Annotated in this window: 211 protein-coding genes and 5 tRNA genes (2 of these 216 cut by a window edge); 84 read left to right on the forward strand and 132 right to left on the reverse strand. The window is 69.1% G+C overall.

What is annotated here, in order from left to right; translation table 11 throughout:
- From ASD30_RS13130 to ASD30_RS13155, 6 genes are all read right to left on the reverse strand, one after another.
- Positions 1-85, reverse strand: the 5' portion of a protein-coding gene (locus tag ASD30_RS13130; protein ID WP_056681952.1) for a type II toxin-antitoxin system Phd/YefM family antitoxin. The gene continues 158 nt to the left of window position 1, outside the view; only the first 85 of its 243 coding nucleotides appear in the window; it begins with the start codon at positions 83-85; the stop codon falls past the left edge of the window.
- Positions 86-130: 45 nt separating this feature from the next.
- On the reverse strand, positions 131-1,120 hold the full coding sequence (locus tag ASD30_RS13135) for a hypothetical protein (protein WP_056681955.1): 990 nt from the start codon (positions 1,118-1,120) through the stop codon (positions 131-133).
- Positions 1,121-1,334: 214 nt separating this feature from the next.
- A complete protein-coding gene (locus ASD30_RS13140) occupies positions 1,335-1,889 on the reverse strand; it encodes a dihydrofolate reductase family protein (protein WP_056681958.1) in 555 nt (184 codons plus the stop codon).
- 76 nt (positions 1,890-1,965) lie between these two features.
- Positions 1,966-3,384: a hypothetical protein gene (locus ASD30_RS13145; protein ID WP_056681961.1), complete on the reverse strand. Its 1,419-nt coding sequence runs from the start codon at positions 3,382-3,384 to the stop codon at positions 1,966-1,968.
- Between the two features lie 106 nt (positions 3,385-3,490).
- Entirely contained in the window at positions 3,491-4,246 is a 756-nt protein-coding gene (locus ASD30_RS26615) for a hypothetical protein (RefSeq protein ID WP_156393640.1), read from the reverse strand.
- Between the two features lie 274 nt (positions 4,247-4,520).
- The gene (locus tag ASD30_RS13155) at positions 4,521-5,129 is read right to left on the reverse strand and encodes an excalibur calcium-binding domain-containing protein (RefSeq protein WP_082563954.1); all 609 of its coding nucleotides are present in this window, start codon (positions 5,127-5,129) and stop codon (positions 4,521-4,523) included.
- 202 nt (positions 5,130-5,331) lie between these two features.
- Here ASD30_RS13155 and ASD30_RS13160 point away from each other — a divergent pair, with 202 nt between their 5' ends.
- The 3 genes from ASD30_RS13160 (at position 5,332) to ASD30_RS13170 (ending at position 11,336) form a co-directional block, all read left to right on the forward strand.
- Positions 5,332-8,418: a DUF3427 domain-containing protein gene (locus ASD30_RS13160; RefSeq protein WP_056681968.1), complete on the forward strand. Its 3,087-nt coding sequence runs from the start codon at positions 5,332-5,334 to the stop codon at positions 8,416-8,418.
- Between the two features lie 192 nt (positions 8,419-8,610).
- Positions 8,611-8,910: a hypothetical protein gene (locus ASD30_RS13165; RefSeq protein WP_056681971.1), complete on the forward strand. Its 300-nt coding sequence runs from the start codon at positions 8,611-8,613 to the stop codon at positions 8,908-8,910.
- Between the two features lie 371 nt (positions 8,911-9,281).
- Complete coding sequence (locus tag ASD30_RS13170) at positions 9,282-11,336, forward strand: KAP family NTPase (protein ID WP_162250963.1); 2,055 nt, start codon at positions 9,282-9,284, stop codon at positions 11,334-11,336.
- Positions 11,337-11,407: 71 nt separating this feature from the next.
- Here the strand turns inward: ASD30_RS13170 and ASD30_RS13175 are convergent, their stop codons facing one another.
- Positions 11,408-11,941, reverse strand: a complete 534-nt coding sequence (locus tag ASD30_RS13175; protein ID WP_156393641.1) for a hypothetical protein — start codon at positions 11,939-11,941, stop codon at positions 11,408-11,410.
- Between the two features lie 93 nt (positions 11,942-12,034).
- The gene (locus ASD30_RS13180) at positions 12,035-13,561 is read right to left on the reverse strand and encodes an HNH endonuclease signature motif containing protein (RefSeq protein ID WP_056681981.1); all 1,527 of its coding nucleotides are present in this window, start codon (positions 13,559-13,561) and stop codon (positions 12,035-12,037) included.
- A gap of 334 nt (positions 13,562-13,895) precedes the next feature.
- On the opposite strand from ASD30_RS13180, the gene ASD30_RS13185 reads away from it, so the two are divergent.
- From ASD30_RS13185 to ASD30_RS13205, 5 genes are all read left to right on the forward strand, one after another.
- On the forward strand, positions 13,896-14,672 hold the full coding sequence (locus tag ASD30_RS13185) for a DUF2182 domain-containing protein (RefSeq protein ID WP_056681984.1): 777 nt from the start codon (positions 13,896-13,898) through the stop codon (positions 14,670-14,672).
- 19 nt (positions 14,673-14,691) lie between these two features.
- The gene (locus ASD30_RS13190) at positions 14,692-15,321 is read left to right on the forward strand and encodes a DUF1326 domain-containing protein (RefSeq protein WP_056681987.1); all 630 of its coding nucleotides are present in this window, start codon (positions 14,692-14,694) and stop codon (positions 15,319-15,321) included.
- Between the two features lie 228 nt (positions 15,322-15,549).
- The gene (locus ASD30_RS13195; protein WP_056681991.1) at positions 15,550-16,344 is read left to right on the forward strand and encodes an SDR family NAD(P)-dependent oxidoreductase; all 795 of its coding nucleotides are present in this window, start codon (positions 15,550-15,552) and stop codon (positions 16,342-16,344) included.
- A gap of 73 nt (positions 16,345-16,417) precedes the next feature.
- Complete coding sequence (locus ASD30_RS13200; RefSeq protein ID WP_056681994.1) at positions 16,418-17,545, forward strand: DUF5938 domain-containing protein; 1,128 nt, start codon at positions 16,418-16,420, stop codon at positions 17,543-17,545.
- The gene (locus ASD30_RS13205) at positions 17,545-19,074 is read left to right on the forward strand and encodes an acyl-CoA synthetase (RefSeq protein ID WP_056681995.1); all 1,530 of its coding nucleotides are present in this window, start codon (positions 17,545-17,547) and stop codon (positions 19,072-19,074) included. Before ASD30_RS13200 ends, ASD30_RS13205 begins: the two co-directional genes overlap by 1 nt.
- A 28-nt stretch (positions 19,075-19,102) precedes the next feature.
- Here ASD30_RS13205 and ASD30_RS13210 read toward each other — a convergent pair whose 3' ends face one another.
- The gene (locus ASD30_RS13210; RefSeq protein WP_056681998.1) at positions 19,103-19,786 is read right to left on the reverse strand and encodes a DUF2848 domain-containing protein; all 684 of its coding nucleotides are present in this window, start codon (positions 19,784-19,786) and stop codon (positions 19,103-19,105) included.
- Positions 19,787-19,886: 100 nt separating this feature from the next.
- Between ASD30_RS13210 and ASD30_RS13215 the strand changes: the two genes are divergently transcribed.
- Complete coding sequence (locus ASD30_RS13215) at positions 19,887-21,245, forward strand: MFS transporter (RefSeq protein WP_056682001.1); 1,359 nt, start codon at positions 19,887-19,889, stop codon at positions 21,243-21,245.
- 6 nt (positions 21,246-21,251) lie between these two features.
- On the opposite strand, the gene ASD30_RS13220 is transcribed toward ASD30_RS13215, so the two are convergent.
- A complete protein-coding gene (locus tag ASD30_RS13220; protein ID WP_056684933.1) occupies positions 21,252-21,899 on the reverse strand; it encodes a GntR family transcriptional regulator in 648 nt (215 codons plus the stop codon).
- A gap of 53 nt (positions 21,900-21,952) precedes the next feature.
- On the opposite strand from ASD30_RS13220, the gene ASD30_RS13225 reads away from it, so the two are divergent.
- Complete coding sequence (locus ASD30_RS13225) at positions 21,953-22,738, forward strand: carbon-nitrogen hydrolase family protein (RefSeq protein ID WP_056682004.1); 786 nt, start codon at positions 21,953-21,955, stop codon at positions 22,736-22,738.
- Between the two features lie 258 nt (positions 22,739-22,996).
- On the opposite strand, the gene ASD30_RS13230 is transcribed toward ASD30_RS13225, so the two are convergent.
- Positions 22,997-26,689, reverse strand: a complete 3,693-nt coding sequence (locus ASD30_RS13230) for a S8 family serine peptidase (protein WP_056682008.1) — start codon at positions 26,687-26,689, stop codon at positions 22,997-22,999.
- Between the two features lie 81 nt (positions 26,690-26,770).
- On the opposite strand from ASD30_RS13230, the gene ASD30_RS13235 reads away from it, so the two are divergent.
- From ASD30_RS13235 to ASD30_RS13245, 3 genes are all read left to right on the forward strand, one after another.
- Positions 26,771-27,808: a helix-turn-helix domain-containing protein gene (locus ASD30_RS13235; protein ID WP_056682011.1), complete on the forward strand. Its 1,038-nt coding sequence runs from the start codon at positions 26,771-26,773 to the stop codon at positions 27,806-27,808.
- Between the two features lie 64 nt (positions 27,809-27,872).
- Positions 27,873-28,151 (forward strand): acylphosphatase, encoded by a 279-nt coding sequence (locus tag ASD30_RS13240; RefSeq protein ID WP_056682014.1) that lies wholly within the window; start codon positions 27,873-27,875, stop codon positions 28,149-28,151.
- Between the two features lie 209 nt (positions 28,152-28,360).
- On the forward strand, positions 28,361-28,786 hold the full coding sequence (locus ASD30_RS13245; protein ID WP_056682017.1) for a hypothetical protein: 426 nt from the start codon (positions 28,361-28,363) through the stop codon (positions 28,784-28,786).
- A 58-nt stretch (positions 28,787-28,844) separates the two neighbouring features.
- On the opposite strand, the gene ASD30_RS13250 is transcribed toward ASD30_RS13245, so the two are convergent.
- A complete protein-coding gene (locus ASD30_RS13250; RefSeq protein WP_056682020.1) occupies positions 28,845-32,147 on the reverse strand; it encodes a DEAD/DEAH box helicase in 3,303 nt (1,100 codons plus the stop codon).
- Between the two features lie 129 nt (positions 32,148-32,276).
- On the reverse strand, positions 32,277-32,570 hold the full coding sequence (locus ASD30_RS13255) for a Uma2 family endonuclease (RefSeq protein ID WP_056682023.1): 294 nt from the start codon (positions 32,568-32,570) through the stop codon (positions 32,277-32,279).
- A gap of 42 nt (positions 32,571-32,612) precedes the next feature.
- Here ASD30_RS13255 and ASD30_RS13260 point away from each other — a divergent pair, with 42 nt between their 5' ends.
- Together ASD30_RS13260 and ASD30_RS13265 are read left to right on the forward strand one after the other, a co-directional pair.
- On the forward strand, positions 32,613-34,694 hold the full coding sequence (locus tag ASD30_RS13260) for an elongation factor G-like protein EF-G2 (RefSeq protein WP_056682026.1): 2,082 nt from the start codon (positions 32,613-32,615) through the stop codon (positions 34,692-34,694).
- A gap of 28 nt (positions 34,695-34,722) precedes the next feature.
- A complete protein-coding gene (locus ASD30_RS13265; RefSeq protein ID WP_056682029.1) occupies positions 34,723-34,989 on the forward strand; it encodes a hypothetical protein in 267 nt (88 codons plus the stop codon).
- 94 nt (positions 34,990-35,083) lie between these two features.
- Here ASD30_RS13265 and ASD30_RS13270 read toward each other — a convergent pair whose 3' ends face one another.
- The 3 genes from ASD30_RS13270 to ASD30_RS13280 form a co-directional block, all read right to left on the reverse strand.
- Positions 35,084-37,966, reverse strand: a complete 2,883-nt coding sequence (locus ASD30_RS13270; protein WP_056682032.1) for a vitamin B12-dependent ribonucleotide reductase — start codon at positions 37,964-37,966, stop codon at positions 35,084-35,086.
- Between the two features lie 140 nt (positions 37,967-38,106).
- On the reverse strand, positions 38,107-38,586 hold the full coding sequence (gene nrdR, locus ASD30_RS13275) for a transcriptional regulator NrdR (RefSeq protein WP_056682035.1): 480 nt from the start codon (positions 38,584-38,586) through the stop codon (positions 38,107-38,109).
- 320 nt (positions 38,587-38,906) lie between these two features.
- Complete coding sequence (locus tag ASD30_RS13280) at positions 38,907-39,980, reverse strand: hypothetical protein (protein WP_056682037.1); 1,074 nt, start codon at positions 39,978-39,980, stop codon at positions 38,907-38,909.
- A gap of 266 nt (positions 39,981-40,246) precedes the next feature.
- Here ASD30_RS13280 and ASD30_RS13285 point away from each other — a divergent pair, with 266 nt between their 5' ends.
- From ASD30_RS13285 to ASD30_RS13320, 8 genes are all read left to right on the forward strand, one after another.
- Entirely contained in the window at positions 40,247-40,606 is a 360-nt protein-coding gene (locus tag ASD30_RS13285; RefSeq protein WP_056682041.1) for a hypothetical protein, read from the forward strand.
- A 78-nt stretch (positions 40,607-40,684) separates the two neighbouring features.
- Positions 40,685-42,391, forward strand: coding sequence for an ABC transporter ATP-binding protein (locus tag ASD30_RS13290; protein ID WP_056682044.1), 1,707 nt, complete (start codon positions 40,685-40,687; stop codon positions 42,389-42,391).
- A complete protein-coding gene (locus tag ASD30_RS13295; RefSeq protein WP_056682047.1) occupies positions 42,388-44,133 on the forward strand; it encodes an ABC transporter ATP-binding protein in 1,746 nt (581 codons plus the stop codon). The genes ASD30_RS13290 and ASD30_RS13295 overlap by 4 nt, the downstream gene beginning before the upstream one ends.
- 90 nt (positions 44,134-44,223) lie before the next feature.
- Positions 44,224-45,306 (forward strand): thrombospondin type 3 repeat-containing protein, encoded by a 1,083-nt coding sequence (locus ASD30_RS13300; protein WP_056682049.1) that lies wholly within the window; start codon positions 44,224-44,226, stop codon positions 45,304-45,306.
- Between the two features lie 195 nt (positions 45,307-45,501).
- On the forward strand, positions 45,502-45,861 hold the full coding sequence (locus tag ASD30_RS13305) for a LysM peptidoglycan-binding domain-containing protein (protein WP_056682052.1): 360 nt from the start codon (positions 45,502-45,504) through the stop codon (positions 45,859-45,861).
- Between the two features lie 234 nt (positions 45,862-46,095).
- A complete protein-coding gene (lexA, locus tag ASD30_RS13310) occupies positions 46,096-46,812 on the forward strand; it encodes a transcriptional repressor LexA (RefSeq protein ID WP_056682055.1) in 717 nt (238 codons plus the stop codon).
- A gap of 165 nt (positions 46,813-46,977) precedes the next feature.
- On the forward strand, positions 46,978-48,795 hold the full coding sequence (locus ASD30_RS13315) for a FlgD immunoglobulin-like domain containing protein (RefSeq protein WP_056682057.1): 1,818 nt from the start codon (positions 46,978-46,980) through the stop codon (positions 48,793-48,795).
- A gap of 139 nt (positions 48,796-48,934) precedes the next feature.
- The gene (locus ASD30_RS13320) at positions 48,935-50,335 is read left to right on the forward strand and encodes a zinc-dependent metalloprotease family protein (RefSeq protein ID WP_056682060.1); all 1,401 of its coding nucleotides are present in this window, start codon (positions 48,935-48,937) and stop codon (positions 50,333-50,335) included.
- Between the two features lie 13 nt (positions 50,336-50,348).
- Here ASD30_RS13320 and ASD30_RS13325 read toward each other — a convergent pair whose 3' ends face one another.
- The 6 genes from ASD30_RS13325 to ASD30_RS13350 form a co-directional block, all read right to left on the reverse strand.
- Entirely contained in the window at positions 50,349-52,328 is a 1,980-nt protein-coding gene (locus ASD30_RS13325) for an ATP-dependent DNA helicase (RefSeq protein ID WP_056682063.1), read from the reverse strand.
- Between the two features lie 91 nt (positions 52,329-52,419).
- Positions 52,420-54,711 (reverse strand): protein translocase subunit SecD, encoded by a 2,292-nt coding sequence (gene secD, locus ASD30_RS13330; RefSeq protein ID WP_056684936.1) that lies wholly within the window; start codon positions 54,709-54,711, stop codon positions 52,420-52,422.
- A gap of 81 nt (positions 54,712-54,792) precedes the next feature.
- Complete coding sequence (locus ASD30_RS13335) at positions 54,793-55,473, reverse strand: SGNH/GDSL hydrolase family protein (protein WP_156393643.1); 681 nt, start codon at positions 55,471-55,473, stop codon at positions 54,793-54,795.
- 36 nt (positions 55,474-55,509) lie between these two features.
- On the reverse strand, positions 55,510-57,018 hold the full coding sequence (gene hflX, locus ASD30_RS13340; protein WP_056682069.1) for a GTPase HflX: 1,509 nt from the start codon (positions 57,016-57,018) through the stop codon (positions 55,510-55,512).
- 62 nt (positions 57,019-57,080) lie between these two features.
- On the reverse strand, positions 57,081-57,623 hold the full coding sequence (locus tag ASD30_RS13345; protein WP_056682072.1) for a SecDF P1 head subdomain-containing protein: 543 nt from the start codon (positions 57,621-57,623) through the stop codon (positions 57,081-57,083).
- The gene (locus tag ASD30_RS13350; RefSeq protein WP_056682074.1) at positions 57,620-58,396 is read right to left on the reverse strand and encodes an SDR family NAD(P)-dependent oxidoreductase; all 777 of its coding nucleotides are present in this window, start codon (positions 58,394-58,396) and stop codon (positions 57,620-57,622) included. The genes ASD30_RS13345 and ASD30_RS13350 overlap by 4 nt, the downstream gene beginning before the upstream one ends.
- Before the next feature lie 124 nt (positions 58,397-58,520).
- Here ASD30_RS13350 and ASD30_RS13355 point away from each other — a divergent pair, with 124 nt between their 5' ends.
- Entirely contained in the window at positions 58,521-59,168 is a 648-nt protein-coding gene (locus ASD30_RS13355; protein ID WP_156393644.1) for a class I SAM-dependent methyltransferase, read from the forward strand.
- Here ASD30_RS13355 and ASD30_RS13360 read toward each other — a convergent pair.
- The 5 genes from ASD30_RS13360 to miaA form a co-directional block, all read right to left on the reverse strand.
- Entirely contained in the window at positions 59,161-59,376 is a 216-nt protein-coding gene (locus tag ASD30_RS13360; RefSeq protein WP_056682081.1) for a DUF6752 domain-containing protein, read from the reverse strand. The two genes, ASD30_RS13355 and ASD30_RS13360, sit on opposite strands and share 8 nt — an antisense overlap.
- Positions 59,373-60,920, reverse strand: a complete 1,548-nt coding sequence (locus tag ASD30_RS13365; protein WP_056682085.1) for a class I SAM-dependent methyltransferase — start codon at positions 60,918-60,920, stop codon at positions 59,373-59,375. Before ASD30_RS13365 ends, ASD30_RS13360 begins: the two co-directional genes overlap by 4 nt.
- A 97-nt stretch (positions 60,921-61,017) precedes the next feature.
- On the reverse strand, positions 61,018-61,848 hold the full coding sequence (dapF, locus tag ASD30_RS13370) for a diaminopimelate epimerase (RefSeq protein WP_056682089.1): 831 nt from the start codon (positions 61,846-61,848) through the stop codon (positions 61,018-61,020).
- 21 nt (positions 61,849-61,869) lie between these two features.
- Positions 61,870-62,394, reverse strand: coding sequence for a dihydrofolate reductase family protein (locus ASD30_RS13375; RefSeq protein ID WP_056682092.1), 525 nt, complete (start codon positions 62,392-62,394; stop codon positions 61,870-61,872).
- 38 nt (positions 62,395-62,432) lie between these two features.
- Positions 62,433-63,356: a tRNA (adenosine(37)-N6)-dimethylallyltransferase MiaA gene (gene miaA, locus ASD30_RS13380; protein ID WP_056682095.1), complete on the reverse strand. Its 924-nt coding sequence runs from the start codon at positions 63,354-63,356 to the stop codon at positions 62,433-62,435.
- A 70-nt stretch (positions 63,357-63,426) separates the two neighbouring features.
- Between miaA and ASD30_RS13385 the strand changes: the two genes are divergently transcribed.
- From ASD30_RS13385 to ASD30_RS13405, 5 genes are all read left to right on the forward strand, one after another.
- Positions 63,427-63,630, forward strand: a complete 204-nt coding sequence (locus tag ASD30_RS13385) for an antitoxin (protein WP_056682099.1) — start codon at positions 63,427-63,429, stop codon at positions 63,628-63,630.
- A 156-nt stretch (positions 63,631-63,786) separates the two neighbouring features.
- On the forward strand, positions 63,787-64,608 hold the full coding sequence (locus ASD30_RS13390) for an antitoxin (RefSeq protein WP_162250964.1): 822 nt from the start codon (positions 63,787-63,789) through the stop codon (positions 64,606-64,608).
- A 94-nt stretch (positions 64,609-64,702) separates the two neighbouring features.
- Positions 64,703-65,170: an NUDIX hydrolase gene (locus ASD30_RS13395; protein ID WP_056682105.1), complete on the forward strand. Its 468-nt coding sequence runs from the start codon at positions 64,703-64,705 to the stop codon at positions 65,168-65,170.
- Between the two features lie 63 nt (positions 65,171-65,233).
- Positions 65,234-65,569: a hypothetical protein gene (locus ASD30_RS13400; protein ID WP_056682108.1), complete on the forward strand. Its 336-nt coding sequence runs from the start codon at positions 65,234-65,236 to the stop codon at positions 65,567-65,569.
- A gap of 197 nt (positions 65,570-65,766) precedes the next feature.
- A complete protein-coding gene (locus ASD30_RS13405) occupies positions 65,767-66,771 on the forward strand; it encodes a type IV toxin-antitoxin system AbiEi family antitoxin domain-containing protein (RefSeq protein WP_056682112.1) in 1,005 nt (334 codons plus the stop codon).
- A gap of 62 nt (positions 66,772-66,833) precedes the next feature.
- On the opposite strand, the gene miaB is transcribed toward ASD30_RS13405, so the two are convergent.
- Complete coding sequence (miaB, locus tag ASD30_RS13410) at positions 66,834-68,303, reverse strand: tRNA (N6-isopentenyl adenosine(37)-C2)-methylthiotransferase MiaB (protein WP_056682114.1); 1,470 nt, start codon at positions 68,301-68,303, stop codon at positions 66,834-66,836.
- Positions 68,304-68,386: 83 nt separating this feature from the next.
- On the reverse strand, positions 68,387-69,367 hold the full coding sequence (locus ASD30_RS13415) for an aldo/keto reductase (protein WP_200951151.1): 981 nt from the start codon (positions 69,365-69,367) through the stop codon (positions 68,387-68,389).
- Between the two features lie 106 nt (positions 69,368-69,473).
- Here ASD30_RS13415 and ASD30_RS13420 point away from each other — a divergent pair, with 106 nt between their 5' ends.
- From ASD30_RS13420 to ASD30_RS13445, 6 genes are all read left to right on the forward strand, one after another.
- Entirely contained in the window at positions 69,474-70,250 is a 777-nt protein-coding gene (locus tag ASD30_RS13420) for an amino acid ABC transporter ATP-binding protein (RefSeq protein ID WP_056682118.1), read from the forward strand.
- 78 nt (positions 70,251-70,328) lie between these two features.
- Positions 70,329-71,198 carry a glutamate ABC transporter substrate-binding protein gene (locus ASD30_RS13425; RefSeq protein ID WP_056682121.1) on the forward strand — a complete coding sequence of 290 codons (870 nt, stop codon included), beginning with the start codon at positions 70,329-70,331 and terminating at the stop codon, positions 71,196-71,198.
- Positions 71,199-71,264: 66 nt separating this feature from the next.
- Positions 71,265-71,912, forward strand: a complete 648-nt coding sequence (locus tag ASD30_RS13430) for an amino acid ABC transporter permease (protein WP_056682125.1) — start codon at positions 71,265-71,267, stop codon at positions 71,910-71,912.
- On the forward strand, positions 71,909-72,787 hold the full coding sequence (locus ASD30_RS13435) for an amino acid ABC transporter permease (RefSeq protein ID WP_056682128.1): 879 nt from the start codon (positions 71,909-71,911) through the stop codon (positions 72,785-72,787). The genes ASD30_RS13430 and ASD30_RS13435 overlap by 4 nt, the downstream gene beginning before the upstream one ends.
- Positions 72,788-72,882: 95 nt before the next feature.
- Positions 72,883-73,479 (forward strand): hypothetical protein, encoded by a 597-nt coding sequence (locus tag ASD30_RS13440; RefSeq protein WP_156393645.1) that lies wholly within the window; start codon positions 72,883-72,885, stop codon positions 73,477-73,479.
- A complete protein-coding gene (locus ASD30_RS13445; RefSeq protein ID WP_156393646.1) occupies positions 73,473-74,441 on the forward strand; it encodes a hypothetical protein in 969 nt (322 codons plus the stop codon). Before ASD30_RS13440 ends, ASD30_RS13445 begins: the two co-directional genes overlap by 7 nt.
- 3 nt (positions 74,442-74,444) lie before the next feature.
- Here ASD30_RS13445 and ASD30_RS13450 read toward each other — a convergent pair whose 3' ends face one another.
- Positions 74,445-74,915, reverse strand: coding sequence for a hotdog fold domain-containing protein (locus ASD30_RS13450; RefSeq protein WP_056682136.1), 471 nt, complete (start codon positions 74,913-74,915; stop codon positions 74,445-74,447).
- A 122-nt stretch (positions 74,916-75,037) separates the two neighbouring features.
- Between ASD30_RS13450 and ASD30_RS13455 the strand changes: the two genes are divergently transcribed.
- On the forward strand, positions 75,038-76,000 hold the full coding sequence (locus ASD30_RS13455; protein WP_056682139.1) for an acyl-CoA desaturase: 963 nt from the start codon (positions 75,038-75,040) through the stop codon (positions 75,998-76,000).
- A gap of 10 nt (positions 76,001-76,010) precedes the next feature.
- Here the strand turns inward: ASD30_RS13455 and ASD30_RS13460 are convergent, their stop codons facing one another.
- Positions 76,011-77,039 carry a hypothetical protein gene (locus tag ASD30_RS13460; RefSeq protein WP_056682141.1) on the reverse strand — a complete coding sequence of 343 codons (1,029 nt, stop codon included), beginning with the start codon at positions 77,037-77,039 and terminating at the stop codon, positions 76,011-76,013.
- A 59-nt stretch (positions 77,040-77,098) separates the two neighbouring features.
- Here ASD30_RS13460 and ASD30_RS13465 point away from each other — a divergent pair, with 59 nt between their 5' ends.
- The gene (locus ASD30_RS13465) at positions 77,099-77,743 is read left to right on the forward strand and encodes a TetR/AcrR family transcriptional regulator (protein WP_235530166.1); all 645 of its coding nucleotides are present in this window, start codon (positions 77,099-77,101) and stop codon (positions 77,741-77,743) included.
- Here ASD30_RS13465 and ASD30_RS13470 read toward each other — a convergent pair whose 3' ends face one another.
- The 3 genes from ASD30_RS13470 to ASD30_RS13480 are packed head-to-tail and all read right to left on the reverse strand — an operon-like array spanning position 77,744 to position 79,458.
- Positions 77,744-78,274 (reverse strand): TIGR03086 family metal-binding protein, encoded by a 531-nt coding sequence (locus ASD30_RS13470; RefSeq protein WP_056682147.1) that lies wholly within the window; start codon positions 78,272-78,274, stop codon positions 77,744-77,746.
- Between the two features lie 24 nt (positions 78,275-78,298).
- On the reverse strand, positions 78,299-78,688 hold the full coding sequence (locus tag ASD30_RS13475; RefSeq protein ID WP_056682150.1) for a VOC family protein: 390 nt from the start codon (positions 78,686-78,688) through the stop codon (positions 78,299-78,301).
- Positions 78,685-79,458, reverse strand: a complete 774-nt coding sequence (locus ASD30_RS13480) for a trans-aconitate 2-methyltransferase (protein WP_056682154.1) — start codon at positions 79,456-79,458, stop codon at positions 78,685-78,687. The genes ASD30_RS13475 and ASD30_RS13480 overlap by 4 nt, the downstream gene beginning before the upstream one ends.
- Before the next feature lie 96 nt (positions 79,459-79,554).
- On the opposite strand from ASD30_RS13480, the gene ASD30_RS13485 reads away from it, so the two are divergent.
- A complete protein-coding gene (locus tag ASD30_RS13485; protein ID WP_056682156.1) occupies positions 79,555-80,049 on the forward strand; it encodes a MarR family winged helix-turn-helix transcriptional regulator in 495 nt (164 codons plus the stop codon).
- Between the two features lie 64 nt (positions 80,050-80,113).
- Here ASD30_RS13485 and ASD30_RS13490 read toward each other — a convergent pair whose 3' ends face one another.
- The 6 genes from ASD30_RS13490 to ASD30_RS13515 form a co-directional block, all read right to left on the reverse strand.
- The gene (locus tag ASD30_RS13490) at positions 80,114-80,827 is read right to left on the reverse strand and encodes a hypothetical protein (protein ID WP_156393647.1); all 714 of its coding nucleotides are present in this window, start codon (positions 80,825-80,827) and stop codon (positions 80,114-80,116) included.
- Positions 80,828-80,857: 30 nt separating this feature from the next.
- Positions 80,858-82,708: an ABC-F family ATP-binding cassette domain-containing protein gene (locus ASD30_RS13495; protein ID WP_056682162.1), complete on the reverse strand. Its 1,851-nt coding sequence runs from the start codon at positions 82,706-82,708 to the stop codon at positions 80,858-80,860.
- Positions 82,708-83,631 (reverse strand): 4-(cytidine 5'-diphospho)-2-C-methyl-D-erythritol kinase, encoded by a 924-nt coding sequence (locus ASD30_RS13500; RefSeq protein WP_056682165.1) that lies wholly within the window; start codon positions 83,629-83,631, stop codon positions 82,708-82,710. The genes ASD30_RS13495 and ASD30_RS13500 overlap by 1 nt, the downstream gene beginning before the upstream one ends.
- A complete protein-coding gene (gene rsmA / locus ASD30_RS13505) occupies positions 83,624-84,496 on the reverse strand; it encodes a 16S rRNA (adenine(1518)-N(6)/adenine(1519)-N(6))-dimethyltransferase RsmA (RefSeq protein WP_056682167.1) in 873 nt (290 codons plus the stop codon). The genes ASD30_RS13500 and rsmA overlap by 8 nt, the downstream gene beginning before the upstream one ends.
- 35 nt (positions 84,497-84,531) lie before the next feature.
- The gene (locus ASD30_RS27775) at positions 84,532-85,668 is read right to left on the reverse strand and encodes a resuscitation-promoting factor (RefSeq protein ID WP_056682170.1); all 1,137 of its coding nucleotides are present in this window, start codon (positions 85,666-85,668) and stop codon (positions 84,532-84,534) included.
- Positions 85,669-85,953: 285 nt separating this feature from the next.
- The gene (locus tag ASD30_RS13515; RefSeq protein ID WP_056684942.1) at positions 85,954-86,778 is read right to left on the reverse strand and encodes a TatD family hydrolase; all 825 of its coding nucleotides are present in this window, start codon (positions 86,776-86,778) and stop codon (positions 85,954-85,956) included.
- A 183-nt stretch (positions 86,779-86,961) separates the two neighbouring features.
- Here ASD30_RS13515 and ASD30_RS13520 point away from each other — a divergent pair, with 183 nt between their 5' ends.
- Together ASD30_RS13520 and ASD30_RS13525 are read left to right on the forward strand one after the other, a co-directional pair.
- A complete protein-coding gene (locus tag ASD30_RS13520; RefSeq protein WP_056682173.1) occupies positions 86,962-87,549 on the forward strand; it encodes a DUF6318 family protein in 588 nt (195 codons plus the stop codon).
- A gap of 284 nt (positions 87,550-87,833) precedes the next feature.
- Positions 87,834-88,358 carry a hypothetical protein gene (locus tag ASD30_RS13525; RefSeq protein WP_056682176.1) on the forward strand — a complete coding sequence of 175 codons (525 nt, stop codon included), beginning with the start codon at positions 87,834-87,836 and terminating at the stop codon, positions 88,356-88,358.
- Position 88,359: 1 nt separating this feature from the next.
- Here ASD30_RS13525 and rsmI read toward each other — a convergent pair whose 3' ends face one another.
- Positions 88,360-89,202, reverse strand: coding sequence for a 16S rRNA (cytidine(1402)-2'-O)-methyltransferase (gene rsmI / locus ASD30_RS13530; protein ID WP_056682178.1), 843 nt, complete (start codon positions 89,200-89,202; stop codon positions 88,360-88,362).
- A gap of 36 nt (positions 89,203-89,238) precedes the next feature.
- On the opposite strand from rsmI, the gene ASD30_RS13535 reads away from it, so the two are divergent.
- Positions 89,239-90,921: a dolichyl-phosphate-mannose--protein mannosyltransferase gene (locus ASD30_RS13535; RefSeq protein WP_056682181.1), complete on the forward strand. Its 1,683-nt coding sequence runs from the start codon at positions 89,239-89,241 to the stop codon at positions 90,919-90,921.
- A gap of 1 nt (position 90,922) precedes the next feature.
- Entirely contained in the window at positions 90,923-92,128 is a 1,206-nt protein-coding gene (locus ASD30_RS13540) for an MFS transporter (RefSeq protein ID WP_056682183.1), read from the forward strand.
- A gap of 173 nt (positions 92,129-92,301) precedes the next feature.
- On the opposite strand, the gene ASD30_RS13545 is transcribed toward ASD30_RS13540, so the two are convergent.
- From ASD30_RS13545 to ASD30_RS13565, 6 genes are all read right to left on the reverse strand, one after another.
- Entirely contained in the window at positions 92,302-93,294 is a 993-nt protein-coding gene (locus ASD30_RS13545) for a DUF1015 family protein (protein ID WP_162250966.1), read from the reverse strand.
- A gap of 68 nt (positions 93,295-93,362) precedes the next feature.
- Positions 93,363-94,613 carry a phosphoglycerate dehydrogenase gene (locus ASD30_RS13550; protein ID WP_082563957.1) on the reverse strand — a complete coding sequence of 417 codons (1,251 nt, stop codon included), beginning with the start codon at positions 94,611-94,613 and terminating at the stop codon, positions 93,363-93,365.
- A gap of 167 nt (positions 94,614-94,780) precedes the next feature.
- Positions 94,781-94,963 (reverse strand): hypothetical protein (locus tag ASD30_RS26620; protein ID WP_235532586.1); only part of this gene is annotated, 183 nt, incomplete at its 5' end.
- 302 nt (positions 94,964-95,265) lie between these two features.
- A complete protein-coding gene (locus tag ASD30_RS13555; RefSeq protein ID WP_056682189.1) occupies positions 95,266-96,849 on the reverse strand; it encodes a hypothetical protein in 1,584 nt (527 codons plus the stop codon).
- A 281-nt stretch (positions 96,850-97,130) separates the two neighbouring features.
- Positions 97,131-97,649, reverse strand: a complete 519-nt coding sequence (locus ASD30_RS13560) for a hypothetical protein (protein WP_056682192.1) — start codon at positions 97,647-97,649, stop codon at positions 97,131-97,133.
- Between the two features lie 31 nt (positions 97,650-97,680).
- The gene (locus ASD30_RS13565; RefSeq protein ID WP_056682195.1) at positions 97,681-98,874 is read right to left on the reverse strand and encodes a trans-sulfuration enzyme family protein; all 1,194 of its coding nucleotides are present in this window, start codon (positions 98,872-98,874) and stop codon (positions 97,681-97,683) included.
- 113 nt (positions 98,875-98,987) lie between these two features.
- Here ASD30_RS13565 and ASD30_RS13570 point away from each other — a divergent pair, with 113 nt between their 5' ends.
- Positions 98,988-99,461, forward strand: a complete 474-nt coding sequence (locus tag ASD30_RS13570) for an Lrp/AsnC family transcriptional regulator (protein ID WP_056682199.1) — start codon at positions 98,988-98,990, stop codon at positions 99,459-99,461.
- 35 nt (positions 99,462-99,496) lie between these two features.
- Here the strand turns inward: ASD30_RS13570 and ASD30_RS13575 are convergent, their stop codons facing one another.
- Complete coding sequence (locus tag ASD30_RS13575) at positions 99,497-101,659, reverse strand: DEAD/DEAH box helicase (protein ID WP_056682202.1); 2,163 nt, start codon at positions 101,657-101,659, stop codon at positions 99,497-99,499.
- A gap of 415 nt (positions 101,660-102,074) precedes the next feature.
- Between ASD30_RS13575 and ASD30_RS13580 the strand changes: the two genes are divergently transcribed.
- Together ASD30_RS13580 and ASD30_RS13585 are read left to right on the forward strand one after the other, a co-directional pair.
- Positions 102,075-103,832 (forward strand): FAD-dependent monooxygenase, encoded by a 1,758-nt coding sequence (locus ASD30_RS13580; protein WP_056682206.1) that lies wholly within the window; start codon positions 102,075-102,077, stop codon positions 103,830-103,832.
- 80 nt (positions 103,833-103,912) lie between these two features.
- Positions 103,913-105,478: a peptide chain release factor 3 gene (locus tag ASD30_RS13585; protein WP_082563828.1), complete on the forward strand. Its 1,566-nt coding sequence runs from the start codon at positions 103,913-103,915 to the stop codon at positions 105,476-105,478.
- Here ASD30_RS13585 and ASD30_RS13590 read toward each other — a convergent pair.
- Entirely contained in the window at positions 105,444-106,319 is an 876-nt protein-coding gene (locus ASD30_RS13590) for a CHAD domain-containing protein (protein WP_056682212.1), read from the reverse strand. The two genes, ASD30_RS13585 and ASD30_RS13590, sit on opposite strands and share 35 nt — an antisense overlap.
- A 66-nt stretch (positions 106,320-106,385) precedes the next feature.
- On the opposite strand from ASD30_RS13590, the gene ASD30_RS13595 reads away from it, so the two are divergent.
- The 3 genes from ASD30_RS13595 to ASD30_RS13605 all read left to right on the forward strand — a co-directional run bounded on the left by ASD30_RS13595 (position 106,386) and on the right by ASD30_RS13605 (position 111,295).
- Entirely contained in the window at positions 106,386-107,282 is an 897-nt protein-coding gene (locus tag ASD30_RS13595) for a LysR substrate-binding domain-containing protein (RefSeq protein ID WP_056682215.1), read from the forward strand.
- A gap of 84 nt (positions 107,283-107,366) precedes the next feature.
- Entirely contained in the window at positions 107,367-110,015 is a 2,649-nt protein-coding gene (aceE, locus tag ASD30_RS13600; RefSeq protein WP_056682218.1) for a pyruvate dehydrogenase (acetyl-transferring), homodimeric type, read from the forward strand.
- Between the two features lie 11 nt (positions 110,016-110,026).
- Positions 110,027-111,295, forward strand: a complete 1,269-nt coding sequence (locus ASD30_RS13605) for a 2-oxo acid dehydrogenase subunit E2 (RefSeq protein WP_056682221.1) — start codon at positions 110,027-110,029, stop codon at positions 111,293-111,295.
- A 10-nt stretch (positions 111,296-111,305) separates the two neighbouring features.
- Here the strand turns inward: ASD30_RS13605 and ASD30_RS13610 are convergent, their stop codons facing one another.
- From ASD30_RS13610 to ASD30_RS13635, 6 genes are read right to left on the reverse strand one after another with little or no spacing between them, the layout of a single operon-like run.
- Positions 111,306-112,676 (reverse strand): cryptochrome/photolyase family protein, encoded by a 1,371-nt coding sequence (locus tag ASD30_RS13610; protein ID WP_056682224.1) that lies wholly within the window; start codon positions 112,674-112,676, stop codon positions 111,306-111,308.
- On the reverse strand, positions 112,673-112,942 hold the full coding sequence (locus ASD30_RS13615; RefSeq protein WP_056682227.1) for a sigma factor: 270 nt from the start codon (positions 112,940-112,942) through the stop codon (positions 112,673-112,675). The genes ASD30_RS13610 and ASD30_RS13615 overlap by 4 nt, the downstream gene beginning before the upstream one ends.
- Positions 112,939-113,670, reverse strand: a complete 732-nt coding sequence (locus tag ASD30_RS13620) for a CPBP family intramembrane glutamic endopeptidase (protein ID WP_082563829.1) — start codon at positions 113,668-113,670, stop codon at positions 112,939-112,941. Before ASD30_RS13620 ends, ASD30_RS13615 begins: the two co-directional genes overlap by 4 nt.
- Positions 113,667-114,560 carry an NAD(P)H-binding protein gene (locus ASD30_RS13625; RefSeq protein WP_056682231.1) on the reverse strand — a complete coding sequence of 298 codons (894 nt, stop codon included), beginning with the start codon at positions 114,558-114,560 and terminating at the stop codon, positions 113,667-113,669. The genes ASD30_RS13620 and ASD30_RS13625 overlap by 4 nt, the downstream gene beginning before the upstream one ends.
- Positions 114,553-115,425 (reverse strand): FHA domain-containing protein, encoded by an 873-nt coding sequence (locus ASD30_RS13630; protein ID WP_056682233.1) that lies wholly within the window; start codon positions 115,423-115,425, stop codon positions 114,553-114,555. The genes ASD30_RS13625 and ASD30_RS13630 overlap by 8 nt, the downstream gene beginning before the upstream one ends.
- Position 115,426: 1 nt before the next feature.
- The gene (locus ASD30_RS13635) at positions 115,427-115,672 is read right to left on the reverse strand and encodes a hypothetical protein (protein ID WP_056682237.1); all 246 of its coding nucleotides are present in this window, start codon (positions 115,670-115,672) and stop codon (positions 115,427-115,429) included.
- 61 nt (positions 115,673-115,733) lie between these two features.
- On the opposite strand from ASD30_RS13635, the gene ASD30_RS13640 reads away from it, so the two are divergent.
- Positions 115,734-116,603: a DICT sensory domain-containing protein gene (locus tag ASD30_RS13640; RefSeq protein WP_162250968.1), complete on the forward strand. Its 870-nt coding sequence runs from the start codon at positions 115,734-115,736 to the stop codon at positions 116,601-116,603.
- A gap of 8 nt (positions 116,604-116,611) precedes the next feature.
- Here the strand turns inward: ASD30_RS13640 and ASD30_RS13645 are convergent, their stop codons facing one another.
- On the reverse strand, positions 116,612-117,247 hold the full coding sequence (locus tag ASD30_RS13645) for an isochorismatase family protein (protein WP_056682242.1): 636 nt from the start codon (positions 117,245-117,247) through the stop codon (positions 116,612-116,614).
- A 127-nt stretch (positions 117,248-117,374) separates the two neighbouring features.
- On the opposite strand from ASD30_RS13645, the gene ASD30_RS13650 reads away from it, so the two are divergent.
- Together ASD30_RS13650 and ASD30_RS13655 are read left to right on the forward strand one after the other, a co-directional pair.
- The gene (locus tag ASD30_RS13650; protein ID WP_235530165.1) at positions 117,375-117,824 is read left to right on the forward strand and encodes a nuclear transport factor 2 family protein; all 450 of its coding nucleotides are present in this window, start codon (positions 117,375-117,377) and stop codon (positions 117,822-117,824) included.
- A 10-nt stretch (positions 117,825-117,834) separates the two neighbouring features.
- Positions 117,835-119,532 (forward strand): FAD-dependent oxidoreductase, encoded by a 1,698-nt coding sequence (locus ASD30_RS13655; protein ID WP_082563831.1) that lies wholly within the window; start codon positions 117,835-117,837, stop codon positions 119,530-119,532.
- Here the strand turns inward: ASD30_RS13655 and ASD30_RS13660 are convergent.
- Both ASD30_RS13660 and ASD30_RS13665 read right to left on the reverse strand, forming a co-directional pair.
- A complete protein-coding gene (locus ASD30_RS13660) occupies positions 119,504-119,821 on the reverse strand; it encodes a GNAT family N-acetyltransferase (protein WP_056682251.1) in 318 nt (105 codons plus the stop codon). The two genes, ASD30_RS13655 and ASD30_RS13660, sit on opposite strands and share 29 nt — an antisense overlap.
- Positions 119,822-119,911: 90 nt before the next feature.
- Positions 119,912-120,547, reverse strand: coding sequence for an isochorismatase family protein (locus ASD30_RS13665; RefSeq protein WP_056684956.1), 636 nt, complete (start codon positions 120,545-120,547; stop codon positions 119,912-119,914).
- A gap of 125 nt (positions 120,548-120,672) precedes the next feature.
- Between ASD30_RS13665 and ASD30_RS13670 the strand changes: the two genes are divergently transcribed.
- Positions 120,673-121,644: a GlxA family transcriptional regulator gene (locus ASD30_RS13670; RefSeq protein WP_056682265.1), complete on the forward strand. Its 972-nt coding sequence runs from the start codon at positions 120,673-120,675 to the stop codon at positions 121,642-121,644.
- A gap of 100 nt (positions 121,645-121,744) precedes the next feature.
- Here ASD30_RS13670 and ASD30_RS13675 read toward each other — a convergent pair.
- The 7 genes from ASD30_RS13675 to ASD30_RS13705 form a co-directional block, all read right to left on the reverse strand.
- Positions 121,745-121,817, reverse strand: a tRNA-Ala gene (locus ASD30_RS13675).
- A 67-nt stretch (positions 121,818-121,884) separates the two neighbouring features.
- Positions 121,885-122,724, reverse strand: coding sequence for a divisome protein SepX/GlpR (gene sepX, locus ASD30_RS13680; RefSeq protein ID WP_056682268.1), 840 nt, complete (start codon positions 122,722-122,724; stop codon positions 121,885-121,887).
- Positions 122,725-122,825: 101 nt separating this feature from the next.
- Entirely contained in the window at positions 122,826-123,410 is a 585-nt protein-coding gene (locus ASD30_RS13685; RefSeq protein WP_056682271.1) for a GNAT family N-acetyltransferase, read from the reverse strand.
- A complete protein-coding gene (locus ASD30_RS13690; protein ID WP_235530164.1) occupies positions 123,407-123,904 on the reverse strand; it encodes a MogA/MoaB family molybdenum cofactor biosynthesis protein in 498 nt (165 codons plus the stop codon). Before ASD30_RS13690 ends, ASD30_RS13685 begins: the two co-directional genes overlap by 4 nt.
- Positions 123,901-124,371, reverse strand: a complete 471-nt coding sequence (moaC, locus tag ASD30_RS13695) for a cyclic pyranopterin monophosphate synthase MoaC (protein ID WP_056682275.1) — start codon at positions 124,369-124,371, stop codon at positions 123,901-123,903. The genes ASD30_RS13690 and moaC overlap by 4 nt, the downstream gene beginning before the upstream one ends.
- Complete coding sequence (glp, locus tag ASD30_RS13700) at positions 124,371-125,603, reverse strand: molybdotransferase-like divisome protein Glp (protein WP_056682277.1); 1,233 nt, start codon at positions 125,601-125,603, stop codon at positions 124,371-124,373. Before glp ends, moaC begins: the two co-directional genes overlap by 1 nt.
- Positions 125,596-126,975 carry a UTP--glucose-1-phosphate uridylyltransferase gene (locus ASD30_RS13705; protein ID WP_056682281.1) on the reverse strand — a complete coding sequence of 460 codons (1,380 nt, stop codon included), beginning with the start codon at positions 126,973-126,975 and terminating at the stop codon, positions 125,596-125,598. Before ASD30_RS13705 ends, glp begins: the two co-directional genes overlap by 8 nt.
- 59 nt (positions 126,976-127,034) lie before the next feature.
- Here ASD30_RS13705 and ASD30_RS13710 point away from each other — a divergent pair, with 59 nt between their 5' ends.
- The gene (locus ASD30_RS13710; protein ID WP_056682282.1) at positions 127,035-127,598 is read left to right on the forward strand and encodes a 5-formyltetrahydrofolate cyclo-ligase; all 564 of its coding nucleotides are present in this window, start codon (positions 127,035-127,037) and stop codon (positions 127,596-127,598) included.
- A gap of 4 nt (positions 127,599-127,602) precedes the next feature.
- Here the strand turns inward: ASD30_RS13710 and ASD30_RS13715 are convergent, their stop codons facing one another.
- Complete coding sequence (locus ASD30_RS13715) at positions 127,603-130,176, reverse strand: penicillin acylase family protein (protein WP_056682284.1); 2,574 nt, start codon at positions 130,174-130,176, stop codon at positions 127,603-127,605.
- A gap of 58 nt (positions 130,177-130,234) precedes the next feature.
- Positions 130,235-130,600 (reverse strand): FmdB family zinc ribbon protein, encoded by a 366-nt coding sequence (locus tag ASD30_RS13720; protein ID WP_056682285.1) that lies wholly within the window; start codon positions 130,598-130,600, stop codon positions 130,235-130,237.
- Positions 130,601-130,734: 134 nt separating this feature from the next.
- Between ASD30_RS13720 and ASD30_RS13725 the strand changes: the two genes are divergently transcribed.
- Together ASD30_RS13725 and ASD30_RS13730 are read left to right on the forward strand one after the other, a co-directional pair.
- Positions 130,735-131,400: an SAF domain-containing protein gene (locus tag ASD30_RS13725; protein ID WP_056682287.1), complete on the forward strand. Its 666-nt coding sequence runs from the start codon at positions 130,735-130,737 to the stop codon at positions 131,398-131,400.
- A 74-nt stretch (positions 131,401-131,474) separates the two neighbouring features.
- Positions 131,475-131,816 (forward strand): large conductance mechanosensitive channel protein MscL, encoded by a 342-nt coding sequence (locus ASD30_RS13730; RefSeq protein ID WP_056682289.1) that lies wholly within the window; start codon positions 131,475-131,477, stop codon positions 131,814-131,816.
- Between the two features lie 88 nt (positions 131,817-131,904).
- Here ASD30_RS13730 and ASD30_RS13735 read toward each other — a convergent pair whose 3' ends face one another.
- Positions 131,905-132,093 carry a hypothetical protein gene (locus ASD30_RS13735; RefSeq protein ID WP_056682293.1) on the reverse strand — a complete coding sequence of 63 codons (189 nt, stop codon included), beginning with the start codon at positions 132,091-132,093 and terminating at the stop codon, positions 131,905-131,907.
- Between the two features lie 2 nt (positions 132,094-132,095).
- Positions 132,096-133,298 (reverse strand): LCP family protein, encoded by a 1,203-nt coding sequence (locus ASD30_RS13740; RefSeq protein WP_056682298.1) that lies wholly within the window; start codon positions 133,296-133,298, stop codon positions 132,096-132,098.
- A 140-nt stretch (positions 133,299-133,438) separates the two neighbouring features.
- Here ASD30_RS13740 and ASD30_RS13745 point away from each other — a divergent pair.
- Positions 133,439-133,511: transfer RNA gene (locus tag ASD30_RS13745), tRNA-Arg, on the forward strand.
- A gap of 58 nt (positions 133,512-133,569) precedes the next feature.
- Here the strand turns inward: ASD30_RS13745 and ASD30_RS13750 are convergent.
- The 3 genes from ASD30_RS13750 to ASD30_RS13760 form a co-directional block, all read right to left on the reverse strand.
- Positions 133,570-134,937, reverse strand: coding sequence for an MFS transporter (locus tag ASD30_RS13750; RefSeq protein WP_056682301.1), 1,368 nt, complete (start codon positions 134,935-134,937; stop codon positions 133,570-133,572).
- A gap of 167 nt (positions 134,938-135,104) precedes the next feature.
- Positions 135,105-135,869, reverse strand: coding sequence for a hypothetical protein (locus ASD30_RS13755; RefSeq protein WP_056682303.1), 765 nt, complete (start codon positions 135,867-135,869; stop codon positions 135,105-135,107).
- Between the two features lie 83 nt (positions 135,870-135,952).
- On the reverse strand, positions 135,953-137,125 hold the full coding sequence (locus ASD30_RS13760) for a saccharopine dehydrogenase family protein (RefSeq protein ID WP_056682305.1): 1,173 nt from the start codon (positions 137,123-137,125) through the stop codon (positions 135,953-135,955).
- Between the two features lie 92 nt (positions 137,126-137,217).
- On the opposite strand from ASD30_RS13760, the gene ASD30_RS13765 reads away from it, so the two are divergent.
- The gene (locus ASD30_RS13765) at positions 137,218-137,487 is read left to right on the forward strand and encodes a DUF2277 domain-containing protein (protein WP_056682311.1); all 270 of its coding nucleotides are present in this window, start codon (positions 137,218-137,220) and stop codon (positions 137,485-137,487) included.
- A complete protein-coding gene (locus ASD30_RS13770; protein ID WP_056682313.1) occupies positions 137,484-138,344 on the forward strand; it encodes a Sir2 family NAD-dependent protein deacetylase in 861 nt (286 codons plus the stop codon). Before ASD30_RS13765 ends, ASD30_RS13770 begins: the two co-directional genes overlap by 4 nt.
- Here ASD30_RS13770 and ASD30_RS13775 read toward each other — a convergent pair.
- Positions 138,331-139,017 (reverse strand): metal-dependent transcriptional regulator, encoded by a 687-nt coding sequence (locus tag ASD30_RS13775; RefSeq protein WP_056684961.1) that lies wholly within the window; start codon positions 139,015-139,017, stop codon positions 138,331-138,333. The two genes, ASD30_RS13770 and ASD30_RS13775, sit on opposite strands and share 14 nt — an antisense overlap.
- A gap of 127 nt (positions 139,018-139,144) precedes the next feature.
- Between ASD30_RS13775 and ASD30_RS13780 the strand changes: the two genes are divergently transcribed.
- Together ASD30_RS13780 and ASD30_RS13785 are read left to right on the forward strand one after the other, a co-directional pair.
- Positions 139,145-139,936, forward strand: coding sequence for a hypothetical protein (locus tag ASD30_RS13780; protein ID WP_056682317.1), 792 nt, complete (start codon positions 139,145-139,147; stop codon positions 139,934-139,936).
- Positions 139,933-141,513 carry a glycoside hydrolase family 13 protein gene (locus ASD30_RS13785; RefSeq protein WP_056682319.1) on the forward strand — a complete coding sequence of 527 codons (1,581 nt, stop codon included), beginning with the start codon at positions 139,933-139,935 and terminating at the stop codon, positions 141,511-141,513. Before ASD30_RS13780 ends, ASD30_RS13785 begins: the two co-directional genes overlap by 4 nt.
- A 378-nt stretch (positions 141,514-141,891) precedes the next feature.
- On the opposite strand, the gene ASD30_RS13790 is transcribed toward ASD30_RS13785, so the two are convergent.
- The 5 genes from ASD30_RS13790 to pdxH form a co-directional block, all read right to left on the reverse strand.
- Positions 141,892-142,779 (reverse strand): hypothetical protein, encoded by an 888-nt coding sequence (locus ASD30_RS13790; RefSeq protein ID WP_056682321.1) that lies wholly within the window; start codon positions 142,777-142,779, stop codon positions 141,892-141,894.
- A gap of 239 nt (positions 142,780-143,018) precedes the next feature.
- Positions 143,019-145,001 carry an ABC transporter ATP-binding protein gene (locus ASD30_RS13795; RefSeq protein WP_056682324.1) on the reverse strand — a complete coding sequence of 661 codons (1,983 nt, stop codon included), beginning with the start codon at positions 144,999-145,001 and terminating at the stop codon, positions 143,019-143,021.
- Positions 144,998-146,731, reverse strand: a complete 1,734-nt coding sequence (locus tag ASD30_RS13800; RefSeq protein WP_056682326.1) for an ABC transporter ATP-binding protein — start codon at positions 146,729-146,731, stop codon at positions 144,998-145,000. The genes ASD30_RS13795 and ASD30_RS13800 overlap by 4 nt, the downstream gene beginning before the upstream one ends.
- Positions 146,731-147,348: a TetR/AcrR family transcriptional regulator gene (locus ASD30_RS13805; protein WP_056682329.1), complete on the reverse strand. Its 618-nt coding sequence runs from the start codon at positions 147,346-147,348 to the stop codon at positions 146,731-146,733. The genes ASD30_RS13800 and ASD30_RS13805 overlap by 1 nt, the downstream gene beginning before the upstream one ends.
- Positions 147,349-147,436: 88 nt before the next feature.
- Positions 147,437-148,069 (reverse strand): pyridoxamine 5'-phosphate oxidase, encoded by a 633-nt coding sequence (pdxH, locus tag ASD30_RS13810; RefSeq protein ID WP_056682332.1) that lies wholly within the window; start codon positions 148,067-148,069, stop codon positions 147,437-147,439.
- Between the two features lie 126 nt (positions 148,070-148,195).
- Here pdxH and ASD30_RS13815 point away from each other — a divergent pair, with 126 nt between their 5' ends.
- The gene (locus ASD30_RS13815) at positions 148,196-149,299 is read left to right on the forward strand and encodes a citrate synthase 2 (RefSeq protein ID WP_056682336.1); all 1,104 of its coding nucleotides are present in this window, start codon (positions 148,196-148,198) and stop codon (positions 149,297-149,299) included.
- Positions 149,300-149,316: 17 nt separating this feature from the next.
- Here the strand turns inward: ASD30_RS13815 and ASD30_RS13820 are convergent, their stop codons facing one another.
- The 5 genes from ASD30_RS13820 to ASD30_RS13840 form a co-directional block, all read right to left on the reverse strand.
- Positions 149,317-149,616, reverse strand: coding sequence for a ribosomal protein L7/L12 (locus tag ASD30_RS13820; RefSeq protein WP_082563960.1), 300 nt, complete (start codon positions 149,614-149,616; stop codon positions 149,317-149,319).
- A 159-nt stretch (positions 149,617-149,775) separates the two neighbouring features.
- Entirely contained in the window at positions 149,776-150,372 is a 597-nt protein-coding gene (locus ASD30_RS13825) for a class I SAM-dependent methyltransferase (RefSeq protein ID WP_156393649.1), read from the reverse strand.
- Positions 150,373-150,381: 9 nt separating this feature from the next.
- Positions 150,382-151,056, reverse strand: a complete 675-nt coding sequence (locus tag ASD30_RS13830) for a response regulator (protein WP_056682344.1) — start codon at positions 151,054-151,056, stop codon at positions 150,382-150,384.
- Entirely contained in the window at positions 151,053-152,162 is a 1,110-nt protein-coding gene (locus tag ASD30_RS13835) for a sensor histidine kinase (RefSeq protein WP_056682346.1), read from the reverse strand. Before ASD30_RS13835 ends, ASD30_RS13830 begins: the two co-directional genes overlap by 4 nt.
- 87 nt (positions 152,163-152,249) lie before the next feature.
- Positions 152,250-155,234 carry an AfsR/SARP family transcriptional regulator gene (locus ASD30_RS13840; RefSeq protein ID WP_162250970.1) on the reverse strand — a complete coding sequence of 995 codons (2,985 nt, stop codon included), beginning with the start codon at positions 155,232-155,234 and terminating at the stop codon, positions 152,250-152,252.
- A gap of 133 nt (positions 155,235-155,367) precedes the next feature.
- Here ASD30_RS13840 and ASD30_RS13845 point away from each other — a divergent pair, with 133 nt between their 5' ends.
- The 3 genes from ASD30_RS13845 to ASD30_RS13855 all read left to right on the forward strand — a co-directional run bounded on the left by ASD30_RS13845 (position 155,368) and on the right by ASD30_RS13855 (position 157,863).
- On the forward strand, positions 155,368-156,294 hold the full coding sequence (locus tag ASD30_RS13845) for an ABC transporter ATP-binding protein (RefSeq protein ID WP_056682356.1): 927 nt from the start codon (positions 155,368-155,370) through the stop codon (positions 156,292-156,294).
- Positions 156,291-157,145, forward strand: a complete 855-nt coding sequence (locus ASD30_RS13850; protein WP_056682361.1) for an ABC transporter permease subunit — start codon at positions 156,291-156,293, stop codon at positions 157,143-157,145. Before ASD30_RS13845 ends, ASD30_RS13850 begins: the two co-directional genes overlap by 4 nt.
- Positions 157,146-157,269: 124 nt before the next feature.
- Complete coding sequence (locus tag ASD30_RS13855; protein WP_056684968.1) at positions 157,270-157,863, forward strand: dihydrofolate reductase family protein; 594 nt, start codon at positions 157,270-157,272, stop codon at positions 157,861-157,863.
- Here the strand turns inward: ASD30_RS13855 and ASD30_RS13860 are convergent.
- Complete coding sequence (locus tag ASD30_RS13860; RefSeq protein ID WP_235532587.1) at positions 157,842-158,351, reverse strand: GNAT family N-acetyltransferase; 510 nt, start codon at positions 158,349-158,351, stop codon at positions 157,842-157,844. The genes ASD30_RS13855 and ASD30_RS13860 overlap by 22 nt on opposite strands.
- A gap of 106 nt (positions 158,352-158,457) precedes the next feature.
- Here ASD30_RS13860 and serC point away from each other — a divergent pair, with 106 nt between their 5' ends.
- Positions 158,458-159,576: a phosphoserine transaminase gene (serC, locus tag ASD30_RS13865; RefSeq protein WP_056682362.1), complete on the forward strand. Its 1,119-nt coding sequence runs from the start codon at positions 158,458-158,460 to the stop codon at positions 159,574-159,576.
- A gap of 117 nt (positions 159,577-159,693) precedes the next feature.
- Here serC and ASD30_RS13870 read toward each other — a convergent pair whose 3' ends face one another.
- From ASD30_RS13870 to ASD30_RS13895, 6 genes are all read right to left on the reverse strand, one after another.
- A complete protein-coding gene (locus ASD30_RS13870) occupies positions 159,694-160,695 on the reverse strand; it encodes a hypothetical protein (RefSeq protein ID WP_056682365.1) in 1,002 nt (333 codons plus the stop codon).
- A complete protein-coding gene (locus ASD30_RS13875) occupies positions 160,695-161,906 on the reverse strand; it encodes a class I SAM-dependent methyltransferase (RefSeq protein WP_056682371.1) in 1,212 nt (403 codons plus the stop codon). The genes ASD30_RS13870 and ASD30_RS13875 overlap by 1 nt, the downstream gene beginning before the upstream one ends.
- Before the next feature lie 95 nt (positions 161,907-162,001).
- Positions 162,002-164,785 (reverse strand): FAD-binding and (Fe-S)-binding domain-containing protein, encoded by a 2,784-nt coding sequence (locus tag ASD30_RS13880; protein WP_056682376.1) that lies wholly within the window; start codon positions 164,783-164,785, stop codon positions 162,002-162,004.
- Positions 164,786-164,795: 10 nt separating this feature from the next.
- Positions 164,796-165,284: a DUF1648 domain-containing protein gene (locus tag ASD30_RS13885; RefSeq protein WP_056682380.1), complete on the reverse strand. Its 489-nt coding sequence runs from the start codon at positions 165,282-165,284 to the stop codon at positions 164,796-164,798.
- Positions 165,281-166,546: a hydroxyacid-oxoacid transhydrogenase gene (locus ASD30_RS13890; protein ID WP_056682382.1), complete on the reverse strand. Its 1,266-nt coding sequence runs from the start codon at positions 166,544-166,546 to the stop codon at positions 165,281-165,283. The genes ASD30_RS13885 and ASD30_RS13890 overlap by 4 nt, the downstream gene beginning before the upstream one ends.
- A 9-nt stretch (positions 166,547-166,555) precedes the next feature.
- Positions 166,556-167,434: an NUDIX domain-containing protein gene (locus ASD30_RS13895; RefSeq protein ID WP_056682385.1), complete on the reverse strand. Its 879-nt coding sequence runs from the start codon at positions 167,432-167,434 to the stop codon at positions 166,556-166,558.
- 67 nt (positions 167,435-167,501) lie between these two features.
- Here ASD30_RS13895 and ASD30_RS26625 point away from each other — a divergent pair, with 67 nt between their 5' ends.
- Together ASD30_RS26625 and ASD30_RS13905 are read left to right on the forward strand one after the other, a co-directional pair.
- Complete coding sequence (locus ASD30_RS26625; RefSeq protein WP_056682388.1) at positions 167,502-168,575, forward strand: acyltransferase family protein; 1,074 nt, start codon at positions 167,502-167,504, stop codon at positions 168,573-168,575.
- Positions 168,529-169,506: an acyltransferase family protein gene (locus ASD30_RS13905; RefSeq protein WP_162250971.1), complete on the forward strand. Its 978-nt coding sequence runs from the start codon at positions 168,529-168,531 to the stop codon at positions 169,504-169,506. Before ASD30_RS26625 ends, ASD30_RS13905 begins: the two co-directional genes overlap by 47 nt.
- A gap of 63 nt (positions 169,507-169,569) precedes the next feature.
- Here ASD30_RS13905 and ASD30_RS13910 read toward each other — a convergent pair whose 3' ends face one another.
- Complete coding sequence (locus ASD30_RS13910; protein WP_056682394.1) at positions 169,570-170,361, reverse strand: lysophospholipid acyltransferase family protein; 792 nt, start codon at positions 170,359-170,361, stop codon at positions 169,570-169,572.
- Positions 170,362-170,420: 59 nt separating this feature from the next.
- On the opposite strand from ASD30_RS13910, the gene ASD30_RS13915 reads away from it, so the two are divergent.
- Positions 170,421-170,939, forward strand: a complete 519-nt coding sequence (locus ASD30_RS13915; protein ID WP_156393650.1) for a hypothetical protein — start codon at positions 170,421-170,423, stop codon at positions 170,937-170,939.
- Positions 170,940-171,012: 73 nt separating this feature from the next.
- Here ASD30_RS13915 and ASD30_RS13920 read toward each other — a convergent pair whose 3' ends face one another.
- The 22 genes from ASD30_RS13920 to ASD30_RS14025 form a co-directional block, all read right to left on the reverse strand.
- Positions 171,013-174,837: a DNA-directed RNA polymerase subunit beta' gene (locus tag ASD30_RS13920; protein ID WP_056682399.1), complete on the reverse strand. Its 3,825-nt coding sequence runs from the start codon at positions 174,835-174,837 to the stop codon at positions 171,013-171,015.
- A 94-nt stretch (positions 174,838-174,931) separates the two neighbouring features.
- The gene (rpoB, locus tag ASD30_RS13925; RefSeq protein WP_056682402.1) at positions 174,932-178,480 is read right to left on the reverse strand and encodes a DNA-directed RNA polymerase subunit beta; all 3,549 of its coding nucleotides are present in this window, start codon (positions 178,478-178,480) and stop codon (positions 174,932-174,934) included.
- Between the two features lie 222 nt (positions 178,481-178,702).
- Positions 178,703-179,614: a J domain-containing protein gene (locus tag ASD30_RS13930; protein ID WP_056682403.1), complete on the reverse strand. Its 912-nt coding sequence runs from the start codon at positions 179,612-179,614 to the stop codon at positions 178,703-178,705.
- Positions 179,611-180,174, reverse strand: coding sequence for a hypothetical protein (locus ASD30_RS13935; protein ID WP_056682404.1), 564 nt, complete (start codon positions 180,172-180,174; stop codon positions 179,611-179,613). The genes ASD30_RS13930 and ASD30_RS13935 overlap by 4 nt, the downstream gene beginning before the upstream one ends.
- A complete protein-coding gene (locus ASD30_RS13940) occupies positions 180,171-181,454 on the reverse strand; it encodes an MCE family protein (RefSeq protein WP_056682408.1) in 1,284 nt (427 codons plus the stop codon). Before ASD30_RS13940 ends, ASD30_RS13935 begins: the two co-directional genes overlap by 4 nt.
- Positions 181,451-182,824, reverse strand: a complete 1,374-nt coding sequence (locus ASD30_RS13945) for an MCE family protein (protein WP_056682411.1) — start codon at positions 182,822-182,824, stop codon at positions 181,451-181,453. The genes ASD30_RS13940 and ASD30_RS13945 overlap by 4 nt, the downstream gene beginning before the upstream one ends.
- The gene (locus ASD30_RS13950; protein WP_056682413.1) at positions 182,821-183,933 is read right to left on the reverse strand and encodes an MCE family protein; all 1,113 of its coding nucleotides are present in this window, start codon (positions 183,931-183,933) and stop codon (positions 182,821-182,823) included. Before ASD30_RS13950 ends, ASD30_RS13945 begins: the two co-directional genes overlap by 4 nt.
- 1 nt (position 183,934) lies before the next feature.
- Positions 183,935-184,900 carry an MCE family protein gene (locus ASD30_RS13955; protein WP_056684974.1) on the reverse strand — a complete coding sequence of 322 codons (966 nt, stop codon included), beginning with the start codon at positions 184,898-184,900 and terminating at the stop codon, positions 183,935-183,937.
- Complete coding sequence (locus tag ASD30_RS13960; protein WP_056682416.1) at positions 184,897-185,940, reverse strand: MCE family protein; 1,044 nt, start codon at positions 185,938-185,940, stop codon at positions 184,897-184,899. The genes ASD30_RS13955 and ASD30_RS13960 overlap by 4 nt, the downstream gene beginning before the upstream one ends.
- Positions 185,937-187,211 carry an MCE family protein gene (locus ASD30_RS13965; RefSeq protein ID WP_056682418.1) on the reverse strand — a complete coding sequence of 425 codons (1,275 nt, stop codon included), beginning with the start codon at positions 187,209-187,211 and terminating at the stop codon, positions 185,937-185,939. Before ASD30_RS13965 ends, ASD30_RS13960 begins: the two co-directional genes overlap by 4 nt.
- A complete protein-coding gene (locus ASD30_RS13970; protein WP_056682421.1) occupies positions 187,208-188,035 on the reverse strand; it encodes an MlaE family ABC transporter permease in 828 nt (275 codons plus the stop codon). Before ASD30_RS13970 ends, ASD30_RS13965 begins: the two co-directional genes overlap by 4 nt.
- A 4-nt stretch (positions 188,036-188,039) precedes the next feature.
- Complete coding sequence (locus tag ASD30_RS13975; protein WP_056682424.1) at positions 188,040-188,825, reverse strand: MlaE family ABC transporter permease; 786 nt, start codon at positions 188,823-188,825, stop codon at positions 188,040-188,042.
- Positions 188,826-188,841: 16 nt separating this feature from the next.
- The gene (locus tag ASD30_RS13980) at positions 188,842-189,798 is read right to left on the reverse strand and encodes an ABC transporter ATP-binding protein (protein WP_056682427.1); all 957 of its coding nucleotides are present in this window, start codon (positions 189,796-189,798) and stop codon (positions 188,842-188,844) included.
- 285 nt (positions 189,799-190,083) lie between these two features.
- Positions 190,084-190,473, reverse strand: a complete 390-nt coding sequence (gene rplL, locus ASD30_RS13985; protein WP_056682430.1) for a 50S ribosomal protein L7/L12 — start codon at positions 190,471-190,473, stop codon at positions 190,084-190,086.
- Between the two features lie 81 nt (positions 190,474-190,554).
- Positions 190,555-191,220, reverse strand: a complete 666-nt coding sequence (rplJ, locus tag ASD30_RS13990) for a 50S ribosomal protein L10 (RefSeq protein WP_056682433.1) — start codon at positions 191,218-191,220, stop codon at positions 190,555-190,557.
- 259 nt (positions 191,221-191,479) lie between these two features.
- Positions 191,480-192,295, reverse strand: a complete 816-nt coding sequence (locus ASD30_RS13995; RefSeq protein ID WP_056682436.1) for a hypothetical protein — start codon at positions 192,293-192,295, stop codon at positions 191,480-191,482.
- 90 nt (positions 192,296-192,385) lie between these two features.
- Positions 192,386-193,222, reverse strand: a complete 837-nt coding sequence (locus ASD30_RS14000) for a hypothetical protein (RefSeq protein WP_056682439.1) — start codon at positions 193,220-193,222, stop codon at positions 192,386-192,388.
- Between the two features lie 163 nt (positions 193,223-193,385).
- Positions 193,386-194,105: a 50S ribosomal protein L1 gene (gene rplA / locus ASD30_RS14005; protein WP_056682441.1), complete on the reverse strand. Its 720-nt coding sequence runs from the start codon at positions 194,103-194,105 to the stop codon at positions 193,386-193,388.
- 92 nt (positions 194,106-194,197) lie between these two features.
- Positions 194,198-194,626, reverse strand: coding sequence for a 50S ribosomal protein L11 (gene rplK, locus ASD30_RS14010; RefSeq protein WP_056682444.1), 429 nt, complete (start codon positions 194,624-194,626; stop codon positions 194,198-194,200).
- Between the two features lie 333 nt (positions 194,627-194,959).
- On the reverse strand, positions 194,960-195,862 hold the full coding sequence (nusG, locus tag ASD30_RS14015) for a transcription termination/antitermination protein NusG (RefSeq protein ID WP_056682447.1): 903 nt from the start codon (positions 195,860-195,862) through the stop codon (positions 194,960-194,962).
- Positions 195,863-195,926: 64 nt separating this feature from the next.
- A complete protein-coding gene (gene secE / locus ASD30_RS14020; RefSeq protein WP_056684977.1) occupies positions 195,927-196,169 on the reverse strand; it encodes a preprotein translocase subunit SecE in 243 nt (80 codons plus the stop codon).
- Positions 196,170-196,223: 54 nt separating this feature from the next.
- A tRNA-Trp gene (locus tag ASD30_RS14025) sits at positions 196,224-196,296 on the reverse strand.
- A gap of 148 nt (positions 196,297-196,444) precedes the next feature.
- Between ASD30_RS14025 and ASD30_RS14030 the strand changes: the two genes are divergently transcribed.
- A complete protein-coding gene (locus ASD30_RS14030) occupies positions 196,445-197,749 on the forward strand; it encodes an aminotransferase (protein WP_056682450.1) in 1,305 nt (434 codons plus the stop codon).
- A 9-nt stretch (positions 197,750-197,758) separates the two neighbouring features.
- Positions 197,759-198,799: an adenosine deaminase gene (locus tag ASD30_RS14035; protein WP_056682453.1), complete on the forward strand. Its 1,041-nt coding sequence runs from the start codon at positions 197,759-197,761 to the stop codon at positions 198,797-198,799.
- A gap of 101 nt (positions 198,800-198,900) precedes the next feature.
- Here the strand turns inward: ASD30_RS14035 and ASD30_RS14040 are convergent, their stop codons facing one another.
- The 14 genes from ASD30_RS14040 to ASD30_RS14105 all read right to left on the reverse strand — a co-directional run bounded on the left by ASD30_RS14040 (position 198,901) and on the right by ASD30_RS14105 (position 208,219).
- A complete protein-coding gene (locus ASD30_RS14040; protein WP_056682457.1) occupies positions 198,901-199,923 on the reverse strand; it encodes a UDP-N-acetylmuramate dehydrogenase in 1,023 nt (340 codons plus the stop codon).
- Entirely contained in the window at positions 199,916-200,302 is a 387-nt protein-coding gene (locus tag ASD30_RS14045; RefSeq protein ID WP_056682460.1) for a MaoC/PaaZ C-terminal domain-containing protein, read from the reverse strand. Before ASD30_RS14045 ends, ASD30_RS14040 begins: the two co-directional genes overlap by 8 nt.
- Positions 200,299-200,700, reverse strand: a complete 402-nt coding sequence (locus ASD30_RS14050; protein ID WP_056682463.1) for an FAS1-like dehydratase domain-containing protein — start codon at positions 200,698-200,700, stop codon at positions 200,299-200,301. The genes ASD30_RS14045 and ASD30_RS14050 overlap by 4 nt, the downstream gene beginning before the upstream one ends.
- Positions 200,701-200,810: 110 nt before the next feature.
- A complete protein-coding gene (gene rpmG, locus ASD30_RS14055) occupies positions 200,811-200,981 on the reverse strand; it encodes a 50S ribosomal protein L33 (RefSeq protein ID WP_056682466.1) in 171 nt (56 codons plus the stop codon).
- A gap of 63 nt (positions 200,982-201,044) precedes the next feature.
- Positions 201,045-201,118, reverse strand: a tRNA-Met gene (locus tag ASD30_RS14060).
- Between the two features lie 50 nt (positions 201,119-201,168).
- A tRNA-Thr gene (locus ASD30_RS14065) sits at positions 201,169-201,241 on the reverse strand.
- A gap of 64 nt (positions 201,242-201,305) precedes the next feature.
- Positions 201,306-202,706 carry an amidase gene (locus ASD30_RS14070; RefSeq protein ID WP_056682469.1) on the reverse strand — a complete coding sequence of 467 codons (1,401 nt, stop codon included), beginning with the start codon at positions 202,704-202,706 and terminating at the stop codon, positions 201,306-201,308.
- A gap of 28 nt (positions 202,707-202,734) precedes the next feature.
- Complete coding sequence (locus ASD30_RS14075; protein WP_200950127.1) at positions 202,735-203,442, reverse strand: LrgB family protein; 708 nt, start codon at positions 203,440-203,442, stop codon at positions 202,735-202,737.
- Complete coding sequence (locus tag ASD30_RS14080) at positions 203,439-203,789, reverse strand: CidA/LrgA family protein (RefSeq protein ID WP_056684983.1); 351 nt, start codon at positions 203,787-203,789, stop codon at positions 203,439-203,441. The genes ASD30_RS14075 and ASD30_RS14080 overlap by 4 nt, the downstream gene beginning before the upstream one ends.
- Before the next feature lie 42 nt (positions 203,790-203,831).
- Complete coding sequence (locus ASD30_RS14085; RefSeq protein WP_235530162.1) at positions 203,832-204,431, reverse strand: flavin reductase family protein; 600 nt, start codon at positions 204,429-204,431, stop codon at positions 203,832-203,834.
- A 15-nt stretch (positions 204,432-204,446) separates the two neighbouring features.
- Positions 204,447-205,046: a hypothetical protein gene (locus ASD30_RS14090; RefSeq protein WP_057295369.1), complete on the reverse strand. Its 600-nt coding sequence runs from the start codon at positions 205,044-205,046 to the stop codon at positions 204,447-204,449.
- A gap of 80 nt (positions 205,047-205,126) precedes the next feature.
- A complete protein-coding gene (catA, locus tag ASD30_RS14095) occupies positions 205,127-205,978 on the reverse strand; it encodes a catechol 1,2-dioxygenase (protein WP_056682479.1) in 852 nt (283 codons plus the stop codon).
- Positions 205,979-205,988: 10 nt separating this feature from the next.
- A complete protein-coding gene (locus ASD30_RS14100) occupies positions 205,989-207,572 on the reverse strand; it encodes a 4-hydroxyphenylacetate 3-hydroxylase family protein (protein WP_056682482.1) in 1,584 nt (527 codons plus the stop codon).
- An 86-nt stretch (positions 207,573-207,658) separates the two neighbouring features.
- Positions 207,659-208,219 carry a flavin reductase family protein gene (locus ASD30_RS14105; protein ID WP_056682485.1) on the reverse strand — a complete coding sequence of 187 codons (561 nt, stop codon included), beginning with the start codon at positions 208,217-208,219 and terminating at the stop codon, positions 207,659-207,661.
- A gap of 144 nt (positions 208,220-208,363) precedes the next feature.
- Between ASD30_RS14105 and ASD30_RS14110 the strand changes: the two genes are divergently transcribed.
- A complete protein-coding gene (locus ASD30_RS14110; protein WP_056682488.1) occupies positions 208,364-209,194 on the forward strand; it encodes an IclR family transcriptional regulator domain-containing protein in 831 nt (276 codons plus the stop codon).
- Here the strand turns inward: ASD30_RS14110 and ASD30_RS14115 are convergent.
- On the reverse strand, positions 209,191-210,090 hold the full coding sequence (locus ASD30_RS14115) for a LysR substrate-binding domain-containing protein (RefSeq protein ID WP_056682491.1): 900 nt from the start codon (positions 210,088-210,090) through the stop codon (positions 209,191-209,193). The genes ASD30_RS14110 and ASD30_RS14115 overlap by 4 nt on opposite strands.
- 79 nt (positions 210,091-210,169) lie before the next feature.
- Here ASD30_RS14115 and ASD30_RS14120 point away from each other — a divergent pair, with 79 nt between their 5' ends.
- From ASD30_RS14120 to ASD30_RS14135, 4 genes are read left to right on the forward strand one after another with little or no spacing between them, the layout of a single operon-like run.
- Entirely contained in the window at positions 210,170-211,396 is a 1,227-nt protein-coding gene (locus ASD30_RS14120) for an acetyl-CoA C-acetyltransferase (protein WP_056682493.1), read from the forward strand.
- Positions 211,393-212,163 (forward strand): 3-oxoadipate enol-lactonase, encoded by a 771-nt coding sequence (gene pcaD / locus ASD30_RS14125; protein ID WP_056682496.1) that lies wholly within the window; start codon positions 211,393-211,395, stop codon positions 212,161-212,163. Before ASD30_RS14120 ends, pcaD begins: the two co-directional genes overlap by 4 nt.
- Positions 212,160-212,942 (forward strand): CoA transferase subunit A, encoded by a 783-nt coding sequence (locus tag ASD30_RS14130; RefSeq protein ID WP_056682499.1) that lies wholly within the window; start codon positions 212,160-212,162, stop codon positions 212,940-212,942. Before pcaD ends, ASD30_RS14130 begins: the two co-directional genes overlap by 4 nt.
- A 1-nt stretch (position 212,943) precedes the next feature.
- Complete coding sequence (locus ASD30_RS14135) at positions 212,944-213,594, forward strand: 3-oxoacid CoA-transferase subunit B (RefSeq protein ID WP_321163511.1); 651 nt, start codon at positions 212,944-212,946, stop codon at positions 213,592-213,594.
- A 537-nt stretch (positions 213,595-214,131) separates the two neighbouring features.
- On the opposite strand, the gene catC is transcribed toward ASD30_RS14135, so the two are convergent.
- Both catC and catA (ASD30_RS14145) read right to left on the reverse strand, forming a co-directional pair.
- Positions 214,132-214,416 (reverse strand): muconolactone Delta-isomerase, encoded by a 285-nt coding sequence (gene catC, locus ASD30_RS14140; RefSeq protein ID WP_056682502.1) that lies wholly within the window; start codon positions 214,414-214,416, stop codon positions 214,132-214,134.
- Entirely contained in the window at positions 214,416-215,267 is an 852-nt protein-coding gene (gene catA, locus ASD30_RS14145) for a catechol 1,2-dioxygenase (protein WP_056682505.1), read from the reverse strand. Before catA (ASD30_RS14145) ends, catC begins: the two co-directional genes overlap by 1 nt.
- 265 nt (positions 215,268-215,532) lie before the next feature.
- On the opposite strand from catA (ASD30_RS14145), the gene benA reads away from it, so the two are divergent.
- From benA to ASD30_RS14170, 5 genes are read left to right on the forward strand one after another with little or no spacing between them, the layout of a single operon-like run.
- Positions 215,533-216,915 carry a benzoate 1,2-dioxygenase large subunit gene (gene benA, locus ASD30_RS14150; protein WP_056682508.1) on the forward strand — a complete coding sequence of 461 codons (1,383 nt, stop codon included), beginning with the start codon at positions 215,533-215,535 and terminating at the stop codon, positions 216,913-216,915.
- Between the two features lie 11 nt (positions 216,916-216,926).
- On the forward strand, positions 216,927-217,445 hold the full coding sequence (gene benB, locus ASD30_RS14155; protein ID WP_056682512.1) for a benzoate 1,2-dioxygenase small subunit: 519 nt from the start codon (positions 216,927-216,929) through the stop codon (positions 217,443-217,445).
- Positions 217,446-217,456: 11 nt separating this feature from the next.
- Complete coding sequence (gene benC, locus ASD30_RS14160; protein WP_056682515.1) at positions 217,457-220,279, forward strand: benzoate 1,2-dioxygenase electron transfer component BenC; 2,823 nt, start codon at positions 217,457-217,459, stop codon at positions 220,277-220,279.
- A gap of 19 nt (positions 220,280-220,298) precedes the next feature.
- Positions 220,299-222,977, forward strand: a complete 2,679-nt coding sequence (locus ASD30_RS14165; protein ID WP_082563838.1) for a LuxR family transcriptional regulator — start codon at positions 220,299-220,301, stop codon at positions 222,975-222,977.
- Positions 222,974-224,209: a benzoate/H(+) symporter BenE family transporter gene (locus tag ASD30_RS14170; RefSeq protein WP_056682525.1), complete on the forward strand. Its 1,236-nt coding sequence runs from the start codon at positions 222,974-222,976 to the stop codon at positions 224,207-224,209. Before ASD30_RS14165 ends, ASD30_RS14170 begins: the two co-directional genes overlap by 4 nt.
- 11 nt (positions 224,210-224,220) lie before the next feature.
- Here the strand turns inward: ASD30_RS14170 and ASD30_RS14175 are convergent, their stop codons facing one another.
- Entirely contained in the window at positions 224,221-225,324 is a 1,104-nt protein-coding gene (locus ASD30_RS14175) for a mandelate racemase/muconate lactonizing enzyme family protein (RefSeq protein ID WP_056682528.1), read from the reverse strand.
- Positions 225,325-225,493: 169 nt separating this feature from the next.
- On the opposite strand from ASD30_RS14175, the gene ASD30_RS26630 reads away from it, so the two are divergent.
- From ASD30_RS26630 to ASD30_RS14190, 3 genes are read left to right on the forward strand one after another with little or no spacing between them, the layout of a single operon-like run.
- Entirely contained in the window at positions 225,494-225,808 is a 315-nt protein-coding gene (locus ASD30_RS26630; RefSeq protein ID WP_156388790.1) for an ArsR/SmtB family transcription factor, read from the forward strand.
- A complete protein-coding gene (locus ASD30_RS14185) occupies positions 225,805-226,782 on the forward strand; it encodes a TIGR03086 family metal-binding protein (protein ID WP_056682534.1) in 978 nt (325 codons plus the stop codon). Before ASD30_RS26630 ends, ASD30_RS14185 begins: the two co-directional genes overlap by 4 nt.
- Before the next feature lie 29 nt (positions 226,783-226,811).
- Entirely contained in the window at positions 226,812-227,147 is a 336-nt protein-coding gene (locus ASD30_RS14190; protein ID WP_056682536.1) for a YciI family protein, read from the forward strand.
- A gap of 18 nt (positions 227,148-227,165) precedes the next feature.
- Here the strand turns inward: ASD30_RS14190 and ASD30_RS14195 are convergent, their stop codons facing one another.
- Positions 227,166-228,161 carry a pirin family protein gene (locus tag ASD30_RS14195; protein WP_056682540.1) on the reverse strand — a complete coding sequence of 332 codons (996 nt, stop codon included), beginning with the start codon at positions 228,159-228,161 and terminating at the stop codon, positions 227,166-227,168.
- Between the two features lie 71 nt (positions 228,162-228,232).
- On the opposite strand from ASD30_RS14195, the gene ASD30_RS14200 reads away from it, so the two are divergent.
- Positions 228,233-228,621, forward strand: partial view of a glycosyltransferase gene (locus ASD30_RS14200; protein ID WP_056684990.1) — the start only. 727 nt of this gene lie beyond the right edge of the window; the window shows 389 of its 1,116 coding nt (coding positions 1-389); its start codon is at positions 228,233-228,235; its stop codon lies off the right edge, out of view.

Here is a 228,621-nt window from a genome sequence, read left to right on the forward strand (position 1 = left end):
TGACGAGGAAGGACTCACCCCGCTCCACATTCCGCAGCACCTCGGCACTGTCGTTGCGCAGCTCTCGCTGGCTGATGCTCTTCACGCCCTCGAATGTAGCACTTTGTAGCACTTCGATCTTCTACGTTGCTCAGGCGGCCTTGCGGACCACCGAGGCCAGGTCGGCGCAGAGGTTGGAGACCGGCCCGTCGAGCCGTTCGGAGAGAAACGCCAACCCCCGCGCGTGCTCCGGTCCCAACTGGCCAGCAACTTCCACGCACGACTCGAAGCACAACAGGACCGCGCCCATCAAGTGCGGGTCAATCACGTCATCATCGGGGTGGCGGAGCTGGGACAGGATGTCGTCGGCGGTCAGGTCGGCCCAGACATGCTCGGGGACATCGGTCAACAGAGGTGCGTCCTGTCCGGCGGCGAGCGCTCCCACCATCTCTGGATCCTCACTGTCCTTGATCGCATCGAGCCAGTGCCGCGGGCTCGAGGAAACCGCCCGGGCCAGGGACTCGGTGACAGGGCAGGGCGCGGTGTCGAAGAGGCGTAGCCCGTCACTCTCCACGATCCGACCGATGACGAACCCGTCGGCCGAGACAGACGCCGACGTGCCGAGGTTGATGGTGGTCACCTCGACGTCTGCGGCCAGCTCCCTCCACACCAGTTCATGATCGGTCTCCCCCACCAATCGGTAGCCGCGCATAGGCGTGCCGACCCAGGAGAGGACATCTCCCGCCAGGTTGGCGACGGCCGGACCGCTCGCGAGGAACTCGGCCAGCCCACCGAGATCGTGCACGGCCAATTGCATGGCGATCCAGTCACGATCGCCGATGCGCGTGATTCGGCTGATCGACAGGTCGGCCGGGGACTCGCCCCGCGATTCGACGGTCATCTCCACGGCCCGGACGGTGCGCTCGATTGAGGTGCGGGTCATCTGGTTCGCAGACTGCCGCACGATCCAGCGCCCGAAGACCCAGGGCGGCAACCACCGCCTGAACACCGCGATCTGCCCCAGTCGGTCGACGCGCCACGGGCTCCACAACGGCTCGCTCGAAGGATCTGTCGGGTGGTCCGCGATCACGCGGATCGCCGCATCTGCGTCACCAGCGGCTTCGCGCTCATTGGCGGCCATGACCGCTCTCATGTCGGACGTAAGCTCGCTCGGCGGGGAGACCCTGACACGCGATCTGGCCTGTCCGCGCGGGGACCGGACGTTCTGGCTGGGACGGTTGTGGCGACCCTGTCGCCCTCGGGACTTCGGCATGGCATGAGTGAACGCCGGAAGAGAAACCAGCGCCAGACCGAATTTTCAACCTGTGGAGAACACGTCGGTCGACTGCGCGCAATCAGTCCTGCGGCTTGAGGCGGTAGTTCAGGAACACGTTGCCCAGGCTCGACGTACCAGAGTCGACCAGCTCGAGACGGGTGAGCGGCGTGGAGTCGTCGAAGAGCCGGCGACCTTCGCCGGTGACCGCGGGGTGCATGGTCAGGGTGAGTACGTCGATCGCGCCGCCGAGGAACATCGAGCGCACGGTCTCGACTCCTCCGACGACGGAGATGTCGCCGCCCTCGCCCTCCTTGAGCTGCTTGACGTAGTCGACCGGGTCGCCGGAGATGCGCGTCGAGTTCCAGTCGAGGTCATCGCCCAGCGTCGAGCTGATCACGTGCTTGGGGATCGGGTTGATGAAGTTGCCGAACTCGTCGCCGGCGCCCGGACCCTGCCAGTAGTCGCGCCACTCCTCCCAGAGCTTGCGGCCGATCACGATCTCCTTGACCGGAGCCAGGGCCGCGCCCATGCGCTCGCCCTCCTCCTGGCCGAAGGCGTCGAACTGGAACAGGTTGGGCGACTCGACCACGCCGTTGACCGAGTAGAAGAGGTGAGCACTGACGTTGCGAGACATCGCTGGAGCCTTCCGTAGTTGGTGGATGCCGGAGAAGACCAGTCTGTACGCCGAAACTCATCGTTGACGTTCCTTGCTAGACCGGCGCTACCGCATTTTCCACCGCGCAGGCGAGGACTGGAGTGGGCGAGGACGCCGAATCCGACGAGCCATCGGAGTCCGTCTCGGGTCCATCCTGCGATGACAAGGCCGTCGAGTTCAGTGCCGGCGGAAGCGCAATGGGGGCGGGTTCCGGCTCCCGCAACTTTGGCGGAGCCGCGGTCCAGCCCTTGAGGTGCTGAACAACGTCACCGTAGAAGCCATCGATCAGGTCGAGCACGGAATCGATGAACGACCCTCTTCCACGACCACCCTTGGCGCCCATCGAGACAGTTCGCGCGACCCTGAACGACTTGAGATCCCGCTTCGGATCGAGGATCAGCAGGGCGGGATCCTCACGCACAGAACTCAATAGTTCGGCGGCACCAGCGCCACGACCATTGACTACGAATGACTCGACGCGAACGTCCGCGGGCGCGTGCTTCAACTGACGAACCAGCCAATTGACACGCGTCGTGGAGCGCCCTTCTTTGGGAGCCTCGATATCGATATGACAAGTGATCTGCCCAGCGCGCAGATTCGCGGTGAGGTGTACCGGGCCGATGGCGTTGGGGATCCGGAGAGCGCCGCCGAGATCACCTGTGGCAACAACCGACTCGGTCAAGGAAGCGGATCGCAAAGCAGGATCGGCAAGTTCCTTGCGCGAAAGCAAGGGCACCACTTCGGTCCCGAGTTGACGGCCCAATTGAAGACTGGCGAATCGAATCAGTGCATCGAATCGGGACACCACATCGGACAGGGTCCTGTCGGTTGCTCTCAGCGTGCCGTCGGCAACCGCATTGCGCACACCAACCCAATGTTGGCCCATGTCCACGAACTCCAGCGCGCCTGACTTGGGATGCTCGAGGTAGCGAATCAGCTCGCCAAGAATCCATGCCTGTTCCGGATCGGAGACTCCGCGGTGTTCCTTCTGCACGACGGCAGTTGAGAGAAGGTAGGACCACGACCAGTGGAAGATCTCGACCCGTCGGAGCTTGCGCTTGTCGACCTTGGTGGGGTGCTGTCCAACGATCGCGGGAATCTCGTTGCTGATCGTGATGAGTGCGTCGAACTCCTGCTCGCGTGCGATGTCGAGGTAGTTCTCCAACTGCTCGGTCTGGAGATCGTTCTTCCCGGTCTTGACCTCCACCAGGGCAGTCCAGGTGCGCGAGCCACGGGTGACCCGAATCAGTCCGTCGGGGTAGAGCCGCTTCTCTCCGAGCGCGAACGGCACCTCGATGAAGGTCTCGACGTTGCCAGCGGGTGCACCCAGCGGAGCCAGGACGGTGCGGCTGAACTCCTTCACCACACCCATAACCGCCAGAAGGGCAGAGGTCGCCCGGCGTTCCTGTTCCTCTGCGCCCGAGATTCCCGAAGTCGGAATCAATCGTGCTTGGTGCCAGGTCTCTTCAGTCATTGCTCGGTCCTCCCCGATGTGGCCCTCTCGGCAACATAGCCCGCATCAAGTGCGCGTGTGACTCGTTTTCGCGAACAGGTGCGAGGCATGGCATTACGTGGCGCGCTTACACGCCCTTCTCGAGAATCTCCGCGTATTCGGAGTCTGGATCAAGCTTCAAAGCACCGAGCTCGCCAGTCCTTCCACTGGGCTTGGTGATGACCTCAACCGATGACGCTCTCATCGCAGCAAACGGCTCAGCGCCTCCGCTGTTGCGTTCGAAGATCATCCGGTCGATCGTCGCGGCGAGCCTTGGGGAGCGTTTCTCGGAGTCCACCACCACGACGCGACAACCCGCCAAGTTCGGAGCCGCTGCAAAGCACTGCCGCGCCACCAGAATCATCCGGGCTGCGATCGCCTTGTTCGTCAACACGGCTAGGTCGGTCTTGTTGATCTTCGATGCAGTGGCCGTGCCACGCGCCGTGAACGACGGCTTCTCGGAAGGCAGTTCTTGTGGAGACGGCGCGAACACAACCAAGCCAGCGATTCCGCCTGTTGCTGTCACAGCATGCGCTGGCGCCGCCGACACCGAGAGCGCCTCGCGAAGAGCACGTAGAACGGCACTTGGATCGTTGTTCAGGAGGTCCGACCACGAGGCATCGAAAGCGGCCTGCTCGGATGCGAACGTCGCATTGGCGAGGTTCATCAGGTCGCGAGCCCAAGCTTCGGCTTGCGCGTGCGCTCGCTGCTTTCCCGCCTTGCGAGCAGCACGATCGACAGGACTCACGCCACTGAGCTCTTGCTTCTCCGCGGTCGCCACAAGCTTTCCAAACTTTGGAAGGACAGCAGGTACCGCCACCTGCCGAGCAGCGGGCGCGAACATGCCGTGATGAAGGCGATCCACTTGTGCCCACGCCCGTTGGGCAGCTTCGTGGCGTTCAGTCGCCGTGACCGATGTGGAGCCGGTCTTGCGGGGCGCGCCACTTGAGAGAGGCTGATAGGCGGTCAGCGGTCCAGCGCCCGTGGAGATTCCCGAGCGTCCACCGCCGACGTGCGCCCTCATCAACCGTGGTCCCACGTGCGCACGCAGACCTCGCCCGCTGGTGGAGAGTCGAATGCCTGGAGCTACCCGAAACGATGAGAACAGTCTTGCCACGTCAGGACTCACACACGATTCCGTCGCCGTCGCGGTCGTCGTACCATCCGTACTCCGTATCCACGCCGCTCTGATACGGCCCGTAACCGTTGTCATTGGCTTCACCACACGTGCCGAACTGTGGGTCTGTGGTCGGGGCGGCCGGTGTGTCAGCAAAGGTCTGAACCGGAGTCGATTCCTGTGCTTCGGCGACCTTCGCTCGTTCCGTCGCCAGCGCCTTGGCGGCCTTGCGCTTGGCGGCCGCGGATGACTTCTTGACCGCGACTAGCTTGCCTCGGACCACCTTGAGATCGTCCTTCGCGGCCGTGATCTCCTCATTCGTCGCGGCAATCTCGTCTTCCTTCTCACCGAGGTCCTGTTCCAGTTGCTCGGTGGCCTCCGCGACGGCTTCGTCGACATCGGCCTCGGAGATCAACGAAGCGTCGTTCGTCGGCTCCTTCGCTGCCTGCTCCTCTCCCGCCGAACCGCCAACGCCACCAATCGCGCCGAGCACCACGCCGCACACGCCGGCCGCCACACCAACCTTCAGACGGCTCCAGAATGGAGGCTTGGAGACCGGGAAGTAGCCCGGGTATTGATCTAACGACGGTGGCGGCTGACTGACGGACATCACGGTGCTTCCTGTAGGCGACTTCCGTTCTGTATATGACGGATCGGCGCTCTCGTCCGCGGAACGAAGCAGAATGGCCTCTTGTAACCATGTCGAGCACCATCCGGTTGAGCGCGGGAACACCTCGCCTGCGACAGGATCTCCGCGGCGCGTTCTCCTCCGAACACCTGCCGGGCGCCATATCTCCTGGCAAGCTTCGGGGGTGCCTCACAACCACGAGCTCACCGACGGTCTCCACGAGTCGATCGTCACTGATCGACTGAACGCGGCGATCTCCGCGGAGCTCGCACGAGCGACCGAGGTCAGCAAGGTCGACGATGCCGACTCCTCGCATGTCCTCACCCAGCACATCGCCGCCGCCGTGCACCACCGGCTTGCCTCAGTCAAGGACCCGGCAGCACGCTTGTCCGTGGCGAACGATCTACTCCGAGCCATCGAAGACCCCGAGGATCCCGTCCTCAGTCCGCTCCAGCAGCTGCACGCCGTACGACCGGTCGCTGGTCCGGGGAAGATCTTGAGGTTGCAGCACCGCCCCAAGACCCCCATGAACGAGTCGGCTCTCCTCACCAATGCCAAGGGCGAACCGTCATTGGCGTCAGAGCTTCGAGCGGAGTTGGATTCCGCCGACCGCGTGGACCTGCTGTGCGCGTTCGTGATGTGGCACGGCCTCCGACTCATCGAGAATGAGCTCGCCCTCGCCCGCGACGCCGGCGTTCCCATTCGCGTGGTGACCACGACCTACATTGGCGGGACAGAGCGACGCGCGCTCGACAGGCTGGTCAATGACTTCGGCGCCGAGGTCAAGGTGCAGTACGACGCCAAGCGCACACGCCTGCACGCCAAGGCCTGGCTGTTCGGGAGAGACACGGGTCTGGACACGGCGTACGTCGGCTCATCGAACCTGACCACGTCCGCGATGCTCGAAGGCGTCGAGTGGAACGTCCGACTCAGTGCTCGATCGACCCCAAGCCTGATCGAAAAGTTCCGAGCCACGTTCGATTCGTATTGGAACAGCCCGGAGTTCGAGCTCTACAACCCCGACGTGGACGGCGACCGTCTCGACGACGCCCTGCTCGAGGCGAAGGGCATCAAAGCCCACGATCGAGCCACCATCAGCATCTCGGGTCTGGAAGTACGGCCGTATCCGTACCAGCAAGAGATGCTCGACATGATCGAAGTCGAGCGGGTCCTCCACGATCGCCACCGCAATCTTGTGGTCGCCGCGACCGGCACCGGCAAGACCGTCATCGCGGCCCTGGACTACCGCCGGATGTGCGAGCAGGCAGGTGGCAGCCAGCCGAGACTGCTGTTTGTCGCGCACCGCAAAGAGATCCTCGAACAATCGATGCGCACCTATCGCGAGGTGATCAGCGACGGGAGCTTCGGGGAGCTGTACGTCGGAGGTCAGCGCCCCGAACGCTGGAGTCATGTGTTCGCCAGCGTCCAGTCGCTGACGAGCTACGGCGTCGCGAACATCCCTGCCGATGCGTTCGACATCGTGGTGATCGACGAGTTCCACCACGCGGAGGCCAAGACGTATCGCCGGATCCTCGATCACCTGGCACCACGCGAGCTACTTGGCTTGACCGCGACTCCCGAACGCGGCGACGGCACCGACGTGCGGTCCTTCTTCGACGGTCGCACCGCCGCCGAGCTTCGCTTGTGGGACGCCCTGGGCGCCGACCTCTTGTGCCCGTTCCACTACTTCGGCATCGCCGACGGCACCGACCTGCGCGCCATCACCTGGTCGCGCGGAAAGTACGACGAGGGGCAGCTCGCCGACGTCTTCACCGGCAACGACGCGCGTGCGCGCATCATCCTGAAGCAGGTGCGCGACAAAGTCGGGGATGTCAGTCAAATGCGGGCCCTCGGCTTCTGCGTCAACGTGGCTCACGCGACGTACATGACCCAGGTGTTCAACGAGGCCGGCATCCCGGCACTCCTCGTGACCGGCGAGACCGCTTCTGATGATCGTGCCCAGGCGCTGCGCGATCTCCGAGAGCGCAACGTGAACGTGCTCTTCACCGTGGACGTCTTCAACGAGGGTCTCGACATCCCCGACGTCGACACGGTGTTGTTCCTTCGGCCCACGGAGAGCTCCACCATCTTCATGCAGCAGCTGGGCCGCGGCCTTCGCCGCACGCACACCAAAGCCGTGCTGACCGTGCTCGACTTCGTGGGCTATCACCGCAAGGAGTTCCAGTTCTCCAAGCGCTTCACAGCTCTCACCGGCGTTCACGGGAAGCAGCTCGAGAAGGCCGTCAAGGACGACTTCCCCTTCCTGCCCTCGGGCTGTCAGATCCGCCTGGACCGACAGAGCCAGGAGATCGTTCTGGAGAACCTCCGCTCGCAGATCGCCAACCGGTGGGCGCAGATCGTGGCTCAGCTGAAGCTCACCGGCGACGCGACGCTGCCGGAGTTCTTGGAGAAGTCCGGCCTCGAGCTGAGTGACATCCTGCGACGCGGCAGTCACTCGTGGACCAAGCTGCGCCAGGACTCCGACCTGCCCACGCTCCCCGGCTCGGTCCTCGAGCAACAACTGCTCAAGCGCGTCCGTGCCTTCGCGCACGTCGACGACCCGCTGCGGGTCAGCGCCTACCAAGCCCTGCTCGCCCCTGATGCTCCGCCGTACGACGAACTCTCGCCGCGGGAACAGAAGCTGGCGCGGATGCTCTACTACTCGATGTGGTCTGACGGTGGTGGCCACGCTTCCTACGCGGCAGGCCTCGAGGGCCTGCGGTCGGAGCCGGCTGTCAGGGCCGAGATCTCGACAGTCGTGGGCCTCTCGTTCGAAGCCGCTCGCCACGTTCCGGTGCCGCTGGGAGCGCCGGAGATCCCACTACGCGTGCACGCCCGCTATCAACGCGAAGAGATCCTCGCTGCACTCGATTTCCCCCGGAAGCCGAACAGTTTCCGTGAGGGCGTTTGGTACTCGCCGGACCACAACGTCGACTCGTTCTTCGTGACACTGAAGAAGTCCGAGGCCGACTACTCCCCCACCACGATGTATGCCGACTATCCGATCAGCCGCGACCTCTTCCACTGGGAGTCGCAGTCAACGACCTCGGTCTCATCGCCGACTGGTCAGCGCTATCTCTCTGGCAGCAGCACGGTCTTCCTGTTCGTGCGACACGAGCAGAAGGATGAGTTCGGCACGTCGCCGTACCTCTTCCTCGGCCCCGCGCACTACGCCAGCCACACGGGCGATCGCCCCATCGCGATCACCTGGAAGCTCGCTCACGAGATGCCGATGGACTTCTTCAATCACGCCAGCGCCGTGGCCCAATAGCGAGGTGCTGCGTCACACCCCTCGAGTATTGGAAAGCGTCGGTCACGGCCCCCTGCGCCGGCCTAGCATCAGCAGCTCCATCTGTGTCCTGAGGGAGCCGCGTTGCCTGACACGTTGACGTGCCCGGTCTGCACGACCGAGGTGTCCACTGCGTCATCCATGTGCCGCTCGTGCCATCTTCCGATTAAGGATGTGGCCGACAACCAGCGCCTCGTCCGTCAGTCCTCAAAGGTTCGGACCGTGCGTAGGTGGCTCTGGACCCGTCTCGTCGGCGCGGCCTTCTACGTTGGCGCCGTTGCTTGGTGCGCCCTGAAGATGCCGGCGAGCCTCACCTTCGTGGTCCCTGGAGCGGTGATCGGCGGCTTCCTGCACATCGTGAAGGGGCGGCCATGGCTTGGGCTGCTCGCGTTCCTGATCGTCGTGGCCGTCGTCCCAATGCTCTTCTGGCCGTCCATGCTCACCGGTTCTCTGGGTCGACTGACCGACTGGTGATCACACCTGCTCGACGGCGCCTTCGGCGGAGGAAAGAACGAGTCACTTCGCTGGTCATTCGCGGCTACTAGACACTCGACTGCAGGATCAGTGTCTGGCCAGACTCGGTCCGGTATGACGCAGGCAACCAGGAAAGTGAGCGCCGGCCTGGATTCAGGCTGCGCAAGCTCACCACGAATCGGGACGAGCAGCGGCGTGGTCCAGCGGCGGACTCCCGGCAGCGACTAGGGTCTTTCCGTGACGAGCAAGACCTTCCTCTGCATTGCGCCATTCAGCGCCCAGCTTGCCGCGGTCCAGGGGGTCTGGATGCCCTTGGCCACCGCGTACGAACAATCCGTCCACGCTGATTCCAATGACCTCCGGGGGAAATCGTGACGGACAGCACCCCAGCGGAACCCGCGGTCTGGCGAGACGACCCCATCACGTCCGCATCCGACGACACGCTTGGCAGACGCCACGTTGCACGTCGCGCAGCAGACCTGGTCGTCGAGACCCACTCGTGGGAGTCCAGCGTCGTCATAGGACTCATTGGACCTTGGGGCAGCGGCAAGTCATCAGTCCTTGAACTTACGATCGGTGAGCTCAAGGAGTCTGCGCCCGAATGGAAGATCGTGAGATTCACGCCGTGGGCCGCCGGAGACACAAGCGGCCTGCTCGCGGAGTTCTATGCAGCGATCGCGTCAGCACTTCCCGAGAAGAGGTTCGAGAGGTTCAGGTCAGGTCTGGCCGACGTCGTTGAGGTTTCATCACCTGCCGCCGCTCTTGTCCCTCATGTGGGTGTCGTCGCCAAGGGCGGAGCGCAATGGTTCAGCAAGTGGCTCCGGCGTCAGAGGCCTTGGGCGGAATCCTTTAAGGAGGCAAGCGCCACCCTGAAGGACCTCAGAACACCCGTCCTCGTCGTTGCCGACGACATCGACCGTCTCCAAGGCGACGAGTTGCTCGAATTATTGAAAGTCATTCGGCTCGTGGGCCGATTCGCTGGCATCAGCTACCTCTTGGCCTACGACCAAGAGAGTCTGCATCGAACGATCGAGACGTCGTCGAATAGCGTGGACCACCCTCAGGGCTCGCGTGAATTCTTGGAGAAGTTCGTCCAGTACCCGATCTATTTGCCGGCATTGCTATCCGGACAGGCGCTCCGCCAGATTGATTTGGCCATCAACGAGGCGCTGTCGAATAGCGAGCACGTAGTGACCCCGAACGACGGTCGGCTCGCTTCGATCCGTGAGGCTTGGACCACGTGCCTCGACACTCCCCGGGCGATTAAACGATTCGGCGCACAACTGCGGCTTGTCCTGCCTCTGCACCAGCCAAACGAGATCGACGTAGTTGACCTGATCCTCCTCACCCTCCTTCGCATGTACTTCCCTGCCGTGTACAAATCGCTCCCAAGACATCGGCAGCGCCTTGTCAGTCGGCAGCACAAGTTCGGCTCCTCATCTGCAACGAGCTTCGACTGGACCGGGATTCTCGACCCGTCGACCGAGCATCCCGATGCAGCGCATGCAGTGGAGATTCTTGAGATTCTCTTCCCGATCATTCGTTATCCAGGTGGTGTGGATCCTGACCGCCCTAGGGCGTCACATCACGAGTACTTCGACCGTTACTTCGCCCAGAACATTCCAGAGCACGACGTCTCGGACCATGATGCCTACACTGCGCTGGCTGCCGCATCCAACGGCGATCCCGATCCACTGCGAAGCTTGCTAAGCATTGACGTAGGGGACCGAGTCGACACAGCCATCAGCAAACTATGGTCCTTCTCAGTGAATGAGGAGCGCGCTACGGGGGCCTTCAACCCGAATCTCCTGGCCGCCGTGATGGGGTTGCTGTCCGAACTTCCGGATCGAACCAACTCACTCATGAGCCAGCAGCAGCGTGTCGCACATTGGGCACGGGATCTAGTCAAGGCGCTTCCTTCCGACATCAAGAAGGAAAACGTTGCAGCCGCCCTGCGATCCTGTCCTGATCTGCAACTCATCGTCGACGTCATGTGGCTCGCCAGCGGCGACGACAGCGAACTGGCTCCTGCAGTCCTACAGTTCCGTGCAGACTTGATCAGCGACGTGCTCGAGGGGTTCATGAAGAACCTTGCGCTCAAGGACGATGCCCCCTTGAACCACAGAGCTCTGACGATGGCCAGTTTCCTGGGCCACTACGGCTCCGAGGTCGCATCGGCACGGATCGCGGCCGAGGTGGGTCAGTCGTTCGCCGCCGATGACTACGCCGCGCGGTTCGTTAGCTTGAGCTACACGGTGAGCGAGAACCCCATCGCTCACCTCAGCGACTTCGCCGCCCAGTCGTTCCAAGCCTTAACCACATTTGCCGACGAATTCTTCGACCAGGAGCCACTCGCCGACGTTGATCGAGACGATGTTTCATGGGCGAACCGAAAGGCCTTCGCCCGCGGGCGTGCGCGGCAATGAGTCATTCTAGGGGGAGTGACTCGCTTCTGGCACATCGGCTCGGAGGATCAAAATATCCCATGTCTAATCGCTCAGACGCCGAGTGCTGCCTCGACCGCCGGACGCACGCCGGCTGGCACGTTGGAGCGCGGGCGGTAGCTCGACAACGGCGTGATGCCGTGCTCCTGGATCACGTGCGAGATGTTGGCCAGCATCCTCTCCAACTGATCACCAGTGCGGCCCGTCTTCACCTCGATGTCGGCAAGCACCTGACGCTGACGGATCGGCTGACCCGAGTGCTCGGCGCGGAGCATGGCGACGTACCCCTCGACGACGGCGAGGATCTCGTCCTCGCTCCACGTGCGACGTGCAGGAGCCGGAGCCGCCGTACCAGCGGGCAGCGTCCAGTCGCCCGACTTCTCGACCGAGAGCCGACCGTCGGCGACCATCTCCGCAGCAGTGGAGCGCAGGTCGAGCTGCCAGGTGAACAGCAGGTCGCCGGCCGAGCGCAGGTCCTGCTCGTGGCGAGCCCAGACGAGCTTGGCCACTGCCAGCGGAGACGCGCTGCGGCCGGCGACGCCGAGAGCCTCCACGATCCAAGAGCCCAGCAGCGAGTCAGAAGTCACCGGCCCAGCCTGCCATGACCCGAGCACGCGGCAACTCAGAAGCCGGGCTCCGTCGAGCGCGCCGGCGCGTGCGGGTCAGGGACACCGGCCCAGTCACGCGGGTCGAGGTCGGTGGGGTCGTAGTCGGGATCGAGCCAGGGCCAGCCACTGTTCTGGCTGGTCACCGCGATCCGTTGGTCGATCTGGTTCATGATCTGGTCTCGCCAGCGTTGTGTCGGCGGATCGCCGGGACCGGCGGGGCGATCGGGATCGTCCGGCGGCCCCATGTTGTCGGGGGGGCCGCGTGTGCAGGCATCCGTCGAAGTCGCCATGTACGTCACCGGGACGAGTCACCTCACTCGTGCCGGTGGAGTCGCGCAGGTAGCGGTGCCCATGCGGTGAGGTCCACAACCACGTGCCGGCCTCAACAGCGTGATAGGCCCACCCGGTATGAGTCTTGAGGCGATGGTGACGCCGACACAACGGCGCCAGATTGCAGGAGCAGGTGCGCCCACCGGCCCCGTGCGCCACGACGTGGTCGCAGTCGCACGCCCGTGCCGGGCGGGTGCAGAACGGGAACACACAACACCCGTTGACTCCCGCGACCTGCGCCTTGAGCCGCTCGGGCACCTCGTAAGAACCCACCATCTCGTGATCAGCCAGGTCAACGACCGGGCGCACCGTCACCCGGGTGTCGGCACGGGCGGCCCACTCGGCCACCATCGCCGCCGCCACCGGCTGGTCGCCCCGCTCGAACCGACCCACCGGGCCGATCCCGTGCACCGCATCAGCGGAGAGGTGCATCACGATGGTCATCTGCTTGCGCCGCGGCCTCGGTGCCTCCTCACCCTCCAACAAGGCCAACGCCCGGGCCGGATCAGCCAAGATGCCGACCGCCAACGCCCGGCGTACGTCCAGCGGCTCCTCACAACCCCCGTCAGCCAACGCCCGGGCAAGGGCGGTGACGGTGTCATTGAAGTCGTAGGCGTCCTTGAGGTCCGCCGAGATCAAGATCGAGGCGACCCCGCCCGCGGAAACACCCTCCAGGAGCCGCACCTGACGCTGGTCCAAGGCCGCAGCCCGCTGCTTCTCCCGCTCCAACGGGTAGAGCTTCAACAACGCCTCGTCGAGCAACCTCTCCAGCTTGATGAACCCGACCTTGTGCACGATCGGGTGCACGTGCTCGTCGACGAACACAGCCACGTCGTCGGGGTGACCGATCGTGGTGGCAGCAACCCGACGGGCCCGCCAGGCGGTGACCTCCCCGGCCAACAGGCGCGACCAGGTGCGCTCGCAGCGGTGCCGCAACTCCAGCGCCTCATGGATCATCCGCTCACCGGCCGCGGTCGACAACCCGAGGGCAGCGGCGAACTCCGCGACCGCCGCCCAGTGCACCAACGGCAGGCACTCGGCCGCCTCCTCACCGAACGCCGCCTCGGCCAGGACGTCGGTGGGGTGCGTGTCGGCCCACTGCACCGCACGCAGCAACAACACCCGCTCCGCGTCATCGGCCAGCCCTCGCGCCCGCACCGCATCGGCCAGCACCGCACCCGCACCCCCATCGCCGGGCAACGCCTGCGAGAGCGCGCCCGACCCGTGACCGGCGGTGGCCGGGAACGGGGTGTCGAAGATGGTGGTCATGGCAGCAATTCTTCCCGAGATCACCACCGAACGACAGGGGTGCAACTCAATCTGTGGAGAACTATTTCCGCAGGTCAGACCCACAATTGCCGTCCCACAGGCTTCTGTGGAGAACCCACTCACAGAACCCCCTCACGTCACACCAGACCCAGGTTCTCCACACTCGATCCACAGCCTCCGACGCGCACGTCGACCCGTCAAATGCCCCGGCCGGGCTATGGAGTCCGGAACCGTGTCGGCGTAGGTTGCAAAGCGAGCCTTGCGCCGACAACAGCACGTCCGACCGCACGTCCAATCGCCCTCTCGGGGAGCCCTCAGCAGGGACTGCCGAGAGATGAGCCACCTCAGATCGAGCACCCCTCGCATCAGCGGCGAGATCCTGACGCTGACCTTGGTCGCCTGCGCCGCGGCCGCATGGTGGCTGACGTCGATGCTCTCGGCCGACATGACCAGCGACATGAGCAGCGACATGAGCGGCGAGATGGGCGACACCAAGACCGTCATGGCCCTCGGCCCGTTCCTGGTCGCGTGGACGTTGATGATGGCGGCGATGATGCTGCCGGCGGTCACCCCGGTGGTTCGGCTCTACCAGCGGGCAGCCGCCGCGGGAAAGGTCGCGCCGACGGGATGGTTCGTCACTGCCTACCTCATTGTGTGGGCGCTCACGGGGCTGCCAGCGTACCTGCTGTGGCGGGAGCTGGCGATGCCTCTCCAGGACGGCGAGGGATGGGCGCGCCGGCTGGCCGGCGCCACCTTGGTGTTCGCCGGCGCCTACCAGCTCACTCCGTTGAAGCGGGCCTGCCTGCGGCACTGTCGCTCCCCGATGTCCTACTTCATGCGGCTTCGCGGATCGCTCGAGCGACCCGGCGGGGCATTCCGCGCCGGATTGCTGCACGCGGGCTACTGCTGCGGGTGCTGTGTCGCCCTGATGCTCGTGCTCGTCGCGACGGCTGCCATGAACCCGTGGTGGGCCGTGTTGATCGCCGTCGGCGTCTTCGTCGAACGCAACCTTCGATGGGGAGCCACGTTCGCCACCTGGCTCGGGGTGGCCCTGCTGGGCCTCGGAACAGCCGTCGTGCTGAGCCCGACCCTGCTGTCCGATCTGATCTGAAGAAGAAGGAAGGCACACCATGACAACCACCGAAGCAGGGCCCACGACGCGCTGGAACCTGTCTGGCGTCGGCTACGAATACTGCAACTGCAACCCCGGCTGCACCTGCAACTTCAGCGGCTTCCCGTCGTCCTCCGACGGCAGCTGCAAGGCGCTCGTCGCCAACGTCATCCGCGAGGGCCGGTGTGGGGACGTCGACCTCGCCGGAGTCTCCGCGGTCGCGATCATCGACTGGCCGCACGCCATCCACGACGGCAACGGACGTGCGGTCTTCGTGGTGGCGCCCGAGACCACCGACGACCAGATCGGGGCCCTGAGCCAGATCTACACCGGTGCACTCGGCGGTATGCCGTGGGAGATCCTCGGGACGACGTACGACGTGGTCGGGCTGGTCAAGTCTCAGATCAACATCACCGAGGCCGGCATCGACTCCGCCGTGGAGATCGAGGGGGTCGGCCGCGCCGAGGGACGGTCGATGCGGAACCCGGTGACCGACGAGCCGCACGAGGCCCACATCACCCTGCCCGACGGCTTCATCTGGACCGACGGCAACTGCGGAGTCGGCTCTTTCAACGCCTCTGCCGAGGGCGTCTCCCTCGACTTCTCCGACACCAACTGGATCCACTACGACTTCAGCTGGAGCAACTGACGCACCGGCCATCAGGTCACCCGTCACGCCACGGTCACTGTGATGGGCGACCTTCCCGCGCGCGCCCACATCCAGACCGACGGGCGAGCGCTCCTGGCTGGACCGGGGGCCGGACGACGACCAAATGGGGGAAATCCTGACCTCTCTCCGCGAAACTCTTGACAGTTGTCAAGAGAATGAGGAGCGTGTGACCTGAGCCACACCACCCCTCTCGCGAAGGAGCAACAGATGAGCGTGTTCGACCTGACCGGGCGCACAGCCCTGGTGACCGGAGGTGCCCAGGGACTCGGCGAGGGCATGGCGCAGGCGCTCGCGGCAGCGGGCGCGAAGGTGATGATCGGCGACCTCCAGGAGGAGTCCGGCCAAGCGGTGGCCAAGGCACTCGGCGACGGGCACGGCTTCGTCCGGCTCGACGTGACCGACGAGGCCAGCTGGGAGGCGGCGGTCGCCGAGACCGTCTCGACGCTCGACGGGCTCGACATCCTGGTCAACAACGCGGGCATCGAGATCACCAGCCTGATCACCGAGCTCGACCCCGACGCCGTACGCCGCATGCTCGAGGTCAACGTGCTCGGCACCGCCCTCGGCCTCAAGCACGGGCTGCGCACCATGCGTCCCGGCGGCGCGGCCGGCAACGGCGGCAGCATCATCAACATCTCGTCCGTCGCGGCGACCATCGCCTTCCCGGGCATCTCGGTCTACTCCGCGACGAAGTCCGCGGTCGACCGGCTCACCCGGGTGGCCGCGATGGAGGCCGGCAAGCTCGGCGCCGGCGTACGCGTCAACTGCATCTACCCCGGCCTCGTGCCCACCGCAATGGGTGCCGGACTGGCCAACGACGTCGCAGCGCTGGGCCTCTTCGGCTCGCCGGAAGAAGCAGTGGGCGCGGTCATCGAGCTCACCCCCGCCGGTCGCCTCGGCGAGGTCGGCGACATGGCCGACGCCGTCGTCTTCCTCGCCTCCGACGCTGCCCGCTTCGTCACCGGGGCCGGCCTGCCGGTCGACGGCGGCATGGGCATGTGACAGCGCCCATCACCCACTGCCCTCTCACCCAGCTCCCTCCCCCTCCCGAAAGCACGTCCCGAAAGGCATCCCCATGAGTGACAAGCCCGTCATCGTCTACGGCGCATCCGGCTACACCGGCCGACTCGTCTGCGAGTACCTCCGCGAGTACAACGTCCCCTTCGTCGCCGCCGGCCGCAGCCAGGACAAGCTCGAGTCGTCAATGGGCAGCAACGTCGCCGGCATCGAGACCGCCGACTACGAGGTGCAGACCGTCGACCACGACGTCGAGTCGCTGACCAAGCTCTTCCAGGGCGCGCAGGTCGTGCTCAACACGGTCGGCCCGTTCAGCGTCCACGGCCCCGAGGTGGTCGAGGCCAGCCTGGCTGCCGGCGTCCACTACACCGACACCACAGGCGAGCAGGACTGGCTGATCACCTGCGAAGAGCAGTACGGCGCCGACTTCGCCGCCGCCGGTCTCCTGCTCTCCCCCGGCCTCGCCCAGATGTACACCACCGGCGAGATCGCCGCCCAGCTCTGCCTCGAGACGCCCGGGCTCGACACCCTCGACATCGCGGTCTTCTGGGGTGGCAGCCCGACGATCGCCTCGACCCGCACGATCCTGGTCAACGCCGCCACGTCCGCGGCGCACTACCTCGAGCAGAACCAGTACGTCGCCTTCGATCCCGGCCAGGGCCTCGTGCCGCTCGTCGTACCGGGCCAGCACGAGCTCGCCCTCTCCCTACCCTGGGGCGGTACGTCGCACCCGGTGTGGTTCAAGCGCGATCCGCGGGTGGCCAACGTGAAGGCGCAGGGCGGCGTCTTCAACGCGGCGCTGATGAACGGCGTACCCCAGATCGTCGCGGCCGCCCTCGAGGCCACCAAGGACATGAACGACGCCGACCGCGACGCCGCGCTGACCGCGACCGCCGCCCAGGTGATGAACGAGATGCCGCCGCGCGAGAACCCGCGGGTCAACAAGTCCCTCGACTCCGTGCACGCCTCCGGGCCGTTGGGTCGCGCGCACTGCGTGATCCACGGCAACAGCAACTACAAGCAGACCGGGCTGCTGCAGGCGTACGCCGCGTACTCCCTGCTGCAGACCCCGCCGAAGCAGGTCGGGTTCGCCTCGGGCTGCCAGGCGTTCGGCCACCGCGAGCTGCTCGGCGTCCTCCGCTCCTTCGGCCTGGTCGCGGAGCCACAGCTGACGGTCCTGCGCTGATGCGACTGGTGGACTACCTCGACAAGGGCGCGTCGCTCGGGCCGGACCGGCCGTGCCTGACCACCGATGGCGAGTCCTTGTCGTACGCCGAGGTGCAGGGGTTGTCCGACCGGGTGGCCTCGGCGTTGTCGGCGTACGGCGTCGAGCCCGGCGACAAGGTGGCGATCCTGTCGGCCAACGACCCGATCGCGTTCACCTGCGTCTTCGGGATCAGCCGGGCCGGTGCGGTGTGGTGCCCGATCAACCCGCGCAACGAGGCCGCGGAGAACCGGGAGCTGCTCGAGCTCTTCGACTGCGTGGCCCTGGTCTTCCAGGAGTCGTTCGCGCCACTGGTCGAGGCGATCCGGCACGACCTGCCGCAGCTGAAGACCCTGGTCTGCCTCGACGGCAAGGTGCCGGGAGCCCTGTCCTGGCAGGCATTCCTGGATGCCGCCACGAGCGAACCCACCAGACCCGCCGGTGCCGACGACCTCGCGATGATCGTCGGCACCGGCGGCACCACCGGCCGCCCCAAGGGCGTGATGCTGACCGACCACAACCTCGAGACGATGACGGCACTCACGCTGATGGGCTACCCGTTCACCGGCCGACCGGTCTACCTCGCGCTGGCCCCGTTGACCCACGCCGCCGGTGTGCTCACCTTCCCGGTGCTGGCCAGCGGCGGCGAGGTGGTGATCATGCGGGCGCCCGACGTCGGCGGGTTCCTGTCCCTGGTCGAGCGGCACAGGGTGACGCACACCTTCCTGCCGCCGACCCTGATCTACATGGTGCTCGCCCACCCCGACCTCGACACGACGGACCTCTCGTCACTGGAGTGCTTCTGGTACGGCGCCGCACCGATGTCCGCGACTCGACTCGAGGAGGCGCTGACCCGGATCGGACCCGTGATGGCGCAGTTGTTCGGACAGACCGAGGCGCCGATGATGATCGCGATGATGCCGCCGGCCGACCACTTCAGACCCGACGGATCGGTGGCGACCGAGCGACTCTCCGCCGCGGGACGCCCGGCCCCGCTGGTCACCGTGGCGATCCTCGACGACTCCGGCCGCCAGCTCCGGCAGGGCGAGTCCGGCGAGATCTGCGTGCGCGGCTCGCTGGTGATGGCCGGCTACTACAAGAACCCGGACGCGACGGCCGAGGCGTCGGCGCACGGCTGGCACCACACCGGCGACATCGGCTTCGTCGACGACGAGGGCTTCCTGCACATCGTCGACCGCGCGAAGGACATGATCATCACCGGCGGGTTCAACGTCTACTCCACCGAGGTCGAGCAGGCCGTCCTCGCACACCCCGACGTACAGGACTGCGGCGTGATCGGCCTGCCCGACGAGAAGTGGGGCGAGCGGGTGGTCGCGGTCGTGCAACCCCAGCCCGGGCACACGGTCGACCCGGCCGAGCTGACCGCGTTCGTGAAGGAGCGGATCGGCAGCGTGAAGGCGCCCAAGCAGGTCGAGGTCTGGCCCGACCTGCCCCGGTCGAAGGTCGGCAAGGTGCTGAAGACCGAGATCAAGTCGACCCTCTCCCCCTGACCCGAACCGCCGGCCGAACCGGCTCGGCTCAGCCGATCGGCTGGGCCATCGCACGGACGTCGTACGCCTGTGAGATCGCGCGACCGGTGACCTCGTCGGAAAGCTCGACCTCCCAGCGCTCGGCGAACTGGTCGACGCCCTCGATCATCTGCACGGTGCCGGAGAGCAGCACGGTGCCGGGGCGGTGCAGGCCGCGGTCGCGGAGCACCTCGAGCCAGTAGTCCGGCGTGAGCAGGTCGCCGAGCGTTCCGTCCTGGATCAGGCGTCGGTCGTCACCCTCACCGACCCAGCCACGCAGACGCACGTCGTCGAGGTGGTCGGCCACGTCGGCAAGGCGCCACGCCTGGTTGCCGAGGACGTCCGGGCCGGCGTTCTTGCTCCACGCGACGCCGTGCACCTCGAGATCACGGTCGGTGTGGTCGCAGGCGACGGTGAGCAGCACGTCGTCGTCGGTGATCACCAGCGCCCACTCGGCTTCACCGGAGGTCCTGGCGTGCTGGACGTCGACCTCGCTCGCCTGCCGGGCGAGGTACGGGGAGACCGGGTAGAGCGTCGGCGTCGTCGACGGAGCCGGCACACCGAGCTCGGCGAGCTCGTCGATGTGGGCCTGCACCTTGCCCTGGTCACGCCCGGCGTACCCGGCATTGAGCAGCTGGCTGATCGTCACCTGGACGGGAGCGCGGTCGGCGACCTCAAAGGTCAGAGTGGTCATGGGGGCCTCCGGTGAGTTGGAAAAAGTTGGACTCAAGGGGTTGCGTATATGAAATGTATACAGGAAGTATGTGAGGCAGACAACACAGGAGGCTCTTCCCATGAACGACTCACCGACGACATTCCGCGCCGGAGACCTCGAGGTCGACCGGCGCTCCCTGGCCAAGGCGTACGCCGCCAGCCTGGCCGGGACGTCCCTGGAGTGGTACGACTTCGCGGTCTACTCGGCCGCAGCCGCACTGGTCTTCCCCCAGCTCTTCTTCCCGAACAACGACCCCCTGACCGGCGCCCTGCTGTCGTTCTCGACGTACGCCGTCGGCTACGTCTCGCGACCGATCGGCGGCATCGTCTTCGGCCGGCTCGGCGACAAGATCGGCCGCAAGAAGGTCCTGGTCATCACGCTGGTGCTGATCGGTGTCGCCACGTTCCTGATCGGCCTGCTGCCGACGTACACCAGCATCGGCGTGGCCGCGCCGACAATCCTCGTGCTGCTGCGCTTCGCCCAGGGCGTCGGCGTCGGCGGCGAGTGGGGCGGAGCTGTCCTCCTGTCCAGCGAGTTCGGCACCCCCGAGAAGCGAGGGCTCTGGGCCTCGGCGGCGCAGATCGGTCCCCCGGCCGGCAACCTGATGGCCAACGGCATGCTCTTCCTGCTCACCGCGATGCTCACCGAGGACCAGTTCCTGTCCTGGGGTTGGCGGGTGGCCTTCCTGATGTCGGCGGCGCTGGTCGCCTTCGGCCTGTGGATCCGCCTGAAGCTCGAGGACACCCCCATCTTCAAGGCGCTCTCCGAGAAGGAGGACCGCCCGACCGCACCCGTGAAGGAGGTCTTCACGACCGAGCTGCGGCCGCTGATCTCCGCGATCATGTCGCGCCTGGCGCCCGACATCCTCTACGCCCTGATGACGGTCTTCACGATCACCTACGGCACCACCCAGCTCGACCTCTCCAAGGGGCAGGTGCTCACCGCGGTCCTGGTCGCCTCGGGCTTCCAGCTCTTCCTGATCCCCTTCGCCGGCGCGCTCTCCGACCGCTACAACCGGCGCCTGGTCTACGGGATCGCCGCCGCCCTCGCCTCACTGTGGCCGGTGCTGTTCTTCCTCTTCATCGAGAACGGCTCCCCCGCCGCCCTGATCGCCTGCGTGGTGGTCGGACTGGGCATCCACTCGTTCATGTACGGCCCGCAGGCCGCGTTCGTGATCGAGCAGTTCTCGCCGCGCCTTCGCTACACGGGTTCGTCGCTGGCCTACACGATCGCCGGTGTCTTCGGCGGCGCACTCGCGCCGTTGGCGTTCACCTGGCTGCTCGACGTCTCCGGTGGCTGGCAGGCCCCCGCGGCGTACGTCGCCGTGGCTGGCGTCCTCACGATCATCGGCCTGCTCCTGGGCCGCAACCCCGACTTCGCCGAGGACGAGGCACTGCTCGCCGAGCCGACCCCGGCCCCGTCGCCAGCGCCGGTGTGACGGAGGTCAGGCCGAGAGCAGTGCAGCCAGGGTCTTCTCGAGATGGGCGTTGATGGCCTTGTGCGCAGCGGCAGCCTTACCGCTGCGCACGGCCTTCACGATCGCGTCGTGCTCGGTGCAGACCGAGCTGCGGCGTTCGCGCTCAGCGTCGAGGGCCGCGACTCCGACGCGCACCTGGCGTTCACGCAGTCCGTCGTACGTCCGGGAGAGCAGGGAGCTGCCGGCCGCGTCGACCAGGACCTGGTGGAACTTGCGGTCGAGGTCGATGAACTCGCGGCCGGTGCTGCCGGCGTCGGCTACGAGAGCGCGTTGCTCGTCGAGAACCGCCTGCATCACCTCGGCGGTCTCGGCCCCCGACTTGAGGGTGTCGGCCGCATGGCGCTCAATCACCCCACGCAGCTGCATCAGCTCGCGGATCTCCCGCGACGACAGGGGCGGGACGTAGCCGCCCTTCTGCGGCACCAGCTGGAGCAGCCCCTCGGACGACAGGATCAGCAGCGCCTCGCGGACCGGCGTGCGGGAGACCCCGACCTCAGTCGCGATCGCCTGCTCGTTGATGAACTGACCTTCGACGGTCGGGTCACTCAGCACCACGGTGCGCAGGTAGTCGAGGGCGCGTTCGCGGCCGGATCGTCGTTCTTCCCCAGTAGTCACGAACACAATGTATACAACAGGCGTGCAGAGTCACGCCGGAAACGGGATCTGTCATGAGAGTCGCCCTTGCCCAGGTCAGCAGCAGCGCGGACCTCGAGGCCAACCTCGCACTCATCGCCCGGACGTCAGCGCAGGCAGCACGTCAGGGAGCCGAGCTGGTCGTCTTCCCCGAGGCGATGATGCGCTCGTTCGGCAACCCGCTGCATCCGGTCGCGGAGGGCCTCGACGGGCCGTGGGCGGAGCGGGTGCGGGAGATCGCTGCAGAGCACGGCGTCACCGTGGTCGCCGGCATGTTCACGCCCGCCGACGGCGAACGGGTCCGCAACACGTTGCTGGTCACTGGGCCCGACGTCGAGGCGTCGTACGACAAGGTCCACCTCTTCGACGCCTTCGGCTTCGCCGAGTCCGACTCCGTCGCACCCGGCTCCTCCCCCGTCGTCGTCAAGATCGCGGGAGCGACGATCGGGCTGGCCACCTGCTACGACGTACGGTTCCCGGGCCTGTTCACCGAGCTGGCCCGCCAGGGTGCGCAGGCAGTCGTGATCTGCGCGTCCTGGGGAGCCGGTGACGGCAAGGTCGAGCAGTGGCAGCTGCTCACCAGCGCGCGGGCGCTGGACTCGACGAGCTTCGTGGTGGCCGTCGACCAGGCGCTGCCGGCCGACGCCGACCCGGGCTCCACCGCGCCGACCGGGATCGGGCACAGTGCCGTCGTCTCACCTTGGGGCACGGTCGTCGACGAGCTCGGTGCGGAGCCGGGGCTGCTCGTGGTGGACCTCGACCTCGCCGAGGTGGACCGCGCCCGGGCTGCGATTCCGGTGCTGGCCAACGCCCGCTGGTAGCCACTCGGGCCCGGGCGATCGAGGGGTCGTGTCGACAACTACGGCAGTTCGTCGTACGACGACCGCTGCTCACGCTCCGTCGAGCCGCAACGGGCCCGAACTGCCGTAGTTGTCGACAGTCTTCGCCGGCGCGGGCCGCACACGACGACAGTGCGCGCCGCACACCAGGCCGTTGCGCAAGCCCGCAGCGCACCAGTCGCAGCGACGGCCGACGCCACACCCCCCAGGGTGGACGCCGGCCGTCGACCGGGAGCGGGATCAGCGAACGATCACCGCGCGGATCACCTCCTGGTCGATGCCGTTGCCGGCGTCGTCCGTGGCGGTGATGCGGAAGGACGCGAAGTCGGCCCTTTTCGGCACGTTCAGCGTCCCGGTCCAGGAACCGCCCGAGCCCTTCAGCTTGACGGGCGACCAGGTCGCTCCGTCGTCGTAGGAGACCTTCAACGTGGCCGCGTCGACCTTGCCGGCGCCCTCGACGTCGTCGAGGTGGAACGCCTCGATGCCGATTGCGCGACGACCCGACTTCACCGCGCCCTGCAGGTCGGTGTCGAGCAGGTAGTCGGCCTGCACCAGCGGCAGGTACGTCCAGCCTTCGGTGTCACCGGTGCGGGCCCGGAAGTCCCAGGCCGTGGTGGTGCGAGTGGAGGTCGTCCACGTCTCACCCGAGCGGGCGGTCTCCATCTCGAACCGGTAGTCGGCCCAGTCCGCGGTGGTGGGCACCGTGGTCTGGATCGCCTGGAACGGGCTGGTGTCGACTTCCTCGCCGTTCTGCAACAGCGTGGTCTGCACCGTCGAGTCGTCCTCCATACTCCCGGTGTAGCCCTGGCTCCCGCTGCTCGTCGTCGGCACGTTCACCGCGAAGAAGTCACCGGAGCGTCGCGGGTGCCAGTAGCCCTCGCCGACCCGCGGCCGGGCCACCGGGTCGAACCAGGACGCCGTGACCCGTGCGCCCGGCCGGTAGCTGAGCCGGTTGCCGCGCAGGCCCCAACCGGCCGGGTGCTGGGCGGAGGTGTACCACTCGGTGCCCTTCTCCGTGGAGACGTAGTCGACGCGGGTGGTGCCCAGGTGGACCGGCTCGCCCACCTGCAGGCAGGGCGGCCAGTTCCACGAACGGCAGTCCGCCCGGGAGTCGAACGCGAGGGTGCCCTTCGGGCCGACGAACCTGTTCGTCACCGTGGCGAGGTCGCTCAGGGCGGGTGCGTAGGACAGGTCCTCGGGGATCGCACCGCCGTACGCCTTGACCAGGTCGTAGAGGTACGGCGGAGCCTCGGTGCCGGTCACGTCGATCCGCACCTTGCGGCCACGGTCGAGTGCCGCGATGAGCGGTCGGCCCTCGGCGGCGGTCAGGGTGACCACCGGCAGGTCGGTGCCGCCGGCCCACTCCCAGACCTCGCCGGGCCGGTCGTTGACCAGCACCAGCATCCGGGCGCCGGCATCCTGCGCGGCCTGCGCACGGGTGGCCGGGTCGACCGTGTCGTCACGGGTGACCAGGACGGCCTTGCCGCGCGCGTCGATGCCGGCATAGTCGGCGGGGGTTCCGCTGCCGACGTGCACCGCGGAGAGCTTGGCCGTGCCGTCCCAACGCTTCGCGGTCGGATGCACGAGCGGGTGCAGGGGCGCGCCGTCCACCGTCATCGACAGCAGCGGGGCGGTCTTGCGCCAGCGGGTGAGGAACTCGTACTCCCCGCCGGCGACCTGGCCGGTGGGTGCGGCGTACACGTCGTCGACGTTGCCGGGCACGTCGTACTGGTTGACGAACGAGGCGTACTGGCCACCGATCCCGGAGTCGTGGAAGTAGCCCGGACGCCGGTAGGTGTCGACGCTCTCCTTCGGGGTGCGCGCGGTGAGGGGGTTTGCGTCACGTGCGTCGAGGGTGAGCTGGGTGTCGCCCCCGATGACCAGGTGCGGGTTGCCGACCAGCGCCACACCCTCGTCGCCGTCCACCGGCAGCCAGCTGGTGACGGTGTAGACGCCGGGCAGGAGCCGCTGTGACGCGACCGTGCCGGTGGCCGGGTCGATGGCGAGCGTGCTGACGAACTGGTCGCCGTAGCGGTAGAGCGTGACGTATCCGCCGGCCGGATCTCCCGAGCGGTCGACCGCGTTCACGTCGAGGTTGTAGCGCTCTTCCTCCTTGACCAGGCCGACCGCGGTCTGGGCCACCTGCTCGCCGGCGAGGCTCGCGGTGACCGTTCCGGAGTAGTTCTTGCCGCCGGCACCGAGGTTCGGCGTTGCCGTCACGGTCACCTCTGCGGTGCCCTTCGCGGGCACGGTGACCTGCGCGGCGGAGAGAGTGACCAGGCCCTCGGGCGCCGCGGCCAGGTCCTGGTCCGTGACATGTGCGGCGAGGTCGAGGGTGACCACGGTGTCCCCGAGGTTGGTGTAGGTGATCGTGCGGGTGGCCGGGGCGTCGTCGCCGTGTGGCCAGGCGTAGTAGCCGAGCTCGCGCGTGGCGGTGGCGACGATGTCGCCGAAGACCGCGGCCGGCACGTCGAGTCGACCGCCGCCGACCTGGTACGCCGTCTCGCCCTCGAGCGGCTTCGCGGTGCTGACCAGCGCGTCCTTGAGCTGGGCAGCGGTCCAGTCGGGGTGCTCCTGAACGAGCAGTGCTGCGGCACCGGCGACGTGCGGGGTCGCCATCGACGTGCCGCTGATCGACTTGTAGGAACCGGTGCCGGAGGTCTTCGCCGCGCGGGCGGCGAGGATGTCGACGCCGGGTGCGACGATCTCGGGCTTGACGACGGCGTCGCCCAGGCGCGGGCCCATGTCCTGGAAGTAGGCGCGCTCGTCCTGGTTGTCGACGGCGCCGACGGTCAGTGCGGACTCGGCCGCGCCGGGCGAACCGATGCCGCTGACCCGCCCGTAGTTGCCGGCCGCGATCACGAACAGGGCGCCGGTGCTCTCGCTGAGCTCGTCGACGGCCAGGGCCATCGGGTCGGTGCCGTCGCTGGGCTCGGTGCTGCCCAGGCTCATGCTGACGACGTCGGCGTTGGCGGCGCCCCACTCCATCCCCTCGATGATCCAGGAGGCGGCGCCGGAGCCGGAGTCGCTGAGCACCTTGCCGACCGCGAGGTCGGCCTCGGGGGCCACGCCCTTCTCCGTGCCGCCGGCTGCAGCTCCGGTGCCGGCGACGGTCGAGGCCACATGGGTCCCGTGACCGTTGACGTCCTCGACGGTCTCGCCGGGGACGAAGCTCCTGGTCGTGGCGATCTGGCCGGCGAAGTCGGGGTGCGTCTCGTCGATGCCCGTGTCGAGCACCGCGACGGTGACACCCTCGCCCTTGCGGCCCTGGGCCCAGGCCTCGGGGGCTCCGATCTGCTCCACGCTCTCGACCAGGCTGGCCTCGACCTTCTCATCGAGGTGGATCTTCGCGATGCCGGCGGCGAACTGGCCGGACGGCCCGGACCGCGCCTGCGAGGCGGTGACGCCGTCCCAGAACTTCTCGGCCTTCGACTTGCTGGCGGCCATGGCCGCGCCGTGGATGCTCTCCAGCGCAGGCCCGCGGTCGGCGTACTTCGGGGTGGCCGGCTGGCTGCGCAGGCCGGCGCGGTACTGCACGATCAGCGGGATCTTCGTGACCGAGGCGTCGTCGTAGCCCTGCTCGATCAGGTCGGTCACGTTGAACAGGTCCGCGTCGAGCCGGCCGGAGGCGAGGAACGGCAGCGCCTCGTCGGGCACGACGTGCAGGTCCTTGCCGACCGACTGGATCTGGATGCCGCCGGTGTTGCCGGGTGCCCGCCGGACCGAGGCGGTGCCCGGTCCCTGGCCCGTGTCGGTGACGGTGACGACGTCGCCGGTGATCAACGTGACGACGTGGGAGCTGCCGGTGGCGGTGGCCGGTGCGCCAGGAGTCGGGGCTGGTTCGTCGGCGTACGACGGGGCCGTGGTCAGCAGTGCGGTGGCGACCACCGTGGCGGTGAGACCGCCGACTGCCGAGCGAGTGGATCTGGACATGGTGTGCCCTTCCGAGTGGGACTGTGGGGTAGGCATGAACATGCCACGGTGGAGTACCGTGCGCCATGGCGGAGAAGTGCCATGACGCGTGCCCGCCAGCAGCTCCCCGGTTCCGCCCACTCCATCGGAGGCACGATGCTCGACGTGCTCGGACTCAACGCGATCGAAGAAGGCGCCTATCGCCGACTGGTGGAACTGCCGTCGGGGTCGGCGGAGGCGCTGGCCGCTGCCATGGGCACCGAGGTCGCGCCGCTGATCGAGGCGCTCGACTCCCTGGAGCACAAGGGCCTGGTGGCCCGGTCGACCTCCGCGCAGGGCCACTTCGTCGCGTCTCCCCCGGACCTGGCCATCGGGTCGCTGATCGTGCAGCGGCAGGAGGACATCCGGCGCGCGAAGCTCGAGCTCGGGGCGCTCACCGAGCAGTACCGCGGCAGCATCGCGGACCGCACCGACACCGACGTGATCGACGTCGTGCGTGGCGAGCAGGCGGTCGCCCAGCGCTTCGCCCAGCTGCAGCGGGGTGCCAGCGAGGAGGTGCTGGCGTTGGTGAAGTCGACCGTGGCCGTCGTGTCCGCGGAGGAGAACGTCGACGAGGAGGTGGCCCTGTCGCGAGGCGTGACGTATCGCGTGGTCGTGGAGCGGGTGGCCTTCGAGAAGCCCGGCTTCCTCGACCTCGTCGCCGAGTCCGCCCGAGCCGGCGAGCTCATCCGCGTCACCGACACCCTCCCCCTGCGCCTGGTCGTCGCGGATCGCCAGCTCGCGTTGCTGCCCCTCGCGCCGACAGCCACCAACAGTGGCGGTGGTGCCCTGCTGGTCCACCGCAGCGGACTGCTCGACGCACTCCTGCACCTCTTCGACCTGGTCTGGGGCAGCGCGAACGAAGTGATGCCCACCGACGCCGGCATCGAGGAGCTCGCCTCGTCACGCATCGACGAGGTCGACGCGCGCATCCTCACCCTGCTGCTGGCCGGGCTGACCGACCAGGCGATCGGCGGGCAGCTCGGCATCTCGCTGCGCACCGTGCAACGACGCGTCCACCAGCTGATGGACCGGGCTCAGGTGGTGACCCGGTTCCAGCTCGGCCACGAGGCCTGCCGACGGGGCTGGGTGGGAGTCTGAGCCGCCACTGGCCACACGGTGCCCGCTGGTGGCCGAGCCGCTCGCCGCGCGGCACGATGGAGACATGGCTGTCGAGCGCTACGCCCGCGACGTCGTCGTGCACGGGCGCGTCCAGGGAGTGTTCTTCCGCGCGACCTGCCAGCAGGAGGCGATCGCCCGCGGCGTCACGGGCTGGGTGAGCAACGAGTACGACGGCACGGTGCGGGCCCACGTCGAGGGAACGACTGCCTCCGTGGCAGCGATGGTCCGCTGGCTCAGCACCGGGCCCAGGCGGGCGATCGTGGAGCGGATCGAGGTCACCGAGGCGACGCCGACCGGCGCAGCCGGGTTCGAGGTCCGCTGAGGGCGTTGCTCAATCAGCCGGCCGCGACGCCATCTTGGGGTAGGCAGGTGGTCTAGTCAGATCGCCCCGATTGTCAGTGCCGACGCGGACAGTGAAGACCGTCCGCAGCATCCATGACAACGGGGGTTGAAATGAACCAGCACCACACGCCGTACGGCGCACCAGGGCCAGCCGACCAGAGCGCTTCGACCAGGAGGCGAGGCCGCGCTGTGCTGGCATTCGTCGTCGCGTCGGCCATTGTCGGCGGCGGTGTTGGCGCCGCGCTCGTCCTCGACGACAAGACGCATGCCGGGTCGCCCACGGACGGAAAGGACGGGTCCGTCCTGGGTGTCGCCGCGACGCAGACGGACCTCGAGTCCGCCTATGAGGCCTGCTCGAACGCCGATGAATCCGAGACGTTGACCCTCGCCGACGAGGGGATGTCCCTGATCGTCGCCACCGAGAGCGAGTACGGACCCGTGGCAGGGCTGGCCTGCATCCTGCTCGAGCTGGACACCTCGGAGGCGGTTGTTGCCTCCATGGACAGCACCACGGCCATGATGGGAGTTCAGGAGGCCGACGACGGTTCGATCCATTACCAGTGGTCCTACCACCCCGACAACGGCATCAACATGGTGATCACCGACGTCGAGTGACGCAAGGGCTGGCCAGCGAGCCCTCGCGGGCTGGTGAACACCGGCGGCGCCACAGACCTCAGTCGTCGAAGAGGGACCTGACGTCGTCGGCGTCGATGCCCTTGCCCATCGCGGCGTCCCCCTCGAAGACCGAGGCGAAGAGCGCGGCCTTGCGCTCCTTGAGCTCCATCACCTTCTCCTCGATGGTGCCCGTCGCGACCAGCCGGTAGACCATCACCGGCCGCCGTTGCCCGATGCGGTGTGCCCGGTCGACGGCCTGCGCCTCGCTGGCCGGGTTCCACCACGGGTCGAGGACGAAGACGTAGTCGGCCTCGGTCAGGGTGAGGCCGACGCCGCCGGCCTTGAGGCTGATCAGGAACGCGTCGGCGTCACCCTCCTTGAAGCCGTCGATCTCGGCGCGCCGGTCACGCGTCGCGCCGTCGAGGTAGCGGGTGGTGATGCCCTGCTCCTCGAGCCGGGCGCGGGCGCGCTTGAGGAACCCGGTGAACTGGCTGAACACCAGGGCGCGGTGGCCCTCGGCGGCGACCTCGACGAGGTGCTCGACCAGCGCATCGAGCTTGGCCGACCCGACCTCCTCGTGCTCGGGGTCGACCAGTGCGGCGTCGAGGCTGAGCTGGCGCAGCTTGGTGAGCGAGCTGAAGATCGCCACCCGGTTGCGGTCGAAGTCGTCGACCAGCCCGAGGATCGCCTGTCGTTCGCGCTGCAGGTGGGTGTCATAGATGCGCTGGTGCTTCGCGCCGAGCGCCACCTCGAGCACCTGCTCCTGCTTGGCCGGCAGGTCGGCTGCGACGAGGTCCTTGGTGCGCCGCAGGATGAACGGGCGGATCCGGGTGCGGAACCGGTCGAGCGCCTGCTGGTCGCCGTCCTTCTCGACCGGCTTGACCACCAGGTCGGTGAACCGCCGCGGCCACGGGTAGAGGCCGGGCGCCACCACCGACAGCAGGGCCCACAGCTCCATCAACCTGTTCTCGAACGGGGTGCCGGTCACCGCGAGCCGGAACGGCACGTCGAGCTTGCGGACCGCTTGGTAGGTCTTGCCCTGGTGGTTCTTGATCGCCTGGGCCTCGTCGAGGACCAGGCCGCCCCACGGCAGGGCGGCGTACCCCTCGGCCTCGAGACGGAACAGCGTGTAGGAGGTGACCACCAGGTCGGCACCGGCCACCGCATCGGCCAGGGTGCAGCCGCGTCGTGCCGCCGAGGCGTCGATGATGCGTACGTCGAGACCGGGCGTGTGCGTGGCGGCTTCGTGGGCCCAGGCCGTCATCACGCTGGTGGGTGCGACGACGAGGAAGGGTGCGACACCGGAGGCCCGCGCATGGCCGATCAGGGCGAGGGTCTGCAGTGTCTTGCCGAGGCCCATGTCGTCGGCGAGGATGCCGCCCAGCCCGGACTGCCACAGCTGCACGAGCCAGCGGAACCCGTCGCGCTGATAGCTGCGCAGCTCACTCTTGAGCCCGATCGGCTCGACGTCGGGCAGCCCCTCGAGCCGGGTGAGCGCCTTCGCCGCGGCCACCCACTGCTCGGCCTGCGCGTCAACGATGCCGATCTCTGCCAGCTCGGCCCACAGGCCCAGGTCGTGACGGCCGACGCGGACGCCGTCCGACTCCTTGTCCTGGATCTCGGCGGCCGCGGCGACCAGCTTCGCCAGCCGCTCGAACTCGGGACGGTCGAGCGAGATGTGCAGCCCGGTGGGGAGGATCAGGCGCTCCTTGCCGGCGGTGAGCGCGGCCAGCACGAACGGCAGCGGGACCTGCTCGCCGTCGACCTGGATCACCACCTCGAGGTCGAGCCAGTCGGTGTGATCGGGGTCGGACTCGCTCCCCGGCTCGGGTTCGGTCAGCGCGAACTCGATCTCCGGCTCGCCGACGGCCTCGCGGTAGTCGGGTCGCGCTCCCACCTCGACGATCTCGACCTGGCCGCCCGCGCGCAGCGCCGGCAGCGCTGCCTCGGCGAACATCAGCACCCACAGGTCGTCGAGCACCTGCCGGGCAGCCAGCGCGCCGTCGGGCCCGCGCAGCAGGTTTCCAGAAACCTCGTCGAGGGTCAGGTCGTCGAGCACGCGGGCCTCGGCACCCGGTCGGCGTACGGCGCGGGCCGGGTCGGGGCTGTCGAGGTCGAAGACCCACTCCTCGTCGTGGCGGCGGTAGACCCAGCTCCAGTGCACCGCCACCTCGGTCGCCGTACGCCAGTCGACGGTCAACCGCAGGCGCGGCGGCACCTCGTCGGGCAACGGGATCGAGCCGTCGGACGACGTGATCGGCAGGCTGTTGCGCAGCCGCGGGAGGTAGTCGCGCTCGAACGTTGCACGCTCCTTTGCCGGCACGTTGAGCAGGCCGCCGCGTTCGTGGAGGCGCTGCAATGCGTCGGGGATGCGCCGGGCCAGCGGCGCCAGCAGGAGTCGCTGCATCGGGACCTGGGCCGTGGAGTTCGGCTGGGTGGGCACAGTCAGGGCCAGGCCGTGCGGGTGTCGACCGATCAGGTGCACGGAGTCTCCGGTGACCAGCCGGTCGCCGTGCCAGACCCCGAGCGTCAGGCGGCTCCCCTGCTCGGCCCCAGTGAGGTCGCCAGCGAGGTCGCCAGTGAGATCGCCAGTGACGTCGGCGGTCAGGTCGAGCGGTTCGTCCAGCAGCTCGACCGACGAGAGCCGGCCGTGCGGGATGAACGGCACGCCGACCTCGATGGCCCGACGGAGCAGGGCCCACAGCTGCGGGCCGACGTCGCGCAGGTGGGCGCTGTCGCCGGAGACCGGGCCGATGGCGGCGGCCAGGGAGCTGAGCACGGCCACCTGCTCAGGGTCGAACTCGTCGCGGAGGTGGGCGTAGTGCAGCTGCGGCCAGCCGATGCCGGTCTTGATGAACTTCGTGCGCGCGCCCTTGCGCAGCGGACGCAGGGTGACGGCCGGCGGAAGGTGCCCGGCGTACCGGCTCCGGGACGGTCGCGGCAGGTTGAACCGCAACGCCAGCCCGGGGCGGCGCGCGGGTTCGGGCGGGGTGTCCTCGAGGTCGTCGAGCAGGGCGTCGAGGTCGCGGCGCCAGGTCGGCGTCGAGGGCAACGGTGGGACCCGGGCCACGGACTCACGGACGGCGAGGAACAGGGCGACCGCATGCTTGCAGTTGACTCCCACGAAGCAGCTGCAGTCGGACGACACCCTCGGCGAGACGGCCGGTGGCGTGATGAGCACGGCGACGGAGTAGGGACTCGCCTCGTTGCCGGCGACCCGGCCGACGATCTCGATCATCTCGCCGATCTCGTTCACCTCGAAGTCGAGCACCATGCCCTGGGCGGCATAGCTGCGGCCGCGCGCGAGGGCGCCCAGGTCGAACACCCCGGACAGGGTCACGCCGGTGATCGCGTCCAACATCTGGTGCAACGTGTGTCTCCGCTTCCCGACCCCTCGAGTCCTTCGTGGCGCCAACGGTACGGCCCCGGACCCACGTCCGCACGGCCGTCCGCCGCGCCTGTGGATGACCGCTCAGGACGGCGCGGGTCGTCAGGCGAGCAGGGCGCTCGGCACGACGGTGTCGCCGTACGGCGACTGCGCGGTCCACGACTCGTCGCCCGCGGCCGGCAGGTTCTTCTCCGTGAAGTCCTCGCGAGCGGCCACCAGCAGGTCGGGCTGCACGCCCGTGCTCTGGGTCAGCACGACGTCGAGCGGCGCCGTGAGCACTCGAAGGTGAGCCGGGCAGGCGGCACGCAGCACGGCGTACAGCTCGCCGCTGACGATCTGGTGGCGAACACTCGGCGCAGGCGTCACGAGCAGCGCTCCGTCGATGAGCTCGTCCACAGGGCCTTGTGCCCGGCACCCATCTGGAGTTTCGTGGGAGGCATGGCCGAGCGGCAGCCGCACAAGGACTCCCGACCACTGGACCCGCCCGCACCCGACCGGATCCGCAACGTCGTCCTGGTCGGGCCCTCCTCGGCGGGCAAGACCACCCTGCTGGAAGGGCTGCTGAAGGAAGCCGGTGCGATCACCCGGGTGGGCACGGTCGAGGACGGCACCACGGTCTCCGACTTCGAGGAGGGCGAGCACGAGCACGGACGTTCGATGTCGCTCGCCGTGACGCCGGTGCTGTACGACGGCGCGAAGCTCAACTTCCTCGACACCCCCGGCTACGCCGATTTCGTGGGTGAGCTGCTCGCGGGACTCCGTGCCGCCGACAGTGCACTGTTCGTCGTCGCGGCGAACGAGCAGGTCGACCGCGGCACGGTGCAGCTGTGGCGCGAGTGCGACCGGGTCGGCATGCCCCGCGCCCTCGTCGTCACCAAGCTGGACCACGCCCGCGCCGACGTGGACGCCGTCGTACGCGCGGCGCAGCAGGCCTTCGGCGACAAGGTCCTCCCGGTCCACCTCCAGAAGGGTGACCGGCTGGTCGGGCTCATCTCGGGCGACACGGACGACGACCGGGCCCAGCAGCTGCGCGGGGAGCTCATCGAGGGCGTGATCGAGGAGTCCGAGGACGAGTCGCTGATGGACCGCTACCTCGCCGGCGAGAAGATCGACGAGGACCTGCTGGTCGCCGACCTCGAGAAGGCGGTGGCCAGGGCCGCGCTCTTTCCGGTCATTCCAGTCGGCGCGACGAACAACGTCGGCCTGCGCGAGCTGCTCGACCTGTGCGTGCGTGCGTTCCCCTCCCCCGCCGAGCACCCTGCCCGCGAGGTGTTCACGCCGGCCGGCAAGAAGGCGGACGCCCTGACCTGTGACCCGTCGGCCCCACTGGTCGCCGAGGTGATCAAGACGACCAGCGACCCCTACCTGGGCCGGGTCAGCCTGATCCGGGTGTTCTCCGGATCGTTCGACGCCGACGCCGACGTGCACGTCTCCGGGCACTTCTCGTCGTTCTTCGGGTCTGCGACCAGCCACGCCGACCATGACGACGACGAGCGGATCGGAGGGCTGTCCTACCCCTTCGGCAAACAGCTGGTCACCGCCCGCAAGGTGGTGGCCGGCGACATCGCCGCGATCGGCCGGCTCACCAGCGCAGAGACCGGAGACACGCTGTCGTCCGTGGAACAGCCGCGGGTCCTCGAGCCCTGGCAGCTTCCCGAACCCCTGCTGCCGGTGGCGATCGAGGCAGCCACGAAGTCCGACGAGGACAAGCTCCCCGCGGCCCTGGCCCGGCTGGCCGCCGAGGACCCGTCGCTGAAGGTCGAGAACAACACCGAGACCCGGCAGCTGGTGCTGTGGGTGCTGGGCGAGGCGCACGCCGACGCGGCCCTCGACCGGCTGCAGAGGCGCTTCGGCGTCACCGTCGAGCAGCGTGACCTGGTCGTGCCGCTGCGTGAGGCGTTCACCGTCGCTGCCAAGGGTCACGGTCGCCACGTCAAGCAGTCCGGAGGCCACGGGCAGTACGCCATCTGCGACATCGAGGTGGAGCCGTTGCCGGAGCCTGTGGGCTTCGAGTTCGTCGACAAGGTCGTCGGGGGCGCCGTACCCCGCCAGTTCATCAGCAGCGTCGAGAAGGGCGTCCGGGCGCAGATGGAGCGCGGCGTACGCAACGGTTATCCGGTGGTGGGGCTGCGGGTGACGCTCACCGACGGGAAGTCGCACAGCGTCGACTCGTCCGACGCGGCGTTCCAGAGCGCCGGCGCGCTGGCCCTGCGTGAGGCCGCCGAGGACGGCCGGGTCGCCATGCTGGAGCCGTACGACGAGGTCTCGGTCTCGGTACCGGATGACTTCGTGGGCGCCGTGATGAGCGACCTCTCCGCACGTCACGGCCGGGTGCTGGGCACGGACAAGGTGGGCGACGACGGCACCCTGATCCGGGCACTGGTGCCGCAGCGCGAGCTGGCCCGCTACGCGATCGAGCTGCGGTCGACCACCCACGGCACCGGCAGCTTCACCCGCACCTTCGCGCACCACGAACCGATGGCCGAGGAGCACGCCCGCGACGTCACACCCCGCACGTGAGGGTCGCTGCGCCGTGCAGGATGGAGGCATGAATGTGTACCTCGCCTGGACCTCGGAGGCTCCCGAGGACCTGGCCGGACCGTGGCACGAAGCGCGACCGATCGCTCCCGGCCTGCTGCTCCTGGAGAGTGCCGAGACGCTCTCGGTCGTCTATCACGCCCTGAAGTGGGCACTGCCCCAGGAGGCGTCGCTCATCGTGTCTCCTGTGCACCAGACGCCGAAGTCGCGCGGGATGGCACCCGGCACCACGTCCTGGTTGCGGAGCCGCACCACGTCAGGCGGCGACCGGGCTTAACGATGAGTCAGCCGATCGACTGACCCACTCCCCACCGACAATGCGAACGGGCCCGACACCCGGAGGTGTCGAGCCCGTTCAGTCGTTCAGTCGATCAGCTGCAGCCGGAGGTGCTTCCGCAGCCCTCGCACACGTGGCACGAGCCGGCGGGACGCATCTTGGTGCCGCAGGTGAAGCAGAGCGGGCTGTCGATCGCCGTACCGCTGATCTTCTCGAGGAGCTCGGCGGTCGTGTGCGCACCCTGGGGGGCCTCGACCACGGTCGCCTCGATCGGGGTCTCGACAGGCTCGACCACCGAGGCAGAGGTCTCGACCACCGAGTCGGTGACGAGCTCGCCGGCGGAGCCGGTCTCCTCGGCCGGCTCGTAGGACCCCGTCTCGAGGTGACGCTGACGCTCATCGGCGGAGTAGATGCCGAGCGCGGAGCGGTCCTCGAAGGACAGGTAGTCCAGGGCCAGGCGACGGAAGATGTAGTCCATGATCGACTGCGCCATCCGCACGTCGGGGTCGTCGGTCATGCCGGCCGGCTCGAAGCGCAGGTTGGTGAACTTCGAGACGTAGGTCTCGAGCGGGACGCCGTACTGCAGGCCGATCGACACGGCGATCGAGAACGCGTCCATCACGCCGGCCAGGGTCGAGCCCTGCTTGCCCAGCTTGAGGAAGACCTCGCCGAGCTCGCCGTCGTCGTGGGCACCCGAGGTCATGTAGCCCTCGGCACCGCCGACGGTGAACGACGTGGTGCGCGAGACGCGCGACTTCGGCAGGCGCTTGCGGGTCGGGGCGTAGACGACCTTCTCCACGACCTTCTCGACAACCTCGGTCGCGGCGTTGGAGTCCTTGCCCTTGTTCTCACCCTTGCCCTCGGACAGTGGCTGGCCGACCTTCGCGTTGTCGCGGTAGATCGCGGTCGCCTTGAGACCGAGCTTCCAGGACTGCAGGTAGACGTCCTCGACGTCCTCGATCGTGGCGCTCTCCGGGAGGTTCACGGTCTTCGAGATTGCGCCCGAAAGGAACGGCTGAGCGGCGGCCATCATGCGCACGTGGCCCATCGGCTTGAGTGACCGGGCACCCATCGCGCAGTCGAAGACCTCGTAGTGCTCCTGACGGAGACCGGGCGCGTCGATCACGTGACCGTGCTCGGCGATGTGAGCCACGATCGCCTCGATCTGCTCCGGCTGGTAGCCGAGCTTCTTCAGCGCCCGCGGGATCGTCTGGTTGACGATCTGCATCGAGCCGCCGCCGACGAGCTTCTTGAACTTGACCAGCGAGAAGTCGGGCTCGATGCCGGTGGTGTCGCAGTCCATCATGAAGCCGATGGTTCCGGTCGGTGCGAGCACCGAGGCCTGCGCGTTGCGGAAGCCGTTGGCCTCACCGGTGGCGAGCACGTCGGCCCACGCCTGGGTGGCCAGCTTGTGCACCGCGAGGTCCTCGGTGTGCAGGGTGCGCACCGTGTCGTTGGCGGCCTGGTGCTTGCGCATGACCCGCTTGTGCGCGTCGGAGTTGCGGGCGTAGCCGGCGTAGGGGCCGACGATGCCGGCCAGCTCGGCCGAGCGCTTGTACGACGTGCCGGTCATCAGCGACGTGATCGCGGCAGCCATCGAGCGACCGCCGTCGGAGTCGTAGCCGAGACCCATCGCCATCAGCAGGGCGCCGAGGTTGGCGTAGCCGATGCCGAGCTGGCGGTAGTTGCGGGTGGTCTCGCCGATCGGCTCCGTCGGGAAGTCGGCGAAGCAGATCGAGATGTCCATCGCGGTGATGATGAACTCGACGGCCTTCGCGAAGAGCTCACCGTCGAAGGTGTCGTCGTCGCGGAGGAACTTCAGCAGGTTCAGCGAGGCCAGGTTGCACGACGAGTTGTCGAGCGACATGTATTCCGAGCACGGGTTGGACGCGGTGATGCGGCCGGTCTCGGGGTTGGTGTGCCAGTCGTTGATCGTGTCGTCGTACTGGAGACCCGGGTCGGCGCAGGACCAGGCGGCCTCGGAGATCTTGCGGAACAGGCCACGGGCGTCGACGGACTCGATGACCTCGCCGGTGCCGCGGGACTTCAGGCCGAACTCGGTGCCGTCCTCGACCGCGCGCATGAACTCGTCGGTGACGCGCACCGAGTTGTTGGCGTTCTGGTACTGGACGGAGGTGATGTCCTTGCCGCCGAGGTCCATGTCGAACCCGGCGTCACGAAGGGCACGGATCTTGTGCTCCTCGTTCATCTTGGTCTCGACGAACTCCTCGATGTCGGGGTGGTCGACGTCGAGCACGACCATCTTGGCCGCACGACGCGTGGCGCCGCCCGACTTGATGGTGCCGGCCGAGGCGTCGGCGCCGCGCATGAACGAGACCGGGCCGGACGCCGTACCGCCGGAGGAGAGGAGTTCCTTCGACGAACGGATGCGGGAGAGGTTCAGGCCGGCGCCGGAGCCGCCCTTGAAGATGAAGCCCTCTTCCTTGTACCAGTTGAGGATTGAGTCCATCGAGTCATCCACGGAGAGGATGAAGCAGGCGGAGACCTGCTGCGGGCTCGGCGTACCGACGTTGAACCAGACCGGGGAGTTGAACGAGAAGTACTGGTGCACCAGCAGCCAGGTCAGCTCGTGCTCGAAGAGCTCGGCGTCGGCCTCGGTCTCGAAGTAGCCGTGCTCCTGGCCGGCGTCGGTGTAGGTGTTCACGACGCGGTCGATGAGCTGCTTGAGGCTCCACTCACGCGCGTCGGTGCCGACGGCGCCGCGGAAGTACTTGGTGGTGACGATCGTGGAGGCGTTGACGCTCCAGAAGTCGGGGTACTCGACACCGCGCTGCTCGAAGACCGTCTCGCCGGTCTTCCAGTTCGTCTGTACGACGTCGCGCCGCTCCCAGTTGAGCTCGTCGTAGGGGTGCACGCCCTCGGTGCTGAAGACCCGCTCGATCTTCAGCCCCTTGCTGCCGTTCCCCGTAGCGTCAGTCTGCTTCTTTGCAGTTCCGCCGCTGACCGTCTCCGTCATGTCTCCTCTTTCCCGAACTCCGGCTGGTGTCTTCTGATGGTGCTGATGGTGCAGATGTGACTGGTGTTTCCGAAGTCTGCGCTTCTCGTGAAGGTGCGCCCGGCACGCAGCTTCCCCACTACGTGCCGGGCGGTTCTTGGTCAGCCCGTGGGCTGGGGCTCCGACGCGGAGGCTGGACGCTCCGCGCGAAGCATGGCGATCTCGGCCTCGAAGTCGTCGGCGGACTCGAAGGCCCGGTAGACGCTCGCGAACCGCAGGTAGGCCACCTCGTCGAGCTCGCGCAGCGGGCCCAGGATGGCGAGGCCGACCTCGTTGGCGGGCACTTCGGCCCACCCCTCGGTGCGGAGCGCGTCTTCGACCGCCTGGCCCAGACAGGCCAGCTGGTCCTCGGTGACCGGTCGACCCTTGCAGGCCTTGCGGGCACCACTGATCGCCTTGTCGCGGGTGAACGGCTCGGTCGCGCCACTGCGCTTGAGCACGGTCAACTGCATCTGCTCGACCGTGCTGAACCGCTTGTTGCACGACGGGCAGGTGCGGCGGCGGCGGATCGAGCCGCCGTCGTCGGCGACGCGGGAGTCGAGCACGCGGGTGTCGGTGCTGCGGCAGTACGGGCAGTGCATGTCTGGCAGCCTCCTTCACGCGTCATGATCGACTCGACGTTGTGGATGACGAGTCGTTTCCTGTGGACAACTTGCGGTCACATGTGGGTTCAGCACCCGGCCCCTGTGGACTAGATGTGGAAAACCACAACGGTGTAACTACTAGATGTAGTGGTAACCGTACGTCGGTCACGGAACCGATGCAAGCCCCGCCCCTGATCAATTTCGACACCTCGGCATAACCGCAGGTCAGAGCCGAAACGGCGCCGCGACACGGCTGTCTGGACCACTCGAGTCACAGGCGTCACAGCCGGTGGAGGCCGGTCCGTCACTGCAGGACATCACGCGGAATCCGCCGAATTCCCTTCAGCGTTGCCCTGACCTCCACTCCGCAGCACCGCTCCGACCGCACATCTGGGCCCACACGAGCTGGGAACACCGGTCCAGCCCCGCGACCACAGGATCCGCGCCAGTGCCGCCGCCAGTCGACACGGGGTCAGCACCTGACGCCATCGCGCGCGGACGGTGACCCGCGGATCCGTGAGCGCGTCAATGTCGCGGTCGAGATCGCGACACCCGTCGTCGCTCCACTCGTGCCCGAGACGTCCGTCGAGCTCGACGAGCACGCCGTACTCCGGGTAGTCGACGTCGCGGAACACGACTCCCGACGTACGTCGCTCCCGGCCTTGACGTTTCGCCGTCGGCAGTCGGTGGCGGCGCTCCACTTCGACCAGGTAGCGGTGCTCGAGCACGGACCATGCCCCAGTCGCGATGTCGGCCAGCAGGCGCCTCAGGAACTTCCGGTGCCTCAGCCTGGGCCGCCCCTCGAGGGCGTCGAGCAGACGCCCGGGCGTCGTACGGCGCGACTGGACCGAGTCCGAGAGGACAGCGACGGCGCCGGTCTCGTCGGGAGCGCGGGCGGCCACGTCAAGCACGGCGTGCTCCACCCTGACTCGTGGTGGGCTCTTTGCCATCAGCGCCGCATCCTCGAAGCCGACGATGCGGTGCAGCCTGATGCCGGGCTTCCGATCCGGGGAGCGGGTGGCGTCGACCGCGACCTCGATGGGCGGACCTTGTGGCCAGGGCTGGCCGCTCGAGCCGCCCGGGGCAGGCACGCCCGGCGCACCGGGCGGCACCCGCGCCAGGAACCGCGGCACCCTCAACCCGTGGGCGATCAACGCCGACTCCCCCGCCAACGCTGCCGGCCAGTGGTAGAGGACTGCGACCCATGCGCATTGCTCCCACGAGAGCGGACCGTTGTGGTTGACGTAGACACCGTCCAGCACACGGAACCAGTCCCGGCGCCGCACCATGCGAGTGAGGTCGTTGTCGGTGCCTCCGCGGGCGATCACCTGACGACGCGAGATCACCCCTGACTGCACCTGCACCAGGTGGCCCCACTCTGCAGCTTCCATCCGTCGAGCGTTCCCGGACCGACCGTGCCCGGCAACCGGCTGTCGGGCTGCCTGTGGACAGAGCTCGACGCCGCACGTCGATCACTGCAGGAAATCACGCGGATTCCGCCGAATTCCCTTCAGCGACCGACGTGGTCCCGAGCACATCTGACGCGAACCGGTCACCTGCAGTTGGCACGCCTGTCAGAATGGCCCGCGTGGGTGCAGCAGGAAAGCGCGCGGGATCACGGCGGGGGCCAAAGAAACGGTCACTCCCGAACAAACGCGTGCTCCTGCTCAGCCTCGCGATCACGCTCTGCGTCGTCGCGTGGGGCTATCTGGTCTACGCCGCCATCGACTTCGGCTCCGAAGCGCGCGGTGGAGAGTCGCAGGCCTGGGCCTTCCTCGGACTGGCCTGCCTGGGCGCTGCGGCGTGCCTGTTCACCGGCATGATCCTGGTCGGGCGCCTGCTGCGTGCGGCCGGCATCGTCAGCGACCCGGCGCCGCTCGCCGACGAACCGACCATCACGTCGTACGTCGACCTGCCGCCACGCATCTCTCCCGGCGGGCTGACCGACGAGGACACGGCGCAGCTGCCGACGATTCCGGCACCTCGCCACCAGGGCGGCAAGCGCGCCGCTCGCTGAGCAGGTGGTCGGCAGCGCAGCTGCGCGAGGACCAGCACCCGCTGCAGCGACCGGACTTAGTTAGGTTAACCTAACTTCATGGTCCCGCCGTCGTCATCGCCTTCCCCGACAACGGCCTGGGGCCTCCTGCTGCGCGGGCTCCGCCGCAACCGGGGCCGACTGGCCGCCGGGTTCGCCCTGCTCAGCCTGTGGCAGCTGTGCGAGACCCTGGTCCCGGTGATGATCGGCGTGATCATCGACCGCGCGGTGGCCACCTCGAGTGTCCGCGGCCTCGTCGTCACCGGCGCAGGCCTGATCGTGCTGTTCGCCGTGCTCAGCTACGCCTACCGCTTCGGCGCCCGCATCGCCTTCGCCGTGGTGCAACGGGAGATGCACGAGATCCGGGTCGAGATCGCACGCCATGCCCTGAACCCGCGCGGAGCCCGCAGCAAGCTGCTGCCCGGCGAGACCCTGTCGCTGGCCACCGCCGACGCCGAGATGGTCGGCTTCATGCTGCGCTCGGTCGGGTTCACGATCGCGGCGACCCTGTCGGTCATCGTGGCCGCCGTGCTGCTGTTCAGCATCGACCTGGTGCTCGGGCTGGTGGTCGTGATCGGCGTTCCCCTGGTCCTGGCGCTGACCCAGGTCGTCACCCCGGCGATCTCACGACGCACCGAGCACCAGCAGCAGACGATCGCCGAGGCGACCGGCGTGGCCACCGACCTGATCCGCGGCCTGCGCGTGCTCAAGGGCATCGGTGCCGAGTCGGTCGCCGGATCGCGCTATCGAGCGCTCAGCCAGAAGGCGCGTACGGCGAGCATCGCCAGCACGTCGACGTACGGCCTGATGTCGGGCCTGACCGCCGGCCTGAGCGGACTCTTCCTCGCGGTGGTCGCCCTGGTCGCCGGGCACCGGGCACTGTCGGGCGACATCACGATCGGTGAGCTCGTCGCCGTCGTCGGACTGACGCAGTACCTCGCCGAACCGCTCGGCATGCTCGGCGACATCAGCGCCCACACAGCACGTGCCCACGCGTCCGCACGGCGCATCGTGACCTACCTGCAGACCCCACCGCTGGTCGCGGCCGGCGACGCGACCCCGTTGCCCGGCGGCGACCTGGTGCTGCGCGGCGTTCGTGGCGAGGGACTGGACGGCCTCGACCTCGCGTCGCGTCCCGGCGAGATCCTCGGCCTGGCCGTGGAGGACCCGACCACTGCCGGCGCGCTCGTGCGCCTGTTGGCCGGCGACGTCACAGCGAAGGAGGGCGAGGTCTCGCTCGACGGTGTCGCGCTCTCCGAGCTGGCCACCACAGCCCGGCGATCGCGGATGCTGGTCAGCCCGCACCACGTCGACCTCTTCGAGGGAACCCTGCGCAGCAACGTGGATCCCCTCGACCGCCTCGACGACGACGCCCTGGCGGTCCTGCTCGCGGCCTCGTCGGCGTCCGACGTCGTGGCGCTCTCGCCCGAGGGCGTCGACCAACCGGTCAGCGTCGACGGCAGCACGTGGTCGGGCGGGCAACGCCAACGCGTCGCGCTGGCGCGGGCCCTCGCCGTCGACGCACCGCTGCTGGTGCTGCACGACCCGACCACGGCGGTCGACGCGGTCACCGAGCACCGCATCGCCGCAGGCATCCGCGAGGCCCGCGGCACCGACCGGCGTACGACGTGGCTGATCACCAGCAGCCCCGCACTCCTGGCCCAGGCCGACCGCGTGGTGCTGGTGCGCGAGGGCCGAGTGGTCGCCGAGGGAACCCACCACGACCTCGCCGGGGACCCGGCCTACGCGGAGCTGGTGCTGCGATGAGCCGCGACATCCTGCCCGTTGCCGACCGGCGGGAGACCTCACGCCTCGCCTGGCAGCTCATGCGCCGCCACCCGGTCGCCCTGGCCCTGGCCACGGCCTCGTTCGCGGTCGCCGGGCTGGCCGCGCTCGTCGCACCCTGGATGCTCGGCCAGATCGTCGACGCGGTCCGCGAGGACGCCCCGGGATCCGACATCAACCGCTACGCCGTGATCATCGCCGCCGCTGCCGTCCTCGGCGCGGTCGCCACGTGGGCGTCGGTGTCGTTCCTGGCCCGCGCGGGCGAACCGGCGCTGGCCGAGCTGCGCGAGGAGGTGCTGGACAAGGCACTCGGCCTCGACGCCGCGCGGGTGGAGGCGGCCGGCACGGGCGACCTGCTCTCGCGCGTCGGTGACGACGCCCGGGCGGTGGCGAACTCGCTGACCGACATCATCCCGACCCTGATCAACTCGCTGGTGCTGGTCGGCTTCACTGCTGTCGGCCTGTTCGCCCTCGACTGGCGACTCGGGCTCGCCGGCCTGGCGACCATCCCGTTCTACGTGATGGGGCTGCGGTGGTACCTCCCGCGTTCCGGCCCGTTCTACGCCCGCGAACGCGTCGCGCAGGGCGAGCGCGCCCAGGCGCTGGTCAGTGGGCTCCAGGGGGCGCCGACCCTGCGCGCCTACGCCCTGGAAGACGCGCACGTCGACGAGATCACCAAGCGCTCCGACGACGCGCGCGAGATCACCGTGACCGTGTTCGCGCTCCTGACCCGCTTCTTCGCCCGGTCGAACCGCGCCGAGCTGATCGGCCTGTGCCTGGTGCTCGGCACCGGCTTCTGGCTGGTCCGGGCCGACGAGGTCACCGTCGGAGCGGTGACCGCTGCCGCGCTCTACTTCCACCGGCTGTTCAACCCGATCGGCGCGCTGCTGTTTATCTTCGACGAGGTGCAGTCCACGGGCGCCTCGCTGGCCCGACTGGCCGGCGTCTCGCTGATGCAGCCACCGCCCACGGGCTCGGCCGTGCCACCCGCGTCGCCCGGCCCGCTCGAGCTGCTCGCGGTCTGCCACGAGTACGTCGAGGGCCGGCCGGTCCTCTCCGAGGTGACGCTGACCATCGCGCCGGGTGAACGGGTCGCGCTCGTCGGCGCCACCGGAGCCGGCAAGACCACCCTCGGTGCGATTGCCGCCGGCGTACTTCCCGCCGGGGCGGGCGCCGTCTCCCTCGCCGGTGTTCCGTACGGCGACCTCGCGCCCGACGCCCTTCGTTCGAAGGTGTCGCTGATCAGCCAGGACGTCCACGTCTTCTCCGGCACCGTGCGCGAGGCGGTCACCCTGGTCGACGCGTCCGCGGGTGACGAGGCGGTGCGTTCGGCACTGGCCGCCGTCTCCGCACTGGGCTGGGTCGACGCCATGCCCGACGGACTCGACACGGTCGTCGGCGACGGCGGACACCCGCTCACCCCTGCGCAGGCCCAGCAGCTGGCGCTGGCCCGGATCGTGTTGGCCGACCCCTGGTTCGTCGTACTCGACGAGGCCACGGCTGAGGCCGGCTCCGCCGGCGCGCGAGACCTTGAGCGGGCCGCACTGGCGGTGACCGAGGGGCGCGGCGCGTTGGTCGTGGCGCACCGGCTCACCCAGTCGGAGTCCGCGGACCGGGTGCTGGTGCTGCACGAGGGCCGGGTCGTCGAATCCGGATCGCACCCAGAGCTGCTGGCTGCCGCGGGAAGGTACGCCGAGCTCTGGGCGGCCTGGTCCGGGGAGTGAGTTCGTGGAATCCGCTCACCCGATGGTGGCCGGTGACCTAGCCTTGTCCGGGCGCCGGGAGGGTGTCGTCGAACCGTGAGGGGTCCCCACATGTCTGTCCGCACGAGCATTGCCCGCACCTGTGTCCTGGCCGTGGTGATCTCCGGCGTCGTCGGTGTCGTGGGGTCCGCGTCGGCTGCCGTGGTGCAGACGCCGTCGTCGAACCTGGCCAGCGGCGACTTCGACGACCTGCCCACCGAGGCGACCTGCACGGTGACGCGCACCGGCCAGGGCATGGCGATCCCCGCTGCCCCGATTCTCGGGACGAAGTCCGTGGACGCCACCGTCGGCGTGGTGGCCGACGTGCCCGGACGCGTCATCTCCGCAACACCGACCTTCGCGATAACGCACCCGGCCCCGAGCAACCTCAAGGTCACCCTGAAGGCCCCGAACGGCACGTCCGGCGCCGCCACCTCCGGCTCGCAGGTCTCCGGCCCCACGGGCGACGCCAACGGCACCTGGACCCTGACGGTCACCAACACTCCCCCGTTCCTGCAGTCCAGCCCCGCCGGCACGGTCGACTCGTGGTCGCTGAAGGTCGTGTACGACTGCGACTGGGACGACGACTCGAGGGCCAACTCGAAGGACAACTGTCCCGAGACGGCCAACTACGACCAGGCGAACGTCGACCGCGACGCCCTCGGCGACGAGTGCGACCCCGACATCGACGGCGACGGCGTGGCCAACGGCGACGACAACTGCCCCAGCAACGCCAATGCCACCCAGCGCGACATGAACCACAACGGCATGGGCGACCCGTGCGACCCCGACGCCGACTCCGACGGCTACGAGAAGGGCGACGCCTGCCCGCTGGCCGCCGCCTACAACGACACCGGCTGCCCGCCGTTGGCCCGCACCGGGACGATCGCGTATGGCGTCCGCGTGAAGCAGTTCAAGGGAGTGCTGCGCTCGCCGGTCAACGCCTGCGTCTCGCGCAAGGTGGTCGAGCTCCGGCGCGTGATGGGGCCGGGTCGTTCGGCGCGAGTGGGCCTGGCCCGCACGTCCACCCGAGGCGTCTGGACGCTGCCCCGCGCCAAGCGCAAGCCCGGCAAGTTCTACGCGCTGATCAAGCCGACATTCCTCACCCAGGGACTGTGCCGGCAGGCCCAGTCGAAGGTGATCCGGGTCCGCTGACGGGTTCCCTGACCCGCCCCGCGACACGTCGAACATTTGTTCGGCCGCTCTCTTGATTCGTTCGAACACATGCTCTACCGTCGTACATGTGTTCGATCGAACGTCTGATCGATCCTCCGCTCCGGAAGTCCGTTGTCGGTGGTCGTCTGTAGACATTCGTCTGACACAGACCACCCCCTTCCCCCGGAGGTCCCGATGAGCACGATGACCCTGAGCCCCACCATCCAGACGCCTGTGCGTCCCGCCCAGCGAGGCGCTCGCAGCCAGGTCCGCCTCACGCAGCGCGGCCGACTGGTGGTCTTCGTCGCGGCGATGCTCTTCGTGCTCGCCGCCGCGGTCTTCCTCGGCACCTCGTCGATGGCCACCAACCACGCCGGCGTCGACCAGCCGACCCGCGCAGTGACGGTCCAGCCCGGCGACACGCTCTGGGCGATCGCCGCCGACGTGGCCGACGACGGCGAGGTGCGCGACATGGTGCACACCATCAAGCAGCTCAACGCGCTCGACTCCTCGATGCTGGTCGCCGGCCAGCAGATCTACGTCCCGCTCGACTGAGCCAGGACGCCACTGAATTTCCGCAGGTCGCCTCGACCCCGGCCTGCGGATGGGGAAGACAAAGGGCGGGACTCCACCACGGAGGCCCGCCCTTTGCGCTCCCCGAACTCCCGAGACCCGACCCGAGAAACTGCTCGAAAACCTTTGCGACACGTTCGAACAGGTGTTTGAAGCCGTCGGGTTTTGGGGCTACGTTGAAAACCCACCAGGAACAGCACTGCGGAAGGCACCCCGATGGCATCGAAGGACAACGTCGCCGAGTTCCCCGACGGCCCCCCGGACGCAACGGGCCTCACCCCCCGCCAGCAGCGCATCCTGAACACGATCCGTGATTCCCTCGAGCGACGCGGCTACCCGCCGAGCATGCGCGAGATCGGCGAGGTGGTCGGGTTGACCAGCTCGTCCTCGGTCTCCCACCAGCTCAAGGTGCTCGAGGCCAAGGGCTTCATCAAGCGCGACCCCAACCGTCCTCGTGCCCTCGAGGTGTTCCTGCCCGAGGTGCTCGCCGCGCGCCGTTCGATCAGCGCGGCAGACGAGTCGCACATTGACGAGACCGGCATCGGTGACGCCATGCCGGCCGCCACCTACGTGCCGATGGTGGGCCGCATCGCCGCTGGTGGCCCGATCCTGGCCGAGGAGCGGGTCGAGGAGATCTTCCCGCTGCCCAAGACCCTGGTGGGCGAGGGCACCCTGTTCATGCTCGAGGTCTCCGGCGACTCGATGATCGACGCCGCCATCTGCAGCGGCGACTACGTCGTGGTCCGCCAGGAGCAGACCGCCCGCAACGGCGAGATCGTGGCCGCTCTCATCGACGGCGAGGCCACCGTCAAGACCCTGCAGCGCAAGGACGGCCAGGTCTGGCTGATGCCGCACAACGATGCCTACGACCCGATCGACGGCACCAACGCCTCGATCCTCGGCATCGTCACCGCGGTCCTGCGCCGCGTCTGAACCAGCCACCACAAAGGCGTCGTACGCCGACCGCGCGGTCGTCGTACGACGCCTTTCGTGATTTCGTCGCACACCGCACGTTTAGTGACATAAGGTGTCCGCGGTTCCGGTCTCGGGACATCCAGATCGGCGGAGCTCTCCGCCACGTTTGTGTTCGGGGGAACCATGCGCGCACCACGCCTCTTCGCCACCCTTCTCACTGCCAGCGTCGTGGGCAGCGGACTCGTCGCCCTGACCAGCGCCCCCGCCCAGGCGGAAGACCTGAACGCCACCCTGATCACGCCCACCACGGGTGACCAGGTCAGTGGCGACCTGTCGATCGAGGTGGCACTGACCGGCACTGACAACGCCATGGTCACCTTCCGCTCCGGGGCCCAGACCAGGAAGCAGATGATCGCCGACTACACGAACGGTGATCCGGTCGACGGCGTGGCTCGCTGGACCCTGCCGAGCTTCGGCCTCGACGCCGGAACGGTCATCACGGTCGCGCCCTGTGGCACGAGCACACCGTCCACCTGCCTGAGCACGCCGACCGACACGTCCACCCTCGACGTCTCCAACCCCGTCACCTGGGACGCCCCTACCGAACCGGTCTTCGTCGACCTCCGATCCGAGGCCCTGCCAAGCGTGACCGTCCACGACGACGGACCGGGAGAGCTCAACCTCCTCTGGGCGAACCAGGCCCAAGGGCCGGCGCTGGTTCGCGACCAGCCACGGCAGCTGACCGCGTCTCCCTACGCCAACGTCGTCTCGGGGGAGCTCGTCGTGCGCCGATGCATCCGTGACACCAGCGCCACGTTCTACGGGGTGTGTGCCACCGAGAACACCAGCGCGGTCGTGACCGCACGGCGCAGCCTCACCATGCACCTCACCACCGACTCTCTCCGCCTCCTCAGCCCCAATGGCGACGGAATCCTCGACACCGCCAAGGTCACCCTCGACACCGAGGGCCTGCCCGGCCAGAGCGCCACCTGGCAGATCGAGACCATCGGAGGTGAGGCCCTGACGGGGCCGATTCCCGTCGAGCTCGACACCCAGGGCAACGCCGTGATCACCATCGACCCCATCGCGGCGGGCGTCACGCCCACGACCGGCCAGCACCGCATCCGGGTGACCACGCAGGCGGTGGACCACGGCCACGAGTTCACCGCCGACACCTTCACGTCGTTCGAGATCGACGTGACGCCGCCGCGGGTCACCAGCCTGGTCCGGCAATGGGCCACCTTCTACCCGTACGACGACGAGTATCGAGACGAGGTGGGCCTGACGCCCAAGGTCGAGGGCCAGGTGAGTGACGCGAAGGTCGAGGTCCTGAACGCGGACGGCGCAGTCGTGGACACCATGCCCGGTCTGGGCGACCAGGGCTTCTGGTGGGACGGACGCAGGCAAGACGGTCGTACAGCGCCTGCCGGCACGTACCGATTCCGGATCACGCTCACCGACCGGGCGTGGAACACCTCCGTCTTCACCGGCGCACCCGTGGTCCTCTCCACGAAGCGTCTTGTCCGCAGGACCTGGGACCGCACGATCTCTGCGCAGGCCTCCCTCCACCTGAACTGGTCCGGCAGATGCTCCTCGCTGCGCAAGCCCGGGCTGCGCCGGATGACCGGTTCGATCGGCTACTACAGCATGTCCCGCTGCTCCGGCAGTAACGTCGACGACCGGACGGCCCTCGCCCTGCACGACGTCAGGATTCCCAACGCCATCAAGTACCACGGGCTGACGATCAGGGCGTACGGCGGCGCGGTCAAGCGGTCGACCGGCCACCGCGGCACCATCTGGATGCTCAACAACACCGACGGCGCGCCGCTGACCCGACGGGCACTTTCGTCGTCATTGACCTGGCACAGCGGCGGCACCGCCAACACCAACCGCATGCGTTACGCCAACGGCTACGTCTACTGGGCTGTCGGCACGGGGTACGGCCAGCGGTACGACGTGAAGTCGTTCAGGCTCACGCTCGAATATTACGTGCTGGGCTGACCACAGCGACCTCCTACAGGACCTTGGTTGGAGGCCGCTACGACGTCAAGAAGTTCCTCATCAAGGTGTTCTACAAGGTCTTGCAATGAGGCCCGACCGCCCGCAGCGTGCCGCAAATCAATCGTGGGAGAATCGCCCAATGCTCCGGACCACAACGCTGACCCTGACCGCCGTGTGCGCCCTCGCCCTGGGCGGCCTCGCCGCCGTACCAGCGACGGGCAGCACCGACGGAGACCACGAGTTCACCTCGGCCGACGGCCAGCGCGTCGACGACTCCGAGCTCTCGACCGCGGCGCGGCTGGCCGGGCAGGCGACCGAGGAGGTCAAGGGCCTGCTCACCGAGGACCCGGCCGCCCGACTGACCGCCGGCGACCGGCTCTACTACGCCGACACCTTCGAGGGCTCCGGCGAAGAGGCCGGCAACGAACCGGTGGCCCGCGCCTCGGCGCCGCTGTCCCAGACGTTCCGGCTGCACTCGCGTCCCGGGTCGCGTCGCACGATCTACCTCGACTTCAACGGCGAGCAGGTCTGCGACTCCGAGTGGAGCGACGGTCTGCGTCCGCGCTGCTACGACGCCGCGGGTTTCGACACCGACGGCCGTTCCGGGTTCAGCGCCGGCGAGCTCCGGGCGATCCAGAGCACGTGGCGCCGGACCGCGGAGGACTACGCGCCGTTCCAGGTCGACGTCACCACCGAGCTTCCGGACGCGGGTGCGCTGACCCGCTCGGGCTCGGCCGATGCGACGTACGGCGTGCACGCGGTGATCACCCGCTCGACCACGGTCCGCAACCAGGTCTGCGGTGGCCCGGGCTGTGCCGGCGTCGCGTTCGTCGGAGTCTTCCCCTACGCGGCGGCCAACAACGCCCGCGTCTTCTGGGTCTTCCCGCGTGAGGTCGACAACCGTCCCCAGCAGATGGGCCTCGTGGTCGCCCACGAGGCCGGGCACACCCTGGGGCTGAGCCACGACGGCAAGAACGGCGACGCCTACTACTCCGGCCACGGCATCTGGGCCCCGATCATGGGCTCCTCGATGCGCCCGCTCACCCAGTGGAGCCGGGGCGAGTACACCGGCGCCACCGAACGCGAGAACGACCTCTCCGTGATGCGCGCCTACGGGGCGCCGTACCGCGCGGACGACCACGCCTACCGGCTGAGCCGAGCCACCGTGCTGCGCGCCGGTGTCGCCCGACCCGGAGTGATCGGCAAGCGCAACGACACCGACGTGTTCCGCCTGCGTACGACGTGCCGCGCCCGGCTGAGCGTCCAGGTCGCCAACGCGCCGTACAGCCCGAACCTCGACGTGTCGCTGACCCTGCTCAACCGCAGCGGTCGGGTGCTGGCGCGGCGCAACCCGCTGTCGGCGGCCTCGGGCTCGCCGACCGGCCTCGACGCGACCTACCTCGCGACCCGGGCGGCCGGCACCTACTACGTGCGGGTCGACGGCGTCGGGGCACGCGACCCGCGCAGCACCGGCTACAGCGACTACGGCAGCCTGGGCAACTACCGCGTGAAGTTCCGCTCGCGTTGCGGCGTGCGCTGAGCTGAGTCTGGGCTCAGTCGGCCGCGAGGCGCTTGAGCGCGTTGCGGGCGATCTGCGGGTCGGTGGTCGCCCACATGGGCGGAAGGCTGGCCTTGAGGAAGTTGCCGTAGCGCGCCGTCACCAGCCGAGGGTCGAGTACGGCGACCACGCCCCGGTCGGTGTGGGTGCGGATCAACCGGCCCGAACCCTGCGCCAGCAGCAGTGCCGCATGCGTCGCGGCGACCTGCATGAACCCGTTGCCTCCTGACCGGTCGGCGGCCTTCTGGCGCGCCGACATCAGCGGGTCGTCGGGACGCGGGAACGGGATGCGGTCGATCAGCACGAGCTGGCACGTGTCGCCGGGGACGTCGAGGCCCTGCCAGAGGCTCAACGTTCCGAACAGGCAGGTGTGCGGGTCGGCGACGAACTGCTTCTGCAGCTCGGCCAGCTGGGCCTCGCCCTGGGCAAGCGTGGTCAGGTGCGGCAGCCTCTTGCGGACCTCTTCGGCTGCGGCCTCGGCGGCCCGCTTGCTGGAGAACAAGCCGAGGGTGCGGCCGTCGGCGGCGTCGATCAGGTCGACGATCTCGTCGAGCTGGGCCTTGCCGAGGCCGTCGCGCCCGGGCGGCGGCAGGTGGCGGGCGACATAGAGGATCGCCTGTTGGCCGTAGTTGAACGGCGAGCCGACGTCGATGCCGCGCCAGGGCAGCACCTCGTCGGTGCGTTCGACGACCTCGGTGGACGCGATGCGCTCGGTGGGCTTGAGACCCAGTGAGGAGGCGACGGTGGTGAAGTCGCCCCCCAACATCAGCGTGGCGGACGTGAAGACCACGGTCTTGTCGGTGAGCAGCTTGTCGCGCATCGGACCCCACACCTGGAGCGGTGCCACGCACAGCTGCGGCCCGCCGCGTTGCGGCTCGCGGTCGTTGCGCCACAGCACGTCGGACTCGAGGTCGGCGGCCATCCGCTCGGCGGTGGCGAAGATCTCCTGCACGCCGGCCTTGGCCTGGTTCTTGCCGGGGTCGGGGTCGTCGGACTCCTTGGGCATCGCGCCCAGGCACGCCCGCGCCCCGTCGCGCAACAGCACCAAGGCGTCGGCGAGCTGCTCGTCGACGCGGTCGATGCGCCCGGCCTCGGTGCGTTCGAGGGCGTCCTTCAACGCCCCGGCAGCGTCATCGAGCTCGTTGGCCTCGTCGCCGTCGACGTACCGCTGGGCACGTCGCGCGGCCCGCTCGACGTCACTGACACTCAGCTCGTCGGTGGCCGCCTGCGTGACACGGGCGGTCACCTCGTGGGCCTCGTCGACCACGACCACGTCGTAGTCGGGGATCATCGGGACGCCTTCGATGGCGTCGATGGCCAGCAGGCTGTGGTTGGTCACGATCAGCTGACTCTGCGCGGCCCGGTCGCGCGCAGCCTCGGCGAAGCACTCCTCCCCGAAGGGGCACTTCGCGCGACTGAGGCACTCGCGGGCGCTGACCGCGACCTGACGCCAGACCTTCTCGGTGTGGCGCGGCGCGTTGTCCTTCTCGCCGGTGCCGCCGGACTTCGCCTCCTCCTCGGCCCACTCGCGCAGCTTGATGACCTCGGCGCCCATCGACCCGGTGGGCAGCTCGACCAGGGCGCCCTGGTCGTCGGGCGCGCCCTCGCGCACCCGGTGGAGGCAGGCGTAGTTGGAGCGGCCCTTGAGGACGGCGTACGACGTGTCGATGCCGGGCTTGGCCTTCAGCGCATCGACCAGCCGCGGGATGTCGCGCTCGACGAGCTGGTGCTGCAGCGCGAGGGTCGCCGTGGCGACCACGACCCGCTTCTTGTGCAGCAGGCTCGGCACCAGGTAGGCCAGCGACTTTCCGGTGCCGGTGCCCGCCTGGACGAGCAGGTGCTCGTCGTCGGCCATCGCCCGGGCGACGGCCTCGGCCATCTGCACCTGGCCCGGGCGCTCCTGACCGCCGAGTGCCTCGACGGCTTCACCGAGGAGGGCGGCAACGGGGGTCAGGGAATCGGGGCTTTCAGGCACCCGGAAACCCTAACCGCCGGCACCGACAAGGGTCGGACGACGGCTCTGTCGGTCGCTTCACCACGAACCGCTCGTCCCTCGCTCCCCTGCCTCAGACGACGGCGCCGGAGTCCTGTGCATCGCGGACCTTGCGCTCCTTCTTCTCACGCGAGAACGGCGCGACCTTCTGCAGCAGGATCAGTGCCGGGGTCGCGGAGAAGACGGACGAGTAGGTACCGATGATCAGGCCGAGGAGCAGTGCGATCGCGAAGTCCTGCAGCGAATCGCCACCGAGCACCGCCAGGGCACCGAGGATGAACATGGCGCCGAGACCGGTGTTGATCGTGCGCGGCATGGTCTCGATGCAGGCCGTGTTGCTGACCTCGGCGAAGGTGCCTGTTCTGGTGCCCTGCCATCGTTCTCGAATGCGGTCGAAGACGACCACGGTGTCGTTGACCGACAGTCCGACGATGGTCAACGCGGAGGCCAGGAAGATGCCGTCGATCGGCTTGTCGAGCCAGGCGAAGATGCCGGTCACGATCAGCACGTCGTGGAACATCGCGCCCACCGCCGAGACAGCGAAGGTCCAGTGGAACCGGAACGCGAGGTAGATCATCTGCGCGATCAGCGCGATGAAGAAGGCCAGCAACGCCTTCTCCTTCAGCTCGTTGCCGAGGCTGGCGGCCACCGTGTCGTCACTGAACTGGGTGGTCTTGCCGGCCTCTGCGGTGAGGCCCTTCTCGATCTCGGCCTTCGTCGCGTCGTCGATGTCGCCGGCACGGATCGAGACCCGCTCGACGTCGTCGCTGCCCTTGACGATCTGTACGACGGCCTCGGGCACTCCCGCGTCGGCCACGATCTCACGAGCCGTGTCGGCCGAGATCGGCTTCGCCGTGGTGTATTCCATGGAACGACCGCCGGTGAACTCCAGGCCGTAGTTGAGCCCGTGCCCGAAGATGCCGACCAGGGCGAGGACCAGCGCGGCACCGGAGATGCCGAGCCAGATCTTGCCCTTGGCCATGATGTTCGGGTTCTTCTTGGTCAACCAGGTGCGGGCCCGTCCGACGTTCGCCAGACCGGTGATCCGCGGGCGCCTGGCAACGGCCTTGGTCGAGACGCCGATCTCGGTGAGCACGCGGGCGATCACCAGCGCGGAGACCATCGAGGCGATGACACCGATCGACAGGGTGACACCGAAGCCCTTGACCGAGCCGGAGGCCAGCAGGAAGAGCAGCGCAGCGGCCAGCAAGGTCGTGACGTTGGAGTCGATGATCGCGGTCCACGCCTTGTTGAAGCCGATCTGGAGGGCACGTCTCATGCCCGCCTTCGGATTCTCGGCGTACTCCTCCCTCGCTCTCTCGAAGACCAGCACGTTGGCGTCGATCGCGAGGCCGATGGCCAGCACGAACCCGGCGAGGCCGGGCAGCGTCAGCGTCGAGCCGAGCGCCAGCAGCATCGCGTAGGAAAGGACGGCGTACGACGTCAGCGCGATCGCCGCGAGCGCACCGACGAGGCGGTAGACGATGATGATGAAGAGGCCGGTGATGATCAGGCCGATGATGCCGGCCTCGGCGGAGGCGTCGATCGCCGCGTCACCGAGGGTCGGGCCGACGGTGCTCTGCGAGATGATCTTGACCGGAACGGGCAGGGCGCCGCCCTCGATCAGGATGGAGAGATCCTTGGCGGCCTTGTTGGAGAAGTTGCCGGTGATGTCGGTCTTGCCGCCCGTGATCCCCACGTTGCACTGGATGTCTTCGTTCACCTGAGGCGACGAGATGATCTTGCCGTCGAGCACGATGGCGATGCGACGCTTGGGGTCACCAGACGGGTTGCATGCCGCCTTGCCCGTGATTTCCCCGTATGCCTTGCCGCCACGGTCGTCGAAGTCGATGCTGACCGACCAGCCGACAGCGTTCTGGGCCTGGGTCGGAGTCGCTCCCTCGATGTCCGAGCCCTGAAGGGCGGCGGGGCCGAGTTCGAGGACCGATGAGTTGTCCTCATCGGGAAGGACTATGTCGCCCTTCTTGGTGGGCTTGGCATCAGGAGATGCTGCCGCTGCGACAACGGGATGCATGCTCAGCTGGGCGGTCTTGCCGATCGCTGCGACCGCGCGCTTGGGGTCCTGCAGGTCGGGCAGCTCGACGAGAATGCGATCGTCGCCGACCCGGGTCAGCGTCGGCTCGGCGACACCGAGAGCGTCGACACGACCACGCAGGATCTCGATCGCACGGTCGACGGACTCTGCGTCGGCCTTGACCTTGTCCGTGCTCTCGGCCTGCAGCATGATCTGCGTGCCGCCGCGAAGGTCGAGCCCGAGACGAGGCTCCTTGTTGAGGGCCAGTGCGACGCATCCGGCGAGAAGGCCGATGACGAGCAGGAGGCGAATGAGCGCACCACGTGACATGAGCGACATCTTCCCCCACACCTCCAAGCGGCCACGAATCGCCCTCTGAACGTGACCCGCTCGTGATCTCCGGGTTGATGCCTACGGGAGCCGGGCGACGACCAGGTCCCCGAAGGCGCGATGCCCGTCACGAGTCAGGTGCAGGCCGCCGTCGAGGTAGGCGAGATCGGCGTCGATCATCGACACGTAAGGCACGTGCGCACGAGCTGCCTCCGAGGCCAGGATGGAGTCCACATGCGCCGCTCCGGGCATGCGGTCGGGCGCCGGAACCGGGCCGACGATCACCACGCGGACGCCCTTGAGCACGCCCAGGACCCGGCGTACGCCGGTGCGCAGGGCGGTCTCCGACGAGTGGACGTCGTTGAGCCCGCCCTCGAGGATGACGAGGTCGGCTCCCCCACGCACTGAGCGCGCGGCACGGTCGGCGTACGACACCCGCCCGCACGGGCTGGCGTGGGCGCTGAAACCGGACCCGGAGAAGCCGTGGACGTGCACCTCGCCGGGCAGCTCCCGGGGCCAGGCCCGCGCCGCGTCCTCCAGGCCGAGGCCGACGGAGTAGGAGTCGCCGATCACGACCACGCGCTGGCCGCGGCCGGTGACGATCTGCTGCCGGTTCTGCGACTCGGCCGCGAACCGCTCGCACTTCGGCACGTCCTCACCTGTCGCCCGCTCGACGAGCGCGTACGACAACGCCGACACGAGCAGCACAGCGAGCAGTACGCCGACCCGGGCCGGCCACCGCGACACCAACGAAATCCCCACGTGCTCATTCTCCGTCGGAGGTGCTCGTTCGACCAATCAGACGGCGTACGCCGCCAGCTCGCCCGCGAGGTCCTCGTGGGCGCGGCCCTTGACCAGGGTGCCCTCGGCGGTGTGCTCGAGGGTCTCGATCTCGCCGCGCTGGTGCAACCGGTTGATCAGGTCGCCGCGCTCGTAGGGCAGCAACGCCGTGAACTCCACGCCCGGACGGGGCAGCTCGGCCTCAACCAGGGCCAGTGCCTCGGCGATGCCCTCGCCGGTCTTCGCGCTGACCACGACCGAGTGCTTCTCGCGCTGGCGCAGCCGGGCCAGCACCATCGGATCGGCGGCGTCGGCCTTGTTGATCACGATCAGCTCGGGGACCTTGCTGGCGTCGATGTCGGCCAACACCTCGCGCACCGCGGCGATCTGGCCCTCCGGGTCGGGGTGCGACCCGTCGACCACGTGCAGGATCAGGTCGGAGTCGGCGACCTCCTCCAGCGTCGAGCGGAACGCCTCGACCAGCTGGTGCGGCAGGTGCCGGACGAACCCGACGGTGTCGCTCATCGTGTAGATGCGGCCGTCCGCGGTCGTCGTACGGCGGGTGGTCGGGTCGAGGGTGGCGAACAGCGAGTCCTCGACCAGCACACCGGCGTCGGTGAGCTTGTTGAGCAGCGACGACTTGCCGGCGTTGGTGTAGCCCGCGATCGCCACCGACGGGATCGCGTGGCGCTGGCGCTCGGCGCGCTTGGTGTCGCGGGTGCCCTTCATCGCCTTCAGCTCACGACGGAGCTTGGCGATCTTGGTGTTGATGCGGCGCCGGTCGGTCTCGATCTTGGTCTCACCGGGACCACGGCCACCGATGCCGCCGCCGTCGGCGCCGACCCGCCCACCGGCCTGGCGGGAGAGGTTGCCACCCCAACCACGGAGGCGCTGCTTCATGTAGCTGAGCTGCGCCAGCTCGACCTGCGCCTGGCCCTCTCGAGACTTGGCGTGCTGGGCGAAGATGTCGAGGATCAGGGCGGTGCGGTCGATCGCCTTGACCTTGAGCTTGTCTTCGAGGTTGCGCAGCTGGCTGGGCGCCAGGTCACCGTCGAGGATGACCGTGTCGGCGCCGTTGGCGGCCACGATCTCGCGCAGGCCCTCGACCTTGCCGCGGCCGATGTAGGTCGCCGGGTCGGGCTTCTGACGACGCTGGTAGACGTTGTCGAGCACCTCGGAGCCGGCGGTCTCGGCGAGCAGGGCCAGCTCGGCCATGGAGTTCTCGGCGTCCTCGATGCTGCCCTCGGTCCAGACACCGACCAGGACGACGCGCTCGAGGCGCAGCTGGCGGTATTCGACCTCGGTGATGTCCTCGAGCTCGGTGCGCAGCCCGGCGACCCGGCGCAGCGCGTGACGCTCGGCCAAGTCCTGCTCGCCGGTGGTCAGCTCTTCGGGGTCGGGACCCTCGGTCGAGACGAGCTCGTCGGCCCCTTCATCGGCGTAGCCCGACTCGAAGTCGTCGTCGTCCCAGGTGTCGGTCTCGGCGAGCTCGGCGTCGAGGGAGAAGTCTTCAGATGCGTTCGTCATATGCCTTCAAGAGTAGGCCGCTCCCCCACGCCGTGCGAGCGAGTTTCAGTTCTGATGTCCGCTCAGCGGCCGCGGTTGATGCGCTCCGCGAGCTCCTCGGCCGAGTCCTTGGTGAAACCGCCGCTGATCTGGGTGCCGTCGTCGAGCTGCTTCCCGCACTCGACCTGGACGACCGGGGCGGAGACGATCTCGTCGTCGATCACGATCGCGATCTGGTTCGCAGGAGGTTCGGCGCAGGCCGCCGCAGCCGTGAGCTCACCGAACTTCTGGTCGCCCTGGTGGTTGAAGTCGAGCATGATCAGCCAGTCCACGGAATTGTCCGGAATCTCCGCCCTGGCGCTCGAGATGTCGTTCGCGACCAGCTCGGGAGGGCCCAGCTCGAGGACCTGCTTGCGGTCCGGATCCTCGAGCACGACGCCGCCCGGGCGGCTCGGCTCGGCATTGACTCCGGACGCGATCGCGACCACCGGATGGATGCTGAGCTTTGCCGGCTTCGCGGCCGACGAGGTCGACACCTTCGCGCGGTCGTCGCTGTCGTCGTCGTTGCAGCCCGTGAGTACGACGAGCAGCAGCACGCCGAGGCAGGTCCCGAGACGGCGCGTCACTTGGGAGGCATCCTGATACCGCCGTCGACGCGGATGACCTCGCCGTTCATGTAGGAGTTCGTCACGCACTCGACGACCATGCTGGCGAGCTCGTCGGGCACGCCGAGCCGCTTGGGGAACAGCACGCTCTCGCCGAGCTTGGCCTTGAACGCCTCGGACTCTGGCCCCTCGCCGTAGATCGGGGTGTCGATCAGGCCGGGCGCCACCGTGTTGACGCGGATGCCCGAGGACGACAGGTCGCGGGCGACCGGAAGGGTCATGCCGACGATGCCGCCCTTGGAGGCGCTGTACGACGCCTGCCCGATCTGGCCGTCGAACGCGGCGACCGAGGCCATGTTGACCACCACACCGCGCTGGCCGTCGGCGTCGGGGTCGTTGCGGCTCATCGCCGTGGCGGCCAGACGTAGCGCGTCGAAGCTGCCGATCAGGTTGATCGCGATCACCTTGCTGAAGGCACCCAGGTCGTGGGCGGAGTCGAACTCGCCGTCGCGACCGATCGTGCGCTGGGCCCACCCGATGCCGGCTGAGTTGACCAGCACCTTGAGGGGTCCGAGCTCACCGGCGGCCTCGACCGCCTGCTTGATCTGCTCCGTGTCGGTGACGTCGACCGCGACGAAGGCGCCGCCCACCTCGTCGGCGAGGGCCTGGCCCTTGTCGGCCTGGAGGTCCGCGACCACCACCTTCGCGCCCCGCGCGGCCAGCTGCCGCACCACGGCCGCGCCGATGCCCGAGGCGCCGCCGGTGACGATTGCACTTGCTCCTGTGATGTCCATGGGTCCGATCGTAGAAGAACGGCCGTGGCGTTCTCCGGCCGTTCGTTCGCCGGACCACCCCCGTTGGTTGTAGTTTCTCCTCACTGTTCCCTGTCGAAAGTCCCCGTCGAAAGTTGGCCCACGCATGACTTCTGCTCAGTTGCACGACTACTGGGACGGGTTCTACGACAGCGTGGCCTCCGGTGGCGTCCCCGGCGAGCCCTCGGCCTTCGCCCGGTGGGCGCACGAGCGGATCGCCCCCGGCGCCCCGGTCGTGGAGCTCGGCTTCGGTACGGCGCGCGACGCGTTCTTCTTCGCGAACAGCGCGCACCCGATCCGCGCCTACGACTTCGCGGAGGCCGCCGTACGCCATGCGCGCGAGCGTGCCGCTTCCGAGGCGCTCGACGCCGAGTTCGACGTACTCGACCTCTACGACGCCGACTCCGTCCTGTCTGCCGCAGCACAGCTGTCCGCGCTGACCGAGCCGGTGGTCTACGGACGCTTCCTGATCCACTCGCTGGAGGACCACGGCCGCACCAACCTGCTCGACCTGGCCGCGAAGGCGCTGGCCGGCGGCGGCGAGCTGCTGCTCGAGTTCCGCACCGGGCTCGATGCCGGCGGCACCCACCTCTTCGGCGACGACCACTTCCGGATCTACCTCGACCCCGACCACGTGGCCGGGGAGATCGTGGCGCGAGGCGGCACGATCACGCACCGCGAGGCGGGGCACGGGCTCGCGGTCTACAAGACCGAGGACCCCCACGTGGCGCGTCTGGCTGCCACCTTCAGCTGAGCCTCGCCAACGCGGCGGCGACCTTCGCGTCGTCGCGGTCCATGGCCGGGACGAGCAGCTCGGAGACGACGTCGACGACCTCCGCGAGGCGGCGGTTGACCATGCGGCACTCCTGCACCTCGTCCTCGAGGGCGGCCACGCGCCGGGTCAGCGCGGCGATCTGTGCACCGGCGGTCCCTTCGGGTTCGGTCTTGCTGTTCCTTCTCATTCGTTCCACCTCACGACCAGTCGACACACATCAGGGTCTTCGTTGCGGAAGCGGGCCAGCCCGCGCCCTTCCACGCGTTCGACGACGCGCCCGCCGCGCGCCTCGATCTCGCCGACGATGACGTCGGGGTCGAGGTGGCGACGCCGGGGCCGACGGAAGACGGTCGGCTCGCCCCTGCTCCGGTGGGTCCGGAACTCCAGGAACGTCCGTCCGCCTCTTCGCTGTGCCATCGACGCCAGCAACCAGAAGTCGCGGCGGCTCTGCAGCGGCAGTCCGTCGATCAGGAACCGGGCGTAGAGATGCGCGGGTGTGTCGGCGAAGGCCAGCCGTGAGCCGGCGATCAGCACCGACCGCGGGCTGTTCAGGTTGAGCGCGCCGAACGTGGCGGACGCCCCGTGCTGGTCAGCCAGGCTCCTGGCCCGTTCGATCGCGCCGGGTGCGAAGTCGAGGCCGGTGACCCGGAAGCCCCGGCCGGCGAACCACACCGAGTCCCTGCCGTTGCCCTGGCCCACGTCGACGACGGTGGCACCGGGCGGCAGCCGCTCGGCGACCCACTCCGCGAAGGCCGACTGCTCCTGCGGCACCCGGTCGGCGTTGGCCGAGCGGTAGAACTCATTCCAGACCCGGCGGCCCCGACGCGCGCCCTGCCAGTAGCCGGCCATGTGACGCGTGATGTCGACCGGGTGCTCGTAGCGGAACGACGGGTCCGGCACTCGCCATCCGGATCCGTAGATCACCTCGAGCAGCTCGTCGGGCCTGGCCGGCGCCACCACCTCGAGGCCCTCCAGCGTCACTGTCGAGGTGGGCAGCAGCGCCGAGCGGTCCAGGTCGCCGCGCACGTTGGGCAGCATGTGCAGCCGTCCGCCGAAGTAGTAGGCACCGAACACGTCGATGCCGACGCGTTGTCCGTCGGGCAGGTGCGCCCAGATCTTGAAGTCGTTGGCCGACATCCGGGCGATCTCGTAGCCGAGCGAGGCCAGCACCCGCTGTGCGGCCCGGGACTCCCGCGCGATGTCGAAGGGATGCGTGTGCCGGCTCAGGTAGGAGACGTCGGCGTCGGAGTCATGGCCGATCAGCCGCCCCTCACGCACTGCGCCGAGCAGGCAACCGAAGCTGAGGCACGCGTCGAGGCCGGCCTTCTCGCGCAGTCCGGCCAGCACCTGTCGGACCACCTCCACGAGCTCGCGCCGTGACTCCGGGCTGGCCGAGGCGAAGCTGGCCTGGAGCCGGCCGCCCTTGTCGACGACCAACGGTTGACCGGCACCGTCGCGCACGGACACCCGGTCGCCGGACGCGCCGAAGGTGACCTCCTCGTCGTACGCCGCGACGGCGGAGCCGATCGGTCGCACCGTCACGCGCGCCACGCCGTCGAGGAAGGAAAGCAATGCGGCCGGCCAGGGCACCACCCAGCCGTCCGCCTCCTCCGCGCCGTCACGGGCGGGGTGGAACGACCACACCCGGACACCGTCGAAGAGGACGTCCATTGCCTGGAGCGTCGGGTCGAGGCGGATGCCGTCACGCGACACGTTCCACCCACGCTCCATGTGACCCTCCCGGTCGTCAGGGAGAAGCGTAGGGACCGCCGCTCGTCAGCGGGCGCGAATCGCCGGAACCGCGGGCGCCCGGTTGAGGGTGCCGGGTTCAGAGGGAGGTGACGCCCTCGGCCACGAGCACGGCCGGGCCGGTCATCAGGACGCGGTCATCCCGGGTCCACGTGATGCTGAGGGACCCGCCCGGCACGTCCACGGTGTACGGCGTACCGCGCTCGGCGCCGTCGGCCCGCGCGGCGGCCACCATGACCGCGCAGGCACCGGTGCCGCAGGACCGGGTCTCACCGGAGCCGCGCTCGTGCACGCGCATCGCGACGTGCTGCTCCCCGCGGCGTACGACGAACTCGACGTTGACGCCCTGCGGATAGACGGCGTGGTCGTAGTCCGGCTCGTCGAACAGCCGGCCTGCATCATCGAGCGAGTCGACGAACGTGACCGCGTGGGGGTTGCCCATGTCGACGTTGACCGCGGCCCACGTGTGCTCCCCGACGGTGACCTTGGAGTCGGAGCCGAAGGTCGGCGTGCCCATGTCGACGGTGATCTGGTCGGCGCCGTCGAAGGTGATCGTCTTGATGCCGTCGCGGGTGGCCACCGGCAACGGGTCGCGCGGGTCGACCGATGCGTGGGTGGCGAGGTAGAGCGCGAAGACGCGGATGCCGTTGCCGCACATCTCCGAGAGCGAGCCGTCGGAGTTGCGGTAGTCCATGAACCAGCGCGCCTGCCCGCGGGCAGCCACGGCAGCCGGGTCGTCGGTGGCATCGGTGCGGACCACCCGGATCACCCCGTCGCCGCCGATGCCGGCTCGGCGGTCGCACAGTCGGGCAACCTGCTCGGCGGTCAGCTCAAGGGTTCCGTTGGCGTCGGGCAGCAGCACGAAGTCGTTCTCGGTGCCGTGGCCCTTCACGAAGGCGTAGTCAGTCACCCGACCATCATCCCATCCCGGTCAGCGCACCACGCGGTAGCGCCCACACATGAACGCACGGTTCTGCGCGACCTCCAGCAGCTCGAGGTCGAGTGCCCGCGGCAGCAGTGGCGCGCCGGAGCCGAGCGTCACCGGGGCGTACTGCACCCAGACCTCGTCAAGCAGCCCCGCGTCGGCGAACTGGCCGACGAGGTCACCGCCGCCGACCAGCCAGATGTTCCTGCCGTCGGCCACCTCGGTGATCTCCGCGTGCACCGCGCGGACGTCGTCCTGGGTGAAGCGGACGTCACCGCCACCGTTCTTGGCCGGCAGCTCGCGGTGGGTGAAGACCCACGTCGGGCTGGTGTAGTCCCAGGTCTCGTGGTTCTTGACGATCCATTCGTACGTCGTCGCGCCCATCACCAGCGCGCCCTTCTCGGCACCGAAGGCCGGGTAGGCCATCGGGCCCTCCATGTCGATGTCCTGCTTGAGGAGCCAGGCGAGGGAGTTGTCGTCAGTCGCGATGAAGCCGTCGAGACTGCTTGCCGTGTAGTACTGGGTCACCATGACGCCAGTCTGCCTGTGTCACGACCCGGATGTCTTGATCAATCTTGCTGCCCGATCGCGGCCAGCACCCTCTCCACGAGGTCCGGCGCATCCCACGGCACCCAGGTGACGCGCGGGTCCTTGCGGAACCACTGGTCCTGGCGCCGGGCGAACCTGCGGGTGGCCACCCGGGTCGACTCCTTGGCCTGCTGGAGGGTGAGCTCGCCGTCGAGGTGCCGGATCACTTCGGGGTAGCCGATCGCCCGCGACGCGGTGACCGCGTCACGCAGCCCGCGCTCGCACAGGGCGGCCACCTCGTCGACGAACCCGTCGTCGAACATCTGGTCCACGCGTTGCCCGATGCGCACGTCGAGGGTCGACCGGTCGATGTCGACGCCGATCTGGTGGGCGCCGTCCATCACGTAGTGCAGCGTGGGCAGGCCCGCGCCGTACGGCTTGCCAGTGAGCGTGATGACCTCGAGCGCGCGCACGATGCGGCGACCGTTGCCGGGGAGAATCCCCTGTGCTGCTTGGGGATCGAGCTCCTGAAGTCGCTTGTGCAACGCTCCGGACCCCTTGGCCTCGAGCTCCTCCTCGAGTGCGCGTCGTACGACGGGGTCGGTGCCGGGGAATTCGAAGCTGTCGAGGATCGCCCGGGTGTAGAGCGCGGAACCGCCGACCAGGATCGGCGCGACCCCGCGCCCCCGCAGGTCAGTGATGGTGTCGCGGGCCAGTCGCTGGAAGTCAGCCACGGTGGCGATCTGGTCGATGTCGAGGAAGTCGAGGAGGTGGTGCGTGATGCCACGGCGCTCGTCGTACGGCAGCTTGGCGGTGCCGATGTCCATGCCCCGATAGACCTGCATCGCGTCCGTGTTGACCACTTCGCCCCCGAGCCGCTCAGCGAGATCCAGGGAGAGACCGGTCTTCCCGGCTGCAGTTGCGCCCACGATTGCGACAACTGGGGGTGAGTGGTCCGGCGACATGGGGCTAGTCTTTCAAACGAATCTCTCGGGTCGCGGCAAGTGCGGCCACAGCAACCGAACGGAGCAGGACATGGGTTTCCTGGACAAGCTCAAGGGCAAGGCATCCGACGCTGTCGACAAGCACGGCGACAAGGTCTCCGACGGCCTCGACAAGGCCAAGGACTTCATCGACGACAAGACCGGCGGCAAGCTGGGCGACAAGGGCGACGCCGCGGTCGACAAGGCCAAGGACGCCCTCGACGGCCTCGACGGAAAGAACGACGACATCAAGTGATGGTCGCCCCGGCCTTCGGCTGAGAATCTGCTGAACGTCTTCGCGGGCCCGGTGCCAAAACGGCACCGGGCCCGTGGACATTTCACGACCGATCGTGTGTGGATTGAGAGGACAAGTCGGGACAACCGACCCAACCTCACTCGGGAGATGGTTCAGGTGACGGAACAGCTAGGAAACCTCGGCGGCCAGGCCGGCGAAGCAGCCAACAAGTACGGGGATCAGATCGGAGACCTGGCCGAGAAGGCCGGCGACTTCATCGACGACAAGACCGGCGGCAAGTACACCGAGCAGATCGACGCGGGCGTCGACAAGGTGAGGGAAAGCCTCGGTGGACAGGGCGACGAGGGCGGGGCATCGCCCGCCGATGCGCCCTCCGACCAAGCCTCCTCCGAAGGCGGCGCCGAGTCCGAGGGCGGCGACTCCGGCGGCCTCGGCGACTCCGGCACCAGCGAATCCGAGTCCGGCACAGGAATCCCCTCCGAGAGCGGACAGCCCGAAGGCGGCGACTCCGGCGGCCTCGGCGACTCCGGCACCAGCGAAGGCGGCGAGTCCGGCGGCTTCGGCTCCTCCGAGTCCGAGTCCGGCACAGGAATCCCCTCCGAGAGCGGACAGCCCGAAGGCGGCGAGACCGGCGGCTTCGGCGACTCCGGCACCAGCGAAGGCGGCGAGTCTGGCGGCTTCGGCTCCTCCGAGTCCGAGTCCGGCACAGGAATCCCCTCCGAGAGCGGACAGCCCGAAGGCGGCGAGTCTGGCGGCTTCGGCGACTCCGGCACCAGCGAAGGCGGTCAGCCCGAAGGCGGCGAGACCGGCGGCTTCGGCGACTCCGGCACCAGCGAAGGCGGCGAGTCCGGCGGCTTCGGCGACTCCGGCACCAGCGAGAGCGGACAGCCCGAAGGCGGCGAGACCGGCGGCTTCGGCGACTCCGGCACCAGCGAAGGCGGACAGCCCGAGGACGGCGAGTCCCCGACGTACGGCTGAACCACCCACACCAGCACCGGCCCGTCACGAACCTTCCTCGTGGCGGGCCGGTGTTGCGTCCGGCCCGAGCAAGGCAACCCCTAGGCTCACCGGCATGACTGATCGTTTCGTGGTGGTGCCCGCGTCGTACGTCTTCCTGCTCCGCGAGGGCGAGCACGGCACCGAGGTGCTGCTGCAGTGGCGGCAGAACACCGGCTACATGGACCAACGCTGGGCGGCGGCCGCCGCCGGCCACGTCGAGAAGGGCGAGACCGCGTTCCAGGCCGCCCAACGGGAGGCGACCGAGGAGATCGGCGTCACCGACATCGCCCTCGAGTTCCTCACGTCGATGCATCGCACCCAGGGCGGCGAAGCGATCGACGAGCGCATCGACTTCTTCTTCACCGCCCGCACCTGGTCGGGCGAGCCGACGATCATCGAACCGCTCAAGTGCGGTGAGATCCGCTGGTTCCCGCTGGCGGACCTGCCCGACGAGGTGGTGCCCCACGAGTTGCAGGTGCTCCGCGGGCTCAAGTCCGGCGACGTGCCGCCGTACACCACCCACGGGTTCTCCGTCAGCTGATGCAGGCATCACCTGCGCATCGTTAGGGTCGAGGCACAGGCCGAACCAGCGAGAGGAACGCACATGTCAGAGTCCGAAGAGCAGGCCGCGCCCGACACCGAGGAAACCGCCCATGGCACGGAGGAGGGCACGGGGGACGGCACGAGCGACGTCGGCGCGATGCCCGAGGCAACCACCGAGGAGCCCGAGGTCTACCCCGGCGGTGCGGACTCCATCGAGGGGCCGGAGCACGGCGACACCCCCGGAGACCCGGTGCCCCGCGACCTCGATCCGGAGGACAACCCGGCGATCGGCGAGGACGAGGTCCCCGACGAGATCAAGCAGCTGGACGACAAGCAGCAGGAGCCCGACGAGGGCACCTCCGGCGAGGACGACACTCCCCCGGAGCCCTCCGCCTGAGCGGGCTGGCTGAGCGGGCTGGCTGAACGGGCTGGCATCTGACAAGGATGCGGTTTGCAGTCATCAGGTGACTTCAGATCGCATCCTTGTCGCTTCAGCACCGTGCTGCACGGCGGTCTGCGCTCACGGGACTGGTTGTCCACAGGCCAGTCGAGCGGGACTGGCAAAGGCGTCCAGCACGATCGACGATCGAGCGCATGGAAAGACTCGCTGAACTGCTGCGTGATCAGGATGGTGTGGTCAGTCGACGCCAGGCCCTCGATCGCGGTGTCACGGACAACGACCTTCGCCGGCTGGTGCGCAACCGTCTCCTCACGCCCGTGCATCCGGGCGTGTACGTCGACCACACGGGGCCCATGACCTGGCACCAGAAGGCCTGGGCCGCAGTCCTCTACTCGTGGCCGGCCGCGCTGTCCCACGACTCGGCCCTGCGCGCCGCTCAAGGACCCGGGCGTCGCACCGACTCCCACGGCCCCAGAGCCGATCAGCCTGCCCACAGCACCGACGCACCGATCCACGTGGTGATCGCGGCGCGGCGCAAGGTGTCGACCCAGCCCGGCATCGTGATCCACCGGATGACCGGCCTCTCCTCGCGCGTGCAGTGGAACCGGTCGCCACCCCGCCTGAGAATCGAAGAGGCCGCGATCGACCTCGCCGCCGAGGCATGCACCGAGTTCGACGCGGTCGCCGTGCTCGCGGGCATCGTCTCCTCGCGTCAGTCCACGCCACCTCGGCTGCTCGAGGCACTCGACGGCCGCACGCGCATCGCGCGACGTGAGTTCCTGCACGACGTGCTGCAGGACGTGGCTGCCGGAACGTGCTCGGTGCTCGAGCACGGCTACCTCACTCGAGTCGAACGACCGCACGGCCTGCCGATCGCCGTACGTCAGGCCGTGGACCTCTCCCGCGGCACGCTCTATCGCGACGTGCTCTACAAGGACTACGGCCAGGTGGTCGAGCTCGACGGGCGCATCTTCCACTCCGGTGCCCGCAACAGGGACCACGACCTGGACCGTGATCTCGATGCCGCAGCCGACGGCCTGGGCGGTGTGCGCCTCGGGTGGGGCCAGGTCTTCGACCGGGCCTGTCGCACGGCCGCGAAGTTGGGAGCGATCCTGCAGCGTCAGGGCTGGCCCGGCGACTTGCGGCGGTGCCCCGAATGCGGCGCGGCCAGCACTCGACTGCTGCCCCCGGGCGCCTGATCGGATCAACGTGGAAGATCCCAGTCACCCGATAACTGCGATCCTCCGCGTTGTCCGATCGGTCACGAGATCGAGCAGCCAGGTGCGTCAGCCAGCGGCGCGGGAGCCCCGATCGACGGCATGCCGAGGCCCACACCGGTCGGTGCAGCGGAGCGCCCCTCCCACGCGTCGCCGGCGCGGGTACGACGCACGGACAGCACCGGGCCGTCCGCGATGAGGTGGTGCGGTGCCGCCTGGGTGAGGGTCACGGTCACCATGTCGCCGGGGCGGACACCCTCAGCGGCCTCGGGGTTGAAGTGGACCAGCCGGTTGTCAGGACCCCGACCGGAGAGCCGGTGCGTGGCGGCGTCCTTGCGGCCCTCGCCCTCGGAGACCATCAGCTCGACGGTGCGGCCGACCAGCGCCTCGTTCTCCTGCCAGGCGATGTCGTTGACCACCGCGACGAGGCGCTGGTAGCGATCGGCCACGACCGCCGGTGAGACCTGGTCGTCGAGCGTGGCGGCGGGAGTGCCCGGGCGCTTGGAGTACTGGAAGGTGAAGGCGCCGGAGAACCGGGCCTCGCGCACGACGTGCATCGTCTCGAGGAAGTCCTCCTCGGTCTCGCCGGGGAAGCCGACGATGATGTCGGTGGTGATCGCCGCGTCGGGCATCGCCGCACGGACCCGCTCGATGATGCCGAGGAACTTCTTCTGCCGGTAGGACCGACGCATCTCCTTCAAGACACGATCGGAGCCGGACTGCAGCGGCATGTGCAGCTGGGGCATCACGTTGGGTGTCTCGGCCATCGCCTCGATGACGTCGTCGGTGAACTCGGCCGGGTGCGGCGAGGTGAAGCGCACCCGCTCGAGTCCCTCGACCTCGCCGCAGGCACGCAGCAGCTTGGAGAATGCCTGGCGGTCGCCGAACTCGACGCCGTACGCATTCACGTTCTGGCCGAGGAGGGTGATCTCGGTGACGCCGTCGGCGACCAGCGCCTCGACCTCGGCCAGGATCTCGCCGGGGCGGCGGTCCTTCTCCTTGCCGCGCAGCGCCGGCACGATGCAGAACGTGCAGGTGTTGTTGCAGCCGACCGAGATCGACACCCACGCGGCGTACGCCGAGTCGCGCTTGGTCGGCAACGTGGAGGGGAACACCTCGAGGGACTCGAGGATCTCGACCTGGGCCTCCTGCTGCACCCGGGCCCGCTCGAGCAGCACCGGCAGCGAGCCGATGTTGTGGGTGCCGAACACGACGTCGACGTACGGCGCCTTCTCGGTGATCGTGGCGCGGTCCTTCTGGGCCAGGCAGCCACCGACCGCGATCTGCATGTCGGGATTCTTCGCCTTGATCGGCGCCAGGTGCGACAGGTTGCCGTAGAGCTTGTTGTCGGCGTTCTCGCGCACGGCACACGTGTTGAAGACGACGACGTCGGCCTGCTCACCCTCCGGAGCAGCGGCGTACCCCGCGGTCTCGAGCAGGCCGGTCAGTCGCTCGGAGTCGTGGACGTTCATCTGGCACCCGTAGGTGCGGACCTCATACGTGCGTGCGCTCATAACGGGTCAAGGGTACGGCGGCAAGCGTGGCGGCACCCAAAGCACAGTGGATCGCCCAGAGCGAGTCGGCCAGAGTGGATCGGTCAGAAGGGCGCGATCTTGGCCGCCGGCGTGAAGATCTCGTCCAGGGCGGCGAGGTCGTCGAGGCTCGGCACCCATCCACGCGCGCGAGCGTTCTGACGGACCTGTTCGGGCGTGGTCGCTCCGGCGATGACCGAGGCGACCGGGTCCTGGGCCAGCAGCCACGAGAACGCCACGGTCACCTCGTCGAGATCGCGCTCGGCGGCGTAGGCACCGAACGCCTTCAGCTGCGCGTAGTCGGCGTTCTCCAGCACCGCGGGGCGACTCGCCAGCCGGGACCCCTCCGGCACCGAGCCGTCGGAGTACTTCCCGGTGAGCAGGCCGTTGGCCAGCGGGAAGAACGGCAGGACGCCCAGGCCGTAGGCGCGTGACGCCGGCAGCACCTCGAGCTCGGCGCGACGATCGAGCAGGTTGTAGTGGTTCTGCGCCGAGACGAAGCGCTCGGCCCCGAGCTCCCTCGCCGCGAACTCGGCCTCGGCGATCTGCCACCCGGCCCGGTTGGAGTGCCCGAGGTAGCGAACCTTGCCGGACTTCACCAAGGTGTCGAGCGCGGCCAGCGTCTCGTCGATCGGGGTCAACGGGTCGGGGGTGTGGAACTGGTAGAGGTCGATGTAGTCGGTGCCGAGCCGGCGCAGGGAGGCCTCGACCGCCTGGATCACGTAGCGCCGCGAGCCGCGCGCCCCGAAGTCCGGGCCGTTGGCACCGCGGGCGTCCATGCCGAACTTGGTGGCCACGACCACCTCGTCGCGCCGGCCGGCCAGCGCCTTGCCGAGCCGCGTCTCGGACAGTCCACCCTCCGCGCCGTACGAGTCGGCGGTGTCGAAGAACGTCACCCCCGAGTCGAGGGCGGCACCGATCAACGCGTCGGTGCCTTCCTGGGTGTACGTCGCGGTGTTCTCGCGCCCGAGGTTGTTGCAGCCCAGGCCGATGGCGGAGACCACCAGACCCGAGTCGCCGAGACGGTGGTGGCTCATGTCGCTCATGCTCAGATGCTAGTCACACCTCTCGCGCGAGACACGATTCGGTCTCAGTCTCCACAGGCGCGCGAAGTTGTGGCCGCGACCGCCCGGAAACCGCTACGTTACTGGGATGACTGTGACGGAACACGGGGCCACCGAGGCAGCGACCGGTCAACCGCTCGTCGTGCTCGACGGCGTGAACAAGTGGTACGGCGACCTGCACGTGCTGCAGGACATCAACGTGACCATCAAACGCGGCGAGGTCGTCGTCGTGATCGGGCCTTCCGGGTCGGGCAAGTCGACGCTGTGCCGCGCGATCAACCGGCTCGAGACCATCCAGAAGGGGTCGATCACCCTCGACGGCAAGGCGCTCCCCGAAGAGGGCAAGGCGCTGGCCGCCCTCCGGGCCGACGTCGGCATGGTCTTCCAGAGCTTCAACCTCTTCGCGCACAAGACGATCCTCCAGAACGTCACGCTCGGGCCGATCAAGGTCCGCAACAAGAAGAAGGCCGAGGCCGAGAAGCGCGCCAAGGAGCTCCTCGACCGGGTCGGCATCGGCCACCAGGCCGCGAAGTATCCCGCTCAACTCTCCGGTGGCCAGCAGCAGCGCGTGGCGATCGCCCGGGCGCTCGCGATGGACCCCAAGGTGATGCTCTTCGACGAGCCGACCTCGGCGCTCGACCCCGAGATGATCGCGGAGGTCCTCGACGTCATGGTCGACCTGGCCAAGCAGGGCATGACGATGGTCGTGGTCACCCACGAGATGGGCTTCGCCCGTACGGCGGCCGACCGGGTCATCTTCATGGCCGACGGCGCGATCGTCGAGGAGAACACCCCCGAGGAGTTCTTCACCAACCCGCAGTCCGATCGCGCCAAGGACTTCCTCGGCAAGATCCTCAAGCACTGACCCAAGAACTGCACAGCTCAATCTGCACAGCATCGAAACCCGTGCCGGGGACCCGGCCACCACAATGGAGGAGCAGCAATGCGCGCGACCAAATGGAAAGCAGTCCTCGTGGCAGCCAGCCTGGCGCTGACCCTGTCGGCCTGCGGGGAGGACAAGGCCGACAAGGGTGTGGCCGACGTCGAGAAGAGCGACTTCGCCGAGGGAACCACCATGGCGAAGCTCCAGGACGCCGGGAAGATCACCATCGGCACGAAGTTCGACCAGCCGCTCTTCGGACTCAAGGGCCCCTCGGGTGACCCCGAGGGCTTCGACGTCGAGATGGGCAAGATCATCGCCGCCAAGCTCGGCATCGAGGCCGACAAGATCGAGTGGGTGGCGACCCCCTCCGAGATCCGCGAGACCTCCATCGCCGACGGGCGGGTCGACATCGTGATCGCGACGTACACGATCAATGACGAGCGCAAGAAGCAGATCGACTTCGCGGGCCCCTACTTCAACGCCGGCCAGATGCTCATGGTGAAGGCCGACAACGACGACATCAACGGCCCGGACGACTTGAAGGGCAAGACCGTGTGCAGCGCCCGCGGGTCGACGCCGGCGCAGAACATGGCCGACAACTACCCGGACGTGAAGCTCGAGCTGCCCGCCGAGTACAGCGACTGCCTCGAGCCGCTGCGCAACGGCCAGGTCGACGCCCTCACCACCGACAACGTCATCCTCTCGGGCTACGTCGCGCAGAACGAGGGCGACTTCAAGCTCGCCGGCGAGCCGTTCACCGAGGAGCCCTACGGCATCGGCCTCAAGAAGGGCGACGACGAGTTCCGCGAGTTCATCAACACCGTGATCGAGGACTCCTACGAGAACGGCGAGTGGGAAGCCGCGTGGAAGAAGACGGCGGGCACCGTGCTCGAGCTGCCCACCGAGTTCCCCAAGGTCGACCGCTACTGATCTGGCCCTGAGCCGACGCTGGTCGTCCCGGGAGCCATCCCGGGACGACCCGTGTGAAGGAGCACGATGGACAAGCTGGTCGACAATCTCGACCCGATCCTCGAAGGATTCTGGACCACCATCCAGCTGACGATGGTGGCAGCCGTTGCCGCGATGATCCTGGGGACGATCCTGGGCACCATGCGGGTCTCGCCGATCCCTCCGCTGCGCTGGCTGGGTGCGGCGTACGTCGAGATCGTCAGGAACACGCCGTTGACCCTGGTGTTCTTCTTCATGGTCTTCGTGGCGCCGCAGGTCGACATCCTGGTGGAGTTCAAGACCAGCGCCTACGTCGCGCTCTCGGTCTACACCGCGGCGTTCGTGTGCGAAGCGGTCCGCTCCGGCATCAACAGCGTCTCGACCGGTCAGGCCGAGGCAGCGCGCGCGATCGGCATGACGTTCACCCAGAGCATCAGCACGGTGATCCTGCCCCAGGCGATGCGCACGATCATCCCGCCGCTGATCAACATCTTCGTCGCGCTGACCAAGAACTCGAGCGTGGCGGCCGGCTTCTTCGTCACCGAGCTGTTCGCCAGCGGGCGCGACCTCAACCTCCGCTACCCCTCCGACGGACTGTGGTTCCTCGGCGGCGTCGCGTTCTTCTACCTCCTCATCACCATCCCGGCCGGCATCGCCGCCGGTCAGCTCGAGCGGAAGGTGGCGATCGCGCGATGACCTCCGTCCTCTACGACGTACCCGGGCCGCGCGCCCGGCGGCGCATCCTGATCGGCAGCATCATCGGCGGACTGCTCGTCCTCGCGCTCCTCGGCCTCGGCTTCAAGCGACTCTCCGACAACGGCATCATCGGCTCCCACGTGTGGGAGGTGCTGACCTACCCCGACGTGTGGGACGCCCTCGGACGCGGGTTGGTGGCCACCTTGAAGGCGGCGGCTCTCTCCGCAGTCCTCGCCGTGCTCCTCGGCGCAGTGCTCACCGCCCTGCGCCTCTCGCCCACCCGAGTGCTGAGCTGGCCGGCCGCAGTGTTCACCGAGGTGTTCCGCGGGCTCCCGGTGCTGCTGCTGATGTACTTCCCGTTCGTCATCTGGACCGACGTCTCCCCGTTCACGGCCGTGGTCATCGGGCTCACCCTCTACAACGGAAGCATCATCGCCGAGATCCTGCGGTCGGGCGTGGCTGCGTTGCCGAGTGGTCAGCGTGAGGCCGGCCTGGCCATCGGCCTGACGCCGCTGGCGACGTTGCGGGCCATCGAGTTCCCCCAGGCCGTGCGCATCATGCTGCCCACCCTGGTCAGCCAGATCGTGGTGCTGCTCAAGGACACCTCACTCGGCTACATCGTCACCTACACGGAACTGCTCACGACAGTCAGGGAGTTGCGCAACTTCTACGGCGGGCAAGTCACCAACGACGGGGTCCTCTTCGGCAGCCAGGTGCTCTTCCCGATCTTCATCGCCGGAGCCGTCATCTACGTCGCGGTGAACATGTCGATCTCGCAGTTCGCCAGCTGGTTGGCCCGCCGCGGCAACAAGAAGGCGGCAACCGCGCCCCGGCGCGACACGGGCATCGAAGCGAACACCGGGGGCGGCGCCTGAGGTTTCACGGCTTCTGACATCGGGCATCACCGGGATACCATGCGGGAGCTCTAGACATCTCAGGGGGACACGTGCACAGGAACGCTCGGGCATCCGTGGCCACATTGTGCGCGGTGCTGTGCCTGGCCACGGCCGGCTGCTCGGACGACTCCGACTCGGATGACGACCGTCTCGACCTGTCGGATTCTCCCAGCGCCTCGTCCAGCGAGACAGCCAGGGACGACTCCTCGGACGGCTCCGGCGCGGCGGAGATCCCGACGACGTACCGCAGCGTCGGGCTGGAGTTCACCAAGCTGCCCGAGGCGACCGGCGCCAAGCGCGAGGCCCTCGAGACGTACGTCGCCTACGAGCGCGGTCAGCGCCAGCTGAGCCGCACCGCGAAGCTGAACCCCCTGATCACCGACAACGCCGCACCGTCCGTGGTCGACGTCATGACCTCCACTGTCGCCCACCTCACGAGCACCGACACGCGTTACTCGGGCATCGCCCGGATCAGCGTCGACTTCGACGGCTTCAGCGCGCGCCAGGCGGTGCTCTCCCTGTGCACCGACGCCACCGACCTGTCCCTGGTCACGAAGGGGCAGAAGCGGCCCGTCGAAGGCCGCGAGAGGGTCCGCGGCCGCGCGACCCTGTCCAGCACCGGTGGTGCCTGGACTCTGACCGACTACACCACCTTGGACGAATCATGCTGACTTCGCTTCGCATCCCCATGGCAGCCACCGTCGCCGCCTTCGGCCTGGTGGCCCTGGGCGCAACGATGGAGTCGGCGAGCGCGTGCGACGGGGCCAACGTCGGTTGCGTGGACAATCCCGGCAACGGCACCGTCACGGTCAGCGTCACCGGCTCCCTGGTCCGCGGCGGCAGCCCCGGGTCGGGCGGCGGCAGCACGACAGTCTCGGTGCCGGTTCCCTGCTACCGGACCCCACTGTGGACCGGCAAGGAGTACTTCGACGGCATCAAGGACGGCACCATCACCGGGGCTGGTTGGGACGAGTGGAACCCCGAGCCCTGGGCGCCGTACGCCGGCTACAAGCAGCACAAGAACGACACCGAGGGCCGCTGGTACGTCCCGACGTGCACCATGCTGGACAGCTTCGAGAACTTCCAGGAGTTCGACAAGTTCTCGCTGAACTACTTCCTCAACAACACCGGGGTCTACGTCGAGGCCGGCGAGCAGCCGCCCGTCCCGCCGGTGCCCCCGGAGGTGCTGCTCAAGGCGGCCACCGACTCGATGACGATGCCCGAGCCGGCCTTCGACTACAACCCGGACATCACGGGGAACCTGGACACGTTGGTCAACCTCGACACGTGGTTCTGGTTGCGCGACCCGACCGGTTCCGGATACGTCGCAGCGACTGCGGGCAACAACTCCGTGCGGGTCGACGCGACCCTGGACCGCGTCGCGTTCTCGGCCGGCCGGGCAGGTTCGGTGGCGTGCGACGACACGGGAACGGCCTGGGCTCCGGGCGCCTCGAGCACCTGCACGCTGGCATTCCAGAGGCCCGGGGAGCACCAGGTCACCGCCGAGACGGAGTGGGGCCTCACCTGGTCGTTCAACGGTCAGGCCCGCGGCGCCATCGACCCCGTCGGCGCCGTGTGGAGCGACGTACTCGTGGTTGCCCAGTCCCAGTCGCTGGTGACCGAGGTCGACTGACCGTCAGCCCTTCGGCGGCTTCGGGGTCACCCAGAGCTTGATGACGCCGTTGAAGCACTCGACACCCGACGTCGTGACCGCCTTGACCCGCACGTGCAGGTCGGGGTCGTCGCCGGTCCACTGCTCGGGGTCGGTCTCCGCGATGATCGTGATGTCGGAGTCGGCCTTGGCGGTGTAGTTGATGTCCATCCCCTTGGGGATCCACCGCTTGTCCTTGGGAATCGTCACCTCGGCCAGTGCACCCATCGCCGCCTCGGCGCCGTTGCACAGCGCGATCGCGTGCACGGTGCCGATGTGGTTGTGCACGGCCCGGCGCTTGGGGAAGGTCAGCTCCACGTGGTTGGGCTTCACCACCTGGAAGGTCGGCCGGATCGTCGCGAAGTACGGCGCCTTCTGACTGAACGCGAGCGAGAACGCCTTCTTGCCCATCGGTACGGCAGAGGCCTTGTTCCACATGTCCTGGATCGTCACCATGCCCTCATGTTACCGGTAGGTAATGGATCCGCGAGTGTTGTCCGCGCCACAGCGGGCTGCCCAACCTACGGCTCCGTAGGTTACGGTTGAGTCGGTAGAGAATCACCGATCCTGGAGCCACCTTGACCGCAACACAGACCGGCCCGGCCCTCGACACCGCGGACCGCGCGACCCGCGGCGGAGACGAGCAGTCCCGCCTCGAGCAGATCACGCTGGCCCTGTTCATCCTGGTGCCGTTCGTCGCACTCTTCGCCGCCGTACCCATCGCCTGGGGCGGCTGGCTGAGCTGGCTCGACGTCGGCATCGCCGTGACGATGTACTGGATCGGCCTGCTCGGCGTGACCGTCGGCTTCCACCGACTCTTCACCCACAAGTCGTTCAAGCCCAACCGCGGAGTGAAGATCGGCCTCGCCATCGCGGGTTCGATGGCCGTGCAGGGTCCGCTGGTGCGCTGGGTGGCCGACCACCGCAAGCACCACAAGTTCTCCGACCGCGACGGCGACCCGCACTCGCCGTGGAAGTACGGCACGAACATGCGCGCGCTGACCAAGGGCATGGTGCACGCCCACATCGGCTGGCTCTTCGACGAGGAGCAGACCCCGCAGCGCAAGTACGCCCCCGACCTGATGAAGGACAACGACCTGGTCCGCATCTCGAAGGACTTCTGGTTCTGGACGCTGCTCTCGCTGGCCATCCCGCCGATCATCGGCGGTCTGGTCACCATGTCGTGGGCCGGCGCCCTGACCGCGTTCTTCTGGGGCTCTCTGGTGCGGGTCGGCCTGCTGCACCACGTCACCTGGTCGATCAACTCGATCTGCCACACGGTCGGCAATCGCCCCTTCATCTCGCGCGACAAGAGCTCCAACGTGTGGTGGCTGGCCATCCCCTCGGGCGGCGAGTCGTGGCACAACCTGCACCACGCAGACCCGACCTGCGCCCGGCACGGCGTGCAGCGCGGCCAGCTCGACGTCTCCGCCCGGGTCATCTGGGTCTTCGAAAAGCTCGGATGGGTCGACGACGTGCGCTGGCCGGTCAAGGAACGCATCGAGGCCAAGCTGGTCAAGAACCAGCAGGCCGCTGCCTGAGCAGGACCTGCTACCGCCCCTTCGCGACGCGGTTGCGCACCCACGTCTCGTTGACCCGACGGAACGCCGCCTGGTCGAACGTGACCTCTGCGTCGTCGTCCAGGTCTGACGCCGCGCTCATCGAGGCGCGGATCAACAACGGCGGCTTCAGCACGTAGGTGGTGGCCCACGGCCCGTACTCGGAGGGCTCCAGCGAAGTCACCGAGTCGGGCACGATCTTGAACTCCACGGACTCGTCGACGCCGAAGGTGGGCGCTGCCTGCGCGTCCGAGTAGCTGCGCGCGACCTTCTTCAGGGTGCTCCGCGCGGTCGACAGCGACACCCGCACCCGCTTCCCGGCGTACGTGCAGAGCAGCTTCTGGTTGCGGTCGTGGCCGACGGCGTACTGCACCTGACCGACCACGTCCGTGACCAACTTCGAGTCCGGCGACGGGCAGGTGCGCGGCACGTTGATCGGATGCTCGTGCATCCCCGGCGTCACCTGGTCGAGCAGCGTCTTCAGGAGCCGTTCGGCGGTCGTCCGGTCGCCCCGGAACCAGCCCGAGCCGACGAACACGGTGTAGTCACCCTTCCGCGCCCAGGCGTCGAAGCCGTACTTCGTGTCGCGCAGGTAGAGCGCTTCGTCCCCCACGCCGTTGATGGTGATCAGCTTCCCGCTGTAGTCGGCCCTGTCCCGCAGGTTGGCCGCGAACTTCCGGCCGGGCACCAAGCTGTAGCCGTAGTAGATGATCGCGACACTGTCGTTGCCGGTGACGACGCAGCGGACCAGGCGCGAGTCGCCGGGCTCCATCTCGGCGCCGATGCCGGTCACCTTCTCGGCACCGATCACGGAGAACCGGTCGGCGACCGAGAGCAGGCGACACGGGTCGACAGGGGCGTGCCGCGCCTTCTCGGCCGCGGCACTGCGGCTGGCCGCACCGTCCTGGGAGTGTCCCGCGGGATCGTCCGACCCGGCCTGGGCGCTGCAGCCAAGGACAGCCAGCAGCGCACCGGCGACCACCAGGGCGAGGGCACCACGCCGGGATCCAGACACGTTCATGGAACAGGATCTTCCCTCACCCGGGTCGGCCAAACCGAACGAACTGCGAAGATGGACCGGTGGCCACCTCGAACAGCTCCCGCAAGTCCGCACCCCGGAGCCGGATGACCGCGGCCGAACGCCGCGAGCAGTTGATCGAGATCTCCCGCGCCCTGTTCGCCGAGCGCGGCTTCGACGGTACGTCGATCGAGGAGGTCGCCAGCCGCGCCGAGGTCTCCAAGCCGGTGGTCTACGAACACTTCGGCGGCAAGGAGGGCTTGTACGCCGTGGTCGTCGACCGCGAGGTCACCCACCTTCTCGGCATGATGCGCGGCGCCCTGACCTCCGGCACCTCGCGCGCGCTCATGGAGCAGGCGGCGCTCACCCTGCTCGACTACATCGACCAGCAGCCCGACGGCTTCCGGATCATGGTGCGCGACTCCCCCATGGGCTCGCAGGGCGCCAGCTTCCAGTCGATCATCGGCGACACGGCGAGCCGGGTCGAAGGCATCCTGGTCGACCAGTTCAAGAAGCGCGGCCTCGACCACAAGACCGCGCCGATGTATGCCCAGATGCTCGTCGGCATGGTCGGCACGACGGGCCAGTGGTGGCTCTCCGCCGACCGCAAGCCCGACAAGCGCGTGGTCGCAGCACACCTGGTCAACCTGGCGTGGAACGGGCTCAGCGGCCTGGAGAAGAAGCCCAAGCTGTTCAGCGAGGACTGATCAGGGTTGGCGCCCGGCGAACGCCGCGAGGCGGTCCACGGCAGACGCGTCGTCGGCCACCTCGACCTGCGGCTGGAAGGCCTCGCCGCGCAGCTCGTCGGTCAGAGAGGCCGACATGAAGTCGAGCCCACACTGCGCCACGCCCTCGTCGAGCTGACGCTCCCAGCCGATGGCCTTGGCGAGGTCCCAGGTGTGCACGGCGAGCTCCGCCACGGACATCGGCGCCGGCGGACCGTCGCCGTCCTCACCGACCTCGTGCCAGTGGTGGATCAGGTCGTCACCCGCCGCACGGAACGACGAGGCCCACTCGACCCCGAGAGGCGGGTCGTTCGACCAGTCGACCTCTTCACCACGGGCCGCCGCCAGGAACTTCGCGGGCGCTCCCGCAAGGTGCGCGGCGAGGCGAGAGACGTCCCAGTCGGAGCACGGCGTCGGGTCGGCGAACTGGTCCTCGTGGACGGCGGCGAGCACGTCACCGGCCTGGTCGATGGCTCGGGACAGGGTCTGGATGGAACCGGATGGTGATGTCATGGCGGTGCCTCCTCGCCACCCACACTAGTGGGCCGGCGTGAGGACCTCGACCCTGTTTCCGTGGGCATCACGGGTGTGGAAGCGCAGGTGGCCGGCGAACGTCCCGCGCTCGTTCCAGTCGACGTCGAACCCCAGAGCCTGCAAGCGGGCGCCGACGTCCTCGAGCTCGTCGATGGTGTCCAACAGAAGGGCAGGGTGTGCCTTCTTCGCAGCGACGAACGGGTCCTCGACCCCCACGTGGATCTCGGCGGCGGTCTCCCCGCGGTCGTCGTACGCACGGAACCAACAGCCGCCGCGCTTCGCCAGCTCGGCGGGCTTCTCGACCTCGGTCATGCCGAGCCCCTCGCCGTAGAACCGGCGGGCTCCGACCTCCCCGCCGGGTGGGCAGGCAACCTGGACGTGGTGCAGTCTCATGCCGACCTCCTCGCGACGACGAAGATGCGCCGGAACGGCAGGACGACGCCGTACGGCGTCTCGGGGTAGGCCGCGCGCAGCCGGGTGCGGAACTCCTCGGCGAACTCCTCGCGCAGGCCGTCGGGCAGCGCCTGGAGGGTGGGCCGGGCGCCGGTTCCGGTCACCCAGGTGAAGACCGGGTCCTCCCCGGTGAGCACGTGGAGGTACGTCGTCTCCCACGTATCGACCTCACAGTCGAGCGCCGCCAGCTTCTCGAGATAGACCGCCGGATCGTGCGAGGAGGGTACGGCCACGCCAGCGAGGTGTGCGGCGTACTTCTCCTGGTCGGCGATCTCGGTGCGGATCGTGTGGCTCGGCTCGCCGAAGTTGCCCGGCACCTGGAAGGCGAGCCAGCCGTCGGGGGCCACCGTGTCGACGAGGTCCGGCAGCAGGTCGAGGTGCCCGGGCACCCACTGCAGGGTGGCGTTGGAGACCAGCACGTCGACGGTCGGGCCGGAGGTGACCCACTCGCGCAGGTCCTGGACGGCGAAGTCGATGCCGGGCGCGTCCCTCCGGGCCCGCTCGATCATCTCCGGACTCGAGTCGACGCCGGTGACCTCGGCAGCCGGCCACCGCTGGGCGAGCAGCGCAGTCAGGTTGCCGGGTCCGCAGCCCAGATCGACCACCCTGCTTGGGGATTCGGCGCCGATGCGCTGGACCAGCTCCACGAAGGGGCGGCCGCGCTCGTCGGCGTAGGTGAGGTACTGCTCGGGACTCCACTGGTGGCTCATCGCGACTCCTCGATTTATCTTGACGTCAAGACACTTCATTCTGACTCCGCCTATGTCTCGATGTCAAGATTCTTGACGATCCGTTACGATGCTGCCATGCGCGACGAAGTGGACGACCTGGTCGATGCCTGGGCACGCGAACGCGCCGACCTGGACCTCGGCCCGGTCGAGGTGTTCAGCCGGATCAGTCGCCTGGCGCGCCACCTCGACCTCGCGCGGCGGACCGCCTTCACCGACCACGACATCGAGTCGTGGGAGTTCGACGTGCTGGCCGCCCTGCGGCGCGCGGGCGGCGACTACGAGCTCTCCCCCGGCAAGCTGATCAAGGAAACCCTGGTCACTTCCGGCACGATGACCAACCGCGTCGACCGGCTGACCGCGCGCGGCCTCGTCGAGCGCCTCCCCGACCCGAACGACCGGCGCGGCGTGCTCGTGCGACTGACCCCCGAAGGACGTACGACGGTCGACGGCGCGTTCGCCGCCCTCCTCGAGGCCGAGCGCGACCTGCTCGGTGACACCTCGGCCCGCGACCGCAAGCAACTCGCCACCCTGCTCCGTCGCCTGATGGTCCCCTTCGCCGACCCGTCGTGAACTTCCATCGACCTGTCGCCAGTTCTCGGTGACCTGTCGCCAGTTCTGCCCGACCTGCCGCACGTCACCGGCCCCCGTCGACCTCGAGGATCTCCAGGTCCAGTGCGGAGCCTTCCCCGTCGATCGGCTCGAGTGAGACGACGACACCGGTGCGCACGTCCAGGGCCACGTCGTACGCCGAGGGGTAGGACCGCTCCGGATCCGGCTCCCAGTCGTCGTACTCGTCGCGGTCGGAGATCTCCGACCAGAGCAGCGCACAGCACCCACACGTCGGGTCATAGCCCTCGACGGGCCTGATCCGCGCGCGCCACACGGGACGGCCGTGGTGCGTGTCGACCCTCAGGTCGCTGATCGTCGTGGACTCGGAGAGCTCGCGCGGGTCGAGCATCGCCACCCAGAAGTAGTTGGTGTACATCGGGTCGCCGTAGTCGATCGAGACGAAGTCATCGCCTTCCTGGGCGAACGAGTCCGGCCTCGAGGCAACCAGCCCGTCGGAGCGCCGTACCGGCTCGACCTCGTGCGGCCAGCGGTGGATGATCTCTGGCGTCCTTTGGGGCCCGCCGTCGGCCGTGGACGACATCCAGACCACGCCTCGAGCCTGCCCCAGGTCCTCGCGCTCGATCGTCTGTCGGCCGTCGGCATCGACGACTCGCAGTTCACCGGGCCGGTTCACCCAGGCCTCGACCGGCTCCTCACCGTGACGAGTGAAGTGCAGGCTCTGCCAGAGCCACGGCGAGCTGCGCGCCAGGGCCCGGAAGGCGTCCTCGGTCAGGTCCATGCCCACCATTCTCACGAGGCGGGCAAGAGGTTATTCGAGGATCTCGGCGGCCTCGAGCCACTCGAGCTCGAGTTCTTCCTTCTCCGCATGCAGTACGTCGAGCTGCCCACTCAGCTCCGCGAGCTTGCCGTAGTCGGCGGCGTGCTCGGCGATCTGGGCGTTCAGCGAGGTCTCCTGCTCGGCGATCTTGGCCAGGCGTCGGTCGATGCGCTCGACCACCTTGCGAGCAGCGCGTTCCTCGGCGCTGCCGGACTTGGCCTTCTGCGCCGCCCCGGGGCTTGCGTCGGCGGTCGACTCACCGGGTCTCGACCCGCTCGCGCCGCCTCGTTCCTCGGCGGCGTCGCTCGCTCGACCTTCGCGAGCCCACGCTGCCCGCTCGTCCCTCGCGCGCAGCTGCTCGCTTCGCCGTTCGAGGTATTCGTCGACCCCACGCGGGAGCATCGAGATCTTGCCGTCGCCGAGCAACGCCCAGACCGAGTCGGTGACCCGCTCGAGGAAGTAGCGGTCGTGCGAGACCACGATCAGCGTGCCGGGCCAGCCGTCGAGGAAGTCCTCGAGCACGTTGAGGGTGTCGATGTCGAGGTCGTTGGTGGGCTCGTCGAGGAGCAGCACGTTGGGCTCGGTGAGCAGCAGCCGCAGCATCTGGAACCGGCGTCGCTCGCCACCGGAGAGATCACCGATGCGGGCCGTCAGCCGGTCACCGGTGAAGCCGAAGCGCTCGAGCATCGAGGTCGCCGTGATCTCGCCGTCGACGGTCTTGGTGATCCGGCGGATCGACTCGACGCTGGGCAGCACCCGCTGCTCGGGGTCGAGGTCGTCGAGCGCCTGGGTCAGGTGTTGCAGCGCGATCGTGCGCCCGTGCTTGACCTTGCCGGCACTGGGAGCGAGGTCTCCGGAGAGCAGCGCGAGCACCGAGCTCTTGCCGGCCCCGTTGACACCGACGATGCCGACCCGGTCCCCGGGACCGAGCCGCCAGGTCGCGTGGTCGAGCAGCTGCCGCTCGCCGCGGAAGAGGTCGACGTTCTCCACGTCGATGACGTCCTTGCCGAGCCGTTGGGTGGCGAACTTCTGCAGCTCCATGCGGTCGCGCGGCGGCGGGACGTCCTCGATCAGCGCGTTGGCAGCGTCGATGCGGAACTTCGGCTTCGACGTGCGGGCCGGGGCGCCGCGGCGCAGCCAGGCCAGCTCCTTGCGGGCCAGGTTCTGCCGCCGGGTCTCCGACGCGTTGGCCTGGCGGGTGCGCTCGGCCTTGGCCAGCACGTAGGCGGCGTACCCGCCCTCGTAGGAGTCGACGACGCCGTCGTGGACCTCCCAGGTGAACTGGCAGACCTCGTCGAGGAACCAGCGGTCGTGGGTGACCACGACCAGGGCCGACTGCAGCGTGGTCAGGTGGCGGGCCAGCCAGGCCACCGCCTCCACGTCGAGGTGGTTGGTCGGTTCGTCGAGGATCACCAGGTCGTGCTCGTCGAGCAGCAGCGCGGCCAGCGAGCAGCGGCGACGCTCACCACCGGAGAGGCCCAGGACGGCCCGGTCGAGGGAGACCCCGGCGAGCAGCACCTCGACGATCTCGCGGGTCACCGGGTCGGCCGCCCACTCGTGGTCGTCCTTGCCGCCGAGCACGGCCTCGCGCACCGAGTGCGTGTCGACCAGTTCGTCGCCCTGGTGCAGGTAGCCGATGTGCAGGCCCCGGGTCTTCGACACCCGCCCGGTGTCGGGCTCCTCGAGGCCGGCCATCACCTCGAGCAGGGTGGTCTTGCCGTCGCCGTTGCGGCCGACGATGCCGATCCGCTCCCCACGCGAGATGCCGAGGGACACCTCGCTGAGCAGCGGACGGACGCCGTACGACTTGGAGACCTTCTCGAGGTTGATCAGGTTGGCCATCAGAGCACCGTCGCTCCGGGGACGGGGCCGGTGGCCAGCACCGCACGGCCGTACGCCGACAGCGCGGCTGCGACACGTGTGGCGTGGTCGGCGTCCTCACACAGGAACAGGCAGGTCGGCCCGGATCCGGAGACCAGCGCCGCGAGGGCCGACGCGTCGAGCCCGGCCTGCAGGGGTGCAGCGAGGGCCGGACGCAGCCGCAGCGAAGCGGGCTGGAGGTCGTTGCCGACCGCCTCGGCCAGTGCGCGCACGTCTCCGCTTGCCAGTGCCTTGACCAAGGCGTCGGGGATCTCGGGGTCGGCGATCGTGAGGCCGTCGTGGAGCGCGTCGTACTCCGCGTAGACCGCGGGCGTCGACATGCCCTCGTCGGAGGTGAGCACCACCCAGTCGTAGCGACCGGTGTCGGTCAGCGGAGTGACAACCTCGCCGCGTCCGTGGCCGGCGGCCGAGCCCCCGACGAGGCCGAACGGCACGTCGGAGCCGAGCCGGCCGGCGAGGTCGAGGAGCGTCGACAACGGGGTGTCGAGGCCCCAGAGCGCGTCACAGGCCAACAGCGCGGCGGCACCGTCGGCGGAGCCGCCGGCCAATCCGCCCGCGACCGGGATGCCCTTGTCGATGTGGAGCGCGACGGGGTGCGCGACGGGGTGCGCGAGGTCGGCATGGTCGGCCAGCAGCTTCGCGGCACGCAGTGCGAGGTTGGTGTCGTCGAGCGGGACTGCCGCGACGTCGATGCCCGCACCGGCCGTGCAGGTCACCGACCACTCCTCGGCCGGGATCGCGGTGACGGTCGAGAACAGCGAGATCGCCTGGTAGGCGGTGGCCAGTGGGTGGAAGCCGTCCGGGCGCACGGGGCCGACGCCCAGGTGCAGGTTGATCTTGGCCGGGGCGCGCACGGTCACCTCGGGTCGGGTGGAGTCAGGCATGCAGTCCCTCGGCGATCCGGGCGAAGTCGTTGACGTCGAGCACCTCTCCGCGCGCCATCGGGTCGACGCCGGCATGGGCCAGGGCCCGCTCGGCGGCCTCGGCGGAGCCGGCCAGGTTCTTCAGGGTGGAGCGCAGGGTCTTGCGGCGCTGCGCGAATGCGGCGTCGACGACCGCGAAGACCTCCTCGCGGGTGGCCTTCGTGGCCGGCTGCTCGCGGCGGGTCCAGGCGACCAGCCCGGAGTCGACGTTGGGGGCCGGCCAGAACACGTTGCGGCCGACCGCACCGGAACGGCGTACGTCGGCGAACCAGGCGGCCTTGACCGACGGGACGCCGTACACCTTGGAGCCGGGAGGGGCCGCGAGCCGGTCGGCGACCTCGGACTGGACCATCACCATGCCGCGCTCGAGGGACGGCAGCAGGGTGAGCATGTGCAGCAGCACCGGCACCGACACGTTGTAGGGCAGGTTGGCCACCAGCGCTGTCGGAGCCGGCCCGGGCAGCTCGGTGACCCGCAGCGCGTCGGCGTGCACGACCTCGAAGCGGTCGACGTGGTTAGGGGCGTACGTCGCGATGGTGCGGGGCAGTGCCTCCGCGAGCTTGTCGTCGATCTCGACGGCCAGCACACGCTCGGCCACGTCGAGCAGGGCCAGGGTCAGCGAGCCGAGACCGGGGCCGATCTCGAGGACGACGTCGCTGCCCGTGATCGCGGAGTCCCGGACGATGCGGCGACACGTGTTGGCGTCGATGACGAAGTTCTGGCCCTTCTGCTTCGTCGGCCGGATGTCGAGCGCGGCAGCCAGGGAACGCACTTCCGCCGGGCCGAGAAGTCTCGGCCCGGCGGAAGAGTGTTCTACGTCCGGCATGGGGGTCAGCCTAGTGCCGACCGGCCCGGAAGCCCTTACTGCGGCAGGCCCAGGCTCGACGAGCACGCCGGCCAGGCGCCGTACCCGCCGGAGGCGTCGCGCACCTTGGTCGCAATGGCGATCTGGGTCTCGCGGCTGTTCTCGCTCGGCAGGCCGGTGCCGCCGTACGACTGCCAGGTGCCGAGGTTGAACTGCAGGCCGCCGTAGTAGCCGTTGCCGGTGTTGATCGCCCAGTTGCCACCGGACTCGCACTGAGCCAGGGCGTCCCAGACGGTGTTGCCACCGGCGAAGTTCGACGTGGTCTCTGGACGCTCCTTGGTGCCCACCTTCACGATCTCGTCCACAGGCTGCTTGGTGACGTCGGCGGTGATGACCTTGGTGGCGAAGAGCTTGCCGTTGTGGTACTCGAGGCGGTAGGTCACGTTGCGGGCGCCCGCGGAACCCTCACGGACGGTCTCGGACTCGTCGTCGTACATCGAGTCGTCGGACTTCTCGATCGTGTCGAAGTCGATCGCCTCGCCGCCGACGGCCTTGCGGACCACGCGCACCTTGGTGACGGTGATCTTGGTGCCTTCCTTGACCTCGCTCTTGCGGGCAGGCTTGACGATGTCGTCCTTGTCGACCTTGACGTCGAGCTCCTTGAGCACGTCGGCAACGGTGAACCCGGCGATGTTCTTGGTGAGGCGCTTGCCGTTGCCGACCTTGATCGTCAGCTTCTTGGGGGTGACGATCTCGAGGCGCAGGCCGCCACGGGAGATGTCGGCGTTGCGGCTGGCGGAGAGGTCGGCGCCGCCGAAGCGCATGCCGAGCTCGTCGAGGGCCTCGTCGACGCTGTCGGAGTTGACCCAGTACGTCGCGGGCTTGCCGTCGACGGTCAGTTCGAGCTGGCGGCCGAAGCGCACCGAGATGCGGGTGCCCTCGTTGACCTTCTCGTCCGGGCCGGGCAGGACGATGTCGTGCTCACCGATCTTGATGTCTTCGTCCTCGAGGACGTCGGCGACGGTGTCGCCGGTCGAGTGGACCGTCTTGGTCTCACCGTCGAGGGAGAGGGTGACTTCCTTGTTCATCTTCGCGTAGCCGTAGCTGGTGCCGATGAGCGCCAGGGCCACTGCGGCGACGAGTACTGCGAGGAGGGTCTTGCTCTTGCCGAGGAGTGCGATTCGGTTGCGCACAGGTCTCCAGACTTAGAACGTCCCGGTTCTCGGAGACCAGCGCGACCGCACGGCGCCAGCCTGCGGAGGATCTTGCTGGGCAGCCGTTCGGGGCCACCGGTGCACTGGTCGGTCTCTCATCCGATTCCGGCCATCAGCCATCGACCATAAGCGCGACAATCGGGACACGCCAAGCCGACGAGGCCCGGATCACCCCCGCTGTGACCGGGCTCTCCCCACCCCTGAAATGCCTGTCTTCGCAGGTCAGGACGGCTTTTAGGGGGTCTTTCGAATGGCTATTGCCGCTCACCAATTTCCGTAGACTGCGGTGGTGTTCTGGTCGACCGCGGCGCAGAGTTCGGCCAGGTCGACGCCGCGTACGTCGGCCATCAGCCGCATCGTCATCGGGATCAGATAGGACGCGTTCGGACGCCCGCGATAGGGATGCGGGGTGAGGAACGGGGCGTCCGTCTCGACCAGGATCCGGTCCTGCGGGGTGATGGCCAGCGCGTCCCGGAGCGGTTGCGCGTTCTTGAAGGTGACCGTGCCGGCGAAGCTGAGGTGAGCGCCCTTGTCGAGGCATCGCTTCGCGAAGTCTGCGTCGCCGGAGAAGCAGTGCATCACCCAGCGGTCGGGGGCGCCTTCCTCGTCGAGGATCGCGAGGACGTCGTCGTGCGCGTCGCGGTCGTGGATCATCAGCGTCTTGTCGAGACGCTTTGCCAGGTCGATGTGCCGGCGGAACGACTCGTGCTGGGCCTCGCGGCCGTCCTCGTCGGTGCGGAAGTAGTCGAGCCCGGTCTCGCCCACCGCACGCACGAGGTCGTCCTGGGCGAGCGTTTCGATCTCCTCGAGCGCAGCGTCGAGGGTCCCCGCCACGGCCAGGCGCGGTGCCTCGTTGGGGTGGAGGGCGACCGCGGCCACGAGTGCGTCGTACTCGTGCGCTGCCTTGACCGCCCACCGAGCACCCGGCAGGTCGCAGCCGACCTGGACGATGCGGGTGACGTTGGACTTCGTTGCGGCTTCGAGGGCCTGCTCGGTGCGGAACCAGTCGTCGCCGTCGACGATGTCGAGGTGGCAGTGGTTGTCGGCCACCGGGTGCGGCAGCGGCTCCGGCGCCGGCGGACGGGTCATGTCGCGCTTGCTGCCGCTCTTCTCCTCGGTCGTCGCGCGCTTGCGGGTCGGCTCCTCGATCACGCCTTCACCCTAGGTCGTGGTTGTCCACAGGCTCTCGGGTGACCCTTTTCGTGACCCGTCTGGCCGACTTAGAGTGAACGGCGTCGCCGCTCGGGGCGGCGTCTCGGAAAGGTCGACACCTTGCGCCTCCGCACCACCGCCGGCATCGGGCTGGCCGCGCTCCTGCTGACATCGCTAGCGGCGTGCACGGACGACGACTCCGGCGCGAGCCCGTCTGACCCCGACTCGAGTACGACGACTGCCAGCACGTCACCCACGGTCGAGCCGAGCCCGACTGTCACGGACACCGGGCCGAGCATCCCGGCTGACGCCCAGGGCACGGACGAGGCCAGCGCGAAGGCGTTCGTGCGGTTCTACTTCGCCACGCTCAGCGAGGCCATGCAGACCGGTGACACCGAGACGTTGGAGCAACTCGGGAGCAAGCGCTGCGTTTCGTGTCGCAAGCTGAGCAACCTGATCAGCGACACATATGCAAAGGGCGGCTACTACGAGACACCCGGATGGCGCGTTCGTCAGATGTTCGACGAGAAGCAACTCCGCCTGGGCCGCTTTTCATTCTTGCTGTCCACCATTCAAGCCGAGAGAACGCTCTTCGGAACCAACGGCGAACAGGTGGACACTCAGCGCAGGTCCGAAGTCCCGATGCGCGTCATCGTGGAACCGAAGGCAGGTAGATGGCGCATTGAGCGGTTGGACATCATCCGATGATGGCCCTGGGAACTGCCGTACTTGCGGCTGTCGTCAGCCTCAGCGCGGGTAATTCGGGCAATGACAGGGACCCGGAGGTCCAGCCCGGCGACAACAGTCTTACGTCGCAGCTCACCGAGGTCGTGATCAAGGAAGTGGGGCAGGTCCCCGATCCACGTTTTCCAGATCAGAGCCCGGCACCCAACACCCAGGCCGGCACACCATGTACGGCTGACGGAGCGGGAGAAGACTGTTACTCCGTTGTCCGGTGCTCACCCGACGCCAGCTCGGCGACCGGTGGACGAGTGAAGGTCATCGAGTTCGGCGGCATGGGCTCACTCGGCGAATGCTCGCCGTCCGAAGGCGGACCCGTCGTCACGAGCACACTGGTGCTGAGGGCGTTCCGGCGGATTCCGGTGCCGGTCTCGAAGGTGCTCATCCAGCCGCCGGGCGGCAAGACACTGGTCAACTTCGACACCCTGTTCCGCACCGAGGCCGAACCCTTCAATCGCACCGTCACGCTGCTCGGCAGCAAGGTCGAGCTGGCCATCACGCCGAGCTCGTTCACCTGGGTCCACGGCGACGACACCACCCAGACGACGTCCTGGCCGGGTCGCGCCTACGAGCAGCGCCTGCCGATGACCAGCTACATCTCCCACGTCTACGAGCACACCAGTGATGCCTACAGGGTGCGGGTCGACACGACGTACTCCGCGCGATACCGGGTCAACGGTGGGCCCTGGCTCGATGTCGATGGCACGGTCACTCGACCGGGGAGCTCTGCGAACCTGCGCGTGGTCGAGGGGCGTCCGACGCTGGTCAGCAACTGACTCAGCGGTGGACGGCGTCGTAGACCTCGCGCTTGGGGACTCCGGCTCGCTTGGCGACGGCCAGGATGGCGTCCTTGCGGGACGAGCCCTCGGCCTCGAGGGCGGCGACGGCCGTGCGCCACACGTCGGGGTCGTGGTCGAGCGCCGGTGCATCCGGGGCGCCCTGCACCACGAGGGTCACCTCGCCACGCAGTCCGTCAGCAGCCCAGACTGCGAGTTCCCGCAGCCCACCCCGGCGTACCTCTTCGTAGGTCTTGGTCAGCTCCCTGCACACGGCACCGGGCCGGTCGTCGCCGAACGCGTCGGCCATCGCCTCGAGCGCGACCGCCGTACGGTGTGGCGCCTCGAAGAAGACCATCGTGCGCTGCTCGGCGGCAAGAGCGGTGAGTCGGCGGGAGCGCTCACCCGCCTTGCGGGGCAGGAATCCCTCGAAGCAGAACCGGTCGACCGGCAGCCCGGAGACGGCCAACGCGGTGAGCACGGCACTGGGCCCCGGCACTGCCGTGACCCTCACGCCCTCGGCGACCGCCGCCGCGACGAGGCGATAGCCCGGGTCGGAGACGCTCGGCATGCCGGCATCGGTCACCAGCAGCACCCGGTCCCCGGCAAGGAGTGCTTCGAGCAGCACCGGCGTACGCGCGGACTCGTTGCCCTCGAAGTAGGACACGACGCGTCCGTTGATCGTCACGCCGAGGTCGGAGGTGAGTCGTTTGAGCCGTCTGGTGTCCTCCGCGGCCACGACGTCGGCGCGCCCGAACTCGGCCACCAGTCGCGGCGGAGCGTCGTCGACCTGGCCGATCGGGGTCGCGGCCAGCACGAGTACGCCGGGTTCGGTGGAGGTCACGGGCCCATCATGCCTGCCTGCGTAGCATGGCTCCCCGTGACCACCCCGCCCGCCGACGTCGAGACCCTCTCGCGTGACGTCGACGGCGACCCGCTCCCCTCCATCAAGGAGCGGTGGCGTCCGCTGGCCCGACTCGAGGACCCGTTGGTCGGCTGGATCGCTGCTCTCGCAGTGACCGCGCTCGCCCTGTTCCTGCGACTGTGGAAGCTCGGCACTCCCAAGGAGTTCGAGTTCGACGAGACGTACTACGCGAAGGACGCGTGGTCGATGCTCAACCACGGCTACGTGCGCAAGTACGTCGAGGACGCCGACAAGATGATCCTCAACGGCCAGACCGACAAGGCGTGGGACGGCTCGGACCCGTCGATGATCGTGCACCCCGAGGTCGGGAAGTGGATGATCGCGGCCGGCGAGAAGGCCTTCGGCATGGACCCGTTCGGCTGGCGCATCTCGGCCGCGATCGTCGGCTCGCTGATGATCCTGGTGCTGTGCCGGTTGGTACGCCGACTCACCGGCTCCACCCTGCTCGGCTGCGTGGCGGGCCTGCTGCTCTGCTTCGACGGGATGCACCTGGTGCTCTCGCGACTCGCACTGCTCGACATCTTCCTGGCGTTCTGGTTGCTGTGCGCGGTGACCGCCCTGGTCGTCGACCGGGACTGGACCCGCGAACGGATGGCCCGACTGCCCGGCGGCAGCTGGGGTCCGACGAAGGGGCTGTGGTTCCGTCCGTGGCGGCTGGTCGCCGGCATCTGCTTCGGCCTGGCGATCGGCACGAAGTGGAGCGCGCTCTACCCGTTGGCCGCGTTCGGCGTACTCATCTGGTTGTGGGACGCGTCGGGCCGGCGTGCACTCGGCGTACGACGGGCGACGCTGAAGTCGGCACTCATCGACGGTGTGCCGGCGTTCGTTCACCTGGTCCTGGTCGCCTTCATGGTCTACGTCGCGTCGTGGACCGGATGGTTGATGCACGCCGACAAGTACGAGCAGGCGTTCTCGCAGACGCAGTACACCCAGTTCGTCTCGATGAACGACAAGTGCGAGGAGAAGCGCGACGAGTCGAAGCAGTGGCCGACGGCGAAGCAGAAGGACGCCAGCGGTGTCGGCGAGGTCGTCCAGTCCTTGCGCTCCCTGGCGTCGTACCACCACGACGTCTACGTCTTCCACATGCACTTCCTGAACTGCAGCACGCACATCTACGAGTCCGACCCGCGCGGCTGGCTGATCCTGAACCGCCCCGTCGGGGTCAACGTGGAGAACGACATCCAGCCCGGGGCCCAGGGATGCCAGGCGGAGAAGGGCAGCACCTGCCTGCGCGAGGTCATCCTTCTCGGCACCCCGATCCTGTGGTGGGGCGGCGCCCTGGCCTTGGTCTGGGCGGTCGTCGCCTGGGTCGGCAGGCGCGACTGGCGCTACGGCTTCGCCGTGGTCGGGGCGCTGGCGATGTGGCTGCCGTGGGAGCTCAACGACGAGCGGCCGATCTTCTCGTTCTACGCGTCATCGATCCTGCCGTTCACGATCGTCGCGCTGACGCTGACCATGGGCGACCTGCTCGGGCGGGAACGCGGGCCGTCGAAGCGGCGCACGATCGGCACCATCATCGGTGGCTCCTTCTTCATCCTGGTGGTGGCGAACTTCGCGTGGTTCTGGCCGATCTGGACCAACGAGCTGCTCACCCGCTCCGAATGGCTGGACCGCATCTGGTTCGCCCGGTGGATCTGACGTGACGGCACAGCAGGACCGCGTCTGGACGCCGTGGCGCTCGGTCTTCGCGTTCGGCATCGTCAGCCTGGCCGCCGACATGGTCTACGAGGGCATGCGGGCGATGGCTGGGCCCCTGCTCGGTTCGCTGGGCGCCTCGGCGTTCACCGTCGGCATCGTCACCGGGGCCGGCGAGGCCATCGCGCTGGCCCTGCGGCTGGTCACCGGACGGATGGCCGACCGCACCGGCCGCTACTGGCGGCTGACGTTCGTCGGCTACGCCATGACCGCGATTTGCGTGCCTCTGTTGGCGATCACGCCCTTCCTCGGGGTTGCCGGACTCGGCGTGGCCACCACGCTGATCCTGCTGGAGCGCACCGGAAAAGCAGTCCGCAGCCCGTCGAAGTCGGCGCTGCTGGCCCAGGTCTCGAAGTCCGTCGGGCGTGGCCGCGGGTTCGCCGTACACAAGGCACTGGACCAGGTCGGAGCGTTCGCCGGCCCGCTCCTGGTCGCCGCGGTCGCTGCCGCCACCGGCCACCTGTGGCTGGCCTTCGCGGTGCTCGCCATCCCGGGCCTCCTGTCGCTGGTGCTGCTGGCGCAGGTGCAACGGCGTACGACGCTCTCCGACGAAGCAGCACCCGCGCCGGCCATCGGCGAGCAGAGGGAGCCGGCGAAGCTGCCGCTCGCGTTCTACGTCTTCGCGACCTCCTGTGCTGCGGGAACCCTCGGACTGATGACGTTCGGCGTGATCTCGTTCCACCTGGTCGACGCCGGGCTGGTCGGCGTGGCCGTCGTGCCGGTCATCTACGCGCTGGCCATGGCGGTCGAGGCCGTCGCCGCACTCGGCACGGGCTTCGCCTACGACCGTTGGCGTGCACGGGTGCTCTACTGCCTGCCGGTGCTCATCGCGATCGTCCCGCCGCTGGCGCTGGCCGACCACCTGACCGGAGTGCTCGTCGGAGTCGCGGTGTGGGGCCTGGCCACCGGCATCCAGGACTCCACGGTGAAGGCCCTGGTGGCCGACCTCGTTCCGTCGTCCGGCCTGGCCACGGCGTACGGCGTCTTCGCGGCGTTCCAGGGCGGAGCCGCCCTCATCGGTGGTGCGCTGTCCGGAGGCCTCTATCGCGACCACCTGACCCTGTTGGTGGCACTCGTCGCCGGGTTGCAGGTGCTCTCGCTGGCCCTGCTAGTGATCACCCGTCGCGCCGTGCTCCGCGCGGAGCCATAGGCCAAGATTCGGCACCCGTCGGACCGTGCGACAGGTAAGTCGTCGCCACCACCGTCCCCCTGGGCGTGCGTCCGCCCATGGAGAGACCTCCTTACCTGCCCGAGGGGCCGCCCGACTCCGCCACCGCGGCCACGTTCGTCGTCCTCCTGGGCGAGGCCTGAGGCAAGCTCGCGTCAGCGCACGATGATGCCGGCATAGGGCTTGGGGTCGAAGTACGTCGTCTTCGGTGGCATCACCTGGCCGAGATCGGCGACCTCCCTCAACTGCTCGAGGGTCGGCGGCGCCAACACGAACAAGGCTCCCCCGTCCCGGTCGCAGAGGCTGACGAGTTGACCCAGCGGAGACGTCACCGAAATGCTCTCCGTCCGCTCGACCATCGCGGCTCCGAGCAGCGGGGTCAGCACGTGTTGTTCGAGGATGGTGAGATCGAGGCCGCCCACTCCGGCGGGACGGTCAACGGCGGGCTCGACCCGCAGCCAGGTGCCGTCGACGTACACGCTGGTGCCGCCGGTGGGGGTCTCACCGAGCGCGCACTCACTGACGTCACAGCACCCGGCGAGCAGGAGCCGGAGCTGGTCGGGATCGACCGGGCCACGCACCCGTCGGCGGAATGCCCGCAGCCGAAGACCATGCTGGGGGTAGAGGACGCACAGCAGTGCGGCCTCCGTCGGTCGGCCCGCCCGCTCCCAGAGCGCGAGGCTGGCGGCGACACGGTGGTGGCCGTCGGCGATGTAGTGAACGGACCGGTCCAAGGCATCAGCGAGCAGAACACTGGCGGCGTCGGAGACTCGCCAGACTGTCTGACGCCAGCCGTCGGGGCCGATGAAGTCGACCAGTGGTGACCCGTCCAGCGTCTCCTCCACGGTCCGGTCGACGTCCGGTCCCGCGGCGTGCAGCAGCGTGACCAACTCCGTGCGCCTGGGCACCGAGGCGAAGTGTTCGACGAGCCCCTTCACCCGAGCAGGACAAACCGCCTCGTGGCCCCGAACCCGTCCGTCGGCGAAGGCCAGGACGCTGACGTCGGCAACCACCCCGACGTGCTCGTCCTCACCGTGCTGGAGCCGGTAGACAAGGATCCCGGTCGTCGGAGGAAGGTAGTCGTCTTCAGCCGGCGCATGCATCGGATCCCTTCGGGTGCCCCTGCCGACAACAAGGGTGTCCGTCATCGGTGTGACGTTGTGGGCCGCGCTCTCCGGTCGCACGACGCGCGCTTCAGCGGGCCGGACCGTGCGGCTCATGACAGACCTGCCAACGGTGTCGCCGAGACACCGAGGACCTCTGGGATCGCAGCCATCTCGTCCAGCAGGGACGGAGGCACGGAGCCGGCGACGTCCATGGAGGCCACAGCCGCCTCCCCACCACGGAAGACCCGGTTCTCCATGTTCTCGACGTTCAGTCCGGCTGTCCTCAGCAGTTCGAGCAGTCGGGCCAGAACACCCGGGCGATCGAGGTGGCGGACCGTGAGAGTCACCGCGCCCAACCGACTGGGCTCGAGGTTGACGCAGTTGCGAACGGCCCCTCGGACGAACGCATCCACGATCTCAACCACTCCGGCGGCGGTCGCGGTCTGGGCCTGGACGGTCGAGGCCCCGATGTGGTGGGTCCCGACGACGCCCGGGTGCTTGGCCAGTGGGGACTCCCAGGCGCTGCTTCCGCCGGCGGGCTCGTCGCGGTAGACGTCGAGGCCGGCCCGGACCGCGCCCACCTCGAGCGCCTCGAGCAGGGCGCCCTCGTCGACGAGATCACCACGTGAGGTGTTGAGGAGGATCGCGCCGGGGCGCATCCAGCCGAGGAACTCCCGGCTCACGAGGCTCTGGGTGCTCGTGGTGGAGGGGAGGTGCAGGGAGACGATGTCGGAGGACCTGACGAGTTGTTCGAGAGTGGGCACGAGGGTGATGCCCAACTCGGCGATCCGAGACGCAGCGGACGACCCACGGGGCTTGTCCAGTGCCTGCACTGCGATCCCGAAGGCAGCCGCGCGCTGGGCGACGTCGAGGCCGATGGAACCGAGTCCGATGATCGCCATGGTGGAGCCGAGCAACCCGGAGGCCTTGCTGTAGGCCTTCTTCCGCCATGCCCCGGCGCGCAGGTCGGCGACGTTGTCGGCGATCCGACGGTCGACGGCAAGCAGCAACCCCATGGTGAGTTCGGCGACCGCGGCCGAGTTCCGTCCGGGCACGTTGGCCACCAGTACGCCGCGGGAGGCGGCAGCCGCGGTGTCGATCGTGTTGGTGCCGGCCCCCGCGCGGATGACCAAAGCGAGCCGGTCTGCGGCCGCGATGACGTGTTGGGTGACCTTGGTGCTGCGCACCACCAGGATGTCGAAGCCCGGAATGGCCCCGATCAGGTCGGTCTTGCCCAAGGAGGTGTCGACGACGCACTCGTGACCGCGTTGCTCGAGTTCGTCCAGGGCCTGCTGCGGCAGCGTGTCCGCAACGAGGATGCGAAGACCCGTGGGCGGGGTCCGCGAGGGTGAAGGTTGCATCGCGACCTCCCGCGCGAGGCGGTCGGCCCACCGATCGGGCCGTGTCGACGTCACGCTAGCCCCTGCATCGCGGTTCTGCCACAGGAATGCGCGGGTCGGGTGATCTCGATGTCGAGGGCGGCGTCGTCGAACTTCCTGCCGCGGCACGCTGCACCGTAGTCCGCGATCTAGACGCGGTTGGTGTGTTCGGCGATCGACAGGGCGAAACGTTGTTCGAGGTGTGTGCCGTCGATGAGGGCGTCACCGAGTGCCTCGTGGACGGGGTGGGTTCCGGTGGGGTCGACGAGTCGGTGGGCCTTGTGGGGTGAGCGCCAGACGTAGGTGCCTGGCTTGGGTTCTCGCACGGTGAANCTCGTGGACGGGGTGGGTTCCGGTGGGGTCGACGAGTCGGTGGGCCTTGTGGGGTGAGCGCCAGACGTAGGTGCCTGGCTTGGGTTCTCGCACGGTGAACTGGGCGTGGGTCTTCACCCGGTGTTGGTAGCGGCCCAGTGGGGCGGAGTTGTGGGCACCGGTCTGGGCCGGTGGCGCCGTCGGGTTGTGGTCGTAGGGGACGGGGTGGTCGTAGTCGACGCGTCGGCTCACGGTGGTGGAGTGTGGGAAGGCGGTGCGGGGGCTGAGCAGCTGGATCCGGTCCTTGAGCCATTGCGGGNCCTCAGCTCCGAGGAGTCAAGCCGTGCCCACTGACAACGGACCCTGGAAACCAGCCCTTGATCCCGAAATGTGAGACAACTCGAGAAGTATTTTTCAGGGGTGGCGCCGTCGGGTTGTGGTCGTAGGGGACGGGGTGGTCGTAGTCGACGCGTCGGCTCACGGTGGTGGAGTGTGGGAAGGCGGTGCGGGGGCTGAGCAGCTGGATCCGGTCCTTGAGCCATTGCGGGTGCACGTAGGTCGCGGTCGGGGTGGTCTGGTTGAGGTCGATCACCTCGGTGACCTGGACCAGGGCTGTGCCGAGCATGGGTGCGAGGTTGGTTGGGAGCATGGGGCCGGCGTCCTCGACCTTGGCCACGGTCCCGCGTCCGGTGGGGTGGCTGGTGGACAGGGCGGCCTGGTGCAGGTGGACGTAGACCACGGCCCGGGGACGCAGCTTGACCGGATCGATTTGGCGGAGCGCGTCGAGCAGATGCTCCGGGAACCCGTCGGCCCAGGCCACCGGTGACGAGCCGGGTTCCGCGTCTTCCGGCTCGGGCTCAGCATCAGGATCCGGTGCTGGGTGGGCGGCCGCATCGGAAGCTGCCTCCGGCTCGTGGTCGGCTCCGGTCTGGTTGTCGTCGCGGGCCGCGTCGCTTGTGCCGGCGGGCTCACTGTTGCTGGGCTGGCCCTGGTCGTCGCTGCCGCCGTCGTCCGCGGCGGCGTCGTTGTCGGTGTTACCGGCTTCGTCCTCGTCGTCGTCGTTGGCTTCGTCGTGGCCGTCGCCGGGCTGGTCCTGGTCGGTGGAGTGTGGTCCGGGGTCGGGGTTCTCGGCGTGCTCGAGCAGCAACGCGAGCAACTCCGCGGGACGCGCCAGCCACCCGAAGGCTTCGGCACGTCTCGTGTCGAGGGACCGGTACGGCACCTCGGCTTCCTTGTCGCGGGCGGCGAGGATGTCGGCGATCCGGTTCAGCATCGCATCGACCCAGACCGCGTCACCGTTCTCGACCCGGGCGATCACGTGCCGCAACCCGGCGGCGTCCATCCGCCCCAGGGACACGAACCTGCGTTCTCGGGCCTCGCGGGTGCGGATCTCGTGCAGCTGTGGGTTGGCCTCGATGATCTTCGCCTCACACACCTCCAGCACCACCGAGGGCTGCTCCCCGGCCAGGGCCTGGGCGACTGCCGCGTCCACGTAGGCGGCGTCCTCGGCGTTGAGGTGCCGGGTCAGGCGGGCGATCCGGCGGGCCACCCAGGCCTCACACCGCAGGGTCTTCAGCACGGCCCAGCACTTCGGCAGCCGGTGCACCAGGTCGAGCCCGTCGGCGACCAGCCAGCGGGTGGCCATCGGGTGCGTCTGCCGGCTGATGGCCAGCTCGGCCAGGCAGAGGTCTTGGACCATGGGGGTGCCGGCACCGCCGACCGGGATGAGTTTCGCCATGCCGGGGAACTGCCGCGCCGCGGGCCAGGTCTTCGGGTCCTCCTCGTGCAGCTCGGCCCACCGGACCCCCAATGCCAGGTCGTCGAGCTCGGATCCACGACGCAGACGCAGGGCATCTTCGACGAACAGCAACGTGCCGCCCGCGTCGAGATCCTCCGTTTCCACCATGCCTCAAACTCAAGCACTCACCACCGACAACGACCCCCCGAAAACCCCTGGAACACAGGGGATGTGGAGAACTTTCCCGAAAAGTTTCGGGTGGCCCGGCCAGGCGCGGTCGATCGTGGGTTGGCTTCGAGACAGGCGCTGGCGCGCCTTCCTCAACCAACGAAGCGGCAGCGCGGGCACCGCACACCACGAGAGCGCACCGCAGACCACGAGAGCGCAGCACGCCTTCCTCAGCCAACGATGAGCCTGGCGCGATCAGCTTGCGTCGAGGGCCAGCCGAGTCACGAGACGACAGCCGTGGCTTCACGCTGAAGCGAACCGACCGCGACGGCCGCGAACAGCACGAACCCGGCAGCGACGGCAGCCAGCGGTACGGCATCGTCGACGCCGGCCAACGAACTGGCCATGCCGGCCAGCGCGATCGCGATCAGCACCAGGCCCAGCCTCGCGAAGAGCGGAAGCCTGAACGCCTGGGCGAACGGCACGAAGTGCGTGCCGACCACGAGCACCACCCAGGCCGGTACGAGCTCGGCGTGGCCGAGCTGACGCAGCACGGCGGCTCCGGCCGGGATGGCCACCAGCTCGCCCAGCACGCAGGTCCAGTAGATGCGCAGTGCCGCGGGTGTGGGTGTCGGCGGCGCGGCCGGCGTACGCACCACCAGCCAGGCGACCAGCACCACGAAACAGGCCACTCCCACGACGCGCAGCGCCGTCGCGCCCGGCAGCTCTCCCGCGTTGGCGAGCACGAAGACCAGTCCCCCGCCGGCGCCGATGAGGCCGCCGATCTGTCGTCCGTTCATGCCGGCCAGTCAACAGGAGAGCAGCAGGGCGTCAGCCGGCGGTCAACGGCACGCGATCTCGGGAGGCGCTGAGACCGCGGTCGAGGTCCTCCATCAGGTCCTCGACGTCCTCGAGGCCGACCGAGATCCGCACGAGGTTCGCCGAGGGGCGGGCCTCCGGCGCGACCGGGCGGTGGGTCAGGGCAGCGGGGTGCTGCACCAACGAGTCGACCCCGCCGAGGGAGACCGCGTGGGTGAAGAGGCGCGTGCGCGTGGTCAGCGCCTCCGCCGCCGCGAACCCGTCGCGCAGGGTGAGGCCGACCATCGCACCCGGCCCCCACATCTGGGTCTGCAACAGGTCGCGCGAGTCTCCGTCGATCCCCGGGTAGTGGACGGTGTCCACGGCAGGGTGCTCGCCGAGCCACTGGGCGATGCGGGTCGCGCTGGCCTGCTGCGCCCGCATGCGGATCGGCAACGTGGTCAGGCCACGGTGCAGCAGATAGGCGCCGAGGGGATGCAGCAGACCGCCGGTCACGGCCCGCACCCGACGCAGCGCCGAAGCGGTCTCCTGGCCGCACGCGATCACACCGGCGGTGACGTCGCCGTGTCCGCCGAGGTACTTCGTCGCAGAGTGCAGTGACATCGCCGCACCCAGCGTGATCGGGTTCTGCAGGATCGGCGTGGCGAAGGTGTTGTCGACCAGCACCGGCACGACACCGGCCTGTGCCACGACGTGGCGAATGTCCACGAGATCCAGCGTCGGGTTCGCCGGGGTCTCCAGGATCACCAGCGCCGTGTCCGCACGGATCGCGGCCTCGACGCCCTCTTCGGTGCAGAAGTCCACCTCCACGCCGAGCAGCCCGGAGTCGAGCAGGTGGTCCGTGCCGCCGTACAAGGGTCGTACGGCGACCACGTGTCGCCGCTCGCCGAACGCCGTGGCCGACAGGATCGCGGCGGTCATCGCGGCCATGCCCGAGGCGAACGCCACCGACTCCTCCGCGTGCTCGAGCTGGGCCAGGGCCTTCTCGAAGCGACCGACCGTCGGGTTCCACAGCCGGGAGTACACATGGCCGCCCTCGGCCAGCGGGTGGCCGCCGGTGGCCATCGACTCGTAGGCCGCGCCCCCGGACTCGATGTCCGGCAACGGGTAGGTGGAGGAGAGATCGAGAGGCAGGGCGTGCACACCGAGGTCGGTGAGATCGTCACGACCGCAGTGGACAGCGAGGGAGTCAGGGCGCAGGGACATGCCCCCACGATGGTGGATTCAGCAGCCAGCCTCCATTGATTCTGTCGAATCAGCGAACTGAGCGCCTAGATTGGCCAGAAGGCTCAATCCACCCGCATCGGAGGGCAGCAGACTTGCCGAAAGCCCAAGGCGTCGGACTCGACGACACCGACCTCGAGATCCTGCGCGCGCTCTCCATCGATGCCCGCCTGACCAACAAGGCACTGGCGTCCCGGCTCGGGATCGCCGAGTCAACCTGCGCCTACCGGGTGCGCGCGCTGCGCGAGCGCGGCGTGATCCGCGGGACCAGCATCCAGCTCGACCTCGCCGCACTGGGCCGCCCGATCCAGGCGGTGATCAAGGTGCGCCTGGGCAGCCACAACCAGGCCCACGTGACCAAGCTGTACGCCGCACTCACCCGCGCGCCCGGCGTACTCCAGGCCTTTCACGTGGCCGGCGAGGACGACTTCCACCTGCACGTCGCCGTCGAGAGCGCCCAGGCATTGCGCGACCTGGTGCTCGAGCACGTGACCGTGCACCGGGTCGTCCGCCAGACGGAGACCCAGCTGGTCTTCGAGCTGCGCGAGGGCGCCGGCGTGCTGGGCTGATCAGCCCAGGCGCCCCAATCAGCCCAGCACCCCGATCAGCCCAGGCGCTCCAACTCGTCGGTGAGCAGGGCGACCAAGGCCTCGAGCTGCACGTCGGACGAGTCGGCGATCTCCTCGTCGGACCCGTCGAGCGCACGCGCAGCCAGTCCTGCCTTGCTGTCGATCAGCTCGGCGATCTTGGTGTCGAGGGTCTGCGAGGCGATGATCCGCCACGCGGTGACCGGCTCGGCCTGGCCGATGCGGTGGATCCGGTCGATCGCCTGGGTCTGCTCGGCGTCGGTCCACGACAGCTCGGCCAGCACCATGTTGGAGGCGACCTGGAGGTTCAACCCGACACCGGCCGCAGTCAGCGAGCACACCACGATCGCGACGTCGGGATCGTTGATGAACGCGTCGATGTTCTTCTGCCGCTCACGCGGAGTCTGGTCGCCACGGATCGAGGCGTAGCGGATGTCGCGCTTGGCGAAGGTCTCCTGCGCCACGTCCATCACGTCGATGTGCTTGGCGAAGAAGACCACCTTGCCGACGTTGCGGGCAAGCTGGGCGGCGTAGTCGGCGGCGAGACCAGCCTTGGCCTGGCCGATCCGGCGCATCATCGTGAAGACGTTCTCGCCCGAGCTGTTGTCGCTGTTGTCCTCGCGCTCCCACGTCGCGACGCGGCGTACGAGCTCGTGGTCGATGCCCTCGACGGTGACGCCGGACGTGCGGGTCTCGAGCGCGGTCTGGTAGCGCTTGAGCAGGCGCTTGGCCAGCTTGCGCTCGGAGTCGCGGATCGAGCGACCGAGGGCGTCGTCGAGCTCGACGGGCAGGTCGGCGACGCGGCGGGCCGGAATGTCGGAGGCGACGTCGACCTTGCGGCGACGCACGATGCCCTGGTCGATCACCGCCGCGCGGGCCGCGGCATAGAAGCCGGAGTCGACCGGCGAGAGACCGGTCTCCTCGAGGGCGGCCATCAGGCCGGGCCGCGGCTTCTTGTCGTCGATCCAGCCGAGGAACTGCCAGATCGCGCGGAAGTCCTCGATGTCGTTGATCAGCGGCGTGCCGGTCAGCGCCATCATCAGCGGTCGCGGCGTACGGGCCCGGATGCGGTCGGCAATCTCGAGCGCGTGCTGCGAGCGCTGTGACGACTTGTTCTTGATGAAGTGCGCCTCGTCGATGACCATGCCGCGGAAGCCGAAGTCACCGAGCCAGCCGACGTGCCGGTCGAGCACCTCGTAGTTCACGATCACGATGTCGGCGAAACCGTCGATCGTGTCGCCGTCACCGTGGATCACGGTGGTGGGGCGCTTCGGCGTCCAGATCTCGGCCTCGCGGGCCCAGTTGGTCTTCACGACCGACGGCACGACGACCAGCAGCGGATAGGCCTCGGCGGCCTGCGCGGCGAGCAACGCCTGCGCGGTCTTGCCCAGGCCCGGCTCGTCGGCGAGCAGGAAGGTGCGGTGGCCCTCGGCGGCAGCGGCGACGACCTCACCCTGGTGGTGCATGAGCTCCATGCCGCTGGCGGTCTTGAGCGTGCTCGGCTCCGGCAGGTCCATGCAGGACGAGGCGCCGCCGTACTCGAAGGACCGGAAGAGCGGGCCGAGCAGCTCCCACGACGCCAGGCGGTGCGTCTTCGGCGTCACGGGCGCCGGGGTGGAGAAGTCGGGAACGAGGAACGGGTTGGACAGTTGACGCGAGATCACGGACTGCGGCACGACACGGCGCTCTGTGTGCGCGCCGTTGGCCAGGGCCGGTTCCGGGGCCGCCACTTCCTCAGGGGGTACGTCGAGCCCGGCGGCCTCGAGCATCTCGCGCTTGAGGGCACGCGCCGCATCGGAGACCGAGGCCTCTTCGGTGAGCAGCTCGAGCAGTGAGGTGTCACGGGCCGTGGTCTTGGCGAGGATCGTGGCGATGCCGTCGAGGCGCTTGAGCTCGTCGGCTCGCTTGGCCTCGGTGGTCTCGGTGTCGGCCTTGATGCGGGCCCGCTCCTCACGCACCAGAAGCGCGACGACCTGGAACTTGGTGCGGTCAGGGCGCTGGACCGACCCCTTCTGCACCGCGATCTCGACCTCACGCACGGCGCGGGCGAGCACGGGGATGATCCCGTCGTTGTCGAGCGGTCGGTTGCGACGCTGGTTGTTGCGCTGGCCGCCGCGCTGGTTGCTGCGCTGTGCGGTCCGCGTGTCACCGGTCTGGCGGCGCTGGCCTCGTCTTGCCAAGAATTCTCTCCTCTGGAGGGCCCGGGTCAGGGCGTGGAGGCCGGCTGTCGAGCAGCGCTCGGACGGCGAACAGGCCGGGGCCTGACGATCAGGCCGAGACCACCCGAGTCGATCCCGGCGATCTGCAGCCGGGGCAGTCGTTCCTGCGGCGCGTGATTCGGCGGCGCTTGATTCGAACCAGCAGAACCGAGGGGTTGGAAAACCTGACCTCTACGGCGCCCATTCTACGCACCGATCAGCAGGAACGGTGCATCCGGTGTCGGCTGCTCGCTGCGCGGCGTCACCGATCCACCATTGATCAGTCGCTCATTCCATTATTTTCGAATATCTCTTGAATCTTCGCACGACGAATGTCATGCTCTGTGACAGGCATCACCGCCCCGCCCACCCACTTGATCGCCCGAGGAGAACCGCCATGACAGAGCTCAACGCCATCGAGACCGACGTACTGGTCATCGGGGCCGGGCCCGCCGGTCTGGCCATGGCCGGCCTGCTCGCCGAGCTCGGGATCGACACCGTCACCGTCACGAAGTACGGCGGCACCGCGCACTCGCCCCGCGCGCACATCACCAACCAGCGCACGATGGAGGTCTTCCGCGACCTCGGCATCGAGGACGACGTGCGCGAGGTCGCCACCCCCAACGAGCTGATGGGCAACAACGTCTGGTCGACCAGCTTCACCGACCCCGAGATCGCCCGGCTCCTGACCTGGGGCAGCGGCCCCGAACGACGCAGCGACTACGACCTGGCCAGCCCGAGCCAGATGTGCAACATCCCGCAGCACATCCTTGAGCCGGTCATGCTGCGCGGCGCGACCGGGCACGGCGCCGACGTCCGCTTCGACACCGAGCTCGTCGACCTGACCCAGGACGCGGACGGCGTGACCGCGACCGTGAAGGATCGTGGCACCGGCGAGCAGCAGACCATCCGGGCGAAGTACGCCGTGGGCGCCGATGGTGGCCGCTCGACCGTGGCCGAGCTGCTCGACTTCTCCATGGACGGCACGACCGGGCTCGGCGCCGCCGTGAACGTCTGGCTCGAGGCCGACCTGACGGCGTACACCGCGCACCGGCCCGGCACGCTCTACTGGATGTGCCAGCCGGGCAACGACTACTGGGTCGGCTCGGGCACCTGGATCTGCGTGAAGCCGTGGACCGAGTGGGTCATGCTCTACATGTACGACCCCGCCCAGGGCGAGCCGGACCTCTCCGAGGAAGCCGTGATCGCGCGGGCCCGCACCACCATCGGCGACCCGGACGTCGACATCAAGGTGAAGGCGATCAGCCAGTGGCAGATCAACCACGTCGTCGCCGAGACCTACCAGCAGGGTCGGGTCTTCCTCGCCGGTGACGCCGCACACCGACACCCGCCGGCGAACGGGCTGGGCACCAACACCTCGATCCAGGACTCCTTCAACCTCGCCTGGAAGCTGGCCTACGTGCTGCGCGGGCTGGCCGGCCCGGCACTGCTCGACACGTACGACGCGGAGCGCCAGCCGGTCGGCCGTCAGGTTGTCGACCGGGCGATGAAGAGCGTCGGCGACATGCTCCCGATCTCGCAGGCGCTCGGCTTCGCGCCCGGTCAGAGCAGCGACGACGGCTGGAAGGCACTGGACGACCTGTTCCTCCCCGGGCCCGACGGCGAGGTCCGCCGCAAGGCCCTCGACGAGGCGGTCGCCTTGCAGAACTACCAGTTCAACTGCCACGGCGTGGAGCTCGACCAGCACTACGAGTCCTCGGCCGTCGCCGACGACGACACTCCCTGGCCCACTCCGGACCGCGACCCCGAACTCTTCCACCACCCGACCACACACCCCGGCGCGCGACTGCCGCACGCCTGGCTCGAGCACGAGGGGCGCCAGGTCTCCACGCTCGACCTCGTGGGCCACGGCGCCTTCACCCTGCTCACCGGCATCGGCGGAGAGGCGTGGGCGGACGCCGCCGCAAAGGCAGCCACCGAGCTCGGCGTACCCCTCAATGTGCGCACGCTCGGCCACCACAGTGAGTACGACGACGTGCTGGGTCGCTGGGCCGAGCTGCGCGAGGTCGAGGACACCGGCTGCCTCCTGGTCCGCCCCGACCACCACGTCGCCTGGCGCTCCACGCGGCTGACCGACGACCCGCAGGGCGACCTCGTCGCCGTACTCCGTCGGACGCTCGCGTCCGACGCCTGAGCGACCGGCGCCCCGGCGCGAAGGAGTCCGGAGGTTCTCCGAATGCCGTGGGACGGCGCCGCGGCCGGTAGATTCGCGGCGTGTCAGACAAGCGCCCCCGCCGTACCTTCGCCGTCATCAGCCACCCCGACGCCGGCAAGTCCACGCTCACCGAAGCCCTCGCCCTGCATGCGCGGGTGATCACCGAGGCCGGCGCCGTCCACGGCAAGGGCGGTCGCCGCGCCACGGTCTCGGACTGGATGGACATGGAGAAGGCCCGCGGCATCTCGATCACGTCCGCGGCCCTCCAGTTCGTCTACCGCGACCACGTCATCAACCTCGTCGACACCCCCGGCCACAGCGACTTCTCCGAGGACACCTACCGGGTGCTCTCCGCGGTCGACTCGGCAGTGATGCTGGTCGACGCCGGAAAGGGCCTCGAGCCGCAGACCCTCAAGCTGTTCAAGGTGTGCGCGTTGCGCGGCATCCCGGTGATCACGGTCATCAACAAATGGGACCGTCCCGGGCTCTCCGCCCTCGAGCTGATGGACCTCATCGAGCAGCAGATCAAGCTGCGGCCCACGCCCCTGACCTGGCCGGTCGGCGAGGCGGGCGACTTCCGCGGCGTCCTGGACCGGCGTACGGGCGAGTTCGTGAAGTACACCCGTACGGCGGGTGGCGCCACGCGTGCCCCCGAGCGCCGGATGCCGCCGTCCGAGGTCGACGCGACGGACGCCGACGTCTGGACCGACGCCGTGGAGGAGCACGAGCTGCTCGCCGCGGACGACGCCGACCACGACCAGGACCGCTTCCTGGCCGGGGAGACCACACCGGTCATGTTCGCCTCCGCGCTGCAGAACTTCGGGGTGGCCCAGCTGCTCGACCTGCTGCTCGACCTCGCCCCCGCACCGCACGTCACCGCCGGGGTCGACGGCTCGTTGCGACAGGTCGACGACGACTTCAGTGCCTTCGTGTTCAAGGTGCAGTCGGGCATGAACGCCGCCCACCGCGACCGGCTCGCCTACGCGCGCATCGTGTCCGGCGCCTTCGACCGCGGCATGGTCGTGACGCATGCGACCACGGGCAAGCCGTTCGCGACGAAATACGCCCAGGCGGTCTTCGGGCGCGAGGTGTCGTCCATCGAGCACGCCTACCCGGGCGACATCGTCGGGTTCGTCAACGCCCAGTCGCTGCGCGTCGGCGACACGGTGTACGTCGGCGACCCGATCGAGTACCCGCCGGTGCCGACGTTCGCCCCCGAGCACTTCATGACCGCGACCGCCAAGGACATCGGCCGCTACAAGCAGTTCCGCCGGGGCATCGAGCAGCTGGACCAGGAAGGCGTCGTCCAGGTGCTGCGCTCGGACCTGCGCGGCGACCAGAGCCCGGTGCTCGCCGCGGTCGGCCCCATGCAGTTCGAGGTCGTGCAGGAACGCATGACCAACGAGTTCAACTCACCGATCCGGTTGTCGCGACTCGACTACCAGGTGGCTCGGCGCACCGACGCCGAGGGCGCGAAGGCCCTGGCCGGGGCACGGGGCTGCGAGGTGCTCCAGCGTTCCGACGGCACCTACCTGGCGATCTTCACCGACCAGTGGCGGGCCACCGCGACCGCCCGCGACAAGCCCGACGTCATGCTCGAGGCCTTGCCCGCCGGCGGAAGCTGACGCTCGGGCGCCGGGCCCGCAGCGAGTCGAGGGCCGGCCCGTACTGCTCGCGGGCTCGCTCGGCGCGGACCTGTTCGTGCACGAGCAGGCGCAGGAGGGCCAGTTCGGCGTCTCCGGCCAGCGTGGTCTCCGAGGCGAACTCCCGGAGGAGCTGCTGGCACCGCGCGCTGTCCTGGTGCTCACCCAGCGTCTTCTGCAGCCGCTTGGCCGCCGCCGCCAGATGGTCAGCCGGTGACCCGAAGACAGGTACGACGACCTCGGCCGCGTGGCGCAGCCGCTTGGTGGCCTTGCGCACCTCGTGCAGCAGCAGGTCGCGATCGGCGTCGGTGCGTGCACGACCCGCGGCCTTGGCGCGACGGGCGAGCCGCTTCCAGTCGCGGCGAACCCCCACTCCTAGGACGTCGTGGGCCGCGGCCTGCGCCTCCGGGGCCCACGGTGGCTCCTCGACCAAGGCGTCCAGGGCATCGAAGAGGTGGAGGCACGGCGGTGAGTCGAGCGCCTGTCTGACGTGTGCAATGCCTTCGTCGTGGCGCAGATCCAGGCGTGCCGCCAACTCCTGGGGTCCCAGCCCGGCCAACCGGTCACGCAACACCTCGGCGTCGCGCGCTTCGCCCAGCACTCCCGCAAGCCACTTCAGCTCGTCGCGCAGTGCCCGGGATGAGTCAGCCGTGAGCATCGGTCGGAACGTCGCGAGGGCACTGCGCAGACGCCTGGTGGTCACCCGCATCCTGTGCACGGCGTCCGGCTCGTCGGCCCGCACCGGGCCCCGGAGCTCACGAAGTTGCTGGACCTGTGTGCGGAGGTGGGGGTGCAGCACCTCGGCGGCCGAGAAGTGCCTCATGTCCGGAGGCTACTCGCGCCAGGTGTCCGGGAAGCCGTTCGATCCATGCACTGTCATCATGGGTGGATGGAGCTGGACACGATTCGCGCATTCCTGGCCGTGGCTGACGGCAGCACCGTGACCGAGACCGCCGAGCAGCTCCATCGCACGCAACCCGCGGTGTCCCGGGCGCTGGCCCGGCTCGAGCGCGAGGTGGGCACCCCGCTGCTGCAACGCGTCGGGCGCGGCCTGACGCTGACGCCGGCCGGCCGTGAGCTGGCCGGGCACGCCCGGGACACCCTCGACGCCTACGAGCGGGGCATGCGATCGGTGCAGGACATCACCGCACCGGACGGCGGCTTCGTCCCCCTCGCCTTCCTGCACACCCTGGGGACCTGGCTCGTCCCCGAGCTGATCCGTGGCTTCCGCGCCGAACGCCCGAACGTGCGGTTCGACCTGCGCCAGCACGGGGACGCGGGCCTGATCGACGACCTGCTCAACGGTGTCGTCGACCTCGCCATCACCGGTGATCGACCGCAGCTGAAGCAGCTCGAGAGCCGCCAGCTGTTCCAGGAGCCCCTGCGCCTCGTGGTGCCACCCGACCACCGACTCGCCTCTCGACGTACGGCGCGGCTCGGCGACGTCGCGCACGAGGAGTTCATCGTGCTGAAACGGGGATTCAGCCTGCGCTCGGTCACCGAGGACCTGTGCGCGCAGGTCGGGTTCACGCCACAGATCGGCTTCGAGGGCGAGGAGGTCGAGACCCTCCGGGGGCTGGTCTCGGCGGGCCTCGGAGTCGCCCTGCTGCCCGAGTCGCGCAGCGGCGCCGCGCCCATCGCGCCCTCCCTGCGCATCACCGACGTGCGCGCCTCACGAGAGATCGGTCTTGCCTGGGTCCGCGACCGCCACCTGCCGCCGGCGTCCGCGCAGTTCCGGGACCACGCGCTCCGCACCAGCTCGAAGATCCATGTGTCTGACGCATGAATTGATGTCCAACTAGGCATTAGACGCATTCCAGAACTGCCTTGAGGATGGTGGTGCACATCTCCATCGACCTGAGGACACGGGATGACAGACATCGACCCCGCCGAGACACAGGAATGGCGCGACGCACTCGCCGCCGTCCTGGAGTTCGAGGGCGAGGCGCGCAGCGAGTTCCTCCTGGACCAGGTCCTGGAGGAGGCGCAGCGCCTCGGCTCACGGGTGCCGTTCGTGGCCACGACGCCGTACGTCAACACCGTCGCGGCGAGTGACGAGCCGACCCACCCGGGCGACCGCGAGATCGAGCACAGCATCCGGTCCGTGATCCGCTGGAACGCGCTCGCGATGGTGCTCCGCGCCAACAAGGAGTCGACCGAGCTCGGCGGCCACCTCTCCAGCTTCCAGTCCGCCGCAACCCTCTACGACGTGGGCTTCCAGCACTTCTGGCACGCCGCGTCCGACGACCACGGCGGCGACCTGGTCTACGTCCAGGGCCACCTCTCCCCCGGCATCTACGCCCGTGCGTTCCTGGAGGGCCGGCTCACGGAGGCCCAGCTCGACAACTTCCGCCAGGAGACCGGCGGCGCCGGGCTCTCGTCGTACCCCCACCCGTGGCTGATGCCCGACTTCTGGCAGTTCCCCACCGTCTCCATGGGGCTGGGCCCGCTGATGGCGATCTACCAGGCACGCTTCCTGAAGTACCTGCACGCCCGCGGCCTGGCCGACACCGCCGACCGCAAGGTCTGGGCCTTCCTCGGGGACGGCGAGACCGACGAGCCCGAGTCGCTCGGCGCGATCTCCATGGCCGCCCGGGAGAAGCTCGACAACCTGGTCTTCGTGGTCAACTGCAACCTGCAGCGGCTCGACGGCCCGGTCCGCGGCAACGGCAAGATCATCCAGGAGCTCGAAGGCGTCTTCCGCGGCGCCGGGTGGAACGTCGTCAAGGTCATCTGGGGCTCGGGCTGGGACCAGCTCCTCGCCAAGGACACCACCGGTGCCCTCAAGCGACGGATGATGGAGTGCGTCGACGGCGAGTACCAGACGTTCAAGTCCAAGGACGGCGCCTACGTCCGCGAGCACTTCTTCGGTGCCGACCCCGAGCTCGCCCGGATGGTCGCGGACTGGACCGACGACGAGATCTGGCGCCTGACCCGCGGCGGGCACGACCCGCAGAAGGTGTACGCCGCCTACGCCGCCGCCAACGCCCACACCGGCTCTCCGACCGTGGTGCTGGCCAAGACGGTGAAGGGCTACGGCCTCGGCTCCGCCGGTGAGGGTCAGAACATCACGCACCAGGCGAAGAAGGTCGCCGAGCCCGCACTGCGCGCCTTCCGCGACCGCTTCTCGATCCCCGTCCCGGACGAGCAGCTCCCCGACCTCCCCTACGTCTCCTTCGAGGAAGGCTCCGTCGAGCACAAGTACCTGCACGCGCGCCGGCAGGAGCTCGGCGGCTATCTCCCCGAGCGGCGCCGCACCTCGACACCTCTGGAGGTCCCGGGTGTCGAGGCGTTCGCCGCCCAGACCGCCGGTTCGAAGGGCCGCGCGATCTCGACCACCATGGCCTTCGTCCAGGTGCTCACCAAGCTGCTGCGCGACAAGAACGTCGGCAACCGGGTCGTCCCGATCGTCCCCGACGAGGCACGCACCTTCGGCATGGAAGGCCTGTTCCGCCAGGTCGGGATCTTCTCGCAGGCCGGCCAGCTCTACACACCCGAGGACGCCGAGCAGCTGATGTTCTACAAGGAGGACATCAGCGGCCAGATCCTCCAGGAGGGCATCAACGAGGCCGGCGCCATGTCGTCGTGGATCGCCGCAGCGACGTCGTACTCCAGCAACGACACCCCGATGATCCCGTTCTACATCTACTACTCGATGTTCGGGTTCCAGCGCATCGGCGACCTCGCGTGGGCGGCCGGCGACATGCGCGCCCGCGGCTTCCTGCTCGGCGGGACCGCCGGGCGCACGACGCTCAACGGCGAGGGCCTGCAGCACGAGGACGGCCACAGCCACCTTCAGGCCGCGATGATCCCGAACTGCGTGGCCTACGACCCGACGTACGCGTTCGAGCTGGCGGTCATCGTCGCCGACGGGCTGCGGCGGATGTACGCCGAGCAGGAGGACGTCTTCTACTACCTCACGCTGATGAACGAGAACTACGAGCACCCGGCGATGCCCGAGGGTGTCACCGACGGGATCCTCAAGGGCCTCTACCGCCTGCAGCCCGGCAAGGGCCGCGGTGCCGCGAAGGTGAACCTCCTCGGTTCGGGCACCATCCTGCGCGAGGTGCTCGCCGCCGCCGACCTGCTGGCAGTCGACTTCAAGATCAAGGCCGACGTGTGGAGCGCACCCAGCTTCACCGAGCTGCGTCGCGACGGCCTGGCCACCGAGCGGTGGAACACCCTCCACCCGCTCGAGGAGCCGCGCATGTCGTACGTCGAGCAGTGCCTGGGAGACCGCAAGACCCCCGTGGTGGCGGCGACCGACTACATGAAGTCCTTCGCCGACCAGATCGCGCGCTTCGTCCCCGGCAGCTACACCGCACTGGGCACCGACGGGTTCGGCCGGTCCGACTACCGCCGCAACCTGCGCAGCCACTTCGAGGTGGACCGCCACCACATCACCGTCGCCGCACTCAGCAGCCTGGCAGCCGAAGGCATCGTCAGCAGGGACCTCGTCGCCCAGGCGATCGAGAAGTACGGCATCGACCCCAACCGGCCCGACCCGGCCCACGCGTGAGGACAGCAACGATGGAGATCAAGGTTCCCGACATCGGTGACTTCACCGACGTACCCGTCATCGAGCTCCTGGTCAGCCCCGGAGACGTCGTCCAGGCCGAGGACCCGCTCGTCACCCTGGAGACCGACAAGGCCACGATGGAGATCCCTTCCCCGGTCGCCGGCACGATCGTGTCGCTGTCGGTCAAGGTCGACGACCTGGTCAGCCGGGGCAGCGTGATCGCGATCGCCGAGACCGCCGAGGCCGGCCCGGAGACGGTCGAGACCCCCGAGACCCCCGAGGCCCCCGAGGCCGTCGAGACTCCCGAGCCCGTCGAGGTCCCCGAGACACCCACTCCGGCTGCCGTGCCCGCGCCGGTGGAACCCGCGCCGGCCGCGGACTCCGAGACCAGCGGCACCCTCCGTGCCACTCCCCTCGTACGCCGACTCGCCCGTGAGCTCACGGTCGACCTCGCGACTGTCACCGGCAGTGGCCCCGGACGCCGCGTGACGAAGCAGGACCTGCTCACCCACTACGAGCGCTCACTCGCGCCCTCGGCGGCGGGCTCGAGCGGCATCCCCGCCGTTCCGGAGGTCGACTTCTCGAAGTTCGGCCCGATCCGCACCGTGCCGCTCTCGCGGATCAAGAAGCTCTCGGGGCCCCACCTGCACCGCTCCTGGCTCAACGTCCCGCACGTCACCCACTCGGACGAGGCCGACATCACCGACCTCGACGCCTACCGCCGCGAGCTCGACGACACCGCGCGTGCCGAGGGATACCGCGTCACGCTCCTCAGCTTCCTGCTCAAGGCGGTGGCCGCGAGCCTGCGGAAGTTCCCGGAGGTCAACAGCTCGCTGGCCGGCGACGAGCTCGTGCTGAAGGACTACGTCCACATCGGTGTCGCGGTCGACACCCCTGACGGCCTCGTGGTGCCCGTCGTACGCGACGTGGACCGCAAGGGGGCGCTGGAGCTCAGCCGCGAGCTCGGGGACCTGTCCGCCCGGGCCCGGGAGGGCAAGCTCACCGCCGCCGACATGCAGGGCGCGACCTTCACGATCAGCAGCCTCGGTGGCATCGGCGGCACCGCCTTCACGCCCATCGTCAACGCCCCCGAGGTCGCCATCCTCGGCGTCGTGCGCTCGAAGATGGCGCCGGTCTGGGACGGCGAGGCCTTCGTGCCCCGACTGATGCTGCCACTGTGCCTGTCCTACGACCACCGTGTCATCGACGGCGCCCTGGCGGCCCGCTTCACCGCCCACCTCACGCAGCTCACTGCCGACGTGCGCCGCCTCGCGCTGTGAGTGGCTGCGCTCAACGGTCCCGGGCCTCGAGGAACCGGCGCCGACCCTCGGCCAGGTCGACGATCGGCTCCGGGTAGTCCAGCCGCGACCGGACCTCGTCGGGCAGCCTCCACGGCCGATGGACCGCACCGCCCTCGACGTCGGCGAGCTCCGGAACGTAGTGGCGCACGTAGTCGCCGTCCGGGTCGTGGCGGTCGGCCTGGGTCAGCGGGTTGAGCACCCGGTTGGGACGGCTGTCTGTTCCGGTGCCGGCCACCCACTGCCAGTTCAGCTGGTTGTTGGAGACCTCACCGTCCACGAGGTGGTGCAGGAAGTGCCGGGCACCTTCTCGCCAGTCGAGGTAGAGCGTCTTGGTCAGGAAGCTGCCCACGAGCAGTCGGGCCCGGTTGTGCATCCAGCCCTCTTCGCGCAGCTGCCGCATCGCCGCGTCGATGATGGGGAATCCGGTGCGCCCTTCCTGCCAGGCGCGCAGGTCGTCGGCGTCCTGGCGCCATCGGTCGCCGCGGTCGCGGTAGTCCGTGTGAGCGGCGTCGGGGCGGGCCGCCAGGACCTGCAGGTGGAAGTCGCGCCACGCCAGCTGGCGCACGAAAGCCTGCGCTCCCTGCGACCGTCCGGCGTTCGCCACCAGCTCGACCGGCGACACACAGCCGAAGTGCAGGTACGGCGACAGACGCGAGGTGGCATCGCCGGGAAGGTCGTCGTGCCGGTCCTCGTAGTCGGTGACCGACGAGTCCAGCCACGCACTCATCCGCCGACGCCCCGCCGTCTCACCGCCCACGGGCAGGTGACGGGCCAGCGAGTCGCCGGGGGAGAGCGTGTCGGCGGTCGGAATCCGTCCCCGCCGTACTCGTGGCGAGACGAGTCGGGGGCCCTGGCCCAGCACCGGACGAAGGGGCCGATCCGACCAGCGGCGGTGGTACGGCGTGAACACCGCGAAGTGATCGCTCTTGTCGGGGGTGACGACGCCGGGCGGTGACACCGTCAGGGTCTCGTCGTGCACGACCACGTCCACGGCGCTGCCGTCGACCGCGTTCCTCAGGCGCTCCAGGCGACGCTGTGCGTGCCGGCTCCAGTCGCCCGAGAGATGGACGCTGCTCGCACCGACCTCCCGCGCGAGCGCGGCGACTTCGTCGGCGGGGTCTCCGCGCCGTACGACCAGGCCGTCGGAACCACACCCCCGCAGCGACTCGTCCAGGTCGGACAGGGAGTCGGTCAGGAACGCCGCGCGGTTGGGAGCGAGGTACGTCGACCCGGCGATCGCATCGTCGAACACGAACAGCGGAAGCACGTGGTCGGCCTGGTCCGCGGCGGCCTGCAGTGTCGGGTTGTCGTGCACCCTCAGGTCGCGGGTGAAGAGCACGATGGCCGTTCGTGTCGTCATGGTCTCTCCTCATGGGTCTGTCGGGCCGACGACTGCACCAGGGACAACAACCAGGTGAGCGCCCGCTCGCGGGTCGGGTCGAATCGGGATGCGGACCGCCAGGCCGCGGCGTAGGCACCGAGCAGGAGGCTCTCGGCGCGTTCGACGTCCCCGGCCAGGCACCGGGCGAGCAGGTACGCCGGCGTGCACGTGGCGTCGTAGAACTCCGCGAAGGCGGCCCGGTCCGCGGAGCCCGCGCGGACGAGCAGGTCGCAGGTGGGCGTCATGACCGAGGCGCTCCTCCGGCCCTGCGGAACAGCGGCGGAAGGAACCGCACCATCAGGGCCGACCAGGCGACATGGGTCAGCGCGGATGCCTGCAGCCCGCCGGTGGCCCGGCGTTGCAGGCCGAACAGGGCGCCCATCACGCCCGCGGCCAGCACCAGCGCAGGGTTGCGGGTGCTGGCGGTCACGACGGAGTAGACCGCGGTGGACACGATGACCGGGTGGCTGTTGCTGGCCGAGTAGAGCGCACCGCGGAAGAAGACCTCTTCGGCGAGCCCGTTGGCCAGCGTGGTCGCCAGCACCAGCCCCTCCTGCCCTTCTTCGGCGAAGAGCAGCACCCGGGACACCGCACGGTCGAGCAAGGGGATGCGCCGGCTCACCAGGGTGGCGGCGTAGAAAAGGCAGAATGCGCCCGCGCCGGTCGCCACCGGAGTGACCAGCGGACGCCGGAGCCGGGTGTCCTGGCCCTCTATCCAGCCGAGGTGCAGGGGGCCGGAGAGGAGCCCGCCCGCGGTCCAGACCCCGGCCAGGCTGAGCGTCTCGACGTAGAACTCACGCGAGCCGGGCTTCGTCGAGAGTGAGCGTCCGAGCAGGGCACTCCCCACGACGAGGGTGCCGCCGACCACCCGTCTCCGTCGACGGCGCATCGCCGGGGTCTCTTCGTGGGTCTTCGGTACGACGTACGCGAGGTTCCGGGGCAGGCGGCCACGCAGTCGCTGCCATCGACTCATCGAGCGTCCCTCCGCTCGGCCAGGGCCCGCCGCACCGCCTGGTCGTACCCCAGCAGGTCACGCGGCACGAGCTCACGGATGCGGTGGTCCTGCACCACGACCTCGTTGGTCATCGAGTCGATCAGGTTGCGCCCGGCGGTGGTGTCCACATCGGTGACCAGCGTCAACCACAACGCGGAGAGTGCGGGGCTGAGCAGCGGGACGGGCAGGATCACCAGCGGCCGACCACGGATCGTCGCCACCCGACGCATCATGTCGGCGTAGCGGAGCACCTCCGGGCCCCCGATCTCGTAGGTCTCCCCGGCTGTCTCGGGGAGCTCCAGCACACCGACGAGATACCCGACCACGTCATCGACGGCAATCGGTTGGGTGCGCGTGGACACCCAACGTGGGGTGACCATCAGCGGCAGGTGGTCGACCAGCTGCCTGGTCATCTCCCACGAGAGGCCGCCGTGTCCGACCACGATGCCGGCCCGCAGGACCGTGACGGGAACCCCCGACTCACCGAGCAGGGACTCGACCTGGCGGCGACTGCGGAGATGCGCCGACAGGTCGTCGCCGTCGCTCCCCAGGCCGCCGAGGTAGACGATGCGACCGACACCGGCATCGGCACACGCCTTGCCGAACGCCCGCGCGGCCTCCGCGTCGAGTCGTTCGAAGTCGTCGGAGCCGAGGGAGTGCACCAGGTAGTAGGCGGCTGAGCAGCCGGCCAGGGCGTCGTGGAGGGAGGGCGCGTCGTGCACGTCGCCGGCGACCGGCTCACCCGCACCGTCGTACGCGTCCGGGCGGCGCGTCATCGCCCGGACCTCCACTCCCGTGGCGACCAGCGCGTCGACGAGCCGGCGTCCGACGAAGCCGGTCGCCCCGGCGACGAGGACCGGCTCAGTCATCGGGTCCCCTGTTGAGGACGTGGCGCGGCGGCTGGGGTCGCTGGTGCCCGAGCTCACCGCCGATGCGGCCGCCGTAGGGCCGGCCGTGGTCGGCGTACTCCTCGCGGGTGAAGACCAGCGTCCAGGCGCCGACCTGCAGGCGAGAGCCGGTCCGCAGGCGCTGGCGCTGCACGCGTGCGCCGTTGACCCGTACGTCGTCGGCGTGGGCGACGACGACGAACTCGTCCTCGTCGTCGTGCAGGACCTCGGCATGCAACGCGTGCAGCCCGTCGAGCCGGATGTCGCACTCGTCGCTGCCGCCGATGCTCGTGAGGGGCCCCCGGAGCCGGTGGTTCCGGCGCCTGCCCAAGGGGGCCCGGTCGTCGTTGCTGACCAGCACCAGACGGGGCTGCCCGCCCTTGGCCGGGTCGTGCGTGATCGTGACGCGCCGACGCGGCGGCCTCATGAACGTGGGGGCGATGGGCAGCAGGGTCCGGGGCGGCACGAGATCGCGGACGGGGAGCACGCCCTCTCCGTCGCCGGCAGCGAGCCGCGCCCGCCCGGGTGCGACCAGGCCCCGAACACTCCCGATGCGGATGTGCCGGGAACCGGTGAGGCGACGGTGCCACCACGGGACCCGCACCGCACCGAGGCTCAGCAGGATCCTGCTGCCCCGGGTCACGTCGATGACCAGGCCGCGCTTCGCCAGTCCGGCGGCGAGCGAGGCGAGCCCGACGGCGTCCGCCCGGGTGGCGAACGCCTCGGGATGATCGACCTCGAGACGGAGCCTGCTGCCCTCTCCGTGCAGTCGACCGTGCACCGTGCGCCCACCGGGCCGTTCGATCGTGAAGCCGAGGTCTGCCGCGATCTTCAGCCGGGTGGGCATGTCACGCCGATCGGAGGGACGCGTTGTCGTCGGTGGTCACCCGAAGCGTGCCGTTGAGCCGCCAGGTCGCCCGCGGGGCGTTGCTGCCGGTGTCGCGCGGGATCTCGACCAGCATGTCCTGGAACTCGTAGTTGATCGCGGCCTCGCGACCGGTGAGGAACGACCACATCCTCATGCCGAGGTCGGTCCAGTCGACCTCCTGGTCAGTGTTCTCGTCAGACCGTTGGGGGCGTTCGCTGGAGCTCATGATTACCTTCCCCATTCCTACACAGGTTCCTAAACACGTTGTTTAGGTTTATGCTCCAATGGTGCGCACAGGGAATGAGGAATTGCAAGACCTGCCGACCGGCTCCCTCACCATCGGGGAGCTGGCCCGACAGACGGGCCTCAGCCCCGCAACCCTGCGCATGTGGGAGGTCCGACACGGCTTCCCCACCGCCCGGAGACTGGCCAGCGGGCACCGGCGCTACGACCCCGGAACGGTCGAACGCGTGCGGGCGGTGCTGAACCGCCAGTCGGCCGGGGTCCGGCTCGAGGCCGCGATCGCCGACGTCGGAGAGCTGCCGAGAACCCCGTCGGTGCACGCCACCCTGCGGGCCTCACATCCGCAGCTGACGACGCAGGTCCTGCGCAAGTCCACCCTGGTGGCGCTCTCCCACGCGATCGAGGACGAGCAGCTCGCCCGCGCCGACCATCCCGTGCTCTTCGGCTCCTTCCAGCGCGAGGCGCACCTGCGCAGCTCCCTGGCACGGTGGGAGGACCTGGCCCGGACGGCCCGGGCGACGTTCGCCTTCGCGGCGGGTCCGATCAGCGACCTCGACGGGGGTCGGATCGCCCACGTCCCCCTCACCGAAGACGCGCCGATGTGTCGCGAGTGGGCGCTGATCTGTGACGGCACCGCCCTGCCGGTGGCACTCTCCGCCTGGGAGCTCCCCGGCCAGGATGAGGTCGACGAGGGGAGCCGCAGGTTCGAGGCGATGTGGACGCTCGACCCCGTCGCAGTGCGCACCGCGGCACGCACCTGCGCCCGCCTCGCCGCAGACGCGGGAGTTCAGCCGGCCACGACGCTGGTCGACGAGCTGGCCGCTCCACCCCGCACCGACCACGGGGACCTGTCGGCCGCCAGCCGACTCTTCTCACGCATCGTGGCCTACATCGAGCAGGCCGCCCACCACTGAGGCTCCGGTCAGGCGAGACCGCGCCGCTGGCGCTCGGGGAAGTACCACCGCATCACCTGGCGCAGGTTGTCAGAGTCTGGCCGGGCCCAGTTGCGCATCAGCTCCGAGCCGAACGAGATCGCCGTCACCGGGTGCGCGCCGGCCGAGATCATCCGGTCGAACGCACGCTCGTGCGAGACGCGACTGACACCGCCCACCGCATCGGCGACCGGGTACACGTCGTAGCCCTCGGCCAGCATGTCGAGGGTCGGGAAGGTCAGGCACACCTCCGTCCAGAGCCCTGCGATCACCACCTTGCGGCGACCGGTGACCTCGATCGCCGCACGGAAGTCGGGATCCTCCCAGGCGTTCACACCGGTCCGGTCGAGCTCACTCACCCCCGGCAGCTCGTCGAGGATCACCTGACTGGTGCCCTGGTTCACGCCGAGGTCGACGCCGACGGTCGAGAGCACGACCGGGACGTCGTACAGCCGGGCCAGGCGAGCAAGTGCGACCACGTTGAGGTCGATCTCGTCCTTGGTCGTGGAGGTGATCGTGGAGTACTGCTCGGGCTGGTAGTCGATCAACACCACCACACAGTTCTGCGGCGTGAGCAGGTGGTCGGCACCAGGGTCCCGGATCGGTTCGGCTTCGGTCTTCGTCATGCGCCCCAAAGTAACACGCTCGCATATTCCCTTATTTTCGAATATTTCTTGTTTGTGCGCACATCGAGTGCTACAACTGTGACCACGTTCACAGCCCAGCCCCCCTCCACCTCACGAAGGACAGACCATGCCCGAGACCACCAGCACGCCGATGACCCGCGACGACCGCAAGGCCGTGGCGGTGAGCTACTTCAAGCTCATGGACGCCGGGGAGTCGTTCCTCCACCTGTTCGACGAGAGCGCCTACGTCTACTTCCCCAAGCACGCAGCGGCCCGCGGGATCAAGGAGGTCGAGCAGCTCTTCGCCGACCTGTGGCCGATGTTCGCAGCCATCGTGCACGACAACGCCTACTTCAACTACGTCATCGAGAACGACATGGTCGTCGCCGAGGGCATGACGCACGGCGAGCTGGCCGACGGCAGCACCTGGCGCGGGGGTGTGGGCCTCGGGGGTCGCTTCTGCAACGTCTTCGAGATCCGCGACGGCAAGATCCAGCGACTGCACATCCACCTCGATCCCGACTACGTCGACGCCGACACCGCCCGCTACCCGTGGCTCGCCGCAGCCCAGGCCTGAGGGAGGCGTCGTGACGACCACGCAGACACCGAACCCGATCCCGCGCGAGTCCGCCCGCCCCACCGACCGCCTGGACTTCGACACGGTCACCGACGTGGTGGTCGTGGGTGGCGGGGGCGCGGGCCTGCCCACCGCCCTGTTCACCCGATGGGGCGGCGCCGAGGTGATCGTCCTCGAGAAGGCCGAGCAGGTCGGCGGCACCGCGCTCAAGGCGGCCTACTGGTACTGGGTGCCCGACAACGAGCCGATGCGCGCCGCTGGGCTGCACGACGACGAGACCGACTATCTGCGGTTCGTCGCCCGGCTCTCCTACCCCGCACGCTACGACGCCGGCAGCCCGACCTTCGGCCTGACCGACCTGGAGCTCCGCGGCCTGCGCGCCATCCACGAGAGCGCCTCTCCGGCGGCCGAACTGCTCAACGAACGCGGCGCCCTGCCCTACCGGCACGTGCCCGACGTCCCCGACTACCACTCCGAGCTGCCCGAGGACGTCGCCAACCGGGGACGCGTCCTGATCCACCGTGATGCCGCCGAGACCATGCACGACGGCGGCCGGGTCACCACGCGGAGCCTGGCCGAGGCCGCGGAGCGCGACGGTGTCGACATCCGCCTCCGTCATCGCGTCCAGCGTGCCGTCGTGCACGAGGGTCGCGTGGTCGGCGTCGAGGCCACGACCGCTGACGGCACGCCGGTCCGCATCGGCGCCCGCAAGGCGGTCGTCTTCACGAGCGGCGGCTTCACCCACGACGACGAGCTGCGTCGCAACCACCTGGCCCATCCGGTCTTCCCGGGGTGCGCCGCTCCGACGAACGAGGGCGACTTCCTCCGCATCGCCATGCCTCTGGGAGCACAGCCGCGCAACATGAATGCGGCGTGGATGTGCCCGCTGCCCCTGGAGAAGACCGTGGCCCGGCGTCCCGACCTCTCCGGGACGTTCACCATGGTCGGCGACTCGATGGTCATCGTGAACAAGGAGGGACGGCGCTTCGTCAACGAGAAGCTGCAGTACCACGAGATCGCTCAGAGCTTCTTCCGCTGGGACGGCGAGGCCGCGGAGTACCCGAACCTCGTCTCGGTGTGCGTGTGGGACCAGCGCACCGCCGAGACCGCCGGCAACGATCGGTTCGGAAGTGTCATCCCCGCGCCGGGATCGGAGGACACCGCCCACGTGATCGTGGGCGAGACGCTGGCGGACCTGGCCGAGCAGATCCGGCTCCGCTTCGAGAAGTACGCCGCCCACACCGGTGGCGCCCGCGTGGCCGACGACTTCCTGCCCACCCTGCGCAACACCCTCGAGACGTTCAACGCCGCTGCACACGCGGGCGAGGACGCCGAGTTCCACCGTGGCGAGCGCCCCATCCAGCACGTCTTCAACGGCGCGGTGCCCGACGACGACCACGGCGCGAACCCCACCATGTTCCCGATCAGCGACACCGGGCCCTACTACGCGACCCTGCTGACCGGCGGCACGCTCGACACCAAGGGCGGCCCTCAGGTGGACGAGGACGCGCGGGTCCTCGACGACTCCGGGGAGCCGATCCCCGGCCTGTACGGCGTCGGCAACTGCGTCGCGTCGTTCTCGGGCGGCTCCTACTGGGCCGGGGGCGCGACGCTCGGCCCGATCATCGCGTTCAGCTACCGTGCCGCCGCGTCGATCACCGGCTCGGTCGCCGACTCGGTCACTGGCGAGGCTGCGGCCAGTCGGTGATGTCGTCGTACTCCGGGTGGCGCTTGATCCACCCGGCGACGTACGGGCAGTGGGGGATGATCCGCTTGCCACGGGTCCGTACGTCGGCCAGGGCCGCAGAGACCAGCCGCGAGGCCAGGCCCTGGCCGCTGAACGCGTCGTCGATCTCGGTGTGCACGAAGTCGACATGCCCTTCGTCGGGCAGGCGGTACTGGGCGAACCCCGCGCGCACCTCCCCGACGTGGATCTCGTAGCGGTGCTTCTCGGGTGCGTCGTGGACGGTGATGTCCTGGTCGGTCGTCTCGGTCATCTCGGCCTCTCGTAGTCGGAGCTCAATCCTTGCCTCCATCCTCGTGGCTGTCACGCACCGAGGTCGAGGCGGCCGCCGAACCATCCAGGGCTAGGCCGAGAAGGCTGCGCGTCCCTGCACGGCCGACGTACCCAGATTGCTCTTGGGCAGGGGCGCACCGCTCTCGACGGCGGCGAGCCAGGCGTCGGTGGTGGCGACCGCGGCGAAATTGGAGTGCAGCAGGGTCAGCAGGGTCTCGTGGAGCCGCCGGGCCTCGACCTTGCCCTGCTCGTTGGCCAGGTGGATCGCACCCGTGGCGTCGGACAGCAGCTCCACCGAGAGACCCAGCTCCTCGGCCGCCACCGCGGTGGCGACGTCGCAGTTGTTGGTCATGAAGCCCACGACGGTGATGCTGTCCACGCCCTGCTCGGCCAGCCAGGATGCGACGTCGGTGCCGGCGAAGACGCTGGCGCAGCTCTTCGTCACCCGCTTCCACGACGCGGTGGCGCGCTTCTCGATCTCCGGGTGCAGCTGCCAGCTCGGGGAGCCCACGGCGAAGACGGGAGCACCCTCGGGGAGCTGGTGCTGGACCGCGACCACGGGCAGGCCCTGCTGCTCCGCGGCATCGATCGCGCGCACGATGTTGGCCAGCGACTCCTCACGCGGCGGGTACTGGATCTGCAGGATCCCCTCGAAGTACTCCTGCTGGACGTCGACGAGGATCAGCGCTCTGCGTGGTGCGGTCATCTCAACCTTCTCCTGGTTCCTCGGGTGCGTGAGCAGACGGCTCTGCTCGTGCACCCATCGTGTGTCTCGATGGTGCGCTACCGTGAGTGGCACAACTGACACACTTCGATGAGATTGGGCCAACCATGCGGATCGCCGTTCACGCCTTCGAAGGCATCACCATGTTTCACCTCGCCGCACCACTGCTCGTGTTCGGCGAGGTCACCCGCGCCGGCCTCGCCGACGACTGGACCACGACCGTGTGGACCGAGGACGGGACGGCGATCCGCACCGCCGAGGGGATCCTGATCGACGACGTCGCCGGGCCCTCCGCGATCGATGCCGACCTCCTCGTCTTCCCGTCGTGGCCGACCGACCTTCCCCCTGCCGACGAGCACCTCACCGACCGCATCCGAGCGGCGCATCGACACGGTGCCCGCGTCGCCGGCCTGTGCCTGGGCGCCTTCCCCGTGGCCGAGAGTGGCATCCTCGACGGCCGAGGTGCCTCGACCCACTGGAGCGCCGCCGCCAAGCTGGCCCGGCGGTTCCCCGCGATCGAGGTCAACGCCTCAGCGCTCTACCTCGACCACGGCGACGTCCTCACCTCCGCCGGCACCGCGTCGGCCATCGACGCCTGCCTGCACATCGTGCGCACCCACCTCGGCTCCACTGCCGCCGCCACCGTCGCCCGACACCTCGTCGTCGCACCCCACCGCGAGGGCGGTCAGGCCCAGTACGTCGAGCGACCGATCCCCGAGCCCGGAGGGGTGGGCCACCTGAGCCCCACCCTCGACTGGGCCCTGGCCCACCTCGACCAGGACCTCACCGTCGACACCCTGGCTGCCCACGCCCGGATGAGCCGGCGCAACTTCACCCGTCGCTTCAGCGAAGTCACCGGCACCACCCCCGCCACCTGGGTCCTGGCCCGACGCCTCGACGAGTCCCGACGACTCCTCGAGAGCACCACGTGGCCCATCGACCGCATCGCCCGCACCAGCGGGTTCCGCAGCGTCGTGACCTTCCGCCAGAACTTCACCGCGGCGTACTCCACCACACCGACGTCCTACCGTCAGCGGTTCGCGGATCCGCTCGGCCCGACGAAGGAGGTGCTGACGTAGGTCGCCACCGGGCTGCTTTCGGTGGCACGTGGTCGGCCACGGGAAAGACGAAAACCGCTCCTCCCGGCATCTCTGCAGGCGAGGAGCGGTTCTCAATCTGTGGAGCTGAGGGGATTCGAACCCCTGACCTTCTCATTGCGAACGAGACGCGCTACCAACTGCGCCACAGCCCCATCGCGTCGACGTACTCACGCGAGGAAAAAAGATATCACCAGCGTCCGGACGGTTCCGAATTGGGGATCAGGAGTTGACGGCCACCTTGCCGTCGCCCTGGTCGCGGTCGTCCCGCTCGGCCTTGTCCGCGGCGTCGGCCTCGCGGGCGATCGCAGCGTCCTCGTCGGTGCGACCCGAGGTCCAGGCCCCGGGCTCGCTCAGATTGATGGTGCGGACCGTGCGGCGTACGGCGGCGGGCTTGTTGACGTACGTCGGCAGGGTGACGGGCACCGGGTCCCAGAGCTCGGGGTCGATCGCGTTGATCGTGGCGGTCTCGGCCGAGGGTGCGACCTCGTCGAAGCCCTGGTCGTTGCGGTCCACGTCGTAGTCGGCCGGAAGGTCGTCGGCGTCGTCCTCGAGTGCCGCGTCCTCGACGGGCGCGTGCCCGAGGAGTACGGCGTCGGCAGCGATCTCGGACCGCACCATCAGGCGGCACAGCACGAGCCAGACCACCATCAGGCCGGCCGGTGCGGACTGCCACACCCAGCCGACCACACCGGCGGTGGCGACCGCGGCAACCGCGACGTTGAGGAAGAGCAGGATGCTGAACACGCGGCGACGGCGCGCGGTGGCCACCCGGGTGGCCTCGCGACGGGCGCGGATCTGGGCGGGCGTGGCACCCGGAGTCGACGCCGCCGCACCCTTGACCGTCACCTCGGTGGCGTTGTCGGAGCGGCCGGGCTGGACGACCAGGCGTGCGCTGGAGCCGGTGACCGGCTCGCGGCGGGCCAGCACCCGCATCGTGTTCGAGAATCGCTCGACCGAGCGACTTCGCGACACCTCGTCGTGGTGTCGCAGGGCCTTGGGCAGCAGGTAGGCCGCCCAGGCAACGGCGAGGGCGACGAAGATGATTCCGGACAGTTCCACGCCTCAGAGGTTATGAGCCTTAGCGAACTGTGAGGCGGATGTCCATAGGTGTGTCGCAAAACAACTGGTGTGACGTGTGTGATTGGCCGGCGGGGAGACGCTCAGGACTCGAGCCGGCGGACCAGGCCACCGGGGCACTCCTCGGCGGTGATCGCGAACTGCCGGTGGTCGCGCCAGGCCCCGTCGATGTGCAGGAACCGCGGCGCATAGCCGACCTGCTGGATGCCGAGCTTCTCCACGACCCGCAGGGAGTTGGTGTTCTCCGGACGGATCGAGATCTCGATGCGGTGCAGCCCGGCCACCAGGAAGCAGTAGTCGATCGCCATCGCCACGGCCAGCGGGATCGCGCCGCGTCCGGCGAACCGCTGGTCGATCCAGTAGCCGATCGAAGCGAACTGCCCCGAGCCCCGGACGATGTTGCTGACGGTCACCTGGCCGGCGAACTCGCCGTCGACCTCGACGACGAACGGCATCGCCTCGTCGTCGCGGGCCAGCCTGGTGAGCCGCTTGACCATTCCCCGGAACGTGGCCGGTCGGGCCCGGGCGCCCGGCGGGACCGTCGCATCCCACGGCTTGAGCCACACGGCGTTGCGGTTGCGCGCATCGCGCCAGTCACGAGCATCGGACTGTTCGATCGGCCGCAGCGTCACCTCGCCGTGTTCCAAGGTGACGGGCCAATGGCTCATGTGTGGTCGCTTCCGATGATCTGCTCGACGGCGTGCCGCAGCAGGGGTTCGAGCACGGCCAGACCATCCTTCACGCCGCCACGCGATCCGGGAAGGTTCACCACCAGGCAATTTCCCGAGACCCCGGCCAGGCCCCTTGAGAGGGCCGCGGTCGGCACGCCCTTGCCGACACCGTGCGCACGGATCGCCTCGGCGATGCCCGGCACCTCGCGGTCGAGGAGCGGGCGGGTCGCCTCGGGCGTGCGGTCGGTGGGCGTCAGTCCGGTGCCGCCGGTGGTCAGGACCACTCGCGCCCCGGCCTCCACTGCCGATCTGATGGCCTCGGCGACCGGATCACCGTCGGGTACGACGGACGGCTCGGAAACCGAGAATCCCCAACCCTGCAAGGCAGAAACGATCAGCGGGCCGGTCTCGTCGGCGTACACCCCGGCGGCGGCGCGGTTGGAGGCAACCACCACGGCGGCCCGCAGTGGCGGCGCCGGCGGAATGGTCAACGGGTCCACTCCCCCGACTTGCCACCGGACTTGGCCTCGATGCGCACGTCGGTGATCACCGCGCCCTTGTCGACGGCCTTGACCATGTCGATCACGGTCAGGGCAGCCACCGAGACCGCGGTCAGTGCCTCCATCTCGACGCCGGTGCGGTCGGTGGTGCGCACGGTGGCCCTGATGTCGACCGACGCGTCGCCGACGACCAGGTCGACCGTCACGCCCGAGATCGCCAGCGGGTGGCACAACGGGATCAGCGACGGGGTCTGCTTGGCGCCCATGATGCCGGCCAGCCGGGCCACGCCGAGCGCGTCGCCCTTCGGCACGCCGTCGCCGCGCAACAGCGCCACGACGGCCGTCGAGACGAGCACCCGGCCCGAGGCGGTCGCCTCGCGCGCGGTGACCGCCTTCCCGGACACGTCGACCATGCGGGCCGCGCCGCTCTCGTCGACGTGGGTGAGCCGGTCGCCCATCAGAAGGCCTCGTCGAGCAAGAGCACCTCGACCGAGTCGCCGGGCTTGAGCGAGGTGACGTCGGCCGGCACGTTGATCAGGGCGTTGGACGCGGCCAGGTCGCCGAGCAGGTGCGAGCCGTGGCCGCCGACCGGCGTCACGACTCGGGCGTCGTAGTCGGCGCGCACGAACTGCTCGCGTCCCTCCGGCGAGGAGAGACCATGGGTCAGCCGGGCGGTGCGCGTGGGCCGTTCGTACGGCGTACGCCCCTGCAGCTTGCGCAGTGCCGGCAGCACGAACACCTGGAACGAGATGTACGCCGACACCGGGTTGCCCGGCAACGTGAAGATCGGCACCTCGTCATCGCCGACGAGGCCGAACCCCTGGGGCTTGCCGGGCTGCATCGCGACCTTGCCGAACCACATCGAACCCGTGTCGCGCAGGGCCTCCTTGACCACGTCGTAGTCGCCCTCGCTGACCCCACCGCTGGTGATCACCATGTCGGCACGCACGAGCTGGTCCTGCAAGGCCTCGGTGAACCCGGCCGCGTCGTCGGGGACCGCACCGACGCGGAACGGGATGCCGCCGGCCTCGCGGACGGCCGCGGCCAGCATGAACGAGTTGGAGTCGTAGATCGAGTCGGGCGCCAGCGTCGCACCGGGGTCGCGCAGCTCGGTGCCGGTCGACATCACCACCACGCGGGGGCGTGGGCGGGCCTGCACCTCGGCACGACCGGCGGCGGCGAGCAGGCCGATGTGGCGCGGGCCGAGCACGGTGCCCTCGGAGACCAGCACCTCGCCGGTCTCGACGTCCTCGCCGGCCCGCCGGATGTGCTCGCCCTCGCGCGGCGCCCGGGTGATCTGCACCTGGGCGACGCCCCGGTCGGTCCACTCGTAGGGCACCACGGCGTCGGCACCGTGCGGCACCGGCGCACCGGTCATGATCTTCACTGCCGTGCCGGGCGACAGGGCGACCAGCCGGGCCTGGCCGGCACCGATCTCGCCCACCACCGGCAGGTGGATGTGGTGGTCCTCGGCGGCGTCGGCCACGTCGTGGAACGCCACCGCATAGCCGTCCATCGCGGAGTTGTCGAAGGGCGGCAGCTGCATCGGCGACGTGACGTCCTCGGCGATCGGCAGTCCGCCGGCGTCGAGCAGGGTCTGGCCGTAGACGCCCAGGGGCTCGATCGTGTCGAGGATGCGGGCAACGTGCTCACGCACGGGGATCGGCTGAGTCGAGAGGGGCTCAGCCATCGAGCACCGTCCCCGAGGCCACGCGCTGGGCACCCTTCTCCGCCGGCAGCTCCACCTCACCGGTCACCTTCACGTTGGACTCGAAGGTCCAGTCGCCGTCGATCTTCAACGACCCGGCGCCTCGCAGCGACGGCGCGCCCTGGGGGAACCGCTTGTCGAACTCGCCGACCAGCCGGTAGAACGACGGGTCGAGGGTGATCAGCGGGATGCGCTCCCCGGCCTGCTCGAGCACGAAGTCGGAGCCGAGGTCGTAGACGTCGGAGCGCAGCACCAGCAGGTCGTCGGTGGTCTTCACCGGCACGAAGCGCTCGCGGCCCACCTCGATGGTGCGGGCCCCCTCGAACACCTCGATCGCGGCGCCCATCGCGGTCTCGACCTGGATCACCTCCGGCGACGTCTTGTCACCGGGGTCGACGTGCTTGATGTTGCGGATCAACGGCAGCCCCAGCACGCCGTGGCGCTCGGCCAGGGTCCGCTTCATCGCGGCCAGGTCGAACCACAGGTTGTTCGTGCTGGCGTAGCGATGCCGGTCGAGGTCGGCCAGCGCCGGTCGGTCGGACTCCAGGGTCTGCGCGGTCTCGCGGAGGATGATGCGTCCGTCTGCCTTGCGCCGGGCGAAGTGGCCACCCTTGCGGTCGGCGGCGGTGCGACGTACGGCCTCGATGGCGAAGGGGGCACCGGACTCGGCGAACCACCCGGCCACCCGCGCGTCGGGCACCGCGCCGAGGTTGTCGGAGTTCGAGACGAAGACCCGCTCGTAGCCGGCCTCGATCAGCTGGTCGAGCAGCCCGCTGCCGACCAGCGCGGTGTAGATGTCGCCGTGGCCGGGTGGGCACCACTCGAGGTCGGGGTTCTTCGGCCAGACAACCGGGGAGAGGTCCTTGGTCAGGAGCTTGGGCTCCTTGTTCTGCAGGAACTCCAGCGGCAGGCCCGGCACCGGGAGGTCCTCGTAGCGACCCAGCGCCGCCATGGTGTCCTCGGAGGTGCGGAAGCTGTTCATGAAGATCAGCGGCAGCGGCGCGCCGTACTCCTTGCGCAGCGAGAGGATCTGCCGACTGATGATGTCGAGGAACGACAGTCCGCGCCGCACGCACAGCAGCGACTTCGCACGGTCCATGCCCATCGAGGTGCCGAGGCCGCCGTTCAGCTTGATCACCGCCGTCGTGGCGATCGCCGCGGAGGCCGCGTCGTCGGCGACGCTCACGTCGGCCAGCGACTCCATCTCCAGCGGCTCGATGGCGTCTTCAGGGATCATCCCCGTCTCACCCACCTCGAGCAGGCGGAAGTAGTGCGCGAAGACCTCACGAGCACCGGGCTCGATGTCTGCGTCGGCCATCTTGTCGAGTGCACGTCTCAGTGCGGAACTGCCCATGCCTTCGATCGTAGGCCGACCAGCGCCCGGGACAACAACCACGCCCTAACCTATGGGACATGACCGTCGCCAAGACCGCCCTGCGGGACCAGGTGGTCACCGCCCGCAACAGGCTGTCCCTGGCCGACGTGTCGGCCGGTGGAGTCGCCCTCGCGGAGCATCTCCTGGCCGCTCCCGAGGTACGCCGGGCGGCCAGCGTCGCGGCGTACGTCTCGATCGGCACCGAGCCGGGAACCGGACTGCTGCTCGACGGACTCGTCTCCGCCGGGAAGCGCGTGATCCTGCCGGTGCTGGCCCCCGACGACGACCTCGACTGGGCGGCGTACGACGGCTCACTTGAACAGGCCAGACGCGGGCTGCTCGAGCCGACCGGACCAAGACTGGGCCTGGATGCGATTGCCACGCCGGAGGTCGTGCTGGTGCCCGGACTGGCCGTGGGCCGCGACGGGATGCGCATGGGCCGGGGCGGCGGGTCCTACGACCGGGCACTGGCGCGGGTGCCGGTCGGCACGTTCGTCTGCGTGCTGCTCTACGACGACGAGCTGCGTGACCAGGTGCCCGTCGAGCCGCACGACCGACCCGTGACCGCGGCCGCCACACCCTCGGGCATCCGACGGTTCTGACGCGTCACGGCGGGGTGAGGGTGAGCGTGTGCTCCTCGGCCTCGTCGACGGCGTCCGGGCTGAACGCCCACGGAAGCGTGCGCCCCTCGACGTACAGCTCGGTCTGGTCGGTGTAGTTGGGGTGGAAGGCGTGGCCGGAGTTGCCGGTCAGGTTGATCCAGCGCGAGTCGTCGAAGTCGGCCAGCGAGACCACCATGCGCATCGACGGCGCGGAGGTGACCTCGTAGCCCTCCGCCGCGTCCCAGGACGTCGCGTTGACCAGCGAGCTGCCGCCGCCGACGCGGTAGTCGCGGTTGAACAGTGCCTCGACCGGGTCGATTCCGGAGGTGCCGAGGGTCTGGTTGCGCAGCTCGAGGCGGTGCAGCCGACCCCACTCCCAGTCGTGCGGGTCGCGCGCCATCAGCCGGATGATCTCGTCGCTGGCCTGCAGCATCGCCTTCCGCAGGATCTCGTCGCGGTCCTCGACGGCCCGGGTGCCGCGGTCGTCCCACCACGGGTTCGCCGGGTCCTCGAGCAGGTTCGAGACCACCGAGAACCAGCGACTGTCGCCGTCGGGGTACAGGGACTCGCGCATCTCGTCGTGGAACGTCGCCTCGAGCAGGTTGCGCCACACCACGTTGAAGTAGGCCGCGCCGGCGGACGTCGCACCCTGCTCGTGGTTCCACCGGGCGAGCACCTTCTGCCCGTCGCGTCGGTAGCCGCCGGGCAACCTGATGTCGAGCAGGTAGGGCACCAACACGTCGGCCAGCGCACTGCGGTCGTCGAGCTGGAGAGCGGTCATGTCGTCGATCGAGAGCTCGCCCTCGGCCTCGATCACGTCGCGGATCCGCTGCGACCGGTAGCCGCGGTCCCAGTCGTCGGTGAGGTACATCGGGTAGGAGTCGTCGACGACGGCCTGGTTCGCGGTCACCACGAACCCGTCCTTCGGGTCGTAGAGCGTGGGCAGCGCGTCGAACGGGATCGTCAGGCTGCTCCAGTCGTTCTCCCGCAGCCACCCGGCCACCGGCACGGAGCCGTCGTTGCCGGACTTGCGGATCGGGATGCGCCCCGGCGCCTGGTAGCCGATGTGGCCCTCGCGGTCGGCGTAGACGAGGTTCTGCGCCGGTACGGCGAAGTCGGCTGCGGCGGCGCGGAACTCGTTCCAGTCCGAGGCCCGGTTCAGTTCGAGGATCGCGTCAGCCGTGGGCGCGGGATCGAGTGCGGTCCAGCGCAGCGCCACCGCGTAGCCGTTGCCACCCTCCTGGCCCTTCGGCGCCTCGGCGTTCGCCCCGACCGTGCTGAGCTCCTTCGACACGTCGGAGAGCAGTGGCCCGTGGTCGGTCTCCCGCACGGTCAGCTCGAAGTCCTCGCCGTCGTGCACCTTGATCGTCTCGGTGTGCGTCTTCAGCGGTCGGTAGCGGCCGTCGTACAACCAGGTGTTGCCGTCCAGCTTCTCGAGGTAGAGGTCGGTGACGTCGGGGCCCAGGTTCGTGAAGCCCCAGGCGATGTCGGCGTTGTGGCCGATCACCACGCCGGGCACGCCGGAGAAGCTGAAGCCGGACACCTCGAACGGGCAGTCCTCGGAAACGGTGCGGCAGTGCAGCCCGACCTGGTACCAGATTCCGGGGATGCTCGTGCCCAGGTGCGGGTCGTTGGCCAGCAACGGCTTGCCGGTGCTCGAGTGCTCGCCGTCGACCACCCAGCTGTTGCTGCCGATCCCCTCACCCTTCCCGAGCAGCGCGGGCACGGCGTCCATGCCGCGTTGCGCACTCGCCACCGCGCGCACCTGTGCTGCGGTGTACGCCGGGCGGGCCGGGTTGCGGCTGCCCGGACGCGTGGCCTCCGGCTCGTAGCGCCCGCCGACGAGGGCGCCCTGCCCGACGATCGGCGCATGCTTCTCGAAGTCGTACGGCGGGTAGAGCTCGTCGACCTGTTCGGGGGTGTGGTTGACCGAGAGGAGCACGCGCGAGATCTCGTCGTCCATGTTGCCGCGCAGGTCCCAGGCCATCGCCTTGAGCCAGGCCAGCGAGTCGACCGGGCTCCACTCCTCGAGGTGGTAGTCGAGCCCACCGGCGCGCAGGAGCGTGTACTCGAGGGAGATCTCCGACAGCGAGTGGTCCTCGAGGTAGGCGTTCACCCCGTCGGCGTACGACTCGAGCGCGGCCCGGGTGTCGGGCTGCAACATCGCCAGCTCACGTTCGGCAACCCGGCGCCAGCCCATCGTGCGGATCGCCTTGTCCGTCTCGAGGGTGGTCTCGCCGAACATCTCCGAGAGGCGGCCGGCCGTGATGTGGCGGCGTACGTCCATCTCGTAGAAACGGTCCTGGGCGTGCACATAGCCCTGTGCCCGCATCAGGTCGGCCGTCGTGTCGGCGTAGATCTGCGGGATGCCGTGCTCGTCGCGGACGACCGTGACGTCACCCTCGAGGCCGGGCAGGGCGATCTCGCCGTCCATCTGGGGGAACGGCTTGCGCACCAGCACGACGCCGGTGACCAGGCTGGCGACCAGTGCCAGCACGAGAACCGCTGCGACGTACGACGCCCAGCGCGCGGCCCACGGCCATTGACGGAAGGTCGTCCAGCCCTGCCTGAGGTTCACGCTCGGCCCACTCCCGCCACGGCCCATTCCCACAGTGGCATTGTCCCCGTGGGGGTGCTCAGGAGCTGGAGGACGCGCTGGAGGTGGTGCTGCTGGACGAGCTGCTCGAACTGCTGGAGCTGCCCGAGTCCTTGGCGGACGAGCTGCCGGAGTCGCTGCTGCTGCTCGAGCTGCCCGACTCCTTGCTGCCGGAGTCCTTGCCGCCCGACTCCTTGCCGCCCGAGGACGGCAGCGACGAGCTCGACCCGCTTCGCGAGTCGGTGCGGTAGAAGCCGGAGCCCTTGAAGACCACGCCCACTGCGTTGAACACCTTGCGCAGGCGGCCTTCGCAGACCGGGCAGACGGTGAGCGCGTCGTCGCTGAACTTCTGGACCTGCTCGAAGGCGTGGTCGCACTCGGTGCAGGCGTACTGGTAGGTGGGCACGGGCTGGAAATCCTCCGGGAGAGCGGTGTGATCGGCTGGCACGCGGGCTGGCACTCGGCCGGGCCGACTGCCAATGGTACGACACCTGTGGAGAACCGATCCACGCTCGTCCGCGGCGACCTAGCCTCGCTGCCATGGCCAGCACACGCTCAGCTCCGTCCAGCCCCGACCTCCGCCGCCGCCTCGGCGACCTGCGCCACGGCGTGCGCCGGGCCGTCCTGGCCCGACGCCGCCTGCTCTGTGCCGTCTGTGTGGCCGGGGCGGTCTTCGCCGGCGTCCGCACGATGGCGCCGAGCCCCCCACCCACGGTCACGGTCACCGTCGCTGCGCGCGACCTGCCGGCCGGTGCCACCCTGTCCGCGGCCGACCTCACCACCGTCGACCTCCCTGCCGACTCCGCGCCCGACCGGGTGGCCAGCGCGTCGTACGCCGTGGGGCGCACGACCGCCGGTCCGGTGCGTCGCGGGGAGCCGGTCACCGACGTACGCCTGGTCGGCGCCGGCCTGCTCGACGGCTACCCCGGCATGGTCGCCGTGCCGGTGCGGGTGCCCGACGACGGGGCGGTCGCGCTGCTGCGTGTCGGTGACCGCATCGACCTGCTGGCCACCGACCAGCGCACGGGTGACACCGAGCGCGTCGGTGACGACGTGGCGGTGATCGCGCTGCCCGAGGAGGGTGCGCGGAGTGCCCGGATCGGCACGTCCGGTCGCCTGGTGGTCGTCGCCACGTCGACCAGCATGTCCGAAATTGTCGCTTCTGCTGCGGCGACGCGTTATCTCTCCGCCACGATTTCACGCTAGCGTGTTGCGCTGTCTAGTCCCCATATTGGGATTCCGGCGCCCTCGGGGGGCCGGATCAAGAAGGAGATAAATCAATGGATGGGTTCAAGAACTTCCTGCTCCGCGGGAACCTCGTCGAGATCGCCACCGGTCTGATCATGGCCCTGGCGTTCGCTGACGTCGTCAGCACTTTCACCAACTGGCTGACCAGCCTCCTCCCCGAGAGCGCCGAGGACGTCTTCAGCAACGAGCTGAACTCGTTCGGCGCCTTCCTCAACGCCGTCATCGCCTTCATCATCATGGGTGCCGTCGTCTACTTCTTCGTCGTGGTGCCCTACACGAAGGCCAAGGAGCGCTTCTTCCCGGGCGAGGCCGCCGGCCCGACCGAGGTCGACCTGCTCACGCAGATCCGCGACTCGCTCGCCACCAAGGCCTGAGTTCTCTTCACGCCTGAGTCAACGAGGCCCGACCCCTGGGAGGGGGCGGGCCTCGTTGCCATTTCAAGTCCCGTGAGATCGAACGCGGTCAGCCGTGGTGGGGAGGCACCTGGCTGCGGTACCAGTCGTCGGGCTTGCCGGACGAGTCCGCCCCGCGCTCGTCGCCGGTGGTCTCGGGCAGCACGTCACCGAAGATCGCGGCCAGGCGCTTGCGGCGCTGCCAGGCGGTCTCCTGTTCGGGAGCCGCCTCCTCCTCGGGTGGGTCCTGGGTAGCCATGATCAGGCGCAGAGGCCGTTGGCCTCGGCGGCCTCGGCCGCGTCGGTCTCCGCCTCGGTGGGCTCGGTCGCCTCGTCGGAGGGATCCGCGGACGGCGACTCGGTGGAGTCGGGGTCGGGCGTCGCGGTGGAACCCGGGCGCCGCGCGGCGGTGATCACGTCGGAGCTGAGCCGCTTGCTCAGCGGCTCGTCGAACTTCATCTTCTTCCAGAGCAGGTTCGCGTCCTCGGCCCAGACCAGGCGGTTCGGGTCGGGCTCGTAGAAGTCCCACGGCACGGTGATGAACTTGATGTTGTCGGTGCCGATGTTCTGGAACTGCTCGGCCAGGTTCTTGATCTTCACGACCGAACCGAGCCGCTGGTCGAGGGTGAGCGACTTGGTGGCCGCGTCGAGGAAGCTGAACAGGCGGTCAGGCCGGCCGAGGACGCCCTTGGAGCTGACCTTGTTCACCATCGCCGCGATGAAGGCCTGCTGGCGCTTCATCCGGCCGATGTCGCCGTTGTTGGAGATGTTGTGGCGGACGCGCACGTAGTTGAGCGCCTCCTGGCCCTCCAGCTCGCGGGTTCCGGCCTTGAGGTGGATGTTGCCGACGTCGTCGTCGACGTCCTCGGGAATGCAGACCTCGACGCCGTCGATGGCATCGACCATGTCCTTGAAGCCGTTGAAGTCGACGACGACGAAGTGGTCGATGCGCACTCCGGAGAGCTGCTCGAACTGGCGGATCGCACACGCCGGGCCGCCGTACGCGAACGCGGCGTTCCACATGTCGAAGCCCCCGGGGATCTCCTCCATGTCGTCGTCGTAGCAGGTCGGTCGCTCGACCATGGCGTCGCGCGGGAGGCTCACGCCGTACGCGAACTTCCGGTCGGCGGAGAGGTGCAGCACCATCGTGGTGTCCGAGCGCTGGCCACCACCGGTGAGGCCGTCGATGTTGTTGCCCGAGCCTTCACGGGAGTCGGACCCCATGACCATGATGTTCAAAGGCTTGCCGGACTTCTGCAGGTCAGCCTGGTCGGGTCGATCGTCGCCGAGCTGCTTGTCGACGTTGAGCACGTTGAGGTTCTCGTTGAGGTGCCGGTAGGTGTAGACCGCGAAGAGCCCGAACCCGAGGGTGAGGACGAGGATCCCGTATCCGAGCACGCTCAGCAGGCGATGCTTGTGCTCGGATTCGCCGCGGTGGCGGCCGGTCGGGTCGTCGTTGCTCACTCGAACTTCTCACTCGATGAATGGGGTGTCGTGCGCGGGCTGCGCCCGTTGAACGGTAATGCAGCCTCCCAAATTGTGCGGTTCAACCCTGAATCCGCCAAAACAACGACAATGGGGGCATGGCAGGATGTCTGCCGCCCGCCCCAGTAGCTCAGTGGATAGAGCAGCCGCCTCCTAAGCGAAAGGTCGCAAGTTCGACTCTTGCCTGGGGCACGTACGACGAGGGCCCGGCACCGGAATCGACTCCGGTGCCGGGCCCTCGTGCATCGCCTCAGGCCGGTACGGCGTCCCGGGCCACGGCAGCCTCTTCGTCGGGCGTGACCGCGGTCGACGTACGACCTCCGGCGACACCCCGCACGCAGAGCGTGACCACCGCGCCGACGACGCTGACCGCGGCGAACAGCTGGAACGCGGTGCTGCCGCCGACTCCGGCGCCGACCAGGATGCCGCCGATCACCGGGCCCACGATCCCGCCGAGGCGGCCGAACCCGGCACACCAGGCGACGCCCGCGGCACGGGCCGAGGTGGGGTAGTAGTTGGACACGAGTCCGTAGATCAGCACCTGGGTGCCGATGGACCCGACGCCGGCGACCGCAACGGCGGCCAGCAGCACGGTGAACGGCAGGTCGAACGGCATCAGGAGCAGCGCCACGGCGGCCAGCAGAAAGGTGGTCGCGACCACGCGCCGGGCGCCCTTGTGGTCGGCCACCCACGAGGCGATCAGCCCACCGACGATGGCGCCGAGGTTGAGCAGCAGCAGGAAGGCGAGCGCGTAGTCCTTGCCGTAGCCCTTGCCCTCCATGATCTGCGGGAGCCACGTGTTGAGGCCGTAGGTCAGCAGCAGGCCCGAGAAGCTCATCAGGCCGAGCAGGATGGTCGGCACCAGGTAGGGACGCGAGGCGAGCGCCGCGTAGCCGACCTTGTCGGCCTTGGTCGCCTGAGTGGCGGGAACGGTGCCGGCAGCCGGCAGGGCGACGCCGGTACGACGCGACACCGCGGCCGCCCGCTCGGTCTCACCGCGAGAGAGCAGCCAGAGCGGCGACTCCGGCAGCTTGGCCCAGGCCAACGGCAGCAGGAGGAGCACCGGCAGGGCACCGATCCAGAACAGGCCGCGCCAGCCGGCCACGTCGTCGAGCACGATGGCGGCCAGGGCGGCACAGACGCCGCCGGCCGGGATGCCGCTGTAGACGATCGCGTTGTAGCGGTTGCGCCGGTCGGCCGGAGCGAACTCCGCGACCAGGGCACCCACCGTGGCCACGAGCGCCCCGACTCCGATGCCGGTCAGGAAGCGACCGGCGCCGAAGGTGAAGATGCTGGTGGTCGTCGCGGTCAGCGCCATGCCGACCGAGAACCAGGCGATGTTCACGAGCATGATCCGGCGGCGGCCGACCAGGTCGCCGATGGCGCCCGCGGTCAGCGCACCCACGAGCACGCCGATCAGCGCCCAGCTACCGAGCGTGCCGGCCTGCTCGGGGGTGAGCGCACCGATCTGGCTCTTGTCGGCCAGCAGGGTGGGGACCACGGTGCCGTAGACGACCAGGTCGTAACCGTCGAAGAGCAGGGCCGCGAACGAGAGCCCGACCACCCAGTGGAGGGTACGGCTGCGGCGGGCTTCCGCAGAGGCTGAGGTGCTGGTCATGAGGGGACTCCGATTCAGGTCTTTTTCGGACATTCCCGTCACCCTGACAGCCCGTGGCGTGCGTCACACCGGGGCAATGCCTAGGGTTGACCACGGGCGCCTTTCAGCGCCCGCAGGTCTCAATCACCCCTGTTCGGGTCCTGGTCCCCACCCAGTGATCCGAGCCGTCACTTGATCGTGGTCTTGATCTCTCCCTCGGACTTCAGGTCGTGCTGGAGCTCGCCCTCGGCGTCGACCGGCGTGATGGTCACGTCGAAGGTGATGGGCGAGTTCTTCTGGTAGGCGAAGTTCTCGCCGAACGAGTAGGTCTCGCCGGTGCCGAACGTGTAGATGCCGCGCTCGTTGTAGCCGTCGGGGCCCAGGTCGTCCTGGTTGACACCCTGCGACTCGAAGACCGAGTCGTCGGTGTCGCTGTCCATCCCCTGCATCCACTTCCAGTCGTCGTAGCGCGCGCTGATCGAGACGCGGCTCGAGCCGAGGTCGATCGGGTCACCGTTGTTGGTGATCACGTAGTTGACGAAGATCAGGTCGTCACCCTTCTTCAGGATGGGCTTGTTCGTGTCGGGGTCGACGAAGTTGCCGTCGTCGGTCGCCTTCTCGTGGCCCACCTGGTAGACCGCGACGGTCACGTCGCCGACCTCGGCAGTGGTCAGCAGGTCGCCCGGCTTGGTGACCGGCAGCGCCCACGAGGGCAGGGAACCGGTCGAGCCGGCTTCCTCGGTGGTCGCCTCGGAGGGCTCCTCGGACGGCGTCTCCGAGGGAGTCTCGCTGGTCTCGTCGGTGGGCTCGTCGCTGCTCGGCTGCGCGGGTGAGTCGCTGGTCGAGGACTTGTCGTCGTCCTTGTCGTCGGACCCACAGGCGCTCAGTCCCAGCAGGGGGACGAGCACGGCGGCGACGACGGTGGTTCCGGCACGGAGGCGGCGGTTGCGCATGGGGGTAGTTCCTTCTCTGCGGGCCCTGGGTCAGGGTCTGGTGCCGACACCCTCCCCCACCGTCCCCGGGCGCAAACCGAGCCTCAACCAGTGATGGTCTCGAACCCCATTCCTGCGCTGCGCAGGCGGTCGAGCAGGCGGTCGCCCATGGCCACCGCCGGGGTCACCTGGCCCGCGGTCTCGGGGTTCTCGTCGAAGGCCAGGCACAGCGCCGACTCGGCGAGCATCTTCGAGGTCTCGGTGTAGCCGGGGTCGCCCCCGGAGACCCGCGTGTGCACGACCTCGCCGCCGGCCTCGCCGACGAAGTCGACGGTGAACCACGACTTGCGGCGTCGTCCTTCGGAGGGACCCTCCCCCTGCTTGACCTTGCCCTTCAGGAAGTTGCGCACCGGCCCGACCTGCGCGGCCGCCGCCAGCGCGGTGACCCCGACGGCCCCGCCCGCGGCGTAGCGCAGCGTCTTCGTGCCGGCGTAGTGCGAGTAGATGAACTTCGGGCCGTACGACGCCAGGGCCGCACCGCTGCGCTGCACCACCTGCGGGTCGATCGTCGGCAGCGGGAGGAGCCAGTAGCCGAGGAGCCTGTCGCGGTGCGGCTTGCCGGCCACGGCACGGCTCGACCGGCCTTCAGAGCGCCGTTCCTTGCGCCGACGCTCGGCGAAGGCGGCCTTCATCTGCCGGGCCCGCTCCATCGCACCGAGCGCGGAGTGGAAGGTGCCGCCGGAGAACGTCGCATTGCTGCGTACGACGCCCCGCACGTTCGCCGGCACGTCCGGCGGCAGGTGCCGCATCGTGTAGAAGACGCCGAGGTCGTGCGGGATCGAGTCGAAGCCGCAGCAGTGCACCAGGCGCGCACCCGAGGCGACCGCAGTGTCGTGGTGGGCCAGCCACATCCGGTCGACGAACTCGGGCTCGCCGGTGAGGTCCACGTAGTCGGTGCCCTTCTCTGCACACGCGGCGACCAGCGGCTCGCCGTACGCCAGGTAGGGGCCGACGGTGCTGATCACGACGCGGGCCCGGGCCGCCACCTCGCCCAGGGCGGCCGCATCGGCGGCGTCGGCGACGAGCAGCTCCATGACCTCGAGCCGCGGGTCGATCGCGACGAGGCGATCACGCACCGCCTCGAGCTTCGCCTTGCTGCGGCCGGCCAGGGCCCAGCGCAGGCGGGCCGGAGCGTGCCGCGCCAGATACTCGGCGGTGAGGCCTCCGGTGAACCCGGTGGCACCGAACAGGACGATGTCGAACTCGCGATCAGCCATGTCCACATCGTGCCCTAGAGCCGCAGCCTGGTTTCGAGTCGGTCGCAGAACGACCTCCTCAACCAGCGTGGGTCCGGCGTACCTTTGTGGGCATGTGCCGCAACATCCGACCCCTCAACAACTTCGAGCCGCCCGCCACTCCGGACGAGGTGACCGCCGCCGCGCTGCAGTACGTCCGCAAGGTCAGCGGGACCACCAAGCCGGCCCAGGCGAACCAGGCCGCCTTCGACGAGGCCGTGCACGAGATCGCCCACATCACCGCGCACCTGCTGGAGAAGCTGGTCACCAACGTCCCGCCGAAGAACCGCGAGGTGGAGGCCGAGAAGCGCAAGGCCCGTGCCGAGCTGAGATACGCCCGTTGACAGAGGCACCCGCGACGGAGGCGCTCGCGACGGAGGCCCTCGCCTTCCTCGCCGCGCGACCGCTCGTCGTCCTCACCGGGGCCGGGGTCTCCACGGACTCCGGCGTGCCCGACTACCGCGGCCCCGACTCCGTGGCGCGGACGCCGATGACCTACGGCGAGTTCGTCTCCGGCCCGCCGGCCCGACAGCGCTACTGGGCGCGCAGCCACGTCGGCTGGGGCCGCATGCACCACGCGCTGCCCAACGCCGGCCATCGCGCACTGGCCCTGCTCGAGGCCCGCGGCCGTGTCGACCTGCTGGTCACCCAGAACGTCGACGGCCTCCACGAGGCCGCCGGCAGCAACCCGATCGCCCTGCACGGCCGCATCTCCGACGTGATCTGCCTGTCCTGCCGCACGGTCAGCAGCCGGTCGGCGCTCCACGAACGGCTCGACCTGCTCAATCCCGGGTACGCCGACGCGCACGCCGACGTCGCGTCACGACCCGACGGGGACGTCGACCTCGACGACACGGCCGGCTTCGTCGTACCCGACTGCGAGGCGTGCGGCGGGGTGCTCAAGCCCGACGTGGTCTTCTTCGGCGAGAACGTGCCGGCCGCGCGGGTGCAGCGCTGCTACGACGCGGTCGAGGCCCTGGCAGAGCGCGACGGGGCGCTACTGGTGGCCGGCTCGTCCCTGACCGTGATGTCGGGCCTGCGGTTCGTCAAGCGGTCCGCGAAGCTCGGTGTGCCCGTGGTGATCGTGAACCGCGGGACGACCCGCGGCGACGACCTTGCGACGTACACGCTGCACGCCGGGACCAGTGAGTTCCTCGGTGCGCTCAGCGCTCGAAGCAGATCGGAGCTCAGAGACGCTTGACGAAGATGTGGTCGGCCGCCTCGGGGATGATCTCGGCGGTCTCGCCGCCCGAGCCGATCAGCACGCCGTCTTCGGTGGCGATCACCACGACGGTCTTGTCGGGCACGGCACCGACCCGGCGCAGCGCGCCCATCAGGTCTTCGTCCTTCTGCATCTCCTCGGAGATGCGGCGGATGTGCACCCGCGACTCGTCCGATCCGGCGACCGCTGAGAGCGACTCGACGCCCTCCATGAAGTCTTCGCCGACGCCGCTCTGGCCCAGCTCGTCGAGGCCCGGGATCGGGTTGCCGTACGGCGACTCGGTCGGGTGGCCCAACAGCTCGATCAGGCGGCGCTCGACGGTCTCGCTCATCACGTGCTCCCACCGGCAGGCCTCGGCGTGCACGAACTCCCAGTCGAGGCCGATCACGTCAGTGAGCAGCCGCTCGGCCAGGCGGTGCTTGCGCATCACGCGGGTGGCCAGGCGCAGGCCGTCGTCGGTGAGCTCGAGGTGGCGGTCGCCCTCGACGGTCAGCAGGCCGTCACGCTCCATGCGGGCCACGGTCTGGCTCACGGTGGGGCCGCTCTGGTGCAGGCGCTCGGCAATCCGCGCCCGCAACGGCACGATTCCCTCCTCCACGAGCTCGTAGATCGTGCGGAGGTACATCTCGGTGGTGTCGATCAGGTCGCTCACGTGCCCCATTGTTGCCTACCGGTGGGTGTTGCGTGAGCCCGGCACTACTGACTTGGCCCGGATCAGGCTACGTTCGACGTCGAGCAGCCACGACTGACGCACGAACACGCTTGGAGCGATCGACAAGATGTTGCACTTCCCCGCCACGGAGCTGACCATTCCCTCCCGGTTCTGCGGCCCGCCGAAGTCCGGGAACGGCGGTTGGAGCGCAGGCGCCCTCGCGGCGCTGGTCCAGCACGACTGCCCGGACAACCGGGCCGACCGGTGGCCGGTGATCGAGGTGACGCTGCGCCAGCCCCCTCCGCTCGACGCCGCGATGACCGTGGCCGGTGACGACGACGGCACGCTGGTGGCCTCCTTCGGTGGCCTGCCCGTGCTCTCCGCGCGGGTGCTCCCCGACGACACCCTCACCCCGGTCGAGCAGGTCTCCCCCGACGAGGCGCGCGCGGCCGAGGCGTCGTACGCCGGACTGCGCCAGCACCCGTTCCCGACCTGCTTCGCCTGCGGCACCGACCGCGCGGAGGGCGACGGCCTGCGCGTCTTCCCCGGCCCGGTCGGCGAGATCGACGGCCAGAGCCGGGTGGCCTCGACGTGGACCCCGCACCCCAGTGTTCAGGAGGACTACCACGAGTACGTCGACGAGCACGGCCGCGCCTCGCTCGGAGCCACCTGGGCCGCCCTGGACTGCATCGGTGCCTGGGCCGGAGACTTCGAGGATCGGGCCCTGGTGCTGGGCCGGATGACTGCCGCCGTCGACGCGCTGCCCGCGATCGGCGAGGAGCACGTCGTGGTCGGCCAGGCCCGGGGCACCGAGGGCCGCAAGACGTTCACCGCCAGCACGCTCTACGACGCCGACCGCCGCGTGGTGGCCCGCGCCGAGCACACCTGGATCGCGATCGACCCGGCCGACTTCTCGTGACCGACGAGGCCTGGTGGCGCCACGCCGTCTGCTACCAGGTCTACGTGCGCAGCTTCGCCGACAGCGACGGTGACGGCATCGGCGACCTGCCCGGCATCACCTCGCGGCTGCCCTACCTCGCCGAGCTGGGCGTCGACGCCGTGTGGATCACGCCGTTCTACACCTCGCCGCAGCACGACCACGGGTACGACGTGGCCGACTACCGCGACGTCGACCCGCTCTTCGGGAAGCTGGCCGACCTCGACACGCTGCTCGAGCAGGCGCATGCCCACGGCATCCGGGTGATCGTCGACCTCGTGCCGAACCACACCTCCGAGGACCACGACTGGTTCCGTGCGGCGCTGGCCGCCGGGCCGGGGAGTCCCGAGCGCGGCCGCTACCTGTTCCGCGACGGGCCGGACGCTGTGCCGTCCGACGCTGTGCCGCCGAACAACTGGGAGTCCGTCTTCGGCGGGTCGGCCTGGGCGCGAGTGCCGGACGGCCAGTGGTACCTCCACCTCTTCGACGCGACCCAGCCCGACCTCGACTGGCGCAACCCCGAGGTCCCCGCGATGTTCGAGGACGTGCTGCGCTTCTGGCTCGACCGCGGCGTCGACGGGTTCCGCATCGACGTGGCGCACGGCCTGTTCAAGGAGCCCGGGCTGCCCGACCAGCGGCTGACCGATGCCGAGCGCGAGGCCAACCTGGCCGCCGACCTGCTCGGGCCGCAGCACCCCGAGCACGAGCCGATGTGGGACCAGCCCGAGGTGCACGACGTCTACCGCGCGTGGCGGCGCATCCTCGACTCCTACCCCGACGACCGGATGGCCGTCGGCGAGGCGTGGACCCGGGACGCAGCCTCGTTGGCGCGCTACGTGCGGCCCGACGAGCTGCACCAGTCGTTCAACTTCCACTGGCTCTCGGCGGACTGGTCGGCAGCGCAGTTCGCTGCCGTCATCACCGAGACCCTGGCCGCCGTCGCCCTCGTCGGCGGCTCGCCCACCTGGGTGCTGAGCAACCACGACGTGATCCGGCACGTCACCCGGTACGGCGGCGGCACCGTCGGCCTGGCCAGGGCGCGAGCCGCCACGATGACGATGCTGGCACTGCCCGGGTCGTCGTACCTCTACCAGGGCGAGGAGCTCGGTCTCGAGGAGGTCGACGTCGACCGGGCGCACTGGCAGGACCCGCAGGCCCTGACCACCGGCAAGCCCGGTCGGGACGGGTGCCGGGTGCCGCTGCCGTGGTCGGGCGACGCCCCGCCGTTCGGCTTCGGACCCGGCTCCGACCAGCCGTGGATCCCCCAACCGGCCGGGTGGTCGTCGCTGACCGCCGAGGCCCAGGCCGAGGACGCGGAGTCGACGCTGGCGTTCTACCGGCGGGCCCTGAGCGCACGGCGTACGTTCGCGACGACGGCCGGCGACCAGGTCGAGTTGCTCGACCTCGGCGCAAAGGTGCTCACGTTCCGTCGCGGTCCGGTCACCGCCGTCCTCAACTGCGGTACGACGACCGTCGCGATGCCCGACGGAACGGTGCTGCTGGCCAGTGGTCCCCTCGACGACGGGTTGCCGCCGGACACCGCCGCCTGGCTCGTGTGAAGAGGTTTTGCCGGACCCTCGAAAACCCCTTGTGAGGGCGGCCCCACAGTCGTACCTTTGCAGGACACGTGAAAGGAGGTGGTCCAGAAGATGCATTCTTACCGGACTTGTGAGGTGGCTGCCCGCTAGCAGCTTCCCTGCCGACAGGATTCACTGCGCAGCGTTGCAAGCGGCCAGCGAATTCAAGGCAGTCACCCGACCCGCAGGCGCTTCCGGACTTTTTGGTCCGCCGGAAGACGACGAGAAGGTCCCCTCGGGGAAACCGTTCGTCAACGCCTGCGGGTCGTTCCCATTTCCTGGCGTCGTCCCCCTCCACCGGACCGGCCCGTCAACAACTGCGGCAGTTCACGTTTTGATTGCCGTCTCGCGCTCAGCAGTTCAGGCGCTCTGCCTGAACTGCCGTAGTTCTTCACACATGGCCACCACGTCTGCGAGCACCTCGCGCACGACGTCCGGGTGGAACATCACGTCGGACCAGGTGAACCGGACGACGACCCAGCGGTTGCGCACCAGCCGGGTGTAGCGAATGACGTCAGCCTCGAAGGCCCACTTGTCACCGTGGTAACGCCACGACTCGGCCTCCACCACCAAGCGGAGTTCTTCGCTGCCGAGATCAACCTGGATGTACGGCAGGCAGGTGAGCTGCGGCGTCAGGCGCAGGCCCATCTCGATCGTGATCGCGCGGAGCACCGACTCGAACGGGTTGGCGGCACGCGCGTCGGCGAAGCGCGCCACCTTCAGCGCGGCCGGACGACCGCTGCGTGGCGCTGCCTGCGCCGCGGCGACCAGCTGGTCGTGGCTGATCCGGCCCGAACGCAGGGCAGAGTCGGCCACGGCCAGGGCGGCGTCGAACGGCAGGACCCGCGCGCAGTCGATCACCGTGCGCAACGGACTGGTGACACCGTTGCGCACCTCGCCGGGTGTGAGGTCGGCGTAGTGGACAGCGAGGTCGTGTCGGCGCGGGAGCGTGAGGTTGCGCCCTCGTGGCACGGTGGCCATCGGCTTCTCGGGCGGCAGCTTCACCCGCCATCCCCAGTGCAGCGCAGCACTCAGGTGCGACACGACCCCGTTGACCCGGGCGGCACCGGCTGCAGCGGCCGGCACCGTGGGCAACGCGAAGCGTCCGCGGGTGAGCCTGACGATTGCTCCGGCCTCGACCGCTGCTGTGATCTGCCGATCGGTGAGCGCCCCGCGCAGCTGAGCAGAGCCGGCCAGACCGCCCCATTCGGTGACCAGGTCGGCTGCCGTGGGGTCCGGTGCCGTCATGGGCCAAGCCTCGGACGCGTGGTCCAGCGGCGCAAACGGTTCTCCACAGGGGCGCCGCACGCTCGGCGTACGGCGGCGGCGCTGCGCTCGCCGCCCGCCGGACGCCAGGTCGGCGTCGACAACTGCGGCAGTTCGCGCGCTGCAGCCCCGGTCCACGCCTGACCCGCCGTGGCGACCGCACCAACTGCCGTAGTTGTATACGACAGCCCGTCTGACACCCACCCAGCCCGATGCCTGCCTCAGGCGACTGGCGCCGCGAACTGCGACTGGTAGAGCGTGGCGTAGGCGCCGTCGGCCTCGAGCAGCTCGTGGTGCGTGCCCTGCTCGACGATCGCGCCGTCCTCCATCACCAGGATCAGGTCGGCGTCGCGGATCGTGGAGAGCCGGTGGGCGATCACGAACGACGTCCGGTCGCTGCGCAGGGCCGCCATCGCCTGCTGGAGCAACAGCTCGGTGCGGGTGTCGACCGAGCTGGTGGCCTCGTCGAGGATCAGCAGCGCCGGGTCGGAGACGAACGCGCGAGCGATGGTGATCAACTGGCGCTCACCGGCACTGATGTTGCCGCCGTCCTCGTCGATGACAGTGTCGTAGCCGTCGGGCAGCGAGTGCACGAAGCGGTCGACGAACGTGGCCCGGGCGGCCTCGAGGATCTCCTCCTCGGTCGCGTCGGGGCGGCCGTAGGCGATGTTGTCGCGGATCGTGCCCTCGAAGAGCCACGCGTCCTGCAGCACCATGCCGATCTGGTCGCGCAGCTCGGCGCGCGGCATCGCGGAGACGTCGACGCCGTCGAGCATGATGCGCCCGCCGGTCACCTCGTAGAACCGCATCACCAGGTTGACCAGGGTGGTCTTCCCGGCGCCGGTCGGGCCGACGATCGCGACCGTCTGACCGGGCTGGGCGACCAGAGAGAGGTCCTCGATGAGCGGCTTGTCCTCGTCGTAGCGGAACGAGACACGGTCGAAGACGACCTCGCCGTGACGCTCGCCGGGGGCCGCCGGAGCGACCTGGCCGTCGGGGCGCTGCTCGTCTGCGTCGAGCAGCTCGAAGACCCGCTCGGCCGACGCGACACCCGACTGGAGAAGGTTCATCATCGACGCGACCGCGGTCAGCGGCTGGGTGAACTGGCGGGTGTACTGGATGAACGCCTGCACCTCACCCAGGCTCAGCGATCCGCTGGCCACCCGCAGGCCACCGACGACCGCGATCACCACGTAGTTGAGGTTCCCGATGAACATCATCAGCGGCATGATCAGCCCGCTGACGAACTGGGCCTTGAACGAGGCCTCGTAGAGCCGCTCGTTCTCCTCCTCGAAGCGCTGCTCGACCTCCTTCTGGCGGCCGAACACCTTGACCAGGGCGTGGCCGGAGAAGGTCTCCTCGATGTGCGCGTTCAGCTTGCCGGTCAGCCGCCACTGGGCGATGAACTGGCTCTGCGAGCGCTTCATGATGAGCGAGGTGGCGTACATCGAGATCGGCACCGAGACCAGCGCGATCAGCGCCAGCAGTGGCGAGATCCAGAACATCATCGAGATCACCGCGACGACCGTCAGCAACGAGGTGAGCAGCTGGCTCAGGGTCTGCTGCAGGGTCTGGCTGATGTTGTCGATGTCGTTGGTGACCCGGCTGAGCAGCTCGCCGCGGGGCTGGCGGTCAAAGTACTCCAACGGGAGCGCGTTGACCTTGTCCTCCACGTCGGAACGCATGTCCATGACCGTGCCCTGCACGACGTCGTTGAGCAGGAAGCCCTGGATGAACGACAGGATCGATGCGCCGGCGTACAGCCCGAGCACGATGAGCAGCACCGCACCGACGGCGCCGAAGTCGACCCCCTGGCCGGGCACGAAGTCCATCGACGCCATCATGTCGGCGAGCCTGTTGTCGCCGCGGTCGCGCGCCGCCTGCACGACCTGCTCCTGGGTCAGGCCGGCGTCGAACTGGTTGCCGAAGAGCCCGTCGAAGATGAGGTCGGTCGCGTGGCCGAGGATGCGCGGGCCCAGCGCGGTCAGCACGACACTGCCGATCGCCAGCACCACCAGGGCGATCGCCTTGACGCGGTACGGCGCGATGCGGCCGATCAGGCGCTTGGCGGAGGGCACGAAGGTCATCGCCTTCTGGCCGACCATGCCGCCGCCCATCGGGCCGCGCCCGGGGCCGGGGCCGGCCGTGATGCGCTCGGTCTCCTTGAGGGTGCCGCCCTTGTCGGTCTTCTCCGTCGTGCTCATGCTGCCTCCTCCGCCGTCAGCTGCGACTCGACGATCTCCTGGTACGTCGGGCAGTCGGCGAGCAACTCGTCATGGGTGCCGCGGCCGACGACGATGCCGTCCTCGAGCACGAGGATCAGGTCGGCGTCGCGGATCGTGGAGACCCGCTGGGCGACCAGGACCACCGTCGCGTTGCGGGTGACCGGCCTCAGTGCGGCGCGGAGCCGGGCGTCGGTGGCCAGGTCGAGGGCCGAGAAGGAGTCGTCGAAGAGGTAGATCTCCGGCTCTCGGATCAGCGCCCGGGCGATGGCCAGGCGTTGTCGCTGGCCGCCCGAGACGTTGGTGCCGCCCTGCGTGATCGGCGACTCGAGCCCCTCGGACATGGCTTCGACGAAGTCACGGCCCTGGGCGATCGCGAGCGCACGCCACAGCTCGTCGTCGGTGGCGTCGGGCTTGCCGTGGCGCAGGTTGCTGGCCACCGTGCCGGAGAACAGGAATGCCTGCTGCGGGACGAGCCCGATGCGGTGCCACAGCGTCTCCGGGTCGAGGTCGCGCACGTCGACGCCGTCGACCTGCACGCTGCCGGTGGTGGCGTCGAAGAGCCGCGGCACCAGGTCGACCAGGGTCGACTTGCCGGAGCCGGTCGAGCCGATGACCGCGACGGTCTGGCCGGGCCGGGCCTCGAAGCTGACGTCCTGCAGGACCGGCTGCTCGGCGCCGGGATAGGTGAAGCCGACTCCGTCGAGGACCAGGTGGCCGGACTGCTGCACCGAGGTGACCGGCTGCGCGGGCGGCACGACGCTGGTGTCGGTGTCGAGGACCTCCGTGATCCGGTCGGCGCAGACCGCCGCGCGCGGGATCATCATCAGCATGAAGGTGCCCATCATCACCGACATCAGGATCTGCATCAGGTAGGACAGGAACGCGGTCAGGGCGCCGACCTCCATCTGACCGCTGTCGACGCGGTGTCCGCCGAACCACAGCACCGCGACGCTCGAGACGTTCACGATCAGCATCACCAGCGGGAACATCGTGGCCATCCAGCGGCCGGCCTTGACCGAGACGTCCGTCAGGTCGTCGTTGGCCTTCTGGAATCGGCGGGTCTCATGGGGCTCACGCACGAACGCGCGCACCACGCGGATGCCGGTGATCTGCTCGCGCAGCACCCGGTTGACGCCGTCGATGCGCTCCTGGACCAGTCGGAAGTTGGGCACCATGCGCGAGACCACCACGCCGACGGCCAGGAAGAGCGCGGGTACGACGATCGCGAGCAGCCACGACAGACCGAGGTCTTCGCGCATCGCCATCAGCACGCCACCGACCATCATGATCGGCACGGCGACGGCCATGGTGCAGGTCATCAGCGCCAGCATCTGCACCTGCTGCACGTCGTTGGTGTTGCGGGTGATCAGCGAGGGCGCACCGAACTGCCCGACCTCGCGGCCGGAGAACGTGCCGACGCGGTGGAAGACGGCCGCGCGCAGGTCGCGGCCGAACGCCATCGCCGTACGCGCCGAGAACCAGACGGCGACCACGGAGCAGACGATCTGCACGAGCGAGACGCCGAGCATGATGCCTCCGACGCGCATGATGTAGCCCGTGTCTCCTTCGGCCACACCCTGGTCGATGATGTCGGCGTTGAGACTCGGCAGGAACAGCATCGCCACGGTCGAGATGAACTGGAGCGCGACCACGATCGCGATCCAACCCTTGTACGGCGCGAGATAGGTGCGCATGAGACGGAGCAACATCAGGCTTCCTCCCCGGGGAGCATGACTCCGCCGACGATGATGTCGGCGATCTGGTCGGACGTGAGATCGGCGTCGAGCTCCATGCCGGGATGGCGGGACCCGAAGACCAGGGAACGGAGGACGACCGCGGCGGTCGCGGGTGGCACGCGCATCTTGTCGGCGTACGGCGCGAAGAGCGTGGCCAGCATCTCGAGCAGGTCGCGGTTGGCGCGGACCAGGAACTCGGGTGGACGCGGCGGGTCATCGGGATCGGGGCGCGGGCCGTGCTTCATCAAGTAGGAGCGGACCGCGAACATCACCGTCAACGACCGCCGCATCTGGACGGTCAGGGACTCCGCGGCCCGGCGGACGCGCTCGTGGAGGTCGTCGGTGTCGGCCAGCATCGCGTCGAACTCCTCGCGCCCGTGGGAGGGGTTGATCGTCTCTTCGGCGACCGCCCACATCAGCTCGGTCTTGTCGGCGAAGACCCGGAAGATGGTGCCCTCGGCGACCCCGGCCGCCTCGGCGATCAGCCGGGTGCTCAGGTCTCCGCCGTGCTCGATGACCAGCGGCACGACGGCGTCGAGGATCGCCTGGCGTCGGTCCGCGGGCGACAGGGGTTTGGCGCGAGGAGTCACGCCGGAAAGAGTAAATGAGTGAGCACTCACTCACAAGTGTTTTTCACGTCGACCCGTTGTGAGTCCGACAGAACTCACGACGGGTCGATCAGGGGGCTAGGCGCTCACGGCGCCAGTGGTCCCCCGAACGGCGGTAGCGCCACCGGTCGTGCATGCGGTTCTCGCGTCCCTGCCAGAACTCGATCGACTCCGGCGCGACGACGTACCCGCCCCAGTGCTCGGGCACCTCGATCTCCCCCGGCATGCGCGCGGCCGCGTCGTCGTACCGCTCATGGAGGCCGGCCTCGGTGACCACCTGCGACTGCGGCGAGGCCCACGCGCCGAGCTGGGCTCCGCGCGGCCGGGTCGCGAAGTACGCCGCCACCTCGTCGCGAGGCAACAGCACCGCCGCGCCCTCGACACGGACCTGCCTCTGGAGCGCGTGCCATGGGAACAGGAGCGCGCACCGCGGGTTCGCTGCGAGGTCAGATCCCTTGTGGGACTGGAGATTGGTGAAGAAGCAGAAGCCTCGGGGGTCGAGCCCCTTCAAGAGGACGGTGCGCGCCGAGGGCTGCCCGTCGGCAGAGACGGTGGCCACCACCATCGCGTTCGGCTCGGGCAGGGTGCCTGCGTCGCCGTACCAGGAACGGAAGAGCTCGAGCGGGTCTTCGGGCAGGGCGCTCTCGACGATGCCGATGCGGGAGTACTCCTGGCGCTGCGTCGCCCACGGTGCTGATTCCACACCGCGAGCCTACGGGCGCACCGGCGGCCGCGGACCACGGGTCGAGACCCCGTTCTGTCGCTGCTTCGAGGCTGGGGGCAGAATGCAAAGGTCCGACACTGCAGCACGGCAAAGGAGCCACCCGTTATGACCGAGGTTCACCACGGCCTTGAGGGCGTCATCGCATTCGAGTCCGAGATCGCCGAACCCGACAAGGAAGGCTCCGCGCTCCGTTACCGCGGTGTCGACATCGAGGACATCGTCGGACGGGTCCCGTTCGAGAACGTCTGGGGCCTGCTGATCGACGGTTCCTACACCCCCGGCCTGCCGGCCGCCGAGCCCTACAACCTGCCGATCCACACCGGCGACGTGCGCGTCGACGTCCAGGCGGCCGTGGCGATGCTCGCGCCGGCCTTCGGCTTCGGCCAGACCTACGACATCTCCGACGAGCAGGCCCGCGAGGACCTCGCCCGCGTCGCGGTCATGGTGCTGTCGTACGCCGCCCAGTCGGCCCGCGGCCTGAACCAGCCCGTCGTACCCCAGAAGCTCGTCGACGAGGGCAGGACCCTCGCCGAGAAGTTCCTGATCCGCTGGAAGGGCGAGGCCGACCCCAAGCACGTCAAGGCGATCGACGCCTACTGGAGCTCGGCTGCCGAGCACGGCATGAACGCCTCCACCTTCACGGCCCGCGTGATCACCTCCACCGGCGCCGACGTGGCCGCCGCGTTCTCGGGCGCGATCGGCGCGATGAGCGGCCCGCTGCACGGCGGCGCCCCCTCGCGCGTGCTCGGCATGATCGCGGACGTCGAGGAGTCGGGCGACGCCACGGCGTACGTCAAGGGACTGCTCGACCGCGGCGAGCGACTGATGGGCTTCGGCCACCGCGTCTACCGCGCCGAGGACCCCCGCGCCCGCGTGCTGCGCCGCACGGCGAAGGAGCTCGACGCACCCCGCTACGCCGTCGCCGAGGCACTGGAGAAGGCCGCTCTGGCCGAGCTCCGCGAGCGTCGTCCCGACCGCGTGCTCGAGACGAACGTCGAGTTCTGGGCCGCCATCGTCCTCGACTTCGCCGAGGTCCCGGCGCCGATGTTCACCTCGATGTTCACCTGCGCCCGCACCGGCGGCTGGTCGGCGCACATCCTCGAGCAGAAGCGCACCGGGCGCCTGATCCGCCCGTCCGCGATCTACACCGGACCCGACCCGCGCCCGGCCGACTCGGTCGAGGGCTGGAACACCGACTGGGCCAAGTAACACCCGCCGACAGTCGCTCAGAGGGACTCGACCGCGTCCTTGGCCTCCTTGAGGCCGAGGCCGGTCTCCTCGCGATGCACCTTGATCGCCTGGATCTTCTTGCCCTCGATCGCCAACTGCCGGACGCGAGCCGAGATCGGTGTCCCCGTGGCATGCGGTGTGGAGACGGTGGACACCGTCGGGCCCATGACCTGGCTGATCTCGTGCTCCGAGATGCCCTGGTGGCGGGCGAGCAGCTCGACCAGCGCCTCGAGCCGGCCGATGCGGGCGCGCAGCGCCTCGACGTCCCGGGCGGATGCCGCGTTGAAGATTCCCATGACCTGCAGGCTAACCGCCGTCACGGGTCGTGGTGTGCCGTCGGGCAGGCAAGTGGCCTCGACCGTGGTCGTCGGCACGCGCAGCAGGGCGTGCGGGCACCCCGGTTGCCTGTCCTACGGGCCGCTCGCCCGTGGACAGCCGCGCGGGTCGCGCGTCGGTCAGCGGGTGCTGACCAGCAGGTAGCGCTCGTCGGTGATCTCCTTGCCCCACAGCACCGGGTCGGTCAGCGGGGTGATCTTGGCGCGCAGCCGGTGCACCCGCACGGCCTGCGAGGCCTCGTCGGCGGTCAGGCCCGCGCCGGTGGACCAGGACCCCTCGACCAGCACGAGGATGCCGCCCGGGCGGAGCAGGTCGCACCACCGCGCGATCGTCTCGACCGGGTCCTTCATCGCCCACAGCACGTGCCGGCTGAGCACGACGTCGTATGCCCGTCGCGCCAACGTCGGCGCACTCGCGTCGTCGACCGTGAACCTGGCGCTGACGCCGCGCTCACGGCCCTTGGCCTGCGCGCGGGCCACCATCGACGACGAGAAGTCGATGCCGTCGACCTGGTGGCCGCTCTCGGCGAGGAGCACCGACAGCGTGCCGGTGCCGCAGCCGAGGTCGGCGATCTTCGACGGTTCGTCCGGCAGTACGCCGAGCAACAGCCGGCGCCACGCCTCCCGAGTGGCCGGGTCCCGAAGCCCGTGATCGGCCTCGTCGTCGAAGGTGTCTGCTTCCGCATCCCAGAGTGCTGGGGTCTGTCCCGAGATCATGCGACGAATCTAACGGCTGGGTGGGGACTCCGGTGGTTCGAGGCCCGACTGGATCGCGAAGACGACGAGCTGGGCCCGGTCGCGCGCGTGCAGCTTCACCATGGCGCGGGACACGTGCGTGCGCACGGTGTCGGGGCTGACCACCAGCTCTTCGGCGATCTCCTGGTTGGACCTGCCGGTGGCCACCCACGCCACCATCTCGCGTTCCCTCTCGGTGAGCTGGCCGAGCTGCGGGTGCGGCGTACGGCGGGTCTGCGCGCCGGTGCCGAAGTGCTCGATCACCCGCCGCGTGACCGAAGGTGCGAGCAGGGAGCCGCCTTGGGCCACCACCCGGATCGCGTCGAGGAGGGCGGTCGGCTCGGCGTCCTTGAGCAGGAATCCGGAGGCGCCCAGGCGCAACGCCTCGAAGACGTACTCGTCGAGCTCGAACGTGGTCAGCATGACCATGCGCACGTCGGCCAGGTCGGCGTCCTGGCCGACGGAACGCAGCAGCTCGAGGCCGTCCATCACCGGCATCCGGATGTCGCAGAGCACCACGTCGGGCCGTTCGCGGCGGATCATCATCAGCGCGCCGCGACCGTCCTCGGCCTCGCCGACCAGCTCGAGGTCGTCCTCGCCGGCGACCAGGGTGCGCAGGCCGACCCGCACCAGTGCCTGGTCGTCGACCAGCGCGACGCGGATCATGCGCCCACCGGCAGCACGGCATGCACCCGGAAGCCCTGGTCGGTCGGGCCCGCCTCGAAGGTCCCGCCCAGGGCGGTCACCCGCTCGCGCATGCCCCGAAGACCCATGCCCTCATCGTGCACCACTCCCCCACGCCCGTCGTCGGAGATCGAGACCTCCAGTGCGTCGCCGGACCGCTCGAGGGCGACGCTCACCGTCGACGCGTCGGCGTGGCGCAGCACGTTGGTCAGCGACTCTTGCACGAGGGCGTAGGCCGCGGCGTCGACGTCGTCGGGCAGGTCGCCCGCGGTGTCGTTGACCCGCACGGTCGGGCCGGCCGCCTGCACCCGCTCGACCAGCGTCGACAGCTCCGCGAGCCCTCGACGCGGTGCGCGGGGCGCCGCGTCGCCAGTCAGCTGCGAGAGCTCGCTGCGCAGGGCGTCGAGCGACTCGCGGCTGGTGCCGCGGATCGCCTCGAGGGCCTCGCGTACGGCGGCCGGGTCCTTCTCGAGCACGTGCAACGCGACGCCGGCCTGCATCGCGATCACGGCCAGTCCGTGACCGACGCCGTCGTGCAGGTCCTGGGCCATCCGTAGCTGCTCCTCGGTGGCCGCGCGCTGCCTGTCGATGACCCGGGCCTCGTCGCGGGTGCGCACCGCCGTGGCGATCGACGCGGCGGCGGAGACCAGGGCCCCCACTCCGATCGACTGCCACATGCCGACGTCGAACTCGTCCCACCGGAGTCCACGGACCAGGAGCCCCGCCCACACCAGCACACCCGAGCCGAGCACCAGCGGCCACCACGCGCGGAAGCGGCGCCGCGTCGCGACCAGGAAGGCCGCCGCCACGACGGTGAAGAAGATCGGCCCGTTGTTGCCACCCACCGCGAAGTACACGCCGACCAGGAGCCCGTTGGCGACCACGGCCGCCGGCCAGCGGTCGATCAGGAACAGCACGGCCGCCGAGAGCACGGCGAGCACGACGGCGGCAATGCCCCCCGCCAGCGCCGAGCCGGGGTGGAAGTCGCCACGCTCACCGAGGTTCACCGCGCCGGAGCCGCCGGTGACGATCACCAGGACAGGGACGAGCCACCACCGGCGCCAGAGCACGGACAACGTCGAGTTCATGCCCACGACGCTAGGGCAGTCGGGCGCGTTCGTCGTACGACCCGACGCGGTGGCGGCGTACGCAATCGCGCGTAGGCCGCCCTGCCGTCACGCTGCGAGCTCGGCACGGATGCGAGCCACCTCGCTGACCAGCCGGTCGTCCGACCCCTCGCACAGCGCAGCGGCCCGGTCCACCTCGACCAGTGCGCCGGCGCGATCGCCGCGACGGTCCAGGTGCCGTGCCAGGTCGAGCCGCACGGTGACCTCGACGCGGGTCAGCCCGTTGGTGGATGCGTAGTCGACGGCCTCACGGCAGTAGGCAAGCCCGCCCGCCGGGTCCTCGCCGGACACCGCGCGCGCAAAGCCACGCAGGCACACGGCGACCGTCAGCACGTGTCCGGACATGTGGGCACCACGTAGGGCCGTGCGAAAGATCTCCTGCGCCTCGCGGAAGTCTCCCCGGGCATGCGCGATGTCGCCGAGGGTGGCCTGGGCATCCGCTTCGATCTCGTGGAACCCGTGGTCCGACGCAACCTCCGAGGCCTCCACTGCCAACGCGGTGGCGGCGTCGAGGTCGCCGGCCTCGTAGCGCAGGTCGGCCAGACTGTTCAGCCCCGTCGACAACTCCGCCCACAGCCCATCGGCGCGCGCTATCGACACCGACTCCGCGACCAGCTCACCCGGCCGGACCGTCTCGCCCTGTGCCTTCAGGATCGAGGCCAGGTTCGTGGCCTGAAGCGCAGTGCGCCTGCGCTCGCCGGCCGCCTCGAAGGCCGACCTCGAGCTCTCGGCAAGCCGGGCGGCCTCTCCCAGGTCACCACGCACGTAGGCCAACGCACCCAGGTTGCCCTCGAGCGCGGCTCGTCCGACGGGGTCGTGCGTGCGGTGCTCGTGGATGGCCAGGGAGCGCAGGAAGTGTTCCCTGGCGGAGCCCGGATCACCGCTGCGGGCCCGGTTGACCCCCAGGGACGACTCGGCCAGCGCCTCACTGCGTGGATCGCCGTGATCGCGCGCGATGTCTCGAGCGCGCCGATGCAACCGGTCGCCCTCCTCGATGCGCCCGTGGCTGCTGAGCAGATCGGAGAACGACTGGGCCAGCTCGACCACGCGATGGGCGTCGCTGGGTCCGACGTCATCGACGGCGGCCAGCACGTTCGGCAGCTCCCGCGCCATCCACGCCAGTGCCTCGGATCTCCCGGCGAACTCCGGGACCACAGGGTGCGGCTCACGGATCCGGGCCTTGCTGAACGTCTCGGCCGGGCGCAGCAGGTCGTCGGCCAAGGCAGCCCGGCGCGAGTAGTGGCCGAGCAACCTCGACCGCGCAGCCCGTCGGGCGTCGTCGGACTCGAGAAGGCGCGCTCCCTCACCGGCGTACGCGCGCAACAGGTCGTGTTGGAAGTAGCGCCTGGCCGGCGACTCGGTGATGAGGTGGGCGCGGAGCAGGACCGCAAGACTGCGGCGTACGTCGTTCGCGTCGCGATCGCTCAACGCGGCCAGGGCGTGGAGCCCCGCGTCCTTTCCCGGCAACATGCCGAAGTGGCGGAAGAGTCGCGCTGCCTCGGCGGGAAGCGACTCGTAGGACCACGAGAAGACCGCGCGTACGTCGGTCGCGGGGCCGTCGCCGGCATCGAGCAGATCCAGGCGGTCGTGTTCTCCTGAGAGTTCGGCGACAAGGGCGGCAACCTTGCGGTCGGGATGTGCGCGCACCTGCTCGGCGGCAATCCGCAGCGCCAGCGGAAGGCGCGCACACAGACGCACGAGCTCGGCGGCGGGCGCGGACTCTTCGCGCACTCGGTCGTCGGTCAGCTCAACGAGGAGATCCAGGGAGTCCTGGTCGTTGAGTGGCGGCAGGTCCACGGTCTGCGCACCCTCGCGAACGGCGAGACCGGTCAGGCTCTCACGACTCGTCACCAGCACACAGCAGCCCTGCGTCGCGGGCAGCAACGGGCGCACCTGATCAGCCGACCGCGCGTTGTCGAGCACGATCAGCAGGCGGCGACCGTCGACCATGCTCCGGAACAGGGCGGCTCGCTCGTCCTCGTCCTCGGAGAGGCCGGCCGTGTCGAAACCAAGACCGCGCAGGAACACGCCCAGCACGTCGGCCGGCGCGGCAGGGTTGTCGGCGCTGAATCCGCGCAGGTCGTAGAACAGCTGGCCGTCGGGGTAGTCGGCGCGATGCTGGCGCGCCCACTGCACGGCGAAGGCGGTCTTGCCGACGCCTGCGGTTCCGGTGATCACCCAAACACCAGCCTCATCGGTCTCACCCCACTGCTTGTCGAGCCGGGCGAGGTCCTGGTCACGCCCGAAGAGACGGGAGGCGCCAGCGGGCAGCTGCGCCGGCGTCGGCCGTGGCTTGGCCGGTGGCTCGGCCTCGTCGCCGGCGAGGATCCGGGCCTGCAGGTCGCGGAGGGCGGCACCCGGTTCGAGGCCGAGCTCCTCACCCAGGCTCGCGTGCGCAGCGGCGTACGCCCCGAGCGCGTCGGCCGGGCGCCCGGCAAGGTGCAGCGCCCGCATGAGCAAGAGCTGGAGGCCTTCGTCCAAGGGGTGTTCCCGAGCCGCCAGCTCCAGCTCGGGCAGCACCGCGCCGTGGTTTCCGAGGGCCAGGTCGGCCTCGGCCAGGGACTCCAGCACCATCAGGCGGCGAGCGCTCCAGCGCTGCAGCTCAGGTGCCAACGCCAGCTCCTCGACATCGGCCATCGGCGCCCCCCGCCACAGGTCGAGCGCCTCACGGGCATGTCTCGACACCGCCGCCGGATCTCCCTCGAGGGCCAGCACCCGGGCAGCCAGGTCGTCGAACCCCGCCACGTCGTACTCGTCACGCTCGACGCGCAGCCGGTATCCGAAGGTTTCGCGCGAGAGTCGCTCGGGATCGTCGAGCATCGCCCGCAGCCGGTGGGTCAGCACCTGCAGCCGGGCTGGGGTGCGGGCAGCGACATCGCCAGGCCAGAGCGCCTCGATCAGGAGGTCGTCGCGCACGGTCTGGTTCGCTCGGAGGAGCAACCAACCCAGCATGATCCGCTGCAGCCTTCCGGCAGGCGTCACGTCCTGGCCGTCGTCGAGAACTCGCAGAGGTCCGAGTGCCTCGAAGCGCATCTGCATCACTCCCGAGTTCGAATCGAGACTCAGCCTAGACCCGTGGGCCGCGGGTGCTGTACGCGTTTTTGCGTAGCGGGGCGCCTCTTCCGGGCTGACGCCGTACGGCGGGATCCACGGAAACCTCGAGGGCATGAACGAAAACGTGGTGGAGACACACGGGTTGACCAAGAAGTACGGCGACCGCCTGGCCGTCGACGGGGTCGACATGACCGTGAAGACAGGCGAGGTCTACGGCTTCCTCGGGCCCAACGGTGCGGGCAAGACGACGACCTTGCGCATGATGCTCGGCCTGATCCGGCCCACGGCCGGCTCGGCGAGTGTCCTGGGGCAGCCCGCCGGGCGTCCCGACGTGACCGCACGCATCGGCGCGCTGATCGAGGGGCCGGGCTTCTACCCCTACCTCTCCGGGCTCGACAACCTCCGGGTGATGGCCCGCTACCGCGGTCTTCCGGAGTCGGCGGCCGCCGCGGCCCTGGTCCGAGTCGACCTGGCCGACCGGGGTAGCGACAAGTTCAAGTCCTACTCCCTCGGCATGAAGCAGCGCCTCGGCGTTGCCTCGGCACTGATGGGCGACCCCGAGCTGATCATGCTCGACGAGCCGACCAACGGGCTCGACCCTGCGGGCATGGCCGACATGCGGTCGTTGATCGTCGAGCTGGCCCGCGGCGGGCAGACCGTGCTGCTCTCCAGCCACCTGCTGGACGAGGTGCAGGAGATCTGCGACCGGGTCGGCGTGATCAACAAGGGCCGGCTGCTGCGGGAGTCGACCGTGGCCGACCTGCGCGGCGGCGCCTCGCTCGTCGTACGCGGGTTCCCCGTCGACGCCACGCTCGCGGTGGCGATGGAGGTCGCCGGCGAGGACGCCGTCCACCTCGACGGGGAGGACGTGCTGCTCGACGTCGCACCCGATCGGGCCCCTGGCCTCACCCGGGCACTCGTGTCGCGCGGGGTCGACGTACACCGGATCGGGTCCACCGAACGGACCCTCGAGTCGGTCTTCTTCGAGATGACGGCCGACTCGCAACCCGACGAGAACAACATGGAGGCAGTGTCATGAACGCCCTGATCGCAAGCACCCGCGCAGAGGTCCTGCGCCTGCGGAAGTGGCCGGCGGTGTGGGTCACCATCGGCGCCTGGATGGCGCTGAGCCTGATGTTCGGCTACCTGTTCAACTACCTGTCCTACACGAGCGGGGACAGCAGCTTCAGCAACGAGGGTACGACGAAGGCGGCCCTGCTCGCGGAGATGATGCCGGCCAACGTGCCCGACGTCTTCGTGCAGGGAATGCCGATGTTCGGCGGGGCGCTGATGATGGTGCTCGGCGCGATCGTGGCCGGCAACGGCTACGGCTGGGGCACGTGGAAGACGGTCTTCACCCAGGGCCCGTCACGCACCTCGGTGATCGCCGGGTCGCTGGTCTCGGTGACCGTCGCCGTGCTCGGCGTGATGGTCGCGTCCCTGCTCCTCGACCTCGGCTGCTCACTGGTGATCGCCGGCACCGAGGGCCAGTCGGTCGTGTGGCCCTCCCTCGGCGCCATGGCGGAGTCCTTCGGGGCCGGGTTCCTGGTCCTCGAGATGTGGGCGCTGGCGGGCTTCGTGCTCGGCACCGTGGCTCGCGGACCGGCGCTGTCGGTCGGCCTGGGCCTGGTCTGGGCGCTGGTCATCGAGAACCTGCTGCGCGGCGTCGGGCAGCTGCTCTCACCGGTCGACGCGTTCACCCAGGTGCTGCCCGGCACCGCGGCGGGCTCCCTGATCGGTTCGATCGTGGGCGTCGAGCGCGGAGGCGACGGCACGCCGGGTGTGCTGGACGTGCTCTCCGGGACGCAGGCGACATGGACCGTGCTGGCCTACGTGGTGGTGCTGCCGGCGATCGCCCTGTGGCTGGTACGGCGACGCGACGTCGTCTGAGCCGCGGGAGCGAGGAACGAGCGGGTCGCGGTGAAGCGACAATCCAACACGTCGTCTGAGCCGTTGACGAGGAGGGGCCCGGCCTCCGGGCCACTTCTTGGCGTCCTCCGGCAGACTCACCGACATGCGTGCCCTCACCTACTTCATCGCCACGACCCTCGACGGTCACATCGCCGGACCCGACCGAGGTGACCCGACCGGCCCCGACGGCTGGTGGCCGATGGCCGAGGACTACGTCGCCCATCTGGTGGCGCACTATCCGGAGGCGTTGCCCGGCCCCGCCCGTTCCGCGCTCGGCATCACCGAGGAGGGCACTCTCTTCGACACGGTGGTGAGCGGTCGCCGTACCTATCAAATCGGCCTGGACGCCGGGCTCACCAATGCCTACCCGCACCTCTCGCAGGTGGTCTTCTCCCGGTCCCTCCCGCCCAGCACGGATCCGGGCGTCGAGGTCGTCGACAGCGACCCCGTCGAGGCGGTGCGGGCGTTGAAGCAACGCGACGGCAAGGGCATCTGGCTGGTCGGCGGCGGCGACCTCGCCGGCGCACTGCACGACGAGATCGACGTCCTGGTCCTCAAGGTCAGCCCGATGACGCTCGGGTCGGGCGTCGCGCTCTTCGGGGAGTCGTCCTTCGCCCCCCGCCTGTGGTCGCTGCGCGAGAGCGTCGTGCTCGACAGTGGGGCGTTGTTCCTGACCTACGACCGGGTGCGCGACTGACCGAGCGCCTTGGCGAGGCAGCGGGAGATCGGCTCGTCCTTGTAGTAGCCGAAACCGTCGATGGGCGTGTAGCCCGAGGTCTCGTACAACGCGATGGCCTCGGGCTGACGCTCACCGGTCTCCAGGATCAGCACCTCGGCCCCGGCCTGCGCCGCCGTGGTCTCCAGATGGGCCAGCATCACCCGCGCCAGGCCGCGATGGCGAGCCCGCGGCACGACGTACATCCGCTTGATCTCGGCGGTGGTGCGCGACCCGAGCGCGAGTACGTCGTCCCGCCTGCGCCACGCACCCGAGGCCACCGGCTCGTCGTCCACGTAGCCCACGAAGAAGCTGCCGCCCGGCGGTTCGAACATGGCGGGGTCGAGTGGGGTGTCGTCGCGGCCGCCGTACCTCTCGACGTACTCGAGCTGCACGTCCTCGATCAGCCGCAGGGCGTCGCTGTGGCCGAAGCCGACCCGTGCGATGCGCAGGTCAGCGGATGCCGTCACCGTGTGGACTCCATTCGTCAGTGGCTTGAGCCGGATGACACAATAGGGCTTCGCTGACAGCGTGGTCAGGTAACTCACCCCTGAACGAAGATGAGGTTGTCCGATCGTGACCGACATCCAGATCCCCGCTGACCTGCTCCCCGCCGACGGACGCTTCGGCGCCGGGCCCTCCAAGATCCAGACCTCGCACCTCGAGGCGCTCGCCGCCACCGGCGACAAGCTGCTCGGTACGTCGCACCGCCAGGCCCCGGTCAAGAACACCGTCGGCCGGGTGCGCGAGGGTCTCGCCGCACTGTTCGACATGCCCGAGGGCCACGAGGTCGTGCTCGGCAACGGTGGCGCCACCGCCTTCTGGGACATCGCCACCTTCGGCCTGATCCGCGAGAAGAGCCAGCACCTCACTTTCGGTGAGTTCTCCTCCAAGTTCGCCAAGGCCGCCAAGCAGGCGCCGTGGCTGGCCGACCCGTCGGTGATCGAGGCCCCCACCGGTTCGCGTCCCGACGCGGTCGCCGAGGACGGCATCGACGTCTACGCCTGGGCCCACAACGAGACCTCGACCGCGGTGATGGCTCCCGTCGTACGCCCCGCGGGTGCCGCCGACGACGTGCTGGTGCTGGTCGACGCGACCTCCGGCGCCGGCGGCCTGCCGGTCGACCTCAACGAGGTCGACGCCTACTACTTCGCGCCGCAGAAGTGCTTCGCCTCCGACGGCGGCCTGTGGATCTCGATCATGTCGCCGGCCGCTCTCGAGCGGGCCGCGTCCATCGCGGCCAGCGGTCGCCACATCCCGGCGTTCTTCGACCTGCCCACGGCGATCGACAACTCCGCGAAGAACCAGACCTACAACACGCCGTCGGTCGCCACGTTGTTCCTGATGGCCGAGCAGCTGGACTGGATGAACGCCAACGGCGGCCTCAAGGGCATGGTCGAGCGCACCACCGCCTCGTCCGACGCGCTCTACGGCTGGGCCGAGAGGACGGCCTACACCACGCCGTACGTCGAGAACCCCGACCACCGCTCACTGGTGATCGGCACCATCGACTTCGACGACGCGATCGACGCGGCGGCGATCGCTGCGACCCTGCGGGCCAACGGCGTCGTCGACACCGAGCCCTACCGCAAGCTGGGCCGCAACCAGCTCCGCATCGCGATGTACCCCGCGGTCGACCCGTCCGACGTCGAGAAGCTCACCGCCTGCATCGACCACGTCGTCGGCCAGCTCTGACCTCTCGATAGTCCCTGACGTTTCGGTCCTCGCATCGCGATAGTCCCTGACGTTTCGGTCCCTCCAGGGGCCGAAACGTCAGGGACTATCCCGGTTGTGGGGCCGAAACGTCAGGGACTATCTCGGTTTGAGGGAGCGGAGGAGTACGACGACCGCGGCGAGACCGAAGAGTCCGCCGACGGCCCAGGGCCAGACGTCGCGTTGGGAGTCCTCGTCGGAGCTGGCTGACGTCGTGTCGCCGTCCGACGCGCTGGCGTCGGGGGACGCGGTGCCCGACGCGCCGGCGTCCGGGGAGGCGGTGCCCGAGGGGCTGGAGCCGGCGTCCATGGCCTCACGGATCGGCCGCGGCACGTCGACCCGCAGCACCTTGGCGTGGACGCCCTCCGAGCTCAGGTAGATGCGATCGTCGGGGCCGACCGCGAGCCCTTCGCCCTGTTGTTGCGAGGGCAGCTCGAAGTCGCCGATCTCGCTCATCGTCGCGGTGTCGTAGACGTAGGCCTTGCCGTAGTTGCGCAGCACGAAGTGCAAGCCGTCGGGGAAGAACGCCCCGTCGGTGATCAGTCCCGAGGTCTCCCCCACGGGCTTGAAGACATTGCGGCCGGGCCCGAGAGTGGCCGGGGCCTCGAGGACCTGGCCGCCGAGGACTCCCTTGGTCACGGCGTAGAGCCGCCCGGTGACGGGGTGCACCATGAGCGTCTCGGCGTCCTCGGGACCGCCCTGCCAGGAGACTTCGTGGCGATCCGTCGAGGAGCCGTCGAACGGCACCCGCACGACGGCAAGGTCGTGCCGGCTGGCCCGGTTGTCGCCGATGTCGGCCACCCAGACCGCCTGCTCGCCGTCCGCGGCCGGGGCGATCGCCTCGACGTCCTTCGCGATGCCGGGGTAGTCACGTTGGGACGTGGTGGAGCAGTCGTCCGGATCGATGAAGAAGACCCTGGCCGTGTCGCCCGAGTCGTTCATCGTGATCATCGTGTCGGGGCGCACGACCAGCCCGCTGGACTCGTTGATCGCCGGGTCCTTGAACGAGCAGACCACGTCGGGCCTGGGCCCGGTGTCCGCGGCGGCGACACCCATGGCGAAGGGCGCGACGATGACCGCCGCCGCGAACCATCCCCGCATCAGACCCCCACCAGGTCGGCCAGCTTCGGGCGCACTCCCCAGGTCTCGGTCAGGTCGTCGTACTCCTTGCGCACGCTGCCGCCCTTGACCCGGCCGCCGGCACGCACCGCCCGCAGCAGGGTGTTGCGCGGCGTGTGCTGGCTCTCGACGAACTCGACGACGTCGACCTTGTAGCCGAGCACCCGCAGGATCGAGGCGCGCAACGCGTCGGTGAGGGTGTCGGCGAACCGCTCACGGAGGATGCCGTGCCGGGTCAGCATGGAGTACGGCGCGGGCGTGGGGTTGCGCCGCAGCTGGGCGGAGATGTCGTGGTGGCAGCACGGCGCGGCCAGCACCAGCGCGGCCTCCCAGTCGAGAGCCCTCGCCAGGGCCTCGTCGGTCGCGGTGTCACACGCATGCAGGGCGAGTACGACGTCGGGCCGTCGCTCCAGTGACGCACCCGCGATGGAGCCGACCACGAAGTCGGTCTCGTCAGAGATGCCCAGGCCCTCCGCGACGCCGCTGTTGTGGGTGGCCGACTGCTGCTTCACGTCGACGCCGGTGAGGTGCACCGGCAGCCCGCGGACGTGGCTGAGGTAGCGGTGTGCGGCGAAGGTCAGGTAGGCGTTGCCGCAGCCGAGGTCGACGATGCGCAACGGCTCGTCGGCGGTCGCCTTGCGCAGGGCGCCCTTGGCCACTGCGTCGGTGATCGAGGCGTCGAGCAGTCGCAGGAACTCCTCCACCTGTCGGTACTTGGCCTGACGGGTCGGCTTGATCCGGCCCTGGGCGTCGGAGATGCCGAGGGCCACCAGGACCGGGTCGTCCTCGGGGAGAAGCCGCTGCTTGGGCTTGTCGTGACCGCGCTCGGCCTCGACCTCGGCCTCACGTGCACTGGTGTGCACCATCGCCTCGAGCTTCTTGGTCACCCGGATCTGGTGCTGCTCGGTGGTGGTCTCGACGTGCCAGTTCGCGAACGGCTGGTCCAACAGGTCGTCGACCGCATCCCTCGCGGCGTCACCGGCGTGGTTGGAGGTGTGCGCCTGCGTGTCGTCGTACGCCGTGACCTGCAGGTGGCGGCCGGCCTTGAGGTCGACGTAGCGCAGCTCGACGCGCTTGAACTTCGTCTCCTGGCCGCGCTGGCGACCAGAGGCGACGGCCCGCACCAGGACGGTGTCGTCGAGCATCAGCCCGCGCATCCGCGCCAGGGCCCGCAGCAGGGGTTCGGCGGCCATCACTTCACCAGCGCGGCGACGACGACGACGAGCAGCAGCCCCACCAGCGCCACAGGGATGACAAGACGGCGGTAGCGGGGATTCATGCCCAGATCCTACGTCCGCGCCCCCGCGAGCAGCTCGGCCAGGTGCAGGGCGCGCACGCCGGCCAGGTCGTCGAGCTGCACCCGGCACGACATGCCGTCGGCCAGGACCACCGCCTCCGGACCCGCAGCGCGTACGGCGGGCAGCAGCGTGTGCTCGGCCACGGCCACCGACACCTCGTAGTGACCGCGTTCCACGCCGAAGTTGCCGGCCAGGCCACAACAGCCGCCCAACCTCGTGACGGTGGCGCCCGCCCGGCGCAACAGGGCCTCGTCGGCCTCCCATCCGAGCACGGACGCGTGGTGGCAGTGCGGTTGGGCGACGACCTCGACGCCGGTCAGGTCGGGCGGCGTCCAGTCGATCGAGGTGAGGAACTCGGCCAGGGTCCGCACGCCACCTGCCACCGCGGTCGTGCGCTCACCGGGCACCAGCTCGGTCGCGTCGCTGCGCAAGGAGGCCAGGCAGGACGGCTCGAGCCCGATCACGGGAACCCCTGACGCGACGTAGGGGTGCAGCGTCGAGACGGCGCGCGCCACGATCGTGCGGGCCGCGTCGAGCTGGCCGGTGGTGATCCAGGTCAGGCCGCAGCAGGCGGTCTCGTCGATGACCCGTACCCGCAGGCCCGCCGCCTCGAGGACCCGGATCGCGGCCAACCCCGACGAAGGTGAGAAGTGGTCGGTGAACGAGTCGGCCCAGAGCCACACGTCGGGGGCAGCGGTCTCCTTCGCCCGGGTCAGGCGACGCAGCGACGACCGGGCGAAGGTCGGGAGGCCGCGCCGTTGGTCCATGCCGGCGACGGCGCGGGCCAGGTTGGCCAGCGGCTTGACCCGCAGCGACGCGTTGAGCGCCGGCGCGGCCCGCGACGCGAGTCGCGCCCACCGTGGAAGGCGACCCAGCGTGTAGTGGCTGCGCGGCCGGCGCTTCCCCTTGAACTGCTGGTGGAGGACCTCCGACTTGTAGGTCGCCATGTCGACACCAGTCGGGCAGTCGCGGGCACATCCCTTGCAGGACAGGCAGAGGTCCAGCGCCTCGGAGACCGCCGGGTCCGCCAGCCCGTCCACCAGCGACCCGTCGAGCGCCTCCTGCAGCACCCGGGCGCGGCCCCTGGTCGAGTCCTTCTCGTCCCTCGTCGCCGTGTACGACGGGCACATCACGCCACCCGGTCCGGTGTTGTCGGCCAGGCACTTGCCGACGCCGGTGCACCGGTGCACCGCGTTGCCCAGGGACCCGTCGTCGTGCGCCAGCGCGAGCAGCGGACGCACCGGGGCGACCGGGCGACCCGGCCGGAGATCGGCGTCGACAGGTGCCGGGTCGACCAGCACTCCGGGGTTGAGCAGGTTGTCGGGATCGCAGATTCGCTTCGCCGCGATGAAGAGTGCGATCGAGTGCTCGTCGTACATCATCGGCAGCAGCTCGGAGCGGGCCCGCCCGTCGCCGTGCTCACCGCTGAGCGAGCCACCGTAGCGGCGCAGCGCCGTCGCGCAGTCGGTGAGGAACGACCGGAAGCGCGCTCCCCCGTCGTCGAACTCGAAGTCGATCCGCACATGCACGCAGCCGTCGCCGAAGTGGCCGTAGGGCACGCCGTCGAGCCCGTGCGCGCGCAGCAGCTCCTCGAAGTCGCGCAACCAGGCGCCCAGGTGCTCGGGCGGCACGGCGGCGTCCTCCCATCCCGAGTACGCCGGCCGGCCGAGGCTGCGCGCAGCCAGGCCGGCGCCGTCCTCGCGGATCCGCCACAGGGCGGCATGTTCCGGCGGCGCGGTGACGACGCGGTGGTCGAGGGCGTCGGCGGCGCGAATCACCAACCCGGCAAGGGATTCGGCCTCACCTGACGACGCGGCACTGACCTCGACGAACAACCAGCCGGCTCCCCGCGGCAGGTCGGGGACCGGACGTCCCGACGCCCTCACCACGTCGACGATGCGCGCGTCGAGGCCCTCGCAGGCGACCAGCGACCGGCCACCGGCGGCGAGGATCGCCGGCACGACGTCGGCGGCCTCGACCATCGAGGGATAGCCCAGTGCCACCAGGACCGTGCTCGCCGGCTCGGGCACCAGCTCGACGGTGGCCGAGGCGATCAGCGCGAGGGTGCCCTCCGAGCCGACCAGGAAGCGATCGAGTCGGCGCCCCTTCTCGGGCAGCAGGTGCTCGAGCGAGTAGCCACTGACCTGGCGTCCGAACCTGCCGAACTCCGTGCGCACGTGGGCCATCGACGCGTCCACCAACGCGAAGAGGTCTGCTCCGACGGCACTGGCACGCACGGTGTTGGAGGGCGCAGTCGTGACTGCCTCGCCGGTGCCGAAGACCACGTCGAGGCCGGCCACGTTGTCCGACGTACGCCCGAAGCCCAAGGCCCGGGAGCCGCAGGCGTTGTTGCCGAGCATGCCGCCGATGGTGCAGCGGGTGTGGGTCGACGGGTCGGGGCCGTAGCGCAGCCCCAGAGGCGCCAACCGGCGCTGCAGCTGGGCGTGCACGACGCCCGGCTGCACGTGGGCCGTACGGGCCTCCGCATCGACGGTGATGATCCGGTTGAGGTAGCGCGACGTGTCGACGACGATGCCCGGCCCCACGGCGTTGCCGGCGATCGACGTACCGGCCCCACGCATGGTCACCGACGTGCCGGCCTCCCGCGCGACCTCGAGGACGGCGGCCAGCTCGTCAGGGTGGCGGGGCCGTACGACGGCCTGCGGGACCACCCGGTAGAGCGAGGCGTCGGAGGAGTAGAGAGCGCGGTCCAGGGTCGAGTCGGACACGTCGGTCACACCCCGCCGGCGGAGACCGGCCAGCACGTCGTTCATCCGGTCTCCCTCAAGGCCGCGGCGGCCGGTAGCGCCTGGTGTACATCAGGATGATGTGGCCGCAGACGGCGACGAGGAACACGACAAGGGCGATGACCCCCACGGTGCCCAGGGACGGCTGCGGGTCGTCGGCGACCTTGACCGTGATCAGCAGCATCACGGTCATCAACGTCATCACACAGCCACCGATCCAGGCCAGGTCGTTGCGGAGCATCCGGCGCAACGTGTCGGTGTTCTGCGGCTGCAACCAGAAGGACTTGTGCGGCACGTTGATGTGCTTCAGGGAGGCGCGGGGGAAGTGGTGCAGGCACAGCCCGAGTAGACCGGTGAGGACCAGACCGATCACGGCCATCGACAGCACGGCGATCCCGCGGCCCTGGAAGGCGTCTGCGTTGCCGTTCACGTCGAAGTGCACGGGAACCTCGTCGGGATACCTCACGGCGGCGAGTGCCACCGAGGCGAAGTAGGCCAGCACGCTCAGTCTGAAGAACCAGATCACCAGTGCTCCATGGAGTTCCGGAAGACGCCGGCGAGGTCGTCCCCGGTGACCTCACGGGGAGCCGTGGCCAAGAGTCGCTGCTGCTTGAGGGCGCCCGCGACGAGATCGTCGACGTCGCCGTCGGCGTACCCGACCTCCGCGAGGCCGCTGGGCAGGCCGATGTCGCGCATCAGCGCGGTGAGCACGTCGGGCAGCAGGGCCGGCGAGTCCGCGGCGGACGACGCCGGGTCGAGCAGTCGCGCGGCGTGCAGGTGGCGCTCGGGTGCGGCGTCGAAGGTGAACCGGAACGCCTCCGGAGCAGTGAGAGACACCGCCATGCCGTGCGGCACCATCGCCTCGTCCTGCGGGTAGCCCGCCGGGCGGTAGTCGCGCACCCGGCCGGCGATCGGATAGGCGTTGGCGTGGGGGATGTGCACCCCGGCGTTGCCGAAGCCCATGCCGGCGAACGTCGCAGCCAGGGCCATCTGCTCACGTGCGGGGGCGTCGGAGCCGTCGCGCACGGCGGCCCGGAACGCGCCGGCCAACAGGGACAGCGCCTTCTCCGACCACATGTCCGCGATCGGGTTCGCCCCGCAGTAGGGCACCCGCTCGCTGGCCTGCTTGGCCGGGAAGTCGGCGAACCAGCGCGCGGTGTAGCTCTCGAGCGCGTGGCAGAGGATGTCCATGCCCGCCGCGGCGGTCACCATCGCGGGCTGGGTCATGGTCAGGTCGGGGTCGACGACGGCCAGGGTGGGCCGCAGCCGCGGGTGGCTGATGCCGGTCTTCACCTTCAGCGACAGCACGTCGAGCACGCAGATCGTGGTGCTCTCGCTGCCGGTGCCGGTGGTGGTGGGTACGGCGACCAGCGGCTTCAGGGCATGTTCAGGGGCGAGGGCGCGACCGACCGGCGCGTTGATGTAGTCCATCAGCTCGCCCTCGTTGGTGCCCAGGAGGTTGACCGCCTTGGCGGTGTCGATGGCCGACCCGCCGCCGACCGCGACGTACGCGTCGAACGGACCCTCGGACCGGCCGAACTCGACGGCACCGGCCAGGCTCTCGTCGGTCGGCTCGACGTGGGCGTCCTCGAAGACGACCACCTCGATGCCCGTGGCCGCGATCTGTTCGGCGATGCGGGCCGGGTGACCGGTGGCGGCCACGCCGGGATCGGTGACCAGCAGGACCCGGCGCGCGTCGAACGTCGCGAGGTCGTGGCCGATCTCCGCGGACGCCCCGCGGCCGAACTTGAGCCCTGGTGCGCCGTAGGTGAAGACCGTCTCCGTCATGCAGCCAACCTAACGGTCGAGCGACAGGGCGTGCCGCACGACGTCGAGCACCGGGACGGCGCCGGACTCGACGTCGGCCACCGGCACCCACGCCACCCGATCGGTGGTGCCGTCGACCTCGACCACCCGGGGTTGTGCGTCGGCGGCGACGGTCGCGTCGAAGATGAGGTGGATGCCGTGGAAGTCCTCGTGGCGGCCGCTCGGAGCGGTCCCGCCGAACTGGACGTCGTGCACGTCGAGGACCGTGCCGGGCGTGCAGTCGACGCCGCACTCCTCCCGCACCTCGCGGACCAGCGCGTCGGCCGGGCGCTCCCCGTGGTCGATGCCGCCCCCGGGCAGGGTCCAGTGGCCGGTGTGGAAGGCCCGCTCCGAGAGGCGGGTCAGCAACACGGTGTCGGCGCGCCGGATCACGGCGTACGCCGCGACCCGCTGCAGCTGGAACGGCCGGTGCTCGGCGAGCGCCTCGTGCACGAGGGAAGTCACCGAGACGGCCCCGCGGCGGACGTCGGCCAGCGGCACCCAGGCCGCCTCGACGGTCGACCCGTTCACCTCGACGACGTGCGGCTCGGGTGCGTCGGTGGGCACCCAGCCCTCGAAGACGATGCGCAGTGCGTGGTAGTCGGCCGGGCGTTCGCCGTGGGTGGCCTTCGGGTTGTGGAGCGAGTAGACCCGGGCCTCCTCCGAGACGGCTGCGTCGAGCCCGGCCTCCTCGTGGATCTCGCGGACGACCGCCTCGCGGGGGTCCTCGCCGTGGTCGAGCCCACCACCGGGGAGCGTCCACAGCGGCGCCTTCGAGATGCGCGGGGCGAGGCGGGAGAGGAGGATGCGGTCGTCCCTGAGGATCACGGCGTACGCCGCGACCCGCTGACGTTTCGGAAGTCGACCCATGTGGCCCGACTGTAGTCGTGTGACACCTCGACTTGCGCGAGCGGCTCGTTTCGCTACGGTGAATCGAATGGCCCGCGACCCCTGGCTCGACAACGTCAAGTTCACCCTGGTCACCCTCGTGGTGATCGGGCACTCGCTGGGCCTCCTGGGAGCCACGGCACTCGACCTGCAGGTCTACGACTTCATCTACTACTGGCACATCCCCGCGTTCGTGCTGCTGAGCGGCCACCTCTCGAAGGGCTTCGAGTGGGACCGGCGGCACTTGTCGTCGTTGTTCACCACGATCGCGCTGCCCTACCTGATGTTCGAACCGGCGCTGCTCTACTTCCGCCGCGAGATCGACCAGCCCGAGGACGGGCCGATGTGGCTCGAGCCGCACTGGGCGATGTGGTACCTCTGCGTGCTCTTCTTCTGGCGTCTCGCCACGCCGTTGCTCAAGAGGCACTGGGTCGCCTGCCCCCTCGCGGTCGGTGTGTCGCTGCTGGGCGGGCTGTCCGACGAGCTGATCTTCTGCCTGCCCCGCATCCTGGGCCTGCTGCCGTTCTTCGTGCTCGGCCTGCACCTCAGGCGTGAGCACCTCAAGCTGCTCACCGCGTGGTGGGTCAAGCCCTTCGCCCTCGCCGCCCTGGTCTGGATCTTCCGGTTCAGCGCGCACACCGACGAGTGGGCGAGGTCGGCGTTCCTCTACTACGACCAGGGCTACGAGGCACTCGGCTTCAGCGACGGCGACGCGATGGTGATCCGCGCCAAGGTGATGGCGATCGGTCTCCTCGGCCTGGCCAGCGTCCTGGCCCTGATCCCACGCCGGGCCTCGGTGATCAGCACGATGGGCTCCTCGACCCTGGTGGTCTACCTCTTCCACGGCTTCGTCGTCCGGTACGCCGACTACCGCGGCTGGGTCGAGCCCTACCTCGACAACCAGTGGCTGTCACTGACGTCGGTGATCGGCTCGGCCATCGCGCTCTCGCTGTTCCTCGCCGCGCCGCCGGTGGCCCGTGTGCTCACGTGGATCGTCGATCCGGTGGGTTCAGTGCGTCGTCTACGGTATGTCGGTGGCTCGCGATCCCTGGCTCGACAACGTGAAGATGACACTGGTGACAGTCGTCGTGATCGGCCACGCGTTGGTGCTGGTTCTCCATGAGGAGCGCACCCCACAGCTCTACGACTTCATCTACTTCTGGCACATCCCGGCGTTCGTCCTGGTCACCGGCTACCTCTCCAGGAGCTTCGCCTGGACCCGGCCCAAGCTGTGGGCGCTCTTCTGCACGATCGTGGTGCCCTATCTGATCTTCGAGTGGGCGATGCTCACCTTCCGGCACCACTACGGCGACCACGACACCACCGAGACCACGATGTGGCTCGATCCGCACTGGCCGATGTGGTACCTCTCGGCCACGTTCCTGTGGCGGATGGCCACCCCGATCCTGGTCAAGCACTGGTCGGCCATCCCGTTGAGCGTGGTGGCCAGCCTGGCGATCGGCACCCAGGACGCCGAGTGGACGACGTACCTCGACCTGCAGCGCACGATCGGGTTCCTTCCGTTCTTCGTGCTCGGCCTGCACCTCCGCTCGAAGGACCTGCAGCGCGTGCGGGGGCGGTTCACGCCGATCCTCGGCCTGGCCGTGGTCGTGGGCCTCTACCAGCTGGCCGGGCACTCGTCCGAGTGGCTGGTCTCGCACGGCACCTGGCCCTCGCGCTGGCTGTGGTACTCCCACCCCTACGACAGCTTCGGGATCAGCACCGGCGACGCGATGTGGATCCGCTTCCGCATCCTCGTGCTGGGCGTGATCGGCACCTTCGCGGTGATGTCGCTGGTGCCGCGCGGGCGCAGCTGGTTCACCGACATGGGCGCAGCCACCCTCGTGGTCTACCTCTTCCACGGCTTCGTCGTACGCCGGCTCGAGTACGCCGACTACACCGAGTGGGCAGACGACCACGGCTCCTGGACGATCTGGTTCACCATCGGCGTCGCCGTGCTGATCGCCCTGGTGCTGGCCGCGCCGCCGGTGGCCCGCCGGCTCACCTGGTTCGTCGATCCCATCGGCTCGATCCAGCGCGCCCGTTCCCGCTGACCCGTCGCCAGTTCCGATCGACCTGTCGCCAGTTTCAAGAACAAACGACGGGTCGATCAGAACTCACGACGGGTCGATCGGGCCCCAGGTGGGGCGCACGGCGCTGCGCGGCACCTCGTCGAGCCGGGCCGCCTCGGCCCGGTCTGGGGCATGACCGCCCAGGTGCGCGGGGTACCAGGGCGCGTACTCCCCCGGCCGCGGCCGGTGGTGCGGCAGCCGTTGCAGCTCCTCGAGCAACGACGTGAGCGTGGCACCCAGCCCGCGGGTCCACTCGGTGAGGTCCTCCCCCGGCGCCACGGTCAGGGGCTCGCCGAACGAGACGTCGACCCGCCGTCCCCGCGTCCAGTCGGGAGCCGGCTCGCGGCCGTCGACGGGGCGGCCCACCGAGTAGATCCGCTGCGACCCCCACAGCGCCACCGGGACCACCGCGGCACCGGTCTCCCGGGCGAGTGACGCGACGCCGCGCATGAGGGGTCGCACCGTGTAGGAGTAGGAGATGCCGGCCTCGGGAAACGCGCACACCGCCTCACCGGCGCGCAGCAGTGTCCGCGCCCGCAAGTACGCACCGGCCGGCGCCGTGCGGTCCACCGGGACGTGCTGCATCTTCTCCATGAACCAACCCGCCCACGGCACGTTCCACACGTCGTGGCGGCACATGAACCGGACATAGGGCCGTCGCTCCACGGCCCCCTTCTGCACGAACACGAAGTCCGGGTAGGACACGTGCGTGCAGGCCAGCAGCACCGGACCCGACGTCGGCAGGTGAGCGGCACCCCGTGACTCCACGTGTACGTCGAGTGCCCGGAGCGCGCCACGCCCCAGCAGGTTGACCGCTGCGTGGATGCGGTCGCTCATGGCGCGAAGCCTGCCACACGTGAGGTTTCCCGGTGGTCGACCTGCGCCATGATGTCGTCATGACCGCACCCATCGCCTCGTTGCGCATATTCGCCGGCGCCCTCGTCATGTCCCCGCTGTGGATCGGGATTGCGCTGTGGTTCGTCCTCACCGACGAGCCGTTCAGCGTCCACGCGACCTGGCCCCTGGTCGTTGTCGTGGCGGCCGGCGTCGCCTCCGCCGGCGCGATCCTCACCCTCGGCTACCGGGCACCCGCGATCAGCGCCAGCACACCATCCGCCGAGGCCGCTGCGACCGGTCTCGACGCGTTCCGCACCGGAACCACGATGCGTTTCGCGCTCGCCGAGGCACCGATCCTGGTCGCCCTGGTGCTGGCGTTCGTGGTGGTCGAGGGCGGGTTCCTGATCTACCTCGTCGGCGCCGCCATCGGGCTGGCCCTGATGGCCACCCACGTCTGGCCCGGCGACGGCGTCATCGCCCGCACCCAGCGCTCGCTCGAGCGCGACGGCGGCCGGGTCCCGCTCCGCGAGGCGTTGTACGGCGATCCGGCGCAGGGCACCACGACGTACCAGCCCTGAGCACAGGACAGGGAGAAATGCCACGAGGGCCCCAGCCGGATCGGCTGGGGCCCTCGATGCTGACTACGTCGGATCAGTTCTGGTAGGAACCGAAGTCGAAGTCGTCCAGTGCGACGGCCTGGCCGCCGGTGCCACCGAACTCGTAGTCGTAGTTGTCGTAACCGGAGACCGAGTACGCCGCGGCGCGGGCCTCCTCGGTGGGCTCCACCCGGATGTTGCGGTACCGCTCGAGGCCGGTACCCGCCGGGATCAGCTTTCCGATGATCACGTTCTCCTTGAGACCACGCAGCGAGTCGCTGCGGCCGTTGATCGCGGCGTCGGTGAGCACTCGGGTGGTCTCCTGGAAGGAGGCCGCCGAGAGCCACGACTCCGTGGCCAGCGAGGCCTTGGTGATGCCCATCAGCTCGGGACGACCCGAAGCCGGCTTGCCACCCTCGGAGAGAACGCGGCGGTTCTCCTCCTCGAAGCGGACCCGGTCGACCAGGTCGGACGGCAGCAGGTTGGTCTCACCGGACTCGAGCACCGTGACCCGGCGCAGCATCTGCCGCACGATGATCTCGATGTGCTTGTCGTGGATCGACACACCCTGGCTGCGGTACACGTTCTGCACCTCGTCGACCAGGTGCTGCTGGGCACGGCGGACACCGAGGATGCGCAGGACCTCCTTGGGGTCCTCCGTTCCCTGGGTGAACTTGTCGCCGACCTCGACGTGGTCGCCGTCGCTGACCAGCAGGCGCGAACGGCGGCTGACGGGGTACTCGATGACCTCGGAACCGTCGTCGGGCGTGACCACGATCTTGCGGGCCTTGTCACCGTCTTCGATGACCACACGACCGGCGACCTCGGAGATCGGGGCCAGACCCTTGGGGGTCCGGGCCTCGAAGAGCTCCACGACGCGGGGCAGACCCTGCGTGATGTCGTCGGCCGACGCCACGCCACCAGTGTGGAAGGTACGCATGGTCAGCTGCGTGCCGGGCTCACCGATGGACTGGGCGGCGATGATGCCGACCGCCTCACCGATGTCGACCAGCTTGCCGGTGGCCAGCGAGCGGCCGTAGCACTTGGCGCAGGTGCCGGTGCGGGCGTCACAGGTCAGCACGGAGCGGACCTTGACCTCCACGATGCCGGCCGCGACCAGCTCCGCGATCTTGACGTCGCCGAGGTCTTCACCGGCGGCGGCGAGAACCTCGCCGGACTCCGGGTGGGTGACCTCGCCGGCCGAGGTGCGGGCGTACGCCGCGGTCTCGGCGTTCTCGTGCTTGATGACCGTGCCGTCGGACAGCTTCTCGCCGATCACCTTGGGCAGGCCGCGCTCGGTGCCGCAGTCGTCCTCACGGATGATGACGTCCTGCGAGACGTCCACCAGACGACGGGTCAGGTAGCCCGAGTCGGCGGTGCGGAGCGCGGTGTCGGCCAGACCCTTGCGGGCACCGTGGGTGGAGATGAAGTACTCCAGGACCGAGAGGCCCTCACGGAAGTTGGCCTTGATCGGCCGCGGGATGATGTCACCCTTCGGGTTGGCCACCAGGCCACGCATGGCGGCGACCTGACGGATCTGCATCATGTTTCCCGAGGCACCCGAGTCGACCATCATGTAGATCGGGTTGGACCGGTCGAAGTTCTTCTCCATCGCCTTGGCGACTTCGTTCGAGGCCTGGGTCCAGATCTCGATGAGCTCCTGGCGACGCTCGTCGTCGGTGACCAGACCACGCTCGAACTGCGTCTGCACCTTGGCGGCCTGCGTCTCGTAGCCCTCCAGGATGGAGGCCTTGTCGGCAGGCGTGGTGACGTCGTCGATGGAGACGGTCACACCGGAGCGGGTCGCCCAGTGGAAACCGGTGTCCTTGAGGGCGTCGAGCGACGCGGCCACCTCGACCTTGGTGTAGCGCTCGGCCAGGTCGTTGACGATCACGCCGAGCTGCTTCTTGCCCACCTCGTAGTTCACGAAGGCGTAGTCGGCCGGCAGCGCGTCGTTGAAGATCGAGCGACCCAGCGTGGTCTCGACGGACACGCCGTCGAGCCGCAGCGTGATCTTGCTCTGCAGCGTGATCTCGAGGCGGTCGAAGGCCATGATCGCCTCGGCCTGCGAGGAGAAGGCACGACCCTCGCCCGGCTGGCCGTCACGGTCGGTCGTCAGGAAGAACAGGCCGATGATCATGTCCTGGGTGGGCATGGTCACCGGACGGCCGTCCGACGGCTTGAGGATGTTGTTGGTCGAGAGCATCAGGATCCGCGCCTCGGCCTGGGCCTCGGCGGACAGCGGCAGGTGCACCGCCATCTGGTCACCGTCGAAGTCGGCGTTGAAGGCCGAGCAGACGAGCGGGTGGATCTGGATGGCCTTGCCCTCGATCAGCTGGGGCTCGAAGGCCTGGATGCCGAGGCGGTGCAGCGTAGGTGCACGGTTGAGCAGCACCGGGTGCTCGGTGATGACCTCTTCGAGGACGTCCCACACGACCGGGCGCGAACGCTCGACCATGCGCTTGGCGGACTTGATGTTCTGCGCGTGCGACAGGTCGACGAGGCGCTTCATCACGAACGGCTTGAAGAGCTCGAGCGCCATCTGCTTGGGCAGACCGCACTGGTGCAGCTTCAGCTGCGGACCCGACACGATGACCGAACGGCCCGAGTAGTCCACGCGCTTGCCGAGGAGGTTCTGACGGAAGCGACCCTGCTTGCCCTTGAGCATGTCGGAGAGCGACTTGAGCGGGCGGTTGCCCGGACCGGTCACCGGACGACCACGGCGGCCGTTGTCGAACAGCGAGTCGACGGCCTCCTGGAGCATCCGCTTCTCGTTGTTGACGATGATCTCCGGGGCACCGAGGTCGAGCAGGCGCTTGAGTCGGTTGTTCCGGTTGATCACCCGGCGGTAGAGGTCGTTCAGGTCGGAGGTGGCGAAACGGCCACCGTCGAGCTGGACCATCGGCCGCAGGTCCGGCGGGATGACCGGAACGGCGTCGAGGACCATGCCGATCGGCTGGTTGCCGGTCTTGCGGAACGCGTCGACGACCTTGAGGCGCTTGAGGGCGCGGACCTTGCGCTGGCCCTTGCCGGTGGCAATGGTCTCGCGAAGGTTCTCGACCTCCTGGGCGATGTCGAAGTCCTGGAGGCGCTTCTGGATCGCCGTGGCGCCCATGTGGCCCTCGAAGTACTTGCCGAACCAGGTCTTCATCTCGCGGTAGAGCAGCTCGTCGCCCATGAGGTCCTGGACCTTCAGGGTCTTGAACGTGTTCCAGACCTCGTCGAGGCGGTCGATCTCGCGCTGCGCACGGTCGCGCAGCTGCTTCATCTCACGCTCGGCACCGTCGCGGACCTTGCGGCGCGCGTCGGCCTTGGCACCCTCGGCCTCGAGGGTGGCGAGGTCTTCCTCGAGCTTCTTGGAGCGGTCGTTGATCGAGGTGTCGCGACGACCCTCGAGGCGCTTGCGCTCCAGGTCGACCTTGCCCTCGAGCGAGGACAGGTCGTTGTGACGCGCGTCCTCGTCGACGGCGGTGATCATGTAGGCCGCGAAGTAGATGACCTTCTCGAGGTCCTTCGGGGCCAGGTCGAGCAGGTAGCCCAAGCGCGACGGAACGCCCTTGAAGTACCAGATGTGGGTGACCGGAGCGGCGAGCTCGATGTGGCCCATGCGCTCACGACGCACCTTGGAACGGGTGACCTCGACGCCACACCGCTCGCAGATGATGCCCTTGAAGCGGACCCGCTTGTACTTGCCGCAGTAGCACTCCCAGTCCCGGGTCGGGCCGAAGATCTTCTCGCAGAAGAGTCCGTCGCGCTCGGGCTTGAGGGTGCGGTAGTTGATGGTTTCCGGCTTCTTGACCTCACCGTGGCTCCACCCGCGGATCTCGTCCGCGGTGGCCAGGCCGATCTGAAGCTGGTCGAAGAAGTTAACGTCGAGCACTTTGGCTGCTTTCCTCGTTCTTCCGAAGTTCTTGAATGAAGGATGGGGACCGAGTGGGGGCCGTACGCCGACCAGCGGCGTACGGCCTCGTCACTCAGACTTCTTCGACGGAGCTGGGCTCGCGACGGGACAGGTCGATGCCGAGCTCTTCGGCGGCACGGAAGACGTCTTCCTCCGCGTCGCGCAACTCGATCGACGAGCCGTCCTGGGACAGCACCTCGACGTTGAGGCAGAGCGACTGCATCTCCTTGACGAGAACCTTGAACGACTCGGGAATGCCGGAGTCGGGGATGTTCTCGCCCTTCACGATGGCCTCGTAGACCTTGACGCGACCGGGCACGTCGTCGGACTTGATCGTCAGCAGCTCCTGCAGGGCGTAGGCGGCGCCGTACGCCTCCATTGCCCAGACCTCCATCTCACCGAAGCGCTGGCCACCGAACTGGGCCTTACCGCCCAGCGGCTGCTGCGTGATCATCGAGTAGGGGCCGGTGCTGCGCGCGTGGATCTTGTCGTCCACGAGGTGGTGCAGCTTGAGGATGTACATGTAGCCGACCGAGACCGGGTCCGGGAACGGCTCGCCGGAGCGACCGTCGAACAGGTCCGCCTTGCCGTTCTCGCCGATCATCCGCACACCGTCACGGGTGGGCAGGGTGGAGCCGAGCAGGCCGGTGATCTCGTCCTCGCGCGCACCGTCGAAGACCGGGGTCGCGACCTTGGTGTTCGGCTCGCCCTTCTCGGCGTGGATGTTGATCAGGCGCTGCTTCCAGTCGGAGTCAGCCGGGTCCTCGTGCAGGTTGAGGTCCCAACCCTGCTTGGCGAGCCAACCGAGGTGCAGCTCGAGGATCTGGCCGATGTTCATCCGTCGCGGGACACCCAGGGGGTTGAGCACGACGTCGACCGGGGTGCCGTCCTCCATGAACGGCATGTCCTCGATCGGCAGGATCTTCGCGATGACGCCCTTGTTGCCGTGACGGCCGGCGAGCTTGTCACCCACGGAGATCTTGCGCTTCTGGGCGACGTACACCCGAACCAGCTGGTTGACGCCGGGCGGGAGCTCGTCGCCGTCCTCGCGGTCGAAGACGCGCACGCCGATGACGGTTCCGGACTCACCGTGCGGGACCTTCATCGAGGTGTCGCGCACCTCGCGCGCCTTCTCACCGAAGATGGCGCGCAGCAGGCGCTCCTCCGGCGTCAGCTCGGTCTCGCCCTTGGGCGTGACCTTGCCGACGAGGATGTCACCGTTGGTGACCTCGGCGCCGATGCGGATGATGCCGCGCTCGTCGAGGTCGGCCAGCATCTCGTCGGAGACGTTCGGGATGTCCCGGGTGATCTCCTCCGGACCCAGCTTGGTGTCGCGGGCGTCGACCTCGTGCTCCTCGATGTGGATCGAGGTGAGGACGTCTTCCTGGACCAGGCGCTGGCTCAGGATGATGGCGTCCTCGTAGTTGTGGCCCTGCCACGGCATGAACGCCACGAGGAGGTTCGTGCCGAGCGCCATCTCGGCGTCGTCGGTGCACGGACCGTCGGCGATCGGCGAACCGGCGCGGCCGGTCAGCGGGTCGCGACCCTCGACCCGGTCACCCTCGGCAACCAGCGGGCGCTGGTTGATGCAGGTGCCCTGGTTGGAGCGGCGGAACTTCGCGAGGCGGTACGACGAGTAGGTGCCGTCGTCGTTCATGACCTCGATCAGGTCGGCCGACACGTCCTTGACCACACCACCCTTGTCGGCGGTGACGACGTCGCCGGCGTCGACGGCGGCACGGAGCTCCATGCCGGTTCCGACGATCGGGGAGTCGCTCCTGATCAGCGGCACGGCCTGGCGCTGCATGTTGGCGCCCATGAGCGCGCGGTTGGCGTCGTCGTGCTCGAGGAACGGGATCAGGGCCGTCGCGACCGACACCATCTGGCGCGGTGAGACGTCCATGTAGTCCACCTCGGCGGCGAGGATCTCGGAGACCTCACCGTGGCGCTGGCGGACCAGCACGCGCTCCTCGACGAACTTGTTCTTGCCGTCGAGCGGGGCGTTGGCCTGCGCGATGACGTACTTGTCCTCGTCGTCGGCGGTCAGGTAGTCGACCTTGTCGGTGACGACACCGTTCTCGACCTTGCGGTACGGCGTCTCGACGAACCCGAACGGGTTGATCCGGCCGTAGGAGGCCAGCGACCCGATCAGGCCGATGTTCGGGCCTTCCGGGGTCTCGATCGGGCACATGCGGCCGTAGTGCGAGGTGTGGACGTCGCGGACCTCCATGCCGGCACGGTCACGGGAGAGACCACCCGGGCCGAGCGCGGACAGACGGCGCTTGTGGGTCAGACCGGCGATCGGGTTGGTCTGGTCCATGAACTGCGAGAGCTGCGAGGTGCCGAAGAACTCCTTCAGCGCAGCCACCACGGGACGGATGTTGATCAGGGACTGCGGCGTGATGGCCTCGACGTCCTGGGTCGTCATCCGCTCGCGGACCACACGCTCCATGCGGGCCAGGCCCGTGCGGAGCTGGTTCTGGATCAGCTCGCCGACCGTGCGCATGCGACGGTTGCCGAAGTGGTCGATGTCGTCGGCGCGGACTTCCATGTCCTTGCCGTCGGCGTCGAGGAGGACCTCGCCGTCGCGGTTGGTCAGCTTGTCGTCGCCGTTGTGCAGGCGGACGATGTAGCGGATCGTGGCGACGATGTCGGAGATCGTCAGCGTCTGCTGGTCGAACGCCTCGGTCTGCGCCAGCTTCTTGTTGATCTTGTAGCGACCGACCTTGGCCAGGTCGTAGCGCTTGGGGTTGAAGTAGTAGTTGCGCAGCAGCGTCAGCGCAGCCTCACGCGTGGGCGGTTCGCCCGGGCGCAGCTTGCGGTAGATGTCGAGCAGCGCGTCGTCGGGACCCTGCGTGTTGTCCTTCTCCTCGGTCAGCACGATGGATTCGTACTGGCGGAGCTCGGCCATCACGGCGTCGTAGTCGTATTCCTCGCCGGTGTCCTCGGCGACGGCCACCAGGGCCTTGAGCAGGACTGTGACGTTCTGCTTGCGCTTGCGGTCGAGGCGTACGCCGACCAGGTCGCGCTTGTCGACCTCGAACTCGAGCCAGGCACCACGCGACGGGATCACCTTCGAGGTGAAGATGTCCTTGTCGGACGTCTTGTCGGCGGCGCGCTCGAAGTAGACGCCGGGCGAACGGACCAGCTGCGAGACGACCACGCGCTCAGTGCCGTTGATGACGAAGGTGCCCTTGTCGGTCATCAGCGGGAACTCGCCCATGAAGACCGTCTGGCCCTTGATCTCACCGGTGTCGTTGTTGGTGAACTCGGCGGAGACGTAGAGGGGTGCGGAGTAGGTGAAGTCCTTCTCCTTGCACTCGTCGACGGTGTACTTCGGGTCGACGAACTCGGGGTTCTCGAACGACAGCGACATCGTCTCGGAGAAGTCCTCGATCGGCGAGATCTCCTCGAAGATCTCGGTCAGACCGGACTTCTTGGAGACGTCCTCGCCGGCGGCGATGCGGGCCTGGACGACCTGCTGCCACTTCTCGTTGCCGACCAGCCAGTCGAAGCTGTCGGTCTGGAGAGCCAGCAGTTGCGGGACCTCGAGGGGTTCGCTGATCTTTGCGAAGGAAATGCGACGGTGGTTGTTGCTTGCTGCGTTGCTGCGCGCGGCCAAGAGTGTGTCCTTCTACAGGTTCGCTCTGGTGGAGTGGCGCCGACCCACCACAAACCAGGCCACCGGGCAGGCAGGAAGCATTTGAGGGCAGGCGCAAAGAAGAAGCCTAGCCGAAATGGGCGCGCGACACAACACCGTGGTCTGTAGAACTTCGGACCCGCAGACACCTGCTCCGCAAGATCATGAACCGGCAACCGGCTCAGGTCAAGCACCACGCGTGTTTCAGGGGGTCGGCGTGGTGCTTCCGGGCGTCTTCGAGTCCGATTCGTCGGTGACCTTCTGCGGCTCCCAGAGGTCGAGGTCGGCGACCAGCCACTCGCCGTTCTTCTCCACCATCTGCACGGTCAGCGGCAGCGGCGGCAGCTCGGTCGAGACGTTGCGGTTGGTCGTCCTGCTCGACAGCACGACCACGATCTCGACCCGCTCGCCGTTGTCGGAGGCCCGGACCACCCCCGAGCCGAGCGACTCCGAGACCGCCGTGGCCTTGGTCTTCTCGAGGTTCGGCAGGATCGCGTCGTTCCAGAGCGTGTCGTACTCGTCACGGAAGTCGCCGGTCAACAGGCGCATCGCCGCGTCGTGGTCACGGTCGGGGTAGCGGTAGTCGTAGGTGAGCACCTTCGGCACGGCCGCCTCGGCGGCGGTGCGGGCGGCGGCCACGTTGCTCTCGACGTCGGGGTCGTCGTTGCCTCGCTGCAGCACGGCGGCTCCCGCGGCGGCAGCCAGGGTGGCGACCAGAAGCACCACCAGCAGCCAGTTGGGCACGTTCACATCGAGGCGCGAACCGCTCGCCTCGCGGGTGGCCTCCGGCTCGTCCGCCTCCGACCGGTCGTCGCGGTCGTCCTCGGCGGTCTCGTCCTCGGTGGTCTCGTCCTGGGCGGCCGGTACGGCGGTGACGGCTTCCGACTCGTCGAGTCCTTCCGGCTCCGCGGGCTCCTCCGGTTCCTCGGGTGCCAGCGTCTCGTCGTACGCCGCGCGCTGCTCGTCGTCGAGCAGCACCCCGGCGGCCTCGTTGTAGACCTTGAAGCGGCGGTCGGTCGGCTCGAGGGAGCCGATCGACTCCTTCCAGGCGGCGCGGATCTCGTCGGTGGTGGCGTCACGCCCGACGCCGAGTACGTCGTACCAGCTGGCGCTCACTGCGGCGCCCCCTGACCGGAGTCCTGGCCGGGAGCCTGCTCGGACCCGAACTCCTCGAAGTCGTCGACCAGCCAGGTGCCGTCGACGTTCTTCAGGCTTATCGACCACGCATAGGGCACCGCGTCGGGCTGCTTGCCTCCGCCGAGGCGGATGGTGAGCTCGCCGCCGACGATGACCGTGGCCGTGTCGTCGCTGAGCGACTCGACGGCCGTGCGATCGACAGTGGCCTTGCTGGCGGACTGGCCCTGGGCCACCGCCGGCTCGACGGCCGTGGTCGCCTTGTCGAAGTCGGTCTTGAAGCGCGTGGTGATCAACGGCGTGACCCGGTCGCGGTAGGCGGTCAGCTTCTTGTCCGCGTCGAGGTCACCGGCATCGAAGTTGAACGCCGCGAGCATGTACTCGCGGGCCTTCAGCATCACCTTGTCCCGGTCGTCCTGGGCGGACGGCTGGTCACTCTCGCGGTCGCGGAGTCCCACCGCCAGCCAGACCAGGGAAGCCACCAGCGCCAGCGCGAGCAGGCCGGCAACGACCAACCGCAGACGGGGGGACCTCGGCTTCACTCCGCGTTCTGGAGCGCGCTGAGCATCAACCACGTCCACGACTCCTTTCCCTTGCCACGAGGGGCAAGGCTACCGTCGGCGGTCAACGTGGCCGGCTTGTCCAGCCATTCGACGTTGCCGGTCTCCGAGTCGTAGGTCCCCACGACGGGTGCGTCGTAGCTCGCCGGCGCCCGGTGCAGGTTCTGCGCGCCACGGGCGTTGGACTTGTCGGCCGACTCGCGGCACCCGAGGGAGGTGTTGAGCGGGCGGTTCTTCTCACGGTCGAACGGGCTGTGCTTGTCGGCACCCTCGTAGCCGTTGTGGCAGATCTGGTGCGGGGTCAGGATCAGGCCGAAGTGGGCGTCGTAGCGGCCGGTCTCGGGGTCCTTGTCGACGACCGTGAAGCCGCTCTCGACGATGTAGGGGTAGATCGACAGGACGTGCTCGACCCCGTCGAGGTTCGCGACCACCACTTCACCGGTGGTGCGCAGGTTGTTGAGCAGCGAGGCGATGTCGACCTGGTTCTCCTCGATGAAGGTGCGCAGCTCGTTGGCGGTGCCCGAGCCGGTGTCGATGACGGTGCGCAGGTCCTTGTCGGAGCCGGCCAGCGTGGTGCTGAACAGCTGCAGGTTCTTCGAGAAGTTGCGGATCGCCGACGCCTTCGACAACTGGCCCGTCAACACCGTGTTGGCATCCTTGATGAGCGCCGTGGTGAGGTCGAAGTTCTCGTTGGCGGTCTCGATGAAGGAGTTCGAGGTGTCGATGATCTGGCCGAGGTCCTCGCCGGTGCCGTCGAAGGCCGTGCCCAGCTCACTGACCACGGTGCGGAGATCGTCCTGGTCGACGCTGTTCACGGTGGCCGAGAGGTCGCCGAGCAACTGGGCGGTCGGGATCGGCAGCCTGGTGTCGTTGCGGTCGATCTCGGAGTCATCCTTGAGGTAGGGACCCTCGTCGACCTTCGGCTGGAGCTCGACGTACTGCTCGCCGACGGCCGAGCGGTTGCCCACGAGCGCCAACGTGTCGGAGGGGATCTTGTCCCACTTGTTCTCGATGTCGAGGTGCACGTCAACCCCGTCGTCGGTGAGCACCATCTTCTCGACCCGGCCGATCGTGACACCCCGGTAGGAGACCTCGGCGCCGGCGAAGATGCCACCGGAGTCGTCGAAGTGCGCGACCACGGTGTAGCTGCGGTCGAAGAGGACCCGGTCGAGCCGTGCGTAGCGGGCCCCCACGAAGGAGACGCCCAGCAGCGTGATGATCACGAAGATCACGAGCTGCACCTTGGTCCGGCGAGTGATCATTCGGACACCCCCGGGAGCAGGACGCGCACGAGCGTCGGGTTGTAGACCTGCATGAGCTGGTCGAGGTTGGCGGTGCCGCGCAGTGACGGCGTGCCCGGCGCGGCGCGACCCAGGCCGAGGTTGTCGAGGCCGAGGCCGTCACCGACGGTGCCCAGGCCGAGGTCGGGAAGCCCGTTGAGGAGCTTGCAGACCGGGAGGTTCTGGTTGGCGGGCTTCTTGCACAGCCGCTGGAGCTTGAGCAGGTTCTCCGGCGTGCGCAGCACCTTCACGCAGGCCTTGCTGCTCAGGCTGCCGCTGGTCAGGCAGCTGAGCAGGTCGTTGACCACCACGGTCGGGTCGATCTCGGAGGGCACGAGCGTCGGAACGGGCAGCGCCATGGACCCGTCGAGTCGGATGTCGAGCTTGAGGGACAGGTTGACGTAGTCACCCATGTGCAGGTTCTTCGCCACCTGCGGGTCACGGCCCACGGACTCGTCGACGAACGGATAGGTCAACAGCACGCTGAAGGAGTTGGCCAGGTCGTCACCGGTCTTGGCGAGCTCGGTGAGCACCGGGTTCAGCTGCGTGAGGGCGTCGATCGTGGAGGCCTTGGACGCCTTGATCACCCGGGTCCCGACGTTGCCGAGCCTGGCGAGTGACTTGAGCATCTTGACCAGGTCTGAGCGCTGCTTGTCGATCGACACGAGGGCAGCCGGCAGCTCGTCGAGCGCCGTGGTGATCGACGCCTTCTGGTTGTTGGCCGTGATCGAGAGGCGGTTCAGGGACTCGATGGCCTTGACCACGTCGGCCTTGTTGTCGTCGAGCTGCTTCATGAACGTGCTCAGTGAGGTCAACACCGACCGGGCACTGTCCTCGCGGCCGGACAGCGCCTTGTTCAGCTCGGTGGAGATGGTCTTCAGCTGCGCCACGCCGCCGCCGTTGAGCACGAGGCTCAACGCGCCGAGGACCTCTTCGACCTCGGGGTTCCGGTTGGTGCTGGACTCGGAGATCTTGTCGCCGTCGCCGAGCTCCTCGGCCGCCGGGTCTGCGGGGGCCGCGAGCGAGACGAACTTCTCGCCCAGGAGGCTGGTCTGCCGGATCTCGGCCTCGGCGTTGGCCGGCAGGTTGACGTCCTTGCGCAACAGCATGGTGACCACTGCACGGTTGTCGTCCAGGGAGATGTCGGTGACCTTGCCGACGGTCACGTCGGCGACCTTCACAGTCGACTGGGGCACCAGGTCGAGGGCGTCGGGGAACGTGACGGTGACCTCGATCGGGTCGTCCCCGACGTCGGCGCCACCGGGCAGCGGCAGCTTCTGCACCGAGAAGCCGCAACTGGTCAGGGCGGCCATCGCCAGCACGCACAGGAGCGCGATCATGCGTCGCATCATCGGGCCACCTCCAGGAGTGCGGCGAAGGTCGGGTCGTCGACCGCTGCGGCGCCGTACGTGCCGGCACGCTTGGGGAGCAGTGCGTCGATCAGCTTGCAGAGCGTTCCGCTGGAGTCGCTCTGGCCGACGATCGAGCAGAGGAAGAGGCCCGGGTTGTTCTGCACCTCGTGGGCGGCGTTCTCCAGGTTGGCCGACGTGTCGAGGGTTCCCGAGCCGGGGTTGTAGGTCAGTCCGAGGTTGTTCAGCGCCACCGGTGCCGTCTTGAGGATCTCGTCGAGCTCCCCCCGGCGCTTGACCAGCGTCGTCGACACCTTGTTGAGGCCCTTGATGTTGCGGCTGAGCAGGGTCTTGTTGTCCTTGACGAAGGTCTGCACCTTGCCCAGGGCGGTCGCCAGGTTGGCCAGCGAGGTGGACAGCTCGTCACGCTCCCCCGCCAGCAGGTCGGAGACCGAGGACATCGACGCGTTGAAACGGCGCACGACCTTGTCGTTCTTGGCCAGTGTGTTGACGAACTTCTCGAGCTCCTCGGCGCTGCCGAACAGCTCGTCCTTGTTGTTGTCGAGCGTGCCGGTGAGCTTGCCGAGGTCCTTGATCGTCTTGTTGACCTGGGCTCCCTGGCCCTTGAAGTTGGCCGCCGTGGTGCTCAGCAGCTCGGTCAGCGCGCCGTCGCTGTTCGCGCCGTCGGGACCCAACGCCACGGTCAGGTCGTCGATGCTCTTGTAGATCTCGTCGAGCTCGAGCGGGGTCGAGGTCGACTCCACGTCGAGGACCGCGCCGTCCTTCAGCTTCGGGCCCTCCTTGTAGACCGGCGTCAGCTGCACGAAGCGGTCGCCGACCACGCTGGGCGAGACGATCACCGCCTTCGCGTCGGCGGGGATGTCGACCTCGGGGTCGTAGGAGATCTCCACCTTGACCGTCGTGCCGTTGGGAGTCACCGAGTCGACCTGACCGACCGGGATGCCCAGCACGCGTACGTCGGAGCCCTCGTAGACCGACACGGTGCGGGGGAACTCGGCGGTCAGGTGCTTGCGGTCGTCTTCGTTGAACATCACGAATGCAGCCGCCGCGAGCAGGACGAAGATGATTCCGGGAACGATGAAGCGCTTCATCTCAGTTGCCTCCCGGGAGCGGCGGCAGGTTCGTGATCGTCGTGTCGAACCACGGTCCGTTGCCGAGGGTGCTGGCGAAGTAGCGGTAGAACGGAGCCATCGTCCGCAGGCTCTCGTCGAGGTTGTCCTGGTTCTTCAGGAGCACCTTCACCACGGTGTCGAGGTTGGTCAGGGCCGGCTTCAGGTCGGCCTTGGACTGGTCGACCAACGCGGTCAGCTCCTGAGACATCGTCGACGTGGCCACGAGCAGGTTGTGGATCGCGTCGCGGCGCGACACCAGCGCCGTGAACAGCACCCGGGCGTCCTTCATCAGCTGGATGATGTCGTCGTCGCGGGAGCCGAGGACGCCGGAGACCTTGCGCAGGTTCTTCAGCAGGGTGTTGATCTGCTGGTCGCGCGCGGCGAGGTTCTCCGAGAGCGCCGAGACCCCGGTGAGGGCGGACTTGAACTCGTCGGGGGTGTTGCGGGTGAGCTCGGCGAGCGTGCCCAGTGAGGCCTTCAGCTGGTCGACGTCGATGGCGTCGGACCGATCGGCAAGGCCCTCGAACGCGTCGATCACGTCGTACGGCGAGTGCGTGCGGTCGATCGGGATCGTGTCGCCCTCGTCCATCTGGCCCGAGCCGGCCGGTTCGATCTCGAGGTACATCGCACCCAGCAACGTCTTGACCTTGATGGAAGCCTGGGACTCGGGTCCGAAGTCGACGTCGCCCTTGATGCGGAAGGAGACCTTGACGTGGTCGCCGTCGAGCTCGAGCTTGTCGACCTTGCCGACGCGGACGCCGGCAACCCGGACCTCGTCGTTGGCCTTGAGCCCCCCGGCTTCGGAGAAGGAGGCGTAGTAGGTGTCGCCACCGCCGATGATCGGCAGCTGGTCGGCCCGGAAGGCGAGCAGGATCATCGCGGCGATCACGGCCATGCTGACCGCCCCGATGATGACCGGGTTCTTCTCGCGGAACGGAGTGCTCATGGCAGCGAACACCTCGCGTTCTCGTTGCCCTTGCCCGGGAAGGAGACCGGGATCTCCTTCAGGGTGCCGATCTTGACCGTTCCGGTGAAGTTGCAGAGGTAGAAGTTGAACCAGGAGCCGTAGGTCGCCGTACGCCCGATCTTGGTGAGCTTGATCGGCAGCACCTGGAGGGCGCGGTCGAGCTCGGCGCGGTTCTTGGCCAGGTTGCCGGCGACCGTGCGCAGCTGCTTCACGTCGCTGACCAGCGGCCCGCGGACACCCTTGACCAGGTCGGCGGTCTCGACCGCCAGCGACGAGATGGAGTCGAGGGAGCCCAGGATCGCGTCCTTGTCCTTGGCCAGTCCGCCGACCAGGTTGCGCAGGTTGATGATCAGGCTGGACAGCTGCTCGTCGCGGTCACCGACGGTGACCAGCACCTCGTTGAGGTTGTCGATGAGGTCACCGATCACCTGGTCGCGGTCGGCCAGGGTCTGGGTCACCGATGCGGTGTGTCCCAGCAGCCCCTCGAGCGTGCCGCCCTCGCCCTGGAAGACCTGGATGATCTCGTAGGAGAGCTGGTTGATGTCCTGCGGGGAGAGCGCCTCGAAGAGCGGCTTGAAGCCGTTGAAGAGGACGGTGAGGTCGAGCGCCGGCTTGGTGCGCGAGACAGGGATGGTGTCGCCCTCGTCCATCTTGGTGCCGCCGTCACCCTGCTGGGCCAGGGAGATGTAGCGCTGCCCGACGAGGTTGCGGTAGCGGATCGTGGCGAACGTCGTGCTGGTGACGTCGGCCTCGTCGGCGACGCTGAAGGTGAGCACGGCGCGGGTGCGGTCCTTGATCTCGATGCCCTTCACGGTGCCCACCTTGACCCCCGCCACGCGGACGTCGTCGCCCTTGACCACGCCGGCGACGTTGGTGAACTCTGCTTTGTACTCGCGACTGGACTGGAAGGTGATGTTGCCGATCAGCACGGCCAGCATGCCGGTGGCGATCGCGGTGACGACCATGAAGACCACGAGCTTCCAGGTGGCCGATGCGGTGCGCTTGTCGAGGATGCTCATCGCAGCGACACCTCCGTCCCGCGGACCATCGGGCCCAGGAGGAGCGCGCCCAGGTCGGACGGCTCGGAGCCGTTCATGCCGGCCAGCATGCCGCGGATCAGGTCGGCCTCGGTGGCGCCACCAGGCGTGGCCGCCAGGGTCAGGCCGCCGGGAGCGACCCTGCGGGTGCCCTTGCCGGTGTCCTGCTCGACGCCGTCGTTGAAGTTGGGAAGGCTCTTCACCGGGTTCTTCTGGCTGTAGGGCGAGTCGGGCAGGGTGCCGCAGTAGGCACCGTTCTTGGCGCCGTTGACCGGGGTGTCCTGGGGGCCGTACTCGCGCGGGCTGTTCGGCAGCACCTCGAGGTTGACGTGCAGCACGAAGCCGCGGAAGGCCTCGGCCTGCGTCTTCCCTGCCTTGATGATGCCGGCGGTCATGCACGGGAACTCGGGTGCGTACTTGGCGATCACGCGCAGCTGCTGGGCGCTCAGCTCACCGACCCGGATGAGGTTCTCCTCGTTGGCGTCGAGGAACGCACCGGTCACCTCGGAGAAGCGCGAGACGTCGGAGAACAGCTTCTTGAGCTTGTCCTCGCGGGAGAGCAGCGTGTTGCCGGTCTTGACCGTGTTGCGCAACGTCGTCGCGATCTCGGGCAGCACGTCGGCGTACAGGTCGGAGGTGCGCGCGGTCAGTCGCAGGTCCTCGATGAGCGCCGGCAGTTGCGGGTTGATCCGCTTGAGGTAGCTGTCGAGGATCTCGAGGTTCTCGCCGATGCGGTCGCCACGACCCTCGAGGGCAGTGGCCAGCGCGGTCAGGGTCTTGTTGAGGTCGGCCGGCTCGACGGCACGCAGCAGCGGGTAGAGGTCGTTGAGGGTCTGCTCGACCTGCGCGGCGACCTTGGTCTGGGTGATCGTGGCACCGGCGCGGATGTGTTGCGCGTCCGGAGATCCTGGGACCTGGAGTGCGACGTACTTCTCGCCGAAGAGGGTCTTCGGCTCGATGCGCGCGGTCACGTTGGCCGGGATGGTGTCGACCTGGTCGGGGTAGAGGCCCAGGGTGAGGACGGCCCCGTCGGAGGTCGCCTTCATGTCGAGCACCTCGCCGACCTGGACGCCGCGGATCTTGACGTCGGCACGTGCCGGAAGCTGCAGGCCGACGTTGCTCGACTCGAGCGAGACCCGGTCGTAGTCGGTGAACTGCTTGGAGAAGATCGCCATCGTCAGCCACAGCCCACTGGCGATCAGGGCCAGGAAGAGCAGGCCGACGATCTTGGTGTGTCCCAGGATCCTGTTCATCCTGCCAACCTCACCGTCGTCGTGGTGCCCCAGATGGCCATCGAGAGGAACAGGTCGATCACGTTGATCGCCACGATGGAGGTGCGCACCGCGCGGCCCACGGAGACGCCCACGCCCGCGGGGCCGCCGCTCGCGTTGTAGCCGTGGTAGCAGTGGATCAGGATGACGACGATGGCGAAGACCATCACCTTGCCGAAGGACCAGAGCACGTCGCCCGGCGGGAGGAACTGGTTGAAGTAGTGGTCGTAGGTGCCCGGGCTCTGCCCGAAGAACGTGGTCAGCGTGAGCCGGGTGGCGAAGTACGACGACAGCAGCCCGACGACGTAGAGCGGGATGACCGCGATCAGGCCGCCGATGATGCGCGTCGTGACCAGGAACGGCAGGGACGGGATCGCCATGACCTCGAGGGCGTCGATCTCCTCCGAGATGCGCATGGCGCCGAGCTGTGCGGTGAAGCCGCAGCCGACGGTGGCGGCGAGGGCGATACCGGCGACCAGCGGCGCGATCTCACGGGTGTTGAAGTAGGCCGAGAGGAAACCGGAGAACGCGGCGGTGCCGATCTGGTTCAGGGCGGCATAGCCCTGGAGCCCGACCTCGGTGCCGGTGAAGAAGCACATCGCGAGGATGACGCCGACGGTGCCGCCGATGACCGCCAGGGCTCCCGATCCGAGGGTGACCTCGGCCAGGATCCGCAGGATCTCCTTCTTGTAGCGGCGCACCGTGCGCGGAGTCCAGGCCAGGGCGCGCAGGTAGAACCCCAGCTGCTGGCCCATTTCGTCGAGCATCTGCAGGGGGCGGCGGTAGGCGGCCTTCAGGTCTGCCATCGCGTCAGCCTGTCTTTGGTGGGACGAGTTGCATGTAGATCGCACTCATCACGAAGTTGACGACGAAGAGAAGCATGAACGTGATGACCACGGACTCGTTGACCGCGTCACCGACCCCCTTGGGGCCTCCCCCGGCGTTCATGCCCTTGTAGCAGGCCACGATCGCGGCGATCAGGCCGAAGACGAGTGCCTTGGCCATGCCCTGCCACAGGTCGGGCAGTTGTGCGAGCGCGGTGAAGCTCGCTAAATAGGCCCCCGGTGTGCCGTCCTGGAGGACCACGTTGAAGACGTAGCCCCCGATCACGCCGACCACCGAGACCAGGCCGTTGAGGAACACCGCGACCAGCATGCAGGCCAGCACGCGGGGCACCACGAGGCGCTGGATCGGGTCGATCCCGAGCACCATCATGGCGTCGAGCTCCTCGCGGATCTTGCGGGCGCCCAGGTCGGCCGCGATGGCCGACCCGCCGGCCCCGGCGATCAACAACGACGTCGCGATCGGCCCCGCCTCGCGTACGACGGCGAGGACCGCGGCCGAACCGGTGAACGACTGGGCGCCGAACTGCTTGATCAGGCCACCGACCTGGAGGGCGATGACCGCACCGAACGGGATCGCCACCAGGGCGGTCGGCACGATCGTCACTGATGCGATGAACCAGGCCTGCTGGAGGAACTCCCGCAGCTGGAAGGGTCGCCGGAACAACCCGCGCCCGACGTCGAGACCGAAGGCGAAGAGCTTGCCTGCGGTGCCGATCGGGGCGAGTGCCCGGGATGAGGTCAGTGACGACATGTGTGCGCGTGTCCGGTCAGGAGCCCGGGGCCAGGCCGGCGTTGGCGGACTCGAAGGATCCGGGCGGCGGGATGATGCCGTTCTCGCGGCACCATTCGCCACCGGGGCGCTGGCTGCGGCGCGGGATGCCGTTGGACGGCTCGAGCTGGAGCGGGATCGGGGGCAGCGGCGGCATCTCGATGCCCTCCTCCGCGGCCAGCTCGTCGGCGTCCTTCTCCTCGGACATGCCGATCGGGCCGACGGTCTGGGCGTTCAGGAACTGGCGGACCACCGGCTCCTCGGAGCTGAGCAGCATCTCGCGCGGGCCGAACATGGCCAGGTGCTTGTGGTAGAGCAGGCCGATGTTGTCGGGCACGGTGCGGGTGCTGTTGATGTCGTGGGTCACGATCAGGAACGTCGCGTCGATCTGCGCGTTCAGGTCGATGAAGAGCTGGTTGATGAACGAGGTGCGCACCGGGTCGAGGCCGGAGTCGGGCTCGTCGATGAGCAGGATCTCGGGGTCGAGCACCAGGGCCCGGGCCAGGCCGGCACGCTTGCGCATACCACCGGAGATCTCACCGGGGAGCTTGTCCTCGGCGCCGATCAGGCCGACGAGGTCCATCTTCTCCATGACGATGTTGCGGATCTCGGTCTCGTTCTTCTTCGTGTGTTCGCGCAACGGGAACGCCACGTTGTCGAAGAGGTTCATCGAGCCGAACATGGCGCCGTCCTGGAAGAGGACACCGAACAGCTTGCGGATCTCGTAGAGGTCCTTCTCGGAGCAGCTGGCGATGTCGGTGCCCTCGATGAGCACCGAGCCCTTGTCGGGCTTGAGGAGACCGATCAGGGTCTTCAGGAACACCGACTTGCCGGTTCCCGACGGACCGAGCATCACGGAGATCTCACCGGCAGGAATGGTCAGGGTGACGTCACCCCAGATCAGCTGCTTGCCGAATGACTTCGTGAGCTCTTCGACTCTGATGTCTACGCCCATGGCGTCTCTTCTCCCTCGTGCATAGCTGGACTGGCTCCGCGCTCGGCCCGACCGAACGCGAACTCCCATGCCCGCGCCGACTTCTCAGTAACAACGCGAGCGCTCCGAGTAAGTTACGGGGTTTCCCCGGTCGCGTCACTAGCTGCGCGAACCTTTCGCGCGTCGTCCGAGGGGTGAGTCGAAGACTGCGTCGAAATGACGAACGGGCGGGCACCCCCAAAAGGGGATACCCGCCCGTGCTGCGCCGAGGCGCAACGATTCATCGCACGCGTGAGCGTGCTGGAATCACTTGACCGTGACGGTGGCGCCGGCGCCTTCGAGGGCTTCCTTCGCCTTGTCCGCGGCAGCCTTGTCGACCTTCTCGAGGATGGCCTTGGGAGCCGACTCGACGAGGTCCTTGGCCTCCTTCAGACCGAGGGAGGTCAGCGCGCGGACCTCCTTGATGACGTTGATCTTCTTGTCACCAGCGGCCTCGAGGACCACGTCGAACTCGTCCTGCGCGGCGGCCTCGTCGCCACCAGCGGCGCCACCGGCGGCCGGGGCAGCGGCAACGGCGACCGGAGCAGCGGCGGTCACGCCGAAGGTCTCCTCGAACTGCTTCACGAACTCGGAGAGCTCGATGAGGGTCATTTCCTTGAACGCGTCGAGCAGCTCGTCAGTGCTGAGCTTCGCCATGATGGCGTTTCCTTTCGGTACTGGCCCGCCCGCGGATCATTGCGGAGGGCCGGGTTTCAGGTGGTGTACGTCGGCCTTGAATCAGGCGTCAGTGGACTCGGCGGCCTCTTCGGCAACCGGGGCTGCCTCGGTGGCCTCGTCGGAAGCAGGAGCTTCCTCGGCAACCGGGGCTTCCTCCGCAGTGCTTTCGGCCGGGGCGGGAGCACCGGCACCACCTGCGAGGATCGAGGGGTCCTGCTGCGCCTTGGCCTCGAGGGCGCCGGCGAGCCGGGCAGCCTGCGAGATGGGGGCGTTGAGCAGGTAGACGGCCTGGGAGAGCGAAGCGAGCATTGCGCCCGCCAGCTTGCCCATGAGGACCTCGCGCGACTCGAGATCGGCCAGCTTGGCGATCTCCTTCGCGTCGAGGAAGCCGCCGTCGAGCACGCCACCCTTGATGATCAGGGCGGGGTTCGCCTTGGCAAAGTCACGCAGACCCTTGGCCGCCTCGACGACGTCACCGCTGATGAAGGCGATGGCGGTCGGGCCGGCGAGGAGGTCGTCGAAGCCTTCGATGCCCACCTCGTTGGCGGCGATCTTGGCCAGCGTGTTCTTGACCACGGCGTAGTTGGCGTTCTCGCCGAGGGTGCGCCGCAATTCCTGCAGCTGCGCCACGGTGAGACCGCGGTAATCGGTCAGCACAGCACCAGCGGCGTTGTTGAACGAGTCAACGACCTCCGCAACGGCTGCTGCCTTGTCTGGCCGCGCCATGGGTCTCCTTCCGAACTACGTCGAAGAGACCACCGCACACTCCCGGGAAATGTCGAACGCCCCGGCGCAGGGCCAGGGCGTGTGTCGATCCGGAGATCGTGCTCTGTACCTGCGCTGGCCGTCCGCTTCGCGGAACCTTCGGTCACTCACCCGATCTCCCGGGCAACCGACCACCGGCGGTCTCTGGTTACGAACGTGAAGTCTAGGCCCGCGGGCGACAGCCACCAAATCGACTGACGCCGACGCGTCCGGGGCGGCCCTACTGCCGGGCGCCGGGTGGCGCCTGGGTGGTCACCTGACCCGCGGGCGGGGCGGCGATCTCGAGCTGCTGCCCGTAGTTGGAGTAGACCAGCGTCGTGGTCGCGGTCTTGCCCTCGACGGTGTAGGACGTCACGGCCTGGACCGGGCGGTTCTCCTTGTCGAGCCACATCTCCATCTGCACCGGCTGGGTGCCGTTCTCCACCCCCTCGTCGTCGAGGGCGGCGGCCTCGATGCCGACCTTGTAGTGCACGGCCGGCCCGGCGTCGGTGTTCTCCACCCCGACCACCTCGAAGGACTTGGGCTCACTCAGGCTGCCGAGGAACCGGTCGGGGTCCGCGAAGAGCAGCAGGTCCTCGAGCTCGGGACTGGCCGGCGCCTGCCACCACGGCTTGACCGAGCCGCGGATCCCCTTGACGTAGAACGTGCCGTCGACGTACACGCCGATCAGGCGGCCCTGCGCGCCCGCGAGGCTGATCCGGATCGCAGGTTCGGACGACGCGCCCGCGATGTCCTGGATCGACGGGGCCGCGGCCTGGCCGTCGACCTCCTGGACCGAGACCACCCGCCAGCTGTCAGCGGCCTTCTGGGCGGCGATCACCGTCGTGAAGAACTCCTCCGCGGGGACGGTGACGAAGCCTCCCGCGAGCTCCTGCGGCTCGTCGGCCACCGAGCTGGACCCGGAGTCCTCGGCCTTCTCCTTGTCGGCCTCGTCGCGGTTGTGACCGCTCACGATCAGCAGCAGCATCACCCCGACGACCAGGATGGCGGCGAGCGCCGCCTGGGCGGACAGGGAGCGGGAGAGCTGGCGAGACATGGCGCAAAGGCTACGTCTCCCCCTCCACGTCGGTGACGGGAGGGAGAGACGTAGCCCCAAGTCGCGGCCGGCCGAGGCCCGGCGAACGAATCAGCTCGTGGCGACTTCCGACGCGGCGGGCTCCTGGATGTCGACGGCCGTGCCGTAGTCGGAGTACAGGATCTCCGTCGAGGTCTTCTGGCCCTGGATGGTGATCTCCTGCGTCATCTTGACCGGCCGGTTCTCGGCGTCCACCCACATGTCGTAGGTGAGCTCCGGCGGCATGAGGTCCTTGATCTCCGCGGGGAGGCCGAGCTTCTCGACGTACGACGCCGAGTCGATCGTCACCACGTAGTGGTTGGCGGCGACACCGTCGACGTCCTCCTCACCGACCAGCTCGAACTTCTTCGGGTCCTCCATGATCGAGAGGGACTTCTTCGGGTCCGAGAACTCGAGGAGCTGGCCGAACGGGTTGTTCGGGTCCGAGGAGTCGATCTTCTGCCACTTGCCGGCGGTCGCGCCCGGCAGGCCGTCGCCCTTGAGGTACATGACGCCGTCGACGAGCACGGCCTCGAAAGCCTGGGCCGCGCCCGGCTCCGTGGTCACGTGCGACGCGGTCTTGCCGTCCTTGTAGGAGGCTTCCATGTTCATCGTGATGGTCTGGCCGGCCGCCGTCGTGGTGGTCGTTCCCTTGAACGTCTCGGCCGCGATCTGCGCGTCGATCACGGTCTCGTAGAACTCACCGGCCTCGAGCTCGGTCAGTTCGCCGCCGGTGGACTCGGTCTCTTCGTCGGAGTCGGTGGAGGCGTCGTCGCTGGGGTCGGCAGCCTGGCTGCTGGACTGCTTGGAGTCCTTGTCGTCCTTGTCGCCGTCGTCGGAGCAGCCGGCGAGCAGGAGGGTGGAGGCCAGGACCGCGGCGATCGCGGTGCGGGGCAACTTGATGGACATGGATGAGTCTCCTCGTCGTGGTGGGTTCGCCCGCGCAACCTACCCAGCCCCGCAGCCACGAAACACATCGCCTTCCGCCGGTTCAGATGACGACGGCCAAATGACGTCGGCCGGCCACCCCGCAGTGGGGTGGCCGGCCGGTGTCGTGCACGACGAACGCAGATCAGGCCTGCGCGTCGTCCTCGCCCGCAACGTTGCGGGTGCGGTTGGGGTCGACCTGGACGCCGGGGCCCATGGTCGTCGACAGCGTGACCTTCTTGATGTAGCGGCCCTTGGAGCTGGCCGGCTTGAGACGCAGCACCTCTTCGAGGGCGGCGGCGTAGTTCTCGGCCAGCTGGGCCTCGCCGAAGGAGGCCTTGCCGATGATGAAGTGGAGGTTCGCGTGGCGGTCCACGCGGAACTCGATCTTGCCGCCCTTGATGTCGGTGACGGCCTTGGCCACGTCGGGGGTGACGGTGCCGGTCTTCGGGTTCGGCATGAGGCCACGGGGGCCGAGCACGCGGCCGAGGCGACCGACCTTGCCCATCATGTCGGGGGTGGCGACGACGGCGTCGAAGTCGGTCCAGCCGCCGTTGACCTTCTCGATGAGCTCGTCGCCACCGACGATGTCGGCGCCGGCCTCACGGGCGGCCTCGGCCTTCTCCGCGTTCGCGAACACGAGGACGCGGGCGGTCTTGCCGGTGCCGTGGGGCAGGTTGACGGTGCCGCGCACCATCTGGTCTGCCTTGCGGGGGTCGACGCCGAGACGCATGACGACGTCCACGGTCTCGTCGAACTTCTTCTTGCTGCCGTTCTTGGCGATCTTGATCGCGGCCAGCGGGGCGTAGAGCTCGTCCTGGTCGAACGTCTCGGCCGCCGCGCGGTAGGTCTTGCTGCGCTGCATGGTGTTCTCGTTTCTTCGAAAGAGTGTGTGGTGCACGGGCCAGCGCGGCCCTGCCACGTGGTGCTCGGGTCAGACTGTCTGGGCGCTGAGGCTCAGGCGGTCTCGACGCCCATCGAACGGGCGGTGCCTTCGACGATCTTCATTGCTGCGTCGATGTCGTTGGCGTTGAGGTCGGGGAGCTTGGTCGTCGCGATCTCGCGGACCTGGTCCTTGGTCAGCTTGCCGACCTTCTCCTTGTGCGGGACGCCCGAGCCCTTCTTCAGGCCGGCGGCCTTCTTGATCAGCTCGGCGGCCGGAGGAGTCTTCGTGATGAACGTGAAGGAACGGTCCTCGTAGATGGTGATCTCGACGGGGATGACGTTGCCACGCATCGACTCGGTCTGCGCGTTGTAGGCCTTGCAGAAGTCCATGATGTTCACACCGTGGGGACCGAGAGCGGTACCCACCGGCGGAGCCGGAGTCGCTGCGCCAGCCTGCAGCTGCACCTTGACGAGTGCAGCAATCTTCTTCTTGGGAGGCATGTCTTTCTCTTTCTTCGTGTGGTCATGACGGGGATGGATCCCCTGCCACTGGTTACCTGTTGCCTGGACAACCGGACCATTGTGCTCCGGATGCCGGGTGCTTGTGAAATCGTGCTGCTCTTTGGGCCGTCGAGAAGCCGGCTCGTCCTCGGTGGTCGAGCGGCCGGCTCATCCCTCGGTGGTCGAGTAGGTCGCTCTGCGACCGTATCGAGACCAGACCGAAACCTTGGTTCCTGCCCTGCGCCTCTCACCGGGTCTCGACCCGCAGTGCCGACTTCGTTCCTCAGCCGGCCGCTCGCTCGACCTCAGCGCGGTTCTGACCGGCTCCGCCGGTCAGACGCGCTGAATCTGGGAGAAGGAGAGCTCGACGGGGGTCTCGCGGCCGAAGATCTCGACGAGCGCCTTGACCCGCTGGGACTCGGCGTTGATCTCGGTGATCGTCGCGTGCAGCGTGGCGAACGGGCCGTCGACCACCATCACGGAGTCGCTGACGTCGAAGTCGGCGACCTCGACGGGCTTGCGGGAAGCAGCGGTGCTGCCGGCCTTCGGGGTGCCCCCACCGGACTCGGCCGCGGCGGCCTCTGCCTCGGCGGCAGCGACGACGGCCGGGGCCAGCATGCTCTCGACCTCGGCCATGCTCAGCGGGACCGGCTGGTGGCTGTGGCCGACGAAGCCGGTGACGGACGGCGTGTGGCGCACGGTCGACCAGGACTCGTCGGTGAGGTCCATGCGGACCAGGACGTAGCCGGGGAGCACGGTGCGCTTGACCAGCTTGCGCTGGCCGTTCTTGATCTCGGCAACCTCCTCGATGGGGACCACGATCTCGTGGATGTAGTCCTCCATGTTGAGGGAGATGATGCGGTTCTCGAGGTTCGCCTTCACCCTGTTCTCCATGCCGGAGTAGGTGTGGACGACGTACCAGTCGCCGGGCTTGGCCCAGAGCGCGCGGCGGAACTCCTCGAGGGGGTCCTCGTCGACTGCGTCCTCTTCGGTGGCGTCCTCTTCGACTGCGTCCTCGTCGGCCTGGCCCTCGAAGGCGGCTTCGGCATCTGCCTCGGCGTCGACCTCGGACTCGGCCTCGACGGCGTCCTCGGCGAGAACCTCGGCCTCGGCCTCGGTGTCGGCGGTTGCCTCGACCTCGAGGTCGCCCTCGCCGTCGTCGATGACCTCGACCTGCTCAACGGTCTCGTCGACCGCTGCTTCGTCGTACTGCTCCGACACGTGATGCTCCGTCATTTCGTAGTGCGTGGTGCGTGCCCGGCGGGGCCGCCCGACAGGTCAGGGCGGGCCGGGGGCGGCGCTATTCCTTGGTGTTGGTCGCGAGGATCTCGAAGATCAACTTGCCGAATCCGAGATCCAGCAGCGACACCAGTGTCATCAGCGCGATCACGAAGACCATGACCACGATGAAGTACGTGACCAGCTGCTCCTGGGTCGGCCAGACGACCTTGCGCAGCTCGGCGATGGCTTGGCGCACGAACGTGACTGGTCCGGTGCGCTCGTTCTCGTCGCCCGAGCCGCGAACTGCGTCGCTGTCCGCCACGTCCTCCACCTTCCGATTGCTGTCTGTTCGATTGTTCGGTGCTGCTTGATGTTGCAGGGCACGAGGGACTTGAACCCCCAACCTTCGGTTTTGGAGACCGATGCTCTGCCAGTTGAGCTAGTGCCCTCCGGTGGGCCCAGGCCTCGCCCGCCGACTTCGCGGCATGGCTGAGCATGGGTGGGATCACCAAAACGGGAGTCTACGGGGAACACCAAGGTGGCGTCCAAACCGGGTGCGCATCAACCCCATCCCCTCCCGCGTGAAAACATGGGGCCATGACCGAGGCGAACCAGACCGTCCAGCCCCTCGCGGAGCGCTCCCCCGAGCAGATCGCAACATTCCTCGACGAACAGCGCGCGACGTACGAAGCGCTCAAGGCCGGCGGCCTGAAGCTCGACCTCACGCGCGGCAAGCCGGCCCCGGCGCAGCTCGACCTGTCCGACGGACTGCTCTCGCTGCCCCACGGCGTGAAGGACGCCGACGGCGTCGACACCCGCAACTACGGCGGACTGGCCGGCATCTCCGAACTGCGCGCGATGTTCGCCGAACTGCTGTGGGTGGAGCCCGAGCAGGTCGTCGCCGGCGGCAACTCCAGCCTCGTCATGATGCGCGAGGTCCTCACCGACCTGTGGCTCAAGGGCGGTGTCGACAGTGAGCGGCCGTGGGGTGCGGAGGAGAAGGTCACCTTCATCTGTCCCGTGCCCGGCTACGACCGCCACTTCACCCTGCTCGACTGGTTCGGCATCGACACGGTCACCGTGCCGATGAACGAGGACGGCCCCGACGCCGAGGCGGTGGCCGCACTGGTCGCCGACGACCCCAGCATCAAGGGCATCTGGATCGTGCCGACGTACGCCAACCCGAGCGGCTCGATCGCCAGCCAGGAAGTGGCGGCCCGACTCGCCTCCATGCCGACCGCGGCTCCCGACTTCAAGATCTTCTGGGACAACGCCTACGCGTTCCACCACCTGACCGAGGACGAGGCCAAGAGCGCGGACATCCTCACCCTGGCCAGCGCGGCCGGCAACCCGCACCGCCCGATCATGTTCGCCTCGACCTCGAAGATCACCTTCGCCGGCGCCGGCGTCGCGTTCCTGGCCGGGTCGGTCGAGACCGTGAAGTGGTACACCACCCACCTCGGCAAGGGCGCCATCGGGCCCGACAAGCTCAACCAGCTGCGCCACGCACAGTTCTTCGGCTCGCCGCAGGGCGTGCGCGACCACATGGCCAAGCACCGCGAGATCATCGCCCCGAAGTTCGCGGAGGTGGAGCGGGTGCTCTCCGAGCGCCTCGGCGGCCTGGGTGTGGCCACCTGGACCAAGCCCGCCGGCGGCTACTTCGTCAACCTCGACGTCATGGACGGCACCGCGTCCCGGGTGATCGCCCTGGCCAAGGAGGCCGGCATCGCGCTGACCCCCGCCGGCTCCTCGTTCCCGCACGGCGACGACCCGCGCGACCGCAACATCCGCCTGGCGCCGACCTTCCCGGAGCTGGCCGACGTCGCCGCGGCGATGGACGGCGTGGCCACCTGCGCCTTGCTCGCCGCCGCGGAGAAGCTCGCCGGCGCAGCCTCCTTGTAGCCTGCCCGCATGCGTGATCCGAGGCGCGACCTGACCAGCCTGCCCAAGGCGCACCTCCACCTGCACTTCACCGGATCGATGCGGCACGCCACGCTGCTCGAGCTCGCCGAGCGGGACGGCGTCGCACTCCCCGACTCGCTGGTCGAGGAGTGGCCGCCGCAGCTGTCCGCGGCCGACGAGAAGGGCTGGTTCCGCTTCCAGCGGCTCTACGACGTGGCGCGGTCGGTGCTGCGCACGCCCGACGACGTACGACGGCTGGTGCGCGAGGCGGCCGAGGACGACGTCCGCGACGGCGGACGCTGGCTCGAGATCCAGGTCGATCCCAGCGGGTACGCCGCGAAGTTCGGCGGCGTCACCGCGTTCACCGACCTGGTCCTCGACTGCGTCCGCGACGCCTCGGCACGCACCGGCCTGGGCATCGCCGTGGTGATCGCGGCCAACCGCACCCGGCACCCGCTCGATGCGCGCACCCTCGCCCGGCTCGCGGCGCAGTACGTCGACCGGGGCGTGGTCGGCTTCGGGCTCTCCAACGACGAACGGCGGGGCACCACCGCAGACTTCGCGCCGGCCTTCGCCATCGCCGAGCGGGCCGGGCTCCTGCTGGCCCCGCACGGCGGCGAGCTGCGCGGGCCCGACAACATCAGGCTCTGCCTCGACCACCTGCACGCGAACCGGCTCGGCCACGGGGTGCGGGTCGGTGAGGACCCGGCGTTGCTCGATCGCGTGGTGCAGCAGGGCATCGCCCTCGAGATGTGCCCGGTCTCCAACGTGGCGCTGGGCGTCTACTCCGACCTCACGTCGGTGCCGCTCCCCCAGCTGATGGACGCCGGGGCCACCATCGCGCTGGGCGCCGACGACCCGCTGCTGTTCGGCTCCCAGCTCGAGGGCCAGTACGCCACGATGCGCGCCGCCCACGACCTCACCGACGCCCGGCTGGCCGAGCTGGCGCGTATGTCGTTCCGGGCCTCACGGGCGCCGTCCGACCTCGTCGCCACCGCGATGGCCGACATCGACGCCTGGCTGGAGAAACCGGACCAAGGAGTGCAGTGACCGGACCACAGGACAGGTAAGTGGGACTTGCCCGGCTCAGGCGTGCGCTCAGCCGATCACCAGCGACACTGCTCACCTGTCCTACGGTCCGCTGACGCCGACTAGAGCGAACAGCCGACCATCACGGGTTCGTTGACCAGGCGGATCCCGAAGCGGGCCTCGACACCGTCGCGGACCTCCCGGGCCAGCGCCAGCAGGTCGTCGGTGGTCGCGCGACCGCGGTTGGTCAGGGCCAGGGTGTGCTTCGTGGAGAGGCTGACCCGCTCGTTGCCGTGGCCCTTGGTGAACCCGGCGCGCTCGATCAGCCAGGCGGCGCTCGACTTCACGGTGCCGTCGGGCTGGGGGAACAGCGGCGCGCCCTCGGGGAGGGACTGCGCCTGCTCGGGAGTGAGGAACGGGTTCGTGAAGAACGACCCGGCGCTCCACGTGTCGTGGTCGGCGGCGTCGAGCACCATGCCCTTGCCGGCGCGCAGGCCCAGCACCGTCCGGCGTACGTCGGCCAAGGGTGCCCGCTCACCCTGCTCGACACCGAGGGTGCGGGCCAGCTCGGCGTACTTCACCGGGGCACCGAGGTCGCCGCAGGGGAACTGGAAGGTCACCTCGAGCACGACGTGGCGGCCCGGGTCGGCCTTGAAGCGGCTGTGCCGGTAGCCGAAGCCGCAGTCTGCGTTCGTGAAGGTGCGGACGCCGCGCAGGGTGCGGTCCCAGACGCGGACGGAGACGATGGTCTCGGAGACCTCCTGGCCGTAGGCGCCGACGTTCTGGATCGGGGTGGCGCCCACGGAGCCCGGGATGCCGGAGAGTGCTTCGACGCCCACCCAGCCGCTGGTCACGGCGCGGGCAACGAGGTCGTCCCACACCTCGCCGGCGGCGACCGTGACGGTGACGCCGTCAGAGGTCGGCTCGGTCGTGATGCCACGGGTGGCGATGCGGACCGCGGTGCCGGGGAAGCCGTCGTCCGAGACGACCAGGTTGCTGCCGCCGGCGACCAGCAGCAACGGTTCGCCGCGTCCATCGGCGTCACTGACCGCGGCCACCAGCTCGTCCTCGGTGGTCGCCTCGACCAGCGTGGCCGCGGGGCCGCCCAGGTGCAGGGTGGTCAGGTCGGCCAGGCGGTCAGGCACGAATGACTGCCTTGGGCGCCCCGAGCACCTTGTCGTCGCCGCAGGTGACCTCGAGCGCGAGAGAGATGAGCCCGTCGGCCTCGCCGGTCACCCGACCGGCGACGCGGACCACCACGCCCTCGTCGTCATCGGGGACCACGACCGGCTTGGTGAACTTGCAGCCGAACTCGACGACCCTGCCGGGGCCGCCGGCCCACTCCTCGACCGCACGGGCGGCCAGGGCCATCGTGAACATGCCGTGGGCGATCACGCCGGGCAGCCCGACCGACGTGGCCACCCGCTCGCTCCAGTGGATCGGGTTGAAGTCTCCGCTGGCTCCGGCATAGCGCACCAGGTCGGCACGGGTCACCCGGAACTCGCGGTCGGCGAACTCGCTCATGCGTCCTCCCCACGGTGGATCAACGTCGCCTTGGTCGTGCAGACCAGGGCGCCGTCGGCGTCGGTGATGCGGCTCGAGGTGCCGATGATGTCGTTGCCGCCGATCTGGCGCAGCGTGTCGACGGTCAGGCTCGCAGTGAGCACGTCACCGGCCTGCACGGCGCGCTCGTAGGCGAACCGCTGCTCGCCGTGCACGATGCGGAAGAGGTCGACCTGCACGTCGGCGAGGAATCCGTTCATCGCGTGGAAGGCCACGATGATCGGGAACGTGGGCGGTGCGATGCGTTCGTCGTACGGCGCCCCGGTCGCCTCGGCGAACTCACGCAGCTTGACGGCGGTGACGGCGTACGGCTCCGTCGGCGGGAACTCGCGCCCCACCAGGGTCTGGTCGATCGGCATGGGTTCAACCTATCCATTCGATTCCACGCGCCGCGTGTGGGCCGTGAAATGGCGTCGAGGACGACACCCATGACGGGTGTCGTCCTCGACGGACGTGTGTGGAGACTTGTTCAGCGGGTCTCGCGGTGCGCAGTGTGGGTGCGGCAGCGCGGGCAGAACTTCTTCATCTCCATGCGGTCGGGGTCGTTCCGACGGTTCTTCTTGGTGATGTAGTTGCGCTCCTTGCAGTCCACGCAGGCAAGCGTGATCTTGGGGCGAACGTCAGAGCTCTTGCTGGCCACGGGAAGTCCTTCGCTGGATAGGTACTGCAGGGTGTTGCTGGTGTTGCCGGTCGTTCTGTCGAGTAGCGGGAGCGGGACTCGAACCCGCGACACCACGATTATGAGTCGTGTGCTCTAACCACCTGAGCTACCCCGCCACGGGGACGGGGTGTCCCGCCGGCGCAAACCGGCGGGACCCCACACCCAGAGCCCCTTTACGGAATCGAACCGTAGACCTTCTCCTTACCATGGAGACGCTCTGCCGACTGAGCTAAAGGGGCGCAGCGACAGTGAAGAATACACAGACCGAACGGCGAAGAGGAAATCGGGTGGGAGAGGCCTGGATCACACCGTGATCCGGGCGAACGGACGGGCCTCCTCGAGCTCGTAGGCGAGCTCCAGCAAGGTGGCCTCGCGACCCCATTCCGCGCCGAACATCATGCCCTGCGGAAGGCCCGCTGACGTGGTCGCCAGGGGCAGCGAGATCGCCGGTTCTCCGGTGGCGTTCTGCAGTGGCGTGAAGGCCACCCAGTCGAGCAGCTTCTCCATGATCTCGTCGAACTCCTGTGTCGGGTCGAGGTGCCCGACTTTGGGCGTCTCGTGGGCCAGGGTCGGGGTCAGCACCACGTCGTAGTCGCGGAAGAACCGGGCCGAGATGCGCTTCGACGCGGCGATGCGCGCGGTCGCGAGGGGCAGCCTGTGGAGGTTGCGCGTGCAGTGTCGGGCAAGTCCGAGGGTGAGGTTGTCGAGCTTCGACGGGTCCCAGGTGCGGCCGTACGTCGCCCGGCCGGTGCGCAGCACGAACATGCTCAGCAGCGACCAGTAGAGCAGGAAGTCGTCGGGGAACGAGTCCGGCACGGGTGGTGTGATCTGCTCGACCTGGTGGCCCAGCTCCTCGAGGAGGGCGGCCGTCTTCAGGGTCAGCTCGGCCACCTCGGGGGTCGCGGAGCGTCCGACCGAGTCGGTGGCGACCGCGATCCGCAGCCGCTTGCGGCCGGGGTGGGTGATGTCGCCGATCGGGGCGAGCTTGAGGTTGCGGTAGACCTTCTCGGCCTCGCGGTAGAACGCCGCCGAGTCGCGGACCGAACGGGTGACGACGCCGTCGGCGACGATGCGCACCGGCATGTCGCGCATCATCTTGTCCTGGGCGATCCGGTTGCGGGTCGGCTTCATGCCGACCAGGCCGTTCACCGATGCCGGGATGCGGATCGAGCCGCCGCCGTCGTTGGCGTGCGCGATCGGCAGTGCTCCGGCAGCCACGAACGCGGCGGCACCGGCCGAGGAGGCCCCGGCGGTGCGGCCGGTGTCCCAGGGGCTGCGTACGGCGCCCAGGCGCGGGTGCTCGGCGACCGCGCTGAAACCCCACTCGGACAGCTGCGACTTGCCGAGCGGGATCACGCCGGTGGCGCGGAACATGCGGGCGAAGTCGCCGTCGGACTTCTTCTCGCGTCCGGCGTACGCGTCCGCGCCCTGGTGGGTCGGCATACCCGCGACGTCGCAGTTGTCCTTGACCAGGGTCGGTACCCCGCAGAAGAAGCCGCCGTGCGGGTCCTTCGCCTCCAGGCGGGCGGTGTCGAAGGCGGTGTAGGCGAGGCCGTTGACCGCCGGGTTGACCTTCTCGATCCGGGCGATGGCGGCGTCGACCACCTCCGGGACGCTCACCCGGCCGGACTGGATCTCCTCCACCAGTCCGACGGCGTCGAGGTCGCCGAGGGCGTCATCGCTGAACGAGTGCACACGTGTCATGAGCCACAAGTTACCGCCCGGTTGCGGGTCATCCCAGGAGGTGGATCACCAACGGGACGAGAAGACTGGTGGCCAGGGCGGTCAGGCCCATCGAGAGCCCGGCGAAGGCTCCCTCGGTCGGGTCCTCGTGCAGGGCACGCGAGGTGCCGATGCCATGGGAGGCCGCGCCCAACGCCAGCCCACGGGCGCGGCGGTCACGGATGTGGAGCAGGGTCAGCACGGTGGGCCCGAGGACGGCACCGAGCATGCCGACCACGATGGTGAACACCGCGACCATCGACGGGTTGCCTGCGACGTGATCGGCGACCGCGATCGCGATCGGGGTGGTCGCCGACTTGGGAGCCATCGTGCGCTCGAGCACGTCGCCGCCGCCGAGCACGCGGACCATGAGGACGCCAGTGCTGATGGAGACGAACGCGCCGACCGGGATGGCGACCAGCATCGGCACCGCGAGCTCCTTGAGGTGGTGCGCCTCGCGGTGCAGCGGTACGGCGAGCGCCACCGTGGCCGGGCCCAGGAAGAACGCGATGACCGATCCACCGACCAGGTACTCGTCGTACTCGATGTCGAGGAGCCACATGGCCACACCGACGATCGCGATGGCCACCAGCACGGGCTGGGCGAGCGGGTGGTTCCGGGACAGGCGCTTCACCTCGAGCCCGCCGCGGTAGGCGGCCAGGGTGAGGACGACGCCCGTCAGCGGCGAGGAGCGCAGGTAGTCCATCGCCTCGCTCATGCCGCACTCCTGCGACGGGTGAGCAGTGCGACGAGGACGCCGACCGCGACCAGGCCGGCCAGCCACGAGACCAGCAGCGCGCCGGTGATCGGCAGCGCGTCCTCACGCACCGCGCCGAGGTAGGCCACGATGCCGACGCCCGGCGGGATGAACAGCAGTTGCAGGTGCCTCAGCACGCGGTCAGAGACACGCAGCAGGCCGGCGCCCGTGTCGGGGCGTCGCCACTGCAGCAGCCCGAAGAGGATCACCATGCCGATGACCGGACCGGGCACCGGCAGGTCGAGTGAGCGCACCATCACCTCGCCGACCAGCTGGCAGCCGAGCAACCACATCATTCCGTTGAGCACGGCGGTCACCCTACGCGCGAGATCCGGGTCACACGGGGGTCGCTACGGGGGCGGCTGCAGGGGCCTCTCGAGTGCGACGACCTCGGGCGGAAGGCCCCATTCGGCGCCACCCAGTCGCGACACGGGCTGCAGTCGGGACATCGATGGTGAGCCGTCGACCATGGCCTCGTCGCGGACCGTGACGGCGACGACCCGGCCGAGCACCAGGGTGCACGTGCCGACCTCGATCGTGGTGTGCAGGACGCACTCGATCGAGGCCGGTGCGTCGCTGACCCGGGGCGGCGCGACCAGCTCGCTGGGCTCCATCGCGATGCCCAGCGCGGCGGCCTCGTCGACACCGGCCTCGTAGGGAGCGCTGGTCTGGTTGACCGCGTCCATCTGCGGCAGACCGGCCAGGTTCACCACGAATTCACCGGTCGCCAGCACGTTGCGCAGCGTGTCCTTGACGCCGACCGAGGTGAACTGCACGACCGGTGGCCGGTTGCTGGAGACGGTGAAGAAGGAGTGCGGGGCCAGGTTGACGACGCCGTCACCGGAGAGCGTGGACACCCATGCGATCGGGCGGGGTACGACGAGCGCTGTCAGCAGTCGGTAGGGGTTGACGTCGGGGTCGTCGACGGCGAAGACGCGGCGTGGGTTCACGGGAGCCAGCATTGCTCAGACCGCGACGGCCGAAAGACGCGGGTCGCGCCTCCCGAGCAGCTGTGCCGCCGCGTCCACGTCGCCGTCGGCGAGCAGTCGGCGTACCTCGGTGGAGGAGCAGGTGCGTTCGCCGACCCGGACGAGGTCGAGCGCATCGACCCGGAAGCCGTGCCAGGCACCGGCGGCGCGCAGGTAGTCGACGTCGCCGGCGCCGGCCCGGCCGCACTTGAAGTTGCTGCCGACCACGAGTGAGCGCACCCCGAGCCGGGCCACGAGCCCGTCGGCGACGAAGCTCTCTGCCGGTGTGGCGGCCGTGGCCTTGGTGAACGGGAGCACGACGACGCCGTCGACACCGTGCGCCAAGGCCAGGTCGACCCGGTCGTCGACGTCGAGCAGCGCCCGCGGCGCTCGCTCCGGGCAGGTGACCAGCATGGGATGCGGGTCGAAGGTGACGAGGAGCGTCGGCAGTCGCAGCCGGGCGCCGTGCCCGACCGCGCGCCGGGCAAGTGCCTGGTGGCCGCGGTGGAACCCGTCGAAGACGCCCATCGTGACGACCGAGCCGTGCGGGTCGATCTCGTCCCGGGAGGGCCAGTCGTGCCATACGTGACCGCTCATCGTGCTCACCTTCATCGAAGTCTGGATACCCGCGGGGCCGGGCGGGGTGGAGCGCGGCCCCGCGGGTGTCTGTGGTCGGCTCAGCCGCGCTCGAGGACGAAGTCGTAGCTCTCGCGGTTGACGCCGTTGTCGTCGGCCTGCGGGTCCAGGACCAGCTCGGGCTTGGTGGCCTCGGCCACGTCCGAGTCGAGCCACTCGCCACCGGCGAAGTAGAGCTGCGTCGTGATCGTGCGGTGCCCCTCGGCCCGCACCTGGACGTGCAGGTGGGCGGGACGCCACGGGTGCCAGCCCGCGACCTCGATCATCTTGCCGGTGGGCCCGTCCGTCGGGATCTGGTACGGCGCCGGCTGGATGGTGCTGATCTCGAACCGGCCCTCGTCATCGGTGACGAAGACGCCCCGCAGGTTGCCGTCGGGGACGTGCGGCGCGAAGCCGGCGTAGTAGCCGTCGGAGTCGGCGTGCCACAGGTCGACCTCGGCGCCGGCCAGCGGCGTCCCGTCGAGGTCACGGACCTGGCCGGTGAGGACGAGAGGCGTGCCCTTCTCGTCGTCGCGGCGCGGCAGCTCCGCCTTGGCGGGCAGCCTCACCTGGTCGGGCAGGTAGTAGGGGCCGAGGATGGATCCCTTGGTGCCCTGCTGGGACTTCGCGACCTGCTCCTCCACAGCGTGCTCGACGAACACGTCCATGAACAGCGGCCACTCGCCTCCGTCGCCGACCTCCATCAGCCAGGCCTTGGCGGCCTGGAACTCCGGGTAGCTGACGTCGTACTCGGCGATGGCGTCGTGGACGCCCTTGAGCACGGCGGTGACGATCGCGGCGACCCGCTCGGGCGGGGTGTCGGCGACGTCGTGGGCAGCGGCCGAGGCCTTGAAGTTCTCGCTGGCGTTGGCGCCGGACCCGGCAGCCGTGGGTGAGTCCTGGAGAGTGCTCATCTGTCGTTCCTCATTTCCGGTTCAGGATGCGGTTGACGTCGGTGGGGTTGACCAGGTCCGGAACCGTCCAGCCGTCGAGGTCGTACTCCGCCATCATCGACTCGGCGAAGCCCTTCATCGCGTCGGTCTCCCCCTGGGCCTCGGCGGCGAAGAGGATCTCGGCCTTCACGTTCTCGTGGTTGCCGGAGTAGTTGCGCTCGTAGAGCTCGTGGCGGCCACCGAACTCGGTGCCGACGGCGTCCCACAGCGCCTTCATCACCTTGACCCGGTCGACCGCGTCGTAGCCGTTGGAGCCGCGGACGTACTTGTCGAGGTAGGGCCGGACCTCCGGGGTCTTGAAGTCGATCGAGCTGGAGTTCAGGTAGATCAGACCGGACGCGACGTCCTGCATGATGATCTCCTTCACCCGCGGGTAGGCCTCGATCATCAGCTGGCGGTAGACCAGCCCGTAGTCGAGCTTCGGGAGCACCGTGCCGTTGGGGCCCTCGTCGGGGTTCAGCGCCATCGCGTCGGCCAGGGCCCGGAACGCGTTGCGGTAGCCGATCACCTCACCGACCCGGGTCTGGACGCCGCGGAAGTCCTTGGCACCGGTCGCCTCGAGGGCCTTGAGCAGCAGGCCGGCGATGAAGTCGAGCTTCACGGAGAGGCGGATGCAGCCGTGGAACGTGAACCGCGGGATGAAGCCGGACTGCGGGAAGAAGCCGTTGATCTTCTCCACGTCGCCGTAGACGAAGATGTTCTCCCACGGCACCAGCACCTTGTCGAAGACGAAGATGGTGTCGTTCTCGTCCATGCGGCTCGAGAGCGGGTAGTCGAACGGGCTGCCCATCACGTCGGCGGCCATCGTGTACGACGGACGGCAGATCAGCTTCACGCCCGGCGCGTCCATCGGGACGGTGCAGACGATCGCGTACTCCTTCTTCTTGATCGGGAGGCCGTAGTGCGCGATGAAGTTGTAGTTGGTGATCGCCGAACCCGTGGCCACCACCTTGGCGCCGGAAACGATGACGCCCGCGTCGGTCTCCTTCTCGACCCGCATGAAGACCTCGCCGGCCTCGTCGGGCGGCAGGTCGCGGTCGACCGGCGGGTTGATGATCGCGTGGTTCCAGTAGGTGAGCCGCTCCTGGCTCTCCTTGTACCAACGCTTCGCGTTGTCCTCGAAGGGTGCGTAGAACTCGGTGTTTCCGCCGAGCGTCCCGAGGAAGCTCGCCTTGTAGTCGGGGCTGCGGCCCATCCAGCCCCAGGTCTGCCGGGCCCACGCCTCGATCGCGTTCTTGTCCTTGACCAGGTCGGCCGAGCTGTGCGGCGCCCGGAAGAACGGGTGCGTGAAGCCGCCGTTGCCGGTGTCGGTCGGCACGGTGAGTACGCCGGCACCCGTGACCGCGTCCTCGTGGAGCGCGTCGTAGAGCCGCGCGGTCATCCGGACCGGGTTGCGGAACGCCGGGTGCTCGGTGACGTCCTTGACGCGTTCTCCGTAGATCCAGATCTCGCGGTCGTCGCGGATCGACTCGATGTACTCGTCACCGGTCATCGGGCGGACGTCGTTGAGCCCTTCGGTGACGGTGCTGAGCTGGCGGTCCTGGGTGGCGGTCATGGTGTTTCCCTTCAGTGGTTGTGCGCTGTGCGGGGTGCGGTTGGGGGTGCGGTTGGGGGTGCGCTGTGTCGGGTGCAGTGGAGCGGTCAGACCCGCGTCGCCTCGGGCAACGGGGTGAAGCAGGCCGTGGAGTCGAACCAGCCGTGGGCGGGGTTGTCGATCGAGCCGTCCCAGTGGACGCCGGTCTCGAGCGGGCTGAGGTGGCGGAACGTGCCCGCGTGGAACAGCAGCGGGTCGCGGCCGGGGATCTCCACCGACTCGACCTCGCCGATGACGATCAGGTGGTCGCCGCCGTCGTACGTGCGCCAGGCCCGGCACGAGATCGTCGTGGCGGTGCCCTCCAGCACGGGTGCGGTCGGGCCCTCGACCCAGGCCGGCGCGTCGGCGGCCGGGCGGCCGGCGAAGTGCCAGGCCACGTCGAGCTGGTCGGCGGCGAGGACGTTGATCGCGAACGGCTTGTCCGAGAGGTACTCGCAGGCCTTCGAGTTGCGCCCGAGCGTGACCTGGGCCAGCGGCGGGTCGAGCGAGACCGCGGTGAAGGCGTTGACAGTGGCCCCGTGCGGTTCGCCGTCCCCGTTGGTGCACGTGACGACCGTGACGCCGGTCGCGAACTGTCCGAAGGCATCCCTGAGCTGACGGGGATCCATCTCGTTCACCTCCAGTGGTGTACGCTGTGCGTACGACTTGCACGCTTTGCGTTCACTAGACAGTGGCTCACGTCACAGTGCTACGTCAACGGGTGGAACCACCCGTTGCGATACCCATTTGGGCAGGATTGGGAGGCTGCACCTATGAATCAGCCGGACGAGGCGGGAACCGACCGCGATTTCATCCAGAGCATCGAGCGCGGCTTCACGGTCCTGCTCGCCTTCGACGAGGACGCACCGACCCCCTCGGCGACCGAGATCGCCGACCGGACCGGTCTGTCACGCCCGGCCGTACGCCGGATCCTGCTGACCCTGCAACGCCTCGGCTACGTACGCGGCTTGGGGAGCCGGTGGACGTTGACCCCGCGCGTCCTGATGATCGGGGCGCACTTCGCCGCGACGCACGACATCGTGAAGGTCGCCCAGCCGCACCTGCAGCGGTTGACCGAGCTGACCCACGAGTCCTCCTCGTTGAGCCAGCTCGACGGCACCTCGGCGGTGTGCGTCGGACGGGTGCACGTGCACCGGATCATGGGCCTGAACGTCGAGATCGGCACCCGCCTGCCCCTGCACGCCACCTCGATGGGCCGCGTACTGCTGGCCTGGGCCGACCCGTCCGTCGTCGGCGAGGCGGTCGAGGGCCAGCGCCTGGAGGCACTGACGCCGCACACGGTCACCGACCCCGTCGAGTTCCGCGACGTGCTTCACGACGTGCGCACGAAGGGCTACGCGGTGGTCGACAGCGAGCTCGAGATCGGGTTCCTGTCGGCGGCGGTGCCACTGCGCGCACCCACGGGCGAGGTCGTGGCCGCCCTGGCCTACTCCACCTCGCGGGTGCGACACACGGCGGCCGAGGTGGAGTCGGAAGCGGTTCCGCACCTCATCGAGATCGCCGCGGCGATCGAGTCCGACTACGCCGCCGCGGGCGACGTACGGAACCGGCTCACCTCCGGCCGGCGGGACGGGTTCTTCTAGGTGGACTTCGGGTCGTCGGCCAGGGAGATGCGCAGCTGCTCCAGCACCCGGTCGACGGCCGGCGTACGACGCTCGGGGTGCCAGCCGATCGCCAGCTCCACCGTGGCGTTGTCGGTCAGCGGCCGGAACGTGACGCCCGACAGCTGCAGCGCACTCACCGACTCCGGCACCAGCGCCACACCGAGACCTGCCGCCACGAAGACGACCAGGGTCGAGGTCTCGGCGACCTGCACGGCCTTGCGCGGGCTGAACCCGGCGCGCTGGCAGGCGGCCAGCACGGTGTCGTGCAGCACCGAGCGGTGCTCGGACGGATAGGTGACGAACGGTTCGTCGCGCAGGTCGCGCACCCGGACCGACTCGGCCTCGGCCAGCGGGTGGGTCGACGGCAGCGCGACGACCAACGGCTCGCGGCGTACGACGAACACCTCGATGTCCTCATGGGGCACGGGTGTGCGCATCAGCGCGATGTCGATCGTGCCGTCGCGCAGCGCGAGCACCTGGTCGGGCGTGAGCATCTCGCCCTTGACGTCGACCTCGATGTCGGGAAGGGCAGCGCGCAGGTCTCGCGCCAGCTGTGGCAGGAGCGAGTAGGTGGCCGAGCCGATGAAGCCGATCGAGACCCGGCCGACCTCACCGGCGTCCACACGCGCAGCCTCGACGCCGGCCTGGTCGACCGCGGCCAGGACGGCCCGCGTGCGTTCGAGGTAGCGGGCACCGGCCGGGGTCAACGCGACCTGGCGGGTGGTGCGGGTGAACAGTGCGACGCCGAGCTCGGCCTCGAGCTGGCGGATCTGTTGCGACAACGGCGGTTGGGCCATGTGCAGGCGTTCCGCGGCCCGGCCGAAGTGGAGCTCCTCGGCGACCGCGACGAAGTAGCGGAGATGACGCAGTTCCATATCCCCATCATATGAGTAGTTGCGGAATGGATATCCCCAACCTATGGAACTCGGGGCGTTGCCTTCCTAGATTGGGTACATGCCTGCATCAGCAACCGACATCGTCATCTGTGAACCCGTGCGCACGCCGGTCGGCGGATTCGGCGGAGCCTTCGCCGACGTCGACGTCAACGACCTCGCCGCCACCGTCCTGACCGAGCTCACTCGCCGCACCGGACTCGGCGAGGGCGACGTCGACGACGTCGTGCTCGGCCAGTGCTACCCGAACGGCGAGGCCCCGGCGCTCGGCCGGGTGGCCGCCCTCGACGCCGGACTCGGCACCGGCGTCCCGGGCCTGCAGATCGACCGGCGCTGCGGCTCCGGGCTGCAGGCCGTGCTGTACGCCGCGATGCAGGTCTCGACCGGTGCCGCGAACATCGTGGTGGCCGGCGGCGCTGAGTCGATGTCGCGCGCCGAGCACTACGCGCTCGGCCTGCGCCAGGGCGTCAAGGGCGACGGCGTCGAGCTGATGTCGCGCCTGGCCCGAGGGCGCGTCACCGCCGGCGGCAAGCTCCACCCCGTGCCCGGCGGCATGATCGAGACCGCCGAGAACGTACGCCGCGAGTACGGCATCACCCGTGAGGCCCAGGACGCACTGGCCGTCCGGTCGCAGCACAACTGGCGCGACGCCAACGAAGCCGGTCGGTTCAAGGACGAGATCGTCCCCGTCACGATCCCCGGCAAGCGGGGCAAGCCCGACACTGTCGTCGACGTCGACGACCACCCGCGCCCCGGCACGACCCTCGAGGCGCTGGCCGGCCTGCGCCCGATCATGGGCCGCACCGACGACGCGGCGACCGTCACTGCCGGCAACGCCAGCGGCCAGAACGACGGCGCCGCGATGTGCGTGGTGACCACCCGCGAGGAGGCCGACCGCCGCGGACTCGACGCGTTCGTCACGCTCCGCTCCTGGGCCGTTGCCGGAGTCGGCCCCGAGGTGATGGGCATGGGCCCCGTGCCCGCGACGGCCACCGCGCTGTCCCGCGCCGGCCTCACCCTGGCCGACCTCGACCTGATCGAGATCAACGAGGCCTTCGCCGCGCAGGTGCTCGGATGCCTGACAGAGATGGGAATCGACGCCGACGACCCGCGGCTCAACGTCAACGGCTCCGGCATCTCGCTAGGCCACCCGGTGGGCGCCACGGGGGCGCGCATCCTGGCCACACTCTCGCGCGAGATGCGCCGGCGCGAGTCGACGTACGGGCTCGAGACGATGTGCATCGGCGGCGGGCAGGGCCTGGCCGCGATCTTCGAGGCGGTCCGATGAGCCTCCACCACGAGATCACACCGGGCCCGACCGGCGCCCCGACCGTGGTCCTCTCCAACTCGCTCGGCGCCGACCTGCACATGTGGGACCGCACCATCGACGACCTGGCCGAGCACTTCACGGTGGTCCGCTACGACACCCGCGGCCACGGCAGGTCGCCGGTCGTCGAGGGCAGTGCGAGCCTCGACGACCTGGCCGACGACGTGATCGGCCTGCTCGACGAGCTCGACCTCGAGAAGGTCCACTTCGTCGGCCTCTCGCTCGGCGGGATGACCGGCATGCGCCTGGCCGTCCGCAACCCCGACCGCATCGACCGGCTCGTGGTGCTCTGCACCTCGGCGTACCTCGGCCCGGCCAGCAACTGGCTCGACCGTGCCGCGACCGTGCGCGCGAACGGCGCCTCCGCCGTGGCCGAGGCCGTCGTCGACCGGTGGTACTCCCCCGGCTTCCTGGCCTGCGAGACCGACCGCGTGGCCGCGGCCCGTGCGATGGTGTCGAGCGCGAGCGCCGAGGGGTACGCCGGGTGCTGCGAGGCGATCGCCGGCATGGACCTGCGTGACCAGCTGGTCTCGATCACCGCACCCACACTGGCGATTGCCGGCACCGACGACCCCGCCACGCCACCGCCCCACCTCAAGGCGATCGCCGAGACGGTGGTCGACGGCCGCGTGCTCGAGGTGGCCGACTCGGCCCACCTCGCCAACGACGAGCAGCCCGCCGTCGTCAACCCGGCGATCATCGCCCACCTGCAAGGAGAAGACTCATGAGCGTCCCGCTCGACAAGGTCGTCAGCTCGGCCGCCGAGGCGGTGGCCGACATCAAGTCCGGCAGCCAGATCGCCGTGGGCGGGTTCGGCCTGGCCGGCATCCCGTGGTTCCTGATCGAGGCCCTGCTCGAGCAGGGCGCCGACGAGCTCGAGATCGTCTCCAACAACTGCGGCGTCGACGGTGCCGGGCTCGGGCTGCTGCTCGAGGCCAGGCGGATCCGTCGCGTGATCGCGTCGTACGTCGGGGAGAACAAGGAGTTCGCCCGGCAGTACCTCTCCGGTGAGCTCGAGGTCGAGCTGACCCCGCAGGGAACCCTGGCCGAACGCATGCGCGCCGGTGGCGCCGGGATCGGGGCGTTCTTCACGCCGACCGGCGTCGGCACCGCGGTCGCCGAGGGCGGGCTGCCCTGGCGCTACCACCCCGACGGTTCGATCGCGATGGCGTCCTCGCCCAAGGAGGTGCGCTCCTTCCACGGCCGCGAGATGGTGCTCGAGGAGTCGATCGTCGCCGACGTCGCACTGGTGCGCTGCGCTGTGGCCGACCGTCACGGCAACCTGCGCTTCAACAAGTCCGCGCAGAACTTCAACCCGGCCGTCGCGATGAGCGGACGGCTCACCATCGTCGAGGCCGAGAGGGTCGTCGAGGCCGGCGAGATCGCACCGGACGACGTCCACGTGCCCGGCGTCTTCGTCGACCGGGTGGTCGAGCTGACCCCCGAGCAGGCCAGTCGCAAGCAGATCGAGAAGGCCACCACCACGCCGCGTCCGGAAGGCAACTGACATGACCGACACCTCCGTCAAGATCGGCTGGAGCCACGACGAGATGGCAGCGCGCGCCGCGGCCGAGCTCTCCGACGGCCAGTACGTCAACCTCGGCATCGGCATGCCCACGCTGATCCCGGGCCACCTGCCCGCGGACTCGTCGGTCGTGCTGCATGCCGAGAACGGCATCCTCGGCGTCGGCCCCTATCCCTACCCCGACGAGCTCGACCCCGACCTGATCAACGCCGGCAAGGAGACCGTCACGGTCAAGGCCGGTGCGTCGTTCTTCGACTCGCCGACCAGCTTCGCGATGATCCGCGGCGCCCACCTCGACGTCGCCGTGCTCGGCGGCATGCAGGTCTCGGTCACCGGCGACCTGGCCAACTGGATGGTGCCGGGCAAGATGGTCAAGGGCATGGGTGGCGCGATGGACCTGGTGCACGGCGCGAAGAAGGTGATCGTGCTGATGGACCACACCACGCGTGACGGGTCCTCTAAACTCCTGACCTCCTGCACGTTGCCGCTCACCGGCCGGGCCGTCGTACAACGCGTGATCACCGACCTGGGCGTCTTCGACGTCAACGTCGCCTCGTTCACCGTCGTCGAGCTGGCCCCGGGCGTGACGTTCGAGCAGGCGAAGGCCGCGACCGACGCCCCCCTGGTGGCCTGACCGCCGTACGCCGAACCGCCCCGGAAGGTTCTTCCGGGGCGGTTCGGTGATTTCGGGTCCGGCTGGTCACACGAGCGGGCCCGCGTGGGACCGTCCGACAGGTAAGCAGGCGGCGTCACCGGGACGATTCACGCTCAGTGCCGCCTGCGCCTGCCCCACTTACCTGTCCTACGGTCCGCCAGCGTGCGTGCCTGGCGAATCCAGAGCCGTCCGGTGCGTGCGATGGCAAGGCCGAGGAGGGAAGGCGGCCTTTTGAGCGGAGCGGCCGTCGACCGACGAGAACGCAGCCAGCGTGCGTGCCTGGCGACTCCAGAGCCGTCCGGCGCGTGCGATGGCGAGGCCGAGGAGGGAAAGCGGCCTTTTTGAGCGGAGCGGCCGTCGACCGACGAGAACGCCGCCAGCGTGCGTGCCGGACGGCTCGGCCAGGGTCGTCCGGTGCGTGCGCTGGCAAGGCCGAGGAGGGAAGGCGGCCTTTTGAGCGGAGCGGCCGTCGACCGACGAGAACGCCGCCAGCGTGCGTGCCGGGCGACTCTGAGGTCAGGCGTTGATGTCGGAGGGGTGAGTGGCCAGGGCCGTCACCTTGATCTCCATGTAGGGGAACAGCGGCAGCGCCGAGAGCATCGTGTGCAGCTCGTCGGCGTCGGCCACGTCGAGAATGGAGATGTTGGAGTACTCCCCCGCGATGCGCCAGATGTGCGGCCACTTGCCGGCCTGCTGGAGCTCCTGGGAGTAGGCCTTCTCACGGGCGACGATGTCGGCCCGGACGTCCGGATCCAGGTCGTGCGGGATCCGGACGTCCATGCGGGCGTGGAACAGGGCCATCAGGCGGGGTCCAGGACGAAGTCGTACGTCGTCTGGTTGCCGTTGCCGGACTCGGCGGGCTGGATGTCGAGCAGCAGCTCAGGCTTGACGGCGGAGGCGATGTCGTCGTCGTTGTGCGGGTCGCCCGGGAAGTAGAGTTGGGTGGTGATCAGCTGGTGCTCCGGCGCGGAGACCTTCAGGTGTAGGTGGGCCGGGCGCCAGGCGTGCCAGCCGGCCGCGCCGATCAGCTTCCCGCAGGAGCCGTCGGTGGGGATCTGGTACGGCGCGGGCTGCATCGTGTTGATCCAGTAGCGGCCCTCGTCGTCGGCGGTGATCGTGCCGCGCAGGTTCCACTCGGGGATGCCGGGGGCGAACTGGCTGTAGAAGCCCGCCTCGTCGGCGTGCCACAGCTCGACCTTGGCGTTGGGGACCGGCTCACCGGCCAGGTTGGTGACCTGGCCCTGGAAGAGCAGCGGGGTGCCCTGCTCGTCGTCGCGCATGGGCATCGTCGCCTCGGCGCCGAGCTCGGGTGCGCCGGGCACGTAGTAGGGGCCCTCGATGGTGCCCTTGGAGCCCTCGCGGTCGGCGTTGGCGACCTCTTCGACGACGTGCTCGACCCACACGTCGAGGAACAGCGGCCATTCGCCGTCCCGGCCGACGCCGATCAGCCACGCCTTGAGGGCGTTGAACTCGTCGTAGGTGACCTCGTGCTTGCGGATCGTCTCGTGGACGGCGTCGAGCACCTCGCGGGCGAGCAGGTCGACCCGCTCCTTGGGGGTGTTCGCGACGCCGGCGAGCTTGTCGGTCGTGAACCGCTCCGTGGCGGACGCACCCGAGGCGGCTGCGGTGGCGGTCTCAGTAGCGGCTGACATCTCTGTCTCCCTCTCGTTCGCTGTGCCGATGCGGTTCCGCCGGGAGTGACGGGCACCGGAAGTCCCTTCGAGGCTAGGCCCGAAAATTGATTCAGCACAAGGACTTGTTCTCGGAAGACAAAGAGGTACGACGTCTCAATGGCACCCTAGGCCAGACCTAGGGCTTTGCCGGGTGTGGCTCCGCTCACGACCTGTCAGTGTCGAGGGACACCACCGCCCCACGGCACCTTCGTCCCCGGGGCATCCACCGATCCGGAGGAACCCCATGAGCGAGACCTTGGCGCACGTGCGCGACACCCTCTCCAACGCGGTCGTCGATGACCGTGAGGCCGGCATCTACCGGGCCAACCGGAGCATCTTCACCGACGAGGAGATCTTCGAGCTCGAGATGAAGCACATCTTCGAGGGCAACTGGATCTACCTCGCCCACGAGAGCCAGGTGGCCGAGGCAGGTGACTACTTCACCACCTACATGGGCCGCCAGCCGGTCGTCATCACCCGCGACAAGGACGGCGAGCTCCACCTCCTGATCAACGCCTGCGCGCACCGCGGCGCGATGATCTGCCGCAAGAAGACCGACAACCGCACCACACTGACCTGCCCCTTCCACGGCTGGACCTTCCGCAACGATGGCAGCCTGCTCAAGGTGAAGGACCCCGACGGCGCCGGCTACCCCGAGACGTTCAACGTCAACGGCTCGCACAACATGACGAAGGTGCCGCGCTTCGAGAGCTACCGCGGCTTCCTCTTCGGCAGCCTGAACGACGACGTCAGCACGCTGGCCGAGCACCTGGGCGACACGACCAAGGTCATCGACATGCTCGTCGACCAGTCGCCCGAGGGCCTCGAGGTGCTGCGGGGCTCGTCGACGTACACCTATGACGGGAACTGGAAGGTCCAGGCCGAGAACGGCGCCGACGGCTACCACGTGACCGCGACGCACTGGAACTACGCGGCCACCACCTCACGCCGCGACACCGGCGAGTCCGCCAACGCGACGAAGACGCTGGACGCCGGCAGCTGGGGCAAGTCCGGCGGCGGCTACTGGTCCTACCCGAACGGCCACCTGTGCCTGTGGACCTGGGCCGGCAACCCGCAGGACCGACCGCTGTGGGACCAGATGGACGTGCTCAAGGAGAAGTACGGCGAGGCCAAGGGCGAGTTCATGGTGAAGGGCTCGCGCAACCTGTGCGTCTACCCGAACGTCTACCTGATGGACCAGTTCTCCACCCAGATCCGGCACTTCCGCCCGATCTCGACCGACCATACCGAGGTCACGATCTACTGCATCGCCCCGAAGGGCGAGAGCAAGGAGTCGCGGGCCTGGCGGATCCGGCAGTACGAGGACTTCTTCAACGCGTCCGGCATGGCCACCCCCGACGACCTCGAGGAGTTCCGCTCCTGCCAGCTCACCTTCCAGGCCACCAAGGCACCGTGGAACGACATGAGCCGGGGCGCCGAACACTGGCTGACCGGCCCGGACGACGTCGCCAAGGCCCTCGACATGCCCGGCGTCATCTCGGCCGGGTTGAAGAACGAGGACGAGGGCCTCTATCCCGTGCAGCACGGCTACTGGCGCGACGTGATGGTCGCCGCCGTCGAGGCCGAGGAAGCCGCAGCCGCCCGACGTACCGCCGACCAGGCCTGAGGAGCAACGCCATGACCACCACCGACACCGAGGGCACGAAGCTCATCACGCAGAACGCCATCGAGCAGTTCCTCTACCGCGAGGCGCGCTACCTCGACGACCGCGAGTTCGAGAAGTGGCTCGAGTGCTACGCCGACGACTGCGAGTACTGGATGCCCGCGTGGGACGACAACGACAACCTCACCGAGGACCCGCAGACCGACATCTCGCTGATCTACTACGCCAACAAGGGCGGCCTCGAGGACCGCGTGTTCCGGATCCGCACCGAACGCTCCAGCGCGACGTCGATTCCCGAGCCGCGCACGAGCCACAACATCAGCAACGTCGAGGTCATCGAGCGCCGCGGCGACATCGTCGACATCCGGTTCAACTGGCACACGATGTACTTCCGCTACAAGACGATCGACCCCTACTACGGGACCTCCTTCTACACGATCGACTTCTCCGGTGACCTGCCGTTGATCCGTCGCAAGACCGTGGTGCTGAAGAACGACTACATCCACCACGTGGTCGACGTCTACCACTTCTGAGAGGGAGCACCATGAGCCACCAGGTTGCCCTGAGCTTCGAGGACGGCGTCACCCGCTTCATCACCGTCGCGGACGACCAGACCGTCGCCGATGCGTCGTACCGCGCCCGCATCAACATCCCGCTGGACTGCCGCGACGGCGCCTGCGGGACGTGCAAGGCGTTCTGCGAGTCCGGCGAGTACGACGGCGGCGCCTACATCGACGACGCGCTCACCGCCGACGAGGCCGCCAAGGGCTACGTGCTGCCGTGCAGCATGAAGGCGAAGTCCGACCTGGTGCTCCAGATCGCCAGCACCTCAGCGGTCGCCAAGACCAGCGCGGCGACGTACACCGCGACGCTGACGCAGTTCGAGAGGCTCTCCGAGAGCACGGTGTCGTTCACCTTGGAGACGCCCGAGCGGAGCAAGCTCGCGTTCCTGCCCGGGCAGTACGTCAACCTGGCCGTGCCGGGCACGAACGAGACGCGTTCCTACTCGTTCTCCAACGCCCCCGACGGCGAGGGGCTCACCTTCCTGGTCAAGCTCGCCCCCGGCGGCCTGATGTCGGAGCACCTCGCGAACAAGGCCGCGGTCGGCGACGAGATGACCTTCACCGGGCCGAACGGCAGCTTCTTCCTGCGAGAGGCCGACCGGCCGCTGCTGCTGCTCGCCGGCGGCACCGGGCTGGCGCCGATCCTGTCGATCCTGCGCAAGCTGCGCGACTGCGGCACCGAGCGCGCGGTGCACCTGGTGTACGGCGTCAGCAACGACACCGACCTCGTCGAGCTGGAGACGCTGGAGGAGCTGGCCGGCCAGATCCCGACGCTGACCTGGGGGCACTGCGTCTCCGACCCGGAGACCAAGGCCGCCAACCAGGGCTACGTGATGAGCCTGATCGAGCCCGAGCACCTGCACGGCGGCGACGTCGCGGTCTACGTGTGCGGTCCGCCGCCCATGGTGGAGGCCGTGCGCACGCACTTCGCCGACGAGGGCGTCGAGCCGACCGGGTTCTACTACGAGAAGTTCGCGCTCTCCGGCACGCCGACCGCGAAGGCGGCCGACCCTGCTCCGGTGGTCGAGGCGGTTCGTCCCTCGACTCCTCAGGAACCGTCTCGGGACCAGGCCGAGGATGCCGCTGGTTTCGAGACAGGCGCTGGCGCGCCTTCCTCAATTCCGCTGGTGGAGGAGGTTGCGCAGCAACCGTCTCGAAACCAGGCCGACGAATCCCTTGGTCTCGAGACAGGCGCTGGCGCGCCTTCTTCAACCAGCGGACCGGCTGGCGCGTCGAATCGCCTTGCAGGGCAGGAGATCTTCCCGGCCCGCGAGGTGACCCCGCTCCACGCGACCGCTGCTCGGCGTACGCCGGACGAGGAGGCCGCGACCGCGCGCAGCATCGCCGGCCGACAGGTCGCCAAGGTCGGCTCGGACGCCGCGCCGACCCCCTTCGAGGCCACCGACGACGAGGACCTGCTGGTCACCGGAGGGCGCGGCATCGCCAAGCAGGAGATGTTCGCCGCCCGCGAGATCGCCCCGCTGCACGAACCCGTGCAGGAGGTGCCGGCCGCGGCCGCCGCGCCCCCCGGCACCTACGAGATCGGCGAGGAGCACCCGTCGGTGCACGAGTCCGACGCCCTCTTCGAGGCGCGTGCCGCACTCGAGCTCGGCGCCCTCGAGCTGGTCATCGGGCGGCTCTCCTCACGCCAGGTCACCGGCTACCGGCTGCTCGCCGAGGCCACCGTGCCGTACGTCGAGGGCGACCGCTTCGTCGACGCCGCGGCGTACACCGAGACCAACGCAGCCTTCCACGACTACCTGTTCACGCTGACCGGCAACGAGCACCTGCTGCAGGCCTACCAGGCACTCGGGGTCCAGGGGCACATGGAGGACGTGCTCCGGCACGCCACCTGGTGCCACCCGAGCTGCACCCAGGACCACCTCGACATCGTCGACGCCTTCGAGGCCGGCGACCGGGTGCGCGCCCGCGAGCTGATCACCGCGCACGCGGACCGCTCCAAGGAGACCACTCGACGCGCCATGGACGAGGCCCGCACCCGGGCGCTGCCGAAGTTCATCACTCCGGGCCGCTTCGCCGGCAAGGTCGTGGTGATCACCGGGGCCGCCCAGGGCATCGGCGAGCGCACTGCCCGCCGGGTCAGCGCCGAGGGCGGGTCCGTCGTGCTGGTTGACCGCTCCGACCTGGTCGGCGAGCTCGCCGCCGAGATCGGCAGCACCGCACGGCCGGCGCTCCCCGTCGTCGCCGACCTGGAGAGCTGGTCCGGCGCCGAATCCGTCGTCGCCGAGGCGCTGCGCCGCTTCGGCCGGATCGACGTGCTGATCAACAACGTCGGCGGCGCGATCAACTTCAAGCCGTTCACCGAGTTCACCGACCAGGAGATCCGCGCCGAGCTCGACCGCTCGCTGCTGACCACGCTCTTCACCTGCCGCGCCGTGCTGCCCGGCATGGTGGAGCGCGGCCGTGGCGTGATCATCAACGTCTCGTCGGCAGCCACCCGCGGCATCCACCGGATCCCCTACTCGGCAGCGAAGGGCGGCATCAACGCGATCACCGCCTCCCTGGCCGTGGAGTACGCCGAGGCCGGCATCCGCGTCGCAGCCACCGCACCCGGTGGCACGGAAGCCCCACCGCGCCGCATCTCGCGCGGCACCCCGGAGGCCACGAACGAGCAGGAGCAGGCATGGTTCCAGGCGCACATCGACCAGACCCTCGACTCCTCGCTGATGCGCCGCTACGGCACTCTGGACGAGCAGGCCGCAGCCATCACGTTCCTGGCCTCGGACGAGGCGTCGTACATCACCGGAAGCACGTTGCCTGTCGCCGGCGGCGACCTCGGCTGAGTCGGACTAGCGTGACGGGATGATCTCTCATCTTCCGGGGCACGTGTTCGTCGGACGGGAGGCCGAGCTCGAGGCACTGGGCCGGTTGCTCACCGCCGATCCCGGCCGTCCGGCCATCGTCGTGGTCGAGGGTCCTGCCGGCAGTGGGAAGACCACGCTGGTCGACGAGTTCCTGGCCCGCCAGCCGGGGCTGACGGTCGCGCACGCCGGTGCCACGGCCTGGGAGTCCGGCCACCCGTACGCCGTACTCGAGCAGCTCGGGGTCAGTGTCGACCCGGACGCCGACCCGGTCGTCGCGGCCCGCGCCCTCCTGCCCGAGCTCCGCGACCGTGCGGGTGACGGCCGGCTGATCGTGATGGTCGACGGTGCCGACAAGGCCGACGCCGGTTCGCTGATGGCACTGCACTCCGCCGCCCGCCGGTCCCCGACGACGGTGCGGGCGATCCTGACCGCACGGGGCCCGGTGCGTGCCGACCTGCCCGACCTGAGGCGGTTGCACATCTCCGAGCTCGACCGCACCGAGGTGCGCCAGATCGCCCTCCAGGCGGGGGTGGCGCTCACCGACCGCGACGCGAAGGCCCTCCGCGACCACACCCGCGGGAACCCGGCCCTGGTCATCGAGCTGCTCACCGAGGCACCGGATGCCGTGTGGACCGACTGGCAGCAGCCCCTGCCCGCCACCCGACGCCAGGTGACGGAGGTGCGCACACGACTCGAGGGTGCCCCGCCGTCCGCCCGCAGGTTGGTCGAGGCGGTCGCCGTGCTCGGCGACCGCTGCAGCGAGGGTGAGGCGACCCAGCTGGCCGAGGTCACCAACGACCCGGTCACCGCGCTCGACACCGCGGAGACGACCGGCCTGGTCCGGCGCGACCTGCAGCTGGGCGACCACGTGCTCCGCTTCGCGGACCCGATGACCCGCTCCGCCGTGCTCGAGACGATGCCCGTGCGTCGTACCCACCGGCTGCACGGCAAGGCCGCCGACCTGGTCGGCGACGAGTTCCGTGCCCTGTCCCACCGGGTGCTCTCCGGTCTCGCACCGGGCCAGGAGCTGCTGGGCGAGCTGCGCGCGTACGCCGACCGCCAAGCCGCCGAGGGCGCCTGGGGCCGGGCCGCCCATGCCCTGATCCGGGCCAGCCGGATCGAGCGCGACCCGGCCCGGCGAACCGCCCTGCTCGTCGACGGGGTCGACGCCCTGGTCGGTGCCGGCGAGCTGCCCGAGGCCAACCTGTTCACCGACGAGCTCGAGGCCGCGCCGCGGTCGGCCCGCATCGACGCCACCCTCGCCTACGTCTCGATCCTGCGCGGCCGCCCCGCCGAGGCCGACCTGCTCCTGGACCGCGCCTGGCAGGACTGGGACTCCGCGCAGCCGGAGGTGCGGGTCCTGGTCAGCGTGCGCCGGGTGCTGCACGCGCTCGGCATGTGGGACCCGCAGGCGCTGGTCGAGTGGTCGGACCGGGCGATCGACACCGGCGACCCCGACAGCCCGGCCGGGCTCGAGGCGGCCGCGATGCGCGGCATCGGCCTCGCCGCCTGCGGCCGGTGGGACGAGGCCCTCCGCGCGTACGACGAGCTGGTCCGGCGAGTGCCGACAGGTCCACAGTCACAACGGATCCGGATGGGACGCGGCTGGGTCGACCTGGCGCGCGGCGAGCAGGTCTCGGCGCGCCACGACTTCGAGGGTGCCGTGCCGACCCGGTTCCGGATGGGCTCGACGCGCATCTCGCTGTGGGCCCAGGCCTGGCTGGCCCGGAGCCTCTTCCAGCTCGGGGACTGGGACGAGGCCCTGGCCGTGGTGGCACGGGCCGGCCGTGAGGTCGCGGAGTCCGAGCACCACCTGATCCGCCCACTCGTGCACTGGACCGGCGTACAGGTCAATGCGCTGCGCGGCGACCAGGCCGCCGCCCGCGAGCACCTGCGCCGGGGCGCCGCCGCGTCGCAGGACTACCCGATCATGCAGATCCCGGCGGCGATCGCCCGCGCCAACTTCGCCGAGGTGGCCGCCGACTACGAGGGCGTCGTCCGGGCACTCGAGCCGCTGCTGGTCCTCTTCGCCGATCGCCCCGACGAGCCCGGCTTCTGGCCCTGGCGCGCCCTCTATGCGAACGCCCTCGTGCTCACCGACCGGGCCGACGCGGCGCGCGACTTCGTCGCCCACCACCTCGCCCTCGCCGTCGAGCGCAACCACCGGTCCGACCAGGCCGCCCTGTTGGCCGTCTCGGGCCGGATCCGCTGCGGCGACGGCGACATCGACGGGGGCGTCGGCGACTTCGAGTCCGCGCTCGAGCTGCTCTCCGGGATGCCCCTGCCCTTCGAGCGCGCCCGGGTCAACTTCAGCTACGGCCAGGCCCTGCGCCGCGCGGGACGACGACGCGAGTCGGCGATCATCATGCGCGCCGCCCGCGACTCCTACGCGACCCTCGGTGCGACGTCGTACGTCGAGCGCTGTGACCGCGAGCTGAACGCGGCCGGCCTCAACTCCCGGCGTACCGACGGCGTCACCGACCTCACGCCGCAGGAGACCGCCGTCGCCGACCTGGTCTCGCGTGGGCTGAGCAACCGCGAGGCCGCCGAGCAGCTCTACATCTCGGTGAAGACCGTGCAGTACCACCTGACCCGCATCTACACGAAGCTCGGCATCCGTTCCCGCGCCGAGCTCGCGGCCCGGCACCGGCCCCGAGACCCGGAAGACGACACGTGACCCAACCCACCGCTCCCCACCGCCACACTCGACCCGGTGGATCATGGCCCAGCCTGCGCGGGCTGCTCGACGACCTCGGGCCCACCCAGGCAGCCAACGGCCTGGTCGCGCTGATCTTCGCGGCCACCGGTCCGGTGGCGGTGATCCTGGCTGTCGGCACGGCCGGAGGACTCAGCCGCGTCGAGATCAGCTCGTGGATCTTCGCGGTGTTCTTCCTCAACGGCCTGCTGACCATCGTGGCCAGCTGGGCCTACCGGCAGCCGCTGTCGTTCTTCTGGACGATCCCCGGCACCGTCGTGGTCGGCAAGTCGCTGGACCACCTGACCTGGCCCGAGGTGCTCGGCGCGTTCCTCGTCACCGGAGCCGTGATCGCCGTGCTCGGACTGACCGGCTGGGTCGGCCGGGCGATGGCGGTGATCCCGTTGCCGCTCGTGATGGCCATGGTCGCGGGGGTCTTCCTGCGCTTCGGCACCGACCTCGTCGGCGCGGTCCGGTCGGACGCCGCCATCGCCGCGCCCATGGTGCTGGCCTTCGTCGTCCTGAGCCGGATGAGGTCACTGGGCCGCTGGATGCCGCCGGTCCTCGGGGCGCTGCTGGTCGGCGCGGCCGCGGTCGGGATCGCCGGGTCGTTCTCGCCGGCCTCGGGCCCGGCGCTCGCCGCCCCGACGTTCCAGGCACCGGTCTTCACGACGGGGGCGCTGCTCGAGCTCGTCGTGCCCCTCGCGATCACCGTGCTCGTCGTGCAGAACGGGCAGGGCGTCGCGGTGCTGAACCAGGCCGGCCACCGCCCACCGATCAACGTGGCCACGGTCCTGTGCGGCATCGGGTCGATCCTCAGCGCGACAATCGGCGGCATCTCCTCGTGCCTCACCGGCCCGACCAGCTCGCTGCTGGTCGCCTCCGGGAGGAAGGAACGCCACTACGCCGCGGCCGTCGTCTGCGGAGCACTCGCCCTCGTGGTCGGCCTGTTCGCCCCGCTGTTCGTGCGGTTGATGCTGGCCACCCCGCCGGCGTACGTCGCCACGCTCGGCGGGCTCGCCATGCTCCGCGCACTGCAGGGCGCGTTCGTCGCGTCGTTCGCGCACCGCTTCACCCTGGGCGCGCTGGTGACGTTCCTGGTCACCATCACCGACGTGACGATCTTCAACATCGGTGGAGCGTTCTGGGGCATCGTGCTCGGCCTGGCCACCTCATGGATCCTCGAGCCGGCCGACTTCGACGACCGGGAGTGACCCGGCCGGGCTCAGCGGTCCTGGCGGTAGCGCTCGAGCTTCTCGTCGTCGATCTCGATGCCGAGGCCGGGACCCTGGCGCACCAGGAGCTCGCCGTTGGTGATCTCGAGCGGCGTGGCCAGCAGGTCGTCGCTCATGTCGAGGAAGTTGGAGAGCTCGCCGGCCCGCCGCGAGGTGAGCTTGTACGCCGCCCCGAAGGCGGCGCTGCACAGGGAGCCGACCTGGCCGTCGATCTGGTTGCCCATCACGACCTCGACGCCGAGCGACTCGGCGAGGTGGTGCACGCGCTGCGACATCGTGAAGCCGGTGCGGGCGGTCTTGATGCTGACCATGGTGGCCGAGCCGCCGAGGATCTCGCGGGTGACCTCGGCGGGGGTGGCGACGGACTCGTCGGCCACGAACGGGATGTGGCACTGCTCGACGAGCCAGCGGCGGCCGAGCACGTCGTCGGCCGGGTTGAGCTCCTCGGCCATCGAGAGGTCGAGGTCTTCCATCAGGCGCAGGGCCCGGGCCGACTCCGACGCGGTCCAGCCGCGGTTGCCGTCGATGTAGAGCTCGATGCGATCGCCCAGGCGCTCCCGGATCGCCCGGCAGACGGCGATGTCCAGCTGGATCGGGGTGCGCCCCACCTTCACCTTGAAGGTGCTGATGCCGTAGGTCTCGAGCATCCGCTCGGCCTCGTCGGCCATCTTCACCGGGTCGTCGAAGCCGAGCATGTGGGAGACCTTCATGCGATCGGTGTAGCCGCCGAGCAGCTGTGACACCGAGACACCGGTGGACTGGCCGATGATGTCCCACAACGCCATGTCGACCGCGCCCTTCGCGGTCGGGTTGGCCACCGTGCGGCCGAGCCGGGCGTGGATCAGCTCGCGGTCGAACGGCGACTCGCCGTCCATCGCCGGCGCGAAGATCGAGTGGATGACCTCCTTGATCGAGGCCTGGGTCTCGCCGTAGGTGAACGGGCGGGGCGGGGCCTCGGCGGTGCCGACCAGCCCCTCGTCGGTGTGCACGCGCACCAGGATGTGCTCGGCCACCCGCACCTCACCGCTCGCGAAGACCAGGGGCTTGCGATAGGGGATGGCAAAGGGAATCGCCTCGACCTTGGTGATCTTCATCGTGGCTGCTCCTGGTGTGGCGGCGAATGTCGTCCCTCTCAGGCTAAGGCGCGGATTGATACAACACAAAGACTTTGTACGGCGCCATTAGGAGTCCCTGCATCTCGACGGAGCCTCAGGTCCAGGCTTCCTCTTGACCAATACGTTAGTCGTGGCTAACGTATTGCTCATGACCGACGCACTGTCCGCCGCTGCCGAGCCGAACCGGCGACGCATGCTGCAGCTGCTCGGCCGGGGACCCCGCACGGTCAGCGAGATCGCTGCGGAGTTCACCTCGACCAGGTCGGCCGTCTCCCAGCACCTGTTGCTGCTGGCGTCGGTCGGTCTCGTCGAGGCGGAGAAGGTCGGGCGCACGCGGATCTATCGCGTCGTGCCCTCGGGACTCCGCCAGCTCCAGGCCGAGATCGACCGGTTCTGGACCGACGAGCTCGACCAGCTCGTCGCCGACGCCCATGCCCACAACGCACGCAAGGAAAGCCCATGACCTACTCCAGGACCGTCCAGCTGCCCGTCACTCCCGACGAGGCCTTCGCCCTGATCACCGAGCCGGAGCGGCTGCGCCGCTGGCAGGCCGTCTCCGCATCCGTCGACCTGCGGGTCGGCGGCGACTACCGCTGGACGGTGACCCCCGGCCACCTCGCCGGCGGCACGTTCCGTGAGGTCGTGCCCGGCAAGCAGGTCGTCTTCGGGTGGGGATGGGACACCGACACCGACCTTCCCACCGACGCCTCCACGGTGACCATCACCCTCGAGCCCAACGCCGACGGCACCGCCGTCACGCTGGTCCACGAGGGCCTGAGCCCCGAACAGGAGGTCGGCCACGCCGAGGGCTGGAACCACTTCCTCGAGCGGCTCGAGACGGTGGCCGCCACCGGCGACGCCGGCCAGGACGAGTGGGCCTGGGCTCCGGAGAACCTCGACCCGTTCGTCGCGGCCGAGGCCGTCCTGGCCGCGATCCAGCCGGTGCTGCGCGGGCTCACCGCCGAGGACCAGCCCAAGCAGACGCCGTGCGCGGACTTCACCTGCCACGACCTCGCCGAGCACCTCTTCCACTCCCTCCAGCAGCTCGGCGGAATGGCCGGCGGCACGGTCACGAACCCGGAGGCCGGCTCCCTGGAGAACCGCGTCTCGGTGATGACCGACCAGGCGCTCACGGCCTGGCGGGCCCGCGGACTCGAGGGCACCGTCGCCGGACCCGGTGGCCGCGAGTTCCCCGCGTCGTTCTTCGCCGGCATCCTCCCGATCGAGCTGCTGCTGCACGGGTGGGACCTGGCCCAGGCCAGCGGCCAGGAGCTGAGGGTCTCTGACGAGCTGGTCGGCTACGTCCGCGAGCTGGCCGAGACCGTCGTGCCCGGCGGGCGCGGCTCCTCGTTCGGCGACGAGGTGGTCGCCGCCGAGGGCGCCTCCCCCGTCGACCGGCTGGCCGCGTTCGCCGGCCGTACGCCGATCGCCGCCTGAGCCATCCTGAGAACAGCAAGGAGATCGCCATGAGCAGGTTCGTCTTCATCTACCGGGCCGCCGGTCGTGGGCAGTCAGGGCTCGACCTCCCGGCCGAGCAGCTCGACGCCATCAACCAGGAGTGGCTCGCATGGTCACAGCGGGTCGGCGACCGCATGGTCGACTTCGGCAACCCACTGGCGTCGGGCACGCGGGTCACACCGGAGAGTGAGTCACCGAGCAGTTCGGACGTGGTCGGCTACACCATCGTCGAGGCCGACGACCTCGAAGCAGCGCTGGACCTGGCACGCGACCACCCCCACCTCAAGACGCCGGGCGACTGCACGATCGACGTGCAGGAGGCGCAGCCCGTGCCGGGCACCTGAGCCTCGGTCCCACCCAGGTCAGTGTCGTTCGCGCAACCGGGCGTTCGGCAGCGTCGGGGCCGGGATGGGCTGGAGGTGGTCGTCGACGACGATGCCGAATCGCCCGTCGGCGACCACTTGCCCATCCGGGACGACGGCACCCTCACGGGTGATCTGGGCCTGCCACTCCTCGCGGAACTGCACGATCTCCTCATGGGTGCGGCCGACGAAGTTCCACCACATCACGATCGCCTCACCCAGTGGCTCGCCGCCGAGCAAGAGCAGCCGCGAGTCGTCGTACGCCGTGAGCTCGATGCTGCTGCAACCGGGGGCCAGGTAGGCCAGCTCGGCCGGCTTGAGGTCCTGGCCGGCGACCGACAGGGAGCCCGAGTCGAGCAGGACGCCGTGCTCGAAGCCGGCCTCGACGTCGAGGGTGAGCGTGGTGCCCTGCGCGAGGAGCAGCTCCGCGCCGAGCAGCGGGGTGTGCGTCGGGACCGGCGAGGTGTCGCCGAGCAGGGAGCCCAGGAAGACGCGTGCCTCCCAGCCGGGCCCGGTGACCGGGGTCGGCGCGTGGTGGGCGAAGCCGGGCTCGGCGTCGCGAGTGGCCGACGGCAGGGCCACCCACAGCTGGGCACCGTGCAGCGTCGTGGTGTCGGGGGTGGAGACCTCGGAGTGGCTGATTCCCCGCCCGGCGGTCATCAGGTTCACCTCGCCGGGGCGCACCATCGCGTGGTTTCCCGCACTGTCGCGGTGCTCGATCTCGCCGGTGAACAGCCAGCTGACCGTCTGCAGGCCGGTGTGCGGGTGCGGGGCCACCGACATGCCGCCGGTGTCGGCGACCCGGTCGGGCCCGTAGTGGTCCACGAAGCACCAGGCCCCGATCAGGGACCGCTGTCGTTGCGGGAGCGTGCGTCGTACCGGCATCGCCCGAAGGCCGCCCAACGGCACCTCGCGGGGGGTCAGCACCTCGACCGGCGCGTCCGGTGCGGACTCCCGCAGGACGACTTCTCCCGGGTCGCGTTCCTGGTTGCTCATGTCTCCAGTCTTGCGCAGCCGTCAACCCGCCGCTCACACCCCGTTCACGGCCCCGGGGCATGGTGGCCACCATGCGGATCGCCCAGCTCGCCAACTTCGTCGGTCCGGCCTCAGGTGGCATGAAGACCGCGATCGCGGCCCTCGGAGCGGGCTACGCGGCGGCCGGCGCCGAGCGGCTCCTGCTGGTGCCCGGCCCGTACGACGCACGCGAGCACACGGACTCCGGTGAGGTCGTGCAGTTCCGGGCGCCGAAGGTCGGTGGCGGCTACCGGCTGATCCTCGAGCCCTGGCGGGTGATCAGCGAGCTCGAGGCGTTCGCGCCCACCTCGGTGGAGATCAACGACAAGTCCACCCTGCTGCCGGTCACCCGGTGGGCCCGGCGCAAGGGCGTCGGGTCGGTGCTGTTCTCCCACGAGCGTCTCGACGCGATGCTCGGCCTGCGCACCGGCTTCGAGACCTC

The organism is Nocardioides sp. Root140, assembly GCF_001426745.1.
Taxonomy (GTDB): domain Bacteria; phylum Actinomycetota; class Actinomycetes; order Propionibacteriales; family Nocardioidaceae; genus Nocardioides.

Coding starts and splice junctions, on each gene's coding strand:
- ASD30_RS13135 (WP_056681955.1), bottom strand. CDS start 1,120: ATGGCCGCCAATGAGCGCGAAGCCGCTGGTGACGCAGATGCGGCGATC.
- ASD30_RS13140 (WP_056681958.1), bottom strand. CDS start 1,889: ATGTCTCGCAACGTCAGTGCTCACCTCTTCTACTCGGTCAACGGCGTG.
- ASD30_RS13145 (WP_056681961.1), bottom strand. CDS start 3,384: ATGACTGAAGAGACCTGGCACCAAGCACGATTGATTCCGACTTCGGGA.
- ASD30_RS26615 (WP_156393640.1), bottom strand. CDS start 4,246: ATGTTCGCGCCCGCTGCTCGGCAGGTGGCGGTACCTGCTGTCCTTCCA.
- ASD30_RS13155 (WP_082563954.1), bottom strand. CDS start 5,129: ATGTCCGTCAGTCAGCCGCCACCGTCGTTAGATCAATACCCGGGCTAC.
- ASD30_RS13180 (WP_056681981.1), bottom strand. CDS start 13,561: ATGACCACCATCTTCGACACCCCGTTCCCGGCCACCGCCGGTCACGGG.
- ASD30_RS13185 (WP_056681984.1), top strand. CDS start 13,896: ATGAGCCACCTCAGATCGAGCACCCCTCGCATCAGCGGCGAGATCCTG.
- ASD30_RS13190 (WP_056681987.1), top strand. CDS start 14,692: ATGACAACCACCGAAGCAGGGCCCACGACGCGCTGGAACCTGTCTGGC.
- ASD30_RS13195 (WP_056681991.1), top strand. CDS start 15,550: ATGAGCGTGTTCGACCTGACCGGGCGCACAGCCCTGGTGACCGGAGGT.
- ASD30_RS13200 (WP_056681994.1), top strand. CDS start 16,418: ATGAGTGACAAGCCCGTCATCGTCTACGGCGCATCCGGCTACACCGGC.
- ASD30_RS13205 (WP_056681995.1), top strand. CDS start 17,545: ATGCGACTGGTGGACTACCTCGACAAGGGCGCGTCGCTCGGGCCGGAC.
- ASD30_RS13210 (WP_056681998.1), bottom strand. CDS start 19,786: ATGACCACTCTGACCTTTGAGGTCGCCGACCGCGCTCCCGTCCAGGTG.
- ASD30_RS13215 (WP_056682001.1), top strand. CDS start 19,887: ATGAACGACTCACCGACGACATTCCGCGCCGGAGACCTCGAGGTCGAC.
- ASD30_RS13225 (WP_056682004.1), top strand. CDS start 21,953: ATGAGAGTCGCCCTTGCCCAGGTCAGCAGCAGCGCGGACCTCGAGGCC.
- ASD30_RS13230 (WP_056682008.1), bottom strand. CDS start 26,689: ATGTCCAGATCCACTCGCTCGGCAGTCGGCGGTCTCACCGCCACGGTG.
- ASD30_RS13235 (WP_056682011.1), top strand. CDS start 26,771: ATGACGCGTGCCCGCCAGCAGCTCCCCGGTTCCGCCCACTCCATCGGA.
- ASD30_RS13240 (WP_056682014.1), top strand. CDS start 27,873: ATGGCTGTCGAGCGCTACGCCCGCGACGTCGTCGTGCACGGGCGCGTC.
- ASD30_RS13250 (WP_056682020.1), bottom strand. CDS start 32,147: ATGTTGGACGCGATCACCGGCGTGACCCTGTCCGGGGTGTTCGACCTG.
- ASD30_RS13260 (WP_056682026.1), top strand. CDS start 32,613: ATGGCCGAGCGGCAGCCGCACAAGGACTCCCGACCACTGGACCCGCCC.
- ASD30_RS13265 (WP_056682029.1), top strand. CDS start 34,723: ATGAATGTGTACCTCGCCTGGACCTCGGAGGCTCCCGAGGACCTGGCC.
- ASD30_RS13270 (WP_056682032.1), bottom strand. CDS start 37,966: ATGACGGAGACGGTCAGCGGCGGAACTGCAAAGAAGCAGACTGACGCT.
- nrdR (WP_056682035.1), bottom strand. CDS start 38,586: ATGCACTGCCCGTACTGCCGCAGCACCGACACCCGCGTGCTCGACTCC.
- ASD30_RS13280 (WP_056682037.1), bottom strand. CDS start 39,980: ATGGAAGCTGCAGAGTGGGGCCACCTGGTGCAGGTGCAGTCAGGGGTG.
- ASD30_RS13290 (WP_056682044.1), top strand. CDS start 40,685: ATGGTCCCGCCGTCGTCATCGCCTTCCCCGACAACGGCCTGGGGCCTC.
- ASD30_RS13295 (WP_056682047.1), top strand. CDS start 42,388: ATGAGCCGCGACATCCTGCCCGTTGCCGACCGGCGGGAGACCTCACGC.
- ASD30_RS13300 (WP_056682049.1), top strand. CDS start 44,224: ATGTCTGTCCGCACGAGCATTGCCCGCACCTGTGTCCTGGCCGTGGTG.
- ASD30_RS13305 (WP_056682052.1), top strand. CDS start 45,502: ATGAGCACGATGACCCTGAGCCCCACCATCCAGACGCCTGTGCGTCCC.
- lexA (WP_056682055.1), top strand. CDS start 46,096: ATGGCATCGAAGGACAACGTCGCCGAGTTCCCCGACGGCCCCCCGGAC.
- ASD30_RS13315 (WP_056682057.1), top strand. CDS start 46,978: ATGCGCGCACCACGCCTCTTCGCCACCCTTCTCACTGCCAGCGTCGTG.
- ASD30_RS13320 (WP_056682060.1), top strand. CDS start 48,935: ATGCTCCGGACCACAACGCTGACCCTGACCGCCGTGTGCGCCCTCGCC.
- secD (WP_056684936.1), bottom strand. CDS start 54,711: ATGTCACGTGGTGCGCTCATTCGCCTCCTGCTCGTCATCGGCCTTCTC.
- hflX (WP_056682069.1), bottom strand. CDS start 57,018: ATGACGAACGCATCTGAAGACTTCTCCCTCGACGCCGAGCTCGCCGAG.
- ASD30_RS13350 (WP_056682074.1), bottom strand. CDS start 58,396: ATGGACATCACAGGAGCAAGTGCAATCGTCACCGGCGGCGCCTCGGGC.
- ASD30_RS13355 (WP_156393644.1), top strand. CDS start 58,521: ATGACTTCTGCTCAGTTGCACGACTACTGGGACGGGTTCTACGACAGC.
- ASD30_RS13360 (WP_056682081.1), bottom strand. CDS start 59,376: ATGAGAAGGAACAGCAAGACCGAACCCGAAGGGACCGCCGGTGCACAG.
- ASD30_RS13365 (WP_056682085.1), bottom strand. CDS start 60,920: ATGGAGCGTGGGTGGAACGTGTCGCGTGACGGCATCCGCCTCGACCCG.
- ASD30_RS13375 (WP_056682092.1), bottom strand. CDS start 62,394: ATGGTGACCCAGTACTACACGGCAAGCAGTCTCGACGGCTTCATCGCG.
- miaA (WP_056682095.1), bottom strand. CDS start 63,356: ATGTCGCCGGACCACTCACCCCCAGTTGTCGCAATCGTGGGCGCAACT.
- ASD30_RS13385 (WP_056682099.1), top strand. CDS start 63,427: ATGGGTTTCCTGGACAAGCTCAAGGGCAAGGCATCCGACGCTGTCGAC.
- ASD30_RS13395 (WP_056682105.1), top strand. CDS start 64,703: ATGACTGATCGTTTCGTGGTGGTGCCCGCGTCGTACGTCTTCCTGCTC.
- ASD30_RS13400 (WP_056682108.1), top strand. CDS start 65,234: ATGTCAGAGTCCGAAGAGCAGGCCGCGCCCGACACCGAGGAAACCGCC.
- ASD30_RS13405 (WP_056682112.1), top strand. CDS start 65,767: ATGGAAAGACTCGCTGAACTGCTGCGTGATCAGGATGGTGTGGTCAGT.
- miaB (WP_056682114.1), bottom strand. CDS start 68,303: ATGAGCGCACGCACGTATGAGGTCCGCACCTACGGGTGCCAGATGAAC.
- ASD30_RS13415 (WP_200951151.1), bottom strand. CDS start 69,367: ATGAGCGACATGAGCCACCACCGTCTCGGCGACTCGGGTCTGGTGGTC.
- ASD30_RS13420 (WP_056682118.1), top strand. CDS start 69,474: ATGACTGTGACGGAACACGGGGCCACCGAGGCAGCGACCGGTCAACCG.
- ASD30_RS13425 (WP_056682121.1), top strand. CDS start 70,329: ATGCGCGCGACCAAATGGAAAGCAGTCCTCGTGGCAGCCAGCCTGGCG.
- ASD30_RS13430 (WP_056682125.1), top strand. CDS start 71,265: ATGGACAAGCTGGTCGACAATCTCGACCCGATCCTCGAAGGATTCTGG.
- ASD30_RS13435 (WP_056682128.1), top strand. CDS start 71,909: ATGACCTCCGTCCTCTACGACGTACCCGGGCCGCGCGCCCGGCGGCGC.
- ASD30_RS13445 (WP_156393646.1), top strand. CDS start 73,473: ATGCTGACTTCGCTTCGCATCCCCATGGCAGCCACCGTCGCCGCCTTC.
- ASD30_RS13450 (WP_056682136.1), bottom strand. CDS start 74,915: ATGGTGACGATCCAGGACATGTGGAACAAGGCCTCTGCCGTACCGATG.
- ASD30_RS13460 (WP_056682141.1), bottom strand. CDS start 77,039: ATGAACGTGTCTGGATCCCGGCGTGGTGCCCTCGCCCTGGTGGTCGCC.
- ASD30_RS13470 (WP_056682147.1), bottom strand. CDS start 78,274: ATGACATCACCATCCGGTTCCATCCAGACCCTGTCCCGAGCCATCGAC.
- ASD30_RS13475 (WP_056682150.1), bottom strand. CDS start 78,688: ATGAGACTGCACCACGTCCAGGTTGCCTGCCCACCCGGCGGGGAGGTC.
- ASD30_RS13480 (WP_056682154.1), bottom strand. CDS start 79,458: ATGAGCCACCAGTGGAGTCCCGAGCAGTACCTCACCTACGCCGACGAG.
- ASD30_RS13485 (WP_056682156.1), top strand. CDS start 79,555: ATGCGCGACGAAGTGGACGACCTGGTCGATGCCTGGGCACGCGAACGC.
- ASD30_RS13490 (WP_156393647.1), bottom strand. CDS start 80,827: ATGGACCTGACCGAGGACGCCTTCCGGGCCCTGGCGCGCAGCTCGCCG.
- ASD30_RS13495 (WP_056682162.1), bottom strand. CDS start 82,708: ATGGCCAACCTGATCAACCTCGAGAAGGTCTCCAAGTCGTACGGCGTC.
- ASD30_RS13500 (WP_056682165.1), bottom strand. CDS start 83,631: ATGCCTGACTCCACCCGACCCGAGGTGACCGTGCGCGCCCCGGCCAAG.
- rsmA (WP_056682167.1), bottom strand. CDS start 84,496: ATGCCGGACGTAGAACACTCTTCCGCCGGGCCGAGACTTCTCGGCCCG.
- ASD30_RS13515 (WP_056684942.1), bottom strand. CDS start 86,778: ATGACCCGTCCGCCGGCGCCGGAGCCGCTGCCGCACCCGGTGGCCGAC.
- ASD30_RS13545 (WP_162250966.1), bottom strand. CDS start 93,294: ATGACGGACACCCTTGTTGTCGGCAGGGGCACCCGAAGGGATCCGATG.
- ASD30_RS13550 (WP_082563957.1), bottom strand. CDS start 94,613: ATGCAACCTTCACCCTCGCGGACCCCGCCCACGGGTCTTCGCATCCTC.
- ASD30_RS13555 (WP_056682189.1), bottom strand. CDS start 96,849: ATGGTGGAAACGGAGGATCTCGACGCGGGCGGCACGTTGCTGTTCGTC.
- ASD30_RS13560 (WP_056682192.1), bottom strand. CDS start 97,649: ATGAACGGACGACAGATCGGCGGCCTCATCGGCGCCGGCGGGGGACTG.
- ASD30_RS13565 (WP_056682195.1), bottom strand. CDS start 98,874: ATGTCCCTGCGCCCTGACTCCCTCGCTGTCCACTGCGGTCGTGACGAT.
- ASD30_RS13580 (WP_056682206.1), top strand. CDS start 102,075: ATGACAGAGCTCAACGCCATCGAGACCGACGTACTGGTCATCGGGGCC.
- ASD30_RS13590 (WP_056682212.1), bottom strand. CDS start 106,319: ATGAGGCACTTCTCGGCCGCCGAGGTGCTGCACCCCCACCTCCGCACA.
- ASD30_RS13595 (WP_056682215.1), top strand. CDS start 106,386: ATGGAGCTGGACACGATTCGCGCATTCCTGGCCGTGGCTGACGGCAGC.
- aceE (WP_056682218.1), top strand. CDS start 107,367: ATGACAGACATCGACCCCGCCGAGACACAGGAATGGCGCGACGCACTC.
- ASD30_RS13605 (WP_056682221.1), top strand. CDS start 110,027: ATGGAGATCAAGGTTCCCGACATCGGTGACTTCACCGACGTACCCGTC.
- ASD30_RS13610 (WP_056682224.1), bottom strand. CDS start 112,676: ATGACGACACGAACGGCCATCGTGCTCTTCACCCGCGACCTGAGGGTG.
- ASD30_RS13615 (WP_056682227.1), bottom strand. CDS start 112,942: ATGACGCCCACCTGCGACCTGCTCGTCCGCGCGGGCTCCGCGGACCGG.
- ASD30_RS13620 (WP_082563829.1), bottom strand. CDS start 113,670: ATGAGTCGATGGCAGCGACTGCGTGGCCGCCTGCCCCGGAACCTCGCG.
- ASD30_RS13625 (WP_056682231.1), bottom strand. CDS start 114,560: ATGACTGAGCCGGTCCTCGTCGCCGGGGCGACCGGCTTCGTCGGACGC.
- ASD30_RS13630 (WP_056682233.1), bottom strand. CDS start 115,425: ATGCCCACCCGGCTGAAGATCGCGGCAGACCTCGGCTTCACGATCGAA.
- ASD30_RS13635 (WP_056682237.1), bottom strand. CDS start 115,672: ATGAGCTCCAGCGAACGCCCCCAACGGTCTGACGAGAACACTGACCAG.
- ASD30_RS13645 (WP_056682242.1), bottom strand. CDS start 117,247: ATGACGAAGACCGAAGCCGAACCGATCCGGGACCCTGGTGCCGACCAC.
- ASD30_RS13650 (WP_235530165.1), top strand. CDS start 117,375: ATGCCCGAGACCACCAGCACGCCGATGACCCGCGACGACCGCAAGGCC.
- ASD30_RS13660 (WP_056682251.1), bottom strand. CDS start 119,821: ATGACCGAGACGACCGACCAGGACATCACCGTCCACGACGCACCCGAG.
- ASD30_RS13665 (WP_056684956.1), bottom strand. CDS start 120,547: ATGACCGCACCACGCAGAGCGCTGATCCTCGTCGACGTCCAGCAGGAG.
- ASD30_RS13670 (WP_056682265.1), top strand. CDS start 120,673: ATGCGGATCGCCGTTCACGCCTTCGAAGGCATCACCATGTTTCACCTC.
- ASD30_RS13685 (WP_056682271.1), bottom strand. CDS start 123,410: ATGAGCCATTGGCCCGTCACCTTGGAACACGGCGAGGTGACGCTGCGG.
- moaC (WP_056682275.1), bottom strand. CDS start 124,371: ATGGGCGACCGGCTCACCCACGTCGACGAGAGCGGCGCGGCCCGCATG.
- glp (WP_056682277.1), bottom strand. CDS start 125,603: ATGGCTGAGCCCCTCTCGACTCAGCCGATCCCCGTGCGTGAGCACGTT.
- ASD30_RS13705 (WP_056682281.1), bottom strand. CDS start 126,975: ATGGGCAGTTCCGCACTGAGACGTGCACTCGACAAGATGGCCGACGCA.
- ASD30_RS13710 (WP_056682282.1), top strand. CDS start 127,035: ATGACCGTCGCCAAGACCGCCCTGCGGGACCAGGTGGTCACCGCCCGC.
- ASD30_RS13725 (WP_056682287.1), top strand. CDS start 130,735: ATGGCCAGCACACGCTCAGCTCCGTCCAGCCCCGACCTCCGCCGCCGC.
- ASD30_RS13730 (WP_056682289.1), top strand. CDS start 131,475: ATGGATGGGTTCAAGAACTTCCTGCTCCGCGGGAACCTCGTCGAGATC.
- ASD30_RS13735 (WP_056682293.1), bottom strand. CDS start 132,093: ATGGCTACCCAGGACCCACCCGAGGAGGAGGCGGCTCCCGAACAGGAG.
- ASD30_RS13750 (WP_056682301.1), bottom strand. CDS start 134,937: ATGACCAGCACCTCAGCCTCTGCGGAAGCCCGCCGCAGCCGTACCCTC.
- ASD30_RS13755 (WP_056682303.1), bottom strand. CDS start 135,869: ATGCGCAACCGCCGCCTCCGTGCCGGAACCACCGTCGTCGCCGCCGTG.
- ASD30_RS13760 (WP_056682305.1), bottom strand. CDS start 137,125: ATGGCTGATCGCGAGTTCGACATCGTCCTGTTCGGTGCCACCGGGTTC.
- ASD30_RS13765 (WP_056682311.1), top strand. CDS start 137,218: ATGTGCCGCAACATCCGACCCCTCAACAACTTCGAGCCGCCCGCCACT.
- ASD30_RS13780 (WP_056682317.1), top strand. CDS start 139,145: ATGTTGCACTTCCCCGCCACGGAGCTGACCATTCCCTCCCGGTTCTGC.
- ASD30_RS13790 (WP_056682321.1), bottom strand. CDS start 142,779: ATGACGGCACCGGACCCCACGGCAGCCGACCTGGTCACCGAATGGGGC.
- ASD30_RS13795 (WP_056682324.1), bottom strand. CDS start 145,001: ATGAGCACGACGGAGAAGACCGACAAGGGCGGCACCCTCAAGGAGACC.
- ASD30_RS13800 (WP_056682326.1), bottom strand. CDS start 146,731: ATGTTGCTCCGTCTCATGCGCACCTATCTCGCGCCGTACAAGGGTTGG.
- ASD30_RS13815 (WP_056682336.1), top strand. CDS start 148,196: ATGACCGAGGTTCACCACGGCCTTGAGGGCGTCATCGCATTCGAGTCC.
- ASD30_RS13820 (WP_082563960.1), bottom strand. CDS start 149,616: ATGGGAATCTTCAACGCGGCATCCGCCCGGGACGTCGAGGCGCTGCGC.
- ASD30_RS13825 (WP_156393649.1), bottom strand. CDS start 150,372: ATGATCTCGGGACAGACCCCAGCACTCTGGGATGCGGAAGCAGACACC.
- ASD30_RS13830 (WP_056682344.1), bottom strand. CDS start 151,056: ATGATCCGCGTCGCGCTGGTCGACGACCAGGCACTGGTGCGGGTCGGC.
- ASD30_RS13835 (WP_056682346.1), bottom strand. CDS start 152,162: ATGAACTCGACGTTGTCCGTGCTCTGGCGCCGGTGGTGGCTCGTCCCT.
- ASD30_RS13840 (WP_162250970.1), bottom strand. CDS start 155,234: ATGCGCTTCGAGGCACTCGGACCTCTGCGAGTTCTCGACGACGGCCAG.
- ASD30_RS13845 (WP_056682356.1), top strand. CDS start 155,368: ATGAACGAAAACGTGGTGGAGACACACGGGTTGACCAAGAAGTACGGC.
- ASD30_RS13850 (WP_056682361.1), top strand. CDS start 156,291: ATGAACGCCCTGATCGCAAGCACCCGCGCAGAGGTCCTGCGCCTGCGG.
- ASD30_RS13855 (WP_056684968.1), top strand. CDS start 157,270: ATGCGTGCCCTCACCTACTTCATCGCCACGACCCTCGACGGTCACATC.
- ASD30_RS13870 (WP_056682365.1), bottom strand. CDS start 160,695: ATGCGGGGATGGTTCGCGGCGGCGGTCATCGTCGCGCCCTTCGCCATG.
- ASD30_RS13875 (WP_056682371.1), bottom strand. CDS start 161,906: ATGGCCGCCGAACCCCTGCTGCGGGCCCTGGCGCGGATGCGCGGGCTG.
- ASD30_RS13880 (WP_056682376.1), bottom strand. CDS start 164,785: ATGAACGACGTGCTGGCCGGTCTCCGCCGGCGGGGTGTGACCGACGTG.
- ASD30_RS13890 (WP_056682382.1), bottom strand. CDS start 166,546: ATGACGGAGACGGTCTTCACCTACGGCGCACCAGGGCTCAAGTTCGGC.
- ASD30_RS13895 (WP_056682385.1), bottom strand. CDS start 167,434: ATGGGTCGACTTCCGAAACGTCAGCGGGTCGCGGCGTACGCCGTGATC.
- ASD30_RS26625 (WP_056682388.1), top strand. CDS start 167,502: ATGGCCCGCGACCCCTGGCTCGACAACGTCAAGTTCACCCTGGTCACC.
- ASD30_RS13910 (WP_056682394.1), bottom strand. CDS start 170,361: ATGAGCGACCGCATCCACGCAGCGGTCAACCTGCTGGGGCGTGGCGCG.
- ASD30_RS13915 (WP_156393650.1), top strand. CDS start 170,421: ATGACCGCACCCATCGCCTCGTTGCGCATATTCGCCGGCGCCCTCGTC.
- ASD30_RS13940 (WP_056682408.1), bottom strand. CDS start 181,454: ATGATCACTCGCCGGACCAAGGTGCAGCTCGTGATCTTCGTGATCATC.
- ASD30_RS13945 (WP_056682411.1), bottom strand. CDS start 182,824: ATGATGCGACGCATGATCGCGCTCCTGTGCGTGCTGGCGATGGCCGCC.
- ASD30_RS13950 (WP_056682413.1), bottom strand. CDS start 183,933: ATGAAGCGCTTCATCGTTCCCGGAATCATCTTCGTCCTGCTCGCGGCG.
- ASD30_RS13955 (WP_056684974.1), bottom strand. CDS start 184,900: ATGAGCACTCCGTTCCGCGAGAAGAACCCGGTCATCATCGGGGCGGTC.
- ASD30_RS13960 (WP_056682416.1), bottom strand. CDS start 185,940: ATGAGCATCCTCGACAAGCGCACCGCATCGGCCACCTGGAAGCTCGTG.
- ASD30_RS13965 (WP_056682418.1), bottom strand. CDS start 187,211: ATGAACAGGATCCTGGGACACACCAAGATCGTCGGCCTGCTCTTCCTG.
- ASD30_RS13970 (WP_056682421.1), bottom strand. CDS start 188,035: ATGGCAGACCTGAAGGCCGCCTACCGCCGCCCCCTGCAGATGCTCGAC.
- ASD30_RS13975 (WP_056682424.1), bottom strand. CDS start 188,825: ATGTCGTCACTGACCTCATCCCGGGCACTCGCCCCGATCGGCACCGCA.
- ASD30_RS13980 (WP_056682427.1), bottom strand. CDS start 189,798: ATGGGCGTAGACATCAGAGTCGAAGAGCTCACGAAGTCATTCGGCAAG.
- rplL (WP_056682430.1), bottom strand. CDS start 190,473: ATGGCGAAGCTCAGCACTGACGAGCTGCTCGACGCGTTCAAGGAAATG.
- rplJ (WP_056682433.1), bottom strand. CDS start 191,220: ATGGCGCGGCCAGACAAGGCAGCAGCCGTTGCGGAGGTCGTTGACTCG.
- ASD30_RS13995 (WP_056682436.1), bottom strand. CDS start 192,295: ATGTCTCGCCAGCTCTCCCGCTCCCTGTCCGCCCAGGCGGCGCTCGCC.
- ASD30_RS14000 (WP_056682439.1), bottom strand. CDS start 193,222: ATGTCCATCAAGTTGCCCCGCACCGCGATCGCCGCGGTCCTGGCCTCC.
- rplA (WP_056682441.1), bottom strand. CDS start 194,105: ATGCAGCGCAGCAAGACCTACCGCGCGGCGGCCGAGACGTTCGACCAG.
- rplK (WP_056682444.1), bottom strand. CDS start 194,626: ATGCCTCCCAAGAAGAAGATTGCTGCACTCGTCAAGGTGCAGCTGCAG.
- nusG (WP_056682447.1), bottom strand. CDS start 195,862: ATGACGGAGCATCACGTGTCGGAGCAGTACGACGAAGCAGCGGTCGAC.
- ASD30_RS14030 (WP_056682450.1), top strand. CDS start 196,445: ATGACCGAGGCGAACCAGACCGTCCAGCCCCTCGCGGAGCGCTCCCCC.
- ASD30_RS14035 (WP_056682453.1), top strand. CDS start 197,759: ATGCGTGATCCGAGGCGCGACCTGACCAGCCTGCCCAAGGCGCACCTC.
- ASD30_RS14045 (WP_056682460.1), bottom strand. CDS start 200,302: ATGAGCGAGTTCGCCGACCGCGAGTTCCGGGTGACCCGTGCCGACCTG.
- ASD30_RS14050 (WP_056682463.1), bottom strand. CDS start 200,700: ATGCCGATCGACCAGACCCTGGTGGGGCGCGAGTTCCCGCCGACGGAG.
- ASD30_RS14070 (WP_056682469.1), bottom strand. CDS start 202,706: ATGACACGTGTGCACTCGTTCAGCGATGACGCCCTCGGCGACCTCGAC.
- ASD30_RS14075 (WP_200950127.1), bottom strand. CDS start 203,442: ATGAGCGAGGCGATGGACTACCTGCGCTCCTCGCCGCTGACGGGCGTC.
- ASD30_RS14090 (WP_057295369.1), bottom strand. CDS start 205,046: ATGAGCGGTCACGTATGGCACGACTGGCCCTCCCGGGACGAGATCGAC.
- catA (WP_056682479.1), bottom strand. CDS start 205,978: ATGAGCACTCTCCAGGACTCACCCACGGCTGCCGGGTCCGGCGCCAAC.
- ASD30_RS14100 (WP_056682482.1), bottom strand. CDS start 207,572: ATGACCGCCACCCAGGACCGCCAGCTCAGCACCGTCACCGAAGGGCTC.
- ASD30_RS14105 (WP_056682485.1), bottom strand. CDS start 208,219: ATGGATCCCCGTCAGCTCAGGGATGCCTTCGGACAGTTCGCGACCGGC.
- ASD30_RS14110 (WP_056682488.1), top strand. CDS start 208,364: ATGAATCAGCCGGACGAGGCGGGAACCGACCGCGATTTCATCCAGAGC.
- ASD30_RS14115 (WP_056682491.1), bottom strand. CDS start 210,090: ATGGAACTGCGTCATCTCCGCTACTTCGTCGCGGTCGCCGAGGAGCTC.
- ASD30_RS14120 (WP_056682493.1), top strand. CDS start 210,170: ATGCCTGCATCAGCAACCGACATCGTCATCTGTGAACCCGTGCGCACG.
- pcaD (WP_056682496.1), top strand. CDS start 211,393: ATGAGCCTCCACCACGAGATCACACCGGGCCCGACCGGCGCCCCGACC.
- ASD30_RS14130 (WP_056682499.1), top strand. CDS start 212,160: ATGAGCGTCCCGCTCGACAAGGTCGTCAGCTCGGCCGCCGAGGCGGTG.
- ASD30_RS14135 (WP_321163511.1), top strand. CDS start 212,944: ATGACCGACACCTCCGTCAAGATCGGCTGGAGCCACGACGAGATGGCA.
- catC (WP_056682502.1), bottom strand. CDS start 214,416: ATGGCCCTGTTCCACGCCCGCATGGACGTCCGGATCCCGCACGACCTG.
- catA (WP_056682505.1), bottom strand. CDS start 215,267: ATGTCAGCCGCTACTGAGACCGCCACCGCAGCCGCCTCGGGTGCGTCC.
- benA (WP_056682508.1), top strand. CDS start 215,533: ATGAGCGAGACCTTGGCGCACGTGCGCGACACCCTCTCCAACGCGGTC.
- benB (WP_056682512.1), top strand. CDS start 216,927: ATGACCACCACCGACACCGAGGGCACGAAGCTCATCACGCAGAACGCC.
- benC (WP_056682515.1), top strand. CDS start 217,457: ATGAGCCACCAGGTTGCCCTGAGCTTCGAGGACGGCGTCACCCGCTTC.
- ASD30_RS14165 (WP_082563838.1), top strand. CDS start 220,299: ATGATCTCTCATCTTCCGGGGCACGTGTTCGTCGGACGGGAGGCCGAG.
- ASD30_RS14175 (WP_056682528.1), bottom strand. CDS start 225,324: ATGAAGATCACCAAGGTCGAGGCGATTCCCTTTGCCATCCCCTATCGC.
- ASD30_RS26630 (WP_156388790.1), top strand. CDS start 225,494: ATGACCGACGCACTGTCCGCCGCTGCCGAGCCGAACCGGCGACGCATG.
- ASD30_RS14185 (WP_056682534.1), top strand. CDS start 225,805: ATGACCTACTCCAGGACCGTCCAGCTGCCCGTCACTCCCGACGAGGCC.
- ASD30_RS14190 (WP_056682536.1), top strand. CDS start 226,812: ATGAGCAGGTTCGTCTTCATCTACCGGGCCGCCGGTCGTGGGCAGTCA.
- ASD30_RS14195 (WP_056682540.1), bottom strand. CDS start 228,161: ATGAGCAACCAGGAACGCGACCCGGGAGAAGTCGTCCTGCGGGAGTCC.